Origin of the sequence: Citrobacter sp. CtB7.12, from assembly GCF_001297795.1 — a bacterium.
Taxonomy (GTDB): Bacteria; Pseudomonadota; Gammaproteobacteria; order Enterobacterales; family Enterobacteriaceae; genus Citrobacter_A; species Citrobacter_A amalonaticus.
This window is the reverse complement of record NZ_LIFT01000004.1, coordinates 1-230686: the sequence shown is the minus strand read 5'-3', so window position 1 is coordinate 230686 and position 230686 is coordinate 1. Positions and strand designations below refer to the sequence as shown.

Annotated in this window: 220 protein-coding genes, 3 tRNA genes, 7 pseudogenes and 1 other annotated feature (1 of these 231 cut by a window edge); of the genes and pseudogenes, 78 read left to right on the top strand and 152 right to left on the bottom strand. The window is 52.7% G+C overall.

Going from position 1 to position 230686, the window contains the following annotated elements; genetic code table 11:
* Together rapA and rluA are read left to right on the top strand one after the other, a co-directional pair.
* On the top strand, positions 1–1141 hold the 3' end of the coding sequence (gene rapA, locus AOY24_RS07790) for an RNA polymerase-associated protein RapA (protein ID WP_054176443.1). 1766 nt of this gene lie to the left of the window's left edge; the window shows 1141 of its 2907 coding nt (coding positions 1767–2907); its start codon lies beyond the left edge, outside the window; the stop codon is at positions 1139–1141.
* Between the two features lie 11 nt (positions 1142–1152).
* Complete coding sequence (gene rluA / locus AOY24_RS07785; protein ID WP_044255541.1) at positions 1153–1812, top strand: bifunctional tRNA pseudouridine(32) synthase/23S rRNA pseudouridine(746) synthase RluA; 660 nt, start codon at positions 1153–1155, stop codon at positions 1810–1812.
* A gap of 163 nt (positions 1813–1975) precedes the next feature.
* On the opposite strand, the gene djlA is transcribed toward rluA, so the two are convergent.
* Positions 1976–2791 (bottom strand): co-chaperone DjlA, encoded by an 816-nt coding sequence (djlA, locus tag AOY24_RS07780; RefSeq protein ID WP_054176442.1) that lies wholly within the window; start codon positions 2789–2791, stop codon positions 1976–1978.
* Positions 2792–3046: 255 nt separating this feature from the next.
* Here djlA and lptD point away from each other — a divergent pair, with 255 nt between their 5' ends.
* The 6 genes from lptD to apaH are packed head-to-tail and all read left to right on the top strand — an operon-like array spanning position 3047 to position 9787.
* The gene (gene lptD, locus AOY24_RS07775; protein WP_044267389.1) at positions 3047–5401 is read left to right on the top strand and encodes an LPS assembly protein LptD; all 2355 of its coding nucleotides are present in this window, start codon (positions 3047–3049) and stop codon (positions 5399–5401) included.
* A gap of 53 nt (positions 5402–5454) precedes the next feature.
* Complete coding sequence (surA, locus tag AOY24_RS07770; protein WP_054176441.1) at positions 5455–6741, top strand: peptidylprolyl isomerase SurA; 1287 nt, start codon at positions 5455–5457, stop codon at positions 6739–6741.
* Positions 6741–7730 (top strand): 4-hydroxythreonine-4-phosphate dehydrogenase PdxA, encoded by a 990-nt coding sequence (gene pdxA, locus AOY24_RS07765; RefSeq protein ID WP_054176440.1) that lies wholly within the window; start codon positions 6741–6743, stop codon positions 7728–7730. Before surA ends, pdxA begins: the two co-directional genes overlap by 1 nt.
* Positions 7727–8548, top strand: coding sequence for a 16S rRNA (adenine(1518)-N(6)/adenine(1519)-N(6))-dimethyltransferase RsmA (gene rsmA, locus AOY24_RS07760; protein ID WP_042997969.1), 822 nt, complete (start codon positions 7727–7729; stop codon positions 8546–8548). Before pdxA ends, rsmA begins: the two co-directional genes overlap by 4 nt.
* A gap of 2 nt (positions 8549–8550) precedes the next feature.
* Positions 8551–8928 (top strand): Co2+/Mg2+ efflux protein ApaG, encoded by a 378-nt coding sequence (apaG, locus tag AOY24_RS07755; RefSeq protein WP_042997970.1) that lies wholly within the window; start codon positions 8551–8553, stop codon positions 8926–8928.
* Between the two features lie 10 nt (positions 8929–8938).
* Entirely contained in the window at positions 8939–9787 is an 849-nt protein-coding gene (gene apaH / locus AOY24_RS07750) for a bis(5'-nucleosyl)-tetraphosphatase (symmetrical) ApaH (protein WP_042997971.1), read from the top strand.
* 92 nt (positions 9788–9879) lie between these two features.
* Here apaH and folA read toward each other — a convergent pair whose 3' ends face one another.
* The 5 genes from folA to AOY24_RS07725 form a co-directional block, all read right to left on the bottom strand.
* Complete coding sequence (folA, locus tag AOY24_RS07745) at positions 9880–10359, bottom strand: type 3 dihydrofolate reductase (RefSeq protein WP_042997972.1); 480 nt, start codon at positions 10357–10359, stop codon at positions 9880–9882.
* A gap of 197 nt (positions 10360–10556) precedes the next feature.
* A complete protein-coding gene (gene kefC, locus AOY24_RS07740) occupies positions 10557–12419 on the bottom strand; it encodes a glutathione-regulated potassium-efflux system protein KefC (protein ID WP_044255555.1) in 1863 nt (620 codons plus the stop codon).
* The gene (kefF, locus tag AOY24_RS07735; RefSeq protein WP_044255558.1) at positions 12412–12942 is read right to left on the bottom strand and encodes a glutathione-regulated potassium-efflux system oxidoreductase KefF; all 531 of its coding nucleotides are present in this window, start codon (positions 12940–12942) and stop codon (positions 12412–12414) included. Before kefF ends, kefC begins: the two co-directional genes overlap by 8 nt.
* Positions 12943–13045: 103 nt before the next feature.
* Positions 13046–13279, bottom strand: coding sequence for a YgdI/YgdR family lipoprotein (locus AOY24_RS07730; protein ID WP_044255562.1), 234 nt, complete (start codon positions 13277–13279; stop codon positions 13046–13048).
* Positions 13280–13381: 102 nt separating this feature from the next.
* Positions 13382–14713 (bottom strand): MFS transporter, encoded by a 1332-nt coding sequence (locus AOY24_RS07725; protein WP_044256030.1) that lies wholly within the window; start codon positions 14711–14713, stop codon positions 13382–13384.
* A 40-nt stretch (positions 14714–14753) separates the two neighbouring features.
* Here AOY24_RS07725 and AOY24_RS25630 point away from each other — a divergent pair.
* Positions 14754–14855: pseudogene (locus tag AOY24_RS25630) on the top strand (hypothetical protein); the annotation flags it as partial.
* On the opposite strand, the gene fixX reads toward AOY24_RS25630, so the two are convergent.
* From fixX to AOY24_RS07705, 4 genes are read right to left on the bottom strand one after another with little or no spacing between them, the layout of a single operon-like run.
* Positions 14852–15139, bottom strand: a complete 288-nt coding sequence (fixX, locus tag AOY24_RS07720; protein WP_042997977.1) for a ferredoxin-like protein FixX — start codon at positions 15137–15139, stop codon at positions 14852–14854. The pseudogene AOY24_RS25630 and the gene fixX sit on opposite strands and share 4 nt — an antisense overlap.
* The gene (locus AOY24_RS07715) at positions 15136–16422 is read right to left on the bottom strand and encodes an FAD-dependent oxidoreductase (protein ID WP_044267384.1); all 1287 of its coding nucleotides are present in this window, start codon (positions 16420–16422) and stop codon (positions 15136–15138) included. The genes fixX and AOY24_RS07715 overlap by 4 nt, the downstream gene beginning before the upstream one ends.
* A 22-nt stretch (positions 16423–16444) precedes the next feature.
* Entirely contained in the window at positions 16445–17386 is a 942-nt protein-coding gene (locus tag AOY24_RS07710) for an electron transfer flavoprotein subunit alpha/FixB family protein (RefSeq protein ID WP_042997979.1), read from the bottom strand.
* Between the two features lie 12 nt (positions 17387–17398).
* On the bottom strand, positions 17399–18172 hold the full coding sequence (locus tag AOY24_RS07705; protein ID WP_054176438.1) for an electron transfer flavoprotein FixA: 774 nt from the start codon (positions 18170–18172) through the stop codon (positions 17399–17401).
* A 478-nt stretch (positions 18173–18650) separates the two neighbouring features.
* On the opposite strand from AOY24_RS07705, the gene caiT reads away from it, so the two are divergent.
* The 7 genes and pseudogenes from caiT to caiE all read left to right on the top strand — a co-directional run bounded on the left by caiT (position 18651) and on the right by caiE (position 25810).
* Entirely contained in the window at positions 18651–20168 is a 1518-nt protein-coding gene (gene caiT / locus AOY24_RS07700; protein ID WP_044255575.1) for an L-carnitine/gamma-butyrobetaine antiporter, read from the top strand.
* A 32-nt stretch (positions 20169–20200) separates the two neighbouring features.
* Positions 20201–21343 carry a crotonobetainyl-CoA dehydrogenase gene (caiA, locus tag AOY24_RS07695; protein WP_042997982.1) on the top strand — a complete coding sequence of 381 codons (1143 nt, stop codon included), beginning with the start codon at positions 20201–20203 and terminating at the stop codon, positions 21341–21343.
* Between the two features lie 84 nt (positions 21344–21427).
* Positions 21428–22645: an L-carnitine CoA-transferase gene (gene caiB, locus AOY24_RS07690; RefSeq protein ID WP_044255581.1), complete on the top strand. Its 1218-nt coding sequence runs from the start codon at positions 21428–21430 to the stop codon at positions 22643–22645.
* A gap of 62 nt (positions 22646–22707) precedes the next feature.
* Positions 22708–24261, top strand: coding sequence for a crotonobetaine/carnitine-CoA ligase (gene caiC, locus AOY24_RS07685; protein WP_054176437.1), 1554 nt, complete (start codon positions 22708–22710; stop codon positions 24259–24261).
* A gap of 52 nt (positions 24262–24313) precedes the next feature.
* Positions 24314–25099 carry a crotonobetainyl-CoA hydratase gene (caiD, locus tag AOY24_RS07680; RefSeq protein WP_054176436.1) on the top strand — a complete coding sequence of 262 codons (786 nt, stop codon included), beginning with the start codon at positions 24314–24316 and terminating at the stop codon, positions 25097–25099.
* Positions 25096–25233, top strand: a pseudogene (locus AOY24_RS25625) (hypothetical protein); the annotation flags it as partial. The gene caiD and the pseudogene AOY24_RS25625, both read left to right, overlap by 4 nt.
* The gene (gene caiE, locus AOY24_RS07675) at positions 25214–25810 is read left to right on the top strand and encodes a carnitine operon protein CaiE (RefSeq protein ID WP_054176435.1); all 597 of its coding nucleotides are present in this window, start codon (positions 25214–25216) and stop codon (positions 25808–25810) included. The pseudogene AOY24_RS25625 and the gene caiE, both read left to right, overlap by 20 nt.
* Before the next feature lie 44 nt (positions 25811–25854).
* Here the strand turns inward: caiE and caiF are convergent, their stop codons facing one another.
* The 5 genes from caiF to AOY24_RS07650 all read right to left on the bottom strand — a co-directional run bounded on the left by caiF (position 25855) and on the right by AOY24_RS07650 (position 33306).
* The gene (gene caiF / locus AOY24_RS07670) at positions 25855–26244 is read right to left on the bottom strand and encodes a carnitine metabolism transcriptional regulator CaiF (protein ID WP_042997987.1); all 390 of its coding nucleotides are present in this window, start codon (positions 26242–26244) and stop codon (positions 25855–25857) included.
* A 250-nt stretch (positions 26245–26494) separates the two neighbouring features.
* Complete coding sequence (gene carB, locus AOY24_RS07665; protein WP_044255587.1) at positions 26495–29719, bottom strand: carbamoyl-phosphate synthase large subunit; 3225 nt, start codon at positions 29717–29719, stop codon at positions 26495–26497.
* Between the two features lie 18 nt (positions 29720–29737).
* Entirely contained in the window at positions 29738–30886 is a 1149-nt protein-coding gene (gene carA / locus AOY24_RS07660; protein WP_044255590.1) for a glutamine-hydrolyzing carbamoyl-phosphate synthase small subunit, read from the bottom strand.
* A gap of 457 nt (positions 30887–31343) precedes the next feature.
* Positions 31344–32165: a 4-hydroxy-tetrahydrodipicolinate reductase gene (gene dapB, locus AOY24_RS07655; RefSeq protein ID WP_042997990.1), complete on the bottom strand. Its 822-nt coding sequence runs from the start codon at positions 32163–32165 to the stop codon at positions 31344–31346.
* Positions 32166–32298: 133 nt separating this feature from the next.
* The gene (locus AOY24_RS07650; protein ID WP_044267378.1) at positions 32299–33306 is read right to left on the bottom strand and encodes a LacI family DNA-binding transcriptional regulator; all 1008 of its coding nucleotides are present in this window, start codon (positions 33304–33306) and stop codon (positions 32299–32301) included.
* A gap of 187 nt (positions 33307–33493) precedes the next feature.
* Between AOY24_RS07650 and AOY24_RS07645 the strand changes: the two genes are divergently transcribed.
* From AOY24_RS07645 to AOY24_RS07625, 5 genes are read left to right on the top strand one after another with little or no spacing between them, the layout of a single operon-like run.
* Positions 33494–35239, top strand: coding sequence for a class I mannose-6-phosphate isomerase (locus AOY24_RS07645; RefSeq protein WP_054176434.1), 1746 nt, complete (start codon positions 33494–33496; stop codon positions 35237–35239).
* Positions 35240–35243: 4 nt separating this feature from the next.
* Positions 35244–35672, top strand: a complete 429-nt coding sequence (locus AOY24_RS07640; protein WP_042997993.1) for a PTS sugar transporter subunit IIA — start codon at positions 35244–35246, stop codon at positions 35670–35672.
* Positions 35673–35683: 11 nt separating this feature from the next.
* Positions 35684–36178: a PTS sugar transporter subunit IIB gene (locus tag AOY24_RS07635; protein WP_042997994.1), complete on the top strand. Its 495-nt coding sequence runs from the start codon at positions 35684–35686 to the stop codon at positions 36176–36178.
* 10 nt (positions 36179–36188) lie between these two features.
* A complete protein-coding gene (locus AOY24_RS07630) occupies positions 36189–36989 on the top strand; it encodes a PTS sugar transporter subunit IIC (RefSeq protein ID WP_042997995.1) in 801 nt (266 codons plus the stop codon).
* Positions 36989–37807, top strand: a complete 819-nt coding sequence (locus AOY24_RS07625; protein ID WP_042997996.1) for a PTS system mannose/fructose/sorbose family transporter subunit IID — start codon at positions 36989–36991, stop codon at positions 37805–37807. The genes AOY24_RS07630 and AOY24_RS07625 overlap by 1 nt, the downstream gene beginning before the upstream one ends.
* Positions 37808–37847: 40 nt before the next feature.
* Here the strand turns inward: AOY24_RS07625 and AOY24_RS07620 are convergent, their stop codons facing one another.
* The 9 genes and pseudogenes from AOY24_RS07620 to AOY24_RS25350 all read right to left on the bottom strand — a co-directional run.
* Positions 37848–38630: a glucose-6-phosphate isomerase family protein gene (locus AOY24_RS07620; protein WP_042997997.1), complete on the bottom strand. Its 783-nt coding sequence runs from the start codon at positions 38628–38630 to the stop codon at positions 37848–37850.
* A complete protein-coding gene (locus AOY24_RS07615; RefSeq protein WP_054176433.1) occupies positions 38623–39186 on the bottom strand; it encodes a glucose-6-phosphate isomerase family protein in 564 nt (187 codons plus the stop codon). Before AOY24_RS07615 ends, AOY24_RS07620 begins: the two co-directional genes overlap by 8 nt.
* A 98-nt stretch (positions 39187–39284) precedes the next feature.
* Positions 39285–40199, bottom strand: coding sequence for a ribonucleoside hydrolase RihC (rihC, locus tag AOY24_RS07610; RefSeq protein WP_042997999.1), 915 nt, complete (start codon positions 40197–40199; stop codon positions 39285–39287).
* A gap of 66 nt (positions 40200–40265) precedes the next feature.
* Entirely contained in the window at positions 40266–41216 is a 951-nt protein-coding gene (ispH, locus tag AOY24_RS07605; protein WP_044255605.1) for a 4-hydroxy-3-methylbut-2-enyl diphosphate reductase, read from the bottom strand.
* A 1-nt stretch (position 41217) separates the two neighbouring features.
* A complete protein-coding gene (gene fkpB, locus AOY24_RS07600; RefSeq protein ID WP_042998001.1) occupies positions 41218–41667 on the bottom strand; it encodes an FKBP-type peptidyl-prolyl cis-trans isomerase in 450 nt (149 codons plus the stop codon).
* Between the two features lie 122 nt (positions 41668–41789).
* Complete coding sequence (gene lspA / locus AOY24_RS07595) at positions 41790–42278, bottom strand: signal peptidase II (protein ID WP_042998002.1); 489 nt, start codon at positions 42276–42278, stop codon at positions 41790–41792.
* The gene (ileS, locus tag AOY24_RS07590) at positions 42278–45094 is read right to left on the bottom strand and encodes an isoleucine--tRNA ligase (protein WP_043001723.1); all 2817 of its coding nucleotides are present in this window, start codon (positions 45092–45094) and stop codon (positions 42278–42280) included. The genes lspA and ileS overlap by 1 nt, the downstream gene beginning before the upstream one ends.
* Positions 45095–45128: 34 nt before the next feature.
* Positions 45129–46067, bottom strand: a complete 939-nt coding sequence (ribF, locus tag AOY24_RS07585; RefSeq protein WP_042998003.1) for a bifunctional riboflavin kinase/FAD synthetase — start codon at positions 46065–46067, stop codon at positions 45129–45131.
* Positions 46068–46074: 7 nt separating this feature from the next.
* Positions 46075–46287, bottom strand: a pseudogene (locus tag AOY24_RS25350) (DUF2575 domain-containing protein); the annotation flags it as partial.
* A 108-nt stretch (positions 46288–46395) separates the two neighbouring features.
* Here AOY24_RS25350 and rpsT point away from each other — a divergent pair.
* Positions 46396–46659, top strand: coding sequence for a 30S ribosomal protein S20 (gene rpsT, locus AOY24_RS07580; protein WP_003018940.1), 264 nt, complete (start codon positions 46396–46398; stop codon positions 46657–46659).
* Positions 46660–46719: 60 nt separating this feature from the next.
* Here rpsT and nhaR read toward each other — a convergent pair whose 3' ends face one another.
* From nhaR to dnaK, 8 genes are all read right to left on the bottom strand, one after another.
* Positions 46720–47619 (bottom strand): transcriptional activator NhaR, encoded by a 900-nt coding sequence (gene nhaR / locus AOY24_RS07575; protein WP_042998004.1) that lies wholly within the window; start codon positions 47617–47619, stop codon positions 46720–46722.
* Between the two features lie 64 nt (positions 47620–47683).
* Positions 47684–48850 carry a Na+/H+ antiporter NhaA gene (nhaA, locus tag AOY24_RS07570; protein WP_044267366.1) on the bottom strand — a complete coding sequence of 389 codons (1167 nt, stop codon included), beginning with the start codon at positions 48848–48850 and terminating at the stop codon, positions 47684–47686.
* A 132-nt stretch (positions 48851–48982) separates the two neighbouring features.
* Positions 48983–50245 (bottom strand): hypothetical protein, encoded by a 1263-nt coding sequence (locus AOY24_RS07565; protein ID WP_054176432.1) that lies wholly within the window; start codon positions 50243–50245, stop codon positions 48983–48985.
* A gap of 24 nt (positions 50246–50269) precedes the next feature.
* Positions 50270–51469 carry an anaerobic sulfatase maturase gene (locus AOY24_RS07560; RefSeq protein ID WP_082366174.1) on the bottom strand — a complete coding sequence of 400 codons (1200 nt, stop codon included), beginning with the start codon at positions 51467–51469 and terminating at the stop codon, positions 50270–50272.
* 100 nt (positions 51470–51569) lie between these two features.
* Entirely contained in the window at positions 51570–53063 is a 1494-nt protein-coding gene (locus AOY24_RS07555) for a sulfatase (protein ID WP_054176430.1), read from the bottom strand.
* A gap of 20 nt (positions 53064–53083) precedes the next feature.
* Entirely contained in the window at positions 53084–53848 is a 765-nt protein-coding gene (locus tag AOY24_RS07550) for an outer membrane protein OmpK (protein ID WP_054176429.1), read from the bottom strand.
* 352 nt (positions 53849–54200) lie between these two features.
* Positions 54201–55334 carry a molecular chaperone DnaJ gene (gene dnaJ / locus AOY24_RS07540; protein WP_042998009.1) on the bottom strand — a complete coding sequence of 378 codons (1134 nt, stop codon included), beginning with the start codon at positions 55332–55334 and terminating at the stop codon, positions 54201–54203.
* 85 nt (positions 55335–55419) lie between these two features.
* Positions 55420–57336: a molecular chaperone DnaK gene (gene dnaK / locus AOY24_RS07535; RefSeq protein WP_042998010.1), complete on the bottom strand. Its 1917-nt coding sequence runs from the start codon at positions 57334–57336 to the stop codon at positions 55420–55422.
* A gap of 355 nt (positions 57337–57691) precedes the next feature.
* Here dnaK and satP point away from each other — a divergent pair, with 355 nt between their 5' ends.
* Positions 57692–58258 carry an acetate uptake transporter gene (gene satP, locus AOY24_RS07530; protein WP_042998011.1) on the top strand — a complete coding sequence of 189 codons (567 nt, stop codon included), beginning with the start codon at positions 57692–57694 and terminating at the stop codon, positions 58256–58258.
* A 35-nt stretch (positions 58259–58293) separates the two neighbouring features.
* Here the strand turns inward: satP and AOY24_RS07525 are convergent, their stop codons facing one another.
* From AOY24_RS07525 to tal, 3 genes are all read right to left on the bottom strand, one after another.
* Entirely contained in the window at positions 58294–59601 is a 1308-nt protein-coding gene (locus AOY24_RS07525; protein WP_054176428.1) for an MFS transporter, read from the bottom strand.
* A gap of 119 nt (positions 59602–59720) precedes the next feature.
* Entirely contained in the window at positions 59721–60308 is a 588-nt protein-coding gene (gene mog, locus AOY24_RS07520; protein ID WP_054176427.1) for a molybdopterin adenylyltransferase, read from the bottom strand.
* A gap of 110 nt (positions 60309–60418) precedes the next feature.
* Positions 60419–61372, bottom strand: coding sequence for a transaldolase (gene tal / locus AOY24_RS07515; protein WP_042998014.1), 954 nt, complete (start codon positions 61370–61372; stop codon positions 60419–60421).
* A gap of 283 nt (positions 61373–61655) precedes the next feature.
* Between tal and AOY24_RS07510 the strand changes: the two genes are divergently transcribed.
* A complete protein-coding gene (locus AOY24_RS07510; RefSeq protein WP_042998015.1) occupies positions 61656–63086 on the top strand; it encodes a sodium:alanine symporter family protein in 1431 nt (476 codons plus the stop codon).
* Positions 63087–63155: 69 nt separating this feature from the next.
* Positions 63156–63929: a peroxide stress protein YaaA gene (gene yaaA / locus AOY24_RS07505; RefSeq protein ID WP_054176426.1), complete on the top strand. Its 774-nt coding sequence runs from the start codon at positions 63156–63158 to the stop codon at positions 63927–63929.
* Between the two features lie 96 nt (positions 63930–64025).
* Here yaaA and thrC read toward each other — a convergent pair whose 3' ends face one another.
* The 6 genes from thrC to yjjY form a co-directional block, all read right to left on the bottom strand.
* Positions 64026–65309: a threonine synthase gene (thrC, locus tag AOY24_RS07500; RefSeq protein WP_042998017.1), complete on the bottom strand. Its 1284-nt coding sequence runs from the start codon at positions 65307–65309 to the stop codon at positions 64026–64028.
* Between the two features lie 3 nt (positions 65310–65312).
* Positions 65313–66242, bottom strand: a complete 930-nt coding sequence (gene thrB, locus AOY24_RS07495; protein ID WP_042998018.1) for a homoserine kinase — start codon at positions 66240–66242, stop codon at positions 65313–65315.
* 1 nt (position 66243) lies between these two features.
* Entirely contained in the window at positions 66244–68706 is a 2463-nt protein-coding gene (gene thrA, locus AOY24_RS07490) for a bifunctional aspartate kinase/homoserine dehydrogenase I (protein WP_054176425.1), read from the bottom strand.
* A 25-nt stretch (positions 68707–68731) separates the two neighbouring features.
* Positions 68732–68852 (bottom strand) — a sequence feature (Thr leader region).
* The gene (gene thrL / locus AOY24_RS23645; RefSeq protein WP_001386572.1) at positions 68788–68853 is read right to left on the bottom strand and encodes a thr operon leader peptide; all 66 of its coding nucleotides are present in this window, start codon (positions 68851–68853) and stop codon (positions 68788–68790) included. It overlaps the preceding feature by 65 nt.
* Before the next feature lie 336 nt (positions 68854–69189).
* A complete protein-coding gene (locus tag AOY24_RS07480; protein ID WP_054176424.1) occupies positions 69190–69876 on the bottom strand; it encodes a tRNA/rRNA methyltransferase in 687 nt (228 codons plus the stop codon).
* A gap of 398 nt (positions 69877–70274) precedes the next feature.
* Positions 70275–70415 (bottom strand): protein YjjY, encoded by a 141-nt coding sequence (gene yjjY, locus AOY24_RS24515; RefSeq protein WP_042998021.1) that lies wholly within the window; start codon positions 70413–70415, stop codon positions 70275–70277.
* A gap of 95 nt (positions 70416–70510) precedes the next feature.
* Here yjjY and arcA point away from each other — a divergent pair, with 95 nt between their 5' ends.
* Positions 70511–71227 carry a two-component system response regulator ArcA gene (arcA, locus tag AOY24_RS07475; RefSeq protein WP_001194359.1) on the top strand — a complete coding sequence of 239 codons (717 nt, stop codon included), beginning with the start codon at positions 70511–70513 and terminating at the stop codon, positions 71225–71227.
* A gap of 66 nt (positions 71228–71293) precedes the next feature.
* On the opposite strand, the gene creD is transcribed toward arcA, so the two are convergent.
* Genes creD through creA form a run of 4 tightly spaced genes read right to left on the bottom strand, consistent with a single transcriptional unit; the run spans position 71294 to position 75319 of the window.
* Positions 71294–72661 (bottom strand): cell envelope integrity protein CreD, encoded by a 1368-nt coding sequence (creD, locus tag AOY24_RS07470; RefSeq protein WP_044264842.1) that lies wholly within the window; start codon positions 72659–72661, stop codon positions 71294–71296.
* A gap of 58 nt (positions 72662–72719) precedes the next feature.
* Positions 72720–74144: a two-component system sensor histidine kinase CreC gene (gene creC, locus AOY24_RS07465; RefSeq protein WP_044264839.1), complete on the bottom strand. Its 1425-nt coding sequence runs from the start codon at positions 74142–74144 to the stop codon at positions 72720–72722.
* Complete coding sequence (creB, locus tag AOY24_RS07460; RefSeq protein WP_042998024.1) at positions 74144–74833, bottom strand: two-component system response regulator CreB; 690 nt, start codon at positions 74831–74833, stop codon at positions 74144–74146. Before creB ends, creC begins: the two co-directional genes overlap by 1 nt.
* Before the next feature lie 12 nt (positions 74834–74845).
* A complete protein-coding gene (creA, locus tag AOY24_RS07455) occupies positions 74846–75319 on the bottom strand; it encodes a protein CreA (RefSeq protein ID WP_054176423.1) in 474 nt (157 codons plus the stop codon).
* 211 nt (positions 75320–75530) lie between these two features.
* On the opposite strand from creA, the gene robA reads away from it, so the two are divergent.
* On the top strand, positions 75531–76400 hold the full coding sequence (gene robA / locus AOY24_RS07450) for an MDR efflux pump AcrAB transcriptional activator RobA (protein ID WP_044255635.1): 870 nt from the start codon (positions 75531–75533) through the stop codon (positions 76398–76400).
* Here robA and gpmB read toward each other — a convergent pair.
* Positions 76397–77044 carry a 2,3-diphosphoglycerate-dependent phosphoglycerate mutase GpmB gene (gene gpmB, locus AOY24_RS07445; protein WP_044264833.1) on the bottom strand — a complete coding sequence of 216 codons (648 nt, stop codon included), beginning with the start codon at positions 77042–77044 and terminating at the stop codon, positions 76397–76399. The two genes, robA and gpmB, sit on opposite strands and share 4 nt — an antisense overlap.
* A gap of 49 nt (positions 77045–77093) precedes the next feature.
* Between gpmB and yjjX the strand changes: the two genes are divergently transcribed.
* Positions 77094–77609, top strand: coding sequence for an inosine/xanthosine triphosphatase (yjjX, locus tag AOY24_RS07440; protein ID WP_042998028.1), 516 nt, complete (start codon positions 77094–77096; stop codon positions 77607–77609).
* A 93-nt stretch (positions 77610–77702) separates the two neighbouring features.
* Here the strand turns inward: yjjX and trpR are convergent, their stop codons facing one another.
* Both trpR and sltY read right to left on the bottom strand, forming a co-directional pair.
* Entirely contained in the window at positions 77703–78029 is a 327-nt protein-coding gene (trpR, locus tag AOY24_RS07435; protein ID WP_042998029.1) for a trp operon repressor, read from the bottom strand.
* A gap of 57 nt (positions 78030–78086) precedes the next feature.
* The gene (gene sltY, locus AOY24_RS07430; protein WP_042998030.1) at positions 78087–80024 is read right to left on the bottom strand and encodes a murein transglycosylase; all 1938 of its coding nucleotides are present in this window, start codon (positions 80022–80024) and stop codon (positions 78087–78089) included.
* A 337-nt stretch (positions 80025–80361) separates the two neighbouring features.
* Between sltY and ettA the strand changes: the two genes are divergently transcribed.
* On the top strand, positions 80362–82029 hold the full coding sequence (ettA, locus tag AOY24_RS07425) for an energy-dependent translational throttle protein EttA (protein ID WP_044255637.1): 1668 nt from the start codon (positions 80362–80364) through the stop codon (positions 82027–82029).
* Positions 82030–82079: 50 nt separating this feature from the next.
* Here the strand turns inward: ettA and AOY24_RS07420 are convergent, their stop codons facing one another.
* From AOY24_RS07420 to AOY24_RS07385, 8 genes are all read right to left on the bottom strand, one after another.
* Positions 82080–82823 carry an oxidative stress defense protein gene (locus AOY24_RS07420; RefSeq protein WP_042998032.1) on the bottom strand — a complete coding sequence of 248 codons (744 nt, stop codon included), beginning with the start codon at positions 82821–82823 and terminating at the stop codon, positions 82080–82082.
* A 116-nt stretch (positions 82824–82939) separates the two neighbouring features.
* The gene (gene argO, locus AOY24_RS07415) at positions 82940–83575 is read right to left on the bottom strand and encodes an arginine exporter ArgO (protein ID WP_044256038.1); all 636 of its coding nucleotides are present in this window, start codon (positions 83573–83575) and stop codon (positions 82940–82942) included.
* 144 nt (positions 83576–83719) lie between these two features.
* A complete protein-coding gene (locus AOY24_RS07410; RefSeq protein ID WP_042998033.1) occupies positions 83720–84580 on the bottom strand; it encodes a small-conductance mechanosensitive channel MscS in 861 nt (286 codons plus the stop codon).
* Between the two features lie 125 nt (positions 84581–84705).
* On the bottom strand, positions 84706–85641 hold the full coding sequence (gene allS, locus AOY24_RS07405; RefSeq protein ID WP_042998034.1) for an HTH-type transcriptional activator AllS: 936 nt from the start codon (positions 85639–85641) through the stop codon (positions 84706–84708).
* Positions 85598–86425 carry a DUF2877 domain-containing protein gene (locus AOY24_RS07400; protein ID WP_044264824.1) on the bottom strand — a complete coding sequence of 276 codons (828 nt, stop codon included), beginning with the start codon at positions 86423–86425 and terminating at the stop codon, positions 85598–85600. Before AOY24_RS07400 ends, allS begins: the two co-directional genes overlap by 44 nt.
* A gap of 100 nt (positions 86426–86525) precedes the next feature.
* Entirely contained in the window at positions 86526–87788 is a 1263-nt protein-coding gene (locus AOY24_RS07395; RefSeq protein WP_042998036.1) for a DUF1116 domain-containing protein, read from the bottom strand.
* Between the two features lie 15 nt (positions 87789–87803).
* Positions 87804–89465 (bottom strand): acyl-CoA synthetase FdrA, encoded by a 1662-nt coding sequence (locus tag AOY24_RS07390; RefSeq protein WP_054176422.1) that lies wholly within the window; start codon positions 89463–89465, stop codon positions 87804–87806.
* A 12-nt stretch (positions 89466–89477) separates the two neighbouring features.
* Positions 89478–90701: an MFS transporter gene (locus AOY24_RS07385; RefSeq protein ID WP_042998038.1), complete on the bottom strand. Its 1224-nt coding sequence runs from the start codon at positions 90699–90701 to the stop codon at positions 89478–89480.
* A 335-nt stretch (positions 90702–91036) separates the two neighbouring features.
* Here AOY24_RS07385 and AOY24_RS07380 point away from each other — a divergent pair, with 335 nt between their 5' ends.
* A complete protein-coding gene (locus tag AOY24_RS07380; protein WP_054176421.1) occupies positions 91037–91942 on the top strand; it encodes a carbamate kinase in 906 nt (301 codons plus the stop codon).
* Between the two features lie 96 nt (positions 91943–92038).
* On the opposite strand, the gene fbaA is transcribed toward AOY24_RS07380, so the two are convergent.
* The 10 genes from fbaA to tkt all read right to left on the bottom strand — a co-directional run bounded on the left by fbaA (position 92039) and on the right by tkt (position 103392).
* Positions 92039–93118 (bottom strand): class II fructose-bisphosphate aldolase, encoded by a 1080-nt coding sequence (gene fbaA / locus AOY24_RS07375; protein ID WP_042998040.1) that lies wholly within the window; start codon positions 93116–93118, stop codon positions 92039–92041.
* Positions 93119–93208: 90 nt separating this feature from the next.
* Positions 93209–94372 (bottom strand): phosphoglycerate kinase, encoded by a 1164-nt coding sequence (pgk, locus tag AOY24_RS07370; RefSeq protein WP_042324055.1) that lies wholly within the window; start codon positions 94370–94372, stop codon positions 93209–93211.
* Positions 94373–94423: 51 nt separating this feature from the next.
* A complete protein-coding gene (gene epd / locus AOY24_RS07365) occupies positions 94424–95443 on the bottom strand; it encodes an erythrose-4-phosphate dehydrogenase (protein WP_042998041.1) in 1020 nt (339 codons plus the stop codon).
* A gap of 287 nt (positions 95444–95730) precedes the next feature.
* A complete protein-coding gene (locus tag AOY24_RS07360) occupies positions 95731–96441 on the bottom strand; it encodes a nucleoside/nucleotide kinase family protein (RefSeq protein WP_054176420.1) in 711 nt (236 codons plus the stop codon).
* Positions 96438–96947 carry an MltR family transcriptional regulator gene (locus AOY24_RS07355; RefSeq protein ID WP_042998043.1) on the bottom strand — a complete coding sequence of 170 codons (510 nt, stop codon included), beginning with the start codon at positions 96945–96947 and terminating at the stop codon, positions 96438–96440. The genes AOY24_RS07360 and AOY24_RS07355 overlap by 4 nt, the downstream gene beginning before the upstream one ends.
* A gap of 15 nt (positions 96948–96962) precedes the next feature.
* Positions 96963–97934, bottom strand: coding sequence for a class II fructose-bisphosphatase (gene glpX, locus AOY24_RS07350; protein WP_054176419.1), 972 nt, complete (start codon positions 97932–97934; stop codon positions 96963–96965).
* Positions 97931–99208 carry a zinc-binding dehydrogenase gene (locus AOY24_RS07345; RefSeq protein ID WP_042998045.1) on the bottom strand — a complete coding sequence of 426 codons (1278 nt, stop codon included), beginning with the start codon at positions 99206–99208 and terminating at the stop codon, positions 97931–97933. The genes glpX and AOY24_RS07345 overlap by 4 nt, the downstream gene beginning before the upstream one ends.
* A 23-nt stretch (positions 99209–99231) precedes the next feature.
* Positions 99232–100611: a PTS mannitol transporter subunit IICB gene (locus AOY24_RS07340; protein ID WP_042998046.1), complete on the bottom strand. Its 1380-nt coding sequence runs from the start codon at positions 100609–100611 to the stop codon at positions 99232–99234.
* A gap of 27 nt (positions 100612–100638) precedes the next feature.
* A complete protein-coding gene (cmtB, locus tag AOY24_RS07335) occupies positions 100639–101082 on the bottom strand; it encodes a PTS mannitol transporter subunit IIA (RefSeq protein WP_042998047.1) in 444 nt (147 codons plus the stop codon).
* Between the two features lie 318 nt (positions 101083–101400).
* Positions 101401–103392, bottom strand: a complete 1992-nt coding sequence (tkt, locus tag AOY24_RS07330; RefSeq protein WP_042998048.1) for a transketolase — start codon at positions 103390–103392, stop codon at positions 101401–101403.
* A gap of 278 nt (positions 103393–103670) precedes the next feature.
* Here tkt and AOY24_RS07325 point away from each other — a divergent pair, with 278 nt between their 5' ends.
* On the top strand, positions 103671–104429 hold the full coding sequence (locus tag AOY24_RS07325; RefSeq protein WP_042998049.1) for a M48 family metallopeptidase: 759 nt from the start codon (positions 103671–103673) through the stop codon (positions 104427–104429).
* Positions 104430–104625: 196 nt separating this feature from the next.
* Here AOY24_RS07325 and speB read toward each other — a convergent pair whose 3' ends face one another.
* The 4 genes from speB to AOY24_RS25575 form a co-directional block, all read right to left on the bottom strand.
* On the bottom strand, positions 104626–105546 hold the full coding sequence (gene speB, locus AOY24_RS07320) for an agmatinase (protein ID WP_042998050.1): 921 nt from the start codon (positions 105544–105546) through the stop codon (positions 104626–104628).
* A 143-nt stretch (positions 105547–105689) separates the two neighbouring features.
* Complete coding sequence (gene speA / locus AOY24_RS07315; protein WP_042998051.1) at positions 105690–107666, bottom strand: biosynthetic arginine decarboxylase; 1977 nt, start codon at positions 107664–107666, stop codon at positions 105690–105692.
* A gap of 8 nt (positions 107667–107674) precedes the next feature.
* Entirely contained in the window at positions 107675–107806 is a 132-nt protein-coding gene (gene yqgB / locus AOY24_RS23635; protein WP_043001726.1) for an acid stress response protein YqgB, read from the bottom strand.
* A gap of 93 nt (positions 107807–107899) precedes the next feature.
* Positions 107900–108043, bottom strand: a complete 144-nt coding sequence (locus AOY24_RS25575; protein ID WP_269460499.1) for a hypothetical protein — start codon at positions 108041–108043, stop codon at positions 107900–107902.
* Positions 108044–108460: 417 nt separating this feature from the next.
* Between AOY24_RS25575 and metK the strand changes: the two genes are divergently transcribed.
* The 8 genes from metK (at position 108461) to ruvX (ending at position 115681) form a co-directional block, all read left to right on the top strand.
* Positions 108461–109615: a methionine adenosyltransferase gene (metK, locus tag AOY24_RS07310; protein ID WP_042998052.1), complete on the top strand. Its 1155-nt coding sequence runs from the start codon at positions 108461–108463 to the stop codon at positions 109613–109615.
* A gap of 367 nt (positions 109616–109982) precedes the next feature.
* The gene (gene galP, locus AOY24_RS07305) at positions 109983–111377 is read left to right on the top strand and encodes a galactose/proton symporter (RefSeq protein WP_042324088.1); all 1395 of its coding nucleotides are present in this window, start codon (positions 109983–109985) and stop codon (positions 111375–111377) included.
* Between the two features lie 78 nt (positions 111378–111455).
* Positions 111456–111956: a SprT family zinc-dependent metalloprotease gene (locus AOY24_RS07300; protein WP_042998053.1), complete on the top strand. Its 501-nt coding sequence runs from the start codon at positions 111456–111458 to the stop codon at positions 111954–111956.
* Between the two features lie 91 nt (positions 111957–112047).
* Positions 112048–112755 carry a deoxyribonuclease I gene (gene endA, locus AOY24_RS07295; protein ID WP_054176418.1) on the top strand — a complete coding sequence of 236 codons (708 nt, stop codon included), beginning with the start codon at positions 112048–112050 and terminating at the stop codon, positions 112753–112755.
* Between the two features lie 80 nt (positions 112756–112835).
* Complete coding sequence (gene rsmE / locus AOY24_RS07290; RefSeq protein ID WP_042998055.1) at positions 112836–113567, top strand: 16S rRNA (uracil(1498)-N(3))-methyltransferase; 732 nt, start codon at positions 112836–112838, stop codon at positions 113565–113567.
* Positions 113568–113579: 12 nt separating this feature from the next.
* Complete coding sequence (gshB, locus tag AOY24_RS07285; RefSeq protein ID WP_054176417.1) at positions 113580–114527, top strand: glutathione synthase; 948 nt, start codon at positions 113580–113582, stop codon at positions 114525–114527.
* A gap of 174 nt (positions 114528–114701) precedes the next feature.
* On the top strand, positions 114702–115265 hold the full coding sequence (locus AOY24_RS07280) for a YqgE/AlgH family protein (RefSeq protein WP_042998057.1): 564 nt from the start codon (positions 114702–114704) through the stop codon (positions 115263–115265).
* Entirely contained in the window at positions 115265–115681 is a 417-nt protein-coding gene (gene ruvX / locus AOY24_RS07275; protein WP_042998058.1) for a Holliday junction resolvase RuvX, read from the top strand. The genes AOY24_RS07280 and ruvX overlap by 1 nt, the downstream gene beginning before the upstream one ends.
* Before the next feature lie 13 nt (positions 115682–115694).
* On the opposite strand, the gene AOY24_RS07270 is transcribed toward ruvX, so the two are convergent.
* A complete protein-coding gene (locus AOY24_RS07270) occupies positions 115695–116675 on the bottom strand; it encodes a type IV pilus twitching motility protein PilT (protein WP_054176416.1) in 981 nt (326 codons plus the stop codon).
* Between the two features lie 17 nt (positions 116676–116692).
* On the opposite strand from AOY24_RS07270, the gene AOY24_RS07265 reads away from it, so the two are divergent.
* The 5 genes from AOY24_RS07265 to hemW are packed head-to-tail and all read left to right on the top strand — an operon-like array spanning position 116693 to position 119999.
* Positions 116693–117397 carry a YggS family pyridoxal phosphate-dependent enzyme gene (locus tag AOY24_RS07265; RefSeq protein ID WP_044263978.1) on the top strand — a complete coding sequence of 235 codons (705 nt, stop codon included), beginning with the start codon at positions 116693–116695 and terminating at the stop codon, positions 117395–117397.
* An 18-nt stretch (positions 117398–117415) separates the two neighbouring features.
* Positions 117416–117982 (top strand): YggT family protein, encoded by a 567-nt coding sequence (locus tag AOY24_RS07260; protein WP_042998061.1) that lies wholly within the window; start codon positions 117416–117418, stop codon positions 117980–117982.
* Entirely contained in the window at positions 117979–118269 is a 291-nt protein-coding gene (gene yggU, locus AOY24_RS07255; protein WP_044255664.1) for a DUF167 family protein YggU, read from the top strand. Before AOY24_RS07260 ends, yggU begins: the two co-directional genes overlap by 4 nt.
* A gap of 7 nt (positions 118270–118276) precedes the next feature.
* Positions 118277–118870 (top strand): XTP/dITP diphosphatase, encoded by a 594-nt coding sequence (locus AOY24_RS07250; RefSeq protein WP_044263976.1) that lies wholly within the window; start codon positions 118277–118279, stop codon positions 118868–118870.
* Entirely contained in the window at positions 118863–119999 is a 1137-nt protein-coding gene (gene hemW, locus AOY24_RS07245; RefSeq protein ID WP_042998064.1) for a radical SAM family heme chaperone HemW, read from the top strand. The genes AOY24_RS07250 and hemW overlap by 8 nt, the downstream gene beginning before the upstream one ends.
* Before the next feature lie 31 nt (positions 120000–120030).
* On the opposite strand, the gene AOY24_RS07240 is transcribed toward hemW, so the two are convergent.
* From AOY24_RS07240 to trmB, 5 genes are all read right to left on the bottom strand, one after another.
* On the bottom strand, positions 120031–121038 hold the full coding sequence (locus AOY24_RS07240) for a DUF1202 family protein (RefSeq protein WP_054176415.1): 1008 nt from the start codon (positions 121036–121038) through the stop codon (positions 120031–120033).
* Between the two features lie 133 nt (positions 121039–121171).
* The gene (ansB, locus tag AOY24_RS07235) at positions 121172–122218 is read right to left on the bottom strand and encodes an L-asparaginase 2 (RefSeq protein WP_042998066.1); all 1047 of its coding nucleotides are present in this window, start codon (positions 122216–122218) and stop codon (positions 121172–121174) included.
* A 189-nt stretch (positions 122219–122407) separates the two neighbouring features.
* Entirely contained in the window at positions 122408–123127 is a 720-nt protein-coding gene (locus AOY24_RS07230; RefSeq protein WP_042998067.1) for a DUF2884 domain-containing protein, read from the bottom strand.
* Between the two features lie 52 nt (positions 123128–123179).
* A complete protein-coding gene (locus tag AOY24_RS07225) occupies positions 123180–123506 on the bottom strand; it encodes a YggL family protein (RefSeq protein WP_054176414.1) in 327 nt (108 codons plus the stop codon).
* Positions 123506–124225 carry a tRNA (guanosine(46)-N7)-methyltransferase TrmB gene (gene trmB, locus AOY24_RS07220; RefSeq protein ID WP_054176413.1) on the bottom strand — a complete coding sequence of 240 codons (720 nt, stop codon included), beginning with the start codon at positions 124223–124225 and terminating at the stop codon, positions 123506–123508. The genes AOY24_RS07225 and trmB overlap by 1 nt, the downstream gene beginning before the upstream one ends.
* Positions 124226–124387: 162 nt before the next feature.
* On the opposite strand from trmB, the gene mutY reads away from it, so the two are divergent.
* The 4 genes from mutY (at position 124388) to AOY24_RS07200 (ending at position 128368) form a co-directional block, all read left to right on the top strand.
* Positions 124388–125440, top strand: a complete 1053-nt coding sequence (gene mutY / locus AOY24_RS07215) for an A/G-specific adenine glycosylase (RefSeq protein ID WP_054176412.1) — start codon at positions 124388–124390, stop codon at positions 125438–125440.
* Between the two features lie 27 nt (positions 125441–125467).
* Positions 125468–125743 (top strand): oxidative damage protection protein, encoded by a 276-nt coding sequence (locus AOY24_RS07210; RefSeq protein WP_042998071.1) that lies wholly within the window; start codon positions 125468–125470, stop codon positions 125741–125743.
* Between the two features lie 73 nt (positions 125744–125816).
* The gene (gene mltC, locus AOY24_RS07205) at positions 125817–126899 is read left to right on the top strand and encodes a membrane-bound lytic murein transglycosylase MltC (RefSeq protein WP_054176411.1); all 1083 of its coding nucleotides are present in this window, start codon (positions 125817–125819) and stop codon (positions 126897–126899) included.
* Positions 126900–127111: 212 nt separating this feature from the next.
* On the top strand, positions 127112–128368 hold the full coding sequence (locus AOY24_RS07200; RefSeq protein WP_044255678.1) for a nucleoside permease: 1257 nt from the start codon (positions 127112–127114) through the stop codon (positions 128366–128368).
* A 95-nt stretch (positions 128369–128463) separates the two neighbouring features.
* Here the strand turns inward: AOY24_RS07200 and AOY24_RS07195 are convergent, their stop codons facing one another.
* Positions 128464–130599 (bottom strand): ornithine decarboxylase, encoded by a 2136-nt coding sequence (locus tag AOY24_RS07195; protein ID WP_044255681.1) that lies wholly within the window; start codon positions 130597–130599, stop codon positions 128464–128466.
* Positions 130600–131026: 427 nt separating this feature from the next.
* Here AOY24_RS07195 and AOY24_RS07190 point away from each other — a divergent pair, with 427 nt between their 5' ends.
* Both AOY24_RS07190 and AOY24_RS07185 read left to right on the top strand, forming a co-directional pair.
* Positions 131027–131734, top strand: coding sequence for a DUF554 domain-containing protein (locus tag AOY24_RS07190; RefSeq protein ID WP_042998075.1), 708 nt, complete (start codon positions 131027–131029; stop codon positions 131732–131734).
* A gap of 105 nt (positions 131735–131839) precedes the next feature.
* Positions 131840–131915: transfer RNA gene (locus AOY24_RS07185), tRNA-Phe, on the top strand.
* 195 nt (positions 131916–132110) lie between these two features.
* Here the strand turns inward: AOY24_RS07185 and AOY24_RS07180 are convergent.
* The 4 genes from AOY24_RS07180 to AOY24_RS07165 form a co-directional block, all read right to left on the bottom strand.
* Positions 132111–133142: a site-specific integrase gene (locus AOY24_RS07180; RefSeq protein WP_054176410.1), complete on the bottom strand. Its 1032-nt coding sequence runs from the start codon at positions 133140–133142 to the stop codon at positions 132111–132113.
* A gap of 60 nt (positions 133143–133202) precedes the next feature.
* On the bottom strand, positions 133203–134822 hold the full coding sequence (locus AOY24_RS07175; RefSeq protein ID WP_054176409.1) for a TraI domain-containing protein: 1620 nt from the start codon (positions 134820–134822) through the stop codon (positions 133203–133205).
* A gap of 66 nt (positions 134823–134888) precedes the next feature.
* A complete protein-coding gene (locus AOY24_RS07170; RefSeq protein WP_054176460.1) occupies positions 134889–136397 on the bottom strand; it encodes a UvrD-helicase domain-containing protein in 1509 nt (502 codons plus the stop codon).
* A gap of 232 nt (positions 136398–136629) precedes the next feature.
* Complete coding sequence (locus AOY24_RS07165) at positions 136630–136890, bottom strand: MazG-like family protein (RefSeq protein ID WP_045332302.1); 261 nt, start codon at positions 136888–136890, stop codon at positions 136630–136632.
* 477 nt (positions 136891–137367) lie between these two features.
* On the opposite strand from AOY24_RS07165, the gene AOY24_RS07155 reads away from it, so the two are divergent.
* Positions 137368–138450, top strand: a complete 1083-nt coding sequence (locus tag AOY24_RS07155) for an XRE family transcriptional regulator (RefSeq protein WP_042998080.1) — start codon at positions 137368–137370, stop codon at positions 138448–138450.
* Between the two features lie 4 nt (positions 138451–138454).
* On the opposite strand, the gene AOY24_RS07150 is transcribed toward AOY24_RS07155, so the two are convergent.
* The 10 genes from AOY24_RS07150 to AOY24_RS25175 form a co-directional block, all read right to left on the bottom strand.
* Positions 138455–139420: a hypothetical protein gene (locus AOY24_RS07150; protein ID WP_054176408.1), complete on the bottom strand. Its 966-nt coding sequence runs from the start codon at positions 139418–139420 to the stop codon at positions 138455–138457.
* A 1-nt stretch (position 139421) separates the two neighbouring features.
* Positions 139422–140435, bottom strand: a complete 1014-nt coding sequence (locus AOY24_RS07145; RefSeq protein ID WP_235507521.1) for a thymidylate synthase — start codon at positions 140433–140435, stop codon at positions 139422–139424.
* A 189-nt stretch (positions 140436–140624) separates the two neighbouring features.
* Positions 140625–141557, bottom strand: a complete 933-nt coding sequence (locus AOY24_RS07140) for a DUF1281 domain-containing protein (protein WP_054176407.1) — start codon at positions 141555–141557, stop codon at positions 140625–140627.
* 105 nt (positions 141558–141662) lie between these two features.
* A complete protein-coding gene (locus tag AOY24_RS07135; protein WP_054176406.1) occupies positions 141663–142649 on the bottom strand; it encodes an ArdC family protein in 987 nt (328 codons plus the stop codon).
* 81 nt (positions 142650–142730) lie between these two features.
* On the bottom strand, positions 142731–143078 hold the full coding sequence (locus tag AOY24_RS07130; protein WP_029591441.1) for a hypothetical protein: 348 nt from the start codon (positions 143076–143078) through the stop codon (positions 142731–142733).
* Positions 143079–143145: 67 nt separating this feature from the next.
* A complete protein-coding gene (locus tag AOY24_RS07125; RefSeq protein WP_031624628.1) occupies positions 143146–143748 on the bottom strand; it encodes a DUF3085 domain-containing protein in 603 nt (200 codons plus the stop codon).
* 75 nt (positions 143749–143823) lie between these two features.
* A complete protein-coding gene (locus tag AOY24_RS07120) occupies positions 143824–144471 on the bottom strand; it encodes a hypothetical protein (RefSeq protein WP_048330672.1) in 648 nt (215 codons plus the stop codon).
* An 85-nt stretch (positions 144472–144556) separates the two neighbouring features.
* Entirely contained in the window at positions 144557–144922 is a 366-nt protein-coding gene (locus tag AOY24_RS07115; RefSeq protein ID WP_006781400.1) for a hypothetical protein, read from the bottom strand.
* Positions 144923–145022: 100 nt separating this feature from the next.
* Complete coding sequence (locus tag AOY24_RS07110; RefSeq protein WP_054176405.1) at positions 145023–145382, bottom strand: hypothetical protein; 360 nt, start codon at positions 145380–145382, stop codon at positions 145023–145025.
* Positions 145375–145743: a hypothetical protein gene (locus AOY24_RS25175; RefSeq protein ID WP_054176404.1), complete on the bottom strand. Its 369-nt coding sequence runs from the start codon at positions 145741–145743 to the stop codon at positions 145375–145377. Before AOY24_RS25175 ends, AOY24_RS07110 begins: the two co-directional genes overlap by 8 nt.
* Before the next feature lie 740 nt (positions 145744–146483).
* Here AOY24_RS25175 and AOY24_RS07100 point away from each other — a divergent pair.
* Both AOY24_RS07100 and AOY24_RS07095 read left to right on the top strand, forming a co-directional pair.
* A complete protein-coding gene (locus tag AOY24_RS07100; RefSeq protein WP_054176403.1) occupies positions 146484–147653 on the top strand; it encodes an efflux RND transporter periplasmic adaptor subunit in 1170 nt (389 codons plus the stop codon).
* Complete coding sequence (locus AOY24_RS07095) at positions 147650–150841, top strand: efflux RND transporter permease subunit (protein WP_054176402.1); 3192 nt, start codon at positions 147650–147652, stop codon at positions 150839–150841. The genes AOY24_RS07100 and AOY24_RS07095 overlap by 4 nt, the downstream gene beginning before the upstream one ends.
* A gap of 55 nt (positions 150842–150896) precedes the next feature.
* On the opposite strand, the gene AOY24_RS07090 is transcribed toward AOY24_RS07095, so the two are convergent.
* Positions 150897–151316 (bottom strand): Rrf2 family transcriptional regulator, encoded by a 420-nt coding sequence (locus tag AOY24_RS07090; protein WP_048330677.1) that lies wholly within the window; start codon positions 151314–151316, stop codon positions 150897–150899.
* Between the two features lie 111 nt (positions 151317–151427).
* Here AOY24_RS07090 and AOY24_RS07085 point away from each other — a divergent pair, with 111 nt between their 5' ends.
* Complete coding sequence (locus AOY24_RS07085; protein WP_044173415.1) at positions 151428–151802, top strand: hypothetical protein; 375 nt, start codon at positions 151428–151430, stop codon at positions 151800–151802.
* Positions 151803–152127: 325 nt separating this feature from the next.
* On the opposite strand, the gene AOY24_RS07080 is transcribed toward AOY24_RS07085, so the two are convergent.
* Positions 152128–153033: an AraC family transcriptional regulator gene (locus AOY24_RS07080; protein ID WP_038807512.1), complete on the bottom strand. Its 906-nt coding sequence runs from the start codon at positions 153031–153033 to the stop codon at positions 152128–152130.
* A gap of 236 nt (positions 153034–153269) precedes the next feature.
* Between AOY24_RS07080 and AOY24_RS07075 the strand changes: the two genes are divergently transcribed.
* From AOY24_RS07075 to AOY24_RS07060, 4 genes are read left to right on the top strand one after another with little or no spacing between them, the layout of a single operon-like run.
* Entirely contained in the window at positions 153270–154013 is a 744-nt protein-coding gene (locus AOY24_RS07075) for an SDR family oxidoreductase (protein ID WP_054176401.1), read from the top strand.
* A 34-nt stretch (positions 154014–154047) separates the two neighbouring features.
* Positions 154048–154815: an SDR family NAD(P)-dependent oxidoreductase gene (locus tag AOY24_RS07070; protein WP_054176400.1), complete on the top strand. Its 768-nt coding sequence runs from the start codon at positions 154048–154050 to the stop codon at positions 154813–154815.
* Between the two features lie 35 nt (positions 154816–154850).
* Complete coding sequence (locus tag AOY24_RS07065; RefSeq protein ID WP_045903272.1) at positions 154851–155708, top strand: SDR family oxidoreductase; 858 nt, start codon at positions 154851–154853, stop codon at positions 155706–155708.
* Between the two features lie 58 nt (positions 155709–155766).
* A complete protein-coding gene (locus AOY24_RS07060; RefSeq protein WP_048330680.1) occupies positions 155767–156324 on the top strand; it encodes a flavin reductase family protein in 558 nt (185 codons plus the stop codon).
* 151 nt (positions 156325–156475) lie between these two features.
* Here AOY24_RS07060 and AOY24_RS07055 read toward each other — a convergent pair whose 3' ends face one another.
* Complete coding sequence (locus tag AOY24_RS07055) at positions 156476–156805, bottom strand: YciI family protein (RefSeq protein ID WP_048330681.1); 330 nt, start codon at positions 156803–156805, stop codon at positions 156476–156478.
* Between the two features lie 102 nt (positions 156806–156907).
* Here AOY24_RS07055 and AOY24_RS07050 point away from each other — a divergent pair, with 102 nt between their 5' ends.
* The 5 genes from AOY24_RS07050 to AOY24_RS07030 all read left to right on the top strand — a co-directional run bounded on the left by AOY24_RS07050 (position 156908) and on the right by AOY24_RS07030 (position 162322).
* Complete coding sequence (locus tag AOY24_RS07050) at positions 156908–157801, top strand: LysR family transcriptional regulator (protein ID WP_054176399.1); 894 nt, start codon at positions 156908–156910, stop codon at positions 157799–157801.
* Between the two features lie 267 nt (positions 157802–158068).
* Positions 158069–158974, top strand: a complete 906-nt coding sequence (locus tag AOY24_RS07045) for a LysR family transcriptional regulator (RefSeq protein ID WP_054176398.1) — start codon at positions 158069–158071, stop codon at positions 158972–158974.
* Positions 158975–159081: 107 nt separating this feature from the next.
* Positions 159082–160092: a succinylglutamate desuccinylase/aspartoacylase family protein gene (locus tag AOY24_RS07040; protein WP_048330684.1), complete on the top strand. Its 1011-nt coding sequence runs from the start codon at positions 159082–159084 to the stop codon at positions 160090–160092.
* Between the two features lie 21 nt (positions 160093–160113).
* Positions 160114–161445, top strand: a complete 1332-nt coding sequence (locus AOY24_RS07035; protein WP_048330724.1) for an MFS transporter — start codon at positions 160114–160116, stop codon at positions 161443–161445.
* 28 nt (positions 161446–161473) lie between these two features.
* Positions 161474–162322, top strand: a complete 849-nt coding sequence (locus AOY24_RS07030; protein ID WP_053067579.1) for an MBL fold metallo-hydrolase — start codon at positions 161474–161476, stop codon at positions 162320–162322.
* A 130-nt stretch (positions 162323–162452) separates the two neighbouring features.
* On the opposite strand, the gene AOY24_RS07025 is transcribed toward AOY24_RS07030, so the two are convergent.
* Positions 162453–163391 (bottom strand): alpha/beta hydrolase fold domain-containing protein, encoded by a 939-nt coding sequence (locus AOY24_RS07025; protein WP_048330685.1) that lies wholly within the window; start codon positions 163389–163391, stop codon positions 162453–162455.
* A 70-nt stretch (positions 163392–163461) separates the two neighbouring features.
* Between AOY24_RS07025 and AOY24_RS07020 the strand changes: the two genes are divergently transcribed.
* The gene (locus AOY24_RS07020; RefSeq protein WP_048330686.1) at positions 163462–164409 is read left to right on the top strand and encodes a LysR family transcriptional regulator; all 948 of its coding nucleotides are present in this window, start codon (positions 163462–163464) and stop codon (positions 164407–164409) included.
* Between the two features lie 508 nt (positions 164410–164917).
* Here AOY24_RS07020 and AOY24_RS07015 read toward each other — a convergent pair.
* The gene (locus tag AOY24_RS07015) at positions 164918–165817 is read right to left on the bottom strand and encodes an integrase domain-containing protein (RefSeq protein WP_054176397.1); all 900 of its coding nucleotides are present in this window, start codon (positions 165815–165817) and stop codon (positions 164918–164920) included.
* Between the two features lie 984 nt (positions 165818–166801).
* On the opposite strand from AOY24_RS07015, the gene AOY24_RS07010 reads away from it, so the two are divergent.
* A complete protein-coding gene (locus AOY24_RS07010; protein ID WP_110237818.1) occupies positions 166802–167458 on the top strand; it encodes a CPBP family intramembrane glutamic endopeptidase in 657 nt (218 codons plus the stop codon).
* A 756-nt stretch (positions 167459–168214) separates the two neighbouring features.
* Here the strand turns inward: AOY24_RS07010 and umuC are convergent.
* Both umuC and umuD read right to left on the bottom strand, forming a co-directional pair.
* A complete protein-coding gene (umuC, locus tag AOY24_RS07005; protein ID WP_029591133.1) occupies positions 168215–169486 on the bottom strand; it encodes a translesion error-prone DNA polymerase V subunit UmuC in 1272 nt (423 codons plus the stop codon).
* 2 nt (positions 169487–169488) lie between these two features.
* Positions 169489–169926 carry a translesion error-prone DNA polymerase V autoproteolytic subunit gene (umuD, locus tag AOY24_RS07000; RefSeq protein WP_072195359.1) on the bottom strand — a complete coding sequence of 146 codons (438 nt, stop codon included), beginning with the start codon at positions 169924–169926 and terminating at the stop codon, positions 169489–169491.
* Between the two features lie 279 nt (positions 169927–170205).
* On the opposite strand from umuD, the gene AOY24_RS06995 reads away from it, so the two are divergent.
* Positions 170206–170607 carry a hypothetical protein gene (locus AOY24_RS06995; protein WP_004115509.1) on the top strand — a complete coding sequence of 134 codons (402 nt, stop codon included), beginning with the start codon at positions 170206–170208 and terminating at the stop codon, positions 170605–170607.
* A 24-nt stretch (positions 170608–170631) separates the two neighbouring features.
* Here AOY24_RS06995 and AOY24_RS06990 read toward each other — a convergent pair whose 3' ends face one another.
* The 5 genes from AOY24_RS06990 to AOY24_RS06970 are packed head-to-tail and all read right to left on the bottom strand — an operon-like array spanning position 170632 to position 175369.
* Positions 170632–172155, bottom strand: coding sequence for a conjugal transfer protein TraG N-terminal domain-containing protein (locus AOY24_RS06990; protein ID WP_029593071.1), 1524 nt, complete (start codon positions 172153–172155; stop codon positions 170632–170634).
* A gap of 2 nt (positions 172156–172157) precedes the next feature.
* The gene (locus tag AOY24_RS06985) at positions 172158–172496 is read right to left on the bottom strand and encodes a hypothetical protein (RefSeq protein WP_004115513.1); all 339 of its coding nucleotides are present in this window, start codon (positions 172494–172496) and stop codon (positions 172158–172160) included.
* A gap of 10 nt (positions 172497–172506) precedes the next feature.
* The gene (locus AOY24_RS06980; RefSeq protein WP_032608306.1) at positions 172507–173982 is read right to left on the bottom strand and encodes an integrating conjugative element protein; all 1476 of its coding nucleotides are present in this window, start codon (positions 173980–173982) and stop codon (positions 172507–172509) included.
* On the bottom strand, positions 173982–174974 hold the full coding sequence (locus tag AOY24_RS06975; RefSeq protein ID WP_054176395.1) for a TIGR03756 family integrating conjugative element protein: 993 nt from the start codon (positions 174972–174974) through the stop codon (positions 173982–173984). The genes AOY24_RS06980 and AOY24_RS06975 overlap by 1 nt, the downstream gene beginning before the upstream one ends.
* Positions 174971–175369, bottom strand: a complete 399-nt coding sequence (locus AOY24_RS06970) for a TIGR03757 family integrating conjugative element protein (protein ID WP_054176394.1) — start codon at positions 175367–175369, stop codon at positions 174971–174973. Before AOY24_RS06970 ends, AOY24_RS06975 begins: the two co-directional genes overlap by 4 nt.
* Positions 175370–175577: 208 nt before the next feature.
* Between AOY24_RS06970 and AOY24_RS06965 the strand changes: the two genes are divergently transcribed.
* Both AOY24_RS06965 and AOY24_RS06960 read left to right on the top strand, forming a co-directional pair.
* Positions 175578–176903 (top strand): FRG domain-containing protein, encoded by a 1326-nt coding sequence (locus tag AOY24_RS06965; RefSeq protein WP_054176393.1) that lies wholly within the window; start codon positions 175578–175580, stop codon positions 176901–176903.
* Positions 176904–177112: 209 nt separating this feature from the next.
* Positions 177113–178057 carry an Abi family protein gene (locus tag AOY24_RS06960; RefSeq protein WP_054176392.1) on the top strand — a complete coding sequence of 315 codons (945 nt, stop codon included), beginning with the start codon at positions 177113–177115 and terminating at the stop codon, positions 178055–178057.
* An 84-nt stretch (positions 178058–178141) separates the two neighbouring features.
* Here the strand turns inward: AOY24_RS06960 and AOY24_RS06955 are convergent, their stop codons facing one another.
* The 11 genes from AOY24_RS06955 to AOY24_RS06905 are packed head-to-tail and all read right to left on the bottom strand — an operon-like array spanning position 178142 to position 186638.
* Positions 178142–178519 carry a hypothetical protein gene (locus AOY24_RS06955; RefSeq protein WP_054176391.1) on the bottom strand — a complete coding sequence of 126 codons (378 nt, stop codon included), beginning with the start codon at positions 178517–178519 and terminating at the stop codon, positions 178142–178144.
* A complete protein-coding gene (locus tag AOY24_RS06950) occupies positions 178516–181374 on the bottom strand; it encodes a conjugative transfer ATPase (RefSeq protein ID WP_054176390.1) in 2859 nt (952 codons plus the stop codon). Before AOY24_RS06950 ends, AOY24_RS06955 begins: the two co-directional genes overlap by 4 nt.
* Positions 181374–181784: a TIGR03751 family conjugal transfer lipoprotein gene (locus tag AOY24_RS06945; protein WP_006785978.1), complete on the bottom strand. Its 411-nt coding sequence runs from the start codon at positions 181782–181784 to the stop codon at positions 181374–181376. The genes AOY24_RS06950 and AOY24_RS06945 overlap by 1 nt, the downstream gene beginning before the upstream one ends.
* A complete protein-coding gene (locus AOY24_RS06940; RefSeq protein ID WP_054176389.1) occupies positions 181784–182152 on the bottom strand; it encodes a hypothetical protein in 369 nt (122 codons plus the stop codon). Before AOY24_RS06940 ends, AOY24_RS06945 begins: the two co-directional genes overlap by 1 nt.
* 10 nt (positions 182153–182162) lie before the next feature.
* Positions 182163–183662 (bottom strand): TIGR03752 family integrating conjugative element protein, encoded by a 1500-nt coding sequence (locus tag AOY24_RS06935; protein WP_039187759.1) that lies wholly within the window; start codon positions 183660–183662, stop codon positions 182163–182165.
* Entirely contained in the window at positions 183652–184602 is a 951-nt protein-coding gene (locus tag AOY24_RS06930; protein WP_054176388.1) for a TIGR03749 family integrating conjugative element protein, read from the bottom strand. Before AOY24_RS06930 ends, AOY24_RS06935 begins: the two co-directional genes overlap by 11 nt.
* On the bottom strand, positions 184602–185261 hold the full coding sequence (locus AOY24_RS06925; protein ID WP_004115533.1) for a PFL_4703 family integrating conjugative element protein: 660 nt from the start codon (positions 185259–185261) through the stop codon (positions 184602–184604). Before AOY24_RS06925 ends, AOY24_RS06930 begins: the two co-directional genes overlap by 1 nt.
* Positions 185258–185614 (bottom strand): TIGR03750 family conjugal transfer protein, encoded by a 357-nt coding sequence (locus tag AOY24_RS06920; protein WP_004115534.1) that lies wholly within the window; start codon positions 185612–185614, stop codon positions 185258–185260. The genes AOY24_RS06925 and AOY24_RS06920 overlap by 4 nt, the downstream gene beginning before the upstream one ends.
* 12 nt (positions 185615–185626) lie before the next feature.
* Entirely contained in the window at positions 185627–186013 is a 387-nt protein-coding gene (locus AOY24_RS06915; RefSeq protein ID WP_006785968.1) for a TIGR03745 family integrating conjugative element membrane protein, read from the bottom strand.
* 35 nt (positions 186014–186048) lie between these two features.
* Positions 186049–186291, bottom strand: coding sequence for a TIGR03758 family integrating conjugative element protein (locus AOY24_RS06910; protein ID WP_003029734.1), 243 nt, complete (start codon positions 186289–186291; stop codon positions 186049–186051).
* Positions 186291–186638, bottom strand: a complete 348-nt coding sequence (locus AOY24_RS06905) for an RAQPRD family integrative conjugative element protein (protein ID WP_054176387.1) — start codon at positions 186636–186638, stop codon at positions 186291–186293. The genes AOY24_RS06910 and AOY24_RS06905 overlap by 1 nt, the downstream gene beginning before the upstream one ends.
* Before the next feature lie 184 nt (positions 186639–186822).
* On the opposite strand from AOY24_RS06905, the gene AOY24_RS06900 reads away from it, so the two are divergent.
* Positions 186823–187170 carry an FxLYD domain-containing protein gene (locus AOY24_RS06900; RefSeq protein WP_054176386.1) on the top strand — a complete coding sequence of 116 codons (348 nt, stop codon included), beginning with the start codon at positions 186823–186825 and terminating at the stop codon, positions 187168–187170.
* A 90-nt stretch (positions 187171–187260) separates the two neighbouring features.
* On the opposite strand, the gene AOY24_RS06895 is transcribed toward AOY24_RS06900, so the two are convergent.
* The 16 genes and pseudogenes from AOY24_RS06895 to AOY24_RS06820 all read right to left on the bottom strand — a co-directional run bounded on the left by AOY24_RS06895 (position 187261) and on the right by AOY24_RS06820 (position 200168).
* On the bottom strand, positions 187261–188019 hold the full coding sequence (locus AOY24_RS06895) for a TIGR03747 family integrating conjugative element membrane protein (protein WP_054176385.1): 759 nt from the start codon (positions 188017–188019) through the stop codon (positions 187261–187263).
* Positions 188012–190111 carry a type IV conjugative transfer system coupling protein TraD gene (gene traD, locus AOY24_RS06890; protein WP_054176384.1) on the bottom strand — a complete coding sequence of 700 codons (2100 nt, stop codon included), beginning with the start codon at positions 190109–190111 and terminating at the stop codon, positions 188012–188014. The genes AOY24_RS06895 and traD overlap by 8 nt, the downstream gene beginning before the upstream one ends.
* Positions 190104–190592, bottom strand: a complete 489-nt coding sequence (locus tag AOY24_RS06885) for a hypothetical protein (RefSeq protein WP_042998106.1) — start codon at positions 190590–190592, stop codon at positions 190104–190106. The genes traD and AOY24_RS06885 overlap by 8 nt, the downstream gene beginning before the upstream one ends.
* A gap of 10 nt (positions 190593–190602) precedes the next feature.
* A complete protein-coding gene (locus AOY24_RS06880; RefSeq protein WP_054176383.1) occupies positions 190603–191175 on the bottom strand; it encodes a restriction endonuclease in 573 nt (190 codons plus the stop codon).
* Positions 191175–191708 (bottom strand): integrating conjugative element protein, encoded by a 534-nt coding sequence (locus tag AOY24_RS06875; RefSeq protein ID WP_054176382.1) that lies wholly within the window; start codon positions 191706–191708, stop codon positions 191175–191177. Before AOY24_RS06875 ends, AOY24_RS06880 begins: the two co-directional genes overlap by 1 nt.
* 5 nt (positions 191709–191713) lie before the next feature.
* Positions 191714–192349 carry a transglycosylase SLT domain-containing protein gene (locus tag AOY24_RS06870; RefSeq protein ID WP_031624646.1) on the bottom strand — a complete coding sequence of 212 codons (636 nt, stop codon included), beginning with the start codon at positions 192347–192349 and terminating at the stop codon, positions 191714–191716.
* Positions 192328–193050 (bottom strand): TIGR03759 family integrating conjugative element protein, encoded by a 723-nt coding sequence (locus tag AOY24_RS06865; RefSeq protein ID WP_054176381.1) that lies wholly within the window; start codon positions 193048–193050, stop codon positions 192328–192330. Before AOY24_RS06865 ends, AOY24_RS06870 begins: the two co-directional genes overlap by 22 nt.
* An 11-nt stretch (positions 193051–193061) precedes the next feature.
* Positions 193062–193820 (bottom strand): hypothetical protein, encoded by a 759-nt coding sequence (locus AOY24_RS06860; protein WP_054176380.1) that lies wholly within the window; start codon positions 193818–193820, stop codon positions 193062–193064.
* A complete protein-coding gene (locus tag AOY24_RS06855; protein WP_054176379.1) occupies positions 193817–194482 on the bottom strand; it encodes a PilL N-terminal domain-containing protein in 666 nt (221 codons plus the stop codon). The genes AOY24_RS06860 and AOY24_RS06855 overlap by 4 nt, the downstream gene beginning before the upstream one ends.
* Positions 194483–194618: 136 nt before the next feature.
* The gene (locus AOY24_RS06850) at positions 194619–194867 is read right to left on the bottom strand and encodes a DUF2442 domain-containing protein (protein ID WP_029593099.1); all 249 of its coding nucleotides are present in this window, start codon (positions 194865–194867) and stop codon (positions 194619–194621) included.
* Positions 194851–195093 (bottom strand): annotated as a pseudogene (locus tag AOY24_RS06845) (DUF4160 domain-containing protein). The gene AOY24_RS06850 and the pseudogene AOY24_RS06845 overlap by 17 nt, the downstream one beginning before the upstream one ends.
* Positions 195094–195157: 64 nt before the next feature.
* Positions 195158–195694 carry a single-stranded DNA-binding protein gene (locus AOY24_RS06840; RefSeq protein ID WP_029593101.1) on the bottom strand — a complete coding sequence of 179 codons (537 nt, stop codon included), beginning with the start codon at positions 195692–195694 and terminating at the stop codon, positions 195158–195160.
* A gap of 61 nt (positions 195695–195755) precedes the next feature.
* Positions 195756–196226 carry an STY4534 family ICE replication protein gene (locus AOY24_RS06835; protein WP_006785950.1) on the bottom strand — a complete coding sequence of 157 codons (471 nt, stop codon included), beginning with the start codon at positions 196224–196226 and terminating at the stop codon, positions 195756–195758.
* A 635-nt stretch (positions 196227–196861) separates the two neighbouring features.
* Positions 196862–198871 carry a DNA topoisomerase III gene (locus AOY24_RS06830; protein ID WP_054176378.1) on the bottom strand — a complete coding sequence of 670 codons (2010 nt, stop codon included), beginning with the start codon at positions 198869–198871 and terminating at the stop codon, positions 196862–196864.
* A 15-nt stretch (positions 198872–198886) separates the two neighbouring features.
* Entirely contained in the window at positions 198887–199441 is a 555-nt protein-coding gene (locus tag AOY24_RS06825) for a hypothetical protein (protein ID WP_032608279.1), read from the bottom strand.
* A gap of 1 nt (position 199442) precedes the next feature.
* Positions 199443–200168, bottom strand: coding sequence for a PFL_4669 family integrating conjugative element protein (locus tag AOY24_RS06820; RefSeq protein WP_054176377.1), 726 nt, complete (start codon positions 200166–200168; stop codon positions 199443–199445).
* A gap of 68 nt (positions 200169–200236) precedes the next feature.
* On the opposite strand from AOY24_RS06820, the gene AOY24_RS24815 reads away from it, so the two are divergent.
* Positions 200237–200509: a hypothetical protein gene (locus tag AOY24_RS24815; RefSeq protein ID WP_127341289.1), complete on the top strand. Its 273-nt coding sequence runs from the start codon at positions 200237–200239 to the stop codon at positions 200507–200509.
* On the opposite strand, the gene AOY24_RS06815 is transcribed toward AOY24_RS24815, so the two are convergent.
* The 7 genes from AOY24_RS06815 to AOY24_RS06785 all read right to left on the bottom strand — a co-directional run bounded on the left by AOY24_RS06815 (position 200496) and on the right by AOY24_RS06785 (position 207314).
* Positions 200496–201734 (bottom strand): STY4528 family pathogenicity island replication protein, encoded by a 1239-nt coding sequence (locus AOY24_RS06815; protein ID WP_054176376.1) that lies wholly within the window; start codon positions 201732–201734, stop codon positions 200496–200498. The genes AOY24_RS24815 and AOY24_RS06815 overlap by 14 nt on opposite strands.
* Positions 201735–201833: 99 nt before the next feature.
* A complete protein-coding gene (locus AOY24_RS06810) occupies positions 201834–202082 on the bottom strand; it encodes a hypothetical protein (protein ID WP_004115572.1) in 249 nt (82 codons plus the stop codon).
* Positions 202079–202669, bottom strand: a complete 591-nt coding sequence (locus tag AOY24_RS06805; RefSeq protein WP_006777722.1) for a DUF2857 domain-containing protein — start codon at positions 202667–202669, stop codon at positions 202079–202081. The genes AOY24_RS06810 and AOY24_RS06805 overlap by 4 nt, the downstream gene beginning before the upstream one ends.
* Positions 202670–202675: 6 nt before the next feature.
* Positions 202676–203386: a DUF2786 domain-containing protein gene (locus AOY24_RS06800; RefSeq protein ID WP_054176375.1), complete on the bottom strand. Its 711-nt coding sequence runs from the start codon at positions 203384–203386 to the stop codon at positions 202676–202678.
* Positions 203379–205079: a ParB family protein gene (locus AOY24_RS06795; protein ID WP_054176374.1), complete on the bottom strand. Its 1701-nt coding sequence runs from the start codon at positions 205077–205079 to the stop codon at positions 203379–203381. The genes AOY24_RS06800 and AOY24_RS06795 overlap by 8 nt, the downstream gene beginning before the upstream one ends.
* Positions 205076–206446 (bottom strand): SPI-7-type island replicative DNA helicase, encoded by a 1371-nt coding sequence (gene dnaB-PI / locus AOY24_RS06790; RefSeq protein ID WP_054176373.1) that lies wholly within the window; start codon positions 206444–206446, stop codon positions 205076–205078. Before dnaB-PI ends, AOY24_RS06795 begins: the two co-directional genes overlap by 4 nt.
* Positions 206439–207314: a ParA family protein gene (locus AOY24_RS06785; RefSeq protein ID WP_032608269.1), complete on the bottom strand. Its 876-nt coding sequence runs from the start codon at positions 207312–207314 to the stop codon at positions 206439–206441. The genes dnaB-PI and AOY24_RS06785 overlap by 8 nt, the downstream gene beginning before the upstream one ends.
* A gap of 268 nt (positions 207315–207582) precedes the next feature.
* Here AOY24_RS06785 and AOY24_RS06780 point away from each other — a divergent pair, with 268 nt between their 5' ends.
* Positions 207583–208842, top strand: a complete 1260-nt coding sequence (locus AOY24_RS06780; protein WP_054176372.1) for an integrase arm-type DNA-binding domain-containing protein — start codon at positions 207583–207585, stop codon at positions 208840–208842.
* Between the two features lie 481 nt (positions 208843–209323).
* Complete coding sequence (locus tag AOY24_RS06775) at positions 209324–210499, top strand: aldose 1-epimerase family protein (protein WP_054176371.1); 1176 nt, start codon at positions 209324–209326, stop codon at positions 210497–210499.
* Positions 210500–210596: 97 nt separating this feature from the next.
* Here the strand turns inward: AOY24_RS06775 and AOY24_RS06770 are convergent, their stop codons facing one another.
* Positions 210597–211853 (bottom strand): DDE-type integrase/transposase/recombinase, encoded by a 1257-nt coding sequence (locus AOY24_RS06770; protein ID WP_054176370.1) that lies wholly within the window; start codon positions 211851–211853, stop codon positions 210597–210599.
* Between the two features lie 548 nt (positions 211854–212401).
* On the opposite strand from AOY24_RS06770, the pseudogene AOY24_RS24505 reads away from it, so the two are divergent.
* Positions 212402–212847 (top strand): annotated as a pseudogene (locus AOY24_RS24505) (YkgJ family cysteine cluster protein).
* Between the two features lie 123 nt (positions 212848–212970).
* Here AOY24_RS24505 and AOY24_RS24810 read toward each other — a convergent pair.
* From AOY24_RS24810 to AOY24_RS24500, 8 genes and pseudogenes are all read right to left on the bottom strand, one after another.
* Positions 212971–213156, bottom strand: a complete 186-nt coding sequence (locus AOY24_RS24810; RefSeq protein WP_152967195.1) for a hypothetical protein — start codon at positions 213154–213156, stop codon at positions 212971–212973.
* Between the two features lie 185 nt (positions 213157–213341).
* Positions 213342–213884, bottom strand: coding sequence for a hypothetical protein (locus AOY24_RS06755; protein ID WP_054176368.1), 543 nt, complete (start codon positions 213882–213884; stop codon positions 213342–213344).
* Positions 213885–214014: 130 nt separating this feature from the next.
* On the bottom strand, positions 214015–214320 hold the full coding sequence (locus AOY24_RS06750; RefSeq protein ID WP_054176367.1) for a phage tail assembly protein: 306 nt from the start codon (positions 214318–214320) through the stop codon (positions 214015–214017).
* A gap of 102 nt (positions 214321–214422) precedes the next feature.
* Entirely contained in the window at positions 214423–214638 is a 216-nt protein-coding gene (locus tag AOY24_RS25540) for a phage major tail tube protein (protein WP_255352584.1), read from the bottom strand.
* Positions 214617–215012 carry a phage major tail tube protein gene (locus AOY24_RS25535; RefSeq protein ID WP_255352583.1) on the bottom strand — a complete coding sequence of 132 codons (396 nt, stop codon included), beginning with the start codon at positions 215010–215012 and terminating at the stop codon, positions 214617–214619. The genes AOY24_RS25540 and AOY24_RS25535 overlap by 22 nt, the downstream gene beginning before the upstream one ends.
* A gap of 341 nt (positions 215013–215353) precedes the next feature.
* On the bottom strand, positions 215354–215722 hold the full coding sequence (locus tag AOY24_RS06735) for a hypothetical protein (protein ID WP_054176365.1): 369 nt from the start codon (positions 215720–215722) through the stop codon (positions 215354–215356).
* Between the two features lie 44 nt (positions 215723–215766).
* Positions 215767–216294 (bottom strand): tail fiber assembly protein, encoded by a 528-nt coding sequence (locus tag AOY24_RS06730; protein ID WP_054176364.1) that lies wholly within the window; start codon positions 216292–216294, stop codon positions 215767–215769.
* A gap of 6 nt (positions 216295–216300) precedes the next feature.
* Positions 216301–216756: pseudogene (locus AOY24_RS24500) on the bottom strand (phage tail protein I).
* Positions 216757–216847: 91 nt separating this feature from the next.
* Between AOY24_RS24500 and AOY24_RS06715 the strand changes: the two are divergent.
* Entirely contained in the window at positions 216848–217288 is a 441-nt protein-coding gene (locus AOY24_RS06715) for a hypothetical protein (RefSeq protein WP_054176361.1), read from the top strand.
* Between the two features lie 507 nt (positions 217289–217795).
* On the opposite strand, the gene AOY24_RS23600 is transcribed toward AOY24_RS06715, so the two are convergent.
* The 4 genes from AOY24_RS23600 to AOY24_RS06690 form a co-directional block, all read right to left on the bottom strand.
* Complete coding sequence (locus tag AOY24_RS23600; RefSeq protein ID WP_235507522.1) at positions 217796–217918, bottom strand: hypothetical protein; 123 nt, start codon at positions 217916–217918, stop codon at positions 217796–217798.
* A 29-nt stretch (positions 217919–217947) separates the two neighbouring features.
* On the bottom strand, positions 217948–218154 hold the full coding sequence (locus tag AOY24_RS06700) for an HP1 family phage holin (protein WP_054176359.1): 207 nt from the start codon (positions 218152–218154) through the stop codon (positions 217948–217950).
* A 762-nt stretch (positions 218155–218916) separates the two neighbouring features.
* Positions 218917–218991: transfer RNA gene (locus AOY24_RS06695), tRNA-Thr, on the bottom strand.
* 3 nt (positions 218992–218994) lie between these two features.
* Positions 218995–219071 (bottom strand) — tRNA-Ile (locus AOY24_RS06690).
* Between the two features lie 148 nt (positions 219072–219219).
* Between AOY24_RS06690 and AOY24_RS23595 the strand changes: the two genes are divergently transcribed.
* Positions 219220–219375: a GhoT/OrtT family toxin gene (locus AOY24_RS23595; protein WP_072185377.1), complete on the top strand. Its 156-nt coding sequence runs from the start codon at positions 219220–219222 to the stop codon at positions 219373–219375.
* A 2357-nt stretch (positions 219376–221732) separates the two neighbouring features.
* Positions 221733–222081 (top strand): annotated as a pseudogene (locus tag AOY24_RS23585) (bifunctional glutathionylspermidine amidase/glutathionylspermidine synthase); the annotation flags it as partial.
* Here the strand turns inward: AOY24_RS23585 and AOY24_RS25530 are convergent.
* Complete coding sequence (locus AOY24_RS25530; RefSeq protein WP_255352586.1) at positions 222040–222162, bottom strand: hypothetical protein; 123 nt, start codon at positions 222160–222162, stop codon at positions 222040–222042. The pseudogene AOY24_RS23585 and the gene AOY24_RS25530 sit on opposite strands and share 42 nt — an antisense overlap.
* Positions 222163–222195: 33 nt before the next feature.
* Positions 222196–222618, bottom strand: coding sequence for a hypothetical protein (locus tag AOY24_RS25345; protein WP_235507520.1), 423 nt, complete (start codon positions 222616–222618; stop codon positions 222196–222198).
* Between the two features lie 1146 nt (positions 222619–223764).
* Between AOY24_RS25345 and AOY24_RS06680 the strand changes: the two genes are divergently transcribed.
* Positions 223765–226911 carry an inverse autotransporter beta-barrel domain-containing protein gene (locus tag AOY24_RS06680; RefSeq protein ID WP_054176358.1) on the top strand — a complete coding sequence of 1049 codons (3147 nt, stop codon included), beginning with the start codon at positions 223765–223767 and terminating at the stop codon, positions 226909–226911.
* Positions 226912–228830: 1919 nt separating this feature from the next.
* Positions 228831–230686: autotransporter outer membrane beta-barrel domain-containing protein (locus AOY24_RS06675; protein WP_235507519.1), on the top strand; the 1856-nt coding region annotated here is incomplete at its 3' end.

The following is a 230686-nucleotide window of genomic DNA, read 5'->3' as shown; positions in this document are numbered from 1 at the left end:
GCTGGAACAACGTATTGGTCGTCTCGACCGCATCGGCCAGGCGCACGATATCCAAATCCATGTCCCGTATTTAGAGAAAACCGCCCAGTCGGTGCTGGTTCGCTGGTATCACGAAGGCCTGGATGCGTTCGAACATACCTGCCCGACCGGTCGTGCTATTTATGACACGGTTTACAGCAACCTGATTAACTACCTGGCGGCGCCCGAAGAGACCGATGGCTTTGAGGATCTGATCAAAAGCTGTCGCGAACAACACGAAGCGCTGAAAGCGCAGCTGGAACAGGGCCGCGACCGTCTGCTGGAGATCCACTCCAACGGCGGCGAAAAAGCGCAGCAACTGGCCGAAAGTATTGAAGAGCAGGACGACGACACCAGCCTTATCGCCTTTGCCATGAACCTGTTTGATATCGTGGGGATTAACCAGGACGATCGTGGTGAAAACCTGATTGTACTGACCCCATCCGATCACATGCTGGTGCCGGACTTCCCGGGGCTGCCAGAAGACGGTTGTACCATTACCTTTGAACGTGACGTGGCGCTGTCGCGTGAAGACGCGCAGTTTATTACCTGGGAACATCCGCTGATCCGTAACGGGCTGGATCTGATCCTCTCTGGTGATACCGGTAGCAGTACCATTTCCTTGTTGAAGAATAAGGCGCTGCCGGTCGGTACGCTGCTTCTGGAGCTGGTATACGTTGTGGAAGCCCAGGCACCGAAGCAGTTGCAGCTTAACCGCTTCCTGCCGCCGACGCCGGTGCGCATGCTGCTGGATAAAAACGGCAACAACCTCGCGGCGCAGGTGGAGTTTGAAACCTTCAACCGCCAGTTGAGTGCCGTAAACCGCCACACCGGCAGCAAACTGGTTAATGCGGTGCAGCAGGATGTTCATGCGATTCTGCAACTGGGTGAAGCGCAGGTTGAGAAGTCCGCCCGCGCCCTGATTGACGCGGCGCGTAATGAAGCGGATGAAAAACTGTCTGCAGAACTGTCGCGCCTGGAAGCGCTGCGCGCCGTCAACCCGAACATTCGTGATGATGAACTCGCGGCCATTGAAAGCAACCGTCAACAGGTGCTGGAAAGCCTGAATCAGGCAGGATGGCGTCTGGATGCGCTTCGTCTTATCGTCGTCACGCATCAGTAACGGAGTCAAATATGGCGATGGAAAACTACAATCCGCCGCAGGATCCCTGGCTGGTGATCCTGTATCAGGATGAGCACATTATGGTGGTCAACAAGCCAAGCGGCCTGTTATCCGTGCCGGGGCGTCTTGAGGAACACAAAGACAGCGTGATGACGCGTATCCAACGCGACTATCCACAGGCTGAATCTGTGCATCGTCTGGATATGGCAACCAGCGGCGTAATTGTAGTGGCCCTCACCAAGGCGGCAGAGCGAGAGCTGAAGCGTCAGTTTCGCGAGCGCGAGCCGAAAAAACAGTATGTGGCGCGGGTATGGGGACATCCTGCGCCCGCAGAGGGACTGGTGGATTTACCGCTCATCTGCGACTGGCCGAATCGTCCGAAACAGAAAGTGTGTTATGAAACCGGCAAAGCAGCGCAGACCGAATATGAAGTGGTGGAGTTTGCGGAAGATAACACCGCGCGAGTAATGTTGAAGCCCATCACCGGACGTTCGCACCAACTGCGCGTACATATGCTGGCGTTAGGCCACCCCATTCTCGGCGACCGTTTTTATGCCCCGCCTGAGGCGCTGGCGATGGCCCCCCGACTGCAACTGCATGCCGAGATGCTGACCATCACCCATCCCGCATACGGCAACAGCATGACGTTTAAAGCGCCAGCGGATTTTTAATCTTATAACGTAGCCCCTTTGAATTACGCTCGCGAATAGACACAAATCATTCGAGATGCATCGAGGCGGCAAGCGAAGAAATCCCCAGGAGCATAGATAACTATGTGACTGGGGTTTCACAGCGCGGCCAACAAAGAGGCAGCTTGAAGGATGCCGTGTATATTTATTTAAAGCCTTTCTGCTCTTTGATCAGCTCGTAAGCCTTCTGAATTTCCTGCGCTTTTTGCTTCGCCATTTCCATCATTTCCGGCGGCAGACCTTTCGCCACCAGCTTATCCGGATGGTGCTCGCTCATCTGCTTACGATAAGCACGTTTAATGGTAGTCGCATCGTCAGTAGATTTAACCCCGAGGACGTTGCAGGCGTCCTCCAGCGTCGGGCCGCGTTGCGCCTGCTGCCAGCCACCGCCGCCGGACTGCTGCTGATAACCACCGCCAAACTGGGCTCCCCCTTGCATCATGCGCAGGAACTGATCGAACTGAGTGCGGGAAATGCCCAACTCTTCGGCAATCACATACAGCACTTCACGCTCGTTGGGATGCAGTGAACCATCGGCAAACGCCGCCTGAATCTGAATTTCAAGAAACATACGAATAAGATCGAAGCGACCAAAACAGACGCTACGAAACTGGCGCATTTTTTCACGTAACGGGTAATTATCTGATTTTCCGATACGAAACGCATTTTGCGCAGCCGATCGCGATTCACCGTGCAAATTCATCCTGTCCATCAGCACATTGGCGACATGGATATCGGCTTCGGTAACCCGTCCTTTCGATTTGGTTAAGTGCCCCATCACCTCAAAGGTGGTGGCAAAAAACAGCGCCTGACGCTCACGCTGGTTGGCAAACCACGCCATTTTGCGGCTGCGGGCTTTGTCGAACATGTGGCCAACCAACAGCCCCAGCACCACGCCCCAAAAGCCGCCGCCCATGAGCAGAGCCACGGCCACACCAATTATTTTTCCCCAGTACTGCATAGACTCCCCAATTTGTCTCACTCTCGGTGAGGCCAGGTCCCACAAAATAAGCTGCTTTTAACGATCTTTCGGCTACGGTCAATTGTGGGACATCGCCTATAATTTGCATTATCATACCTGTCATTCACAGCCGTGACTAACACCACAGACGCTATAGCGGCAGGATTAACACTAGCGCTACGAACATGAGTAAGTTAGGCTGTGGCGGTTTGTCACGCGCGACGCTACTGATGATGGAACAATAAAATACAACGTATGAAAAAACGTATTCCCACCCTCCTGGCCACCATGATTGCCACTGCCCTTTACAGTCAACAGGGTCTGGCAGCCAGTCTCGCCTCACAATGTATGTTAGGCGTGCCAAGCTATGACCGTCCTCTGGTGCAGGGCGAGACAAATGAACTCCCCGTCACGATTAATGCCGATCATGCGAAAGGAAATTATCCTGACGACGCGGTGTTTACCGGCAATGTGGATATCATGCAGGGCAACAGCCGTCTGCAGGCCGACGAGGTGCAGCTTCATCAGAAAGAGGCTCAGGGTCAGCCTGAGCCTGTACGTACCGTCGATGCGCTCGGCAACGTCCATTACGATGACAACCAGGTTATCCTGAAAGGACCGAAGGGCTGGGCGAACCTGAACACCAAAGACACCAACGTCTGGGAAGGCGACTACCAGATGGTAGGCCGTCAGGGCCGCGGTAAAGCGGATCTGATGAAACAGCGCGGCGAAAACCGCTATACCATTCTTGAGAACGGGAGTTTCACCTCCTGTCTGCCAGGTTCTGATACCTGGAGCGTCGTCGGTAGCGAAGTGATCCATGACCGTGAAGAACAGGTCGCAGAAATCTGGAACGCCCGCTTTAAGCTGGGTCCGGTTCCTGTCTTTTACAGTCCGTATTTGCAATTGCCGGTCGGGGATAAACGCCGCTCCGGTTTCCTGATCCCCAACGCCAAGTACACGACAAAGAACTATTTTGAGTTCTATCTGCCGTATTACTGGAACATTGCGCCAAACATGGATGCGACCCTGACGCCGCACTATATGCACCGTCGCGGCGGCGTAATGTGGGAGAACGAATTCCGCTACCTGAGCCAGGCGGGCGCCGGTATTATGGAATTCGACTATCTGAACTCCGATCGCGTCTACGACGATGAGCATCCGAACGATGACAACTCGCGCCGCTGGCTGTTTTACTGGCGACATGCGGGAGTGATGGATCAGGTGTGGCGTTTCAACGTCGACTACACCAAAGTGAGCGACTCCAGCTACTTTAATGATTTCGATAACAAGTACGGTTCAAGTACCGACGGTTACGCGACGCAGAAATTCAGCGTCGGCTATGCGGTGCAGAACTTTGACGCCACTGTCTCAACCAAACAGTTCCAGGTGTTCAGCGATCAAAACACCAGCAGTTATTCCGCTGAACCACAGTTAGACGTCAACTTCTATCAGAACGACCTGGGTCCGTTTGATACCCGTATTTATGGCCAGGCCGTGCATTTTGTGAATACCAAAGACAACATGCCGGAAGCGACGCGCCTGCACCTGGAGCCGACTGTCAGCCTGCCGTTGTCAAACCAGTGGGGCAGCATCAATACCGAAGCGAAACTGCTGGCAACCCATTATCAGCAAACCAATCTGGACTGGTATAACAACCGTAATACCACTCAGTTGGATGATACCGCCAACCGTGTGATGCCGCAGTTCAAAGTCGACGGCAAGATGGTGTTTGAACGGGATATGAACATGCTCGCGCCGGGTTATACCCAGACGCTGGAGCCGCGCGCGCAGTATCTGTACGTGCCGTATCGCGACCAGAGCAACATCTACAACTACGACTCTTCCCTGCTGCAATCTGACTATACCGGCCTGTTCCGTGACCGCAGCTATGGCGGTCTGGACCGCATTGCCTCCGCCAACCAGGTCACGACGGGCGTCACATCTCGCATATATGATGAGACAGCAGTTGAACGTTTTAACGTTTCTGTTGGTCAAATCTACTATTTCACGGAGTCTCGCACTGGCGATGACAACATCCAATGGGAGAATGATGACCAGACAGGTTCATTAGTATGGGCGGGTGACACCTACTGGCGTATTTCGGATCGTTGGGGCCTGCGTGGCGGTATTCAGTACGACACCCGTCTGGATAGCGTCGCCACCAGCAGTTCCAGTATCGAATATCGTCGTGATGAAGACCGTCTGGTTCAGTTGAACTACCGTTACGCCAGCCCGGAGTATATTCAGGCGACATTGCCAGCAAGATATTCCACGGCAGAGCAGTACAAAAACGGGATTAGCCAGATCGGTACCGTCGCCAGTTGGCCGATTGCCGATCGCTGGTCGATTGTGGGTGCCTACTACTTCGACACTAACGTGAATAAACCCGCCGACCAGATGTTAGGTGTGCAGTACAACTCCTGCTGTTATGCGATCCGCGTCGGTTACGAGCGTAAGCTGAACGGTTGGGATAGCGATAAAGAACACGCGGTGTATGACAACGTGATTGGCTTTAACATTGAACTTCGTGGTCTGAGTTCCAACTATGGTCTCGGCACGAGCGAGATGTTACGTTCCAACATTTTGCCGTATCAAAACTCTTTGTGATCTGATTGATTTACCACGTAATCCGCAGTGCGGTTAATTGAAATGGAAAAAGTATGAAGAACTGGAAAACGCTGCTTCTCGGTATCGCCATGATCGCGAATACCAGTTTCGCTGCCCCGCAGGTAGTCGATAAAGTCGCAGCCGTCGTAAATAACGGTGTGGTACTGGAAAGCGACGTTGATGGCCTGATGCAGTCTGTCAAATTGAACGCCAACCAGGCAGGTCAACAGCTTCCGGACGACGCTACGCTGCGTCATCAGATCCTGGAACGTCTGATCATGGATCAGATTGTCCTGCAGATGGGTCAGAAGATGGGCGTAAAAATCTCTGACGAACAGCTTGATCAGGCGATTGCCAATATCGCTAAACAGAACAACATGACGCTGGACCAGATGCGAAGCCGTCTGGCTTACGATGGTCTGAGCTACTCAACCTACCGTAATCAGATCCGCAAAGAGATGACCATCTCTGAAGTGCGTAACAACGAAGTGCGCCGCCGCGTGACGATCCTGCCGCAGGAAGTGGATGCGCTGGCGCAGCAGGTTGGCAATCAAAATGATGCCAGTACGGAGCTGAACCTGAGCCACATCCTGATCCCACTGCCGGAAAACCCAACGTCTGACCAGGTGAACGAAGCAGAATCTCAGGCGCGTTCCATTGTCGATCAAGCCCGTAACGGCAGCGACTTCGGCAAACTGGCGATCACCTACTCTGCTGACCAGCAGGCGCTGAAAGGCGGCCAGATGGGTTGGGGTCGTATTCAGGAACTGCCAGGCATTTTTGCTCAGGCGCTGAGTACCGCGAAGAAAGGCGACATCGTTGGCCCGATTCGTTCCGGTGTCGGCTTCCATATCCTGAAAGTGAATGATATGCGCGGCCAGAGCCAGAGCATCTCCGTGACCGAAGTTCATGCCCGCCATATTCTGTTGAAGCCGTCGCCGATCATGACCGATCAGCAGGCGCGTCTGAAGCTTGAGCAAATCGCCGCTGATATTAAGAGCGGTAAAACCACCTTTGCTGCCGCAGCGAAAGAGTTTTCTCAGGATCCCGGCTCGGCTAACCAGGGCGGCGATCTGGGCTGGGCGGCTGCGGACATTTTCGATCCGGCATTCCGTGATGCGTTAACCCGCATGAACAAAGGCCAGATGAGCGCACCGGTGCACTCCTCTTTCGGTTGGCACCTGATCGAACTGCTGGATACGCGTAACGTCGATAAAACCGACGCCGCGCAGAAAGATCGCGCTTACCGTATGCTGATGAACCGGAAGTTCTCAGAAGAAGCAGCAACCTGGATGCAGGAACAACGCGCCAGCGCTTACGTTAAAATCCTGGGCAATTAATGACGGTTGCTCAACGCGTAGTGATCACTCCCGGCGAACCCGCCGGGATTGGTCCGGATCTCGTCGTTCAACTTGCCCAGCGCGACTGGCCGGTTGAACTGGTGGTCTGTGCCGATGCCACGGTATTGACTGACCGGGCGACAATGCTCGGTCTTCCCCTCACGTTACGCCCTTACTCCCCGCAAAGCCCTGCTAAACCGCAGACAGCCGGCACGCTTACGCTGTTACCGGTCGCGCTTCGTGCGCCCGTCGTTCCTGGGCAGTTGGCCGTGGAGAATGGCGAGTATGTGGTGCAGACGCTGGCCCGTGCCTGTGACGGTTGTGTAGAGGGTGAATTTGCGGCGCTGATTACGGGCCCTGTGCATAAGGGCGTTATCAACGACGCGGGCGTGCCTTTCACCGGTCACACCGAGTTTTTTGAAGAGCGCTCACAGGCGAAAAAAGTGGTGATGATGCTGGCGACGGAGGAGTTACGCGTCGCACTGGCAACGACCCATCTGCCGCTGCGTGACGTCGCCGATGCCATTACACCAGCACTGCTGCACGAAGTGATTGGCATTCTGCATCACGATCTGCGCACCAAATTTGGCGTGGACGATCCGCACGTGCTGGTCTGTGGTCTGAATCCGCATGCCGGTGAAGGGGGGCATATGGGCAGCGAGGAGATCGACACGATCGTTCCGGTGCTCGATACGCTCCGCGCGCAGGGGATGAAATTGACAGGTCCATTACCCGCCGACACGTTGTTTCAGGCCAAATATCTGCAACATGCTGATGCGGTACTGGCGATGTACCACGATCAGGGTCTCCCCGTGCTAAAATACCAGGGATTTGGTCGCGGCGTGAATATCACGCTGGGCCTGCCTTTTATTCGTACCTCGGTGGATCACGGTACCGCGCTTGAACTGGCGGGCCGGGGTGAAGCTGATGTCGGCAGTTTTATTACGGCGCTTAATCTCGCCATCAAAATGATTGTTAATACCCAATGAATAATCGAGTCCATCAGGGCCACTTAGCCCGTAAACGCTTCGGGCAAAACTTCCTCAACGATCAGTTTGTGATCGACAGCATTGTCTCCGCCATTAACCCGCAGAAGGGTCAGGCGATGGTCGAAATCGGCCCCGGTCTGGCTGCGTTGACGGAGCCGGTTGGCGAACGTCTGGATGCGCTGACGGTCATTGAACTTGACCGCGATCTGGCCGCGCGTCTGCAAACGCATCCCTTCCTGGGCCCCAAGCTGACTATCTATCAGCAGGACGCCATGACCATGAATTTCGGCGAATTGTCTGAAAAGATGGGTCAACCGCTACGCGTGTTCGGTAACCTGCCTTATAACATCTCTACGCCGCTGATGTTCCACCTGTTTAGCTATACTGATGCCATTGCCGATATGCACTTTATGTTGCAAAAAGAGGTGGTGAATCGTCTGGTTGCAGGACCAAACAGTAAGGCGTATGGTCGCTTAAGCGTCATGGCGCAATATTATTGCAACGTGATCCCGGTGCTTGAAGTGCCGCCGTCCGCCTTCACGCCGCCGCCAAAAGTCGATTCCGCCGTGGTGCGCCTGGTGCCGCACACTACGATGCCCTATCCGGTCAACGATATTCGCCTGTTGAGCCGCATCACCACAGAAGCGTTCAACCAGCGCCGTAAAACGATTCGTAACAGCCTCGGCAATCTGTTCAGCGTTGAGGTCTTGACGGAACTGGGTATTGACCCGGCAATGCGAGCGGAAAATATCTCTGTCGCGCAGTACTGCCAGATGGCGAACTATCTGTCAGAACACGCGCCATCGAAGGAGAGTTAAGCATGATCAATTCGCCCCGAGTGTGTATTCAGGTCCAAAGCGTCTATATCGAGGCGCAATCCTCACCTGAAGATGACCGTTACGTTTTTGCCTACACCGTAACCATCCGCAATCTGGGGCGAGCGCCCGTGCAGCTACTGGGACGCTATTGGTTGATCACCAACGGTCATGGCCGAGAAACTGAAGTCCAGGGAGAAGGTGTGGTTGGCGTTCAGCCGCACATTGAGCCTGGCGAAGAGTACCAGTACACCAGCGGCGCTGTTATCGAAACGCCGCTGGGCACGATGCAGGGTCATTACGAAATGATTGATGAGAACGGCGTCGCCTTTACCATCGATATTCCGGTTTTCCGACTCGCCGTTTCCACTCTCATTCACTAAAACAATAGCTATGGCAACATACCTTATTGGCGACGTTCACGGTTGCTACGACGAACTGATCGCATTGCTACAACAAGTCAATTTTACCCCTGAAAGCGATACCCTGTGGCTGACGGGGGATCTGGTTGCCCGTGGCCCAGGTTCACTGGACGTGCTGCGTTATGTGAAATCACTCGGTGACTGCGTGCGCCTGGTGCTGGGTAATCACGATCTGCATCTGCTGGCGGTCTTCGCTGGTATCAGTCGTAACAAACCGAAAGACCGCCTGAGTCCGCTGCTGGAAGCGCCGGACGCAGACGAACTGCTCAACTGGCTGCGTCGCCAACCGCTGTTGCAGATAGATGAAGAGAAAAAACTGGTGATGGCGCATGCGGGTATCACACCGCAGTGGGATTTGCAGACTGCCAAAGATTGCGCGCGCGATGTTGAAGCGGTGCTGTCGAGTGACTCTTACCCCTTCTTCCTCGACGCCATGTATGGCGACATGCCAAATAACTGGACGCCGGAACTGACCGGACTGGCACGCCTGCGCTTTATCACCAACGCCTTTACCCGGATGCGTTACTGCTTCCCGAACGGGCAACTGGATATGTACAGCAAAGAGTCCCCGGAGGATGCCCCGGCACCGTTGAAACCGTGGTTTGCCATTCCCGGACCGGTCAGCGAAGCCTACAGCATTGCGTTTGGTCACTGGGCGTCTCTGGAAGGAAAAGGAACGCCGGAGGGAATCTATGCGCTGGATACCGGGTGCTGCTGGGGAGGGAATTTAACCTGCCTGCGCTGGGAAGATAAGCAGTACTTTGTGCAGCCGTCAAACCGGCAGATGGATCTGAATGAAGGCGAAGCCGTTAACGCCTGATCTGTTTGCCTGATGGCGCTACGCTTATCCGGCCTACAAACCATCTCGTAGGCCGGATAAGACGCTAAGCGTCGCCATCCGGCACTCATCGCTTAGCGACGTTCCAGAATTTCGAAGCAATAGCTGTGTGAATTCTGCCCGTCAGCGTCGTGAAACTCGCTGAACACCGATTCCCAGTCGTCCGGCTCGTAGTCCGGGAAATGCGTATCCCCTTCCACTTCCGCATCGATGTGCGTCAGATACAGTTTCTGCGCTTTGGGCAGGAACTGCTCGTACACACGACCACCGCCAATCACCATAATTTCTGGCGCATCACCACAGGCGGTAATCGCTTCATCAACCGATTTCACCCACTGCACGCGATCGTCAGTACCCGGCTGGCTGCTGATGACGATGTTCTTACGTCCCGGCAACGGTCGGCCGATGGATTCCCAGGTATGGCGTCCCATAACGACAGGTTTATTTAACGTATTACGTTTAAACCAGGCGAGATCCGCAGGCAGATTCCACGGCATGGCGTTTTCCATGCCAATAACGCGATCTACCGCTAACGCAGCAATCAGACTGATCATTGAATATTTCCCGGAGCAAAAAAAATTGTCGCCACTATACGGAAAGAGCAATCTTTCGTCGACTAACGAACAGAAGAAGAGCACGAAAATTTTCCGATCTGCTGGCGAGTCCACGACTTGTCAGTGGACTCCCGGCATTACAGTAGTTCAAAAACAATTGGTTAACAGTAAAGTTTGCAGTACATCACATTTTTGACTTAGGTTGACGGTTTAACTTCTGGCTCATCGGCAACGTCTCCCGTGTGTTTGCCTTCCTCAGTCCCCTGCCAGCCATGACGCTGAATCAACGACAGATGTTCGCGATCCTCGGTGATGATTTCGCTCAGCATCGCGCTGGTCCGTTTATAGACTGCCGCACGGGAGGTGGCATCATCTTCACCTTTCGCCATCTCTTCTACCATTTGCGTATTAAAGCGACGGAACAGGTCCGCACGTTCACGCGCTTCATAGCGGCCAAGCCCAAGACTTTCCAGCGCCAGACGCCCGGTTTTAAGCGCGCCTTCAAACGTTTCACGTTCTGGTTGCTCGACGCCTGCCTGGCGCAACCGAATGTAATGATCGACATCGCGTGCCCGGGCAATAATTTGCAGGTTCGGGAAATGGTCTTTTACCATCTCCGTCAGCTCCAGGTTGGTTTGCGGATCGTCAATGGCATTGATCAGCACTTCCGCTTTCGCCGCCCCGGCGGACTCCAGCAGGTCCATCCGCGTCGCATCACCGTAGAACACCTTCATGCCAAATTTACGCAGCGTCTCGATGTGGTCCGGATCGTGATCGAGAACGACCATCTTCACACCGCTGGAGAGCAGTAAACGACCGGTGATCTGCCCGAAGCGGCCAAATCCGGCAATAATCACCCGCGGCTGTTCTTCATCAATTTCATCGGCTTCCCGCTCTTCACCGGAAGCGGATTTCTCCATTCGCGTAAGGATGACCAGGAAAATCGGCGTCGCGGCCATCGACAGTGCCACCGCCAGCGTCAGCGCCTTCGCCCATTGTGGATCGAGCACGTTCGCCATCTGCGCCGCGCCAAAGACCACAAACGCGAACTCACTGCCCTGTCCGAGGAGTACCGCAAACCAGCGGCGCTGCTTATTCGGCACCTGTAAAGGACGGGCAATCAGCCATAGCATCCCGGTTTTAATCACCAGGAAACCGACCAGCAGAATGATGATACGGAGCGGATTATCGATAAGCGTCCCGAAGTCGATAGACATGCCGACACCGATGAAAAACAGCCCCAGCAGCAGCCCCTTAAACGGCTCGATGTCGCTTTCCAGCGCGTGGCGATACTCAGAGCTTGCCAGCAATACGCCAGCCAGGAACGCCCCCATCGCCATCGACAGCCCAACTTCTTCAAGCAACAGCCCGAAGCCAAAGACCAGAAACAGCGCCACGGCGCTGAAGACTTCGCGCAGGCCAGAACGCGCAACGAAACGCAGCGCCGGGCGGGTCACATAGCGCCCCAGCAGTACCACCAGGACTAACGCACCAGCCACTTTCAGTGCCGACAGCGCGAATGCGCCAAGCGTGGTTGACGCCCCGCTGGTCGCCAGTAGCGGAATCATTGCCACCAGCGGAATCGCCGCGATGTCCTGGAACAGCAGCACAGCAAAGGCGCTGCGTCCCATCTGCGAAACGGTCAGGTTGCGCTCATTCATCGCCTGCATAGCTATCGCCGTGGAGGAGAGCGCCAGCGTCATACCAATCAGTTCCGCCACCTGCCATCGCAGACCGAGGAACATACAAAACAGACCAATCAGGCCGCCGCAGACCACCATCTGTAGCGCGCCGCCGCCAAACACTGAAGCGCGCAGTTTCCATAGCCGCTGGGGATCAAGCTCCAGGCCAATGACAAACAGCATCAGCACCACGCCGATTTCAGCAAAGTGCAGAATAGATTCGGCATCGGTCACCAGACGTAACCCCCAGGGGCCGATGATGCACCCCGCAATGAGATAACCCAGCACCGAGCCTAAGCCCAACCGGACGGCAATCGGCACGATCAGCGCCGCCGACCCAAGATAAATCAGCGCCTGTATGAGCGTATGGCTATCCATTGTGCGCCTCCTGCCATGCCATCAGTCGTTGCTTGTAATGACGCGCCTGCGCCTGCAGCGTTTCGTCGTCGCAAATAAACGTACAGTGCATTGCAAACGGCGCAAGCCAGTTGAGCCCGCAGTAGATGGCTGTCGCCTGGAGCGGCTGTGAGAGTACGTCAAACCCCGGATGCGAGCCGATATCGAAGTGATTATCGCCGCCGCCAGTAGTCACCGCCCACATGACTTGCTTACCGCGCAGCGCGGTCCCGCCGTGACCATAGGCCCAGCCGTGGGAAAGCACTTTATCCATCCACAGTTTGAGTAGGGGGGGAACGCTGTACCATTGCATGGGATGCTGCCAGACGATCAGGTCAGCGCGAGAAAGCGCCTCTTGTTCCGCAGCGATATCGATATTGAAATCAGGGTAGAGTTCATAGAGAGAACGAACTTCGACGCCTTCCAGCGTCCTTGCCTGCTCAAGCATCCGTTTATTCGCATGCGAATGCTGCGGATAAGGATGCGCATAAATGATAAGAATCATGATTAGCCTGTTATTTTACCACTCTGTTTTATAAGAGAGTGTAGTCAGTAAACCAACAGGCTAATAGTGAATATTATTGAGCGGATGAATGGGTAAAATTGAACTAGTTATCCAGCTCGCTCATATTTTTCACCTGATCGCGGTTAATTTGCTCCGTCTGACCCGTTTCGGCATTTTTGTAGGAGACCAGGCCCGTGTCATCGTCTACCTGCGGTTTACCGTCGGTGACAATGGTTCGGCCATCGGTCGTACGCACAGCCTGGTTCGAGGAGCAGCCTGCGAGAGTAAAGACGGTTGCTGCGGCGAAAAGGGAAGCGATTAATAGTTTCTTTTGCATGGTGTTCTCCCTGCTTTTCAGTCATTTTCAGTGATATACCCATTAACTGTAGACGCACTGACTGAGGTTGAGGGGAAATACAGAACACTCTGAAGACTCACCTTAACACAACGGTTTCCTGCGAATCGTCATCGTACTGGTCTGGGCAAGCGTCAGACCGCGCGTTTCTGGCGCGAAGGCAATGGAGACCAGCAACCCGACCAACGAGATCCCCGCCCCCATCAGCATCACCTGACTAATACCATATTTAGTAATGAAAATAGGCAGCGCCCAGGTCGAGAGGATGGTACCGATACGACTCAACGACATGATAACCCCCACTGCGGAGGCGCGAATGTCGGTCGGGAACAGTTCATTGGGATAGAGCCATTGCAAATTCCCCGGTCCGCCGGAGAAAAAGGCGTACACCGCGAATGCCGTCACCACCAGCCAGATCCCCATTTCCGGGATCAGCCCCAGCACCGCCAACGCCAGCGTCATCATCACGAAGCTGCCAATTAGCAGCGGCCTCCGCCCCGCGCTGTTCAGCCAGAACATTGGCGGAATACAGCCCAGCATAAAGAACAGGCTGATCACCACATTCCCCAGCGCTGCGCTCTTCCCGGCCCCCAGTCCCAACAGGCCGACGATCTGCGGACCAAAGGTGTAAATGGCAAACATCGGGATCACCTGACAGGTCCAGATCGCGGCGACAAACAGCACAAACGGGAAGTGGCGACGATTAAACAATTGTAAAAAGCGCGTCTCCTGCGCTGTGTCTTCATCGAACGCAACCGGCTCACCGAACAGCTTGATCATCATCGCTTCACACTCTTTGACCCGGCCTTTACGCAACAGCCAGCGCGGAGACTCGGGCAGATCGAAGCGACCAATCAGGATCAACAGGCAAGGGATCGCCGCGCTGCCCAGCATCCAGCGCCAGCCGCCCTCGACGTCATAGAGCCAGTAACCAACCAGATCGGCACAGGTCGCGCCGACGTACCACATCGCCGCAATAAAGCTTATAGAGAAGGCACGTTGGCGGGTACTGGAAAATTCGGTGATCATCGAGGTGGCAATGGGATAATCCGCACCAATCACCACGCCAATCAGCACCCGCATCACCAACAGTTCAACCGGAGATGAGACAAACATAGTGGCCACCGATATCACCCCAATAGCGATGATATCGATAAGAAACATTTTGCGCCGCCCCACTTTGTCCGAGATATAACCAAACAAAGAGGTGCCGACAAACAGCCCGGCCAGCGTCCCCGCGCCTAACAGGCCAATCCACTCAGCATCCAGCTTCAGCGCAGGCGTGAGCTGTTCCAGCGCGACGCCAATCATCACCAGCACATAACCGTCCAGAAACGGTCCACCGCTTCCCCACAGCATGATTCTGCGGTGAATAGAGGAGAACTGGATGTCATCAAAGTTCCTGGGCTGTTGCATGGCAATGTCCTGTTTGCCGACATTCGGCATTAGTGCTTAACTGCCTGATGGCGCTGCGCTTATCAGGCCTACTTATCCCCGTAGGCCGGATAAGGCGTTTTCGCCGCCATCCGGCAGTGGAGCGTATACCTGTACTCATTAACCGTAACGAAACTCCACGCCAAAGGTACCGCGTGGGTACTCCCATTTTTCCAGCGCCGTATCAAGTCCGAGAATTCGACACGTTCCGCACTCCAGGCATCCGGCATAATCAAAGCGCACGCTGCCGTCATCCTGCTTTTTGTATAACCCGGCCGGACAGGCTTTGATCAACACTTCCAGCACCTGCTTATCCGGCGCGGTTTTCATGATGATGTGCGGATGCTCTTCATCGACATTGAATTTGTTGACGCCCAGCTTGACGTCTACGTTGACGGGAGAAGTCATAATACGGTCACTCCTTTAATGCCATCCTTCATCAGGTTGATGAAGCCCACTTTCTTCGCATGGCGCAGGATCGTCTTACGCATCGGCACCGGCGCACTACCATCGACGGTAAAGAGGTCACGGGCGATACCAACAACCATTTCCGGGTAGCGGGTGAACATGCGCGGGTTATCGAGGAACGCCGGCAACCGCTGGTACATACGCATATCGCGCATCGGACCGTTGTCGAGATGCTGGCGATATTCCGCCAGCCCCTGACGGCTAAAGTCGTTGCTTTGCATGGCGGAAAGCACCGTTTTCGCCGCCGCTTCACCTGCTGCCACCGCGAGATCCATCCCGCGAATCGTGAAGCCGAGATTCATACACATACCCGCCGCGTCGCCCGCAATCAGCACGCCGTCGCCCACCAGCTCAGGCTGCATGTTCATCCCTGCTTCCGGCACCACGTGTGCCGCGTACTCCACCAGCTTGCCACCCGCGATCAGCGGGGCAACGGCCGGATGCTGTTTAAAATCTTCCAGCATTTGCGGGACCGATTTTTTCGCCTCTTTCAGATGATGAAGCCCGCATACCAGCCCCAGTGACAGGGTGTTTTCGTTGGTATACAGGAAGCCACCGCCCATCAGGCCATCCGTGGGCGATCCCGCGAACAGACAGGCCGCCCCTTCGTTACCCTGCAACTGGAAGCGATCTTCAATCACCGATTTCGGCAGTTCGATCAGCTCTTTCACGCCGACCGCCACGTGCGAGGCCTCAACGCGTTTTGCCATTCCCAGTTTTTCCGCCAGCAGGGAGTTGACGCCATCGGCTAGGATCACCACTTTCGATTCGATGATGTCGCCGTCCGCTTCTACACCAACGACTTTGCCATCGCGCTGCACGACGTTATCCACGCGGATCCCGGTGATCAACTGCGCGCCCGCCTCTTCCGCCTGCTCCATCAGCCAGGCGTCAAATTTACTGCGCAACACCGAATAAGAGACCTGCGACGGGCCAGCCTTTTCACCGTTGAGATAGTCCACGGTCATCGCCCCGTTATCGGTCATAAAGGCGAGCTTTTCATGGGTAATGACCCGTTCAACAGGGGCCTGCTGAGCAAAGCCTGGAAGAATGCGCTCCAGACTGTGAGCATAGATGCGCCCACCGGTGACATTCTTCGCGCCAGCGGAATTTCCGCGCTCGATAACCAACACCTGGGCCCCTTCGCGGGCGAGCACCAGGGCCGCGACGGAACCGGCAAGCCCCGCGCCCACGATGATGGCATCAAAGATATCTTCGGACATACGTACTCCCTGCCTGAATGGTTTAGCGTGCCAGTGCGGTCGTCAGCGCGGGCAGGATTTTCAGCGCATCGCCGACAATGCCGTAATCCGCGTACTGAAATATCGGCGCATTTTTGTCTTTGTTGATGGCAAAAATAGTCTGCGCGCCGTTTGCCCCCACCATGTGCTGGATCTGCCCGGAGATCCCCACCGCCAGGTACAATTCCGGCTTGAGCATCAGATTCGAGATCCCGACATAGCGCTCATGCTCCATCCACTTCTCGTTTTCGGCGACCGGACGCGAGCAGGCCAGCTCCGCGCCAATGGCCTGACACAGCGCTTGCGCCAGTGAGATATTCTCTTTGCTGCCGATACCGCGTCCCACGCTGACCACCAGCCGGGCTTTATCGAGATCAACGCTGTTACTCTGACGTGGCTGCGTGGCAGTGCGCGTGACGGTAATTTCCGGCGCCTGCCAGGCTACGCTGTGCGTCTCGCCGCTGCGGGTCGCATCAGGCTGTTGCGCCTCAAAAGTGCCGCTGCTGAGCGTCAGTACCGCAAACGGCGTGGAGAGCGTCTCTTCGCCCATCGCCAGGCCGCCATACACCATGTGTTTGACCGTCGCCCGGCCATCCTGCTGCGTCACGGTGCTGGCATCATTAGAAACCGCTGCGGCAAGGCGATAGCCCAGTTTTGCCGCCAGCAGTTTGCCGCGACGGGTGTTGGGCAGCAGCAACAGGCCAGAATCACCCTGATGACGAACGGTCTGTGCCATCACGTCCGCATAATCTTCCACCATACGATCGTCCGGCTTGCCGCTCAGTTGCCAGACGTGATGTGCGCCCAACTGAATGGCCGTGGTTGCCTCATCGGCGCTTTGCACAAATGCGTTAATCTGTTCACCTAAAATCTGCGCGCCGCTCATCAGTTCCGGCAGGCGAGACACGGTATCGCTGAATACCCAGACGCTGGAAAACTTGCTCATAACATCCCCTTCTTAATTAATGATTTTGCGCAGACTATCGGCAAACGCAGCGATCTGTTCTTCACCATCGCCTTCAATCACAATGCGCTGGCGCTCACGTTGTTTCGGTGCGGCCACCGTTTGCGTGGACCAGGCATCCCCGGCGCTAAAGCCAATGTCCGTCGCTGACCAGACCTGAACCGGTTTTTTCGCCGCCCCCAGAATGGCTTTCATCGATGGTATTTGTGGAGAGTTAATATCGGTGGAAACGGCCACGACCGCCGGCAGCGGAATGCTCAGCGTTTCAATTTCATCTTCCAGTTCACGTTCAACGGTCAGCGTACTTTCCGTCAGTGAGAGGATCTTGCTCACGCCGTTGATGGCGGGAATGTTCAGCGTTTCGCCTACCAGCAGGCTGACCTGCTGGGCGTAGAGATCGGAGGAACCATCGCCGCAGAGAATCAGATCAAAACCCGACTTTTGCGCGGCAGCAGCCAGCGCTGCGGCGGTTTGCTGTGGCAATGCCTGCTCGAACCGATCGTCAATGACGACCACCAGTTCGTCCGGGCCGCGGGAGAGGACATCCTTACGCCCTTTCGCGTTGGTTAATGCCTTGCCGCCCACGCTCAGGGCGATCACCTGCGCGTCGCTGGCCTGCTGTTTCAGTTGGCAGGCCGCTTCTATCGCATTCAGGTCGTACTGGCTGATTTTGCCATCTGCTTTGCTGAAATCTAATGAACCATCTGCGTGATTGACGACAATATCCTGTTCATCAGGTACGCACTTGTAGCAAGTAATTATCTTCATTGCATCTCCAGAAATCATGAAGGAAACGTATATATATCGGCGGTGTTAAATACAGATATCACGCTCTTTAATTCGGAAATAAAACCATAATCGCCAATATTGAAAATGTCACACACTGATATTCGCAACTTTCAATATTGTTAAGCACCTCACCAATATTGAAATCCGGCGTCCAAAAGAAATATTTTCAATATTGCCTGGCAGATCACCAATATTGAACGCCAAACGGTGAAAAACCCAACAAACCAGAATATAACACAATGATAAATATACATTTTCAAAGGCTGTTCGCACCAAAACACCCCAAACAAAAAGTGTGACGAAGATTACAGAATGCCGCAAAACGAATACCCATTATGAGTTACTCGCCAACGCGTCCTGAGGTTAAACGGGTATCAACAAATATTTAATAAAAATAAACAAAAATAAAACAAACGGGAACGCTAAATAAATTTCGTTTTCAACCTGGAATTCACTCATGAAAAATGAAAAGAGAAAGTCTGGAATTGAGCCAAAGGTTTTTTTCCCGCCGCTAATAATCGTCGGAATACTTTGCTGGCTAACGGTACGCGATCTCGATGCCGCAAATGTCGTTATTAATGCCGTCTTTAGTTATGTCACCAATGTCTGGGGATGGGCATTTGAGTGGTATATGGTCATTATGCTCATCGGCTGGTTCTGGCTGGTTTTTGGTCCCTACGCGAAAAAGAAATTAGGTGACGAGAAACCGGAGTTCAGCACCGCCAGCTGGATCTTCATGATGTTCGCCTCCTGTACTTCTGCCGCCGTGCTGTTCTGGGGATCGATAGAGATTTACTACTACATCTCCACGCCGCCGTTTGGCCTGGAACCTAACTCCACCGGAGCGAAAGAGATTGGCCTCGCTTACAGCCTGTTTCACTGGGGACCGCTGCCATGGGCGACTTATAGCTTCCTCTCCGTGGCCTTCGCCTACTTCTTCTTTGTGCGCAAGATGGACGTCATTCGTCCCAGCTCCACGCTGGTGCCGCTGGTCGGCGAAAAGCACGCCAAAGGTCTGTTAGGCACCATCATTGATAACTTCTATCTGGTCGCACTGATCTTCGCGATGGGCACCAGCCTTGGGCTGGCGACGCCGCTGGTCACCGAATGTATGCAGTACCTGTTTGGTATCCCGCACACGCTGCAACTGGATGCGATCATCATTACCTGCTGGATCATTCTTAACGCCATTTGCGTGGCCTGCGGCTTGCAAAAAGGGGTCAGGATCGCCAGTGACGTGCGCAGCTATCTGAGCTTCCTGATGCTCGGCTGGGTGTTCATCGTCAGCGGCGCCAGCTTCATTATGAACTACTTCACCGACTCCGTCGGGACGCTGCTGATGTATCTGCCGCGCATGCTGTTCTACACCGACCCGATCGCCAAAGGCGGTTTCCCACAGGGCTGGACGGTCTTCTACTGGGCGTGGTGGGTGATTTACGCCATTCAGATGAGCATCTTCCTGGCGCGTATCTCTCGCGGTCGTACCGTGCGTGAACTGTGCTTTGGCATGGTGCTGGGCCTGACCGCCTCCACCTGGATCCTGTGGACGGTACTGGGCAGTAACACTCTGCTGTTGATGGATAAAAACATCATCAACATCCCGCAACTGATTGCCGATCACGGCGTGCCGCGCGCGATTATCGAAACCTGGGCCGCCCTGCCGCTCAGCACCGCCACGATGTGGGGATTCTTTATTCTCTGCTTTATTGCCACCGTTACGCTGATCAACGCCTGCTCTTACACCCTGGCAATGTCGACCTGTCGTGAAGTGCGCGATGGCGAAGAGCCGCCGTTACTGGTGCGTATCGGCTGGTCGATATTGGTCGGCGTGATTGGCATCGTGCTGCTGGCACTCGGCGGCCTGAAGCCAATACAAACCGCGATTATCGCCGGGGGCTGCCCGCTGTTCTTCGTCAACATTATGGTGACGCTCTCCTTTATCAAAGACGCCAAAGTGCACTGGAAAGATAAATAAACCTAATTACCCCATGACATAGAGGTTAGAAGATGGATTTCAATTTCAATGATGAGCAGGAACTGTTTGTCGCCGGTATTCGTGAACTGATGGCCAGTGAGAACTGGGAAGCCTATTTTGCCGAATGCGATCGCGACAGCGTGTATCCGGAGCGTTTCGTGAAAGCGCTGGCGGACATGGGCATCGATAGCCTGCTGATCCCGGAAGAACATGGCGGCCTGGAAGCCGGATTCGTCACCGTGGCTGCCGTCTGGATGGAACTGGGACGCCTCGGTGCGCCTACGTACGTGCTGTATCAGCTGCCGGGCGGGTTTAATACCTTCCTGCGCGAAGGCACCCAGGAGCAGATCGATAAAATCATGGCGTTCCAGGGAACCGGGAAACAAATGTGGAACTCCGCCATCACCGAACCGGGAGCGGGATCGGATGTTGGTAGTCTGAAAACCACTTATACCCGCAAAAATGGTAAGGTTTATCTTAATGGTAGTAAGTGTTTTATCACCAGTAGCGCCTACACCCCTTATATCGTGGTGATGGCAAGAGACGGCGCTTCCCCGGATAAACCTGTCTATACCGAATGGTTTGTCGACATGAGTAAACCCGGCATCAAGGTCAACAAACTTGAGAAGTTGGGTCTGCGCATGGACAGCTGCTGTGAAATCAACTTTGACGATGTCGAGCTGGACGAAAAAGACATGTTCGGTCGGGAAGGTAACGGCTTTAACCGCGTAAAAGAAGAGTTCGACCACGAGCGTTTCCTGGTAGCCCTCACCAACTACGGTACAGCAATGTGCGCCTTTGAAGATGCGGCGCGCTACGCCAACCAGCGCGTGCAGTTTGGCGAAACGATCGGTCGTTTCCAGTTGATCCAGGAGAAGTTCGCCCATATGGCGATCAAATTAAACTCCATGAAAAACATGCTGTTAGAAGCGGCATGGAAAGCCGACAACGGTACCATCACCTCGGGTGATGCGGCGATGTGTAAATACTTCTGCGCCAACGCGGCGTTTGAAGTCGTGGACACCTCCATGCAGGTTCTCGGTGGTGTTGGGATTGCGGGTAACCACCGCATCACCCGCTTCTGGCGTGACCTACGCGTTGACCGCGTATCCGGCGGCTCTGACGAAATGCAGATCCTGACGCTCGGTCGTGCCGTGCTGAAACAATACCGTTAAGACAGCGACATGCCCGGTGGCGCTGCGCTTACCGGGCCAATGCTTTGCGTCTTATCAGGCCTACAAATTTATCAGGAGCATTTTATGGATCGTCTACCAATGCCTGCTTTTGGGCCGCTTGCCGGGCTGCGGGTTGTCTTCTCCGGGATCGAAATCGCCGGGCCGTTCGCCGGTCAGATGTTTGCCGAGTGGGGCGCCGAAGTTATCTGGATTGAGAACGTCGCCTGGGCCGATACCATCCGTGTTCAGCCAAACTATCCGCAGCTGTCGCGGCGTAATTTGCACGCGCTCTCGCTGAATATTTTTAAAGATGAAGGTCGGGAAGCGTTTCTGAAACTGATGGAAACCACCGATATCTTCATTGAAGCCAGTAAAGGTCCGGCGTTTGCCCGTCGTGGAATTACCGATGAGGTCCTGTGGCAACATAACCCGAAACTGGTTATCGCTCACCTGTCCGGCTTCGGCCAGTACGGTACCGAGGAGTACACCAACCTTCCGGCCTATAACACCATCGCTCAGGCCTTCAGCGGTTACCTGATCCAAAACGGCGACGTTGATCAGCCGATGCCCGCGTTCCCCTACACCGCCGACTACTTCTCCGGCATGACGGCCACCACGGCCGCGCTGGCGGCACTGCATAAGGTGCGGGAAACCGGCAAAGGCGAAAGTATCGATGTGGCGATGTACGAAGTGATGCTGCGCATGGGTCAGTATTTCATGATGGATTACTTCAACGGCGGTGAAATTTGCCCGCGCATGACCAAAGGTAAAGACCCCTATTACGCCGGTTGTGGGCTGTATAAATGCGCCGACGGTTACATCGTGATGGAGCTGGTCGGGATTACCCAGGTCACCGAATGCTTTAAAGACATCGGTCTGGCGCACATTCTCGGTACGCCGGAAGTGCCGGAAGGAACACAACTGATTCACCGCGTCGAGTGCCCGTACGGACCGCTGGTCGAAGAAAAACTGGATGCGTGGCTGGCCGCACACACCATCGAGGAAGTGCAGGCGCGTTTCGCCGAGCTGAATATCGCCTGCGCCAAAGTGCTGACCATTCCGGAGCTGGAAGGCAATCCGCAGTACGTTGCCCGCGAATCCATTACCCAGTGGCAAACGATGGATGGCCGCACCTGCAAAGGGCCAAACGTCATGCCGAAATTCAAAAACAATCCGGGGAAAATCTGGCGCGGCATGCCGTCGCACGGCATGGACACTGCCGCCATTCTGAAAAATATCGGTTACAACGACGCAGACATTAAGGAACTGGTCAGTAAGGGTCTGGCCAAAGTTGAGAACTAAATGCGAAATGCTGACCGGCTCGCCCGGTTAGCACAACGCCTGTGAAAATGGACAGGAGTGCAATGGATATCGTTGGCGGACAACACTTACGCCAGATGTGGGACGATCTGGCCGAAGTTTATGGCAGTAAAACAGCGCTGATTTGCGAATCCAGCGAAGGGGACGTGCGCCAGTACAGCTACGCCTCGCTTAACGAGGAAATCAATCGGACGGCAAACCTTTTCCACTCGTTGGGCATTCGCAAAGGTGATAAGGTCGCCCTGCATCTGGATAACTGCCCGGAGTTTTTCTTTTGCTGGTTCGGGCTGGCGAAAATTGGCGCGGTCATGGTACCGATCAATGCCCGTCTGCTGCGTGAAGAAAGCGCGTGGATCCTGCAAAACAGTGACGTTCAGTTGCTGGTAACCAGCGCCGCTTTTTATCCGATGTATCGGCAGATCCAACAGGCAAAGACGACGCCGCTTAGCCATATCTGCCTGATTGGTGAGGCGTTGCCGATCGCTGATGGCGTAAGCCATTTCACGACGCTGAAGGATCAGCAGCCGACGACATTGCGCTATACCCCACCGTTGTCCACGGACGACATGGCCGAGATCCTGTTTACCTCCGGCACCACTTCCCGCCCTAAAGGCGTGGTGATCACCCATTACAACCTGCGTTTTTCCGGCTACTACTCGTCGTGGCAATGCGCCCTGCGTGATGACGATGTTTACCTGACGGTCATGCCTGCGTTTCACATCGACTGTCAGTGCACTGCCGCCATGGCCGCCTTCTCGGCGGGCGCAACCTTTGTGCTGATAGAGAAATACAGCGCCCGCGCTTTCTGGGGACAAGTGCGTAAATACCGCGCGACCGTCACGGAATGCATCCCGATGATGATCAGAACGCTGATGGTTCAACCCGTATCACCGCTGGACAGAGAGCACTGTTTACGGGAAGTGATGTATTACCTCAACCTGTCAGTGCAGGAAAAAGATGCATTTGTTGAACGCTTCGGTGTGCGTCTGCTGACCTCTTACGGCATGACGGAAACCATTGTCGGCATCATCGGCGATCGCCCCGGTGATAAGCGACGCTGGCCCTCTATTGGACGTCCCGGCTTTTGTTACGAAGCAGAAATTCGCGATGAGCAAAACCGTGCGCTGCCCGCCGGTGAAATTGGGGAAATCTGTATTAAGGGCGTGCCGGGTAAAACGATTTTCAAAGAGTACTACGGCAGGCCGGATGCCACCGCCAAAGCGCTCGAGCCGAACGGCTGGCTGCATACCGGTGATTCCGGCTATCGCGACGAAGACGGTTTTTTCTATTTTGTCGATCGCCGCTGCAACATGATTAAACGAGGGGGAGAAAACGTCTCCTGCGTGGAGCTGGAAAATATTATTTCGGCACACCCCAAAATTCAGGACATCGTCGTTATTGGAATTAACGATTCAATTCGTGACGAAGCGATAAAAGCCTTTGTAGTTCTCAACGAGGGTGAAACGCTCAGTGAAGAAGAGTTTTTCAGCTTCTGCGAAAAAAATATGGCGAAATTTAAAGTCCCTTCAATTATGGAGATTAGAACCGACCTGCCGCGAAATTGTTCAGGAAAAATAATCAAAAAAAACCTGAAATAACCCTACAGGCAGGAATAACCCCTGCCAGACATCCTATTTTTGGAGATGAACCATGAGTGAATCTTTACATTTAACCCGCAACGGATCGATTCTGGAAATTATATTGGATCGACCAAAAGCAAATGCGATCGATGCCAAAACCAGTTTCCAGATGGGTGAGGTTTTTCTTAATTTTCGTGACGATCCCGAACTGCGCGTGGCGATTGTCACCGGCGCAGGCGAGAAGTTTTTTTCCGCCGGTTGGGATTTAAAAGCCGCGGCGGAAGGTGAAGCACCAGACGCCGATTTTGGCCCCGGCGGATTCGCTGGCCTGACTGAAATCTTCAATCTCGACAAACCGGTGATCGCTGCCGTCAATGGCTATGCATTCGGCGGTGGCTTTGAACTGGCGCTGGCCGCAGACTTTATTGTCTGTGCCGATAACGCCAGCTTTGCCCTCCCTGAAGCCAAACTCGGCATCGTACCGGACAGCGGCGGCGTCCTGCGTCTGCCGAAAATACTGCCCCCGGCCATCGTCAATGAAATGATCATGACCGGCAGACGCATGGATGCAGATGAAGCGCAGCGCTGGGGGATCGTCAATCGCGTGGTCAGCCAGCAGGAACTGATGGACAGCGCGCGTGAACTGGCACAACAGCTGGTGAACAGCGCACCACTGGCCATCGCCGCGCTGAAAGAGATTTACCGCACAACCAGTGAAATGCCGGTGGAAGAGGCTTATCGTTTCATCCGCAGCGGCGTGCTGAAACACTATCCGTCCGTACTGCACACTGAAGATGCGCTCGAAGGGCCGCAGGCGTTTGCTGAAAAACGCGATCCGGTCTGGAAAGGACGCTAATGCCTTATGGTGCTGCGCTTATCAGGCCTACGCAGGCCCGAATGTCTGCACGCTTGCGTAGGCCGGATAAGGCGTTTACGCCGCCATCCGGCAAAAAACAATTGAGGAATGCCGATGAGTTTTTACGCCTTTGAAGGCTTAATTCCCGTGGTTCATCCCGAGGCGTATGTGCATCCCAGCGCAGTACTGATTGGCGATGTCATCGTAGGGGCTGGCGTATACGTCGGTCCACTCGCCTCACTGCGCGGGGACTATGGCCGCTTAATCCTTGAAGCGGGCTCCAACCTTCAGGATGGCTGCATCATGCATGGCTACTGCGATACGGACACGGTGGTACGCGAGAATGGACACATCGGACACGGTGCTATCCTGCACGGTTGCGTGATAGGCCGGGACGCACTGGTCGGCATGAACAGCGTGATCATGGACGGTGCGGTGATCGGCGACGAAAGCATTGTCGCCGCCATGAGTTTCGTCAAAGCCGGATTTACTGGCGACGCACGACAGTTGCTGGTCGGCACGCCAGCCCGCGTTATGCGTGAGGTCAGCGAACAGGAACTGCACTGGAAGCGGCTGAATACGAAGGAATATCAGGATCTCGCCGTACGCTGTCGGGCATCGCTACGGGAAACGTCGCCATTAACGGCGGTTGAAGCAAACCGGCCGCGCCTGAAGGGCACAACGGAGGTGAAGCCTAAATCGGCCATGTAATCATGCCGGATGGCGGCGCAAGGCACCATCCGGCAAAACCGAACTTATCGACGCATACTTTTTGACAACATCATCTGCCATTTTTGCTCGCGGTTTAGTTCTGATGGCGGCACCGCCGACATCCGCGGCGATTTGCTGACCATCTTCACCTGCGCGCTATGCCCAAGGCGGGCATACAGCTGTGGATCAATATGCGTCACTCTGACCAGGCGCTGACACTGACATCCACGACCTTCCAGTTGATTAGGGATAGTCTTAGTCTCGCAATTAATCTCCCCAACCTCAGCGAGAATATAAGAGACGGTATTGATCGCTTTGCAGTGATCCATATTAAAGTGCTTCGCGATCTCTTTCGCACTTACCCAACGCTTTTCTGCCATCACCCAATCGGCAATTAACAGATAAAGCGGCTTTTCAACATATTTTTCACACATAAGCACACCATTTCACAAATTAAAAATCTTGTTATGCCCTGTCCGTAAAAATACAAAACAAGACCCTATTTAAATTGTGGGATTCAATGATAGTAAGCAACTTAGCGGCGCATTAGTGTGAGCCAAATCTTGCTTGTTACAATGAAATTTGTCCTGTTGCGCAATATATCTCCAGGAATGAACTGAGTGCATAAAAAAACGGCTCCGTTTCCGGAGCCGTTTTTAAAACCGGGGCAAATGATGCCGCCGCTTATTTTTTAATTTGCGCGTGCATTTCCTGAACGGAGATGACTTTCTCTGTTGCATCGGCATTCAGCGCCATCGCGGTGGCAAAGCCGCCGTTCAGCGTGGTGTCGTAGTGCACTTTGTATTGTAGTGCGCTACGGCGAATCACCCTGGAGTCTTCAATGGCGCGACGCCCTGCGGTGGTGTTGATGATGTAGGTGTATTCGCCATTCTTGATACGGTCCTGAATGTGCGGACGACCTTCATGCACCTTGTTCACCAGGCGTGGGTTGATACCTGCTTCACCCAGCACAATCGCGGTACCGTGGGTGGCGTCCAGTTCAAAGCCCTGCTTCAGCAGTTTCGCCGCCAGGTCAACCACGCGCTCTTTGTCGCCTTCACGTACGGAGAGCAGCGCTCGGCCCTGTTTTTTCATGGTAGAACTGCTGCCCAGTTGCGCCTTGGCGAACGCTTCCGCAAAGGTACGCCCCACGCCCATCACTTCCCCGGTGGAGCGCATTTCTGGCCCTAACAGCGGGTCGACGCCTGGGAATTTGTTGAACGGCAGCACCACTTCTTTCACCGAGTAGTACGGCGGGATAATTTCTTTGGTCACGCCCTGTTCGGTCAGCGATTTACCGGCCATCACACGCGCCGCCACTTTCGCCAGCGGTACGCCGGTCGCTTTAGAGACGAACGGTACGGTACGCGCCGCACGTGGATTCACTTCAATCAGGTAGACTTCGTTATCTTTCACTGCAAACTGGACGTTCATCAGACCGCGAACCTGCAGTTCGAAGGCCAGTTTCTGTACCTGCTGGCGCATCACATCCTGAATTTCCTGGCTCAGCGTGTAGGCCGGCAGAGAACAGGCAGAGTCACCCGAATGGACGCCCGCTTGTTCGATGTGTTCCATGATGCCGCCAATCAGCACCATTTCGCCGTCGCAGATGGCGTCAACGTCCACTTCAACCGCGTCATCCAGGAAGCGGTCGAGCAGAACCGGCGCGTCGTTGGAAACGCTAACGGCGGTCTGGAAGTAGCGGCGCAGATCAGCTTCGTCGTAGACAATTTCCATCGCCCGGCCGCCCAGCACGTAGGACGGACGCACCACCAGCGGGTAACCAATCTCTTTCGCTTTTTCGACAGCCTGTTCGATGGCTGTCACGGTGGCGTTGGCCGGTTGTTTCAGCTTCAGACGGTCCACCGCATGCTGGAAACGCTCACGGTCTTCTGCGCGGTCAATTGCGTCCGGGCTGGTACCAATAACCGGTACGCCTGCTGCTTCCAGCGCACGCGCCAGTTTCAGCGGAGTCTGGCCGCCGTACTGCACGATCACGCCCTTCGGCTTCTCAATGCGCACGATTTCCAGCACATCTTCCAGCGTGACCGGCTCAAAGTAGAGGCGATCGGAAGTGTCATAGTCAGTAGAGACCGTTTCCGGGTTACAGTTGACCATGATGGTTTCGTAACCGTCTTCGCGCAGCGCCAGAGAAGCATGTACGCAGCAGTAGTCAAATTCGATCCCCTGGCCGATACGGTTTGGACCGCCGCCAAGCACCATGATTTTGTCGCGGTCAACGGACGGGTTCGCCTCGCACTCATCTTCATACGTGGAGTACATGTAGGCGGTATCGGTGGCGAATTCTGCCGCGCAGGTGTCCACACGCTTGTAGACCGGGTGCAGATTGTACTGGTCGCGCAGTTTGCGAACTTCCGCTTCACGGACACCGGCCAGTTTAGCCAGACGCGCATCGGCGAAGCCTTTGCGTTTCAGCTGGCGCAGGAAGTCTGGAGTCAGGCCGTTAATGCCCAGCTCTGCCACTTTCTCTTCCAGACGCACCAGCTCTTCAATTTGAACCAGGAACCAGCGGTCAATGTTGGTCAGGTTGAACACGCCGTCAACGGAGAGGCCCGCACGGAAGGCATCGGCGATATACCAGATACGCTCAGCGCCCGCGTCTTTCAGTTCGCGGCGGATTTTCGTCAGCGCTTCCGGGTCATCCAGGCTCACTTTCGGGTCAAAGCCGGTGGCGCCCACTTCCAGACCGCGCAGCGCTTTTTGCAGAGATTCCTGCTGGCTGCGGCCAATCGCCATCACTTCGCCGACCGATTTCATCTGGGTCGTCAGACGATCGTTAGCACCAACGAATTTTTCGAAGTTAAAGCGTGGGATTTTAGTGACCACGTAGTCGATGGACGGTTCGAACGATGCCGGGGTACGACCGCCAGTGATGTCATTCATCAGCTCATCAAGGGTGTAACCCACCGCCAGTTTCGCCGCCACTTTCGCAATCGGGAAGCCGGTGGCTTTTGACGCCAGCGCGGAGGAACGGGATACGCGCGGGTTCATTTCGATCACAATCAGGCGACCGTTTTTCGGGTTCACCGCGAACTGCACGTTTGAACCGCCGGTTTCTACGCCGATTTCACGCAGTACCGCCATCGAGGCGTTACGCATGATTTGATATTCTTTGTCGGTCAGCGTCTGGGCCGGTGCCACAGTGATGGAGTCACCGGTGTGAATGCCCATGGCGTCGAAGTTCTCAATAGAGCAGACGATGATGCAGTTGTCGTTTTTATCACGCACCACTTCCATCTCGTACTCTTTCCAGCCAATCAGCGATTCATCAATCAGCAGCTCGTTGGTTGGGGAGAGATCCAGACCGCGAGTACAAATTTCTTCAAACTCTTCGCGGTTGTAGGCGATACCGCCGCCGGTGCCGCCCATGGTAAAGGACGGGCGGATGATGCACGGATAGCCGACGTCAGCCGCTACCGCCAGCGCCTCTTCCATCGTATGGGCAATGCCCGAACGCGCGGTGTCGAGACCGATTTTCTTCATCGCGATATCGAAGCGACGACGGTCTTCGGCTTTATCAATCGCATCGGCGGTCGCACCAATCATGGTCACACCGAATTCGGCCAGCACGCCCTGGCGCTCCAGTTCCAGCGCACAGTTCAGCGCCGTCTGACCGCCCATGGTCGGCAGCACCGCGTCCGGGCGCTCTTTCTCAATAATCTTGCGCACGACCTCCCAGTGAATCGGCTCGATGTAGGTCGCATCGGCCATTTCCGGGTCGGTCATGATGGTCGCGGGGTTGGAGTTCACCAGAATGACGCGGTACCCCTCTTCACGCAGCGCTTTACACGCCTGCGCGCCGGAGTAGTCAAACTCACACGCCTGACCGATAACAATCGGACCCGCGCCCAGAATCAGGATACTTTTTATGTCTGTACGTTTTGGCATGGCTCTCTTAACTCCTGATTATTTCGCGGACTGACGGTAAAGCTCAATTAACTCGATAAAGTGGTCGAACAATGGCGCGGCATCGTGAGGACCCGGGCTCGCTTCCGGGTGGCCCTGGAAGCTGAATGCCGGTTTGTCGGTGCGATGAATCCCTTGCAGGGTGCCATCGAACAGCGATTTGTGGGTCACGCGCAGATTGGCCGGCATGGACGCTTCATCCACCGCAAAGCCGTGGTTCTGGGCCGTAATCATCACCGTATTGTTGTCGATATCTTTGACCGGATGGTTACCACCGTGGTGACCGAATTTCATCTTCACGGTTTTTGCCCCACTCGCCAGCGCCAGCAGCTGATGGCCTAAGCAGATGCCAAACACCGGAATATCGGTCTCGAGGAATTTCTGAATTGCGTCGATAGCGTAATCGCATGGCGCCGGGTCACCAGGGCCGTTCGACAGGAAGATCCCGTCCGGATTCATCTTCAGCACATCTTCTGCCGACGTTTTTGCCGGGACAACCGTCAGGCGACAGCCTCTGTCCACCAGCATGCGCAGAATGTTGCGCTTGGCGCCAAAGTCATAGGCGACAACATGGAACGGCAGTTCGTCTTCTTTCTTTGCTTCCGGCAGGTCGCCCGCCAGCGTCCAGCTCCCCTGGGTCCAGCTGTAAGATTCCGTGGTGGTCACTTCTTTGGCAAGATCCATGCCGTTCAGGCCCGGGAAGGCTTTCGCTTTTTCCAGCGCCAGCGCCGCATCCGGGTTATCGCCCGCGATAATGCAACCGTTTTGCGCCCCTTTCTCGCGCAGCAGACGCGTCAGCTTACGGGTATCGATATCGGCAATCGCCACAATGTTATGGCGTTTCAGGTAAGAAGAGAGGTCTTCGGTATTGCGGAAGTTGCTCGCAATCAGCGGCAGGTCACGAATGACAAGGCCTTGCGCATGGACCTGGGAGGATTCTTCATCGGCGGCATTGGTGCCGACATTACCGATATGGGGATAAGTAAGAGTAACGATTTGGCGGGAATAGGAAGGATCAGTGAGGATTTCTTGATAACCGGTCATTGAAGTATTGAAAACGACTTCCCCAACCGCCGAACCTGTTGCCCCTATGGCCCGACCGTGAAACTGGGTTCCGTCTTCCAGAACCAATAGCGCTGACTTAATCAAAACACCCTCCAGAGAATATTCACTCACTTTATTTGCATATTAATGCATTCGCATAGCATGAATCAATGCAAATTTGCTTACCCGTGGATTTCTGGCAAACGGCGGCATTCTGGAGATAAGGCAGGCAAAAGTCAACTTAAAGGCGGTATTTTTTATATTCTTTTGCGACTCAGGATGAAATCAACGGATTTAACAGGCAAAAAGATCAGCTAACCCTGGCAGGAAAACGCTTGCGTGAACAATTATGCGTAGAAAATAGTCTCATACTTCGAAAAAGTAGACCATTTGGTCAAAATTTACATTCAGGCAACGTAAAACAGAGAGAAAAGATAGATTTTTACGCCATTTGTAATGAAAGCAATCTGTAACAGGAAAAATAAAAGGGCAATAAAAATATTGCCCCATGTAATCAATGCATTGAGATTACAATAACCACATCACGAAAGGTAATAATTAACTATAAATTGTTGAGATCAAGGACATCTCGCATATCAAAAAGACCATTTTTCTTTGCACTAACCCAAAGTGCCGATCTCACCGCACCATTGGCAAAAGTCATACGGCTGGACGCTTTGTGGGTGATTTCGACACGTTCGCCGATATCGGCAAACATGGCGGTATGTTCGCCCACAATGTCCCCGGCGCGGACGGTGGCAAAGCCAATTGTTCCCGGCACGCGTTCGCCGGTGTAGCCTTCGCGACTGTAGACGGCGCATTCTTTTAGATCTTTATCCAGCGCATGGGCAATCGCCTCCCCCATCGCCAGCGCGGTGCCTGACGGCGCGTCAACTTTATGGCGGTGGTGCGCTTCAATGATTTCAATGTCGGTATAGTCGCCCATCACCTTCGCCGCCTTTTCCAGCAGCTTAAGCATCACGTTGACACCGACGCTAAAGTTCGCCGCGAAGACAATGCCAATGTCCTGCGCGGCATCGCGAATCGCCTGTTTTCCCGCATCGTCAAAACCGGTGGTGCCAATGACCATCCCTTTGCCATGCTGACGACAAAACGCCAGATGATTCAGCGTGCCTTCCGGACGGGTAAAATCGATGAACACATCGAAATCATCTTTTACTGCCTCAAGGCGACTTTGCACGGTAACGCCGGTTTTCCCGACACCCGCCAGTTCTCCGGCATCGCTGCCCAGCAGTGACGATCCCTCGCGCTCAAGCGCCGCACCAAGCGCAACGCCATCCATCTGCAGCGCTGCCTGAATTAACTGGCGGCCCATACGGCCACCCGCGCCCGCTATCGCGACACGGACCTGTGCATCATGCATAGTTATTCTCTTACGTTAAAATGATGTAAATCGTTTTCAGATTAACCAGCACGTCGTCATGCCGCTAGCCAAAAACGTCGATAATTAGAATTTAATGATAAACAGCGAGAGATATCAGTAAAAGACATGACGATCAGCGAAAACCACATGATTCTCTGACCACCAGTGCCGGAGGCAGAATAATGCGTTTCGCCGGCTCATCGTTCCCCTGAATACGACTGTAAAGTAACTCTCCCGCCTTACGACCAATCTCTTTTGCCGCGACCGACACGGTGGTCAGCGCAGGCTGAACCAACGCCGCTTCGGTAATATCATCGAACCCGACTAATGCAAAGTCGCGCCCGGGTTCACGCCCCATTTTACGTAGCGCCTGCATTACCCCCAATGCCACAATATCCTGATAACACACCGCGGCAGTAATTTGTGGATGTTGCATCAGCAGAGACTCCGCCACTTTCGCGCCATCAATCTGGCTGGCCTGAGTGGCAACGATCCACTGCGGATTCGGTGAAATGCCATATTCCAGTAGTGTGCTGGTAAATCCGCCAATGCGCTGCGCCCGGCTCCCTGAATTCGGGCTGCCGCCGATGAAGGCGATATTTTTGTGCCCCAGTTTAACTAAATGGGTCGTTGCCATTTGCGTCCCGAGAAAATTATCGGTGCCGACAAAATCAAAGTCCGGATCGCTAAGCGGGCGAACCACCATGATAGCGGGAATATTACGCCGTTTAAGCGCTTCAAAGAACGAGGTCGGCGTTTCCCGCGCCGCGCAGAGCACCATACCGCAGGCGTTATTGCGCATCAGGGAATCAACAAACTTTTGCTGGCGCTCGCCGGACTCTTCGCTGTTCGCCAGAAACAACAGCAGATCGTGCCGCTCCATTTCATGACTGAGCCCCGCCGTCATCTCGCCATAAAATGGGTTAGTAATATCATGCAACAAGAGCCCGACCTGATTGCTGCTGCGATTACGCAAATTCGCTGCGGTCTGGTTATAGACATAGCCAGAATCATCCAGCGCTTTAAGTACGCGTTCACGCGTTGCCTGTGAAATACGCCCCCGATTACGCAGTACCATCGACACGGTCGCCGTGGAGACGCCAGCGCGTTCCGCAACCTGCGCCAGGGTAATGGTTGTCATGACTTCTCCTGTTTCTCGCAAAGGTTAATCGAATAACCTCATTAATGTGCCAGTACGTGTGATTTTCATCACGCTGATGGGCTTTTTACCGCCCTGGTTTCTGATTATGGCGGGTTAATCGCGTTAACCACCCTATGAAAATAAGGTTAATCGATTAATCTTTAATTAGCCAACACGGAGAGAGAAAATGCGTACAACCTATAATAAATTCCCTGAGGTTTATGTTCAGGGCTATGACGACGAGGCCTGGCAAGGCTGGGCGTCGGTCCATTCGGTACTTCGCAGCCGGGTTTCTGAATCGCCTAAAACCGTACTGATTATCGATTGTTATCCGGGCGTGCGACTGGATGAGCTGGAGCAACACCTCTTCGCCGCGCTAAACGCCACCGTAGTGATTAATGTTGAATCCGCGCGACGGGATGAGCAGGCGCTGCATGAATTGTTGGCGCGTAATCTGACCGATGACCGCGTCTTTGGCGTTCTCTCCTGTCACCATCTTGATGAGTTTTTTGATCCCGACAAGCTCAACCGGATGCGTCAACAGATTGAAGCCATCCCCGAAGGTCTCGTGGTGGTATATGGGCCAGGCGCGGCGCTGGCGCATCCCGGCGATGTGTTGGTGTATGCCGATCTGCCGCGCTGGGAAATTCAACAGCGTATGCGTCATGACGGTCTCGGTAACTGGGGCGCAAAAAACCAGAATGAAGATATTCTTCGTCGCTATAAACGCGCCTTTTTTATTGAATGGCGGGTCTTTGACCGGCACAAAACGCCGCTGCTCAAACGCGCTGATTATTTGCTGGATACGACGGTCGCAGGCGCGCCCGCAATGGTCAGCGGCGAAGCGCTACGCGCCGGGTTGCAACAAACCACCACGCAACCGTTTCGCGTCGCCCCCTTCTTTGACCCTGGCGTCTGGGGCGGGCAGTGGATGAAACAACAATTCGATCTCGATCCCTCAGCGCCCAACTACGCGTGGTGTTTTGATTGCGTGCCCGAGGAAAACAGCCTGTTACTGCGTTTTGGTCATGTGCGGATCGAGATCCCCTCTCAGGACCTGGTGCTGACGTATCCCCGCGCCCTGCTTGGCGAGAAAGTTCATGCTCGTTTTGGCGCGGAATTTCCGATTCGTTTTGACTTTCTCGATACCATTGGCGGTCAGAACCTGAGCTTCCAGGTTCATCCGGTTACTGAATACATCCAACAGCAATTTGGTATGCACTATACCCAGGATGAGAGTTACTACATCCTTGAAGCAGAGCCAGATGCGGTGGTCTACCTGGGCACAAAAACCGGGATCGTACCAGGCGAGATGCTGGACGATTTACGCGCGGCGGGACGAGGCGAGAAAGCCTTTGATGACGAGCGGTTTGTCAATCAATTCCCTGCCCGTAAGCACGATCATTTTCTCATCCCTGCCGGAACCGTCCATTGCTCAGGCGCCGGGACAATGGTCCTGGAGATCAGTGCCACGCCGTATATTTTCACCTTCAAACTGTGGGACTGGGGGCGTCTGGGTCTGGACGGATTGCCGCGTCCTGTCCATCTTGACCACGGTCAACAAGTCATTGACTGGCAGCGCGATACACAATGGGTTCAAGACAATCTGATCAACCGTATTGAGCCCATCGCTGAAGGGGACGGCTGGCGGGAAGAAAGAACCGGGATGCACGAACGTGAGTTTATCGAAACCCGCCGTCACTGGTTTACTGCCCCAGTGACACACCATACTCAGGGTGGTGTGAACGTTCTGAACCTGGTCGAAGGTGCGCAAGCCGTGGTCGATAGTCCGAGCGGCGCATTTGCTCCCTTCATCGTTCACTATGCAGAGACCTTTATCATCCCGGCAGCCGTTGGGGAATACCGAATTTCACCTTCAGGCGGCAGCGTTGACCAGCCTCTGGCGACGATCAAAGCCTGGGTAAGAGGATAAGCCGATGATCCACATTATTGTTGCCAGTCACGGTCCTCTGGCGGAAGCGCTTCTTACCAGCGGACGCATGGTTTACGGCGAATTACCGCATGTTTACGCCGTGACACTAAGCGAACAGGCCGGTATCGAAGGGTTTAAAACGCGCTTTAGCGAAGTACTGGCACAGGCGGGACAACACGCTGACGGAGTACTGGTGCTCTGCGATATGCAAAGTGGCACGCCGTGGAACGTCGCCTGCCAGCATGCTTTTTCACCACAAACGTTGCCTCCCATCGCCGTTGTGGCAGGAGTGAATCTGCCGATGCTGCTGTTAAGCGAGGAAGTGCTTCCATTCATGGATGTCCATGCCGCAGCCGATACCCTGCTGGCGTTAACTGCCCCCACGTTGACGAAGGCTGCCCCGGTTTTTTCCGTGCAGTCAGATGATTTTTAAAGGAAACCGCTATGAGTATTTCTTTTGTCCGTATCGATGACCGCGTTATTCATGGGCAGCTCGTCACACGTTGGGCCAAAGAGCTGCCCTGCGATGGCATTGTCGCCATTGACGATGCCGTCGCGGCCGATCCCCTGCTCTCCTCGGTGATGAAAGGCGCCGTGCAGGACACCAAAGTCTGGTTGTTTGATACCGCCACCGCGATTGAGAAACTGCCCAAAGTCATCGCCAGTGAGAAACGTTATTTCGTGATTGGCAAATCGCCGGTCACGCTGATGCGCATCGAAGAAGCGGGTATCAGTCTGCACAACGCCAACGGCAAAATTAACGTCGGTCCAATGAGTGCGCGCGCCGACACCACGACAATTGGCCCTAATCAATCAGTCAATGCACAGGAGATCGCCGCCTTTGACTGGCTGACGCAGCGCGGGCATCAGGTTGAATTCCGGCTGGTGCCGGATGCCAGTTGCTACAGCTGGCAGGATGCGCGCCAGAAGCTGAAATAAGGAGCGGACGATGATTATCGAAGCGATGTTGATTGGCATTCTGTGTTATCTCGGCGCCCTCAGCAGCCCCTGGCTGTTGGGACTGACGGGCGGCTGGTATTTAATCACTCGACCGCTGATTTCCGGCACGTTGGTCGGGATTATTCTCGGTGACATGAAAACCGGGATCATGATTGGCGTTGCGGTTCAGGCAGTATATATCGCGATGGTCACGCCCGGCGGCTCAATGCCTGCCGATCTCAACTTTGTGGCTTACCCGGCCATTGCATTGGGGATCCTCTCAGGCAAAGGCCCGGAGGTCGCGGTCGCCTTAGCCGCTACCATCGGGATTGCCGGGACCATCTTATTTAATGCGATGATGGTACTGAACTCTTTCTGGAACCATCGTGCCGATGCGGCACTGGATCGGGGCGATGAGCGGGGAATTTACCTGAACAGTGCCATCTGGCCTCAGGTGACAAACTTTGTCCTGCGTTTTGTGCCCACCTTTATTGCGGTTTACTTTGGCGCACAGTACATCAGCGGTTTTATGGACAGCCTGCCGAAGATGGTGTTGTCGACAATGAACGTACTGGGCGGCATTCTGCCCGCCGTCGGGATTGCAATTCTGCTCAAGCAGATCATCAAAAATTACACCATGTTGATCTACTTCCTCGTCGGTTTCGTCTGCATCGTCTTTTTAAAACTCAACATGGTCGCGCTGGTGATCGTCGGTTCACTGTTGGCGCTGATCCACTATAACTACAAGCCGGAACCGCCGCAGGCTGCAAACGCGACGTCGGTTACCCGCGATGATGAGGATGAATTCTGATGGAAGAACGTACGCTGACCCGTAAAGATCTTCGCCGCTGCTGGCGGGCCTGGATGATGCATAACTTATCGTCGATGAGTTTTGAACGTCTGGAATCTTTTGGATTTTGTCTGAGCATGTTGCCGGTGGCGAAAAAGCTCTATCCCGATGCCGCACAACGAACCGAAATGTTGCGTCGACACGCCTCGTTCTACAATACCGAACCCCAGATTGGCGCCATTGTGAATGGAATGGCGCTGGGGCTGGAAGAGAAAAAAGCGAACGGGGAGCCGATCGACGGAGAGACGATCAACACCCTTAAGGTGGGTTTAATGGGTCCCATTGCCGGGATCGGTGATTCCATGATCCCTGGGATGTTGATCCCCATCCTGCTCAGTATCGGCATGGCGCTGGCGGCAGGCGGCAATATCCTCGGTCCCTTGTTTTATACCGTCGCCTGGCTTGCGATCATCATTCCCGGCTCATGGTTCTTGTTTCTGAAAGGCTACAAAATGGGCTCCGGCTCGGTAGAAATACTGGTGAGCAGCAAGTCCACTCGTCTGCGCGAAGCCTTATCGCTGTTAGGTGTTTTCGTTATGGGGGGCGTCGCAGCCAGCTACGTGAAGCTTGGAACCGGGATGGAGTTTATTACCAAAGATGGTGTGAATATCCATGTTCAGCAGATGCTGGATGGCATTTTCCCGCAATTGCTGCCGCTGGTCGTCGTTCTCGGTACCTGGTATCTGATGGCAAAACGCGGTGTCTCACCGGTAAAAGCGATGGTTTTACTGCTGATACTGGCCGCGCTTGGCGTCGCAACAGGTCTGTTTGCAGGTTAATCGCGAAAAGACGGAACTACCGGGGCAATGCCCCGGTTTTTCATGGATGGAAGTTCTGCCACAGCCCTGCGCATTTATCCGGGCGAGAGATAAACTGAAAGCGCCCCGGGTCGGATATAAATTGCTGATAGATTGGCGCTGAAGTCAGTGAAAACTCCGTATACTGACGAGGCGTGACGGCCTGCAATCGCCCGGCAATATAGCGCGGGTTGTGCTGCCAGATGACGTGGTCACCCTGTAATAACGGATACCACGCCAGCCCTTTATGCGCCCGCACAGCCTCATATTCAAAACCATATTCCCGATCGCACCACGCGCCAAAGGTTAACGGCTCATTCGGATCGGCGGATATCGTCGCATGTCCCCAACCGGGCGGCACCAGCACTTTTTCACCGGGTCCTGCGATCACCGCAAAGCAGCGACCAGGATCGTCCCCAACATATTCCTGCATGTAGATGATCGCTTTCCCCTGCCAGATCTCATACAACTCTGGCGGAGACCACCCGCTGTGCTGACTCACACGATGCACATGTCCCTGACTACGAATCGGTTCTTCACCCAACCGACCCGCGGCATAGGTCACCACACCGAACAACAGCATGCGTTTTTTTAGCTCCTCGCGATCCTGCAGACGCGCCACGTCCATCGCGATAGCGTATACCTCTTCCGGTCCCTCACACTGCGGATCACGCAGCGAAGCACGAATCTGATCGAGTCGGCGAATTTCCGGCATAGGCCCGGTCACGTCATCCCCATAACTGAACCCAAGCGGATGACGATGCACGGTCATATCCAGACCATAAAGAGAGGCAGAGTCAACCATTCTGCACCTCCCTTACCAGAATCTGCTGATTTTCCTCAAAGACCCTGAGGGTGAACCCCTTCGCCAGCGCCGCATAATCATGTCCGGCGATAGCAGGCCAGACAGCAAGCGCGGAGAGCACCTCATTTCCGGTGTTGATTAAGCGGTGTGCGGTAAAACCTGGGATGATATGAATGGATCCGGCGAAAACGTTTTCCAGTCGCGCCTGCCCGTGCTCATTTTGCAGCAGCAAAAGTCCCTTTCCGCGCAGGCCAAAATAGACTTCGCCCTGTTCACGGCGCGCATGGAAATGCCCGCGGGTCATAAAGTATTCACCGCCGACATGTCCGGGATAAAGATGCGTCACGCCCGTATAGAGTTCGCCTTCCGCCGAAGAGGTCGCCAGCATCTCAACGTCATACACCACGTGTTCGCCCGCCAACTGTTGCCGGGCAGGCTCATCGGCAAAAACCTCAATGAGATCCTGAATGCGGGTTGATTTACGTAACAGCGGTCCTTTTGACAACGCGCCACTCGCCCATTCCACCTGCGGTGGCTGGATAAAAGTAAGATTCATATGTGTCTCCGGCCCGAGGAGAACAACAGAATCAGATTAGCAGATTAATCGATTAACCTACCAGTTCCGTCCACAGAGTGCGGTGCGCATCACACTCCTTACGGTGCCAGTGCCAGAACTTCTGCCACCCACTGCTGGAACCCTGCAACATTAATTTCCAGAGCGACCTGCACGTTTGCTGGTCTGTTCATCCGCCCTTCAATATCCACCACGGTCGTCCCGGCGGTATAATCCCCCCGGGTTTCAACCGCGACAAAGCACGGCTTGACGGTAAACAGATCCGGACGCACCAGCCAGGCAATCGCGCAGAGATCGTGCATTCGCACGCCGGTGCGCATTGTCCCGCTGCGATAGTGGCTGAACAAGGCATGTAACATCTTTCCAGTGCGATTGAGGGTGGGCAGCGAAGCCAGATAATCCGGCGTCAACATCGCCTGGTTTGTGACATCCAGCCCACACATCACAATCTCAATGCCACTTTCGAATACGCGCGCTGCGGCTTCCGGATCGACGGCGATATTGAATTCAGCGTTAGGGGTGAAATTTCCCCGTCCGGCAGAACCGCCCATGATCACCAGACGGCGGATGTTGAAGGTGCACTCCGGATAGTGCATCAGCAGCAGCGCAATATTCGTCAGCGGACCAATCGCCACCAGCGTGATCGGCTCCGGGGCGCTGATCAGCGCGTCACGAAGGGCGATAAACGCCGGTTTCGCCAGCGGTTGTCGGTCATGCTCGACAAAATCATAGCCTTCCATGCCGGATTCGCCGTGAACATAGGCGGCATCGCGTAGCGGACGTAACAGCGGCGTGGCGGCCCCCTGGGCGAGGGGAATGTCGGCATTCCAGAAATGCAGCAGTTGCAGGGCGTTGCGGGTGGTCTTTTCCACGGAAACATTACCGGCGACCGTGGTCATCAGTTGCAGATCGAGCTGAGGGGCAAACAGCGCAGCAGCAATCGCCGCAGCATCATCAATGCCCGGATCGGTGTCGAGAATAATGGGCAGACGCATGATTCCTCCATAAAAAAATACCGGGTATCAGACCCGGCATCTTCGCACAGATTAGCGTGAACTAAATCATTCTACTTCACGAACATCCACACGCAGCTCTTTTGGCACTTCGAAGACAATATTCTCTTCGCGGCCTTCCAGCGGAACCGCTTCGCCGCCGCCGAGTTCCTGCAGGCGGGCAATCACGTTTTGCACCAGAATATCCGGCGCGGATGCCCCGGCAGTCACGCCAACGCAGCTGGCATTGTTCACCCACTCTTCCTGAATGTCGGTCGCATCGTCAATCAGAAACGCCGCTTTCCCCATCCGCTGCGCCAGTTCAGCCAGACGGTTGGAGTTCGATGAGTTTTTTGAGCCCACCACCAGCACAACATCCGCCTGCTCCGCCAGCGCGCGCACCGCTTCCTGACGGTTGGTAGTGGCGTAGCAAATGTCATCTTTACGCGGTCCGACGATTTTCGGGAAGCGCTGACGCAGTGCGTCAATCACGTCTGAGGTATCGTCCACGGAGAGCGTGGTCTGGGTCATAAAGGAGAGCTTGCCTTCGTTTTTCACCTTGAGCGAAAAAACATCTTCCGGCGATTCCACCAGGTACATGCCCCCTGCCGGGTTGCTGTACTGCCCCATTGTGCCTTCCACTTCAGGGTGTCCGGCGTGACCAATCAGGATCGACTCTTCGCCACGACGACTGGCGCGCGCCACTTCCATATGCACTTTGGTTACCAGCGGACAGGTCGCATCAAAGACAGTGAGGTCACGGCCTTTCGCTTCGTTGCGCACCGCCTGAGAGACGCCGTGCGCGGAAAAGATCAGGATCGCGCCGTCTGGCACTTCGCTGATCTGCTCGATGAAAATCGCCCCGCGTTCGCGCAGGCTGTCGACCACGTAGCGGTTATGTACCACTTCATGACGAACGTAAATCGGCGCGCCGTAGATGGCCAGCGCGTTTTCAACAATGCTGATAGCGCGGTCTACACCAGCGCAAAAACCGCGCGGGTTGGCCAACAGGATCTGCATGTTACGCCTCCAGTGCCGGATCGACTTCCAGCACTTCAATATCAAAATGAACGGTATGCCCGGCCAGCGGATGGTTAAAATCGACGGTGATCGAGTCACCGTTGATTTCGCGGATCACACCAGGCATCTCACTGCCGTCCATTGCGGTAAAGAGCATAATAGCCCCGATTTCAGGTTCGCCGGCGTCCATAAATTCGCGGCGCGAGAAATACTGAATCAGGTCAGGCGTCGTGATGCCAAACGCGGCATCCGGCTCCAGGGAAAAAGTGGTTTTATCGCCGTCTTTCAGTCCGAGAAGATGTTGCTCCAGTCCTTCAGACAGAGAGCCATCCCCCAGGCGAAAAAGCGCGGGCTTGCCGTTATTACGGGTTGACTCTGCGGTGGAGCCATCGTCGAGTTTTAAGGTGAAGTGCACCAGCACCGCACTGTTACTCTGTACTGATTTAGACATGCAGGTTGCTCACTTGTTGTGACTCACCAGTTAGCCCGATGGCACTTGCACTTATCGGGCCTACAAGGATCGCGCTATTTTATAGGCCGGATAAGGCGATTACGCCACCATCCGGCACTGTATTACGCCTGCTTTTTCGGCAGGAATCCTTCCAGGACTATCATTGCGGCGCCGATACAGATCGCACTATCGGCGAGGTTAAACGTAGCAAAATGCCAGTCCCCGACGTAGAAATCGATCATATCGACCACGAAACCATGCCACAGGCGGTCGAACAGGTTCCCCAGCGCGCCGCCAATGATTAGCGCATACGCGATATTATTCAGCTTTTGCGTCGCGCTGGAGCGATACATCATCACCGCCAGAATGACACAGATACCGATCGCGATACCGGCAAAGAACCAGCGCTGCCAGCCGCCGCTATCGGCGAGGAAGCTAAATGCCGCACCATAGTTACGCGCATAATGCAGATTAAGCGACGGGAACAGCGGCACCGTATCCCCCAGAGCAAAATTCTGGAGGATCAGGTACTTGCTGCCCAAATCGATAATCAGCACGACTACCACCAGCCACAGCCAGCGTAGCCCTGTTGAACAAAGAGGCTTACTCATCAGGCAAACTTACGTTTTTCGCCATCACCGGCGATGTTGCTGACACAGCGTCCGCAAATTTCTGCGTGTTCCGCTACCTTGCCGACATCCGTCGTGTAATGCCAGCAACGCGGGCACTTATCACCTTCGGCTTTACTCAGGGCGATTTTCAGCCCTTTGAGCAGTTCGCTCTGCTGCGCATCTGCAGGAGCCCCGGCATAGTCAGCGACTTTCGCCCCGGAGGTCAACAGGACAAATCGTAATTCATCGCCCAGTGCGGTCAGCTTCGCAGCCAGTTCAGGTTCGGCGTACAGGGTGACTGCCGCTTCCAGAGAACCGCCCACTTTCTTATCCGCACGCGCCTGTTCGATCACTTTGTTCACTTCGCCACGCACTTTCAGCAGCTCGTCCCAGAAGCTATCGTTCATCGCTTCGCTGTCCGCCAGACCAAACAAGCCTTCGTACCACTCACCGGTGAAGACATACTGCTCACGAGAACCCGGCAGGTAGCCCCAGATTTCATCTGCGGTGAAGGACATGATCGGCGCCATCCAGCGTACCAGCGCTTCCGCGATATGGTACAGCGCGGTCTGACAGCTGCGACGCGCCCGGCTTTCCGCTTTCGCGGTGTACTGACGGTCTTTGATGATGTCGAGATAGAACGACCCCATTTCGACGGAGCAGAAACGCATCAGGCGCTGTACCACTTCGTGGAAATCGTAGGCTTCGTACGCTTTCAGAATGTCTTCCTGCGCCGCTTTCGCGCAGCCCACCGCCCATCTGTCCAGTACCACCATCTCTTCCGGTTTCACCATGTCTTTAGCCGGATCAAACCCGTTCAGGTTCGCCAGCAGGAAGCGCGCGGTGTTACGGATACGACGATAGCTGTCGGCAGCACGTTTGAGGATCTCATCCGATACCGCCATTTCACCAGTGTAGTCGGTTGATGCCACCCACAGACGCAGAATGTCAGCGCCCAGTTTGTTCATCACATCCTGCGGCGAAACGGTGTTACCGATAGACTTGGACATCTTGCGGCCCTGACCATCGACGGTAAAACCGTGCGTCAGTACCTGGCGATACGGCGCTTTGCCTTTCATCGCGGTAGAGATCATCAGAGACGACATGAACCAACCACGATGCTGGTCGGAGCCTTCCAGATACATATCCGCAGCATGACCGGCGAACTCCGGGCGGACATCCACGACGGAGGAGTGCGTTGAACCAGAGTCAAACCAGACGTCCAGGGTATCCGGCACTTTCACGTACTGATCGGCTTCGTCACCCAGAATGTCTTTCGGGTCGAGATCCCACCAGGCCTGAATACCGTCAACTTCAACGCGTTTTGCCACTTCTTCCATCAGTTCGATGGCGCGCGGGTGCAGCTCTTCAGTGTCTTTGTGAACGAACAGAGACATCGGCACGCCCCAGGTACGCTGACGGGAGATACACCAGTCAGGACGGTTCGCTACCATTGATTCGATACGCGCCTGGCCCCAGTCCGGGATCCACTGCACGCCTTTGATCTCTTTCAGAGACTGCTCGCGCAGACCTTTCTGATCCATGCTGATGAACCACTGCGGGGTTGCACGGAAGATGATAGGTGATTTGTGACGCCAGCAGCACGGATAGCTGTGCTGCATTTTCTCAACGTGCAGCAGCGCGCCTTTTTCGGTCAGCAGCGCAACCACAATATCGTTCGCTTTAAAGACGTTCACACCGTCCAGTGTCGGATAAGTACCCGGCAGATAAGCGCCGTCCGGACCTACCGGGTTAGCAACTTCCAGACCGTATTTCTGGCCGATGACATAGTCATCCGGACCATGGCCTGGCGCGGTATGTACCGCGCCAGTACCGGCATCCAGCGTCACGTGATCGCCGAGGATCGCCGGAACGTCGAAACCCATAAACGGATGGGTAAAGCGCAGCAGTTCAAGCTCCGCCCCTTTTACGGTGGCGAGAACGGTATAATCTGTCGCGCCAATGCGCTGCATCACGCTTTCAACCAGATCTTTTGCCAGGATCACCGCCTGACCGTCGATTTGTACCAGCGCGTAGTCAAAGTCCGGCGCCACGGAAATCGCGCGGTTTGCCGGCAGCGTCCACGGTGTGGTGGTCCAGATGACCAACGAGATTGGCCCGTTGACATTCGCCACGCCAAATTTTGCCTTCACCGCGTCCTGATCCGCAGCAACAAAGGCCACGTCGATCGACGGAGAGGTTTTGTCGTAGTATTCCACTTCCGCTTCTGCCAGCGCAGAACGGCAGTCTACGCACCAGTGCACCGGTTTCGCGCCTTTATGCAGATGACCATTACCGATGATTTTGCCCAGCGCGCGGATGATGTTGGCTTCCGTTTTGAAGTCCATCGTCAGATACGGATGCGACCAGTCGCCGAGCACGCCCAGACGGATAAAGTCTTTACGTTGCCCATCAACCTGAGTTGCAGCGTACTCACGGCACTTCGCACGGAACTCCGCCGCGGTGAATTTTTCGCCCGGCTTGCCGAATTCCTGCTCCACTTTCAATTCGATCGGTAGACCGTGACAGTCCCAACCCGGAACGTAAGGCGAGTCATATCCCGCGAGTCCTTTGGACTTCACGATAATGTCTTTCAGAATCTTGTTAACCGAGTGACCAATATGAATGCTGCCATTCGCATAAGGAGGGCCATCATGCAGAATGAAGGTTTTTTTGCCTTTTTTGGCCGCACGAATGATGCCGTACAGGTCATCATCAGTCCAACGCGCCAGCATTCCCGGTTCACGCTTGGCGAGATCGCCGCGCATCGGGAACCCTGTTTCCGGCAAATTCAGGGTTGATTTATAGTCACTCATCAGATTCTCGGTTCCGTATTGATTACCCAGGCCTTTAAGCCGGTTTTGATAGCCCAAAAAAATCACGGGCAGTTAATTCATCTCGCGCAATCTGCGCTTTGAGTTCATCCAGCGAAGCAAATCGCTGTTCATTGCGTATTTTTTTACGCAGCACTACATCTATATGGCGACCATAGAGGTCCATTGCAACATCCAGCAGATGCACTTCCAGTTGCTGGCGCACGCCCGAAACCGTCGGACGGGTCCCGATGTTCGCCACGCCGGGCAATGGCTTCTCGCCAAGCCCCATCACTTCTACCGCATAGACCCCTTTTACCGGGGAAACCTGACGACGCAGCGGTAAGTTTGCCGTCGGGAAACCAATGGTGCGCCCGAGTTCATCACCGTGTACAACACGGCCTGAAATGGTAAACGGATGGCCCAACAGGCTTTCAGCGAGGGCCAGGTTGTCCTGTGCCAGCGCCTGACGCACGGCGGTACTGCTGATACGCACGCCGCCTTCGCAGAAGGTTTGGGTGCTGGTAATATCGAAACCATATTCCACACCCGCCTTCTGTAATAACAAGAAATCGCCTTCGCGACCAGCGCCAAAGCGGAAATCATCCCCCACCGCGAGAAATTGCACCCCAAGACGATTCACCAGCAGTTCGCTGATAAAGGTCTGTGCCGTCAGGGCGGCGAAACGGCGGTCAAAGCGCACGCACAGCACGTAATCGACGCCGCATTGCGCGAGATAACGCAATTTTTCACGCAGGCGGGTCAGCCGCGCAGGGGCTTTGTCTGTCGCAAACAGTTCGAGCGGCTGTGGCTCAAAAATCATCACCATCACCGGTAAGCCACGCCTGCGCCCTTCTTCCTGCAAACCTTGCAGCAGCGCACGATGACCACGATGCACGCCGTCGAAATTACCAATAGTCAGCACACACCCGTGTGGGGCCTGACTGAGATTATGTATGCCGCGTATCAGCTTCATGTCTGGCTCAAAACAGTGAAAATCGCCAAAGTATACCTTGTACGGCGGTCAAGGTTAACCGGCGATTGATGTGGCGAAACAGAAAGCAGATGGATTTCATTACCCTGAGGCAAATACCGACCACAAACTGACAAAGCAATTCAATTTTTATCGCTGAAAAGCTGTATTCACAGACCGCAAGCTGGTAGAATCCTGCGCCATCACTACGTAACGAGTGCCGCTAGATTAACGGCGCTTATTTGCACAAATCCATTGACAAAAGAAGGCTAAAAGGGCATATTCCTCGGCCTTTGAATTGTCCATATAGAACACATTTGGGAGTTGGACCTTGGCTAATATCAAATCAGCTAAGAAGCGCGCCGTTCAGTCTGAAAAGGCTCGTAAGCACAACGCAAGCCGTCGCTCTATGATGCGTACTTTCATCAAGAAAGTATACGCAGCTATCGAAGCTGGCGACAAAGCTACTGCACTGAAAGCATTTAACGAAATGCAACCAATCGTGGACCGTCAGGCTGCTAAAGGTCTGATCCACAAAAACAAAGCTGCACGTCATAAAGCTAACCTGACTGCACAGATCAACAAACTGGCTTAATCGCCTGTTGATTGTTGCTTTGTGAAAAAACCCGCGCAAGCGGGTTTTTTTATGTCTGGACTATTTGTTCTGGGGCGTAAATAACGCCGAATAGTTCGTATTACAGATACGCTGTACCGCCGGATGCTGAATCATCCTCTCAGCAAAGATGGCATGGTATTCCTCCATCACATTCTCCACGCGACCGATTTCGACCACCGAATCGTCTGCGTAAAAGTCATGCGCATAGAGCGTCGGGGCCACGAAAATCGCGTTGTGCGTTGCGCCAAAGGCTTTCATCAATGCGGCGTCATCGAACTCTCCCAGAATCTCGACCTTCAACCCCTGGGAATTAATCCAGTTCAGCAACTTGCGTCCTAACATCGAACGCCGGCCGGGGATCAGCAAACGTCGCTCTTCCAGACAGGCCGGGAAGGATTTTTCCGGTAACGGCTGGGTACACCAGAAGCTCACGCTACACTCGCCAATCTTCACCGAAAACAGCCCTTCCTGTTGCGTCGAGTCAATCGGGCAATCCGAGATAATCATATCCAGCTTATGCTGGCTGAGCTGTTCCAGCAGCATTTCGTGGGTTGATTCAAAACAGCGCAGGTGGATCTGTTCCCCTTCAACGACGGCGGCATCCAGTACGTTGCTGACCAGTCGCTTCGACAGCGCATCCGCCACCCCCACATCAAATAACAGATTGGACTCTTTGCGGTAGTTCACGATATCCAGCATCTCCTGGCTGAGAGTAAACATTTTATCCGCATAGCGAAAAACCAGCTCACCGAGCTCGCTGGGCTCCAGACCTCGCCCCTTACGCTTGAAGAGTTTGCCCTGCAGGCGTTCCTCAAGCGCTTTAATCTGTCCGGTGATAGTTTGCGGCGTTAAATAAAGCGCTTCCGCCGCACCGACCACGGACCCCTCCTTATAGACGTGCCAAAAGTAATAGAGATGGTTGTAATTAATGTGGGACATACACTCTCTCTGATAAATATCACAAAGGGGGAGCCGAACGAGGCTCCCCTGCTAACTCGCCCAATCAGACTGACGGGCGTAAACGTGCGCGCAGCAAGCTGTAGCCAATCACCGCTGACAGCAAGGAGCCAATCAGGATCCCCAGCTTCGCCCAGTTAATCAGCTCCGGATCCACGCTGCCAAAGGCCAGGCTGGCGATAAAGATCGACATCGTAAAACCAATGCCGCACAGGATGCCGACCGCCATGATTTGCGGGAATGAGGTTCCTTCCGGCAGTTGCGCCAGCTTCAGACGCAGCGCCAACCAACAGAACAGGCTGATCCCCAGCGGCTTACCTACCAGCAGGCCCGCAATAATGCCGAGCGGCAGAATGGACGTCAGTCCGTCCATCGTCACGCCCTGTAATGAAACGCCCGCATTGGCAAAAGCAAACAGCGGCAGGATCAGATACGCCACCCACGGATGCAGAACATGTTCCAGACGCTTTGCCGGGGAACGCCCGTGTTTCTCTTTCAATGGAATGAAAAAGCCGACGATCACCCCTGCCAGCGTCGCATGGACGCCGGATTTCAGCACCGCGGTCCACAGTATTGCGCCAATGAGGATGTACACCCCCGTGCGCCGGACGCCGCACAGATTCAGAATCGCCAGCAATGCTATGGCGAACGCCGCAACGCCCAGCGAAACCATCGACAGATCGTTGGTATAAAACAGAGCAATAATGACTATCGCGCCGAGATCGTCGATTATCGCCAGCGCCATCAGGAAAATTTTCAGCGCCAACGGCACCCGACTGCCGAGCAGCGCCAGAACGCCCAGCGCAAACGCAATATCCGTGGCGGCCGGGATCGCCCAGCCTTCGCGAGTGAGCGGATCGGCATAGTTAAAGGCCAGGTACAGCAGCGCCGGGACAATCATTCCGCCGATGGCGGCAATCACAGGGAAAGCCGCCTGACGCAGACTCGCCAGTGAGCCCTGCATCAGCTCACGCTTAACCTCAAGGCCAATCAACAGGAAAAACACCGCCATCAGGGCGTCATTGATCCATAACAGCATGTTTTTATTGATCTCAAGCGCACCAACGCGCAGTTGGACAGGCGTCTCGAGAAAGGCGTGGTACCATCCACTGGTTACACCCATGTTGGCCATCAGCATGGCCAGTGCGGCGGCGATGATAAGAATGATGCCCCCAGAGGCATCACTGCTGAAGAAACGATGCAGATGTTTCACTTTTTATTCTCTCTATAAGGTGAATACTTCGTAATTACTATCATACTCCTCACAACTCATCGTTAAAATTAGATTATATATGGTCAAACAATCGGTTTTTTCGAGTGAATTATGTCATGAAGTATGACGGAATCAGCGATCGTACTGTTCGTTGCACAGACGATTGAAGGTGTAGCGGAGGTAGTCCAGCGTGGCGGTGACATTGGCTGGGGACATACGATTAAGCTGCGGTAGAAACGGATGATTATTGATGTATTGAATGAACGCCGTTGCGCCAGCAAGCGTGGCATAGCGCAACATGCTCGTTTTTTTAGTACCGGTGAGATTACATATCGCCAGTGCATAATCCCGGGTAGAAAAGGTGCGCCAGACATTGTTACGAATACCGCCACTCTGAAACATTCGGTACGGAATGTCGTTTTGCCGCGCTGAACACCCTCTTTCTCTCACAAAGGAAATATGGCAACGGCCTTGCTGAACATGCTGCAAATTCGCCATCAGGCATCCACCAAAGATAAAACATTCCTGTTCTATGTAATGTTGAACGTTGAGGGAACGTTCATCCGTCAACGCTTTCACTAACTCAAAATGTCGGTAAGCAGGCAGAACCGGTTTGACCAACATCCCTGGATCGTTTTTATGCAGCGACGCGGGGCCATAGTCCACATCGAATAAGATATTGCGGCGCATGATGATCAGCTCTTTACGCTGGACGAGATGCGTTAATGTGCCGGGTGCTAGGCGCTCTTCATAATAAGATGTGTACCGGTATTCGTCTTCTACAGGCAGCGTTGAATAATTCGTGGTGACGGCAATCACCCTGCCACTGTTCTCCTCTGCCGTGACCAGAACATACAAACAGCCGTCGCCGCCGTTAAACTTTACCCGAAAAGCACGGGTACTCATGATTAAATCCAATTTTTGGAAAATATACGCACGTTCCACCTGATTCGACTGGCGGGATAATTTTTGTAATAGCCGGTTCAGGCCCGTGCTATCGAGCGTTAACGAGGTACGAATATCTGCCAGCGAGTGTCCTTCTTGAATAAGCCTGGCGAGCGCTTCCTGGCGAGGATCGGTTTTATCCCCAACGGGAGAAATAAAAGTTTTATGGCACTGGAGACAATAGAGCCGCGGCGCTCCCTGAGCGGAAAAGCCATATTTCTTTAATGTGGCCCCTCCACAGCCCGGGCAAACTTTAATCAGACCTGACCATAGCTGATTAGCCGATTGGCGAAAAAGGTTCAGTGAACGTTCAGAAATCAGAGGGAACAAAAATCCACACGCACGACACAGGACATATTTCCCCTGCACCGAATAGTCAGGGCTATTCAACACGCCGAGGTTTTTACAGCCTGACGTTTTGCATGCATCGACATTAATACGTGAAAACATATTCACTCCCTGCGAATATCGCCTTCAAGCGAATAACGATTTTATCTCTGAAGGTGAAATACCTTTTTCATAGAGCGCTTTCATTGATTTCATTGCGGGTGCGGTGTGGGCAAAAAAGGCCTGGTAGCCCGCGCACAGGTAGTTTTGTGCAAAAGAGCCGAAGTCGGTCGGCAAAAAGCGGTGCTTAGGACAGCCGCCGTGACAGGCAAACTGCCACGGACAGGAATGGCACTCCTGCGCCATGGTTCGACGCTTCTCATCGCCAAACCGCATATTTTGCTCACTGTTATTCATCGCACGCAGTGTCGTGTTCTTAATATTTCCCAACGCGTACTGCGGATAAACAAAGTGATCGCAGTTATAGACATCACCGTTCATTTCCATTGCAAAAGCACTGCCACACGTTGGAGAAAATACGCATACCTGCGGCGGCAACCCACACCAGGCCGCCAGCGTCTGCTCAAATAACTGTATACCGATATCGCCAATATCCTGACGGAGCCAGATATCAAAAATGGCATTAAGAAACTGGCCAAATGCCAGGGATTCAACAGACCATGGCATTACTTCGGCTTGCTTATCCGCAGGCGTCGCCAGCATCGAATTATTACTGGCAGACCTTCGTTCGATCAGTGGAATAAACTGCATATAGCGACTCCCGATACTTTTCAGAAACTGATAGACCAGGAGTGGATGGTGCATATTCGTGCCGTTCACCACCGTGAGCGTATTAAATTCAACATCATGGCGCACCAGACATTGAAGCGCCCGGACAACGTTAGCATGCGTCGATTTGCCGGCACGCGTCACCCGCCATTCATCATGCAATGCAGCATCACCATCAATAGAGATGCCGACCAGAAAATCCTGTTGCCTGAAAAAACGCGCCCATGCATCGTCGATCAAAATGCCGTTCGTCTGAAAGGTATTAATGATTGTTTTTCCGGCCGCATAACGCTGCTGGAGTTCAACGGCCCGCCGATAAAACGCAATCCCCATCAGCGTAGGCTCTCCTCCCTGCCACGCAAAAATAACGTCATCCACATCCTGTGCGGCGATATGCTGTTTGACGAATAATTCAAGCATCTCATCTGACATTCTGTAATGACTTTTTCTATCGGGATAGAGCTTCTCTTTCTCCAGATAAAAACAGTATTTACAGTCCAGATTGCAGACCGATCCTGTTGGTTTCACCATGACCTGACAGCTTTTTCTTTGCATCACCCTTCAGCCCTATTAATAAAAGGACCTGATTCAGCACGATGTACTGAATCAGGCGGGCAGCGCCCTAAGTGGCATACTTACTGTTCTTATTATTCGTCCATTAACTCCAGGTAACCGGTGTCGGTTTATCACCGCGAGCCTTCATTAAAGAATCATTATCAATGTTCTGTTTATATTTCAGGAATTCGCCATACATTCTTTTTTCGATTTCAGGCTGTTTACCCAACTGATTAAGCGTCTCGGAACGATCCTTTTTCAGGTTATAGAGATACTTGGGTTTATTTTCACGATCGATGATCATTTTCCAGTCGCCATCCCGAATCGCCCATTCATCGGTCGGATCATCCTGTAAAGGCATATCAATACCAAAGATCATCGGTTTTTCGCGTTTTAAGGTTTTATGCGCCAGTACGGGAGCCAGGGATTGCCCGTCATAAGTACGATCGGTTGGCAGTTTAAAATTCATCATGCTTGCCAGCGTCGGCAGCCAGTCAAGACCGTAAGCCGGTGTATCCGTGACCATTCCCTGTGGAAGATGATTGCCATACTTAATGATTGCCGGAACACGAATCCCACCTTCCCACAGGTTATCTTTACGGCCACGTAACCCATCCGTCTCACCCGCGAGATTCAGTTCATATATTTTACGCGCCTCACGCGTCACCGGGCCGTTATCGCTGGTAAAAATCACAATGGTGTTCTCTTCTTCACCCATTGCTTTTATCTTATCCAGCACTTTACCGACCTGGGCATCCAGGTAACTGATGTTCGCGTAATATTCTCCCGTGCCGCGCCAGGGTTTATCCGCCCAGTCACCGTAGAACTCCTCCGGATGCTGTTTCTGATAAGCGCTCATATACTGCGAATACATATCGAGGTATTTTTTCGGAGAAGCCAACGGGCTGTGGACCTCCGTAAAGGCGACATACAAGAAAAACGGATTATCATCTTTTTTGTTATCCAGCCAGTTAACCGCTTCTGAACTGACCAGTTCACCGCTGTAAGTTTCCGCTCGACCAATGGGTTTGCCATTACGCAAAAATCCGGTCGGATACACCATGCCGTTACGCGGTCGTTCTTTTGCATTATCTAACGTGGAATCTGTCACGAACCCCGCCGCATTCACCAGACTGTAGTCAAAGCCCATATCTTTTGCCTGCGGCTGATCGGTACGCTCACTTCCCGCATTGAGGTGTAATTTCCCCATCATCGCCGTGTCATAACCCTGCTGCTTTAACAGGTTGGCAATCGTCAGTTCGTTACGGCCCAGTGCGACATTTTTTCCTTCCGGGATCCAGGAGCGGATCCCGGTGCGAAATGGCATTCGTCCGGTTAATAACCCGGCCCGAGAAGGAGAACACAACGGAGCGGGCGCATAGTAGTCGGTGAATTTCACCCCGTCCTGCGCCAGTTTGTCGATATTAGGAGTTTTTACGATTTGATGTCCATAAGTGGCCAAATCACCATAGCCCAGATCATCAGCCATAATAATGACCAGATTAGGCCGTTTATCCAACGCCGCCTGCACGGTTTGCAATGTGCTTCCGGCACATAACGCCAGACCAATCATACTGGCAACGATTGTTCTTTTCATTTCAACTCCTTTGCCTTTTATTAAAATTCATATCCGACCATATAAATCATCTGGTCACCGAAACCGTCGTAACCTAATTTATTTTCGAAATAACGCCAGGTGACCGTCGCCTTCCAGCAGGGATAGAATTTCCATGCCAGCGTCAGACCGCCATTAATGCCATAGTCACCATATTGCTGTTCCGCGTAAGCGTTATTGCGATCGAATTCAATTTCATTCCAGTTTGAGAGAACGAATTTCTCCTCAAGAAGCGTAAAATTATAGGCCGCAGTCCATCCCAGCACATAACCGTTCCAGCCACTGGTTTGCCCGTATTTCTGCGAAACATAATCGCCAGATTGATTATTTAATCCAATATACGGTTTAAAGAACCCCCAATTACCTGTCCAGCCGAGATAGCCCAGGCCATAAAACATATCAAGGTCATCGCCCCAGGTGTTTTCCCACTGACCATAAAGTTTGCCGAAGAAGGTATAGTTGGAATCAAACAGGCGGACATGGGTCATGGCTGATACCGTATGGTTACGCCCGGCAACAGAGTGATTTAAGACATTGCTTTCATAAAATGAATAAAACTCAGCCTCTTTAAAATTGATACCGAAATCTGCTGTCGCTTTCCAGACTTCGCCACGATGAACATTGACAAACCCGCTATTCCAGTCAGCATAACCCGCATTAATTGAACCGAACGCATTTTTATATTCCAGCGCCTGCGCGGAGTGGCTAAAAAGAGAAGGCGCAGCCAGCACCAGACTGGTTAATAATACGTTTTTTATCCGAGGCATTTAATCTATTCCTCATAGCTATATTTTATTCCGCAGTAAAACCCCTTTACCACGGCGACAAATACTAACTGAACAGAATCGAAGAAGAGTGATGTAAATCTAACATCAGAAGATGTTAAAGCCTGCCAAAAACAAGGTGTCAAAAAATGTTGTTTTAGAGATGCTAAGTCCATCACTTTTAATAAAGACTCATCTATTATTTTATTCTGGTGCCGTATACCTGTTTATTCAGCTTGTTATAAAAATCACATTCATTTTTATAAACAAACAGTGGGGTCCAGATAATAAAAAACCGGTATCCCCTCACAGGGAATACCGGTTTTTACTCAATGAGAACGTCGTTAGCCAGTGATTAGCGGGTCAAATCGTCAAAGAACTTTTTCACACCGTCAAAGAAACTCTTGGAGCGCGGGCTGTTATTTTCGCCGGTTGGGCCGCCAAAGCTTTCCTGCAGGTCTTTCAGCAGTTGTTTCTGCTTCTCGTTCAGACCGACCGGTGTTTCGACCACGACGCGGCACAACAAATCGCCCTGCGCGCCACCACGGACTGACTTCACGCCTTTGCCACGCATGCGGAACAGTTTTCCGGTCTGCGTTTCGCTGGGCACTTTCAGCTTCACGCGGCCATCCAGCGTCGGAACTTCAATCTCACCGCCAAGTGCAGCCATCGCAAAGTTAATCGGCACTTCACAGTACAGGTTGTTACCTTCACGTTCGAAGATCGGGTGCTGTTTCACCTGAACCTGAACGTACAGGTCCCCTGCCGGTGCGCCGTGCTCGCCAGCTTCACCTTCGCCTGAAAGACGAATGCGGTCGCCGGTATCCACGCCAGCCGGGATTTTAACCGACAGCGTTTTGCTCTTCTCGACGCGACCATGGCCGTGGCACTTGTTGCACGGATCTTTGATCAGCGTACCGCGTCCCTGACAGTGCGGACAGGTTTGCTGAACCGCGAAGAACCCCTGGCGCATCTGCACCTGACCGGAACCATGACAGGTCGGACAGGTCTGCGGCTGAGTCCCCGCTTTCGCGCCACTGCCGTGGCAAACATCACACTCTTCCAGCGTCGGAATGCGGATCTCTTTGGTCACGCCACGTACGGCTTCTTCCAGGGTGAGATCCATGTTGTAACGTAAATCGGCCCCACGCGCAGCACGTTGACGACCCCGACCACCGCCAAAGATATCGCCAAAAACGTCACCAAAGATATCGCTGAAGTCAGCGCCGCCGCCAAAACCGCCGCCGCCACCCATACCGCCTTGCTCAAACGCAGCATGTCCGTACTGGTCGTAAGCGGCGCGTTTTTGCGAGTCGGTCAGGACTTCATACGCTTCTTTGATCTCTTTAAACTTGGCTTCGGCCTCTTTATCACCCTGATTACGGTCTGGGTGAAATTTCATGGCCAGGCGCTTGTAGGCCTTTTTGATTTCACGCTCTTCCGCTGATTTGGAAACGCCTAAAATCTCGTAATAGTCTTGCTTAGCCATCTCTTTTTATCTGCCCTTAACATGCGTGCACGGGCGGAGAGGAAACCTCTTCGCCCGTGCCAGTAATTACCCGTTCAAAGGGCGATTATTTTTTGTCTTTCACTTCTTCAAACTCAGCGTCGACAACATCATCATCTTTCGCGTTGTTTGTGGAAGCGTCAGCGGAACCTGCCTGCTGCTGTGCGTGCTGCTGTTGAGCGATTTCCATCAGTTTCTGGGAAACCTGCGCCAGCTCCTGCATCTTCGCTTCGATAGCCGCTTTGTCTTCACCTTTCAGCGCCGTTTCCAGTGCGCTCAGTGCAGACTCGATAGCGGTTTTGTCGTCAGCTGGCAGTTGTTCGCCGGCTTCCTCAACCTGCTTGCGAGTGCTGTGCAACAGATGGTCACCCTGGTTGCGGGTCTGAACCAGCTCTTCGAACTTACGGTCAGACTCGGCGTTCGCTTCCGCTTCGCGAACCATTTTCTGAATTTCTTCTTCATTCAGACCAGAAGACGCCTTGATGGTGATCTTCTGCTCTTTACCGCTGTTTTTGTCTTTCGCGGAAACGTGCAGGATACCGTCAGCATCGATATCGAAGGTCACTTCGATCTGCGGCATGCCGCGCGGTGCCGGGTTGATCCCATCCAGGTTGAACTGACCCAGAGATTTGTTATCAGACGCACGTTTACGTTCACCCTGCAGCACATGGATGGTTACCGCAGACTGGTTGTCTTCCGCAGTAGAGAACACCTGGCTGTGCTTGGTCGGGATAGTGGTGTTTTTGGAGATCAGCGCCGTCATCACACCACCCATGGTTTCGATACCCAGAGACAGCGGGGTAACGTCCAGCAGCAGTACGTCTTTCACATCACCGGTCAATACACCACCCTGAACGGCAGCACCGATCGCCACGGCTTCGTCCGGGTTCACGTCTTTACGCGGTTCTTTACCAAAGAACTCAGCTACTTTCTTCTGCACCATTGGCATACGCGTCTGACCACCCACGAGGATAACGTCGTTGATATCAGATACGGACAGGCCAGCGTCCTGCAGAGCGACTTTCAGCGGCTCGATGGAACGGTTCACCAGATCTTCGACCAGGCTTTCCAGTTTCGCGCGAGTCACTTTGATATTCATGTGTTTCGGACCGGTGGCATCTGCAGTGATGTACGGCAGGTTCACGTCGGTCTGCTGCGCAGAAGAAAGCTCGATTTTCGCTTTTTCTGCCGCTTCTTTCAGGCGCTGCATGGCCAGCGGATCGTTACGCAGGTCAATGCCCTGATCTTTCTTAAATTCTTCAACCAGATAGTTGATCATACGGCTGTCGAAGTCTTCACCACCCAGGTGGGTATCACCGTTGGTTGCCAGAACTTCGAAGGTTTTTTCGCCATCAACTTCGTCGATTTCGATAATAGAGATATCGAAAGTACCACCACCGAGGTCGTAAACCGCGATAGTACGGTTACCGACTTCTTTATCCAGACCGTATGCCAGCGCAGCGGCAGTCGGTTCGTTGATGATACGTTTCACTTCCAGACCTGCGATACGACCGGCGTCTTTGGTTGCCTGACGCTGAGCATCGTTAAAGTAAGCAGGTACAGTGATAACCGCTTCCGTTACCGGTTCACCCAGGTAATCTTCAGCCGTTTTCTTCATTTTCTTCAGCACTTCAGCCGAGATCTGCGGCGGTGCCATTTTCTGACCTTTCACATCCAGCCATGCGTCGCCGTTGTCGGCGCCAATGATTTTGTACGGCATGATGGAAACATCACGTTGAACTTCTTCGTCCTGGAAGCGGCGGCCAATCAGGCGTTTAATCGCAAACAGGGTGTTTTGCGGGTTTGTCACTGCCTGACGTTTAGCCGGCTGACCAACCAGAGTTTCACCATCCTGGGTATAAGCAATGATAGAAGGCGTGGTGCGATCGCCCTCGGCGTTCTCCAGCACACGTGCAGTAGTGCCGTCCATAATCGCTACACAAGAGTTGGTAGTACCCAGGTCGATACCAATAATTTTACCCATCTAAACGTCTCCACTAAAAATTCGGTCAACATGTGGTTGTGAGTCTGTAATAAGGGCGAAACGTGCGGTTTCAACTACCCTGATTCGTTTTTTTTCAGACTCACCACTGCGGTTGACTACTAAGTGGGGTCGTAACCCACTTCATCAAGGGGGGAATGAAAAAAATTTTTGCTTTTGTTGAAATAAATCGCCTGGATGATGTGTGATGGCGATCACGGCAAAAATTCACTCTTTTCCCCCGATGAGATCATAGACAGCCCCTTCTCTCCTGATTATTATGCCGCGCCCCGAACGGCGTCATGTTTTAGCGGGGATAACTATTTCACCATTCAATTAATGATGATCTTGAGGATTTATGGGCAACACTAAGTTGGCTAACCCGGCACCGCTGGGCCTGATGGGCTTCGGCATGACCACCATTCTGCTTAACCTGCATAACGCGGGTTTCTTCGCTCTTGACGGTATTATTCTCGCGATGGGAATTTTCTACGGCGGTATCGCGCAAATTTTTGCCGGCCTGCTGGAATACAAAAAAGGGAATACCTTCGGTTTGACCGCTTTCACCTCTTACGGCTCGTTCTGGCTGACGCTGGTCGCGATCCTGCTGATGCCGAAAATGGGTCTGACAGAAGCGCCGAATGCCCAGTTCCTTGGCGCCTACCTGGGCCTGTGGGGCGTATTCACACTGTTTATGTTCTTCGGTACGCTGACGGGCGCACGCATGTTGCAGTTCGTGTTCCTGAGCCTGACGGTTCTGTTCGCTCTGTTGGCTGTGGGTAACATCGCGGGTAACGAAGCCGTGATCCACTTTGCCGGCTGGGTTGGCTTAGTATGTGGCGCCAGCGCCATTTACCTGGCGATGGGCGAAGTGCTGAACGAACAGTTTGGCCGTACCATTCTGCCGATTGGTGAAAAACACTGATTCATCAGTATCCCCCCGCTAAGGGGGGATCATTATTACGGCTGTTGTAGCTCAGCCTGCATTTCCGTATCGCGATAATACATGTCCTGTCGCAACCAAATTCCCAGTCCCAATCCCACCAGCGACAACGCCAGCACATACCAGCCTGGAGCCATCGGCGAGACGCTCATCAGCAATGTGACGACAATCGGCGTCAGCCCACCGAAAATGGCATAAGAAACATTGTAGGAAAATGAAATGCCGGTAAAGCGGACTTCCGCAGGAAACGCGCGCACCATCACGTATGGCACAGCGCCCACCACTCCCACACACAGCCCCACCAGCCCATAAAGCAGGAACAGATATTGCGGATGTGTGCCCGCCAGGTGGTAGAACAACCCGCTCGAACAAGCCAATAACAGGCTGCCAACAATAAAGGTTTTGCTGGCGCCAACGCGGTCGACAATAAAGCCCGCCAACAGGCAACCCACGCAAAGCATAATGGTCGCCACGCTGTTTGCCTGCAACGTCAGGGCTGGGGCTAGTCCGTACTGCTTTTGCAGCCAGACTGGCGACATTAAAATCACCACCACGATCCCAGCGGAGAGCAGCCAGGTCAGAAGCATGGAGATCACCACTGCCTTCTGATGTTTCACGACGACCGACTTCACCGGCAGTTCCTGCGCCAGCGTCTTACGCTGCTGCATCTCCAGAAAGATCGGCGTTTCCTGTAACCAACGGCGTAAATACATCGCCACCAGCCCAAAAATCCCACCCAACAAGAACGGAATTCGCCAGCCATAGTCATGCACGGCCTGTTGCGTTAAAAGGGTATTCACCTGAGTGGCTACTACGGAACCCAGCAGGATCCCCACCGTCAGACCCGCCGTTAGCGTTCCGCAGGCAATGCCGATACGACGTTCGGGAACGTGCTCGGCCACAAACACCCATGCACCCGGAACTTCACCGCCAATCGCCGCCCCCTGCAAAATACGCATCAGCAGCAACAATAGCGGCGCAATAATTCCCATAGAGGCGTACGTTGGCAGCAGACCAATCGCCAGCGTGGGAACCGCCATCAACAAAATGCTCAGGGTGAACATCTTTTTGCGCCCAACCAGATCGCCAAAGTGCGCCATGATGATGCCGCCTAACGGACGCGCCAGATATCCGGCAGCGAAGATGCCAAAGGTTTGAACCTGACGTAGCCATTCGGGAATATCAGCGGGGAAAAACAACTCCCCTACCACTGCAGCGAAAAAGACAAAGATAATAAAATCATAAAACTCAAGCGCGCCGCCAAGGGCGGCCAGCGTCAGCGTTTTGTAATCCTGGCGATTCAGGGGGCGTGTATGTTGTGACATAGCGAACCATAAGTCAGTGGAGCATTGTTATGAACGACACATGTAAAGTAAAACTTACTATATCGTAAACAAATCAACACGCCACTTTCACCGCCGCTTATCTTACGAAAAGACTAATTTCAGGCGTTTATTTCACGTCTTGCGCTTTTCGGGCGAAAAGATGCTACGATTTCCGGCGCGGTTTCCACATACGGCCCATCGAGAAGCTGTATACAATACGGTACACTTGCGAAGATACCCGCCACAACGACATTCCCTTCGGCATCCTTCACGCCTTCCAGAGTCTCTTTAATGGATTTCGGCTGGCCCGGTAAATTGAGGATTAACGCCTGCTTGCGAATCACCCCGACCTGGCGCGACAGGATCGCCGTCGGTACAAAGTGCAGGCTAATCTGCCGCATCTGTTCGCCAAAACCAGGCATCTGGCGATCGGCAACCGCGAGGGTCGCATCCGGCGTCACATCACGACGCGCAGGACCGGTGCCGCCGGTGGTCAGCACCAGATGGCAACTCATCTCGTCCACCAGCTCACACAGCGTTTGTTCGATGATGGCCTGCTCGTCAGGAATCAAGCGTGTCTGCACCTCAAAAGGGGTGGTCAGCGCCGTCGATAGCCACTCTTCCAGCGCCGGAATACCTTTATCCTGATAGACACCGCTGGAGGCACGGTCAGAAATGGAAACTAAGCCAATACGTAAGGTGTTCATGATTATTCCATTTAAACAGTCTCGTTAAACAGAATGATACACTGCGAAGGGAAGGACAGACAGGGTTGAGAATAGGTAGCGTGACCGGCGTACCGGTCACGCATCAATGATTACAGCAGGTCGCCGATCATTTTTTCCAGTTTTTCCTGGTCAACAGCAAACTTACGGATACCGTCCGCCAACTTGTCTACCGCCATGGGATCCTGGTTGTGCTGCCACAGGAACTCAGACTCGGTGATGCGTTCCGGACGCGCTTTCACTTCGCCAGAGAAGGACAGTTTACGCTCGATAGCCCCTTCGCTTTCCGCCAGCTCTTTCAGCAGCGCCGGTGCGATGGTCAGGCGATCGCAGCCCGCCAGCTCAAGAATTTCACCGATGTTACGGAAGCTTGCGCCCATCACAACGGTCTCATAGCCGTGCTGTTTGTAGTATTCGTAGATCTCCGTTACGGAAACCACGCCCGGATCTTCCGCCGGCGCATACTCTTTCTTGTCGGTATTGGATTTATACCAGTCAAGAATACGGCCCACGAACGGAGAGATCAGGAATACGCCCGCTTCAGCACAAGCTCGCGCCTGCGCAAAGGAGAACAGCAGCGTCAGGTTACAGTTGATGCCTTCTTTTTCCAGCTGCTCAGCAGCGCGGATGCCCTGCCAGGTTGAAGCCAGTTTGATCAGAATGCGATCGTTACTGATGCCTGCGTCGTTATACAGCTTGATGATGCGTTTCGCTTTGGCGATAGAGGCATCGGTGTCATAAGACAGGCGAGCATCCACTTCCGTGGAGATACGACCCGGGACCAGTTTCAGGATCTCCAGACCGATGTTTACGGCCAGTTTGTCGGTAGCGTCAACAATCTGCTGCGCGCGGTCATTGCTCTGCTGCTTAGCCCACGTCACGGCGTCATCAATCAGCTTACGGTATTCCGGGATCTGCGCTGCGTTAAGAATGAGAGAAGGGTTGGTTGTGGCATCCTGCGGCTGATACAGCTTCATTGCCGCGATGTCTCCGGTGTCGGCCACCACGGTGGTGAACTGACGAAGGGAGGTCAATTTGTCCGTCATGATAGTGTTTCTCTTTAAACAGCTTGTTAGGGGGATGTAACCGGTCTGCCCTGATGATAACACGACGTTGTGACAGCGCAACCGCAGACAATGCGCTTATCCCCATGAGGGCATCTGCGGACAATTTCTGGTCCGGGCTTGATGTGACGCGCCATTCCGGTACACAACCTCATGTATACTACTCGGCCGCTATCAATTGTCCGGCAGCGTATATACTATTCGACAATTGGTAACGCTTACACAGGGTTGTTACAGCGTACCGGCAGCAACAAGAGGGATGTTAATGCCTGATTTTTTCACGTTCATTAATGATGTGCTCTGGGGATCGGTAATGATCTACCTGCTCTTCGGAGCAGGGTGTTGGTTTACCTGGCGCACAGGCTTCGTCCAGTTTCGCTATATCCGCCAGGTTGGCAGAAGTCTGAAAAACAGCATTAACCCGCAGCCGGGAGGGTTAACCTCTTTTCAGTCACTCTGCACCGGCCTTGCCGCCCGTATCGGTAGTGGTAACCTGGCGGGTGTGGCGCTGGCCATTACCGCAGGTGGACCAGGTGCGGTGTTCTGGATGTGGATCGCCGCCATCATTGGGATGGCGACCTCATTTGCTGAATGTGCCCTCGCACAACTCTACAAAGAACGCGATCGCCACGGTCAGTTTCGCGGCGGCCCCGCCTGGTATATGGCACGTGGTTTAGGCATGCGCTGGATGGGCGTGTTATTCGCCATCTTTTTGCTGATCGCCTACGGCCTGGTGTTCAACAGCGTGCAGGCCAACTCCGTATCCCGTGCTCTCAAATTCGCGTTTGATTTCCCTCCGGTTGCCACCGGTATTGTCATGGCGATTGCCGCCCTGTTGGTTATCGTCCGCGGGATCAAAGGCGTGGCGCGGATGATGCAATGGTTTGTCCCTGTGATGGCGTTGATGTGGGTGGTCACCAGCCTGGTGGTTTGTCTGATCAACATCGACCAACTGCCGGACATCATCATTTCTATCGTCAAAAGCGCATTTGGCTGGCAAGAAGCGGCGGGCGGCGTGGCGGGGTATACGCTGAGTCAGGCGATCACCAGCGGTTTTCAACGCAGTATGTTCTCCAATGAAGCCGGAATGGGCTCAACGCCTAACGCTGCTGCCGCAGCAGCATCCTGGCCGCCGCACCCTGCGGCACAGGGGATCGTGCAGATGATCGGCATTTTTATCGATACGCTGATCGTCTGTAGCGCAACGGCAATGTTGGTTTTACTGGCCGGTAACGACGCCACCTATGCGCCGATGGAAGGGATCCAACTGGTGCAGAAAGCGATGAATACACTGGTCGGAGAGTGGGGCGCGGCATTCGTCGCAGTCATTGTGATTCTGTTTGCCTTCAGCTCTATTGTGGTTAACTACATCTATGCGGAAAACAATCTGTACTTTCTGAAGCTGGACAATAAGCGCTTCATCTGGGCTTTACGCATTACCTCCTGTTCAACCGTCGTGGTCGGCACCTTGCTTAGCTTCCCGCTGCTGTGGCAACTGGCGGATATCATCATGGCCTGCATGGCGATCACTAACCTGACGGCAATATTGTTGCTCTCTCCGGTGGTGCGTACCCTGGCCAGCGACTACTTGCGTCAGCGTAAACTCGGCGTTCGCCCGGTCTTTGATCCACTGCGTTACCCGGACATCGGACAGCAACTGGCACCAGATGCCTGGGATGACATACCGCGAGACTAATCGCAACTATCGATCAACTCAGTCGTGTTTTTTGCTACAGTCGCAGTAAATTTCCTGCAAGGACTGGATATGCTGATTCTGATTTCACCTGCAAAAACGCTCGACTACCAGAGCCCTCTGGCAACAACGCGCCATACGCTACCTGAATTACTGGATCACTCGCAGCAACTGATTCATGTGGCGCGTAAACTTTCAGCCCCGCAAATCGGCAAGCTGATGAACATCAGCGACAAACTCGCCGATCTAAACGCCACCCGTTTTCATGACTGGCAGCCGGACTTCACGCCAGAAAACGCGCGTCAGGCCATTCTGGCTTTCAAAGGCGATGTCTATACCGGACTACAGGCCGAAAACTTCAGTGAAGCCGATTTCGATTTTGCCCAGCAGCATTTGCGTATGCTCTCAGGTTTATATGGCGTGCTGCGCCCGCTGGATCTGATGCAACCTTATCGTCTGGAAATGGGTATCCGTCTGGATAACGCCAAAGGAAAGGATCTGTATCAGTTCTGGGGCGATATCATCACGGATAAGCTTAATGAAGCGCTCGCCGCACAGGGCGACCAGGTGGTGATTAACCTGGCATCGGATGAATACTTCCGCGCCGTGAAACCGAAGAAACTGAATGCCGAGCTGATTAAACCTGTCTTCCTCGACGAGAAAAACGGTAAGTTCAAAGTCATCAGTTTCTACGCCAAAAAGGCGCGCGGCCTGATGAGCCGCTACATCATTGAAAACCGCCTGACGACGCCTGAACAGCTCACCGGCTTTAACAGCGAAGGTTACTTCTTTGATGACGCCGTGTCTGGCAACGGCGAACTGGTGTTTAAGCGTCACGAGCAGTAATGCGCATTTCGCCGGATGGCGGCTACGCCTTATCCGGCTTTCTCATCTCCACCGCCTGACAGGCCCGGTAAGCGATAGCGCCACCGGGCAGACGGTTTAGCGCGTCATCATCAGCTTACGCAGGGCGGCAAAATCCGCCGGCAGATGTTGCGAAAGCAGCGGTAGATCCGCACGTTCTGCCAGTTCTTTCGGCAGATCCAGCGTTTCATTGAGGATCGCTTCCACGCTCTCTTTAAACTTCGCCGGGTGCGCAGTGCCGAGGAACAGACCGTACTCGCCCGGATTGAGCTGATCACGCAGGGCGCGGTAGGCCACGGCGGCATGAGGCTCAGAAGTGTAGCCCTTCGCTTTCAGTTCGCGCATCGTTTCCTGTGTGGTTTCATCATCTACAGCCGCATAACCCAGCTCATTCAGACGCCAGATTTTACGGCGGAACAACTCCTCAACGCGCGGCCAGTTGTTCGGCTGACTCACATCCATCGCGTTAGACAACGTCGCCTGGGTCGCTTTTGGCGCCCACTGCCCGTCCTGCAGGAAGCGTGGCACCGTGTCGTTAACGTTGGTGGCAGCGATAAAACGCTTCACCGGCAGGCCGAGAGATTTCGCCAGCAGGCCCGCCGTCAGGTCGCCAAAGTTACCGCTTGGAACAGAAACCACCAACTGATTCCGCGCCTCCTGCGGCAATTGGGCAACGGCTTCAAAGTAGTAGCAAATCTGTGCCAGCAGGCGGCTGATGTTGATGGAGTTCGCCGAGTTCAACCCCAGCGCCACTTTCAGTTCTTCATCATCAAACGCCTGTTTGACCAGCGCCTGGCAGGCATCAAAATCACCATCGATGGCAACAGTTTCAATGTTACCGCCCAGCGTGCAGAACAGTTTTTCCTGCAACGGACTGATTTTACCGTTCGGATAGAGGATCACCACGCGCACGTTCGGCAGACCATAAAACGCATGCGCCACGGCCGCGCCGGTATCACCAGAGGTTGCCGTCAGAATGGTCACCGGTTTATCGCCGCTGATGTGGGTTAACATCTGCGCCATAAAACGACCACCGAAATCTTTAAACGCCAGCGTCGGGCCATGGAACAACTCCAGACAGCCGACATCCCCTTCCACCTGAGCAACCGGCGCCGGGAAAGCAAAGGCTGCGCGCACACGTTCTTCGAGGATCTCCTGCGGGATTTCATCGCCGATGAACGCCGAGAGGATCTTTGTGCTACGGCTGACGAAGTCCTGGTTCAGCATCTCATCCACTTCTGTCAGGTTGAATTCCGGCAGATCGTGCGGGAAAAACAGCCCCTGATTCTTGCCCAGCCCCTGCGTGACGGCCTGTGCAAAACTAACCTGTTCGTTGTGATCTTTAAGATTGTAGAGTTTCATCAATTATCCCAGTACTCGTGCGCCCGCCGTGTCCAGCCGGCAAATATGAACAAAGCCTTCCTGATTTTGCAGGTAGTGACTACCCAGCCAGTCCGCCACACGCTGCGCGGTCTCCGTTTTATCGCAGAGCGCAAACAACGTCGGCCCTGAACCGGAAATACCGCTGGCCAGCGCGCCAATTTCCGCGACGGCCTGACGCGCCTGAGCAAAACCAGGCAACAGACGTTCGCGATACGGTTCGGCAATCACATCCTTCATCAGTTTCGCCGCAAGCCCAGGCTGACGGGAATAGCAGGCGTGAATAAACCCGGCCAGGTGACGCCCGTGGGCAATGCAATCCTGGCGACGATACTGCGCAGGCAGGATCGCCCGCGCTTCTGCCGTGGAGACTTTAATGCCAGGATAGGCCAGTACCCACAGCCACTCATCAAAGCCTGGCACCTGCTGGCTGATAATGCCGTTTTCTTCAATCATCAACTGCATACCACCGAGGAAACATGGCGCGACGTTATCGTAGTGAATGCTGCCGGAGATACGCCCTTCCAGCTCGCCCATTATTGCCAGCAGACGCGTGTCATTGAGCGGCTTGCCGCAGTACTCATTCATCGCGACCAGTGCCGCCACCACCGAGCAGGCGCTGGAACCTAATCCGGAGCCGATCGGCATATTCTTTTCCAGGGTCATCGCCACCGGAATTTGCTTACCCAGTTCCTGACAAAAACGCTCCCAGCACTGGTAAACAATATTTTCTCGCGGTTCTGGCGGTAGCTTGTCGGCAAAGCGGCCCAGATTATTCAGGCTGAAACTGTCCGCCGCCTCAACCGACACCACGTCGCCCAGCAGTGAGCCATCAACGGGCGTCACCGCCGCCCCAAGCACATCAAATCCAACGCTCATATTGGCACTGGAAGCCGGGGCATAAACTTTAACCATGTTAGACTCCTAGCTTCCATGAGAGAGTACGCAGCAGGTCAGCAAACACCCCTGCCGCCGTGACGTCGTTACCCGCGCCATAACCGCGCAGAACCAGCGGCAGCGGCTGATAGTAGTGGCTGTAGAACGCCAGCGCGTTTTCGCCGTTTTTCACTTTGTACAACGGATCGTTACCGTCCACTTCAGAAATCTTCACCCGACAGACGCCGTCTTCTTCGATGTTGCCAACATAGCGCAATACTTTGCCCTCATCACGGGCTTTTGCCACCCGAGCGGCAAAGGCATCGTCAAGCTGCGGCAGATTCGCCATAAACGCGTCAACGTCGCCTGAATCATCAAACGCTTTCGGCAGCACCGGTTCAATGACGATGTCTGACAGTTCCAGCTCGCGCCCGGTTTCACGGGCGAGGATCAGCAGCTTACGCGCCACGTCCATTCCCGAAAGATCGTCACGCGGATCGGGTTCGGTGTACCCCATTTCACGCGCGATACGAGTCGCTTCAGAGAGGCTCATACCCTCGTCGAGCTTACCGAAAATAAATGACAGCGAACCGGACAGGATGCCGGAGAACTTCAGCAATTCATCGCCCGCATTCAACAGGTTTTGCAGGTTTTCGATCACCGGCAGACCGGCACCCACGTTAGTGTCATAGAGGAATTTGCGCCGTGACTTCGCGGCAGCGAAGCGCAGCTGATGGTAGTAATCCATTGACGAGGTATTCGCCTTTTTGTTCGGCGTAACCACATGGAATCCTTCACGCAGGAAGTCCGCGTATTGATCGGCCACCGCCTGACTGGATGTACAATCCACAATCACCGGGTTCAGCAGGTGATATTCCTTCACCAGACGGATTAAGCGACCAAGATTGAACGGCTCTTTCGCTTCAGCCAGTTCAGCCTGCCAGTTTTCCAGATTCAGGCCATGCACATGGGTCAACAGCGCTCTCGAGTTCGCCACGCCGCACACGCGCAGATCGATATGTTTTTTCTTCAGCCAGGTTTGCTGGCGCTTAAGCTGCTCCAGTAACGCGCCGCCTACCCCGCCAACGCCAATGACAAACACTTCAATTACCTGATCGGTATTGAACAGCATCTGATGGGTGACGCGTACGCCCGTCGTGGCATCGTCGTTATTGACCACGACCGAAATGGAACGCTCAGAAGAGCCCTGCGCGATAGCCACGATATTGATATTCGCGCGCGCCAGTGCGGCAAAGAATTTCGCCGAAATACCCCGCAGTGTCCGCATGCCATCCCCAACGACGGAGATAATCGCCAGTCGTTCAGTGACCGCCAGCGGTTCCAGCACGCCCTCTTTCAGTTCGAGATAGAATTCATCCTGCAAGGCACGCTGCGCGCGGGCGCAGTCGGCCTGCGGCACGCAGAAGCTGATGCTGTACTCAGAGGATGACTGGGTAATCAGTACCACGGAAATGCCTGCACGGGACATCACCGCAAACACGCGCGCCGCCATCCCCACCATCCCTTTCATGCCAGGACCGGAGACGTTGAACATCGCCATATTATTAAGGTTGGAAATCCCCTTCACTGGCAGATCGTCTTCATCGCGGCTGGCGCCGATCAGCGTGCCTGCCGCCTGCGGGTTACCGGTATTTTTGATGAGGCAAGGGATCTGGAACTGCGCGATGGGGGTAATGGTACGAGGGTGAAGCACTTTTGCGCCGAAATAGGAGAGCTCCATCGCTTCCTGATAAGACATCGATTTCAGCAACCTGGCGTCAGGTACCTGGCGCGGGTCACAGGTATATACACCGTCGACATCTGTCCAGATCTCGCAACAGTCGGCGCGTAAGCAGGCCGCCAGAACCGCTGCGGAGTAATCGGAGCCATTGCGCCCCAGCACCACCAGTTCACCCTTCTCATTACCGGCGGTGAACCCGGCCATCAGCACCATGTGATCGGCGGGTATACGCCCGGCGGCGATGCGGCGAGTCGATTCGGCGATATCGACGGTAGATTCGAGGTAGTGCCCCACCGCCAGCAGTTTTTCGACCGGGTCAATAACGGTAACGTGGTGGCCGCGGGCTTCCAGTAACCCCGCCATGATGGCGATCGACATCTTTTCGCCACGGCAGATGAGCGCAGCGTTAATGCTGTCCGGACACTGTCCTAGCAAGCTGATCCCATGCAGCACATGTTTGATTTGGGCAAATTCCTGCTCAACAAACACTTTCAACTGCGCCAGCGGAAAGCCCGGCTGGGCGTCGGCGAGTCCCTGCAGAAGTTCGGCAAAAATACGTTCGGCATCACTGATATTGGGTAATGCGTCCTGACCTCCGATGGTTTTTTCAATCATCGCCACCAGATGGTTGGTAATTTTAGCGGGGGCAGAAAGAACGGTCGCTACCTGCCCCTGCCTGGCATTGCTTTCCAGAATATCGGCAACCCGCAGAAAACGTTCTGCATTTGCCACTGATGTACCGCCGAACTTCAACACTCGCATGGTTGTTACCTCGTTACCTTTGGTCGAAAAAAAAGCCCGCACTGTTCAGGTGCGGGCTTTTTTCTGTGTTTCCTGTACGCGTCAGCCCGCACCGTTACCTGTGGTAATGGTGATGGTTGTGGTAATGGTGGTGCTGATGCGTTTCATGGATGTTGTGTACTCTGTCATTATTTACCCTAAATAATTCGTCTTGCAGGAAGGCAGCAATTGCGTGAAGCCCCTGGCGCATAGAAAACGATGTGACTGGGGTGAACAAAAGTCGCCAACGCAGATGCAACTCGAAGTATGACGGGTAATCTGTCTGTGCTGTATGTCTATATTGGTTAAAGTATATGGTGAGCTAAGTCAATAAATATTTGATTTACTCACCTGACGAAACTTGTTCATGAGCTGCTGGCGAAAGGTTTATTTTCAACCAAACCCGCAGGAAAACCCCTCTTGAAATCAGCAGTTATCACCATAAATACAACTAAAGGAAAATTATTATTTTGTGACTTTTTTTTCGATATCATGGACCAGGCGGTGCAACATTGCCGTGTCTCGCTGCCCTAAATGCCCCAGACGCTGTTGTAGCCAGTCGACCAGTTTGCTGTCATCTGCAACCTCCAGAGTGGCCAACAGGCTCATGATGCGTGAGCGTAATGCCTGTAACTGAAATTCATCAGATGAATCGACTTCTTTAGCAGGTTGTTGCATTAAATTTGTTAATTGATAGCAGTAGACCATCACCGCCTGCCCCAGATTCAAAGAAGGATAATCTGCAACCATTGGCACGCCGGTCAGAACATCCGCCAGTGCCAGTTCATCGTTGGTCAGTCCGGAGTCTTCACGACCAAAAACCAGCGCGGCGTGATTCATCCAGGCCGATTTTTCTTCCAGCAGCGGAACCAGTTCCGCCGGCGTCGCGTAGTAGTGAAATTTTGCTCGACTGCGCGCCGTGGTGGCGACGGTAAAATCAACATCGACAAGCGCGTCCGCAAGCGTCGGAAAAACAGTAATATTATCAATAATATCGCTGGAGCCATGCGCCACCCAGCGCGTGGCGGGTTCAAGATGCGCCTGACTGTCAACGATACGCAACTGAGTGAATCCCATGGTTTTCATGGCGCGAGCCGCGGCACCAATGTTTTCCGCTCTGGCGGGAGCGACGAGGATAATAGTAATGCGCATTTTTTTACTCTTTATGCCTGTCCGCGGGCAATTGTGTGAACTATGTCAAGATATTACGCGGAGCGAATTTACAAAATTTTAACCAAAATCAGTGGAAAACCGTTTCACCTTTCATAAAAGGCGCTAAACTGTTTCCTTACTTTACTAATGTTTTTTATGTTAACAGAAACAGTATATCCTTCTGTTTATCAGAGATAATTTGATTTAAAATGAATCTCATTCATAGGATTCGCCGTGTTAATTAGTTATCCTGTGCAACTAGTTGGATTATTGCAATTTTGTGATGAAAGCTAGCATTTAGATACGATGATTTCATCAAACTGTTAACGTGCTACAATTGAACTTGATATATGTCAACGAAGCGTAGTTTTATTGGGTGTCCGGTACGTCTTAGCCTGTTATGTTGCTGTTAAAATGGTTAGGATGACAGCCGTTTTTGACACTGTCGGGTCCAGAGGGAAACTACCCACGACCAAGCTAATGATGTTGTTGACGTTGATGGAAAGTGCATCAAGAACGCAATTACGTACTTTAGTCATGTTACGCCGATCATGTTAATTTGCGACATGCATCAGGCAGGTCAGGGACTTTTGTACTTCCTGTTTCGATTTAGTTGGCAATTTAGGTAGCAAACATGCAGACCCCGCACATTCTTATCGTTGAAGACGAGTTGGTAACACGCAACACGTTAAAAAGTATTTTCGAAGCGGAAGGCTATGATGTATTCGAAGCGACTGATGGCGCGGAAATGCATCAAATCCTCTCTGAATATGACATCAACCTGGTGATCATGGATATCAACTTGCCAGGCAAAAACGGTCTTCTGCTGGCGCGTGAACTGCGCGAGCAGGCTAACGTTGCGCTGATGTTCCTGACTGGCCGCGATAACGAAGTCGATAAAATCCTCGGCCTCGAAATCGGTGCAGACGATTACATCACCAAGCCGTTTAACCCGCGCGAACTGACTATCCGTGCCCGCAACCTTCTGTCTCGTACCATGAACCTGGGTACCGTCAGCGAAGAACGTCGTAGCGTTGAAAGCTACAAGTTCAACGGTTGGGAACTGGACATCAACAGCCGTTCTCTGATCGGGCCTGATGGCGAACAGTACAAACTGCCGCGCAGTGAGTTCCGTGCCATGCTTCACTTCTGCGAGAACCCAGGCAAGATCCAGTCCCGTGCTGAGCTGCTGAAGAAAATGACTGGTCGTGAGCTGAAACCCCATGACCGTACCGTTGACGTGACCATCCGCCGCATTCGTAAGCATTTCGAATCCACGCCGGATACGCCGGAAATTATCGCGACTATTCACGGTGAAGGTTACCGTTTTTGTGGCGATCTGCAGGATTAATCGGGTTACCACCGTCAAAAAAACGGCGCTCAATGCGCCGTTTTTCTTATCTGCTTTTTGCTGAATTTACTTCCACACGCGTAGCGCATCGTCCACGGGTGCGGACGGTTTCGGCGCCGTTGGTGTTGGTGTCGGTTTCGCACGCGAGAATGCATACCAGTCAAGATGCCGCGTCAGGAACATCACGCTCCCCAGCGCCAACAGCAGCACACTCGTCCCCAACAGCAGCGCGCTGTCTTCCGAGCGCAACAGTACCCACATCACACCATCCAGCGCTAACAATGCCAGAGTGAAAACCACGCTGCTACGCCAGCCCTGTAGCACTGCCTGGAGATAAACCCCGTTCATCAGCGCGCCCACCAGGCTTGCGACAATCCATGCCAGGGTGAAACCAATATGTTCTGAGAGCGCCAGCAACAGCAAATAAAACATCACCAACGACAGCCCCACCAGCAGATACTGCATCGGGTGTAATTTTTTACCCGTCAACGTTTCGAACACAAAGAAAGCCATAAATGTCAGTGTAATCAGCAAAATGGCATATTTCGTCGCCCGATCCGTCAGTTGATACTGATCGGCAGGAGTGGCAACCGCGACGCTAAACGACGGCAGGTTATACCACCCGTCTTTTCGCGCATCCACAAACCGATCGCCCAGGTTAGTGGCAAACCAACTGCTTTGCCACTGTGCCTGAAACCCTGACTCGCTGATTTCGCGCTTGTCGGGTAGAAAATCACCGAGGAAGTTGGGATGCGGCCAGTTGCTGGTGAGCGTCATTTGGCTGCTACGTCCTACCGGAACCACCGAGAAAGCGCCAGTTCCGCTTAAATTGAGTGACATCGCCAGGTTCACATCGCGCATCGCCCATTGCGCATCCGGAAGCGGAATGTGGAGCCCTTCTCCGCGGTCTGTTAGCCCCGTCCCCGGTTCGACAGCAAGCGCCATTCCATTCACCTTCGGTGCTTTCACCACGCCAATCCCTCGCGCATCACCCACGCCAACCACGATAAACGGTTTCCCAAGGGTTATGTTGGGCCGGTTCAGTTCACTCAGTCGTGCAACATCAAACTCCGCTTTCAAGGTAACATCGGTATGCCAGACCTGCCCTTCGTAGATGCCCACTTTTCGCGGTTCGACGTTCTGGTTCCCCTCCACCATCAACGACTCCGGCAGCCAGAAGTGGATAAAACTGCGCCTGTGCTGCACCTCTTTCTCGTTTTCCAGCACGGTGTATAACTCAGTCACAGGTACGGCAATGAGCGGGCCGACCACTTTTTGCGGTCCGCTGGTACTCTGCCGAATCGCATCCTCCACCGCATCACGATAATCAGCACGTTCCACAATAATCTGCCGGACCATCATCAGGGGGATCAGCAGCAACACAATCGCGCCACCTAAGGTGACGATTTTCCAGAACAGGGGGGATTTCAACATAGCGTTCTCCTTATGCAATACCCGCAGAGTACGCACGCTATGTGGGGGGAATTTGAAGTTATGTGAAGTGACGGTGAAGTGTGAGCGTGGCCTCGACGCCGCCTTCTGGGCGGTTACGTAATTCTGCACTCCCCTTCAGCAGTCGCGCCACTTCGCGAACGAACGCCAGTCCAAGACCGCTGCTTTTGAGGCCATTCTCACGCGGCAGTGAGTAAAAGCGGTCAAATATCCGCGGTAAGGCAAAATCAGGAATGCCTGTACCCGTATCGGTCACCGTCAGCGTCACCGTCTCTGCATGCGCTTGTGCGCTGAGGGTGATCGCTCCGCCTGCCGGGGTGAAATCAATGGCATTGTCCAGCAAGTTGCCCAACGCCTGCTCCAGCAGCGCCGGCTCCGCAGAGACGCTTAACGCCGAGGGGACAATCTCCAGCGATATCGCCTTCGTCGCCAGTTGAATCGCGCGCGCGTCGCTGATTTGCGCAAACAGTTCATCGACCGCAACCGGGGAGAGGGCAATATCCTGACGGTTTTCCAGTCGCGCCTGGCGCAGCAAGGTTTCAACCAGCGCCTGCATTCGCGCATTTTGGCTGAGAATATTGTCGGTAAAGCGCTTAACAATGTCCGGAGGCGGATTTTCCCGCAGAATTTCCGCCGCGCCGCGAATGGCCGCCAACGGACTCTTTAGCTCGTGGGTGAGCGAGTATACGTACTGTTCAATGTAATTCTTGCCTTCCAGCTTCAGACGCATGCTCTCCAGCGCCTGCGCCAGTTTGCGCAACTCACTGCTGCCCAGTTCAGGCAGCGGCATCGGCTGGTTTTCGGTCACGGAATCCGCATAGCGCGTCAGGCGGGCAATGGAACGGTTTATCCACCAGACCATCCCGGCGCCTATCACCAGCGCAATGCCAAGCAGAATCGCGCTGGCCCAAAGGATCCGGCGCTCGCTGCGTTTAATCACCGGTGCCATCGCGGCATTGGGTTTTCCCACGCTGAGCACGCCGATGATCTTTCCGTTGTCGACAACCGGCGCAGCAACATACATGACCGAGCTTTCCGGATCGGCGGGATCCTGCGGCGTACTGCGCGCGCCATACTGTCCACGCAGCGTTAGCCAGACATCGTTCCAGCGAGAGTAATCCTGCCCGACCGCTTTATTGACGGAATCAAACACCACTTTGCCCTGCGCATCCGTCATGTAAACATGGTACTCATTGCGGACTTTATTGATTCCGCTGATGTTGGCGCGAAAAGGACGGTTATGCAGTTGCGTAAACGCCTGCGCCAGTTGGCCATGCGCCGGGTTACCCGACAGGAGATCGTCACGCGCCAGCGCCGCCAGCAGCGTGGCAGTATCGATCAGCGTCCCTTCCGTTGCGCGCCGTACGCCAGGTTTAATCTCCTGTACAAAAATAGAAAGAACAAACCACGCAGCAACAGCGACAATCAGGAAATAGCCCAACAGCAAACGCATGCCAATGCGCATCAGAGGCTCCTCAGGCTGTAGCCCATCCCACGATGCGTGTTGATCGGCGAAAGCGTCGGGTTGATCGCGCGCAGTTTGGCGCGCAGCGTTTTGATGTGCGTATCGACCGTCCGGTCGTATGTATCCTGCGCATCGGCCCAGACGATATCCATCAGTTGCTGGCGCGAATAGACACGCCCTGGAGATAACAGCAGCGTTTTCAGCAGCAAAAATTCATAGCGCGTGAGTGACAGGGGCGTACCAAACCAGGCCACTTCAGCCGCAGGTTCATTCAGCTCAAAATGGCCGGTTTTGACAACAGGCGACGGCGTGGAAAACTTCTTCACCCGACGTAGCAGCGTGCGGACTCTGGCGCAGACTTCCCGCGGTGAAAACGGTTTGGCGACGTAATCGTCGGCACCGATTTCCAGACCCAGCAAGCGATCCACCTCATCGCTGCGCGCCGTCAGAAAGAGGATTGGTAACGCCGGATGGTACTCAAGCAATCGCCGGCACAGCTCAAAACCGCTGATATCCGGCAATCCGACATCGAGAATCGCCACATCCGGACACTGATGACGCGCTTTCTCCAGCGCGGGCAACCCGCGCTCAAAGGCTTCCACGCTAAACCCTTCCTGCTGGAGCATATAAATCAGGGTATCCGCGATACCCTGCTCATCTTCCACCAGCCAGACCGACACCTGCTGCATAATGCTTCCCTGTTATTCGCGCCACGGCATGATAGGTACCGCGCTAATGGCATTTTTCGGCGACCCATCGACCACCTTGTCGGAATAGGCCAGATAAGCCAGCGCGTTGCGTTTGGCATCATAGAAGCGCACGACCTGTAATGATTTGAAGACCAACGAAGTGCGTTTCTTAAAGACCACTTCGCCCTGCGCTTTACCGTTCTTGATTCTGTCGCTCAGTTCTACCGGTCCTACCTGCTGGCAGGAGATGGCGGCATCAGAAGTATCTTCCGCCAGCCCCAACCCGCCTTTAATGCCACCGGTTTTGGCACGGCTGACGTAGCAGGTCACGTTTTTAACATCGGGGTCGTCAAACGCCTCCACGACGATTTTATGATCCGGCCCAAAGATCTTAAACACCGTATCGACGGAACCGATCTGCTCAGCAGATGCCAGCGGCGCCAGCATAAGCAACAGAGTGAACAGAACTAAACTCTTGTATTTCATATTGTTACCATTCTTTAAAATGACGCTGCGCAATTATTCAGCATTGTAAAAGAAACTGTTTACAGATCACAGGATTACAATAATCACGTTTTATTAGATTCAAAAAAAGCATTAATGCGCAAAAAAAACACTGAATGCTAAAACAACAAAAAATGCTATTATCCAATAATCTGATGTCAGGTGTTTGTAGTTGAAAGGATGAGGATATTTTATGGATCAGGCCGGCATTATTCGCGACCTATTAATCTGGCTGGAAGGTCATCTGGATCAGCCGCTGTCGCTTGACAATGTGGCGGCAAAAGCGGGTTATTCCAAGTGGCATCTGCAGAGAATGTTTAAGGACGTGACGGGTCATGCGATTGGCGCGTATATCCGCGCACGCCGCTTATCGAAATCTGCCGTTGCGCTTCGCCTGACGGCTCGCCCGATTCTGGATATTGCCCTGCAGTACCGCTTCGACTCTCAACAAACGTTCACCCGCGCCTTTAAGAAACAGTTTTCCCAGACGCCTGCACTGTATCGTCGTTCACCGGAATGGAGCGCATTCGGTATTCGTCCGCCTCTGCGTCTGGGCGAATTTGCCATGCCTGAGCATAAATTTGTCACTCTGGAAGATATGCAACTGCTGGGTGTCACCCAGAGTTACTCCTGTTCGCTGGAGCAAATTTCCGATTTCCGCCACGAAATGCGCTATCAGTTCTGGCACGATTTCCTCGGCCACGCGCCAACCATTCCGCCTGTACTCTATGGCCTGAACGAAACGCATCCCAGCCATGAAAAAGATGACGAGCAGGAAGTGTTCTACACCACCGCGCTGCCGCAGGATCAGGCCAACGGCTACGTACAGTCGGCACAGCCGGTGCTGTTGCAGGGCGGCGAGTATGTGATGTTTACTTACGAAGGGCTGGGAACGGGCGTTCAGGAGTTCATCCTGACGGTCTATGGTACCTGCATGCCGCTCCTGAACCTGACGCGCCGCAAGGGCCAGGATATCGAGCGGTACTACCCGGCTGAAGATGCCAAAGCCGGTGACCGCCCCATTAACCTGCGCTGCGAATTCCTGATTCCGATTCGCCGTTAGCGCTGTAGCTCATCCAACGCAGGGGCGTCCAGATGCGAGATGTCCCCTGCCGTTTCGACCACCCATCCCGGCGCCAGCCACAGGCTTTCCTGATAATCTACCCGCGAAATCGAGCAGTTACGCAGGCGTAAGCGGCGTTCAGCGTAGGCAGGAAGTCCCAGAATCGTACTGACCAGACAGCCCAGCGCAATGCCATGACTGACCAACAGCGGACGACTCCCCTGCGGCAAATCCAGGCACGCAGCGAGCGCGCCATGAACGCGATCGCTTAACTCCTGCATCGACTCCCCTTCGGGAATACGTCCGTCGACGGTGCCGTTGACTAACTGACGACGCCAGTTCTCTTCTTCTTCGGTCAGGGTATCAATATGACGTTTTTCCAGCACGCCCATGTGCAGCTCGCGCAGGCGAGCATCTAAGGTGATATCACAGCCACAGGCCTGGGCGATGATTTCAGCGGTGCGGCGGGTACGTCCCAAATCGCTACTAATGACGTGGGTGATGCCGAGACTTTTCGCGCGGTCACCAACCTGCATAGCTTGTTGCTCACCTTTAGCGGTCAGCGGACTGTCGGACTGGCCTTGAATGCGTCGCTCGGCGTTCCACTGCGTTTCACCGTGGCGAACAAGGTATACCTGTAACATGCTATTTTTCCGTATACTGCAAAGAGTTTTTATAAAATCGAGCTTAATTATGCACCATGTTGTCTCAGCAACCACCAATCCCGCCAAAATTCAGGCAATTCTGCAGGCATTTAACGAGATCTTCGGTGAAGGATCCTGCCATATTGAGTCTGTGGACGTCGATAGCGGCGTACCGGAACAACCCTTCGGAAGTCCTGAAACGCGTGCTGGCGCACGGAATCGGGTCGAAAACGCCCGTCGTGCGCGCCCCGATGCCGACTTCTGGGTAGCCATCGAAGCGGGTATTGATGAAGATGCGACCTTCAGTTGGGTGGTTGTCGAAAACGCCACCCAGCGTGGCGAAGCGCGTTCTGCGACGCTGCCGCTGCCTGCGGTGATCCTTGAAAAAGTGCGCGAGGGTGAAGCGCTGGGTCCGGTAATGTCACACTACACGGGTATTGATAAGATTGGCCGAAAAGAAGGGGCGATTGGCGTGTTTACCGCCGGGAAACTGACGCGCGCCAGCGTTTACCACCAGGCCGTGATTCTGGCGCTCAGCCCGTTTCATAACGCGATTTATCGTTGAGTTCGTAAGCCGGATAAGACGAAATTGTCATCCGGCGATAGTGCGGTTGCAAGCCTGATGGCGCTACGCTTATCAGGCCTACGAAATCACTTTTCAGGCGTTTTTCAACAATATGGTTTCCAGCCACTGCCGCAGTTCGACGGGCGCCGATTTCAGGCTGTTAGAGCCGCGGGTGATCGTCGCAATCCCCGCGCCCAGCTCGTTTTTAAGCTCGCGCTGGCTCATTTCGCCACGTAATAACTCTTCGATAATGCGTACACGCGTCCCCAGCGCTTCGCGCTCATCCGGGGTCAGCATCAGTTGCAACAGCGGTAAGTGCAGATCCTCTGCATAAGACTGGCGGAGCAACTCCACAAAACGAAGCCACTCCTGATTACGTTGTTCGGCCATCGCCGATGAATAAGGGGAATGCTGGGTCATGTTATGCCGCCCTGTTGTACTCATACACGAGTACAAATCATAACATAACCCACCGGATTAATAACGTCTCTGCCACTCAGAATCGCTCATCAGGGTGTCTTTCTGCCCCATGAAATAGCGATAGTAAGCGTCGTAGGCCAGCACGTTCTTCACATAGCCACGCGTTTCCGAGAAGGGAATACTCTCGACAAACGCCACGGCGTCGATCCGTCCCGCGCTGTTGCCAAGCCAGGTGCGCACGCGCCCTGGTCCGGCATTGTAAGCTGCTGACGAGAAGATCCGATTATTGCCAAACTGCTGATAGACGTACTGCAGGTAGCTGGTGCCGATATTGATATTGGTTTCCGGATCCAGTAACTGATTCTGACTGCTGTAACCCGGAATAGAGAACATCTTCACCGTGTGCGTCGCGGTGCCTGGCATAATCTGCATCAGCCCGCTGGCGCCGACCGGCGATTTCACCTTCGGATTCCAGGCGCTCTCCTGACGCGCGATCGCCATCGCATAGCTTTGCGGAATATCTTTGCCACGGGTATAGCGGGTAAAGAGATCCTGATACGCCAGCGGGAAGCGCTCCTCCAGATGATCCCAGAGTTTACCGGCGATCGTCGCCTGCACGCTCAGATCCCACCACTGATTGTTGAAGGCATAACGCGCCAGCTGCGCCTGCTCCGTCTTTGTCCGGCTGGTGACCAGGTTTGCCCATTCGCTGCGGGCGGTGTTATCCATATTCCAGTACATCAGTTCGCGAACGCGGGCCATTTCCGCTCCCTGAGTCAGCGCGTTATTCACATCGCCAGGCGCTTTATCAATTTTCAGAACGTACTCTTCTCCCAGACGCTGCGCTGCCACCATCGGGTAGAAACCGCGCTGTTGCATCAGCGCATGCAGGATCTCTTTTGCTTCCGCTTCACGTCCTCGTTCCAGCAGCAAATCGGCCTGCCAGTATCGCCATTCGTCCTTTTCCTTCGCCTCCATCGGCAGACGCGCCAGCCAGGTGTTCAGGCCACGACGATCGCCAGTCCCGAGCGCCATGCGCACCCGACGCTCCACCAGCGTGGTGGACTGCGAGCGCATAATCGCGTCGTCTCGCCATTTCGCCTGCTCGTCGGTGACGTCGTTGCCCATTAATCGCCAGGCGACGATATCGCGCAGCTCCTGGGTTTGATCCTCATTCAACTGCTGCGCCTGTACCAGTGACGGAATCATCAGACGCGCGTTTTCCGCATCCTGACGAGCGACGCTGGCAAAGGCCACAGCGGCCATCTGACGAGTGAAATCGGTCGCGCCGGTGGTGCGCGCAAAGGTCAGGACGCTGTTCGGGTTGTTCGCCAGTGAGATAATCGCTGACGCGATAGTCTGATACTCCGCCGGCATCTGCCCGGCCAGTACCGTCACCAGTCCAGTGTTGCCCGCTTTCATCGCCAGGCGAATGCGCTCCAGGTAAGAGAGCGGATCCTGGGTGCCAGACGCGCGCCAGACGCTGAACAGTTTGTCACAGGCATTAGGTTGGCTTTTACCGGTCAACCACAGCTCTTTCGCCCCCTGCCAGGCTTCTTCCGTTTGCCCGGTATTCCACTTCGCGTAATAGTAATTGCACTGCGCCTCGGTGGTTCTCGGCTTCTCCGGGCTAAACGCTAATAATCCGCGCCAGTCTTCACGCCGCGCCAGTTCGTTAACGAAACGCGATTCCAGCGTACGCGCTGGCGGCAGGGTTGGGTTGGCACGTACAAAGTTGGTCACCGTGACGGTCGGCTGATTCATCAGATCATCGGTGATTTGCCGATATTCCAGATAGGGATACAGGGGGTAATTCTTCAGGCCCGGCATCATCTGCTCCACGACATCCATCTGTCGGTTATCCCAGGCCTGCTTAATCTGTGCGTAACGGTTACGCTGCTCGTCCAGTGAATCGGCTCGCGCTGCCTGACTTAACGTCAGCAGGCACACACCGGCGGCAATAAGACGCCAGGTAAATCGTTGGGCTTTGTCCACAAGCTCTTCCTCTAAATATGATACGTCGCTGCAGCCTCATGCCGCCTAATGATTTCATGCTAACCAGTCATTGGCATTTACGCCACGTCGCGGACACTTTTTTACTTTTACTGCGAGTGAGATCTGCTGGCTGGGATTGAGAGGGGAAAAAGGCTACACTTCGCCTTTGAATACATCTATACCCTAAATAATTCGAGTTGCAGGAAGGCGGCAAGGGAGTGAACTCCCCAGGAGCTTGCATAAGTAAGTGACTGGGGTGAACGAGTGCAGCCAACGCACATGCAGCTTGAAGTATGACGGGTATATTCATCACGATAAATACAGAGGCGAGTCCAACGTGGCCCAATTCGTTTATACCATGCATCGTGTCGGCAAAGTCGTTCCGCCGAAACGTCATATTCTTAAAAACATCTCGCTGAGCTTCTTTCCTGGCGCAAAAATCGGCGTACTGGGCCTTAACGGTGCCGGTAAGTCCACCCTGCTGCGCATCATGGCGGGCATTGATACAGATATTGAAGGCGAAGCCCGCCCGCAGCCTGGCATCAAAATTGGTTACCTGCCGCAGGAACCTCAGCTTAATCCTGAACACACCGTACGCGAGTCTGTTGAAGAAGCAGTGGCGGAAGTGGTCAACGCACTGAAAGGTCTGGATGAGGTTTATGCGAAATACGCAGAGCCAGATGCCGACTTCGATAAACTGGCCGCGCAACAGGGCAAGTTCGAAGAGATCATTCAGGCGCACGACGGTCATAACCTGAACGTGCAACTGGAGCGTGCGGCCGACGCCCTGCGTCTGCCAGACTGGGACGCCAAAATCGCGACCCTCTCCGGGGGTGAACGTCGCCGTGTCGCACTGTGCCGTCTGCTGTTAGAAAAACCTGACATGCTGCTGCTTGACGAACCGACCAACCACCTGGATGCGGAATCCGTGGCCTGGCTGGAACGCTTCCTGCACGACTTCGAAGGCACCGTGGTGGCGATTACCCACGACCGTTACTTCCTCGACAACGTCGCAGGCTGGATCCTTGAACTTGACCGCGGCGAAGGTATTCCGTGGGAAGGTAACTACTCTTCCTGGCTGGAGCAGAAAGATCAGCGTCTGGCGCAGGAAGCCTCTCAGGAAGCGGCACGCCGTAAATCTATCGAGAAAGAACTGGAGTGGGTTCGTCAGGGCGCGAAAGGCCGTCAGTCTAAGGGTAAAGCCCGTCTGGCACGCTTTGAAGAGCTGAACAGCACGGAATACCAGAAACGTAACGAAACCAACGAACTGTTTATTCCACCTGGACCGCGTCTGGGCGATAAAGTCATTGAAGTCAGCCACCTGCGTAAATCCTACGGCGACCGCGTGCTGATTGACGATCTGAGCTTCTCTGTACCGAAAGGCGCCATCGTCGGCATCATCGGTCCGAACGGCGCGGGTAAATCCACCCTGTTCCGTATGATGTCCGGTCAGGAACAGCCAGACAGCGGCACCATCACGCTGGGTGAAACCGTTAAGCTGGCCTCCGTCGATCAGTTCCGTGACGCCATGGATAACAGCAAAACCGTGTGGGAAGAAGTGTCCGGTGGGCTGGATATCATGAAGATCGGCAACACCGAAATGCCAAGTCGCGCCTATGTTGGCCGCTTTAACTTCAAAGGCACCGACCAGGGCAAACGCGTCGGCGAGCTGTCCGGTGGTGAGCGCGGTCGTCTGCATCTGGCGAAGCTGCTGCAGGTTGGCGGTAACGTTCTTCTGCTCGATGAACCGACCAACGACCTGGATATCGAAACCCTGCGCGCGCTGGAAAACGCCCTGCTGGAGTTCCCGGGTTGCGCAATGGTTATCTCGCACGACCGTTGGTTCCTTGACCGTATCGCCACCCACATTCTGGACTACCAGGATGAAGGGAAAGTGGAGTTCTTCGAAGGTAACTTCACCGAATACGAAGAGTACAAGAAGCGCACGCTGGGCGCTGACGCGCTGGAGCCAAAGCGTATCAAGTACAAACGTATCGCGAAGTAATCAACAAAATTGCCGGATGGTGGCGCACATGCCTCATCCGGCCTGGAAGGTTATTGCGCTTTGGCGGTTGCCGCAGATTGTTGACCCGCCGCAGGTTCCAACTGGAACACCACATCGACCTGATCATCAAACTGAATCGCCGCCTGCTCGTACGTTTCCTGCGCTGACACCGGTGCCGCGTCCGCTTTCATCATCCGCACCATCGGGCTTGGCTGATAGTTCGAGACATGGTAGCGCACGCTGTAAACCGGACCCAGTTTGCTGTTAAAACCGGCCGCCAGTTCCTGCGCCTGGTGAATTGCATCATCAATCGCTGCTTTACGCGCTTTGTCTTTATAAGCATCCGGTTGCGCCACACCCAACGAAACGGAACGAATTTCGTTCAGCCCCGCTTTCAGCGCGCCGTCCAGCAGTGGGTTGAGTTTATCTAACTGACGCAGCGTCACTTCGACAGTACGCACCGCACGATACCCTTTCAGAACGCTTTTGCCGTTCTGATAATCGTAATCCGGTTGGGTGCGCAGGTTCGCCGAACTAATGTCTTTTTTCGCGATCTGATTTTGCTCAAGGAAAGAAAGGTATTGCGCAACGCGCTCATCAGCCTGTTTCTTCGCCGTCGCAGCGTCTTTCGCCGCAACATTAACCTCGATTGCCAGCGTGGCAATATCAGGTGCAGCGTCCACGCTTGCCGTCCCGGAAGTCACGATGTGCGGTCCGTCAGGCAATTCGCCTGCCTGCACCGACATTGCACTGAATCCCACTAATGCCGCCAGGGCCATCACTTTGAACTTCACTGTCGCTCCTCCATGTTACGTGAGTTGCCCCAAATTTCAGGGCGCATGCAGGCAAGCTTAGCGCGAAATAGTGTGTTGTCCATCAGACAACGCTTAGAGCGCTAATGGACTGGCTCTTAATTGAACAAGGCGTGAACATGCGCAACGCCTTCTTTTGCCAGTTGAAAAGCGATGAACCACATCACCAGCCCCACCAGCGTATTGATAATCCGCTGCGCTTTTGCGGTACGCAGTCGCGGCGCGAGCCACGCCGCCAGCAGCGCCAGGCCGAAGAACCACAGGAAGGAGGCACTGACGGTGCCGAGCGCGAACCAGCGTTTGGGTTCGACATCCAGTTGTCCGCCCAGACTGCCAAGCACCACGAATGTATCCAGGTAGACGTGCGGATTCAGCCATGTCACCGCCAGCATGGTGGCGATGATCTTCCAGCGTCCCTGCTTCATCACTTCCGCGCTGGCCAGTTCCAGATTGCTACTCATTGCCGTCTTTAAAGCGCCAAAACCGTACCACAGCAAAAAAACCACTCCGCCCCAGGTGACCAGCGCCAACAACCACGGCGACTGCATCAGTAATGCGCTACCGCCAAAAATCCCGGCGCAAATCAGCAACAGATCGCTGATGGCGCACAGGAGCGCAATCATGATGTGATACTGGCGACGTATTCCCTGATTCATCACAAACGCATTCTGTGGGCCGAGCGGAAGTATCATGGCTGCGCCAAGCGCAAGACCTTGAAAATAATACGATATCACGGTAATCATCCTGAGTGTTGTCTCTATAGCGCAGACTATAGCGCGGGATGATTATTAGCGGAAATGGATAATATTAATCGTAGATTAGGGAAATTAATGAAGAGGGGATTTTGCCGGATGCTGCGATGCGCATCCGGCATAGCATTATTCTGCCGTGACTTCTTTCACGCGTTTGAAATTCACGTCCATCTGCGGATACGGGAAGCTGATTCCAGCGGCATCAAATTCACGCTTAATCCGCTCCAGTACGTCCCAGTACACGTTTTGCAGATCGCCGCTGTTGCTCCAGACGCGCACCACAAAGTTAATCGACGACGCGCCCAACTCATTCAGACGAACCGTCATTTCGCGATCTTTCAGAATGCGATCGTCTGATTCGATAATCCCGGTGAGGATCTGTTTCACCTTATCGATATCAGAGTCGTAAGCGACGCTAATAATAAATTCATTACGGCGTACCGGCTCACGGGAAAAGTTGATGATATTGCCGGCAATGATTTTACCGTTCGGGATGACGACAATTTTACCGTCCACGGTGCGCATGGTGGTGGAGAAAATCTGCACATTCAGCACCGTCCCGGCAACGCCGCCCAGATCCACATACTCACCCGCACGGAACGGACGGAACATGACCAGCAGAACGCCTGCGGCAAGGTTAGACAACGATCCCTGCAACGCCAGACCGACCGCTAAACCGGCGGCACCGAGCACCGCAATCACCGACGCCGTCTGTACCCCTACCCGACCCAGTGCGGCAATCAGCGTGAAAGCAATAATTCCGTAGCGCACCAGCGCGGAAAGAAAGTCTGCCACGGTAGCATCGATATGCCGCGCCACCATCAGGCGGTTAACCGTATTCGACACCAGACGCGCCACGATCATCCCGACAATCACAATGGCCACTGCCGCCACGATGTTGACGGCATAGCTCAACAGCAATTCCTGGTTGCGGACCAGCCAGCTCCCCGCACCGTTGATGCTGTCGACAACATTCAAATCTTCCATTACATATTCCTTGGTCATAACAAATCAGAGCAAATGAGATCAATCTCACGAAAACACCCCGTTAAAGGTAAACAATAATGGGTGAATATGCCATTTTCGTTATGTTTCAATTCTGGATATCACGGCTATTGCCGTTCTGCAGGACGATCCACCATCCGCAAAAATCCCCCCACCAGCCCATGTTTTTGTTTAAAAATTGCGGCAATTTCGCTGACCACTTTTCCACTTCCGGCATTCTTCCAGGCGATAGAAAGCGGTGACGGCTGGCGAGGATTCACCACCGAACGAGCCACCAGTGCGCCGGATTCTACGTAAGGGCGACACAGACGTTCCGGTAAAAAACCGACGCCCAGGCCACTTAAGTGACAGGCCAGCTTGGTGCTGAGATCCGGAACCTTAATCTCCTTTTGTCCGCTCAGCAGCCAGGCCACGCGACGGGTGAGCGTGCGCGACGTATCTTCAATATTGATGGCGGGGTAGCGACGCAGCATGTCGTCCGATAACACCGTTGCCGGATGGCTGGCCAACGGGTGATTCTGCGCGACCACAAACTGCCAGCTAATGTCCCCCAGTGGCAGCAGTGAAATGTTGTTTGACAACGATTCGGAACCGGTCACGCCAATCGCCAGTTGATAGTCGTCATACAGCAGCGAATCCCACACGCCCATATAGACCTGGCGGGAGATCTGGAAACGGGTGAAGGGAAATTGTTGATGCAGCCACGTCAGTAAATCAGCGGTCGTCTGCGGCTGATAGAGCAAATTATTGATAACAATATTAACCTGACGCTCAACGCCCGCATTAATCTGCTGCAACTCATCAGGCATGGCGTCCAGCCAGTTAAGCCACTGGCGACAATGTTCGAGCAGATGCTGTCCCGCCAACGTCAGGCTGACGGAACGCGTGGTTCGTAAAAAGAGCTGCGTACCCACCTGCTCTTCCAGCGTTTTGATGCGGTAACTGATTGCCGCAGGCGTTTTATGCAGTGAGCTGGCCGCACGGGAAAAACTCTCCGTCTCAGCTACCCGAATAAATGTACGTATTGTTTCCTGATCGAGCATGCTTTCCCCTTGAGTCAGCCATCAGCAACCAGCGTTGCGCCAGCGCAATCCCTAACACCATGTCAGCGCCGGAGGTGTGCCCCACCGTGAGCAGACGACGCAGTGCGTGGCCTGCGTCACGCCCGGTTTGCAAGCTGCGCATCACCCCCAACACCGGCGTCGAAAATTCGCCCACTCTGGCACTATTAAGATAGCTACAGCTTACCGAAGTTGTCAGTTGCGCAAGTTGATCCGCCGGGGGTAAAAAAAGGTGAACCGGTATCCCGGCTGCAATAAAGACCGCCAGCATTCCCGTAAGCATATCATCACCGCTGGGCGTGAGTCCGGGACCTCGTCCAATCAGCCAGCGCCAGTCTGGCGCGATGCCATTCGCCCAACGCTCCAGCCCGGCGACGATCTGCGGATAACACGCCACGGTATTGAGTGGCTGGTTGAGCGCACCTCCCAGACCGGTTTGCTGAACACAGGAAGACAGGTCGAGCAGTGCGATAGCAGAAGGAGTCAGTTGCAGCCTGAGTTGACGCTGAGGGCGAAGGGTCACCCCCTGCCCGGTCAGCAGATCCCCGGTTTTGCACAAGCGTGAAACCGTCGTCAGGCGGGAGAACTGTGCACGACTCAACAGCACGCCGGTCGGCCCCATGCCTTTACCGTAGCGGTATAACGTCAGTAATTCGCCGTTAGCATGGCTGAAATTGATCGCCTGTGAGAAGCGACTGTGCAGCGTCCATTCACCCTCTGGAAGTCGATAAAGCCCGGCGCAGGCCAGGGCATTGAGAATGAACATAGGTTACTCCGAAATGCCGGATCGCGGCGCCACCTTATCCGGCCCACGAGTGACACCGATCCGTAGGCCCGGTGAGCGTTAGCGCCACCGGGCATTTCTGTTACGCCGTGATGTGATGCTCTTCCGCCAGCGCTTCCAACGCTTTTTCAAAGCACAGCAGCGGTGCACGTACGGTCCCCGCACCAACCTGGCCGATTCCGGCTTCGCGGTGAGCGATACCGGTGTTGATCAGCGGCGTAATCCCCGTTTCCACGACACGACGGATATCCAGCCCCAGACACGCCCCTTTGAAATCCCAGGACGGGATCTGGAACAAAGGGTTGTTGGCGAGGTAGATTTCCGCCATCTCCTCAGAGGTTTCCAGCGCGGCCCCCATACCGCCCGCACCGACGAAACGCGTCACGCCAGGTGCAGCAATCATGGCTGCGCCACCAATGCCCAGCGTCTCGGTAATGGCGCTATCACCGATATCCGGGTTAGCGTCAGCCTGACTGTAGCCGGTAAAGAACAAGCCCTGCGGCGTATTCACTGGCGCGGTAAACCAACGGTCGCCGGTGCCGCTGACGCGAATCCCGAACTCACGTCCGTTGCGCGTCATTGCGGTCACCACCGAACCGGCTTTAATCACTGCCGCCGCATCCATCACCGCTTTGCTGTAGGCCATCGCCAGGTTAAGGAAGAACTGATCGGTCACGCTCAGGAATTGCAGCACCTCAATGATTTCGGCTTTCGGACGATCAAGACCGGCGATCACAGGGGATAGCGTGCGCAGCAGTAACGACGAGGCCGCGATATTACGCTGATGGAATTCGTCCCCCATCGTAATCGCCTGAGCCATCATCGCCGTCAGATCCACGCCGTTCTCCATGCGCGACAAGGCCTCCTGTAACACCGGTGCCAGCGTATCGCGCATCCAGCGCAGACGCGTCTGCACATCCTCACCGTAGGCGCCGAAACGCATGACTTTGCCGATCCCTTCGTTCAGGTTGCAACAGGACTGATTGCCATGCACCACGTCACGTACGACCAGCACTGGCATGTTTGCAGAGGTGATGCCGCCCATCGGGCCGACGGCGCCAACATGGTGGCACGGGATAAATTCCACTTCGCCCTGATTCAGGAGACTGACAGCTTCCTCTTCACTGGCCGCCCACCCCTCAAACAGCGATGCGCCGATACAGGCACCGCGCATAGGCCCCGTCATCTCTTCCCAGGCAATCGGCGGGCCGGCGTGCAGCAATTTACGCCCGGAGGACAATTCAACCACCGCCTCTTTCGCAGGACGGACAGCGACCCAATGTGGGCGGGCGGCTTTGATGCGTTCAATAATGGCGTCGTTGGCCTGTGCAATTGATGAATACATATCGGTACCTCTGAATTAATGTAACTGCTTGAGTAAACTGGCGAGACGCGCATTGCCACCGGCAATCGGCGCCCACTGATAATGCACAACCGGCGTGCCGCTGCTTTGCAGATCCAGCGCGAAGCTGCGCAGTCCGGCATTGATCACCTGTACGCCATCCAGCAAGGGGCTAGGTTCAACGGATGGGCGAGAGTCCTGATGATGTGTCAGGCTGATGGCGAGCAACACGGCCTCTTCCAGGGTTTCCACCACGGCGATGCCTGCATCACGCAGGATGTCGGTTTGTCCACTGCGTCCCTGTGGGTCGGCATCGGTTCCGGTGAGGGTGGCGATGGTGACCAGCGGCGCGTTTCGCGTTGCGCGAACCTGCTCGACAGCCTCAACAACGGCGCCCGCCGGATCAGCACAGGCGCCATAGCCCAGCACCACATCCAGCAGCAGCACGCCCACGTCCGGCATCGCTGCCAGCTTTTCGATTTCAATGCTGCGAGTTGTCGGGTCAATCATCGGGTGTGGTCTGCCCAACGTGTAGCTGTCATCTCCCAGATCGACAATGCGATGGCCCTGCGCGTCGAGCATGACGCCAGCAGCGTGGCTTTCACTCACTGGCACACCCAGCCCGGCCGAAAGCAACATCGCCGCTTCAGCCGCGAGCGTCCCGCCGGCATACAGCCCATAAATGCCTTTGCCAGCCACCTCGGGTTGAATCAGGCGCTGCTGAGCCACTCGCATCAGCAACACGGCCAGTTGGGCGGCATCTGAGAGCGAATTCGCCAGCCAGACATTCCCCTCACAGCGTTGTTCCGGTTTATTCCCGAGAAAGAGCGCGACCACCGGTTTACCGACCTTTTGCATCGCATTGATAATGCGGGTTCTGACCTGCGGCGACGGCGGTTTAGAGACAAACGCGATCACCCGCGTGGCATCATCAGCAGCCAGCATCTCCAGCGCCGTTAACGCACTGATGCCTCCCACTTCCGCACTCAGATCGCGTCCCCCCAAACCGATGGCATGGCTGATCCCCTGTTGGTGCAGCGCAATCTGAGAGGTGACCTCCTGAATGCCCGTTCCGGACGCCCCGATTACACCAATTCCACCGTCGGGCAACACGTTCGCGAATGCCAGTGGGCTACCGGCAATCATCGCTGTCCCGCAGTCCGGCCCCATCACAATCAGCCCTTTTTCGCGGGCCAACGTTTTCAGCTCAACTTCCTGCTCAAGCGGTACGTTATCGGAAAACATCATCACGTTTTTACCGGCCAACAGCCCCTCTTTCGCTACGGAGGTCGCATACTCCCCGGCAACCGAAACCAGCAGCAGATTAGCCTGCGGTAATTTCTGGCACGCGCTCTCCCAGCGACGCGCTTTCAGCAGTTGCTGTGAACCGCCCGAGGCGCTGGCAATTGCGCTTAACTCTTTTTCCAGCTGTTCGCGGATTAATTCGAGGATCTCCGGTTGCTCGTCATGCGTTCGTACCGCCACACAAATATCGTTCGGTGTGGCCTCGACAAAATCGTCATGCCAGAAGCCCGTAGAATCCAGCATCGCTTTATTCGCTGGCGTTCCCATCATGACGGAAACCTGGTCAACTTCCGGTCGCTCACTTAATTTCCGGGAAATGATCATCAGGCTGACGGAGTCCTGAAAGCTTCCCTTTTTAATAAAGGCGTAAATCATTACCGCTACCTCTTATGTACGTTTTTCTTTCAAAAACAGCATCGCAACCAATCCAATCGCTAACAGAATGGCTGACACATAAAAACTGGATGCCAGGCTGCCCGTTATATCGCGCGCCGCGCCAGCAATAATGGGAGCAAGAATAGAAGAGCTCATGCCGATAAAATTAAATAAGCCAAACGCGGTGCTGTAATTATTTTCATCAACGCTATCGGCAACCAGCGCAACCAGCACGGGATCCAGTGCCAGTTTGCCGACGAGACCGTAAATACACAGGGCGACAATCACGCCAGTCATGTTTGGCATCCAGACAATGGACAGCATGCTGATGATCGCCACCGGGACGAGGAACATAATTAACGGTTTGCGCTTACCTAATTTGTCAGACAGGCTGGAGAATAACAGCGCGCCGGGGATTGAAATCCAGGCGACCAGCGAAGAGATAAATCCAGTTTCGCTACCGGCAATACCACGTTCATTTTGCAGATAATAGGGAAGCCAGGTCAGAATAACGAAGAAACCAAACAGGCTACAGAACACCATGATATAGGTCAGAACGAGGTTGCGGTTTTTCAGAAGATCGCTGAATTTGCCTTTTTTTACCGGCTGTCCGTCGGTATCTACAGTGCGTTTCTTTTCTTTCACAAACAGCCAGATCGCAATCCCCACCAGTACTGAAGGAACCGCCATCGCGTAGAACGGCATCCGCCATGAATGGCCCTGATCGTACACCAGCCAGCTTGAGGTCATCAGTCCCAGCGCAATACCGAAGGCCATGCCGCTATTGATGATTGCGCTGCCGAGCGAGCGATATTTTTTAGGGATTTGCTCGGAAGAAAGGCCGTACTGTGGACCGTAATAGGTCCCTTCTCCCGCGCCCGTGACAACGCGGGCAAACAGCAGCGTGTACCAACTTTTTGCCCAACCGGTAACGGCCGTGAAAACGCCAAAGAGAATAAACCCAGGCACCAGCACTTTTTTCTTACCGATTTTATCACCCAGTATTCCGGCCGGGACCTGTAATAACGCATAAGAAAAATAAAACACAGAATTAAGAATGCCTAATTGCGTTCCACTTAGGCCAAACTCTTTTTCCAGCTCGCCCATCACCGGGTTCAATACCGTCCGGTCGGCGTACATGAAAATCCACCCCAGCCAGAACAGGAAAATGGTCACCCACCAGGCCGGTATTCCTTTTTTCTTCGTGACCTCAGTCACTTCACATGATTCAGACATAAGCAATCTCCCGGTAATATTTACCGTTGAACACCTCATATTATCTGACGATTGATGAGGCTTGATGTTTTAACTCTGCTCACCATATCGGGCCGCGACATCATTTCGTTTGAGCAAAGTCACACAAAATCCATTGTTATAAATTCCTGGGAACTGACCGCAACATTATTAAAAAAAGTCTAACAATCATTTTTTAAATATTTTAAACAAAGTAATTAAAAACAATCCTAATTAACGCGTTATTTTTATCAGTCAATAAGCTGTCGAATAAGTCACATTATAAAAAAACCGGAACGTTATTTTGACCACGAGATATTTTGCACATTGAGGTCATAATGAAAAAGAAACTGGTCATTGCACTGGGTGGGAATGCATTATTACAGCGCGGAGAGATATTGAGTGCGGAAAACCAACAACGCAGCATTCAGGTTTTTGCGCAACGGGTAGCGACGCTGGCTCGCGATTTTCAACTGGTGATTGTTCACGGAAACGGGCCTCAGGTCGGGTTGCTGGCGTTGCAGAACGCGGCCTACACGGAATCACCCGCCTGGCCGCTTGATATACTGGTGGCTGAAAGCCAGGGAATGATTGGCGCCGCCATCGCCCAGGCGCTGACGCAAAATACGGGGGGTTGCCCCGTGACCACGCTGATGACACGTGTAGAAGTAGACCCGCAGGATGAGGCGTTTGCCACTCCGGGTAAGTACATAGGGCCCGTCTATCAACCGGATCAACAAGATGAACTGGAACAACGCTATGGCTGGACGATGAAGGCGGATGGACAATACATTCGACGGGTCGTTCCCTCACCGATACCGCAAAACATCCTCGACGGCGAGGCCATCCAGATGCTGATGGAAGCAGGGCATACGGTGATTTGCTGTGGCGGTGGCGGCGTTCCGGTGGTGGCTCAGGGTAACGGATACGTGGGAACTGAAGCGGTGATCGACAAAGATCTGACAGCTGCGGTGTTGGCGAATACCATCAACGCCGATCATCTGCTGATCCTGACCGATGCCGATGCCGTCTATGAACACTGGGGTACTCCACAGGCGCGCGCGTTACGACATGTCACAACCGAAGAGTTGGCGCCGTTTGCGGCACCGGATGGCGCAATGGGACCAAAAGCGGCGGCGGTGATCCAGTTTGTTAAGCAAACCGGGCGTTCGGCGTTTATTGGCGCGCTGAAAGATGCACCACAGATACTCACAGGCGAGAAAGGTACCTGCGTGACGCAGTAACCCCCTGCCGTTTGGCATTGTCGGATGGCGAGATTCTCCGGCAACCACGCAAAAAAGGCTTCCCGAAGGAAGCCTTTTTACAATAAGCGGACCAGATTACAGCACGTCAATTGCGTTCAGTTCTTTGAAAGCCTGTTCCAGACGCGTGATCATGGAAGTCTGGCCAGCACGCAGCCATACGCGCGGATCGTAGTATTTCTTGTTCGGCTGATCTTCGCCTTTCGGGTTGCCCAGCTGACCCTGCAGATACGCTTCATTCGCTTTGTAGTAGTTCAGAACACCTTCCCAGGTCGCCCATTGGGTATCGGTATCGATGTTCATTTTGACTACACCGTAGCTTACGGAGTCTTTGATTTCCTGAGCGGTAGAACCGGAACCACCGTGGAAGACGAAGTTCAGGCTGTTGTGCGGCAGGTTGTGTTTCTTAGAAACATAGTCCTGAGAGTCGCGCAGGATGGTCGGGGTCAGAACCACGTTACCCGGCTTGTAAACGCCGTGTACGTTACCGAAAGAAGCCGCGATAGTGAAACGCGGGCTGATTTTGCTCAGCTCGGTGTACGCGTAATCCACGTCTTCCGGCTGGGTGTACAGGGCAGAAGCGTCCATGTGGCTGTTGTCCACACCATCTTCTTCACCACCGGTGCAACCCAGTTCGATTTCCAGGGTCATGCCCATTTTGGACATGCGCGCCAGGTATTTGGAGCAGATTTCGATATTCTCTTCCAGTGACTCTTCAGACAGGTCGATCATGTGAGAAGAGAACAGCGGTTTACCGGTCGCCGCGAAGTGTTTTTCACCTGCGTCCAGCAGACCGTCGATCCACGGCAGCAGTTTCTTCGCGCAGTGGTCAGTGTGCAGGATAACCGGAACACCGTAGTGCTCAGCCATCTGATGTACGTGGTGCGCACCAGAGATCGCGCCCAGGATTGCCGCACCCTGAGGAACGTCAGTTTTCACGCCTTTACCCGCGATGAACGCAGCGCCACCGTTGGAGAACTGTACGATAACCGGCGCTTTAACTTTTGCAGCGGTTTCCAGAACGGCGTTGATAGAGTCGGTACCGACGCAGTTAACTGCTGGCAGAGCGAAGTTGTTTTCTTTTGCTACCTGGAAAACTTTCTGTACGTCATCACCGGTGATAACGCCAGGTTTTACGAAATCAAAAATTTTAGACATGTTACGAGTCCTGTATCTTCGGCCTTGGAAAGGGGTGCGTGCCACTTAAGCGCGCTGAAAATTGGGCAGGTTTCCCTGCCCATGAGTGTCTTACTTCTTAGCGCGCTCTTCGAGCATCGCTACGGCAGGCAGAACTTTACCTTCCACGAATTCGAGGAATGCGCCGCCGCCAGTGGAGATGTAGGAGATTTTGTCAGCAATACCGAACAGGTCAATAGCCGCCAGCGTGTCACCGCCGCCTGCAATAGAGAACGCGTCGCTGTCAGCAATTGCGTTAGCTACGATTTCAGTTCCTTTACGGAAGTTCGGGAATTCAAACACGCCAACCGGGCCGTTCCACAGAATGGTTTTTGCATTCTTCAGGATTTCAGCCAGCTGTTGTGCAGAAGCGTCGCCGATATCCAGGATCTGCTCGTCTTCTTTCACGTCGTTGACGGATTTCAGCGTGGCGGCAGCGCTTTCAGAGAACTCGGTCGCGACGCGAACGTCAGTCGGAACCGGGATATCGCACGTGGTCAGCAGACGTTTGGCTTCGTCAACCAGATCTGCTTCGTACAGGGATTTGCCCACATTGTGGCCCTGAGCGGCAACGAAGGTGTTCGCGATGCCGCCGCCAACGATCAGCTGATCAGCGATTTTGGACAGGGAATCCAGAACGGTCAGTTTGGTGGAAACTTTAGAACCGCCCACGATAGCGACCATCGGACGAGCCGGCTCTTTCAGCGCTTTACCCAGCGCATCCAGTTCTGCAGCCAGCAGCGGACCGGCACATGCGACGTCAGCAAATTTGCCGATACCGTGAGTGGAAGCCTGTGCACGGTGAGCCGTACCAAATGCGTCCATCACGAACACATCACACAGCGCAGCGTATTTTTTGGACAGCGCTTCGTCGTCTTTCTTCTCGCCTTTGTTGAAGCGAACGTTTTCCAGCACCACCAGTTCACCGGCAGCGACTTCAACGCCGTCGAGGTAATCTTTTACCAGGCGAACCGGGTTAGACAGTTTGTCTTTCAGGTAATTAACAACCGGCAGCAGAGAGAATTCTTCGTTGTACTCGCCTTCGGTAGGACGACCCAGGTGGGAAGTCACCATCACTTTAGCGCCTTGTTTCAGGGCCAGTTCGATGGTCGGCAGAGAAGCACGGATACGCGCATCGCTGGTCACTTTCCCTTCTTTAACTGGTACGTTCAGATCCGCACGGATAAAAACACGTTTACCAGCAAGATCCAAATCGGTCATCTTGATTACAGACATGGTGAATCCTCTCGTTGATTCTTGATAAAGTTTTGCAGACGCCCTTGCGCCCTACCTGAAACCTTTTGCAGCCATCGCTAACGTGGTGTCGAGCATTCTGTTAGCAAAGCCCCATTCATTGTCACACCAGACCAGTGTCTTAATAAGGTGCGCGCCACTGACCCGCGTTTGTGTACCATCAACAATGGCGCTATGCGGGTCGTGATTAAAATCGACGGAGACCAACGGTAATTCCGTATAGTCAACTATATCATGAAATGCACCTTGTGCCGCTTTTTGCAGCAACTGGTTGACTTCATTGGCTTTTACTGGCTTCATCACCGTAACGCTTAAGTCGATTGCCGTGACGTTTATCGTCGGTACCCGCACCGCAATCGCTTCAAAACGATCGTTAAACTGCGGGAAAATTCGGGTGATACCTGCCGCCAGTTTGGTATCGACCGGAATGATCGACTGACTCGCCGCGCGCGTCCGACGCAGGTCAGAATGGTACGCATCAATCACCTGCTGGTCGTGCATCGCGGAGTGAATGGTCGTCACCGTACCGGACTCTATGCCATAGGCATCATCCAATAATTTGATAATGGGAATAATACAATTCGTGGTACACGAAGCATTGGAGACGATGCGGTGGTCCGCGCGCAGTTGATCCTGATTGACGCCAAATACCACTGTGGCGTCGAGATCGTTGCTGCCAGGATGTGAAAAGAGCACTTTCTTCGCGCCAGCGGCGATATGCGCCTCGCCGTGTTCGCGGTTCCCGTAGACGCCCGTACAGTCCAGCACGATATCAACGCCGAGCTCGCGCCACGGAAGCGCCTCAAGCGAAGACTCATGCAGAATGCGAATCGCGTCGTCGCCAACTATGAGCTGCTCGCGCTCCTGGCGAACGTCCCATGCAAAACGTCCATGGCTGGTGTCATATTTCAACAAATGCGCCATGCCTGAAGCATCCGCCAGTTCATTGATTGCCACCACGGTGATTTCCGCCCGACGTCCGGATTCATATAAAGCACGAACCACATTACGTCCGATGCGACCGAAGCCATTAATCGCTACGCGTACGGTCATAGATCTCCTGCAAGGCTATCCCGATTCAGATGTGGCTGACAGAGTAATCCAGCGCATCGTTCAGGGGAACCTTACCTGTCGCAAACTGCGACTGATTGATTATTTGTCGAACATTTAATCGACTGAAACGCTTCAGCTAGAATAAGCGAAACGGGGAATAAAAGGAACGATTGTCCAGACGATTAAGCCAGCTATATGACCTGCATCACATTTTACCCGCTGTAAACGGGGGTAATTATTCCAGTAAACCGTAATAATCATCACACCTTAGCTGGAATAATTTATCATCAGGCGAGACGGTATTCCCCAGTGGCGTTCATCTCCAGTAGTAGACTCGCAGGACGACTTTCGCGCAGCACTCGCTCAACATTCGGTCCGTCTGTGCGTTCGTAAAACGCCTCGGCATCGGCTGGCGATAATCCTCCAGCCAGCTTGCGCCCCACCAGTCGCGCACGCAGGGCCTCCGCTGGCGCGCGAATAAACAGGGAAAAATCGCAGAACGCCGCCAGCGCCCGCCATCTCTCGTCATCCCGCAGCAGCCAGTTCCCTTCCACAATGACAATTGGCGCGCTCACCACAATCGCGTCTTCGACCGGATCGTGCTTTTGCCGATCATATTGCGGCCAGGTCCCTTCGCCTTCTCTAATCTGTCGCAGATTCTGCGCCAGTTTTTCAACGTCAAACGTCTCTGGTGCCCCTTTGTACGCACGCAGATGGTGCGTGTCCAGCCAGTCATTGTAATGATGGAAACCATCCATCGGGAGCGTCTGGATCGCCGGCAAAGAGGGCTCCTGACGCGAAAGCCACTCCCAGAACGTGGTCAGTGTGGATTTTCCGGTCCCGGGCGGCGCACTCAGAAACACAACGGTGCGTCGTCTGGCGTTCGCGGAATGGACGTTCGCCAGGTGCTGTAATAACGGCTTATGAACGTTCTCTATCTCATCATCATGATAATGGGCTTCAACCCGCAACCCGTTGACCATCAGTCCGATTTTCACGGTGTTAATTCCTTTAAAATTGACGTTACCGCCAGCGTCATTGCCGTCTTGACCATTCCGGAAAAACGCACCTCAGACCACGCCGCAAAATCGGCAAATTTCATCGACTCCAGCGCACTATATAAGGTCGTATTGCGGGTAATACTGTTGACGTTGCTGATAAAATCCCAGGTGATGTCATCGGCAAATCCCGGGATCTCATCCCGTTCGCTGACGTACTGATAAAACTGCGAAAAATGCGTAATATCGGCATAAAGCCATTTATCCATTTTTCCCAGCGCATAAATCAGGCGCAGCGCAACGTCAATATCATCAAGCGGCCCACTCTGGGCAAGTAACGGCTTCACTGCATATTCCACAATCTCTTCATCGTTATCGACAAATAGCGACGGCAGAAAGCGCTTAATGCCCTGTAGCAAAATGGAATGTGCCGTCGTCATAAACGAAAGTAAGTTATTTTGAGCATCCAGTTGCTCCAGCACATCGTCTTCTGTCAGCGTCGTCATTTGTTTCCCGATCAATCACCATGAATGCAGAGAGTCTATTATATTACACGTTCGATCCGCGCCGCCGATCAGTAAAGTTTGCGTACGCACCCCCTTTGCAACCTGTTGGATCCCATTCACAAGATCGCCGCCAGTCACTCCGGTCGCGCTGAAGAGAACGTCATGTCCCGCTACCAGTTCATCGAGCGTATAGATCCGATTGACCTCGACGCCCATTTCCGCGCAGCGCTGGCGCTCCTGGGCAGAGATAACACGATGCTCCGCGCTGTCGCCTTTCGCTTCACAAAAATCGATCAGCTCGGCCTGCATATCCCCCCCCAACGCTTTCACCGCACAGGCGGAAATCACGCCTTCTGGCGCACCGCCAATGGTATACATCAGGTCATAAGGGTTATCCTGCAAACAGGCCAGAACACTGGCGGCCACATCACCATCAGGCAGGGCAAAGACTTTCACCCCCAACTGCGTGGCTTCGGCAATCGCTGGCTGAAGTCGCGGTTTATCCAGCGTGGCCATGCGCAGTCGATCCAGCGGTTTGCCCAGCGCTTTCGCCACCTGACGCAAATTATCCGCCAGGGGCCGCGCCAGGTTAATCACCCCTTTCGCCTGCCGGTTAACAACCAGCTTTTTCATGTACATATCAGGGGCATGTAACAAACTTCCCCGCGGCGCAAACGCCATCACCGCCAGCGCATTGCTCTGCCCCATCGCAACCATCCGGGTGCCTTCAATAGGATCGACCGCGATATCAACCTCTGGCCCGCTGCCGCTGCCAACCTCTTCGCCAATCCACAGCATCGGCGCGTGATCAATCTCGCCCTCACCAATGACGATGCGCCCGCGAATGGCGATGTCATTCAAGGCCGTGCGCATCGCACTCACTGCCAGTCCATCTATTTTGTTCTTATCGCCGCAGCCGGTTTGCGGCCAGGCAGCCAGCGCTGCCTGCTCTGTGATGCGAAACAGCGGCCATGCCAACGACTTCATGCCGCCGCCTCCCCGATATCCACGCCAAACTGCGCCAGCAGATACTTTTCTGCTTTCTCATTCCAGATTCCGTGTGTCTCCTCCACAAGACGCGCCAGTTCTCTGAATAACGGATCGGTTTTGCCTTTCTCAGCGAAATCAGCAATTGCCGTCAGCGGCATCGTCACACCGTTATAGATAAGCTTCTTGCCACCTGGAATATCCGGCAAATTCAGAACGGTATCGGGCACCGCATCGAGACCACCAATATGGGTCACCATAAACGATGGCTGAAGCTGGCCCGTCGCACTCAGTGCAATCGCCTCTTTCATGTCCTCAGTGGAACCGCCAGAGGTTCCGACTACGTGAGTGCTATTGTAATGCACGTTGTAGAAATTAAACGGCACCTTGAAACGGCTATCCGTCGGACCGGCAAAGAAGTTCAGACAGCCATCTTCTGCCAGAAGATCGTCAGCCATCTCCACGACGGCTGGCACGGCGGCATAGACAAAAACGTCATCGAACCCGGCGCCGCCCGTTAATTCGCGCAGTTGCGTCGCGGGGTCGGCCATACCGGACGAATTCACATAGGTGAGTGCGATTCCCTTGCGTGCGGCCAGTTCGACCGGCAGGAGTTTTTTAGCCTGCTCCAGACGCGTTTCATCAATATCCACCACCACCACGCGTGCCGGTTGGATCCCGCCGTTAATAGCATAATCAATCGCACCGATCCCCATTGGCCCGGCGCAGGCTAAAAGCGCAATATTGCCGCCGGGCTTAATCCCCATTCGGTGCTTATACACATAAGGCGTCGTATGATAATTCGCTTTATAGGCACCAATGATGCAACACATCGGTTCCGCCAGCGAGGCAGCCGCAAAATAAGAACCGTGGTATGGCAATACGCAACCCAGATTTATCGCAATTTCAGGGATAATCATATACGTGGCATTACCACCGAAATATTCGTAGCTGTATCCTGCGGAATAACCGCTGGGCAATCCCATTGCGGGTTGTAAAACAAAACGTTGCCCTTTTTTATATTTCCCGGTTAGGTTTTTACCTACTTCAACAATGATCCCGGCACATTCGTGACCGGTAATCACCGGATGATTTTCCAGATCATCAGGAACACGTTTATGTTCACTGGCTAATGTCGCAGCCTTCCAGGTGGATAAGCATACGCTGTCGGAAATCACACTGACTAACAGTTCATTATCCGTAATTTCAGGTAATTCAAACTCACGGATACGCACATCCTGTTTGCCATATATTGCAGCCACTTTCGTTTTCATATTAACTCCAGGAACCAGAAATGCTAATTCGACGTTAAGTGATTAAATAAATCGTCAAGCAGCGGGTCGCCAATATAATTTTTAATCAACACCAGAGGCTTATGACTGACTCGTTTAACGCGGCCCTCAAGACTGGCGTGCGTCACGATAATATCGGCATCGTCAGGGACATTTTCGATGGCGTAATGTTTGACATCGATAGACAACCCGGCTTTTTCCAGGCGCTTACGAAACGTCGTTGCCCCCATCGCACTGGACCCCATTCCCGCATCACACACAAAGGCGATACGTTTGACATGGCGATATGAAAAACTGCCTTCCTGCTTCATGGCTTTAACAGCTTTGGCGGAATCACTGAACGTCTCTTCACTCTCGGCCAGACCATTTCTTTCCATTTTCAGGATCAATGAGGTGATGATAAAAGTCACTACGGTTCCCGCCGTGACGCCCGCAATCGTGGCAAGGAAAGAGCCTTTTGGCGTCAATGCCAGGTAAGCGAAAATCGACCCTGGGCTCGGACCCGCAACCAGGCCACCGCCTAACAGGTTAAACACCCATGTTCCGCTCATTCCCCCGGCAATCATGCCCACCAGGGTCAGTGGCTTCATCAGCACGTACGGGAAGTAGAGTTCGTGAATGCCGCCCAGAAAATGGATAATCATGGCGCCGGGTGCAGATTTCTTCGCCATCCCTTTACCAAAGAAGGTAAACGCCAGCAGTAAACCTAAACCGGGGCCAGGGTTTGAGGCCACCATGAAAAAGATGGATTTTCCTGTCTCCGAGGCTTGCTGCATTCCCAGCGGATAATAGACCCCCTGATCGATGGCATTATTCAGAAAGAGGATTTTCGCGGGTTCATTAATTAGTGAAAGCAGCGGTAGATAACCTGCATGTACCAGTGATTCAATACACTCTTTCACAAAGTTATTGGCAATGAGGACCGCCGGGCCAATGACTTCAAACCCCAGCAGGCACAACATCATTCCGGCAATGCCTAATGAGAAGTTATTAATCACCATCTCAAAGCCTGCGGGAATACGCTGGTCCAGCAGTCGGTCAATGTATTTAATCACCAGACCACCCAGTGGCCCCATAATCATGGAACCGAGGAACATCGGGATATCTGCGCCAATAATCACGCCGATGGTACCGATCCCCCCCATCACCGCCCCGCGCTTCCCACCCACCAGATGTCCACCGGTGGAGCCAATCATAACGGGTAATAAATAGGTAATCATCGGACCGACTATTTTGGCGAAATGCTCATTGGGCATCCACCCTGTCGGAATAAATAATGCAGTAATAAAACCCCAGGCAATAAAAGCACCGATATTAGGGATGACCATTGCAGTCAAAAATCCCCCAAAAGCCTGGACCTTTGCACGAGCAGACTTGTGTTCCATGATAATATCCTGTCGAGGAGAAAATGATTATGCGCGGGCGATAATATCCGCCAGCTGTTTTTCTGATTTAGCAGCAAATAATGCTGCGAGGTTTTCCTCTTCACATAATAGTTCGCTTAAAGCCTGGATAGCGCCGATATGTGAATCGGCATTTGCCGCTGATAACCCAATAAGTAATTTTACGGGTTCGTCATCGTCGGCAAATTGTACTTCCTGTTTAAGTAGCGTTAATGACATGCCTGTTTTTAGCGCGCCGCATTCCGGACGAGCATGAGGCATCGCCACACCGGGAGCCAGAATATAATAAGGACCATTGTTGATCGTCGAATCTTTTATAGCCTGGATATAATTGGCATTCACATAATGATTTGCCAGCAACGATGCCATGGAAAAATCAATAGCTTCCTGCCAGTTCTTTGCCACCGCTTTTATTGAAATAGAAGCTTCAGGAAAATAATCAATCAACCGCATAAATTGTCCTTATTTTATTTTTAGGGTACAGCGTCTCGCTAAAAACAAAATACGCGTGCGGCAAAATGAAAGCAATCGAGGGTAAAACAGAGACAGGGAAAAGGGGGAATAATTTAAATCATTAAAAAACAACCAATTACAAATAGAAATAAAAATAGCAAGAGCAATTATGTGACTCACATTACAATTTTGGTAATACACAAAATGTCAGTTTTGTGAAGCGGATCGACAATAACCCCTTGCCTGAGTAAAAATAAATACCGTTCCAGATGATAACGGGCCGCCGAAGCGACCCGTTAGAGACTGTTGTAATGATGATTACAGCAGTGCTTTTGCTTTCGCGACAACGTTGTCGACGGTGAAGCCGAACTCTTCGAACAGCAGCTCTGCCGGAGCAGATTCACCGAAGGTGGTCATCCCGACGATCGCGCCGTTCAGACCCACGTACTTGAACCAGTAGTCAGCGATACCGGCTTCCACTGCCACGCGAGCGGTAACCGCTTTCGGCAGTACGGATTCACGGTAAGCCGCATCCTGCTTGTCGAACGCGTCAGTAGACGGCATGGAGACCACGCGCGCTTTCACGCCTTCTGCGGTCAGTTTGTCCCATGCGGCAACCGCCAGCTCAACTTCAGAACCGGTCGCGATGAAGATAAGCTCAGGCTGGCCTGCACAATCTTTCAATACGTAGCCACCGCGCGCGATGTTCGCCAGTTGCTCTTCAGTACGTTCCTGCTGTGCCAGGTTCTGACGGGAGAGGATCAGCGCGGTCGGGCCGTCCTGACGCTCAACGCCGTACTTCCACGCCACGGCGGATTCAACCTGGTCACACGGACGCCAGGTGCTCATGTTCGGCGTGACGCGCAGAGAAGCCACCTGCTCTACCGGCTGGTGAGTCGGGCCATCTTCGCCCAGACCGATGGAGTCGTGGGTGTAAACCATCACCTGACGCTGTTTCATCAGCGCAGCCATGCGTACCGCGTTACGGGCATATTCCACGAACATCAGGAAGGTGGAGGTGTACGGCAGGAAACCACCGTGCAGGGAGATACCGTTGGCAATCGCGGTCATACCGAATTCGCGTACGCCGTAATGGATATAGTTACCGGCAGCATCTTCGTTGATCGCTTTAGAACCCGACCACAGCGTCAGGTTAGACGGCGCCAGGTCAGCAGAGCCGCCGAGGAATTCTGGCAGCAACGGACCAAACGCTTCGATCGCATTCTGAGACGCTTTACGGCTGGCGATTTTCGCCGGATTAGCCTGCAGCTTAGCAATAAACTCGTTCGCTTTTGCGTCGAAATCAGACGGCATTTCACCTTTCATACGACGGGTGAACTCAGCTGCTTCCTGCGGGAAGGCTTTCGCGTAGGCGGCAAATTTCTCGTTCCAGGCAGACTCTTTCGCCTGACCGGCTTCTTTCGCATCCCACTGAGCGTAGATTTCAGACGGGATTTCGAACGGCGCGTATTTCCAGCCCAACTGCTCGCGGGTCAGTGCGATTTCTGCGTCGCCCAGCGGCGCGCCGTGGGAGTCGTGGGTACCCGCTTTGTTCGGGGAACCGAAACCGATGATGGTTTTGCACATCAGCAGGGACGGTTTGTCGGTCACCGCACGCGCTTCTTCTACTGCGCGTTTGATGGCGTCAGCGTCGTGACCATCAACACCTCGTACGACGTGCCAGCCGTACGCTTCGAAACGTTTAGCGGTATCGTCAGTGAACCAACCTTCAACGTGACCGTCGATAGAGATACCGTTGTCATCGTAGAACGCGACCAGTTTGCCCAGCTTCAGCGTACCGGCCAGAGAGCATACCTCGTGAGAGATACCTTCCATCATGCAGCCGTCGCCCATGAACGCATAGGTGTAGTGGTCAACGATGTCATGGCCCGGACGGTTAAACTGTGCAGCCAGTGTTTTTTCAGCGATAGCCATACCGACCGCGTTCGCAATACCCTGACCCAGCGGACCGGTAGTGGTTTCCACACCGGCGGTGTAACCCACTTCCGGGTGGCCCGGAGTTTTGGAATGCAGCTGACGGAAGTTCTGCAGCTCAGACATCGGCAGATCGTAACCGGTGAGGTGCAGCAGGCTGTAAATCAACATGGAGCCGTGGCCGTTAGACAGTACGAAACGGTCACGATCGGCCCAGGACGGGTTGCTCGGGTTGTGGTTCAGGAAATCACGCCACAGGACTTCGGCAATGTCAGCCATACCCATCGGGGCACCCGGATGACCGGATTTGGCTTTCTGTACTGCGTCCATGCTCAGCGCACGAATAGCATTGGCAAGCTCTTTACGTGAGGACATTTTGACTCCAGATCGGATGATGAAGGCCATACCCGCAACGACTTGACGACAGCGCGTTTTGGGCTACGCCGGAAAAAAGTGCCAACAATGTAACCCAAGCCGCGTGTCATGTACATGGAGCATCCTTTTGCCGCTTCAGAAATCTCCGGATCACACTCGCATGTTGCGCAATCTGCTCGCCCGCTTGTTGTTCTTTTCTTTATACTTAGCGAGAGCGCGGATTCATCTGTAAATCGCGCACTTTTGGAACAATCCTCATTTCGTGTGGAAGAAAAAACATGAAGATTCGCGCGTTACTGCTTGCTATGGGCATGGCGACGGTGTTGACCGGCTGCCAGAATATGAATTCCAATGGACTGCTCTCCTCAGGGGCCGAGGCTTTTCAAGCCTACAGTCTGAGCGACACGCAGGTTATCGCATTAAGCAACCAGGCCTGTACGGAAATGGATGGTAAAGCGACTATCGCGCCAGCCGGCAGCGAGTACGCGAAGCGCCTGAACAAAATCGCCACGGCGCTCGGCGATAACATCAACGGACAAGCGGTCAACTACAAGGTCTACATGGCGAAAGACGTGAATGCCTTCGCGATGGCGAACGGCTGTATTCGTGTCTATAGCGGCCTGATGGACATGATGACGGACAACGAAGTCGAAGCAGTGATTGGCCATGAAATGGGTCACGTTGCGCTCGGCCACGTGAAGAAAGGTATGCAGGTGGCGCTGGGCACTAACGCCGTTCGTGCAGCCGCAGCCTCAGCGGGTGGGATCGTCGGCAGCCTGTCGCAATCACAGCTCGGCGATCTGGGGGAAAAACTGGTGAACTCGCAGTTCTCCCAGCGTCAGGAAGCGGAAGCGGACGACTACTCGTACGATTTGTTGCGCAAACGCGGTATCAGCCCGGCGGGTCTTGCCACCAGCTTCGAAAAACTGGCGAAACTGGAAGAAGGTCGTCAAAGCTCAATGTTTGACGATCACCCGGCCTCCGCAGAACGTGCGCAACATATTCGCGATCGTATGAAAGCAGACGGGATTAAGTAACATTCAAGCGTGCCGGATGATGGCGTAAGCGCCTTATCCGGCCTACAGAACTACAAATTTAGTCCGGTGATCGGGCGTTATTGGCGAAGCCAGTTTGAGCCTGGACAGCGCACAGCCACCGGAGCGTACACGGAGTACGTGAGGATGGCGAGCACTGCCCGGGTTCAAAATGGCGAGTAAAATAGCCCGAAACCCGTTACTCGCCTTTCTTCGCTGCCTGAATGTACAGCATCTCCAGCGCCAGCGTTGCCGCCGCCAGGGCGGTGATTTCTGACTGATCGTAAGCCGGCGCCACTTCCACCACGTCCATCCCTACGATGTTCAAATCTTTCAGGCCGCGCACCAGCTTGATGGCGCGATCGGAAGTCAGACCGCCAATCACTGGCGTACCGGTCCCCGGCGCGAATGCCGGATCCAGGCAGTCGATATCAAAGGTCAGATAGACCGGCATGTCGCCGACAATCTGTTTCACCTGAGCGATGATGTCATCAACGCCGCGATCGTTCACCTGGCAGGCGTCCAGCACGGTAAAGCCGTTGTCTTTGTCGAATTCTGTACGAATGCCGATCTGCACGGAGTGATTCGGATCGATCAACCCTTCGTTCGGCGCAGTGTAGAACATGGTGCCATGGTCGAACTCACAGCCATTCGCATAAGTGTCGGTGTGGGCATCGAAATGGACCAGCGCCATTTTGCCAAAGTGTTTCGCGTGCGCGCGCAGCAGCGGCAGCGTCACAAAGTGGTCGCCGCCAAAAGAGAGCATACGCTTACCGGCAGCCAGCAGTTTCTCTGCATGCGCCTGCAGTTTTTCACTCATTTCACGCGCATCGCCAAAGGCATAAACCAGATCGCCGCAGTCCACCACGTTCAGGCGCTCACGCATATCGAAATTCCACGGGAAGCGGTTGTGTTCCCACGCCAGATTCGTTGACACCTGACGGATCGCCGCCGGGCCGTGACGCCCACCCGCGCGACCGGACGTCGCCATGTCAAACGGCACGCCAGTGATCACCCAGTCGGCATCGCTGTCATACGGCTGGAAATTCAGCGGCAGACGCAGGAAGCCAAAGGCGTTAGAAACCAGGGAGTTATCGTACTGATGACCTAAGGTGCTCATGGCAAAAACCTCATATTCGTCAATATAAAAAAACCCTCCCGCGTCGTTAGGCCCGACGAGAAAGGGTTTGATTCGTAAACACAGTAATTGAGTAAATTATCGCTGCTTAATTGCCCAGGTTCAAGTCGCCCGGGCATCAGCCATTATTCATCTTCAAGATACGTATAGCCGTACAGACCCGCTTCGAACTCTTCGAGGAACTGCTGCTGCAGCGCATCGTCCAGGCCGGTTTGTTTCACCTGATCGCGGAAGTGTGTCAGCAGCGTTTTCGGATCCAACTGCACATATTGCAGCATGTCCGCCACGGTATCCCCTTCATCCGACAGCTCAACTTCTACACTACCGTCCGGGAAGACAAACACGTCCACCGCTTCGGTATCGCCAAACAGGTTGTGCATGTTGCCGAGGATCTCCTGATATGCGCCGACCATAAAGAAACCGAGCATCGGCGGGTTATCCGGATCGTACTCTGGCATCGGCATGGTGGTCGCAATGCCATCGCCGTCGATGTAGTGATCGATAGCGCCGTCGGAATCACAAGTGATGTCCAACAGAACCGCACGACGTTCAGGTACCTGATCCAGTCCTTCCAGCGGCAGGACCGGGAACAGCTGATCGATCCCCCACGCATCCGGCATTGACTGGAACAGCGAGAAGTTGACGTACATTTTGTCCGCCATACGCTCTTGCAGTTCATCAATGATCGGACGATGCGCGCGGTTTTGCGGATCCAGCTGTTTCTGCACTTCGTGACACATGCTCAGATAAAGCTGTTCCGCCCACGCACGTTCCTGCAGGCTGAAAGTGCCGGAGGAGTATCCGATGTGGATATCGTGCAAATCCATCTGGCTGTCGTGCAGCCATTCGCGCAGCGAGCGACGGGTGCCCGGCTCGTGCATCTCCTGCCAGGTTTCCCACATGCTTTGCAGCGCGCGCGGCGCGTCGTCAGCCGGAGCAACAGGCACGGTATATTCGTTACGCTCAACGCCGATGATGTTGGACACCAGCACCGTGTGGTGCGCGGTCACCGCACGACCGGACTCGGTGATCACCGTCGGATGCGGCAGACCATTTTCTTCGCAGGCATCGCCAATCGCCCAGATAATGTTGTTGGCGTATTCGTTCAGGCCGTAGTTCACCGAGCAGTCAGACTGCGAGCGGGTTCCTTCGTAGTCAACACCCAAGCCGCCGCCCACATCGAAGCACTGAATGTTGACGCCGAGCTTATGCAGCTCAACATAGAAACGGGCAGACTCACGCACACCGGTGGCGATATCACGGATATTCGCCATCTGCGAACCAAGGTGGAAATGCAGCAGTTGCAAACTATCGAGACGCCCGGCTTCACGCAGCGTTTCCACCAGTTGCAGAACCTGCGTTGCCGCCAGGCCAAATTTGGATTTTTCGCCGCCGGAGGACTGCCATTTGCCAGACCCCTGCGAAGCCAGACGCGCACGCACGCCCAAACGCGGAATGACGTTCAGACGTTCGGCTTCATCCAGCACAATGGCGATTTCCGACATCTTCTCGATGACCAGATAGACTTTATGGCCCATCTTCTCGCCAATCAGCGCCAGGCGAATGTACTCACGGTCTTTATAGCCGTTACACACAATTACCGAACGGGTCATCCCGGCATGCGCCAGGACCGCCATCAGTTCCGCTTTGGAACCGGCTTCCAGACCCAGCGGTTCGCCAGAATGGATTAAGGATTCGATGACGCGACGATGCTGGTTAACCTTGATGGGGTAAACCAGGAAATAGTCACCGTTATAACCGTACGACTCACGCGCGCGTTTGAACGCCGCGTTAATAGAGCGCAGGCGGTGTTGCAGGATCTGCGGGAAGCAAAACAGCGCCGGCAGGCGTTGCCCTTGCGCTTCACGTGCTTTCACCAGCTTAGCGAGATCGACGCGCGCTTCGGGGACGTCAGGGTCCGGGCACACGCTAATGTGACCCAACTCATTGACGTCATAGTAGTTATTGCCCCACCAGGCAATATTGTAAGTACGCAGCATCTTGCTGGCTTCCTGGGAGCTCATTGCAACCTCCTGCATGGAGCGTAGTACACCCTGTTCGCCTGCTGACGAAGGCGAACCCAAAGACATGTCGTCAGACATAGCGAACCTCAAATTTTATTAACAAGTGTAAAACAGTTGACTACTATCGCAATCCGAAGAGGCGATAACAACCCATAAACAGTCGGATTTTCCAGCAGAAAGTGCTGGTACTCCGCCTGCGCGACCGGTTTCTTTTTCATATCATTGTAAAACACGTAACCGAACTTACGTATGACGGTTCGGCGAAACCACGAGAAAACTCTTGTTTCCACAAGAGCGCCCTTGTTCAGTCCTTAGTGCCAGTTACCGGCTCTGGAGTCCTGAGAAGCGCCGAGATGGGTATAACATCGGCAGGTATGCAAAGCAGAGATGCAAATTGTGGAGGACATACGCACACCAGAACGGTGCGACAGATTCAGCAAAATACAACGGTTCATTATCTCTTATCACCTCCATGGTCGCTCCATCAGGAACGCACCCACAAGCCAAAGCTAACGTTTTAACCCGGCTGGAAGTGGCGACACGAAGAAAACGTCGTGTGCTTTTTGTATGAGCCGCGCGCCGCGTTTTATACCGACAACAGAATGAAAAAGCAAAACATAAATGCGCAGATTGTCAGCAGTGTTTGTAAAAATTTCCCCTCATGTTTTCAACATAGTGAGAGCTGATTCAAAAAACAGTGGAAATCGGGTGAAGAAGTGACCTAAAATAGCCATCCAGATGTTAATCCATCCATACCGATTAACACTCAGACTGCCAGTGTCACTAACCTGCAGGCCTTGGTAGAATCTTCTGCTTTGGCTTTTCCGCACAACAGTTTGAGCTAACCAAATTCTCCTTAGGTGAAATAAAACATGGCAAAACACCTTTTTACGTCCGAGTCCGTATCAGAAGGGCATCCTGACAAAATCGCAGACCAAATCTCTGATGCCGTGCTCGATGCTATCCTGGAACAGGATCCGAAAGCGCGCGTCGCGTGTGAGACCTACGTGAAAACCGGCATGGTTTTAGTTGGCGGTGAAATCACCACCAGCGCATGGGTCGATATCGAAGAGATCACACGTAATACCGTGCGCGAGATTGGCTATGTGCATTCCGACATGGGCTTTGATGCCAACTCGTGTGCTGTCCTGAGCGCCATTGGTAAACAGTCTCCGGATATCAACCAGGGCGTTGACCGTGCCGATCCGCTGGAACAGGGCGCTGGCGACCAGGGCCTGATGTTTGGCTATGCCACCAACGAAACCGACGTGCTGATGCCTGCGCCGATCACCTACGCGCACCGTCTGGTGCAGCGTCAGGCTGAAGTGCGTAAAAATGGTACCCTGCCGTGGCTGCGCCCGGATGCGAAAAGCCAGGTGACCTTCCAGTACGACGACGGCAAAATTGTCGGCATCGACGCTGTGGTGCTCTCCACCCAGCATGCGGAAGAGATCGATCAGACGACGCTGAAAGAAGCGGTGATGGAAGAGATCATCAAGCCGGTTCTGCCGACCGAATGGCTGAACTCTGCCACCAAATTCTTCATCAACCCGACCGGCCGTTTTGTTATCGGCGGCCCAATGGGTGACTGCGGTCTGACCGGTCGTAAGATCATCGTTGATACCTACGGCGGCATGGCGCGTCACGGTGGCGGCGCATTCTCCGGTAAAGATCCATCGAAAGTGGACCGTTCTGCAGCTTACGCAGGACGTTATGTCGCGAAAAACATCGTTGCCGCAGGCCTGGCTGACCGTTGTGAAATTCAGGTTTCCTACGCGATCGGCGTGGCTGAACCGACTTCCATCATGGTGGAAACCTTCGGTACCGAGAAAGTGTCTGCTGAGCAGTTGACGCTGCTGGTTCGCGAGTTCTTCGATCTGCGTCCGTACGGTCTGATTCAGATGCTGGATCTGCTGCACCCGATCTACAAAGAGACCGCTGCGTACGGTCACTTTGGTCGCGAACATTTCCCGTGGGAAAAAACCGACAAAGCCGCTCTGCTGCGCGACGCTGCCGGTCTGAAGTAAGCGACCGACATCCATGACGTAAGGCCAGCCTCGCGCTGGCCTTTTTTCTTTACGCCCCGCCAGAAATTCCTCCGCACGCCATTAATTGAAACCGCTTACACCATGGGGTGAAAGTACTCGTTTCAGAATAATCACTTTGCATGTTCTGGCTTTCTCTGCTGTTACATTTTATTTCAGCTAAGTCTTAAATCTACGCAAACGTGATACACCTCAGTTTAATTAATCTATAATTTTCAACTTATTAATGTAAATGACGATAAACGGGTAGTGTAACCGATTACACTTACGTGATAACAATCACATATTTTTGCGGTGTACTCACCTACCCTAATTATCAACAAAACTGATAACCCAAACGGAGGGCATAATGCCTGACAATAAAAAACAGGGGCGTTCCAATAAGGCGATGACATTTTTTGTCTGCTTCCTTGCAGCCCTGGCAGGATTACTTTTTGGCCTGGATATCGGCGTTATTGCTGGCGCATTACCGTTTATCACCGATGAATTTCAGATCTCCGCACATACTCAGGAGTGGGTCGTCAGCTCTATGATGTTCGGTGCAGCAGTCGGTGCGGTCGGCAGCGGCTGGCTCTCTTTCAAACTCGGGCGCAAGAAAAGCCTGATGATCGGCGCGATCCTGTTTGTCGCCGGTTCGCTGTTCTCCGCGGCAGCGCCGAACGTTGAAGTGCTGATCCTGTCCCGCGTCCTGCTGGGTCTGGCCGTTGGCGTGGCGTCTTACACCGCCCCGCTGTACCTGTCTGAGATCGCGCCGGAAAAAATTCGCGGCAGCATGATCTCTATGTACCAGTTGATGATCACCATCGGGATCCTCGGCGCCTATCTGTCGGATACCGCCTTCAGCTACAGCGGCGCATGGCGCTGGATGCTGGGCGTGATTATCATCCCGGCGATTCTGTTGCTGATCGGCGTCTTCTTCCTGCCGGACAGCCCGCGCTGGTTTGCAGCAAAACGGCGCTTTGTCGATGCTGAACGCGTATTGCTACGCCTGCGTGATACCAGCGCAGAAGCCAAACGCGAGCTGGATGAAATCCGCGAAAGCCTACAGGTGAAACAGAGCGGTTGGGCGTTGTTCAAAGAGAACAGCAACTTCCGTCGCGCAGTGTTCCTCGGCGTGCTGTTGCAGGTGATGCAGCAGTTCACCGGGATGAATGTCATCATGTACTACGCGCCAAAAATCTTTGAAATGGCGGGTTACACCAACACCTCAGAGCAGATGTGGGGCACCGTGATTGTCGGTCTGACCAACGTGCTGGCCACCTTTATCGCTATCGGTCTGGTTGACCGCTGGGGTCGTAAACCGACACTGACGCTGGGATTCCTGGTGATGGCGGCCGGAATGGGGATCCTCGGAACGATGATGCATGTTGGCATCCACTCCCCGTCCGCGCAGTACTTCGCTATCGCGATGCTGCTGATGTTCATCATTGGTTTTGCGATGAGCGCCGGTCCGCTGATTTGGGTGCTGTGTTCTGAAATCCAGCCGCTGAAGGGCCGTGATTTTGGTATCACCTGCTCGACGGCAACCAACTGGATTGCCAACATGATCGTCGGCGCGACGTTCCTGACCATGCTGCAAAACCTCGGTAATGCGAATACCTTCTGGGTTTACGCTGGTCTGAATGTGCTGTTTATCCTGTTGACGCTGTGGCTGGTGCCGGAAACCAAACACGTCTCGCTGGAGCACATTGAACGTAACCTGATGAAAGGTCGTAAACTGCGCGAAATCGGCGCACACGATTAATCTGCCCTTTGCGTCCTCCCACACGGGAGGACGCCTTCCTCTTGCAGTCCCATCCCTGTCGCACTATTCTCTGCCGTTATGAAAACCGCCCGTCTCCCTATTGCTGTCCAGCAAGCCGTCATGCGTAGTCTGCGCGATAACCTCGCTCAGGCTAACCTGAAGCTCGGCTGCAGCTATCCCGAACCCACGTTGGTGTATCAACAACGTGGCACCTCTGCCGGCACCGCCTGGCTGGAAAGTTACGAAATTCGCCTAAATCCGGTGCTGCTGATGGAAAACGTCGAAGCGTTTATCAACGAAGTGGTGCCGCACGAACTGGCGCATTTACTGGTGTGGAAGCGATTTGGTCGGGTTGCGCCGCACGGTAAAGAGTGGAAGTGGATGATGGAAAGCGTGCTCGGTGTCCCCGCACGCCGCACGCATCAGTTCGAACTGCAATCGATACGCCGCAACACTTTCCCATACCGCTGCCAGTGTCAGGAGCATCAACTGACCATCCGCCGCCATAATCGCGTGGTGCGCGGCGAAGCCACCTACCGCTGCGTCCACTGCGGCGAACCCTTAGTGCCGCTTAAATAACCAGAACTATCAGGAACTTTCCTGATCTGACTGATTGCATCACACATCAACTTTCGTTACGTTGCGGGCTCGCTTTGATACGGAGTTCATGATGTACCGTCCTCTTTTTTTGGCTACCGCCTTTTTTACGGTAGCCCTTTCGGGCCAGACGTTGGCCGCTGGCATTAACAGTTTCTCACAGGCAAAGACCGCAGGCGTCAAGATTAACGCCGATGTCCCTGGCGACTTCTATTGCGGATGTAAAATCAACTGGCAGGGCAAGAAGGGGGTCGTCGATCTCAACTCCTGCGGCTACAAAGTGCGAAAGAACGAGAATCGCGCCAGCCGAATCGAATGGGAACACGTCGTTCCGGCATGGCAGTTTGGCCACCAACGCCAGTGCTGGCAGGAAGGTGGACGGAAAAACTGCGCCAAAGATCCGGTCTATCGCAAAATGGAAAGCGACATGCATAACCTGCAACCCGCCGTCGGTGAGGTGAATGGCGATCGCGGTAACTTCATGTACAGCCAGTGGAACGGCGGCGAAGGTCAATATGGGCAGTGCGCCATGAAAGTCGATTTCAAAGAAAAGATCGCCGAACCACCCGCGCGCGCGCGCGGTGCGATTGCGCGGACCTACTTTTATATGCGCGACCAGTACAACCTGACGCTATCCCGCCAGCAAACCCAGCTTTTCAATGCCTGGAACAGGCTGTATCCAGTTACCGACTGGGAGTGTGAGCGCGACGAACGGATCGCGAAGATTCAGGGAAACCATAACCCTTACGTGCAACGCGCTTGCCAGGCGCAAAAGAGCTAACCTACACTAGCGGGATATTTGATTAACCCCATACCCCGCGCGGCGAGACTGCGTGGGGGAGATGACGCGGATTTATAACTATGCGCATTCCCCGCATTTATCACCCAGAACCCATCACCGCCGGCAGCCAGATTTCCCTGTGCGAAGATGCTGCCAACCATATCGGACGCGTTTTGCGGATGGGGCCAGGTCAGGAACTGCAGCTGTTTGATGGCAGCAATCAGGTTTTCGCCGCTGAAATCACCCGCGCCAGCAAAAAAAGCGTCGACGTAAAGGTGCTACATGGCGAGATTGACGATCGTGAATCGCCGCTGCACATCCATCTTGGCCAGGTCATGTCGCGCGGCGAGAAGATGGAGTTCACCATTCAGAAATCGATCGAACTGGGTGTAAGCCTCATTACGCCACTTTTTTCTGAACGCTGCGGCGTTAAACTGGACAATGAACGTCTGAACAAGAAGCTCCAGCAGTGGCAGAAAATCGCCATTGCCGCCTGCGAACAGTGTGGTCGTAATCGGGTGCCGGAAATTCGCCCGGCGATGGATCTGGAAGCCTGGTGTGCAGAACAGGACGAGGGGTTGAAACTGAACCTCCATCCCCGCGCCAGCGACAGTATCAACACATTGCCGCTTCCGGTTGAGCGCGTTCGTTTGCTGATTGGCCCGGAAGGCGGGCTGTCAGCAGAGGAAATCGCCATGACCGCACGCTATCAGTTTACTGATATTCTGTTAGGACCTCGCGTTCTGCGTACTGAGACAACTGCGCTCACCGCCATTACCGCGCTTCAGGTGCGATTTGGCGATCTGGGCTAACGGAGAAGAATAATGATCAAGCTCGGCATCGTGATGGACCCCATCGCAAGCATCAATATCAAGAAAGATTCCAGCTTTGCTATGCTGCTGGAAGCGCAACGTCGTGGTTACGAACTTCATTATATGGAGATGGCCGATCTTTATCTGATTAACGGTGAAGCCCGCGCCCGCACGCGTACCCTGAGCGTCGAGCAAAACTACGATAAATGGTATGAGTTTACCGGCGAGCAGGATCTGCCGCTGGACGCCCTCGACGTCATTCTGATGCGTAAAGATCCGCCGTTTGATACCGAGTTCATCTACGCCACCTATATTCTGGAACGCGCGGAAGAAAAAGGGACGCTGATCGTCAACAAGCCGCAGAGCCTGCGTGACTGTAACGAAAAGCTGTTCACCGCCTGGTTCTCTGACCTGACGCCAGAAACGCTGGTCACTCGCAACAAAGCGCAACTGAAGGCGTTCTGGCAGAAGCACAACGATATTATTCTCAAGCCGCTTGACGGCATGGGCGGCGCGTCGATCTTCCGTGTTAAAGAAGGCGATCCGAACCTCGGCGTGATTGCGGAAACCCTGACCGAGCATGGTACCCGCTACTGCATGGCGCAGAACTATTTGCCAGCCATTAAAGATGGCGACAAACGCGTGCTGGTCGTCGATGGCGAACCGGTTCCGTACTGCCTGGCGCGCATTCCGCAGGGTGGCGAGACCCGTGGCAACCTGGCCGCTGGCGGTCGCGGTGAACCACGTCCGTTAACCGAGAGCGACTGGGAAATCGCGCGCCGTATCGGGCCGACGCTGAAAGCCAAAGGACTGATTTTTGTCGGTCTGGATATCATTGGCGATCGTCTGACCGAGATTAACGTCACCAGCCCGACCTGTATCCGCGAGATTGAAGCCGAATTCCCGATCTCCATCACCGGGATGCTGATGGACGCCATCGAAGCACGTTTGCAAAAATAATCAGCCATGAACCAGTGCTGTAGGCCTGATAAGCGTAGCGCCATCAGGCATTAAGACACCGATGCCGGAGGGCGACACAGGCGTCTTATCCGGCCTACAGTAGTGACATCCGTGCGCTTTACCCACATACTGACCCCTGTTGCTTTTTTGAACCAGGAAACAGAACCTCTGACAATGAATTTACAGCATCACTTTCTTATTGCCATGCCTGCTCTCCAGGATCCGATTTTCCGCCGTTCAGTGGTGTACATTTGCGAACATAACGAAGATGGCGCAATGGGGATTATTGTGAATAAACCTCTGGAAAATCTCCAGATTGAAGGGATTCTGGAAAAACTAAAAATCGCGCCAGAACCGCGCGATCCGGCGATCCGTCTGGATAAAGCAGTGATGCTTGGCGGCCCGTTAGCGGAAGATCGCGGGTTTATCCTGCACACGCCGCCGTCGCGTTTTGCCTCCAGTATCCGCATCTCGGATAACACCGTCATCACCACGTCTCGCGACGTGCTTGAAACCTTAGGCACGAATGAGCAACCTGCCGACGTGCTGGTCGCGCTCGGTTACTCCTCCTGGGAGAAAGGCCAGCTTGAACAAGAGCTGCTGGACAACGCCTGGCTGACTGCCCCTGCCGATCTCAATATCCTGTTTAAAACACCGATTGCCGATCGCTGGCGTGAAGCCGCCCGACTGATCGGTATCGACATCCTGACGATGCCCGGCGTGGCGGGGCATGCCTGATGAGTGAAACATTACTGGCCTTTGATTTTGGTACCAAAAGTATTGGCGTGGCGATTGGTCAGCGAGTAACCGGCACAGCGCGCGCCCTGCCCGCGATTAAAGCGCAGGACGGTACACCGGACTGGAACCTGATCGAACGCCTGCTCAAAGAGTGGCAACCGGATGAGATCATCGTTGGCCTGCCGCTGAATATGGACGGCACCGAGCAACCGCTCACCGCGCGCGCGCGCAAGTTCGCCAACCGCATTCACGGGCGTTTCGGCGTTACGGTCACCTTACACGATGAGCGACTCAGCACCGTCGAGGCACGCTCCGGCCTGTTTGAGCAGGGCGGCTATCGCGCGCTGAATAAAGGTAAGATCGATTCCGCCTCCGCCGTCATCATTCTCGAAAGTTATTTCGAGCAGGGCTACTGATCCCATACGTTGCTTAAAGCCGTCCTTGTGCCTGTCGCTGTTGCAGGCTCTGGGCAAAGGTCATCATCCCCATCTGCTGCCCGGTCTGAATGACATGCGGTAACTGATGGGACTTCCCTTCCCGAATCAAATTCCCCGCTGCCGGCGTGTTGATCAGCAGTTCATACAGCGCAACGCGCCCCTCCTGCTTGTCGGGCTCCAGTTTCTGCGACAGTACGGCGCGCAGACTGCCTGCCAGTTGGCTGCGCACCGGGTCTTTTTCCTGCGCCGGAAAAGAATCAATCAGTCGCTCGATCGCCTGCGCGGCACCGCGCGTATGCAGCGTCGCCAGCACCATATGCCCCGTTTCCGCCGCCGTTAGCGCCAGACGAATGGTCTCGCTGTCGCGTAGCTCTCCCAGCAGAATCACATCCGGATCTTCACGCAGCGCCGCGCGTAATCCGATGGCAAATGAGGCGCAGTGCAGTCCTACTTCACGCTGCTGAATCAGGCAGCGCTGGCTGGTGTAGATATACTCGATGGGATCTTCCAGCGTCAGAATATGTCCATCGATATGCTGATTCAGCCACGTGACCATCGCCGCCAAGGTAGTTGATTTTCCGCTGCCTGTCGCCCCTGTCACCAGAATCAAACCATTCTCGCTGCGGAGCAGTTCGGGCAGCACAGAAGGCGTCCCCAGCGTTTCCAGCGTCGGGCACTGCGTCGGCAGCAGCCGTAGCGCCAGCGACGTCCCCTGCCGCTGGTGAAAGGCGCTGGCCCGCAGGCGCTGGTTATCCGCGAGCGAAACCGCGAAATCCAGTTGCCCATTTTGTCGTAACGCCGCCTGTTGCCCCTCATCCAGCCAGTCCGCCAGCAGTCCGGTAATATCGGTTGCGGTAAAGGGTGCACGCTCCATGCGTCCCCGTTTTCGCCAGCGCGCAGGCCACGCATTGCTTAGGTGTAGATCCGAGACGTTATGCTTTACACTAAGGGCCACAATTTCTTCCATATTCATAGACAGATCCTCGGAAAATGAACGATATCGCGCATAACCTGGCACAGGTCCGGGACAAAATCTCAGCCGCCGCATCGCGTTGCGGGCGCGCTTCAGAAGAAGTTACGTTACTTGCAGTGAGTAAAACCAAACCTGCGAGCGCCATCGAAGAAGCCATCGCCGCTGGTCAGTTGGCCTTTGGTGAAAATTACGTGCAGGAAGGGGTGGAGAAAATTCGCCACTTTCGCGAGAAAGGCATTGCCGGCCTGCAATGGCACTTTATCGGCCCGTTACAATCCAACAAAAGCCGTCTGGTGGCCGAGCACTTTGACTGGTGCCATACCCTCGACCGCCTGCGCATTGCTACCCGGCTGAACGAACAGCGTCCGGCAGAACTGGGACCGCTGAACGTGCTGATTCAAATCAACATTAGCGATGAAAACAGCAAGTCCGGTATTCCACTGGAGGAACTGGACGCACTTGCCGCTGAGGTCGTCGAATTACCGAATCTTCGTCTGCGCGGTCTGATGGCGATCCCTGCCCCTGAGTCAGATTATGTAAGGCAGTTTGAAGTTGCCCGCCAAATGGCTGTAGCATTTGCCGGGCTGAAAACGCGCTATCCTGACGTCGATACCCTGTCGCTGGGTATGTCGGATGATATGGAAGCCGCCATTGCGGCGGGTAGCACGATGGTACGTATCGGCACCGCCATTTTTGGTGCACGTGATTACACAAAAAATTAAGGAAATCTGAGGAACGCCATGAATACGTTGACCTTCTTGCTCTCAACGGTAATTGAGCTGTACACCATGGTGCTGTTATTGCGCGTGTGGATGCAATGGGCTCGCTGTGACTTTTATAACCCTTTCTCCCAGTTTGTGGTGAAAGTGACGCAACCGATTATTGGGCCGCTGCGCCGCATTATTCCCCCGATGGGACCGGTCGACAGCGCATCGCTGCTGGTTGCGTTTATCCTCAGCTTTATCAAAGCGATAGTGCTATTTAAAGTGGTGACGTTCCTGCCGATCGTCTGGATCGCCGCTGTGCTGATCGTGCTCAAAACCATCGGCCTGTTGATCTTCTGGGTGCTGCTGGTGATGGCCATCATGAGCTGGGTAAGCCAGGGCCGTAGCCCGATTGAGTATGTGCTGATTCAACTGGCCGATCCGCTGCTGCGCCCGATTCGTCGCATTCTCCCGGGTATGGGCGGCATCGATTTCTCGCCAATGATTCTCGTCCTGCTGTTGTACGTGATCAACATGGGGATTGGCGAGGTTCTGCAGGCAACCGGTAATATGCTACTGCCGGGGCTGTGGATGGCGCTATGAGTGCCGTAACCCGCTGCGATGACGGACTGGTTTTACGGCTCTATATTCAGCCGAAAGCCAGCCGCGACAGCATTGTCGGTTTACATGGCGACGAACTGAAAGTCGCCATTACCGCCCCGCCGGTGGATGGCCAGGCGAACAGTCATCTGGTGAAGTTTCTCGGTAAGCAGTTCCGCGTGGCAAAGAGCCAGGTTGTCATTGAAAAGGGCGAACTTGGCCGCCATAAACAGGTTAAAATCATTCATCCGCAACAGATCCCGCCAGAAGTCGCGGCATTAACTGATTAGGTATCCTATGCAAAAAGTAGTCCTCGCAACCGGCAATGCCGGTAAAGTGCGTGAGCTCGCGTCGCTGCTCAGCGATTTCGGGCTTGATGTGGTAGCGCAAACGGATCTCGGCGTCGATTCTGCCGAAGAGACCGGGCTAACCTTTATTGAAAACGCGATCCTGAAAGCGCGCCATGCCGCACAAATCACCGGTTTACCGGCGATTGCCGACGACTCCGGTCTGGCCGTTGACGCGCTGGGCGGCGCGCCGGGCATCTACTCCGCGCGCTATGCCGGTGAAGACGCGAGCGATCAACAGAACCTGGAAAAGCTGCTGCATACCCTGAAGGATGTGCCGGACGAACAGCGTCAGGCGCGCTTCCACTGCGTGCTGGTCTATCTGCGTCATGCTGACGATCCTACACCGCTGGTGTGTCACGGCAGTTGGCCGGGCGTGATTGCGCGTACGGCATCAGGCAACGGCGGCTTTGGCTATGACCCAATCTTCTTCGTGCCTTCGGCAGGTAAAACCGCTGCCGAACTGACGCGTGAAGAGAAAAGCGCGATTTCCCACCGTGGACAGGCGCTGAAGCTACTGCTGGAAGCCTTACGTAATGGTTAAGTTGCCGCCGCTGAGTCTTTACATTCACATCCCGTGGTGCGTGCAGAAATGCCCGTACTGCGATTTCAACTCGCATGCATTAAAAGGTGAAGTCCCGCACGATGATTACGTCCAGCATTTGCTGAGCGATCTCGACGCTGACGTCACGTATGCGCAGGGCCGCGAAGTGAAGACGATTTTCATCGGTGGCGGTACGCCGAGCCTGCTTTCCGGCCCGGCGATGCAAACGCTGCTCGATGGCGTGCGTGCGCGCCTGAATCTGTCAGCGGATGCGGAAATTACGATGGAAGCGAATCCGGGTACGGTCGAAGCCGATCGCTTTGTCGATTATCAGCATGCCGGGGTAAACCGTATTTCTATCGGCGTGCAGAGCTTTAGCGAAGCAAAACTGAAGCGTCTGGGACGCATTCACGGCCCGCAGGAGGCCTGCCGCGCGGCGAATCTCGCCAGCGGTTTAGGCCTGCGCAGCTTTAATCTCGATTTAATGCACGGCCTGCCGGACCAGTCACTGGACGACGCCCTGGATGACCTGCGCCAGGCAATTGCGCTGAATCCGCCGCATCTCTCGTGGTATCAACTGACGATTGAACCGAATACGCTGTTTGGTTCCCGCCCGCCGGTGTTACCGGACGATGATGCACTGTGGGACATCTTCGAACAGGGCCACCAGTTGTTAACCGCCGCAGGTTATCAGCAGTATGAAACCTCAGCCTATGCCAGACCGGGCTACCAGTGTCAGCACAACCTGAATTACTGGCGCTTTGGCGATTATCTCGGCATCGGCTGCGGCGCACACGGTAAAGTCACGTTCCCCGATGGCCGCATTCTGCGCACCACCAAAACGCGCCATCCGCGTGGCTATATGCAGGGACGTTATCTGGAAAGTCAGCGCGATGTGGAGCAGGTCGATAAACCGTTTGAATTTTTCATGAACCGATTCCGTCTGCTGGAAGCCGCCCCCCGCGCTGAATTTACGCAGTATACGGGACTGAGTGAAGAGGTAATTCGTCAGCAGATCGATGACGCCATAGCCCAGGGGTATCTGACCGAATCCGCTACGCACTGGCAGATCACCCGGCACGGAAAACTGTTTTTAAATTCGCTGCTTGAGCTGTTTCTCCCCGAATGATTCTGGATGCGCCGGTGGCGCATCCCTCCCATTACCGGAGAACTCCGTGGCGTCGTAATTCATCGGTCTCTTTTTTCCAGCGATCATAGCCTTCATTGATATCGTCAATCTTGATATGCAGATCCGTCTGCTGCATACGAAGTTTAGAGGCAGCTATGTTCAGCGGATACTGTCCTTTTTCATACGCGATCCAGTCAGCTAGCGCTTTTCGGCTGAGTTCTTGCGATTTCAGAAAGACCTGCCGTCTTTGCTCTTGTATATCGAAATCTCTCTTTTGCTGAATGGGCGTTTCATAACAATTGTCACTCTTTTTATGACATGCGTCTAACGCTGGCTGATACACTTCTTTTGCATATTTCTCGGCAAACGCACTGCTGTCGTTCGCTTTGACAAAGTCATCGCGCGCTTTAAACATCTTGTGGAATGCCTCTTCCCGGGTCAGTGTTTTACCATCAGACGCTTTACCCCAATAGTCATCGGCCTTTTGTTGAGCAACAGCTATTTGTTTATCCAGCGTTTTTATTTGTTCTTCGAGGTGGGCGATCGACTTTTTCTGCGCGATATATGAAGCATCAATTTGACTGAATCGGTAGTTAAAATCATCTCCATTTACGATGAGATATTTATCGTTGGTTTTAATATCAGTAATAACCCGCCCTTCATTGCTGGCTGCCGCTTGAAAGGAATAGAAATTCACCCTCCAGCCGGAAGCAGGTGTCCCTGTACTGGTTAACATCGCGGAAAATTTAACCGGTCGTTCTTTTATCCAGGTACGTTCCACAAAGTAATAATCCGCAGCCATACCGATGCCGGTATAAAGATCATCACTGGAAGAGACGTCGCCCTCCGCAGACCAGGTGGCCTGATTACCAGTGGAATCAAGATTTTTTAAGGTGACAGAATTCAGTTTAAGCACGCCGTGATACTGCTTACTAAACGCATCTTTCAAGACGCAATCGCCAGGTTGAGCGACTTCCGCCCAGCTATAACCTGAAACCAGCGTAAAAAACGCCGCACCTGCTATCCATTGTCGAAACATTTGCGGACCTCCCGTCCAGAATAATGCTAACCGCCACCATCATAATTAAAATGATCGTTAGCAGATTAATGATTCACTGGTCAGAGAGATATTTCAGAAAACTGCCCCAGCCGCTTGACTGGGGCATCAGCGATTAATACTGATTAAACATCGTCTGGATCTGTTTCGGATCTTTAGTCTGAGTCAGCGCCAGTTGCAGCAGTACGCGTGCCTTCTGTGGGTTCAGAGAACCAGAGGCAACGAAACCGTACTTCGCATCATCGATTTCAGCATCCTGCGTGGTTGAACCAGTCGGTACGCGGGAAGAACGCACTACAACAGTTCCTTTATGCGCTGCGGTTGCCAGCGTATCGAAGACCGTTTTGTACAGGTTGCCGTTACCCACACCAGCGCTCACAATCCCATCATAACCGGCATCCACCAGCGCTTTTGCCGGCAGATCGGAAGCATTCGCGTAGTTATAGACGATACCGACCTTCGGCAGTTCATTCAGCTTAGAAACGTCGAACGGCGTGGAGGTGGTGTGCTTACGCGCAGGCGTACGCTGGTAGTCGATTTTACCGTTATGAATGTAGCCCAGCGGTCCGTAGTTAACGGATTTGAAGGTCGCCACATCGGTGGTGTTGGTTTTGGTCACGTCGCGCCCGTCAAGCACGGTGTCATTCATCACGACCAGCACGCCACGGTTGGCAGAGGCTTTATCCGCCGCTGTCACTACCGCGTTATAGAGGTTGAACGGACCGTCCGCGCTCATTCCGGTAGACGGACGCATTGCGCCAACCAGCACTACCGGCTTGTTGCATTTCACGGTCAGATCGAGGAAGTAAGCGGTCTCTTCCATGGTGTCAGTACCGTGGGTAATCACGAAGCCGTCGGTGCTGTCACACTCGTTATTGATCTTTTTCGCCAGGGTTAACCAGACGTCGTCGTTCATATCCTGCGAACCGATATTGACAACCTGCTCACCCTTAACGTTAGCGATATCCTTAAGTTGAGGAACGGCTTTGACCAGATTCTCTACGCCAACTTTGCCCGCCGTATAGTTAGATTTGGTTGCGGAGTCACCGCCACCGGCAATCGTCCCGCCGGTCGCTAAAATGGTAACGTTCGGTAAGGCGAGTGCTGCACCGCTGAAACCCATTACCAGTGCTGCCAGTGCCGTTTTCCTGAAAAACTCCATGTTATTTCTCCAGTTACGTGAATTTGCCGCATTATCCCAATGCCAGAGCTGAATAATGTGATTTCATCCAATTAACCAGACAAATGTATCTATCAGATTGTTAAATTTAGAGGTGGATATCAAAACGAAGCGGAAAGGCAAAAGAAAATGGCACAGAGGCGATCTGTGCCATTGTTTTATATGAAAAGTTTATTTAAGCGTGCTGACCAGCGCCTTGCGGTTATCTTCCAGCGTCACCACGCGGCTGCAGACATCTTTACCGAACTGCTGGAAATCTTTTTCCTGATTCTTCCATTCGGTCTGGATCGCGGATTGTAATCCGCCGAGGCTGCCCAGCACGCCCTGCAGTGGATTCCCACCGCCTTTCAGAACGGCTTTCGCCCCCATCTCGTTGATGCTGTCCTGCAAAATGCCGCCCATCGCCTGATTCACCAGTTGCTGACCGTCGGCACGCACCTGATCGATAGCTTTATAGTGGAAGGTCAGACCGTCAGTACGATGCTCGATAATCCGGTTCATCTGCTCTTTCAACTGGGCATCCAGTTTCGTCAGACGCCCCCGCATGTTACTGCTCTCGCCCACTTCTTTGGCGATAATTTTATCCAGCGCCACGCGCCCTTTTTCGACACGGTTTCTGGCACCTTCATCAATCCACGGCAGCGCGCTGCGCAGTTCGGCCTGGTAATCTTTCGCCTGCTCGCGTTGTGCGGCGCTCAGCGTGTACTGCTTACCGTTGTACATCACATTGCCGTCCGGCGTGATCACCAGGTTGCCGTTTTCACCCTTCACCTGCACCGTTTGCGGGCTCAGAATCACATCGTCACGCGGCGTGACGCTGCACTGGTAGTCTGCATGAGCGGTCATCGCCGTTACAGAAAGGGCTGCCGCCAGCAGCGTTTTGCGCATCATAACTTTCCCTCAAGACAAATCGGGCCAGCAAATGCTGGCCCCGTATGCGTAGTTAGTCCCACCAAACGTCGAAAAGTTCGCTGATACGCACTTCTTCAAGTTTGTGTTCTTCCAGCCACTTACGCACAATCGCCTGATGTTCTTCAGTGCATTTGCCGATTTCCTGCATGCAGATCAGACCTTCCCAGGCCAGATAACCGCTGCCGTCAAAAGCCAGTTTGTTCGGTTCAATAACGTCATTGATAAAGTCATCAACGGTTTTATCAACCTGCTCTTCAGATGTACCTTCCGGGAAACGCCATGCTACCGAAAATCCTAATTCCTGGAATTCGTCGATATGCATTTTTTTACGCAGACGACGGCTACGGTTCTTTGCCATTATTTCACCCTCTCGAACATTAAGTCCCATACGCCATGACCAAGACGATGGCCACGTTGTTCAAATTTGGTTACCGGGCGCGATGGTGGGCGCGGTACGTAATCGTGACTCTCTGACAGGTTTTTATATCCGTCAATGGAGGACATCACTTCAAGCATGTGCTCGGCATAGGCTTCCCAGTCAGTCGCCATGTGGAACACGCCGCCCAGCTTCAGTTTGCTTTTGACCAGCTCGGCAAACGGTACCTGAACGATACGGCGTTTATTATGACGTGCTTTGTGCCACGGGTCAGGGAAAAAGAGCTGAACCATCGTTAAAGAATTGTCAGGAATCATTTTATGCAGCACTTCGACTGCGTCATGGCACATCACACGCAGGTTCTCAACGCCCTCGTCATGGGCCGACGCCAGACATGCGCCCACACCAGGCGAGTGAACTTCAATACCGAGGAAATTTTGCTCCGGGCGCGCTTTCGCCATTGCCACCAGTGAGGCGCCCATACCGAAGCCAATCTCCAGCGTAACCTGCGCTTCACGGCCAAACAACGTCGCGAAATCCACCGGCTCTTCGCTGAATTCAACGCCCATCACCGGCCAGTAGTTTTCCAGCGCGTGCTCCTGCCCTTTGGTCAGCCGCCCCTGGCGACGAACAAAACTACGAATCCGGCGCAGTGGACGGCCGTTTTCATCAAATTCCGGTGAGATGACGTCGTTTTTCATAAAAGTTAAGTCTGCTTGTGATTAAGGTCTGAAAACGGGCATTATCCAAAGTTAGTTGCCGGATGCAAGTAAAGGAAGCGCTCACGCTGCGGAAAGTTCCGGTTTACACCCTGTTGCCTCTGTGCTGCAATCTTGCCCCCAACAATAATGAATTCGGTGACCATGCAAGCGTCTCAATTTTCAGCCCAGGTTCTGGACTGGTACGATAAATACGGGCGAAAAACCCTGCCCTGGCAAATTGATAAGACGCCTTACAAAGTATGGCTCTCAGAAGTGATGCTGCAACAGACCCAGGTGACGACGGTCATTCCTTACTTTGAACGGTTTATGGCCCATTTCCCGACGGTGACCGATCTCGCCAACGCGCCGCTGGACGAAGTGCTTCACCTGTGGACGGGGCTCGGTTACTACGCCCGGGCTCGTAATCTGCACAAGGCGGCGCAACAGGTAGCCACACGGCATAACGGCGTATTCCCTGAAACCTTTGAAGACGTGGCGGCGCTCCCCGGCGTCGGGCGTTCAACCGCCGGCGCCGTGCTGTCACTCTCGTTGGGTCAACCTTTTCCGATTCTTGACGGCAACGTTAAACGTGTGCTGGCGCGCTGCTATGCTGTTAGCGGCTGGCCGGGTAAAAAAGAGGTTGAGAAAAAACTCTGGGATCTGAGCGAGCACGTTACCCCGGTGAAAGGTGTGGAGCGTTTTAACCAGGCGATGATGGATTTAGGCGCGATGGTGTGTACGCGCTCAAAACCGAAATGCTCGCTGTGCCCGTTGCAGAACAGTTGTGTCGCCTGTGCGAATGACAGTTGGTCACTTTACCCTGGCAAGAAACCGAAACAGACGCTGCCTGAGCGGGCAGGCTATTTTCTGCTGCTGCAACATCAGGACGAGGTCTTACTGGCTCAACGCCCGCCAAGCGGATTGTGGGGTGGGTTATTCTGTTTCCCACAGTTTGCCAGTGAAGAGGAATTACGGGAATGGCTGGCGCAACGGCATGTGAACGCTGATAATTTGACCCAACTTAACGCGTTTCGCCATACCTTCAGCCATTTCCATCTGGATATTGTGCCTATGTGGCTTACTGTGTCTTCATGCGGTTCATGCATGGATGAAGGCAACGCGCTCTGGTATAACTTAGCGCAACCGCCATCTGTTGGCCTGGCGGCTCCGGTGGAGCGTTTATTACAGCAGTTACGTACCGGTGCCCCCGTTTAACGCACCGGACGATGAAGAGGATAAGTTATGAGCAGAACGATTTTTTGCACTTTCCTGCAGCGTGAAGCAGAAGGACAGGATTTCCAGCTGTACCCGGGCGAACTGGGAAAACGCATTTATAACGAGATTTCAAAAGAAGCGTGGGCGCAGTGGCAGCACAAGCAGACTATGCTTATCAACGAAAAGAAACTCAATATGATGAACGTCGAGCATCGCAAGCTGCTGGAACAAGAGATGATCAACTTCCTGTTTGAAGGCAAAGACGTGCATATCGAAGGTTATACGCCGGAAGATAAAAAATAAGCACGTTGCCGGATGGCTCAACGCTGTCCGGCAACACCGCACAACGACAAACACAACACGCACTCCCGGAATGATGAAAAAATTTCTCGCGCTTGCCGTTATTGCGCCGTTGCTTATCTCCTGTTCCAGTTCGACCAAAAAAGGCGATTCTTATAATGAAGCCTGGATCAAGGATACCAACGGTTTTGACATTCTGATGGGGCAGTTTGCCCACAACATTGAAAATCTGTGGGGCTATCAAGAAGTGCTGATCGCCGGTCCAAAGGACTACGTGAAGTACACCGATCAGTACCAGACCCGCAGCCATATTAACTTTGACGACGGGACCATTACCGTTGAGACCATCGCCGGGACTGAACCTGCGGCACATTTGCGTCGCGCCATCATTAAAACCTTGCTGATGGGTGATGATCCCACCTCCGTCGACCTCTACTCTGATGTCGATGACATTCAGATCTCCAGAGAGCCGTTCCTGTACGGCCAGGTGCTCGATAACACAGGTCAGCCGATCCGCTGGGAAGGCCGGGCGACGAAATTCGCCGATTACCTGCTGCAAACGCGGATGAAAAGCCGCAGCAACGGGATCCGCATGATTTTCAGCGTGACAATTAACCTGGTGCCGAATCACCTGGATAAACGTGCGCATAAATACCTCGGCATGGTGCGCAAGGCATCCCATAAATATGGCATTGATGAGTCGCTGATTCTGGCGATTATGCAGACGGAGTCATCCTTCAACCCATACGCAGTAAGCCGTTCCGATGCGCTGGGGCTGATGCAGGTGGTTCAGCATACCGCCGGGAAAGACGTTTATCGTTCCCAGGGCCGCTCCGGTGTCCCGAGTCGCAGTGAACTGTTCGATCCAGCCAGCAACATTGATACCGGCACCGCCTATCTGGCGATGCTCAACAATGTCTATCTGGGCGGCATCGATAACCCAACGTCACGACGCTATGCGGTGATCACCGCTTACAATGGCGGGGCGGGCAGCGTACTGCGCGTCTTCTCCAGTGATAAAGTGCAGGCCGCGAATATCATCAACAGCATGACGCCAGGGGATGTGTACCAGACGTTAACCACGCGTCACCCCTCTTCTGAATCGCGCCGTTATCTGTATAAAGTCAATTCCGCGCAAAAAACCTATCGGCGGAACTGATGCTTCTCTTCCCCGCTCCCGGTAAAACGGCGAGCGGGCGACCCAAAACGTGACAAAAGTCACTTTTTCGCATTGCAAAAAGGTATTGTTTTGCAATTATTTGTCACAGGTAACAAAAAATCACCCATCGTCGTTGATAGAATCACATCATACAGTCACGGCATTTGTGCCAATCGAAACATTCATTCGCCTTCCTGTGTGAGGAAATTAACATGAATCTTAAGCTGCAGCTGAAAATACTCTCCTTTCTGCAGTTCTGCCTGTGGGGAAGTTGGCTGACCACCCTCGGCTCCTATATGTTTGTCACCCTCAAATTTGACGGTGCTTCTATTGGTGCTGTCTATAGCTCGCTGGGGATCGCGGCGGTTCTGATGCCGACCCTGTTGGGGATTGTGGCGGACAAATGGCTCAGTGCAAAGTGGGTTTACGCCATCTGTCACGTGGTGGGTGCAGTGACGCTGTTCATCGCCGCTGAAGTCACGACGCCGGGTGCGATGTTCTTTGTGATCCTGCTTAACTCACTGGCATATATGCCAACGCTTGGGCTTATCAACACCATTTCCTATTACCGCTTGCAGAACGCAGGCATGGACATCGTTACTGACTTCCCGCCGATTCGTATCTGGGGCACCATCGGTTTCATCGCCGCCATGTGGGCCGTGAGCTTCTCCGGTTTCGAACTGAGCCATATGCAGCTGTATATTGGCGCGGCGCTCTCTGTGATGCTGGTGCTGTTTACGTTGACCCTGCCGCACATTCCGGTGGCGAATCAGCAGAAGAATCAAAGCTGGACTTCTATGCTGGGTCTGGATGCCTTCGCGCTGTTTAAAAACAAGCGTATGGCTATCTTCTTCATCTTCTCAATGATGCTCGGCGCAGAACTGCAAATTACCAACATGTTCGGGAACACCTTCCTGCACAGCTTCGACAACAACCCGCTGTTCTCCGGAAGCTTTATCGTTGAGCACGCGTCGGTGATGATGTCGATCTCGCAGATCTCCGAAACCCTGTTCATCCTGACCATTCCGTTCTTCCTCAGCCGTTACGGGATCAAGAACGTCATGCTGATCAGTATCGTGGCGTGGATGTTGCGCTTCGGCCTGTTCGCCTACGGCGATCCGAGCCCGTTTGGTACCGTGCTGCTGGTTCTGTCGATGATTGTTTACGGCTGCGCCTTCGACTTCTTCAACATCTCCGGTTCGGTGTTCGTTGAGAAAGAAGTTCGTCCGGAAATCCGCGCCAGTGCGCAGGGCATGTTCCTGATGATGACCAACGGCTTCGGCTGTATCCTCGGCGGCGTGGTAAGCGGGAAAGTGGTAGAGCATTACACCCTGAACGGCATTACCGACTGGCAGACCGTGTGGCTGATTTTTGCCGGCTACTCACTGGTTCTGGCCTTTGCCTTCGTGGCGCTGTTTAAGTACAAGCACGTTCGCGTCCCGACCGGCACGCAGACCGTCGCACATTAATCTCTCTGCCGGATAAGACGCTTTCGCGTCTTATCCGGCCTACTCCGATACACCTGGCCGGATAAGCGCAAGCGCCATCCGGCATTCTCTTTCGATTATTTCAACACATATCCGTATAACCGTTTAATGCCATCGGCATCGGTTTCACTATAAACGCCCTGCAACTCCGGCGAGAACCCAGGCAGCATATTCACCCCCTCTTCCAGCGCCAGGAAATAACGCTGTACCGCACCGCCCCAGACTTCGCCCGGCACTACGCACAGCACGCCCGGAGGATACGGCAGCGCCCCTTCCGCCGCGATACGGCCTTCAGCATCACGAATGCGCACCAGTTCAACATCACCACGAATAAAGGCGCTGTGGGCATCCTGTGGGTTCAGCGCCACCGTCGGGAAACTCTCCTGACGGAACATCGCTTTTTGCAAATCCTTCACGTCAAAACTGACATACAGATCGTGCATCTCCTGACACAGTTCGCGCAGGGTGTAGTCGCGATAGCGCACCGGATATTTATTGAAGATAGTCGGAAGCACCTGTGCAAGCGGCGTGTCGTCTTCGATATGCTGTTCAAACTGTGCCAGCATCGCCGTTAAATGCGCCATTTTTTCCGGACTCTCGGCGGGCGTCAGCAGGAACAGAATCGAGTTGAGATCGCACTTCTCCGGCACAATACCGTTTTCACGCAGGTAATGGGCCAGAATGGTGGCCGGAATACCAAAATCAGTATAACGTCCGGTCTGCGCATCAATACCCGGCGTGGTGAGCAGCAGCTTGCACGGATCGACAAAATACTGATCGTCGGCATACCCTTCGAAGCCGTGCCATTTTGCGCCCGGCGCAAAGCTGAAGAAACGCCGCTCGCGGGCAATCACCTCGGTGGGATACGACTGCCACGCCTTACCCTCCACAACTGGCGGAATGAACGGCACAAGCAGCTTACAATGGGTCAGGATAGCCTTACGCGCCTCAATCCCCAGCGTCACGCACTCTGCCCACAGACGTCGACCACTCTCCCCTTCGTGGATTTTGGCATTGACATCCAGCGCGGCAAACAGCGGGTAGAACGGACTGGTTGAAGCGTGCAGCATGAACGCATTGTTCAGCCGCTTATGCGGACAGAAACGCGCCTGGCCACGAATGTGATTATCTTTCTTGTGGATCTGCGAGGTCTGTGAGAACCCGGCCTGCTGTTTATGCACCGACTGGGTGACGAAAATACCCGGATCGTTTTCATTCAGCTCCAGCAGCAGCGGCGAACCGTCGGCCATCATCGGGATAAACTGCTCATAGCCGACCCAGGCAGAGTCAAACAGAATGTAGTCACAAAGATGACCGATTTTGTCGATCACCTGACGGGCATTGTAGATCGTGCCGTCGTAGGTTCCCAACTGGATGATTGCAAGCCTGAAGGGACGCGGCAACTCTGCCTTTTCTGCGGCTATGTCGCGGATCTGTTCGCGCAGATACGCTTCATCAAAGCAGTGTTCATCGATCCCGCCGATAAAACCAAACGGGTTACGAGCAGCCTCCAGATATACCGGAGTCGCCCCCGCCTGAATCAGCGCACCGTGGTGATTCGATTTGTGGTTGTTGCGATCGAACAGCACCAGATCGCCCCGCGTCAGCAGCGCATTGGTGACCACTTTATTCGCCGCTGACGTGCCGTTCAGGACAAAATAGGTTTTATCGGCGTGGAAGACTTTGGCGGCAAACTTTTGCGCATCTTTGGCTGACCCCTCGTGAATCAGCAAATCCCCCAATTTCACGTCGGCATTGCACATGTCGGCACGAAAAACATTTTCACCAAAGAAGTCATAGAAATGACGCCCGGCTGGGTGCTTTTTAAAGAATGCGCCGTGCTGATGTCCCGGACAGGCGAACGTGCTGTTTTTCATTTCCACATACTGCGTCAGCGTGTCGTAAAACGGCGGCAGAAGGTCTTCCTCATACAGGCTGGCGGCAGATTCCAGCTCCAGCCACTCCTGCGCAGTACCGCGAATAACGGCGGTCGCGCCTGCGGGTAGAGCTATGTTCTCTTCGGTGAGAATAAAGACCGGCAGATGAAAGCCCGTGCGTTTGAGTAACGCAAGAATGCCGCTACGGCTATCGGTAACGGTCATGACGACGGCAGCGACATCGGTAAAGTCGGTACTGTCCAGCGCCACAACGCCGCGATGAGTAGATAAACGAGAAACCAGTTCACTACTGGCGGCAATGTTCATTGATTTCATAAGCGCAAAAACCCGTTTCGGGAGAATAAGAGTCCCGGACAAGGCTCATTGCCCTGCCCCACGAGATGTTTAGGTCAAACTGGTCACCAGCTCCGACCGCCAGACATCAGTAAAAGCAGACCGTTTCTGATTTTACTGTTGTCCTGCAGTGAGCATACGTTGCCCTCACCGCATGGTGAGTAAGAGGGAAGGAATAACGAGAAGGGGCAGCCATCGCGCTAACCGGCGATGCGAAAGGCGATGTGAAGGTGTTGCGTTCATCCCATGCGGCCCCGAACAGACTGGAGAAAATTCGCGCAATCATGGCACCTTTAACCAGGAGGGGCAAGATTTAATTCTTATGCACACTTGTTGCGGTTAAACAACACTGTAAATGAGAACCAGGTCATAATAATGCACTTTGACAACATAATGAGCAGGAGCTTACGTGGTAATTGGACCTTTTATTAACGCCAGCGCCGTTTTGGTGGGTGGTGTTATTGGCGCCCTTCTTAGCCAACGTTTGCCGGAACGGATTCGTGTCTCCATGACCTCTATTTTCGGTCTCGCATCACTTGGCATTGGTATCTTACTGGTGGTCAAATGCGCCAATCTTCCGGTTATGGTGCTGGCAACGCTGGTCGGCGCGCTAATTGGTGAGTTTTGTTATCTGGAAAAGGGGATCAACACCGCCGTCGCCAAAGCGCAGACACTCTTTATGCGGTCGGGTAAAAAGCAGCCCCATGAATCGTTTATCCAGAATTATGTCGCCATCATTGTCCTTTTCTGCGCCAGCGGGACGGGGATTTTTGGGGCTATGCGCGAAGGAATGACCGGTGATCCGAGCATCCTGATTGCTAAATCCTTCCTCGATTTCTTTACCGCCATGATCTTCGCCTGCTCTCTGGGTATCGCCGTGTCGGCTATCGCGGCTCCGATGCTGCTCATCCAGTTTTCACTGGCAACCTGCGCGGCGCTGATATTGCCGCTCACCACCCCCGCAATGATGGCCGATTTCAGTTCGGTCGGGGGGTTATTGCTGGTCGCCACTGGTTTACGCATCTGCGGGATTAAGATGTTTGCCGTGGTCAATATGCTCCCGGCGCTGCTCCTCGCCATGCCGCTTTCCGCCGCCTGGACCGCGTATTTCGCTTGAGAATGCGTGCAATAACAGCAAAGTGGTGATAGATTGTGCAGTCTGCGTTGAATTGAAGAAATTTCGTTGACGAAACGAGGCGGATCGGTTTTAATGCGCCCCGTTGCCCGGATAGCTCAGTCGGTAGAGCAGGGGATTGAAAATCCCCGTGTCCTTGGTTCGATTCCGAGTCCGGGCACCACTAATTTTGCATCAAAGCACGCTGGTTAAGAGATGAGAACCTTAACGGGCGGTTAATACAGGGGCCGGTCATTACGGAATGTCCTCCGGTGTAGGCGTATCTGCACTGGTTAACGTTTCTGAATCAGTCCCTCAAGTGAGGGAGCCTGTTCGTGCAGGCTCCCTTCTCTCGATCACTGGCAATAATCCCAGTCAATCAGTTTTGTGTCAATAGTTGTAATTCCCTTTCTACACAGAGATCTGTGTGCAGGGACAATTCTTCTTCCAGTGTTTTTCCCACAATGTCCATCTTGAGTTCCACATATTCCATTGTTGTGCTTACGCTACGATGACCCAGTAAATCTTTAACCAGCTGAAGATTCCTTTCCGGTGCTTTCATCAGTTCTGTAGCCAGGGTATGTCTGAAACGGTGCGGCGAAACGGCAAAACCACATTCCTTTGACAGACGGCGAAAAAAGGAGCGGATCTTTTGATGCATCACTGTCACATCATTTCTGTCAAATTTTGCTTTTTTCCCGGCAATGTAAAAACTGACATCGAAGAGGTTATCTTTTGGCCCGGCTCCAGCCTCCGTTGCCCGTGTAAGAAGAAGCTGTAGCCGCAAACGCAGCTGCTTAACAACGGGAACGCGCCATTCCCTGTGCGTTTTACTCCCCTCAAGCCGCAGATCTATATAGCCTTCTGTCAGATTGACGTCCCTGAGCTGAATATGCAGCAGTTGATTTTGCCTCATTCCCGTATATCTGAGCGTATCCAGGACGGTTATCCAGAACCAGGCCGGGTAAAGCGCACTCCGCCCGCCACGTGCGAAAATTTTCCGGTTGGATTCAATTTCAGCCTGCTGCATTATCAGATAAAGGCGGGTTAGCTGAGAGCGGTTTAAAGTCCGTTTTTTCTTTCTGTCCCGCTGTACAGTGCAGTTGTTAAAAGGGTTTTTGCCCGCAGGCCATAAACCACTTTCCATAGCATAGTTATAGAGGGCCCTGAGATGTGCAATTTTATTGTTCCAGGTCTGCGCCGATTGTTGTTTTTCTCTGAGTACATATCGCCGCCATCTTAGAACTTCATGATGAGTAACCATTGATGGGGTTATGTCAGCCCCCGTAAATTTCAGGAACCCCTTTACAACCTTTGCGTAGCTCCATTCTGTTGCAGCGCGCAGGTTTCGGGCGAAGAAGTACTCTTCAAGCAATTCTTCCCATGTCGTATAATGGTTTTTGTCAGACATACAGCATTTCCTTTTTCTAAATCAAGCTGCCCTTAAGGGCCCTCATGGACTGCCCCTCCTTCACAGGAAAGACAGAAGCCCGCTGTCTTCAGGGGAAGACGCTCCTCTGAAAAGGTGTGTAGTCTTGACAAGATATCCACTTACAGGTTTAAACGTGCCTTCTTTGCCAGGAGAGTGGTACAGTTTCGCTTTAATAAAACGCTCTCCCCGGCGCACCTTGTGAATATGCAGCTTCTCAAATTCCATTTGTATGGTATCCCTGCTTAGCTCTGCTCCGCTTTCTCTGATGTAAAGATAAAATATGTCCGGAACCCTGAGAAAGATGAACCCTGCAACTGCATGCGCCCTCGAATCAGGCTGATTAATGTCAATTCGCTTGCTCTTAAGTCCTTCAGAAAGCCACCTGAGAAATTCAGTGCCAGTCTGTTTTTTTATCACTGTTTTTTGTGCATCAATGTTAATGCTGTGTAAAGGGATGTTATCCTCTACAGCGTGTTCAGGGAAAGAGTCTTCTGCTACTGTCTGATTTATCTCAGGCTTATCAGCATCTGGAAGTAGTTCATTAAGGGGGGAAAATTCTGGCTCATTTTCTGTTCTCGTACTGATTGAAGACTCTTCATCACATGCTTCAGTCCCGGTCATATCAGGCTCTTCAATGGCACTGAAAAGGCTTAGCAGCATCTCTGTATCAGCCTTCTCTGTTTCGTTTGGATCACATTCCGTACTCTCGCCTGCCTTTTCATTGCTGACGAGATTGCTGCCATCAGCCATCGGCACCGGTGCAATAGAAGATGCGAGTTGAATTCCCTGCAAATCTGCAGCTTCTGGCGATGTAGTTTTCAGTGTTGTTTCTACTGACGGTTCTAATTCAATCTCTTGATCAGACGGCGTTTGCGGAACTGAAAGAGCCGTCTCTATGAGGGTGTTAACTTTCTCATTTGCCCCGGATACCTCCAGCGAAGGCGATTCCACCTTTTCGGCAGCTTGCTTCATTAAGCTTCTGATAAGTGGCATCGCCGGATGCTGATTCCATAAGGAACCGGCAAGATTACCCAGAGCTTCGGGATTTTCTGCCAGCCATCCTGTAGCCTCTGCTGGCATAAGTTGTCCGGCTGCCAGCGCTGCAAAAGCTGAAGAGTTGTCAGCTTCACGGAAGCGAAATCGATAAGGCGAGTCCGGAACGGTTATTCCCGGAAGCCAGCGTTTACCGTCAAGCAACTCACCCTCCAGAGACGCCAGGAGCGGCAAATGCCAGAACAGTGCAGACCAGAAAATGACCGCATTCCACATCACGTTTTGCTCTGCCTGCTCTTCTGGCGCAGCGCCGGGTGGAAACATGTATCCTTTGGCCAGTCTGACCGCACAGGTTGTGAACTGCAGCGTAAGGTCCCCGAAGCCGTCTGACTGCGACCACTTTCCCTGCTGTGTTGCCGGCACATTCTGTACCCTGGCCAGTAAGCCATGCATTGGCGTTATATAAAGCCGGTGATAAACATCCGCCGGAAGTGAGCTGTTTTCCCATATTTGTTGCAGGCAGGTTTTTCTTAACGGACTACGGCACAGCGTATCGACCGTACGCGGAGTGTGGTAGCCGGCAGGTGTGACAACGGATACATGATGTACTGGTTCCGGTTCACCTTTTGAAAACAGAAACCTCAGGGTCCTGATTCTGTCGCGCATGATTTTCTCCTGGTATAGGGCTGCCCAGTGTTGTGACACTCCCCGCGCTTCACCATAAAAAACCAGTTACTCACTCTCAGAAGTTTTTCCCGTTTCTTCGTGCCTGTCGGCGCTCTCTCCATTTCCGGACGGTACGGTTTCGTGCGTCGTCTCGCGGTTTTTCCCGCCTTCATCGCTCAGCCAGCGCATCAGTTCGTTAAGCACAAGCGTTCTTCTGGCCCGGGTGACAGCAACGTACAGCAGGTTAGTCTCATCCTGCCGCTCATCCTGCGAAAGAAGCGGGTCGGTAATGTCAGTAAAATCCTCACTCAGCATTACCACCGGCCATTCCAGCCCTTTGCTGCGGTGTGCGGTTGAAACCGTGACCTGAGCGTCTTTCTCATGGGTTACCACCTGACGGCGCATGATGGCCAGCTTTTGCGGTAGTGGGAAAAAGTCATCGAGCAGACGAATGGCCTGGTTCATCTCCACGTCCTGTGTGGCTTTTGCTATTGAGCAGTATTCATCAAAATCCCGATAGTCCCGGCTGAGGCGCGGGGACTGCATCTTTTCAGGCATATCGGCGGAGAACCAGTACAGGTCTTCCAGCTCCTCTGTTTTGTAGCCTTCAATCCCCCCGACCCAGAAGACATTTTTCTCCATAAGGCTTGCCGTCAGGGCACTGCCGATCACGCCGGATACCGTCCGGCTCAGTACAGCTACGTGTTCAGCCTCATCCGGGATGTTGCTGACGACGGCGTCCTGCCCCCCGTTCCCCGTCACGCGCTTTTCCTCTCCGGCACGTTCAAGCAGGATGTTGGCCATACGCGCGACCTCAGGGCCGAAACGAAAACTCGCCGTCAGCCATAACCGGTCCGCCTGCGCCAGCTGCGGGGCGCTGAGTGCATTATCTGCCCCGCGAAACCGGTAAATCTGCTGGTAACGGTCGCCGACCAGAATGACCCGGCAGGGCTGATTCAGTACAAATGCACTGGTCACCGGATTGGCGTCCTGTGCCTCGTCGAAGAGGATGGTGTCCCAGCGTTTTGACAGGTCAGGATGAGAGAGCTGGAACAGTTTAAGGTAGGTGTCGTGCGTGACGGGAAAGACTGAATCAGTACGGCTCATTTCATACCAGAGGATTTGGATTGCCCCCAGAATTTTGCCTGCATCGAGACCGTGGCGATCATCCTCAGACGGCAGATGTATCATTCCCGGCTCGGGATCAGCACTGCAGAGGAACATGTTCAGCCCGCTGAGCGCCAGCCGCGCCAGCGGCCAGTGGCGGGTATTGAGCTTTCTGGCCACATCCGTAATGCGCAGACTGGCTGTCAGCCGGTCACGAAAATGCCTGCCGAAACGGGCCCATGCAAGCTGATGCGACGTTTTACACTCTACGTTAAATGGGAATTTGCGTTCAGCCTCATCCCGCACAGCGCGATTATAGGCGAGGTAAAGCATCTTACTTTCCGGGTTGGCTTCAGCGTAGTTCACTAACGTGGAGGTTTTTCCTGTGCCTGCAAACGCATTTACCACAAGATGGTTACCCTTCCATTCGATGATGGCGTTTTGTTCAGCTGTTGTTTTCCAGGTCATAGGGTTCTCCGGAATCTGCATATGAAGATGCCAGACTGACAGTGGCCAGAGTAAACCGATATGAAAAACCAGAAACTGTTTTTAAGAAATTGAATTGCTTAAGTCTAGTGAGGAAATGATTCTGAAAAGAGGGGGGTTACTTCATGCGGGCAAACCAGTTCAGGCGAAATCTAAGTAACCTCCTCTAACATGAATGGTCAATTCCAAGAATAAATGAAATTATGAGTTTCAATCAGCTTTTTCTATCATAAAATTCAATAATTTGCATGGCTACAGCAGCTATTTGTACCATCTCCTCTCGGGCTGTGCCGGCATGCTTACCACCGTAGAAATCATGTAAAATTGACTGGTTAAATTCACCTACTTCCTCACCAAGAATCGCAGCCCATAAAAAGGGATCCAAATCACGGTTAGCACCCCATTTTTCATCCTGGCGATCCATTTCTGCTAAAACCGACATGATCGCTTTTGAAGCTAATCGTTTATTTTTCATGGTCTTAATAAGTTAGGTTCATTTTAGATATAGACTTTACATGATTACCATCAAAGAAGCTAATAATCTATACTCAAAAAAAATTTCAATCTTTTGAGATTATTGGATTTATTTGCTATAAAAAGATTAAAACATACAGTTGAATTGAAAAATGCTCGAAATCTCATTTCAAAGCATACATCTTAGGAATTTATGTGCAAGCGAACACTTTGCTAATACCTTACTAGGTGTAAAAGTTGCAACTAAGTTGAGAGCTCGCCTTTCAGACATATCTGTGTCTGAAAAACTGACTGATCTACCTGTAAGTAGACCTCAGTTTAGCTTTATCGATAACGTTGAGTATATTATAATTAAGATAGACGCTGATATCGAGGCTGGTTTCATCTGCGTCCAAAGCAAGCCCCCGAAAAATCCAGATAATACAATAAATTGGGACTTGGTCAAAAGGATTAAGCTAATGTTTATAGGTACAGAAAAATGATTGTTACTCAGGACTTTAACCCAGACTGGGTCTCCCCGCCCGGAGACACGATCATCGATCTGATGGATGAACACGGTTTGTCTGATGAGCAGCTAAGCAGAAAAATGGGACTTCCTCTGCCTAAAGGTCAAAAGCTGCTTAAGGGTGAAATTTGCCTTGATGAAGTTATTGCCACAAAATTACAGGATATTTTTAACGTCTCCATTTCCTTCTGGTTAAAAAGGGAAATGGCTTATCGGTCCCAAGTAGCTTACATCAATAATGTTAATGATGAATGGTTAGCCTCTCTTCCCGTTAAAGATATGACAAAACTCGGGTGGATTGCTAAATGCAGTTCTAAAGAGTTAAAGTTAAAAAAATGCCTAGAATTTTTTGATATTAACTCTGTCAGAGATTTTTACGATAAGATAAATACTGAAGCTCCACTTGTTGCATTCAGAAAATCCTTAAGCTTCAAGACGGAACCTATGGCTGATTTAGCTTGGCTAACACGAGCTGCACAAATCAGTAAGCAACGGGATCATGTAGCCTGGTCTAAAGAAAAATTAAAATCTCTAATCCCAGAGATAAGAAAACTAACGACAGAACCTAAATTGAGTACGTTTATTCCTGCGTTAGAACAAAAACTTGCAAGTGCGGGTGTATCTTTTGTTGTTTTGCCTACTCCAGCTGGATGCAGAGCAAGCGGGGCAACTTGCTTTTTTGAATACAACAAACCAACTGTCATTGTTAGCTTCAGATATCTGACTGATGACCATTTTTGGTTTACACTCTTCCATGAGCTAGGGCATTTAATCTTACATGATGAACTGAGCGTGCGGCTTGAAGGAGATATCGATGTTTCTAATAAAGATGAACAAGAGGCCAATCGCTTCGCTGCAGACACGCTTATACCTTGCGAATTCCGAAAGCAATTGGAAAATTGTAGTGTAAAGAACTGGAAACCTATATTGCGTATAGCAAGAAAGATCGGAGTCTCTAAAGGGATTTGCTTAGGTTATCTTCAGCATAGAGAAATCATCCCTTATACTCACCTTAATAAGTTTAAGGTGAGATATAAAAAAGAAGATATCATTTAATATTTCAACCACCGAAATATAAATACTCGCTTGGGGATTTTTGCCAGTTACATAAAGAATCCTCAAGCACTTGCATTTTTAAATAAGGAATATCCAATATTTCCGCAAGAGCTTTCAATTTCTCGTCTAATAAATCCACTCTATCCCCATTCAATTTATCTCCGTTAAACAAGAGCCTACAACCTTTTACAGGCCCAGTCGATCCGCGCAAGAATAAATGCCCAGGTTCAACATCGAGTAATGATATTTTTTTTAGCATTGTAAGATAATCAAATTTTGCAGTTCTGCCGAAAGAAAGCACTGAATTCATATTTGAATATAACAGACTGAAGAGATCTTCAGGTGTTTTAGCTATGGTTTTTGCCTCCTCGAATCGTGCTTCATGGCTTTTCGTATTTCCTATAAAGTCCAAATAAGACCTAAATACTTTTGGTATTGAACGTTTTGAATTAGCCTTTAGTGTCTCATACTTTCTATGATTGCCATATTGTCTTAGAGTGCTATTTCTGACTAATTCTTGACTAGCATCGTTATACCATTTTTCAAAACCCACAAAATCATCTGTTATCTTATACCAGCTCCATGTTTCCGTTCCTAACCCGCTATAAATATCACGACACAGCTGCCATTTCGTAGATATATTTTTGCCAAAGTGAGTAGCCAAAAAAACATTCCAGCATGCTTCATCGTACTCCCCCTTATTTAGATGTATGTATGCTGCACGCAATGGGTCAAATATTTCAGAATTCGGATCTGCTCTAAGTTCATGAATTTTTTTATGAGAAGGAGAAATCTTTTCTACATATTCAATCCTTCTAATACTGTCAGCGATTTGTTTTGCAAAAGTAACAAAATGCATTTCACTTTTAAGTCCTTTTAGCAAAAAATCATGTTCAGAGAAATATTCAAGTTTTTTGATAATATCTGGAACAGCAACATGACGCCTCGGATTGGTATTTTCATAGCTCATATTATCTACTCTCAAAGAAAAGTCTATAATTAGTATTAGAAAGCTGCTTTATTTCATAGTCGGCAAAAATTTTATCCACTTGATTTTTTGACTTTAGTAAGAAATAAATCTTTATTATTCTAAATAGATCCTTCCAATAATCATCAATATCCAGTGAAAAAATATCGAGCATCTTGTCTTCCCTTAACAACTTCTCGATGGTCATGATTTTGTCAATAAAATCGAGCCCACTTATATTAGGCATTTCTCTCATGAGCGGCTTTGTACTCATGAAACCTTCATTTTGAAGTTTTTTTATTTTATCAACATCACTCTTGTAAATATGCATGCTCGCAACATAATGGTGATAATTACCGAGTTCGCATTTTAGCAATCTGGCTACAAACTCCTGTAACATAGTGAAGGCAAATACATCATGTGTAAAACCCTTAAAAGCATCATTGGAACGCATATTCACAAATAACTCTAGTTTATTTTCTCTTATAATGAACTGAAGTGAAATTGTGCATGGTATATCCTTATACTCTTCTATATTTTTATCTTCAGGGACCAAATCCTTTGCATCAAAAAGTTGGATTACCGTTCTTCTTGTTGAGTTCTTTTTTTTAAGGGTATTAATGATATTCTTTAACTGGTTAATATTCCCATGCATATTCATTATACGTGGGCCATAACCACCATGTACTTTATCATCAACCTCAGCAAACTCATGATAATTAGGAATATAATGCTTAATAAAACCTAATTCATTTCGTCCAGAAAAATACCATAGCAGCTCACCTAAGCAACTGATTATTTTACTGCGTGACTCAGTTCTACTAATTCTGGATATGGGATTGGTAAGAACAAGGTAAGCCCCTAATATTTCGTAGTTTTCTCCCTTTGTCGGAGAAACTAACGAACCGTTTTCTAAGATTTCCGCATGTAGAGAATGTATCAAATCATCAATGCAATCTTCTTTGATTAAAATAGGCATAGTTTTAGTTTTTCTAATGTATTTTGTTTTTAATATCACCACCCTGCTCATGCGTCAATGAAAATGTATGTCTTTTAAGTTAAACCTTTCCTACGTTAAAAAAATTGTGCAGTACTTTCCATAACTGAGATTAACATGTTAGTCAGGAGTGTGATTCTCAAGTCATCTGGCTTTTACGATAAAAAAGCCACGGCAGAGCCGTGGCTGGGTTAACGGAGGAACAGGCTTTTACCCCCGGACCTCACGATAAGATACTGCTTCCTGAGCCGGTAACGCCGGCTCATCGCTGACGAGATAAAGCACCTGTCCGGGTTGAGGCGCGCCGGACGCGCCTTTGTGTCCGTCAACATGTTCACCGCCGTCATAGCAGTCGTAACCGCTGAGCCCGCTCACGGGCTCGCTGTAGCTGTGACGCACCTCGCAGTCAAATACCGCTGAAATTTCCCCGACAACCTCACCTGACGGTGGGAGCCAGGGCGTATTCATCTGCAGCGTAAGATTGTTTAGCGTATGGCGCTGCCAGTTGACATTGTGCCCGGCCGGCCACTCCATGCCGTACTGCCGGCAGTAGAGGCTGGTTGTGGTCGACACACCGGACATCAGCCCACCGGCACCGTTCAGCTCTGCTGCCAGCCGCGTGGGTATGACGGCCAGCATATCGCAGGGCTGGGAGCGTTCAGGATACTGGCTGAGCCGCTCCCAGGCAGTTGCGGCATCAGACTCATCGCCGGCGCTGACCAGACCAAACCAGTCGGTGTACTGTCTGGCAATCAGCTCCGCCATAACCTCACGTGCCGGGTCGGGAATATTCTCCCATTTCAGCGCACCAAGACCTGACTGGTGATACAGCCGGTCAATGGCCCTGATAGTTTCCGCATCGAGGACAGCATCCTTCAGCAACAATATCAGCCAGCTTTCAAACGCCTGATTGGCCGCAGTGGAAAGCCCTGTGCCTGCACGGACCAGCCCCTGACAGGGCGGATACGACGTGGTGCGCACCGGCTTGAGTATCCCCGCCGCGCCGGCCAGAAACAGCTTTATGCTCTGCTGCACGGCGTGGCGGTGACGCGGTACGTCAGTGCCTTTTATCCACTGCAGCATGACATCGATGCAGACGGATTTACCGGTGATTTCCAGGCGGTTATGACACCATTCGGACATAGTGAATACTCCTCTTTCATAAAAAAAAGAGGACACAGCCCCGTGAGGAGCGGTGTCCTCACGGGACGGCGACAGTTACGGAATAACCGTCACCGGATAAGTTAATTACGCCGCCACAGCCTGACTTTCAGGCAGTGCCAGCAGATATTCCGACGCTTCCCGGGCATGCCGGCAGGCGCGGAACAGGGCCTTTTTGTCAGATTTCAGCACCTTCAGCCAGTGGTCCACATAGCTGTCGTGCTGAACCTCACCGAACACCCCGAGTTGGGCACACAAAAACGCACTGCCCATTTCGGCGATGAGCTCCTCAAAGGCATACACCGGGTCCCCGAACTGCCGGGATGAGGAGGTTATCCCCTCCCGGTTAAGTCGCTTCGCATGACCGGTACTGTGTACCAGCTCATGCAACAGCGTGGACCAGCAGTCCGCCTCCGTAAAAAACTGTTCAGCCATCGGCATCACAATTTCATCCGTCAGCGGGCGGTAATAAGCCCGGTTCTGAGGCAGCATCCGGTGTTTAACCCCAGTGGCGTTAAACATCCGGATCACCCTGTTCATCACGTCCGGGCTGAGTATGCCGTCCTCATCCACCGTCGGGGGCTGTTCAGGAGAAGCCGCAACCTCTGCCGGCAATCCCTCACACTGCTCAGCGTTGAACAGCTGCAGGGGTTTGAGCATCGGCACGGTTTCCATCAGCGGTTTACCGTCACTGTCATAAAGGCGGTTGCCTTCGCGATCCTCCGCCTGCTTCGTCCAGTCCTTATAAACCACCGCCAGGGTGGCTTTCTCACCCTTACGCACCTGCCCGCCAGCCTGCTGCGCCTGCCGGTAAGTCATCCAGCGGTTATTGCGAAAACCCTGCTCTTCCGCTGACATCCAGAGAAGCAGGACATTCACGCCGCTGTAGTGACGTCCGGTTGTGGCATTCAGGGGCAGACCGGCCAGACCGCTGCCGGCGGCCGCGCGCCACGGCTTACGCCAGGGCGCGACGCCGTTTTCCAGCGCGACAACAATGCGGTCGGTGATCTGGCGATAAAGGTCAGTCTGTTTTGCCGGACGGCGGGCCGCCTTGTGTGAAGTCGTTTTTTTCATGAGATATACCTTTAATCAGAGGCATACCCCTGCGCCGGCGGGCGCAGAGATACGCCCGTCGACGGGAAATTCAGAAGTCAGTTACCATGCGGCATAAAACCACAGGTATTCATGTTCAAAGTCAAAATCACTGAGCAGGCTTTCCAGCCTGTCACGCAGGGTGAAAACGTACTGCAGCCGGCGCTGAAGAAGCGGATTATCCTCATTACCCTCTGTAAATGTCGCAATCGCACAGTCCAGCCTCTCTTTCAGTTGCTGAATATGCTCGCGTGACAGTTCCAGACAGGTCGCGTTTTCCACCTCACCGACATGCTTATCCACCCAGGTAATCAGTGAAAAATCGCGGCTCAGTTCACACACCGGATGATACGGTGCCGGTACTGCGACGATCTGCCGGTGCTGGCTGTAGAGAAAAATATCCAGTCCCATACGGGCCTCCTTCGGTTCAGAAAGAGGCAGGAACCTTTCCGGCAGGAAAAGTCCCTGCCGGGGTGAATTAACGTCCGGTTATTCGCAGCGCACCCTGCGGGGTCACCTGCGATAACCTGGCCTGCAGCCTGCCACAGGCGTTCAGAAAGGTTTGATGATCTTCAGGCTTCGCCCGCTTACAGCTGATGAAGGCCGCCTGCGTCAGCAGACGCACGGCGTTTTCACGCCAGCGGCAGAGTTCATCAGGCCCGACACAGGCACTGAAGTGACTGACTGCACTCGCCAGAAGCTGATCGGCCTTCTGGCGATACTGCGCCACTTTCACCCGGTCAGTCGCTGCGGTGAGCACCTGTATCTGTGTGTCGGTAATCAGGATCCTCAGGTCCGTCCTGCCGGACAGTACAGAGGTGGCGATCGCGTCGCTTATCGTCAGTGATTCAATGAAATCATCGCCGCCGGCAAGCAGGCGCGCCGTGTCGTACCAGTCCTCATTTTTCTGAGGGTGACACCCTGCGGCATACGCAATACGCGGCACCGGATCGTTGCCCTGCCAGGCACCGGTGGCCGGCATCAGATAAACACCCTCATCCTTTGCCAGATGAAGCTGGCCTCCCTGCATGCGGGCGGTCAGCAGGACGTTCGTCAGGTCTTTATTGTCGAAAAAAAGCATGGGGCTCTCCTGTAAAAACGGGAGAGCCGCTCCGTCCGGAGTCATCTCTCCCGACGGGGTTAAAGTCATTACTGTTTAAAACGAGTCAGATGTTTCCGCGACCCGCGTCAGTTCGTACAGATGGAATTCCGCCAGCACGAATGCGTTCCAGTCCTCATTGCTCAGCACCCGCTCACCACCGGAGAGCAGCTGCAGCAGCAGGGAATCAAACGCGCCCTCGCCTACCGGTGTTTTCAGTACCGGCTGAGGCGCGCTCAGCGTCGGTTGCTCAGGCAGGCCGAGATGTTGTTCAATCCAGCGTAACGGTAACGCCCAGCTGCGACCCTCGTCTGAAGAATGTATCCGGAAGCTGTCCGGACACAGGTTATGCAGCAGGACCATCACAACACGCGCAAAGAAATCGCAGGGCTGATGCTGAAAATCCAGCTCCTGGATACTCAGCGTATTGTGGCTGCGCTCCCGCTCAATGGTCATGTTGACCGGCCAGAAACAGCCGCCTGAATCGCCACAGAACGCCATGACATCAGCAACCGGAAACAGGTCAGCCGCGCGGTTAAGCGACGGCAGATACATATTTCCCGGACGCAGACGCACCGGCAGTTGCCAGAAGGTTTCTGTTACGGCCAGAACGAAAGCATGCCAGTGACGCAACGGAACCGTGCTGACGTGCTCGATGGTGTAGACAACCGACATGGAAGCCGGGGAAGAAGACAGGCCTTTCATTGATAAATCCTCCGCGAAGAAAAAAAAGGGGGATTTATCCCCCGGACGGGAGTAAATCCCCGTCAGGGTGTGTTCTGTCTGCTGGTTACATCCGTTCGAGAGCCGCTATAGCCCGATCACACCGGGCATCCTGGATACCTTCATCCACGGCCTTCTCCCAGAAGGGCCGGTTAATTTCTTTTCCCAGCTCGTCCAGCGTGAAGAGCAGATTTTTAGACGTATCAGGCAAAGGCGGAATATCGCCTTCCCCGAGTAAAAAGACAAACCAGCCATAAGCTGTGCCGGTCCCAATGATGGAATCTTCCAGAAATGTCAGTTCATTCGGTTCATCCCGGTCCGTATGTAGATCGAGACGCTGGAATGCCCTGATGCTCAGGAGTTCACTCTCAAGCAGGCAAAGCCAGCTGAGCGTGTCCAGTGGAGTTTTAAGCGTATAAACGTCTGTGTGCATGGGTATATCCTCAGGTAAATAACGGGATATTCCCTCCGACGGAGAGATATCCCCGTCAGGGTCCACAACATTTTCGGCCGGCGTTCATCAGCCGATCAGTTCAGTGCCTCTGCTCCTGATACACATATTCAGGATTAAAGCGGAGGCGTTGCAGCACAGCTAACGACAGTGGATCAGCGAAATTTATGCCAGAAACGGCCACACCATCCAGTATGTCGCCGGCCTTAACCCGGGAAGAATATCCGTAATACTGACACCAGACGCAAAGTTCGGGGTCAGCTGGATCACAATCACCGAGCGGTGCGACAAAAACCTGTTCGCCACAGGAGACGTTATCTCTGAGGATTTCGCCCCGGATGAAAACGCCACTTACGGGGCCATACTGAGCGGGACATACATCCCGTCGCGTCTCAGACATCGACAGAATACGAAAAGTGACATCGTGCAGTGCTTCAGTCATGAGAATGCCCTCCGGAAAGAAAACGGTAGCGCAGGTGTGCCAGATGCTGTGCCTGACGGCAGGCATGGCGGTATGCGTTTCGACGACCTGTTATTCCCTCAGGAAAGGAAACCGGCAGGCGGTGAAAAACATACTCGGCGCGGTGGCAACCGGTACGAACGGTAAGAAAGACGTTAACGCCCTGGTCTTTGACAGAAGAGATATGCGCACGGACGGCATAATTGCCCGAGCCGTTGACATACCAGCTGCTGTTGCGATGCAGATAAATGAAAGATTTCAATTTCCGGACAGCTGCGTCAGCAGACTGCTGAAGCTGAGTAAGGATATGTTCAGGGAAAATCGCAGAAGAGATGACAGACATTGTGTTTCTCCATAAAAAAAGGAAACACCTGCCCGAGCGGGAAGTGTTTCCCGTCGGGGAGTCAGAAAAAACAACATTCTGACTGTCTGGTTAGTACAGAAGGAACCTTTATCGTCGCGTCATAGTGCGCTTAAATTGACGATATCTGCTCTCAAAGGTGTGCAGATTTACCAATTTTTTGCCCCTTTTCAGGTTACAGGAGCTTTTGTTGTAGCCACCCGAAGGCGATTCTCACAGGCTACTGAATCATTGGTGGTTGCAAAAGCAACGTATAAGCCTGTTCATTTTCAGAGCAAATGGAGCTTATGTCAATATGGTATCAAATGGGTATACCTATTAAATACCATCAATCACCACGGGTTTAACAGACATACCAGAGACATTTATAGGGCAGGATCGTCTACGGGAGTTAGGACAGTTCAGTCCACATTTTATGGCGAGCACATCACAACATTAATGCATGAATTTACTTAAATATAGCAATCTCTTCTTTCCTTGAGCTTAAAACCTTTCTAGAGAAAAACTCTTCACGCAAAAATATCATGTAACTTTATCTGTTTCTTGTGATAGCCTATCTCATGACTCATATGAAGTTACATGATTTCGCTTTTTGATACCAGCTAGCCAGATCCTTTTGCGCCCTCGTATCAGTGAAGCAACTCAGACAAAAAGTTTGGCGTTAAGCATCGATAAATTTCTTAACGTCCGATTTCATAATCAAATCATTTCTGGACTGATTTATGACTGTATCGTTCAAACGTCGCATGTTGTGCTTAACCAGTACACTGGCTGTCATCGGGCTGTTCCTTTCAAAACAGAGCGTCATACCCGACGCGTATGCACTTGAGACATCAAACCTTAAAACGGTGCGAACTACGTCCGCAGTTGTTCATACGGTAAACGACTGGGCCGAATTCTCGGGAAAACTGGAAGCCACCGATGAGGTCGCTGTACGTTCAAAAGTTACAGGCGAGATTGTGGATGTTAAGTTCAGGGATGGTCAGTTGGTCAGGAAAGGCGATATTTTATTTATTATCGATCCAGCCCCTTATAAGACTGAACTGGCCCGGGCTCGTGCAGCATACGCGCAGGCAAAAGCGAAGCAGGACCTGGCATTGCTGGATCTGTCCCGGGGTAAAAAACTTATCGGGACCCATGCTATCTCACAGCGCGATTATGACGTTCTGAACAATGCCGCCCGGGAATCGAAAGCAGCCAGGGAGATTGCCGAAGCTGAGGTCGAGAGCGCCAGGCTCAGCGAAAGCTATACCAGGATTACCGCACCGATAACTGGCCGTATTTCCAGAGCAGAACTGACAGTCGGTAATCTGGTCGCAGCCGGTATTGACAGTCCGGTTCTTGCATCCATTGTTGCTCTTGATCCCTTGTATGTCGCTTTTAATGCGGATGAACGAACCTATCTTAATTATATCGACAAGCTTTCAAATAAAGACAAACCTGAAGTGCTGGTAGGACTGGCCGATGAAAAAGATTATCCACATAAAGCCATTCTTCATTCTGTGGATAATCATCTCAGTACTGAAACCGGCACTATCAGGATGCGCGCACTTCTTGATAATCCATCATCAAGGTTGCTTCCCGGTTTACAGGCCCGGGTCAGACTCCAGGCAAGCAAATCTTATACAGCAGTATTGATTGACCAGTCACTGATCCGCACCGACCAGGACAGACGCTATGTTCTGGTAGTCGGAAACAATGACAAAGTTGAATATCGCCCCCTCGAACTGGGAAACAGACAGGGGGAACTGATTGTTGTGAAAAAAGGCCTCAATAAGGGTGACAGAGTTATTTCCGGTGGGGCGCAGTTGGTCAGTCCCGGTGAAACAGTCGTTGTCAGCAAAGACGAATCCCCTTCGTCAAAATCCCGGGAAGGAAATAAGTCATCATGAAAGTATCAAAATTCTTTATCGACAGGCCGGTTTTTGCTGGAGTACTGTCTGCGTTGTTCATTCTGGCAGGGATTATCGCCATATTTCGTCTACCGGTATCGGAATACCCACCGGTTGTCCCCCCATCCGTTATCGTTCATGCCCAGTATCCTGGAGCCAATGCCACCACGATTGCACAGACGGTTGCAGCTCCAATAGAGGAAACTGTGAACGGCGTAGAGAATATGCTGTATATGCAGTCACTTTCAAATGAGGATGGCAATCTCTATCTGACAGTGACCTTCAAACTGGGCACAGATCCCGATCAGGCTCAGCAATGGGTGCAGAACCGGGTGTCGCAGGCTCTGCCCCGGTTACCTGAAGATGTCCAGCGACTGGGTGTCACAACGAATAAAAGCTCGCCGAATATCACACTTGCCGTTCATATGATATCGCCTGATGGCAGATATAACGATAATTACATCAGTAATTACGCCATACGTAACATCAAAGACCAGCTCTCGCGTATTGAGGGAGTTGGCCAGGTATCAGTATGGGGCCCCGGTGGTTACGCGATGAGAATCTGGCTTAATCCTGATGCTATGGCTGCTCGCGGACTGACGACATCAGATGTCGCCTCTGCTATCCGTGAACAAAACGCCCAGTCACCAGTGGGAAGCGTTGGCGCAGCCCCTATGGCAGAAGAAACACCGTTACAGTTGTCAGTTAATGCCAGCGGTCGGCTTAAAACGGCTGAAGAATTTGGCAACATTGTGCTCCATGCCCGACAGGATACCAGAACGACATTATTGAAGGATGTCGCCCGTATTGAACTGGCCGCTGAAAATTATGCCATGCGTACTTACCTGGATAAAAAGCCTGCGGTAGCGCTGGCCATACAGGAGTCTCCGGGCGCAAATGCTCTGGAAATTGCCTCACAGGTAAGTCGCACAATGAAAGATCTGAAAAAACAGTTCCCTGAAGGACTGGATTACCAGATAGTTTATAATCCAACCAAATCAGTCAGGGCGGGTATAGAAGCTGTGCTTCATACTCTTTTTGAGGCCATACTCCTCGTGGTACTGGTTGTTTTTCTTTTCCTCCAGACCTGGCGAGCATCAATCATTCCTCTGCTGGCTGTTCCCGTTTCAATAACCGGCACAATGGCATTTCTGTACCTTTTTGGATTTTCAATCAATGCCCTGAGCCTTTTTGGCCTCGTCCTGGCTATTGGCATTGTCGTTGATGATGCCATTGTTGTTGTTGAAAATGTAGAAAGAAACATAGAAAGAGGCATGACGCCATATCATGCCGCCTGCAAGGCTATGCAGGAAGTCAGTAGTCCCATTATTGCGATCGCGCTGACGCTGAGTGCCGTATTTGTTCCGCTGGCTTTTATGAGTGGCCTGACCGGGAGGTTTTATCAGCAGTTTGCAGTGACAATAGCAGTTTCAACGATTATCTCCGCTATTAACTCCCTTACGCTCTCACCGGCTCTCTCTGCCATGCTGCTGAAGTCACGTGATTCAGACAGCGACTGGCTTACGCGCATTATGCATCGTAGTTGTGGACGGTTCTTTACTGTTTTCAACCGCCTGTTCAACAGTAGTGCCAGGCGATATGAAAAAGGTGTTGGCGCGCTTGGCCAGCGCAAGATCCTGATTATGGTGATTTATGGCATTCTGCTGGCAATTACGCTGTTACTGGGCAGGTCTGTACCTGGGGGGTTTATCCCTGCTCAGGATAAAGAATACCTTATCAGTTTTGTGCAGCTTCCTGCTGGCGCATCATTGTCCAGAACAGACCGGGTACTGGAAAAAATGAATGAAATAGCACGAAGTGAGCCAGGAGTATCTTCCACATCTTCTTATGCTGGATTGTCCGTAAACGGCACCACCACAAGCCCTGGTTCCGGCCTGACATTTGTCCTCCTCAAGCCTTTTGAGCAACGGCCTGGCATCAGCGCAGATGATGTTGCCGCCTCTCTGAATGCCAGATATCAGTCACTTCCTGGCGCAGATTTTGCGGCCGTTTTCCCGGCACCACCCGTTATGGGTCTGGGTTCCCTGGGGGGATTCAAATTGCAGCTTGAAGACAGAGGAAATATCGGTTATGACGGAATGGCCGAAGTACTTCGACGCTTTCAGGCAGAAGCAGCTAAATCACCTGTGCTGACGCCACTTTTTTCAACATACCAGAATAATTTTCCACAAATTAATGTCGATATTGACCGTAATCGCGCCAAACAACTTGGGGTGAACATCAGTGATATCACCGAAACATTACAATCCTATCTTGGCTCATATTATATAAATGATTTCAATATAATAGGTCGTGTATATCAGGTAAGAATGCAGGCCGACGCAGAGTTCAGGGCGACCCCGGAGGATATACTGAAACTACAGACCCGAAATGCCGATGGCAATATGGTACCGCTGTCTGCCATAGCCCGTATTGAGCCGACACACGGTCCTGAGCTGGTTACCCGTTATAACGGTTTTACAGCGGTCGATCTTAGTGGCGCTCCTGCTCCAGGCTATTCTTCAAGTCAGGCGATGGAAGAGATTGAACGTATAGCGATGAAAACACTTCCACCCGGCGTAGAGTATGAGTGGACAGACCTGACCTACCAGCAAATTCTTGCAGGCAACAGTGCCGTCTGGATTTTCCCACTCTGTGTATTCCTTGTATTCCTGGTGCTGGCTGCCCAGTATGAAAGCCTTACGCTCCCTTTGGCTGTGATTATGATTGTTCCAATGAGTATCCTTTCTGCACTTACCGGGGTGTGGCTCACTCATGGGGACAATAATATCTTTACGCAAATTGGATTTATCGTCCTGGTCGGGCTGGCATCTAAAAATGCCATTCTTATCGTTGAATTTGCCCGTGAACTTGAACTTTCAGGTAAGTCTGCCTGTAGCGCAGTGAAGGAAGCATGCCGTCTCAGGCTGCGTCCTATTCTGATGACCTCACTGGCTTTCATCATGGGTGTAATCCCCCTGATGATATCGCATGGCGCTGGCGCTGAGATGCGTCAGTCTATCGGGATATCGGTATTTTCTGGAATGCTTGGCGTCACCCTTTTTGGCTTGTTTATGACTCCCGTGTTCTACCTGTTAGCCCGACAAATATCAGGGAAACCACTGCACTCGGCCACTTTACCGGACGCGCCTGAGGAACGGCCGGTAACAGAACAGGCTTCAGACTAAAAATTTATCATGACCTTTCAACAGCCGGACATTATATGATGCCCGGCTGTTGAATTTATTTATGTTTAAGGACTTCCGGCACAAGCTTATCAAGGGTAAGTTCAGCAAAGCGGTTCGTAATCAGACACCTAGCCTCTTCAAGCGTATCACTTATTTCATTGTTAACTGCATCCTCTATCTGGCATTTGTCATGCTCAGTCGCCCAGCCTATTGAAAAAAGTTCAGTGCTGCCAATAGCGTGGAAAACCTGAAGGAGAGTGATGTCTCCGAGAGATTTCTGGAGTGTCCAGCCACCTCCATGCCCTTTTTCAGAATGAATGATACCCGCCTGTTTGAGCCCCTGGAAAAGGCGTCTGACCACGACCGGATTCGTATTGATCATCAATGCTATATCTTCCGAGGTAACGGGATCGCGTATTTTATCCATATGTATCAGCACGTGTAATGCACGGGACAGCCGGTGGTCTTTTCTCATTTTTTATCCTGTTTACTGCGAAGCTTCTTATGAAACTTTCGTTGTTGCATAAGCGGTGCGATATCATGTATCTTATACTATTACATGAAATCCATACAGAGAGTATTTTTTATGTCATTCGATAATGTGTCAGAACAGTTATGGGTCTGCCTCGTCATTGCACTGATGTCCAGTTGCATTTCAATCACCGTCACACAGCAGGAAATGTTTCGCCCGTTGCGTGAATGGATGGTCAAAAAAAATGCCATGGCAGGTTACCTGTTCAGTTGTTTTTATTGTTTCAGTCACTGGGTGGTTTTTGCCGGTGTTGCAATTTACAGGCCCGTTCTTGTTCATTCAGGATTCTGGTTAATTGACCTTGCGGTTACGGCATTCTTTACCATCGGTTTAACGGCCATGTTCAGCGGGATCATTCTGAAAGTGATGAGAAACGCTATTGCCAAGGCGATTGAAGAAAAAGAAATGAAAGACAAGCTGGGTTTGTAACTCGAACGGGCCTGAAAACCTGGTGATGAAAGCAGGACGGTTAGCCCGGCAATCTGCGCATATAAATGGCACGACTGCTTTACGCTTTCGCACCAGGTTTTGCGATGTTTTACGTTCGTCTTCCACGCAGTTCACAGAGGTACAGGTACATACTGGTTCTGGCTGCCGGTGTTGATGTGCCGGCAGGTGTAGCTGACATTTTTGTTACGAACGAAAATCCTACAGGTTATTCAGATAACCTTCATATCAGCATGAACTGTTAGCGTCCTGGCGTCTCAGTCCGGTTTACAGTGAACATTTGCGCATGAATATCGACAGTTGCAGATTAGTGTGTCGACGTCGCTGCTTCGAGTTGCGCAGGTTCCATCAGTGCGAATGCTGTGCGCATTTTACGTGTCTCCTCTCCGGGGCTGCGACCAAACAGTCTTTTGAACTCCCGATTGAACTGCGACGCACTTTCGTAGCCGACCCGCGCTGCTGCCCCTGCTGCAGTAACGTTATCCCGTATCATCATCAGTCGCGCCTGATGAAGACGCACTGACTTGATGTACTGAATGGGAGAAGTCGCCGCCACGGCTTTGAAATGCGCATGAAAAGCCGGAACGCTCAGGCCAGCTTCGTGCGCAAGTGAAGCCACATCCAGTGGACGGGCGTAATCGAGGTGGATACGCCGTAACGTACGTGCAATACGTCCAAAGTTGCCATGACAGGCCAGCGCAGCACGAATGGCTCCACCCTGTTCACCCAGCAGCACACGAAAAATCAGCTCCCGCACAATCCCCGGGCCCAGAACCCGCGCTTCAAGTGGTGAAAATAATACCTTCAGAAGACGAACTGTCGTATCTGCCAGCGTGTCGTCAAGTGGTGTGGAGACAATGCCAACGGGTGAACCTGATGCAGTGGCATGGTGATCGACAGCCATAACCAGGTCTGCCACAGCTGTCATATCCAGACGAATGGACACAGCAAGCAAAGGCTCTGCCGGACTGGCATCTGTCTCGCTTGAAAATGGCAGAGGTACTGACAGCACCAGGTAGTGCAATGGGTCGTAGTGGTAAACCCTGTCGGCCAGGTAACCTCTTTTGTGCCCCTGACAGACAATAACAATGCCTGGTTCGTACAACACGGGGGTACGCCCCAGCGCGCCGTCAGCACGCATCAGACGCACGCCATCCAGCAACGTACGGGTGTGACCTTCATGAGGGGCGAGCTGGCAAATCATAGCCGCCATTTCGGACTGTTGAGATATGGAGGGCAATCTTTCTGGCATACAGCAGACCTGCTAATTGAATTTAATGATTATATTTTCACTCCCTGCATGCTTAAAAATCAATAAAGAAAATAGGATTAGGCAATGATGCAAGAGTGTCAGGCCTGTCGTCGTATGTGCCCTCTCTTTATGATACCTGCCTGTTTGATATTCCAATGACATTCCCTGTCCCGCCCGGTGACAGGCAAGGAGGAGTGATGAAAACAGTGGTATCAGAAACGTCTAAAGTGGTCATTCTTACCGGTGCCAGTAGTGGTATAGGTGAGGCCACAGCCCGTCATCTTTCCCGGAAGGGGCATCATTTGTTTATCGGTGCCAGACGTATTGAAAAACTGACCGCACTGGCGACAGAGTTGCGGGCAACGGGGGGTAGTGTTGATGCCATGGCAATTGACGTCACGCGACAAGAAGATTTGCAACGCATCGCAGCCAGGGCGCTGGAGAAGCACGGACGTATTGACGCGCTCATAAATAACGCTGGCGTTATGCCACTCTCACCGCTGGCAGCGTTGAAGGTCGAAGAGTGGAACCGCATGCTGGATGTCAATGTTCGGGGCGTTCTGCACGGGATAGCCGCCGTCCTGCCGATCATGCAGGAGCAGGGTGATGGTCACATCATTAATATTGCCTCCACAGGCGCGTATACGGTCTCGCCCACAGCCGCTGTCTATTGCGCCAGCAAGTTTGCCGTGCGCGCTATTTCTGACGGGCTTCGGCAGGAGACCGATGCGATCCGGGTGACGCTGGTCAGCCCGGGAGTGGTCGAGTCAGAACTTGCCGATCATATTACGGACGAAACAGCCCGGACTGCCATGCGCGAATTCCGGCGCATCGCCTTACCTCCGGAGCCCGTGGCGCAGGCAATCGCCTATGCCATCGAACAACCCGCTGGCGTTGATATCAGCGAACTCATCGTCCGTCCTGTGGCCAGTCCTCATTAACCGTAAACATGTTTTCATTTATTCAGGAGTGTTCATGTCAGAGTCAGGCTCTTTTTCCAGGGCTATGCCCTTTGCAGGCCGTGTTGCGATCGTCACCGGTGCCGCCAGCGGTATCGGCCTGGCGACCGTCGAACTGTTGCACCGCCAGGGCGCACGTATCGTCGCAGTTGGCCGGGGGGATAATGTCAATGCGCTGGCACGTGAAGGTATTGTCCCCGTTGTCGCCGACGTGACTCAGGAAGCCAGTGCGGAACTGGCCGTGCGGACTGCAACAGAACAGTTCGGTCGCCTCGACGTCTTAATCAACAACGCTGGCATCATCATCAACCAGCCGGTGGCAGAAATGACGCTCAGGGAATGGAACCAGGTCATGGCTGTTAATGCCACGGGCGCATTTCTTTTCTCAAGGGAAGCCATGCGCCCAATGATGGCGGCAAAATCGGGTGCAATCGTTAATATTGGTTCTTACGCCTGTTATCAGTCTTTTCCCGGTATCGCCGCCTATGCAGCTTCCAAGGGGGCGCTGGCACAGTTAACCCGTACACTCGCGCTGGAAGCTATCACTCACGGTATTCGTGTTAATGCAGTCGGCTCCGGAGATGCGGTGACAAACATCACGAATACAATCCAGCCCGACGGGCAGGCATATCTGGCAGAGCATGGTCGTAAAGCGCCGGTTGGCCGTGCAGCCCACCCCGATGAAATCGCAGAAGTCGCCGCCTTTCTGGCTTCAGACAGGGCCAGTTACATTGTCGGCGCAGTAGTTATGGCCGACGGTGGCATGAGTGTCGCCATTCAGTGATGCAATTCATTTTTCAACAACAGGAGTCTTCATCAATGCAACAACAAACCTCCCCTGCAAAAGTCTGGTTTATCACCGGCGCTGCTCGTGGTATTGGCCTTTCGCTGGCACGCCAGTTACTGGCGCGAGGCGATGCCGTAGCCGCAACCTCCCGCACCCTGACCAGTCTGCGTCAGGCATTCGGCGACGATAACGCGCGACTGCTGGCGCTGGAGGTGGACCTGGTGAACGAAGCCAGCGTTCAAAAAGCCATCGACAGCACCATTGCCGCCTTCGGGCGCATTGACTGTGTGGTCAACAACGCAGGCTACGGCCAGCAGGGCACCATTGAAGCATTAACCGACAGCGAATTGCGTCGCAATTTTGATGTTAACGTGTTTGCTCCCCTGCATGTTCTGCGCCATGCCCTGCCGCATATGCGTACGCGGCGCAGCGGACATATCTTCAACGTGGCGTCGATCGTGGGCTTTCAGGGCGGTTACGCGGGCTGGGGCAGCTATGTCGCCAGCAAATTCGCACTGGCCGGTCTGACCGAAACCCTGGCGGCCGAACTGGCCGAGCTGAACATCAGAGCCACAGTGGTTTATCCTGGACCGGTGCGCACCGGGTTTCTGTCGAAAGAGACGCTGGTCGTGGCCCAGCGCACAATCGCTGACTATACCGAAGCTCAGGCCTCGCTGGACCTCCATCTGAACGGTCTGGACGGCAAACAGGCTGGCAATCCTGATAAAGTCGCTTCTCTGATACTGCAGGCGGCCTTTGCTGACGCCCCTCCCGTGCATCTTTTTGCTGGTAAGATTGCCAACACCCTCGCTGAACAAAAAATGCATGCAGTGAGTCAGGACCTTGATGTCTGGCGAAGCGCGTCAGACGCCACGGATTTTGAAGAGTAATAACCCCCGGGGACATGTGAACCACACTGTCCCTGATTTTCTTTCTGGAGGATATCTCATGCATGACAGCCTGCCTGCGGAAAAAGCGTACCGTATTCTTGAAGCTGGTCCCGTTATTCTGGTGTCCACCAGGGGGACAGATGGCCGGACGAATCTGATGACCGCAGGTTTTCACATGATGATGCAGCATGCCCCACCGCTGGTTGGTGTGATTATCGGCCCCTGGGATTACAGCTATCAGGCGCTGTCAGATACCGGGGAATGTGTTCTGGCTGTACCGCCAGCCGGGATGGCAAAGGCCGTTGTGGACATCGGTAATTGCTCGGGAGAAACAGACGACAAATTTGCGCGTTTCGGCCTGACCCCCGTTGCCGCGCAATCGGTCAGAGCGCCTCTGGTAGATAAATGCCTGGCTAACCTGGAGTGCAGAGTGGTGGATGACAGCCAGGTGCGGCGCTATAACCTGTGGGTGCTGGAAGTTCGGCGGATTTGGCTTGACAGCTCATGGCAGGAACTGCGCCTGCTCCACCATCAGGGCGATGGCCGTTTCAGTGTCGACGGAGAGACGCTTGACCTCAGTGACAGAATGGTAAAATGGCGCGACCTGATGGATTGAATGTTCTGCCATGCTAACCAGAATTGGTTAATGGCGATACATTACCGAACATACCGGAAATGTATCGCCATGAATACAGGCGTTCCTCTTCCCCATACCCTGTATGTGGATCATCCGGCAGACTGAGAGAAATTTTTCTTAACTCAATTGGTTAATCAATTAAATCCTTCAAATCCCCGCTTGCATTATGGCTTGAGTAACTGCTGAGCTGCCCGAACAGCGGGTCCCATTGCTGGATATCAAGGTGGGCAATAAGGCCTTCACGTGCAAAAGGGTCCGCACCGATCATGGACTGGACTTCATCGCGCGTCTCAGCCCTGAAAATAAGAAATCCCGCCCGCAGTGGCGTGTTTTTGAGCGGACCGGACGCTAACAGTTTGCCCTGTTCTATCAGACCTTTCAGATAAATCACATGCTCGCGCACAAAGGTATTCCACCCGCTGCCGTCCGGATGGTCCATTCTGACAATATAAATGTGCATCGTTTTCGCTGTCCTGTTCATAAGACAAAAAATAAGCATAATAAGTATTAGCAGTTTTTAAAATTCGCCAATATTGAGTTCTGAAACAACCAGGAGTAGCGAATGCTGGATAAACTTACCGGAATGCGGGCCTTCGTGGTTGTGGTTCAGACAGGCTCTTTTGTCGCGGCCGCAGACAGACTCGGTATGTCGCCTCAGATGGTGGCCCGCCATATCGCCACACTTGAGAAGCAGCTTGAAACGCGCCTGCTTAACCGAACGACGCGCAGGCAAAGCCTGACGCCGGCAGGATCGCTGTACTACAGGCGTTGTGAAACAATTTTACAGGCCATCGACAGCGCTGACCGGGAAGCAAGCAGTACGAGCGGAGTTCTTGCAGGTACGCTGCGGCTGAATGCGCCGGTAACGTTCGGCCGTTATGTCCTGGTAGATTTTTTGAGCACATTTCTTGAGCGCTACCCGAAAATGCGTATTGAACTTGTTCTTACTGATGACGTTATTAATCCTGCTTCAGAGGATTTTGACCTGGTGATACGAATCGGCGAGCTTGATAAGAAACTCCGGCTTGCGGCAAAACCGTTGCCTGCATACCGATTTATTGCATGTGCTGCTCCTCAATACCTGACAAAGTACGGTCATCCAGAACAACCTTCTGATCTGAAACATCATGAGTGTCTGGTTTTTGCACCCTGGTCTGCGGGGTTAACCCATTACTGGCCTTTTGCCAGCACTGAAGGTCCTGCTGAAGTGATGGTAAACTCTCGCCTGGCGATTAACGACTGGGGAGCAATCCTTGAGGCGGCATTAAGAGGCACAGGTGTGCTGATTGGTTATGAAAAAGAGCTCAGGCGACTTATCAACAGGGAAAAACTCGTTCCTATCCTGGAGAACTTCACTATTCCCTCACGGGAAATGCATTTGCTCTACGACCCTTCACGGGTAAATGAAAGCAGGTATCAGGTATTTATTGACGAAATGATTGATTATCTGAGCTAATTACCCTGGAAGTTCTGAAAGAACTATCATCGCTGCCTCAGGTGTCATTGCTTACTGTCAGACTCACACAGTTGATTGAGTTCTAACCCGGTCAGGCATAGCTAAGGTTGTTTTACAGAAGTAACCAGTTAATTATTACCGTCAGTTAATATCCTGAAGACCCACGCAGGTCTCGTTTAATCCTGATAGTCTGTTTCAGAAAAAATGCAAGCATGTCTATCTCTTGTAATCTTACAGCGAACCTGCAATTTTATTCTGGAGCAAAAAATGGAGCTACGCCATTTACGCTATTTTATCACCGTTGCCGAGCATAAAAGCATTCGCCTGGCCTCTCATTATCTTCACGTCACTCAGCCCGCTATTTCCCGGCAAATACAGGACTTAGAAACTGAAGTTGGGGTCAAACTCTTTATTCGTCATCCTCGCGGGCTTACTCTCACCCTGGCGGGTGAAGCGTTTTATCGTGATATCAAAAAAATGCTCGCTGGACTGGATCTTTCTGTTGAACAGGCGCATCGCATCGCCAGCGGTTTTGACGGGCATCTGCGACTTGGATTTGTGGAAAACAGCAGCTGGGATGGGATTGTACCTTCCACGCTGCGTCACTTTAAGCAGGTTGTGCCGCGGGCAACGCTTGAACTGATTCCGCTGAACACGCCGGAGCAGATTGCATTGATTGAAAAGGGCGAGCTCGATGGCGGTTTTGTTTATGGGTTTGGCGCCATGTCTGAACAGTGTCAGTTTAAAACGTTGTATCAGTACGATATTCGCTTAGCGCTGCCAAAAGCATGGCCGGTTGAGGATAATCTCGACGTTATATCGCTACATCGGGTGGCGCACTTACCGTTTATCACCTCCTTCCGCCGGGTCTATCCCGCCTATTACGATCACGTTATGGCCGCCTGCCACAGCATAGGAATTACCCTTAACGTGGTACAGGAAGCGCAAACAGAGTCCGCAATACTGGCGCTGGTCAATGCCGGTATTGGCGTCGCCCTGGTTAATTCCGCCACTATTTCACGTCTTCCGGTAGGGGTGCGACTAGTCCGTTTGTCAGATCTAAGTATTATGATGCCATTAAAATTCGCATTTCTGGCAGAAAATAACTCTCCGCTGGTGAAACGATTTTTAGATTCACTCCATGAGTCATTAAATATCTTACATTATCCTTAGTGATGCTTTTAAAGCATCACCATGGGTACTATTAAGTACTTTTATTGATTCGACGGCTAAATTCATACTGAGGCCCATCCGCAAACGACCTGAATCAGGAGTGTTAGATGACCTCACCACGTTCGCTTATCAGTGCCACCGTCGATTTTGATAAAGAGGGATTTCAAACCGGCGTGCTGATGCTTCCTTATTCGCACAACACCTCCGCCTATGGGCGTATTCCCGTTCCGATCGCCGTCCTGAAACAAGGGGAAGGTCCAACGGTCCTGATGACCGGGGGTAACCATGGCGATGAGCTGGAAGGACCCGTCGCGTTGATGAAAATTATCCAGGAAATGGCAGCCTGGAAAATTAATGGCAGAATTATTGTGATTCCGGGGCTTAATTTCCCCGCATTTCAGCAGGGTACACGCACTTCTCCTATCGATAATGGCAACCTGAACCGAATGTTCCCCGGGAAGCGGAACGGCAGCCTGACGGAAATGATCGCGCATTATGTTGATACGGAATTATTTCCGCTCGCCGACATTATTTTAGATATGCATGCCGGCGGCGCATCATTTAACCATGCGCCGGTGTTATTAGCCGCGCTTCCGAAAAACGCGGCCCAGCATCGCGACTACATCAAGCTCGTTAACGCTTTCAATGCGCCGACGACCATGATCATGGATCTGCTGGGAGAAGATCGTACATACGGCGCTGCTGCGGAACGTCACGGAAAGCTTTTTCTCTGCGGTGAGTTTGGGGGCGGTGCCTCCTGTAACCCGGATAATCTGCAGATTGTCGAGAGTGGGCTGAGACGCGTTTTACAGGCATCAGGGGTCACGAAGCATGCCCCCGTCGCCTCACAAAATGAGACGCGACTGATGAAGGTAGGCGGCGCCGGACATTATCTATTCTCTGCCGGGCGAGGGGTGTTTGAGCCCTGTTTTAAACTTGGCGATCGCGTTAAACAGGATCAGCTTGCCGGGCGACTCTATAACCTCGATGCCCCCTGGGAACCGGCAAAAGAGCACTATTTTTCCGGGACCGGAGAGATTATGGTCACGCGCACGTTTTCTCATGTCGTCGCCGGTGATTGTATTGCGGTGATCGCTTCGCCTGCCACCTGGTATTAATCCGCTACGAGAGCATTCCCGATGAATATTCGATCCGGTGCTAGTCAAGAGGGGACCACGGTGGGCGCATGCGCCTACCCTGTTGGGTTATTCCTCGCCTGCTTTGCCTTTTCCTATCTCGATCGTCAAATAATGAGTATCCTGGTTGAGCCATTAAAAGCTACTTTACACATTTCAGATATTCAGATAGGTATACTTCAGGGGTTCTCTTTTACCCTTTGCTATGCTACCGCCGGGGTGATTATTTCCCGAATGGTGGACAGCGCCAATCGGGTAAGATTAATTGCGGTGTGCGTGGCCATTTGGGCATGTTCAACGATGTTGTGCGCTACCGCCGGTAGCTATACGGAGCTGTTGATCTGGCGCGGTGGAACGGCTATAGCGGAGGCCGCTCTGAGTCCGGCCGTGTTGTCGCTGTTCGCTGATATGTTTATTGCCAGCCGTTTAACTCGCGCTACCGGAATCTTTATGCTGGGCCCCTATATTGGCAGCGGCCTGGCACTCACCGGGGGCGGAATGTTGTTGGGGTGGTTAACCCGCGAAATGGGCCATATGCCCGGTTTGGCGGCAATGCATCCCTGGCAATGGGTCTTTTTAATCGTCGGGTTACCCGGCATATTACTCTCCATATTGGTTTTTTTCACCGTAAGTGAACCCGCCCGGCGGAATCATCAGGCGAGTCAGACATCGGTGGAAAAGGGAACGCCTGCGTTCCGCGACGTACTTAACGAACTGCTGGTGAAGAACCGTTTTTGCTTGCCTTTTTATTTTGCCTACACCTGCCTCATTATGCTGTTTTATTCGCTGACGGCCTGGTTCCCGACGGTCATGATGCGGCACTTTACTCTCACGGCGGGCTATGTTGGGCAAATTACCGGACCGGTATATATGTGTGCGGGGGTTGTCGGGGTTCTGCTGGCCGGGAAATTAGTGCGCGCGGCGCTACCGGCAAACCTGCTACGAGACTCGCTCAAAGTGTCTGCTTGCGCGTGCGGATTGTTGATTATTTTCTCCGTACTCGCCTCTTGTATGCCATTTTCTACGGCGATTATCTTTTATGCCATAACGCTGTTCTGCGCCAGCATCACCATGGCGCTGGCCCCCATTCCGTTACAAATAGCGATCCCCAACAGAATGCGCGGCCGCGCGATTTCCCTGCTGGTTTTTATGACTAACCTGTTGGGCGGGGGCATTGGGCCGTTTCTGGTCGGATATTTAAGCCAGAAATTTCACGGAATTGACAATGCGCTTGGTTTGGGGCTGGCGATAGTGAGCGTCAGCGCGGCAACGGCTGCGACTCTGTTTTATACTCTTGCCATGAAGCGCAGTGCTACAGCTGTCAGCCATGATTAATGATGTGTTTATCAAAAGGATGCCACCGATGTCTACCCCCGCTTCTTATCGTCTCGGAAATGTGGTTATTACCCGAATTACTGAACAGCTTTTTAGCATGCCGCTGGCTAAATTATTGCCGGATGCCGCAGGCGTTCGTTTTCCTGCAGGGATGAACGCGCAAACGCCGATCGAAATGAGCGTGCATAGCTGGTTAATCGACTCGCCGCAGGGCCGGATACTGATTGATACGGCGACCGGCAATGGCAAGAATCGGCCATTTAGCCCCTTGTTTCATCAGCTCTCTTCGCCATGGATGGAAAATTTAAAGCAGACGGGTATTCAACCCGATGATATCGATTATGTATTGCATACCCATTTACACACCGATCATGTCGGCTGGAACACCCTCTGGGATGGGGAAAAATGGCGGCCTGCGTTTACCAACGCGACATGGGTTTGTTCTCAATCTGAGCTCAATTTTGTCTCATCTCCGGCAGCTGCCGCGCGCAAAATGGTATTTGATGACAGCATTTTGCCGATTGTTGAGAGCGGCCGTCTGGTGACGGTAGCGGATTCCCCGACGGAATTTCTCCCGGGGATCCTGTTTTACCCTACTCCGGGGCATAGCGTCGGGCATATGAGCATTGCCGTTGAAACGACAGAGGGAACGGCGATTTTTTGTGGCGACCTGATGCATACCCCGCTGCAGGTGTCTCATCACGCCCTGAGTTCCGTATTTTGCAAGGATAGTTTGCAGGCGAATCAGTCCCGGAAGTGGTTCTTAAACTTTGCCGCCGAACGTCAGGCGACGGTATTCACAAGCCACTTTTCAGCAAGTTCTGTGGGGCGCGTTACCGGCACAGAAGAGGGCTTCGTGTGGGAATTTGAACGGTAAAATAGAAGGGTCTTAAAAATGTGCCTCGCCTTTGCACAGCGCCAGCGGGGCACTACGGCTTTACCTTGAGGAGCGCGTGAGTACGTTTGTTAGCCTACGGGCGAGCGTTCGCCGCCCGTACCTGTGCAGGTTACTTCCCGCTAGCTTCAGCGATCCTCAGCGCGTCGTCGAGGAAACGGACCGCATTACGCAGAGCCTGGTCGGCTTCGGGTAACGTCCCGGCCAACAGATGCCAGACATGAAACATTCCCGGCCAGACCTCAAGCGACGTGCGTACCCGCGCTTCGCCCAGATGGGACGCGAGACGGATCGCGTCGCTGAGCATGACTTCATTTTCACCGATCTGAATCAGGATCGGCGCCAGATCGTGAACATCGGCAAAAACGGGAGACGCATCGGGATGCGTAGGCAGCGCACCCGCGAGGAAGGTGCGCGCGAGGATATTGAGAAACGCCACGCGGCAGAGCGGATCTATTCCATCGCGCACCGTTGCGGAAAAACCGCTGTGCGTGAGGTTTGCCCATGGGGAGATGGCGACTCCCGCCACCGGCAGCGCAATACCTGCGTCACGGGCCTTACGCATCATGGTTACCACCATTGCCCCGCCAGCAGAATCACCGACCAGAACGAGTTTTCGCGGATCGCTACCGCAGGCCAGGAGGGCGCGATAGGCAGAAAAAACATCGTTTATTGGCACCGGGAACGGGAAGTCAGGCGCCTGGCGGTAGGCCGGGGTGTAGACTTTTGCCTTCAGCTGGTTGGCGAGACGTCCCGTAAGGCCGCGGTAGGCTTCTACGCCTCCGTGAACGTAACCGCCGCCGTGGATATAAAGGACTGTACGCTCTGTCTCAACATCATCTGGCGTCGCGCAGAGAGCGGGGGTGGATCCCAACATTGTTGTATTGTAGGAAACGCCGCGGATGGCCGGAAAGAGATTAAGCATGCCATGCATATATTGCCGGCGAACCTCTGGCCATTCGGTTTCCGTCTCGCCATACAGTTTCTTGACCACGGGGGCGGCGGCGGTGATCCAGCCATCAAGTGCGTTTTGTGCCTGTTCCGGGAGCATTCTCTTACCTCTTGGTTTATTATTCGACAATAACGATGTTACGACTCTAATTAGCGAATATGTTTCCCCTATGAGAGCGGCAAAAGTCCCGAAACGAAATCCGTTAACATCCGAACTCGATCTCCGGGCGATCCGGATATTTGTCGCCGTAGCTGAGGCTGGCAGTTTCGTCGCGGGAGGGGCATCAGTGGGATTGACGCGTTCTGCGGCGGGAAAAGCGCTGTCTCGTCTTGAAGACTACCTGGGGACCCGGTTGTTTCATCGCACAACAAGAAGGCTTTCCCTCACAACGGAAGGCCATGAATTTTATTCCCGCTGCTTACAGATAATCGAAGATGTGCAGGAAGCCGAAGCCAGTATCCGGCATGACCATCCGCTTCCCCGCGGCACGCTTCGGCTAACGGTTTCCGAAGGATATGGCAAAGCGATAGTGATTCCGTTTCTGGGCTCGTTGCTGGCCGCATCGCCCGAACTGAGCGTTGAGGCCAATTTTACGGACCGGATTGTCGATCTTGTGGAAGAGGGGTTTGATCTGGCTATCAGGGTGGGCGAAGGGGTGACCAGCACTGAATATGTGACGCAGGTGATAGCGCGCGCCAGGCCGCGTCTTTATGCTGCGCCGGGCTACCTGGAAAAGCAGGGCGTTCCTCTCAGCACCTCCGGGCTGGAAAAACATCAACGCCTCATCTACGGGCTTGGCACCACTACCACCGCGTGGAACTTCATCGATAAAGAAGGTCAGTCGGTCAGCGTCAACGGCAGGATTTACGCCCGATTCGATAGTGGCGATGCCATCCGGGTCGCTGCGACAGAGGGTATGGGAATCGGACTTCTGCCTCCCTTTGTCGTGGCACGGGAACTGAACGAAGGCAAGCTGGTTGAAGTTTTGCCGTCAATAAGCGCGGCAGAGCTTGCCGTCCATGTCATATATCCCAGCCGCAGGTATCTACCGGCACGAATTCGCACATTTATTGATGAGTTCCGAAAATACCTGAACGATAAGGAAAGTGAATTCTAACTCCATCAGGAATGGTGCGGATTTAATTTTCTGAATAAAACCTATATTCATTTTAAGTATCAATGACACACTCATTCTTACAATGGCAGCGATTTTAATGGTTTAAACGGTATCGTAAGATATGGGATTGTAAAACACTAACAACCACAGACTCTGAGTTTAAAATAAAAAACACCACCATTTCGAATACAAAAACCAAAAAGAACCAAACGATCTGACATCGGAATTATTATCTACAATGAAAAATTTATGGTAACCAACCACAAAATAAAGAAATGACATTCTTTACATGTCAAAAAATTATTATATTAAAAATAAAGCCAACAAGTAAAAAGAGACAATCAATACTTTCCGGAACGGAAACTCAATAAATGAAACAGTAAGACTTGCTGGCGTAACAAGCATGAAAGCCATTCGAATATGTAAATTTACTGATTGGAAATTTAAAAAAGCCACAGCCCTGAATGAGCTGTGGCTCTACATCCTGAAAATTCAGTAGCGATACAATCTATTCTGTTTCCTTACGAAAATAAACTTGTTTGATATAACGCCCCCGGCCATCTCCATGGCCCAGATCCATTGAAACTAATGCCTCGGCTTCATCGCGACTCATTCCATTTTTAATATGATGATTTACAGCATCTCGTGAATAAGCATAACGTAAACTGTGCGGCGCATTTTTACCATTCATCCCTGCCTCTCTTACAATATTTCGGTAGCGATCAATTGCGGTATGCAGAGAGGGTTTATCAATCAGCTTCCCGTTATGTTCACTGATATATTGAATTGCTTTATCAAGAATTGATAAAACTTTTTCACGATTGTAAACTGTTGTTTCTCTCGGCCTCCCGCCTTTCGTCCCAAATACAATACGGACACGTTCATGATTATTAATCAATGCTTGTCTCCATGTTTTTAAAGACTTTGCAGACTGAACGGTTTCTTCTGTTCTCAACCCAAGATATCGGGAAAGTTGCACAGCAAGAGCTACGCCTTCGTCTTTTCTTTGAGCAAAATTGACTACAGCGTTGAGTTTTTCGTCTGTAATAGGTAGTTTCGTACCATCTCTGTTTGCTCCGGAAATTCCGAGCGCATGATTGCTCAAACTAATATGATTAGGGTCAGCAAGCTTATTTCTTCCGGCTGATAGCAAGATAGATCTGATTGCGGACATTTCATTCTGAAGGGTTCTGAGAGAAAGGTTTTCCGTCTTCCTGCTTTCCATATATTTTTCAACATGTGAAGTTTTAATGTGTTTCACGTCCCTAATCTGAATATTCAGATCTGACAGTCTCTCAGAAAATCGTTCTGCAATTCTTGAGCGATCAGCCACAGTTTTATAACTTCCCCGTCCCTGACGAGCAAGTGTGACAAGTTGTTTGCACAGCTGTTTACTGAATCTGGACATTCCTATATCTCCACAGGGATACACGTCCCTCGGCTTGTAAATAAGCGGACGGATCTGTACCCCAGTAATTCATCCCCGACGACACGGTTGCTTTTGCGCTTCCTGCGTCTCAACTGGTATCTGTGCATCGGGGCGGCGAATTGTTGAGTTCTTGCGAGGCACCCCAGATCTCTGATCTGTTTGCTGCTTATGCAGAGCTGACTTACGTCAAGCTGCCTCCAACACTACTGTTCGTAGTGTCGCCATCGATACCGAGTCGATTTCCTCCTTACTGATAGTTGAACGTTCAGACGGCCTTCCGTCGTGCTTACGTTGATGTAAAAGTGAGTTTAATACCGTACTGATACGGACTACATGTTGGTCAGATGGTAGTAAAACGTTGAAAACCACGTCGTACGTGGGTTGAGACGTTATGCGCTGCGCGCGTCACTTGGTAGTGTCTTCGCCACTTCACAAGTGACGCCGCGCAGCTTCGTGCTCCTAATGCAACTCCGTAAGCGGCCAAATGTACCAAATGGCCTTATCCGTCGATGCAAAAGTCGTACGAAACTCAGGGCGTATCACTGCAAATGAGAAGACGTTGAACTGATGCCGTTCACAGAACGGAAGTGAATTGAAACTGGCAGATTTGCTACACAGTAAACCTTCATCGCCGCGTCATAGTGCGCTTTCATAGACGATATCTGCTTTCAAAGGTGAGCAGATTTGCCACATTTTTCATGTACTCCCTTTCAGGCTTAGAGAGTTTTATTGTGCAGTCACCCGAAGGCGCTCCTCACAGACTGCCGGAACATTGGTGGTCGCAGCTTAAGTGCGACTGTAGCCACCCGAAGGCGCTCATCACAGGCTACAAGAGCATTGGTGGTCGCCAGTGCGACAGTACAACAGTTTGATAGTACCAACAGGGAAATACGACGTCAAATGGATGTAGACATCGTTTTTTGGGTGAGTAATATGTAGTTTTCTCCGATGAAAGTGGTTGATATGGATATTTTAAAACAACGCCTTATGATTCTGACTTTCGGATTATCTAACTTTTTATTCTTTTATTTATTATTAACCTCTATTGATCTAAATATATTCTTAATGACCAGGCTTAATTTCTCAATATTACATTTGCAGATAATTAAGCCTCTGATGATGCTTTTAATTTTTTTATCCATAACTCACTTATTAAATAACACCTCAATTTACCAAGGATTAACCTGGGGGAAACCTAACAAGCAGTCATTTGTTTTTTTCTTGCTCATAATTATTGCTTACACTGCTTCATACTACCTTACGCCGAAAGAACCCTTCGTTACAGAATTTACTAAAGGTTTGTCACATGAAATGGCAGCTGTAAAAATCGCAGCCACAATTATTATTTTCCCTCTACTGGAGGAACTGGTTTTCAGAGGAATTATCCTGAGTTCTTTTTTAAACGCCCTTGGTGAAAAGGCGGGCTATATCATCGGTGGGCTGACAGTTTCTGTTTTGTTTGCAGTTATACACACACAGTATTCATTGCCCACCAAAATCCAAATGTTTTCACTTTCATTAATTTTCTGTGGAGCAAGATATCAAAGCAGAGGGCTTCTTTTACCAATTCTACTGCATGCTTTTTGTATCGCGCTTGGCCTATATATTGAGTTAAAATAAACCAACTACAAAAGGTAGTTATCATTAACACATAATGATAACTACCTTGTCCCGATAAAATATCACTCACCTATAGCCACGGAATGAATTTCCTTCATCAACTTCTGTACGCCAGATCCCGATAGCCTTTCTGCAGATGCCGAAGAATATGTTATATAGAGTTTACTCCCACTCCCGTTTTTTTCAATTTCTACATCTAAATGATCGTTATCATTCCAGTCAGATCCCATTTTATAATAGCTACCAGGTATTGCCTCCCAAACTGGATGTGCATCATCTTCAGCGGCCGCTTTCCATGCCCCGTCATTAGAGCTATTCCGTAAACTATCCAGCTCCTGACTTGACATAAACTTGTAATGTCTTTTTATTCTGGCAGCAGCAGTATCTACATCAACAGCTACAGTATAATTTTTAGACTTGGATTCTTTTTTTTATGACTGAGGTAAATGCATTGGTGTTGTAACATCAGTTGATGGGTTAGAGTTTCCCCTCAAAGAGTTCATTATACCTGAAGCACCATCACTGATTTTCTTATTTGTATCTGCTATTTCCTGCATGCTACAGGCTGTGACAAGAGCAGGAATTATTAAAATGGCGGTAAGACTCCTCACGATCCATATCCTCCAAACATATTTACTAAAAAAGCGGTCAATGAAAAGTACGCTTGACTTATTCACCATGTAACAGACTGTAAACCCTGCCGTATAGAGTTTGTAATGTCAATGGTGCGGTTTCGAGCAAATATAAAAAAGATGATTACCTTACTCTGACAATATCATCCAATCTGGTTGTAAAAGCGGGCGAAAGTCTTTCTCTTCGCATCTTCCAGCCTGTGGCATCACTTTTAATGCCCTGCCCTGCAAACCAGACTGAACCCTTACCAGAGCTGTTAATGCTGTCTATGAGTGTCATTAATTCATCGCTATTACGATGAGGCTGAAGGTCATCGAACAGGGTAAGTTGTGATACTGCCGCGCTGCGAAAATCGGTGAGAATTACACCTGCGCGTTGATAACGATGCCCCGGGATGAATATTGTTTCAAGAGCTCTTACAGCCGCCTTGATGATATCCCGGGAATCACGGGCCGGAACAGCAAGCTCCGTTACAGCCTGATTTTTATAGAACGATTCATTCTCTGCAAAGGGACTGGTACTGATGAATACCGCTACTCGTTTACAAAACTGGTGCTCTGCGCGTAACTTTTCTGCTGCACGTTCGGCATGAGCGCAGACGGCCTGATGGATGCTGAATTCATCTGTAGGTTTTTCTCCAAAGGAGCGGGAGCATATGATTTGCTCCTTTGGAGCTGTAAACTCTTCAAGGCCCAGGCAGGGCGTGCCGTTGAGTTCTCTTACTGTTCGTTCAACAACCACTGAAAATTGCTTACGAATAAATGAAGGAGACAGCTCAGACAGCTGGAGTGCATTGTTAATCCCCATCAACTGCAATTTTTTACCGAGCCGACGGCCAATACCCCAGACCTCTTCGACTGGCACCAAGGCCATTAACTTTCGCTGTCGCCCTATATTGCTCAGGTCAACTACTCCTCGCGTAGCTGGCCAGCGTTTACTTGCATATTGGGCCAGTTTAGCCAGAGTTTTCGTTGGGCCTATCCCCACCCCCACGGTAAGGTGTGTCCTGCGCCTGATCTGCTCACGTATCTGATGGCCAAAAACCTCAAGTGATAAAAGACCACTTACTCCCGTAAGATCGCAAAAGGCTTCATCAATACTGTATATTTCTACGCGGGGAGCTAACATCTGCAAAATAGTCATCACTCTGTCAGACATGTCAGCATAAAGGCTGTAATTACTGGAAAAGGCAACAACGCCTCTTCTTTCCGCCTCGCGGCCAACCTTGAACCAGGGGTCACCCATTTTTAGCCCAAGTGACTTCGCAGCTGCTGAACGGGCTATTATGCATCCATCATTATTGGATAGTACAACCACAGGTTTGCCACGGAGGTCTGGCCTGAAAACGGTTTCGCATGAAGCATAAAAAGAATTCACATCGACCAGCGCAAACATGCTCAGGCATCCCGGAATTTGAAGGAGTGAACGAGATGACGTACCACACCAAAGACCACTGTTTCTATATCCTCAGTAAGGGGGATTGAAGAATAAGCTGGATTAGCCGGGACCAGAGCTGGTGATGGCAATAGCTGAAGCCTCTTACAGGTAAACTCCCCATCTACGGCTGCAATGACAATGTCACCGTGCTTTGCCTCACGAATACACTCCACTATTAGTAAATCACCGTCTTTAATCCCGGCATTAAGCATCGAATCCCCCTCTGCTCGCACCAGATAGGTACTTTCCGGATAGCGGATGCAAAGGTCATCGAGGGAAAGACGTTTTTCGACATAATCCTGTGCTGGAGAAGGGAAACCACATGAAACCCCATCACCAAACAACGGAACGCATGCCAGTGATGGATTGCTACCTGTAAGTCTGGCGATAGCCGCCATCATCAAAACCGGTGTGTTTGCTGAATTTTTCTGCGAACTTTTATCCCAACACATCGTCTGTTCTAAAGGAATTGGCATAACTCGCCCCTCAAATTATACTGTATATAAGCACAGTATAATGATGCTTTTTTAATGATGACAAGTCGTAACGCATTGAAAAAAATTAACCCGATGATATTAGAGAATTTATTAGTAACTCTGAGTACTGAAGCAGTAATTAGTAATTGCTCAAAAAATCCGCTATAGTCCCTTTAGAACTCACCTAATTCGGAGGGGGAGATGTATCAGTCTCAAGAAAAACGCGCCTGGGAACGTGGTGTTCGTCTCGCTGCAATATGGAAGGGTATCAAAAAAATTTTTACACGTTTAGATCAGCGCTGCGTCATACTGGCTAAACAATACAAACTGCCGAAGTGGTTAGGCCACATACCGCTGCTTTTAGCTGTCCTTTGTTCGTTAGTTGCACTTATAGCAGGCGGTTTCTTGATAAGCTGCAGCGCAGTTTTATTATGGACTTTTATTGCTGCCATAACACATATAGGATCTAGCTCTAAAGATGCTTCAATAAATAGTTTTAATGAAAAGAAAGATGAAAATAATTTTCATGATGAATTTGTAATGAATAGCGCCATCAATAATGAATATGATGGCGCTCCTTACAAATCCCCGAGTGAAGATTAGGCCCAATTAACTCGGCCAGTAAAACTACCCTTTGGTTGCTTTACTGCCGATAGCATTACCAGCAGCTTCTCCAAGTTTCCCGCCTGTATTCTGAGCAGTTTCAGTACCCTTTTGAAAGGCAGCGCTAACAGCGACACCCACGCTGGCCCCTGCCCACGAAAGAGCTCCCAGCCAAACGGCAGGCAGTACAATAAACATCGCTCCCATCACCAGATTCATAATGAGGTCATCTGAACTGTTCTGCAGTCCCGCCATATTGAAGCGGCTGTGTGTATCCGAACTGTACAACGCGGTTAACAGCCAGCTGTCGAGCCAGCGCGCCAGTTCCCACCAGAACGTCAGGAAGTTCAGGGCGAATATTACAAAGGTCAGCGTAATAACGGTCTTGAACTCGTAAGCCGCAAACGCCAGAATCAGCGGCAGCATGACATATATTGCCATCAGCAGGATAGCCTGCACCATTGGCAGCGCCTGTCGCATCGCATCGAACGCCGGGAATGCCGCCAGACTGCCGAGAGATGTCCCGCCAATAGCCGCCACGCGTGCCGCTGCATTATCCAGGGTAAAATCGGCGTTGCCGCCATAGCCGGCATACACATGGCCACTCTGTGAGACCGTCAGGCTCTCCGGGCTGACCAGGCGCCGTATGACAGCTTCCTGATAGTCACTGTCGTTAAAGCCTGACATTTTCATGGCGGCCGAGATACGCAGCCACATATCCGGGTCAGCCTGGTCCTTCACGCGGGCTTTCAGACCGGTATCCGCACTGCTCCACCATTCGCTGCAGGTGGGATAGCCTCCTCTTCCGGTATTGGGTCGGCCGCTGTCCCGGCTGTCAGACCATGGGAACGCAGCCCGGGGCAGTTTGGACTGCAACGAAGGATAATACCGGCTCAGGAATGTACTGCTGCCAATCCATTCGATATCACGCAGCGTGGTTTTGTCCTTAGTCTGGCCCTGATCCTGTTGCTTCCACAGATACAACGCAACCGAATAGCAGTCGTTGGTGAAGTCCTGCAGCTCCTGCGCCAGCGCTTTGTTGTCGATACGCGTATGCTGCACTTCAAAGCGGATCTGGCGCATGTCAGGGCGGCAGGGAATGGTCGCCACGGCCGCCTGGGTTACCCCTTTTGAGAGTTTATGAATCAGCACCCACCATACCGGTGCTGCAGCCGTCTGGTCGTTGAGACTGGTGACCACGCCGGCATAGCCGCTTTCATCCGGCGCTTTGGGCGTCCACACACCACAGCTCTTTGCCCGGGTTGTGTCGTACTGCATCGTACTGAGGCTGACATTAATCAGCGGTACGCAGCAGGCAATCATCACCAGGAAGCCGGCATACAGCGCGTTCTCGATACGGGGCAGCGACAGCATCCCCTTGTTGCCTTCATCCTCCCCCTCTTCACGGACCCTGAGCCAGATACCCACCACCTTAAACGCCAGCGGAAGGACAAAAAGGCCGGTGCTCAGCAGGACATTCCACAGACCGTTATTGATCACCCAGCCGAGCAGCGTGAGAAAATACTCAAGATAGCTGTTTGTCGTCATCTTCAGACTCCCGGACCGGTAAACATCGCGTACTCACACAACGCGATAAAAAGCACACTGACCACACTGATGCGCAGCAGCGGCCGCCGGTATGCCTCCCGGAAGCCCGGCGCATGCCGGATTTTCCAGAGGCCCCACGCAACCAGCGCATACAGCGCCAGTCGCCACATCAGCCAGCCGTAACGCGTCGACTGCATCCAGCTCCGGAATGCAGCAGCTTCAGTCGGATGTTTCATGGCGGTGTCAGCCATCATCAGTGAGACCACCATGAACAGCGCCATGCAGGCGAGGAAGATGCCGGCACGGGTCAGGACTTTCCTGACAGTCGTTTTATTACGCATCCTTATTCCCTCATTCAGCCGACTGCGGCGCTGCCATCTGGTTGAAGCGACTGTCGGTATTGTCATCTGACTGGGTCTGCGGGTTGGTTTCGACGCGCTGATTCTCCCTGTCGATAATGGTCAGCACTGAATTACGTGACAGTTCACGCTTCATCTCCATCTCGTTTTTCAGCGCCGCGATTTCCCGATCCAGCGCCTCGATACGCTGACCGGCGGTATCAATGGCCTTTGGCTGGGCAGCGGCATTCGGCTCCGACATACCGGTAACCATCATGCGACGCATCAGCAGCGCCGTTTCCACCGTGTCAGACATGGCCAGCTCGCCGGCAAGACGGGCGGTCAGGGCCGCGTTATCCGGATCACGCTGCAGGGCTTTAATCACGCCGGCCGTCACCGGCAGTCCGCCGGTTTTCAGCTTAGCCAGATTCGCGGCCGTGGGCTTTTCCGTACCGTTGACGAGCCTGACCAGCTGCTCAGCGTTGGCTTTAGTTGCCTCTTCCAACAGTGGGGCAAAGCCGGTGCCGGCAACGGTCGTACCGGGCTGGTCATCCGCATCACCGCTGGTACATTCGCTCGCGTTGGCACAGGTGCGCATCGAGCGATCGCCCAGTACCTTCACGGTCATGGCCGCCGCCTCCTCAGCGCTGCCGAATTTAGAGCATGCGCCACCGTTACAGCTGCTTTCGCCGACAGTCGAATTAGCGGTGACAGGTAAACCGTTCATCATGTTGTAGCCGGCAGCGACAAGGTCATGGGTGACACGGATGGCGGGCTGCCCCGCCCCCCCACGTTTCTGACCACCAATCCAGTTGTTGCCCGACGTGCCGGTGACTTTCCGCCCCGCCTCATCTGCACGAACCGCGTCAGTATCTCCGCTGTTCACAACAGACTTGTATTCATCCATCATGGCCTGCTGCGTCCAGTTACTGCTGTCGCTGAAGTCCATCATCTTTTTCGCCATGTTCTGGCAGTTAAGCTGCGCCTTGTCGAATGACACATTGGCCTGAAGAACGCCGTTGGTGAGCATGTCGTACAGACCGGGGTTGGCCCGCTGAATGACCATCGCCGGCAGACTGGCCACCGCGCCGGTGGCCCCCTGAATCACGTCGCCCATCAGGTTTTTAAAGCCGGATGTGACGCCGTTGAGCTGGTTGCCGACGGTGGTTTTCAGGTCGAAATTGCCGCACATCAGGTCACTGCTCCAGCCGGTATTCAGCCCCAGCTTCTGCATATTGCCGCGCGTGGCCGGCTGGGAAATGACCGACCCGCCCCCGAGGGTGTAGAACAGTTTGTCCGACACCGCACCATCGACGGACTTGCCGTAACCGATGGCGCTGTTGTTCACCTGCGGCAGGGACATGCCCAGGATGGTATTGTCATCATCGGCCGCGTGCGCGGCCGGGAGAACGGTCAGCAGGGAGCCGGTCAGCAGCAGGCTTACGCGAACGGCTGAAAATGAAGGTGTTTTTTTCACGGTTTTCCTCATCAGATATCTGTGCTGCCCAGAAATTTCTGCCCGCGCTTTTTGCAGCAGCTGTAGGGCTGCCAGAGCGCAAAGGCTTCGTTGTTATCGCTCGCGGCGGTATAGCTCCCGTCCGGGAATACGGCACATGACTGTGTCATGTGGGGAGCCAGCCGCTGCCATTTGTGATTGCGCGTGCCGGTGTTTTCCGTGACCTCGCCCGGTGGCCAGTACCCGTCATGGCGGTTGCCCCGGAGCACCTGATAAACATGGGGCTGCCCGGCGCGGGTGATAATGTCTGCCACACGCTGCGCCACCACGGCAGAGGCTTTGTCATCATCGGTCTGGCTGATAAACCCCGAACGGGGATAGATGTTGCCCCACATGTTGGCTGCTGCCTGACTGCCGATTTCCCGCTGGCCGGGTACAAGCGCTTCCGGATACAGGGATTCCGGTACGCCCGTGCGCCAGGCCGCCGAATCCAGCGTACTCAGGAAGTAAGGCATTAACGAGGTGGCTGCGGTATCACAGGAATAGCCCGGAATACTGCCGCCAATCAGGGAGGTGGCCGGGTGGCCAATCGCATCGGCATACTTGAAACGCACGGCGGACTTGCGTTGGCCGGGATTTTTCATGTCGGCCGGATTGGCTCCTCCGGCAGAAACACCGGAAAGCCCGCGGGTCACGGCACTCTCCAGCCCGCCGGCGGTCTGGCTGACAAACGCCATTTCCTGCCACGGGTTGCCGCCCGGCGCGACATAGGTTGAAACGACTGCCTGAGGAATAAAGTGGGTGACTTTGACCGACGTGCGCACCTTGCAGCCAAAGGGGGTGCAGAACAGCCAGTAACAGATGCCACTGACACGCCAGCTGATACAGTTTTGCGACACGGCGCTGGCAATAATCTGCGCCGTGTTAAGTGCTGCAACAGCAGCTGGCGCGGTTGCCGTACCCAGTAAAGTGGCAACCGCCAGCGAGCACACCGTGGTTCTGATGCGGGAAGGTGTTGTATTCACTGACCACCTCCCCGGTTACGCAGGGATGTGGCCACGGCCACATCCGTGGTGCCGTACACCACATCGCGGTCATCAAACACCACGGCCGGCACTTTTTTAATGCCCAGTTCCCAGGCCCGGACCACCTGGCGATAGGAATCGTTTAGTTGCAGCTGTTTTTGTTGCCAGGCAGGAGACGTCATAGCCTGCCTGACCTGTGCCTCGGCCTGCTGCGGGTCTGCAGGCAATTCCCCGAACATGTCGGCCTGCAGCCGGTCAGGACCATCAAGAAGAACCACCGGCACGTCCGGCGGCAGATTTGCCGGCAGATGCTGACTGTCGGTGAAGACGACCGTGCCGGCCAGTACGGATGCCGGCAGCAGAGCCGGCAGGAAAACAAGAGAGGTCAGTTTCATGAATCGGAACTCCGTCAGACTGAATCGTCTGACAGCGTGCCCGCAACGGCTCAGAAAGGCCGCAATAAATTGATAACGCAGTTCTAATAATTTAGAGGTTAGCTACAGCTAAGTTTCAGGAAGTTAGTTAAAGTTATTATTTCAAAGCGATGATTAATTAGGAAGTGGGTGTTTTTTAGCCCGCTTTAGATTCGAAAGGAGAAAAAGTTTGGAACTATACACAGCCAACTCTCTGAATGAACTAGAGAATATACTTTCCAAGCATGGTACTGATGTCTTATTCCGTGGTCAAAATACTAGATACGGAGATCCAGGGTTGCCTTCGGTCAAAACTTCTTTTGACCGACATGGATGTATACCTAGTGAAATGCTCAAGTGGAGTCGTTACGCAAAAAATGTTCTTAGCACGACTATCGGGCATCACGTTAACGACTTTAAATTTATACAGGCACTCCTTCAACATTATGGTTGGCGCTCTTTTTATATTGATTGCTCGTCGAACGCAGCTGTTGGGGCGTGGTTCGCCAGCCATCAGTATGATCAACAGCATACATTAGAAATGAGTGAAGACTTTGCAGAGCGACCCGTCTGGTTACGAAAGCTAAAGGCGCGATATACTCATAGCGAGGGTGTGGGTTATCTTTATATCCTAGATAAGAAAGCAGCCGAACAGGTTGGTTTAGTCGATTTAGCTTCTTTAAAGTTAGAGGGTTTCCATCCCAGGATGGAGGCTCAGGCGGCATGGTTAGTGGGACCTCTACAGCAAACTGATCTCCCTCAAAATTGTTTTCTCTCTGAAATTAAATGCAGTAGTGAGATTTTGCGTAAGTACTCTTCAAAGAATGGCTTTGATACAACAAGTGACCTTTTCCCTCCTATAACGGACGATCCTATTCTAAGGATGTTACTCGGATTACCTTGGAGAGAATTAGCTGACGTAAAAGATAAATCATTCCCCACCCCTGCGTTTCATAGGGCCCTTGAATTACCAGAGTATCATGAGAGCTATGTTAAGATTGCATGGCCTCAAGCTGCATTTTTTCGGGGTGCCAAAATATCACAAACCTTTAATTCAATTGATGGCGACCCTAATGGCTGTGTCATAATTAACGTACCTGAGGAGGCTCTATATGGTGAGTCTGATGAAAACGCTACATTACACTTTTCTAGAATTGAAGATCTGATAAATATTAAAGGTTCAGTTGCATTCGAGATAGACGATCTTATCCAACACGTAAATATGGGACACTTATCTCTTTATCAAAAAGGAATTGGTGTTATATCCCGTGGTGCCAATTTATTTGAGGTAAGCGAACTTATGGTTGAACATCCAGGTATGGATATGACCCGAGTTGGGTTTGTTAGAGGATGGTTTTACCGAAAGGATGAAAATGGTTTATGGGCAAGGGAACAGCATACAATGGAGTGTGGTTGTGGGGATTCAAGAGTCCACAAAGCGCACATCTCAGCACTTCAAATCATAGAATTTTACTTGCAAGAGCAAACTAACATTGTTGGTGAGCTGAAAATATAGCCAAGTTCAGATGCGAAAAACCCCAGCAGAGCCGGGGTCTTTCAATACTTTTGCCTAATGTGCTTTCACTAGAACCCATGAAACATGGGGGAAGATTCGACACTGGCTAACGTTGTGCTTATAGATTAGCTTATGATGACGGAGTCGTCAACTAGCTTGTGAAGCATGAAAAATGCCCAGTAATAATGGCTAAAGCATCAGGAGATACTATGCCTAAAAGCATACAGGATTATACGCCAATCCTTTCCTTGCTCTCAACAGCAAGGCTAGGGGCTGTTCAAGGTACTTTCAACGTCCAGCCCGGATTAGAAACGTATGGGTTTAGCCTCTGGCTACAGAATGCAGCAGCTTCCCTGTACCCCTTAATGCAACAACTTGAATTGGTTTTGAGAAACTCAATTGATAAAGCGGCCAGGCAGCGATTCCAAGATAAGTGGTGGGATAAGATTAAATATGACACTACAAAAGATAATCACAGCAAGTTTATAAACTGCATTAGAGAGGCGGAATCCACTCTCAAAAAAAGATGGAAAGAAAAAGAAGCTGCGCGTCTAGGACTGGCTAGCTCAAACTTGGTAACCACACAACCTCCGGCATTTGATCATGATGATATTATTGCCACAACAACATTCTCAACATGGGAGTCAGTCCTGTTAGAGGCACTTCATACAGATGATAATTCTGAAAAAAATGATTATCTTTGGCCCCTTTCTCTTTCAAAAGCCTTCAGGCGATTAAATTTAATCGATAACAAACCTATTGAAGCACGCCGCAAACTAATTAACATGCTAAAAGAAATTCGTGATTATAGAAACAGACTTTTTCATCATGATTGCATCTGGATAAAATCTAAAACAGTCGACACTCAAACGGCCATCGAGTCAATAAGGGAAAAAATTAACCTTATAGAAAAAATAATAAGAGCGATAAGCCCGATAACTTGCAACGCGTTAAACGCATGGGGAATGTTTGAAAATGCCCGACGCATATGCTCAACGTCTGAATTAGCTATATATACGAATCTCGATTATGAAACTATTAAGGACGAAGATCTAAAGGTACTAAACAAGATATTTGAGCGGACAAATGGTGGAAGATCATCTGTACCGATGTACGTAGGTGATAACTCGTGTGTTTTCTATAAAATAAGATGATAAAAAAACCGGCCCCAGCGGCCGGTATCAAAAAAGCATTAAGTAATTTTTATTATCATGCCCCTGGTGAAGGCAAGTCTGGAGTTACACTTCAAGCCCGTTAATCCACAGCATCAGATACACCAGGTCAGCCGAATCCGGCACCGTGATATACCAGCGGGGATGCGCATACTCCTCTTCCTGCGGCCAGCTTGTCTGCCCCGTCACGGTGATAAGGATGTTCACCGCCTGCTTCAGCTTTCCCTCAAGATAGATGGCCACGCTGCTGCTGAGTCCCACCCGGTGCGGGTGACACGTCATTTTGACCGGCCCGGTCAGGCGCTGCCTGAGCATCGCCCGCAGCCTCACCAGGTGCTGATGTGTCGCCGGGAGCACGCCGGGCTCCCCCTGAGGCGACAGGGTGAAAAGCGCACCGCCACTGTGCTCATGAATGGCGGGTTCAGGGTACTTCAGTGTCATCATACCGTGGCAGGCTCCTGTTGTTTTTCCGTCAGACCGCGCAGACGGTCCAGATTCTGCGCGACGCGTTTTGCCGCCTCCAGTTCGCTGCAGTGAAATTCATTCATCAGCGCCCGGCGTTCGGCTTTCTCTTCTTTTTCCGTCATGCCCAGTGCCAGGAAGAGGCTGGGCGGCACGGCACGAAACAGCGCTTCGATCCGTTTCGCCAGCACCACGCCTTCCGTATAACACCCCGACAGTTTACTGGCGGAAAGCAGCACCGATTCCTGCTCCGGCGTGAGCGCGCGGAAACGGCTGATATCTTTGACCTCCTCCGGGGGCATGGTCAGACAAATCCACCATTCCGCCATGTTCAGCATTTTTTCGGCAATATCCGGGTAGTCCTTAAGGTTCTGGGTGGCCAGCCACAGCCAGGCACCGAGCTTACGCCACATCTTGACCACCTTCGTCATGTAGGGCGACAGCAGCGGGTTGACCGTCACGATATGCGCCTCATCCACCGTGAAGACAATATCCCGGCCCAGGAACTGGTCACGCTCCGCGATGTTGTTGATCATGTTGGTCATCGAGACCATGGTCAGGGCCATCTGCGCCTCGTAGCCCTCCCGCGCCAGATGCCCCAGGTCGACCAGCGTCACGTCCGCTTCCGGCCACAGCTCCCCTTCGCGGTTGAACAGCTCCGCTTCAAAGCTCCCGGCCTGGGTAAACATGCCCAGGGATTCCGCCATTTCCGCCGCTTTCGCCTTGCGCTGGGCATTGCGGACATTGATGACGCCCTCATCGTTGTCAGAGGCAATGTCATACAGCGCCTGCTGCAGGTCAGACGGCAGCATCTGCCGCCCTTCCTTATACGTGGCATGCGCCGCCATCAGCAGCGCCTCACGTATCATCGCCCTGTCGGCACGCTTAAGGTCAGCCTCTTCTTTCGGGTCGCCGCCGGTGATCATCATGCGCGCGGAGATTTCCATTTCACCGAGAACGTCACGCTTGTCATCCTCGCCATCGTCGTCCGTGTCGATATCCGGCAGGTCGCTCTCATCCACGGCCTGGGCGGCCAGGCCTTCTTCCACCAGTTTGTGAGCATCAGCAAACGGCGGCAGACTGACGCCGCTTCCGGGTTTGACGCTGATTTTATTCACCGTCAGCCCGAGGCTGTCAAAGAAGTCGGCCAGCAGGCCGAACGAGTTGCCGGCCTCCGCAATAAACAGCCGCGGACGGTGGACGGCCATCAGCTGGGAGAGCGCGGCACACAGCGTGGCCGACTTGCCCGCCCCGGTCGGGCCGAACAACAGCAGATGCGCGTTCTGGGTGCGGTCGAGCTTGTTGAGCGGATCGAATGTAAGGGTATCCCCGCCGCGGTTGAAAAAGCTGAAGCCGGGATGCCCCGTGCCGGTTTCCCGCCCGGTTACCGGCAAAAGTCCTGCCAGGTGCTGAACCCATGTCAGACGGGTATACCAGTGTTTTTTGTCGCTGTCCGGGTTAAAGCACATCGGCAGCGCCCGCAGCCAGCTGTTCAGCGGACCTTCTTCAAACTCCGGCCGTACCGGCTGCAGACCGGCCCCTAGCAATACGGTGGACAGCTCCAGCCGCTTGCGCTTCAGGCTGGTCATGTCGTCGCCGCGCAGCAGGAAGGTGATCCCCGCCCGGTACAGCTTGTGCCGGTTGCCCAGATACTCTTTGACCGTCTTCACATCCTGGCGGACGCGGCCCGACTCGGTATTCTCACCGACCGCATTTTTCGACAGCCGGTTAAACTGCTCTTCAAGCCGGTCCTGGGGCTGTACCACCACGGTCATGCACACCATGGTCCCTTCCGGAAACATATCCATCAGGGCATTAATTTTCTTTTCACCCCGGCTTTTCTCGCCGGTCAGGGTGCCCGGCTCCGGCGGTGTACGCAGTTTTTCCACCGCCACCGCGCAGTGCGGCTTGTTGTCAATCCACCACACGCCATTTTCCGGGTCTGAAACCGGCGGCGTGAACCACAGGGTTTCGGCAAAATCATTGCTGACCGGCACGGTGCCTTCAGGTGTCTCCCGCGGGTCTGCGTAAGCAGCCTGCCGATAGAGCGTGGTTTTCTCCACCCAGTCCGGTGACGGATTGAACAGCCGCAGCAGCCAGCCATGCACCTGCAGGCCGTTCTGCCGGGTGCAGCGGATCCCCGCCCCGCCCAGGGCATTAACGACCCGGTCGCACACCTGATTGAGCATCGCCACAGGCGGCATCGGATCCCGGCTTTTACCAAGCCAGCGATAAACAACCATCCGGGTGCGGCGCTGCTGCCCGCGCCACGGCTGGCCGGTAATCAGCGAGTCAGTAAAAAGTCCCTCAGGCCGGGAGATACTGCGGATATGGCGCTCCATTTCACCCAGCCAGGCGTCGGTAAACGCCGTGCGCTGTGCATGTGGTTTGACATACCCGCGCAGCCTGTCCAGGTACGCGTCAGTGTCGTCCTCGTCCTGGCAGAAGAACTGCACGACCCAGGGATTCACGTCATGTTCATCAAAGCTGTCCTGAAGTGCATCCTCAACCGAGTCCCGGATCTGCTCCAGGCGCTCTTCGGTTCGCCCTTCGGTCGCCACCGGTGTCACATCATAAACGGCACCCACCGACACGCCGTCATCAAGCAGGAGACACTGCTCTTCATCGAGAAATTCTGCCCAGGGCAAAAAGTCAATGATGGACGGATTGGCGTGATAAACCTTCTCCTCATCCTGGCGCTTCATTTTCCCGGGGCGCTTCAGGGGTTGCCGGCCCTTCACGGCCGCGGTCAGGGTTTCATCTGCCTGAACGGCCTGGCCGTCATCAACCGGCGTCTGCCGGTCGGTGGATTTATTACGCGTAAACAGTGAAAGCATTACAGGGCCTCCGTGCGTTCGCCAGGCATGGCATACTGCGTCTGGCTGTAGAACGGGAACACGGTGCTGTAACCCGGCACCGGCGTGTTACCGTCGGCCAGATGGGGATACAGGTACATCACCATGTCGGGGTTGGGCAGCCGGGGAAACTGCTGGGTGATTTCGCTTTCCTGAGTACGGCTGTAGCTGCGGTCGGCCTGCGCGTCAGCCTGCGTTTCGCTGCCCGTCAGCGGGCGTCGCAGCGTGTCGCGGGCCGCCGCAGACTGGCGGGAAGTACTGCCGCCACCGTCCGCCCCGTTCCACAGTTCAAGCATGGTGTTATCGCCCGCCGGCAGCATTTCCTCTTTGGAGGTTGAGCAGCCGCTGAGCATTACACAGCTCAGGGCCAGAATGAAAACCGTTCTGTACATTACCGGTATCTCCTTTGTGAGGCGGCCGGATCGTAACCGCCGCAGATAAAAACGAACGCACTGACATTCAGCAGGTGCCCCAGCTCCCGTAATGTCATTCGCGGGCAGTAAAGCCGGCGCGGGATTTTCGGGCTGCGCCACGAAACGGTACACTCCCGGGCACTGAGCGGCAGGGAGAACCTGCCGATATCCAGTAAAAGCTGGCCATCGCGCCAGCGCAGTAAAGGTGCGCCGGCAGGCAACAGCGCTACGGGTCGCAGCAACAGAACCGCAGAAGACGCAGGGATCACGTCAATATGCCAGCCTGCCCCGTCGCTGAACGTCCAGCACACGGATGAAAGAGGGAAAAACGTTATCTGTCCCGCCATGGCCGTGTACTCAGTCCAGTCCGCCGTTGTCACTGACGCCACCCGGCAGGGTGAAGTCGTAGCGCACCTTACGGCCCTTATCTTCATAATCAATGGCCAGCTGACGGGTGATATGCACGGCGAGACGGGCACCGGGCGGCACATAAATGGCATCAAACGTCATCCCGTAACGCTGTTTGATCCAGTCGGTGGTTTCAGACATGCCGCCGGAAATAGCTTTCCCCAGCGCCGCCTGTCCGGCGTCGCCGGTCATGGTGGCGGAAATGCCATTTACGTTGTTCTGCGTCGTGTACTGCCCCTGGCTCATCGCTTCACCCGCCGCACCGGCCGCCGACAGGCCAAAAATGGTGGGCAGATAGGTGGAGGCATTGGACTTACGTTCGCCGCCAATGCACGGGATCCCGTTTTCATCTGAAATCCAGCCGATACCGCCACTGGTGCCGGTATCCTGTTTAGCCTGAGCGTTATTATTTTGCCCGCCGGCGTTGTTACTGGTGTCGGGTCTTGGGAGGGTGCGTACCGTACCGTCGGAAAAGACAAAGGTGACGCTGTTAACCTGCCCGCGCACGCAGGACAGCGTCCAGTCTCCGCTGGCCGTACCGGAAACAATCGCCCCTTCGACGTCCGGCAGCTCGATGCCGTTCGCCGTCAGGTTATCCTTACCGATAAGCACCTTGAACGGATAAGGATCGGTCACGGTGCCGTTGATGGGCACACGGCCAAGCAGTGCCGTCATGGCGCGGCTGCCGACCAGCGTGGAATTTTCCGGCAGCGTGTAAACCGGCTCGGCGCTCTCTTCCGCCCCTTTTTCATTGGTCCGTCCCTTCACTTTCTCCTCATAAGCGGCTTTCTGGCGGGTCAGCTCATTTTCCCCCAGAAAAGAGGTCGGGAACTGAGGTGAGGCTTTGCCGCTGGCCGCATCCCGCGGATCCGTCTCTTTCTGGTCCGTCGGCGCGACCCACATCATGCCGTCGCTGCCCTGAGAAGCGCTCCCCCCGGTGCTGCTGCCCATGCCGTCCAGGCCCAGCCCCAGCGGGATATCGCTGTCCGCCGTTTTTTTCTCGCTGTCAGGCTTTTTGAGTTTGTCGGTCAGCTCCTGGATTTTCGCCGTCAGGCTCAGTTGTTCGTTCTGAAGCTGCGCCTGCCGCTTGTCGTACTGCTCGCGCAGGCCATTAACGGCCTCATTCACCTGTCCTGAAACGTCCTGATTGCGCCGGCGCAACCGCTCGTTTTCTTTCACCAAATCCGCGTTCTGCTTATCCAGCGTTTTCTGGCGGTCACGCACATCGTTCAGCCGGCCGATGAGCGTGCGCAGGGTGTCCTCCGGCGTGTCGCCTTCCACCCCCAGCGCCTTCAGTTCATCCGGCGAGAGGTTTTTCAGGGAGCCGCTTTGTTTTGCCTGAGGTTGTTCTGCCGGTTCGTTTTTGCAGCTTTTGAGCCCCACGGCCAGCCCGGCAATCACCACGGCCGGCACGATAAACTTCACCAGGGCATTAGATTTAATCTGCATGGCGGGCCTCCTGTTTTACCGTGCGGGCCGCTTTACGCAGTGCAGACGGCTCAGCAATAAATGCGCTCTCCGGACGACCGGCGGTCACCACATACACCGTGGTGGTGTCTTCCGGCGTGCCGGCCGGACCGACCCAGCGGTGCTGGAAGGTGGCGGACACAAACTGTCCCTGCAGCGCACGCGGATCCAGAACGACTTTACGGCTGCCGGTGTTCGTGAGCCTGAGTGCCACCACGCTGCGGTTTGCCACGCCCCAGCCAGCCAGCGGCGTGACCGTTAATGGTTCAGAGGGATACAGCGTGCTGACACGTCGGGGCAGATGCGGGTTGACCGGATGAATACCCGGGACCGCCTCGACCGTACGGGCTGGCGCATAAAGGCTCTGCGCGGCATAGCGGGTCAGCAGCACCGGGATGGGGGCGCTGTAGCGGATTTTTTTACGCTTTGCCTGGGTGCCGTCATCGCTGCCGGTGGGAGCAGATGAGCCTGATCCGGAAGCAGCCCGATCTGCACCACCTGGCTGACCGGCCGCATCGCCGGCGTGACTCAGCGTGCTGACATCACCGCTGTAGACCAGACGGACCGGCTCAGTCGGCCCTTTTTCACCGGCGGCGATATCAAACAGCAGAACCTCGCCGCTTTCCACATCCTGCAGCTGCACCCGCGTCTGCGGAAAGGCGCTGTCGGCTTTCAGGTAGACGGCACCCCCGGTGCTCTGCACCCGAAGTTTGCCGTTAAGCGCCGGCGGAAAACCAACGCGGACGTTTTTGTCCACAAAGACCACTCGCTCCTGCCCCACCTTCAGGGGGATCTGCAGCGGAATACGCTCCCATTTCATCAGCTCATCTGCGCTGGCAGGACGTGATACCAGCATTGCCAGGGGCAGCAGGGCGAAGGACAGCGCCATCAGCCCGGCGCGGGCGTGGGGGTTTTTACTCATCACTGAAACACTCCTGACTTCTCCGGTTTGGGTGCAGGCGGTGCCGCCTCCAGACGCTGGGGCACACCGGCATAACAGTCCAGCGCCAGACCGAACGGGTTGCGCTCCGCATCGCCTTCCCAGCGCACCACTTTCAGCGGGTAACGCACCAGGGCGCGTTTGACCGGCTCGGCATGGAAATATTCATCGGCCACCACGTCCAGGCGGGCAATCCAGTGATCGCGATCCTGTACGGTCACGCTCTGTGACTGGTAACCGCGACCGGGCACTTCATACACCACGCGCACGCGGTCGGTGAGTTCCCCGGCGTCACCGCGTTTCTTTGCATCCGCTTTCAGGAAATCCTGACAGGACGGCGTCAGATACGGCGACAGCGCATTGATTTTGGCGGAATAGTCCACCTCGCCATTTTTCGGCCAGGCATTGAGCTGCTGAAAAATGTAGAACGCAAAGGAGTAGACCGTCGGGGGCGGCACTTCCCACCAGGGCCGCGTGCTGCCGGTACGTAAATCCGGCGGGTTATGCACGGTCAGCTTGCTGGGCGCCAGCATCCAGCCGGCACAGGTGAATAAAAGGAAAAAGGCGAGTACGGCGCAGGCGATGCGCAGCGTCTGAATATGCTGGTCACGGTCTTTTACCGCATGGCGAAAACGGCTCATGAGGCTCTCCTGTTACGTTTTACTGACCAGCCCCGGGCATCCACAATCAGTTTCGGATTGCCCATCCCCAGCCGGCGTTTTTTCGTCTCCAGTCGCTGCCAGAGCCAGTTCTCGGGCTTACCGCGCTTGAGCCTGGCCATCCAGCGGCCGCCGAACCAGACGAGCAGCAGCGGCATGACCAGCAGGCCGGTGGGAACGACAACCCAGCCGGCAAGCGGGATAAACGGCAGTGACAGGAGCAGACCCGCACCCGCGCCGGCAAGGGCTGCCAGCCCCATCTCATGGGTGGTAAACCCGCGAAACACCACGGGCTCACTGTTGAGACGGTCAGGTAAAAAACGAATGGTCTGCATCGTCGCAGGCTCCTACAACAGAATGTCGGCAGACTTGCCGAGCAGCCAGATAACGGCAACCAGCAGCACCACACCCACCACCACAATGGCCCCGAATTTGGTCCAGGTGGCTTTCTCATTGCGGACTTCGGTGAAGGTGTGCAGGGCGGCAATGGCAACGTTGATAAAGGCAACGGCCGCCACGACCAGCCCCCCGATAACAATGCCGTCCTGCAGGTAGCCCTTGATTTGTCCGGACAGCCCGCTTCCGCCTCCGGATTCAGGCGCTTCAACGCTTGGCAAGTCCGCAAAGGCCGGTTTGCAGGTGAGCCAGCCCAGGAGGGCAAGCGTACCGGCGCGGGTCAGCGTACGACTGGCGAGACGGCGCAGGCGGGCAACAACAGACTCAGAATGGTGCATGGAATTCATCTCCTGACTTAACGTTCATAATCGGGTTAACTGGCAAACATCCAGATACACACAAGCAACAGCAGCACGGTGCGGACGGCAAAACGCCCCAGGGCCGCGTCCCGCACTTTGGTGTTACTCCAGCCGGTCCAGACATCCGACAGCGCCCACGCGGCCCATAAAAAAAGAAATGCCAGCAGTGCCCCGATGCAGAGCAGATGAAGGATGTTCACATCAAGACTGCCGGAGCCGGCTTTAAACGCGTTCGTTTGTTCGGATGTCATGGGCATCAGGGCCGCTCCCGCCGGTAATTACCGGCCACATAAGACGGGTCACGCGGTTGCGCGCGGGAGGGCTCCAGATAGCGGTCAATGCCGCTGCGGATGGTGTTGAGATCGGATGTGGCCTGACGGTAATCAAAGAAAAAGCGGCCACGGTCAGCCGGGTCGGCCTGTGCAGCCGCCACGCGGGCCCGTTCAAGCGACGCCTGAACCTGGTCCAGCTGACGCTGAACAGACGCAAGCTCGTCTTTCTCGGATGCCTGTGCAGCAGCTGATGCCAGAATGGTCAGCAATACCAGGCCAGTGATGCCCGGGACACGACGGTTGCGCCGCATGGCCGGACGATTTGAGTTCATACGCACCTCCAGAAGGATTAAGGGGTGCGGACAGGATGCGGAAGAGGGAGCGTCGGGTCAGCGATAAACCCTAAACAGGAATTTCAAAATTAATTGCAGGTCAGTGCCGGTGGCAGGTTTAGCTGTAAATAAAGGTTCATTGTGATATTAAGAAAACTCAACGGTAAACAGAGGGAAAATGAAAATGATGAATACTGTTCTGAAGGCCACGTTAATCACTGCACTGATTACCGGCCCTGTTCTTGCGGCCGACGGTACTGGCAAAGTCCAACTTTCAGACCTGCATTTCGCCACAGCAGCAAATGGTTTGCAGCAAATTGAAGGCACGGGAACAAACGTGTCAGGTGGGCCTGTGAAGACTGTAATTGTCAAATTCAACTTGCTTCAGAATGGGGCAGTAATAGGAAATACGGCAGCGATGGCTGAAAATCTGGAGCCGGGTCAGCAATGGAAGCTACAGGCCCCCTACGACAGCATAACCAACAAGCCAGACAGCTTTAAAGTGACAGAACTGACGGTATTTAATAACTGACACTGACGCGCCAGTAACGGTCGTTTCATGGCTTGTCTGCTGACGGCAGGCGCGCAAAACAAGTTTTGCACGCCTCCGTCCAGCCCTGATTTAAAGATACTTCTTGAACGACGCAGTGGTCACCGTTACGGCGATCCCCAGCAGAACAGCCGCCGGCAACAACAGCAGATTGGGGTAGACTGCCGTGGGCCAGGAAAGGTACAGCATGGCGGGCACCACAGCGGCCGGTTTGACCAGCTTCTTGGCATGATGATAGACAAACGAACTTTCATACCCCGCGCCGTACCGCCGCAGATCACGCCGCCCCAGCCCCTCAACCAGCGCCACCACCACGACCAGCACAAACAGCGGCACGGACAGCACCAGGATGGTGACGCGTACCAGGGTGATAATGCTGATCCATACCGTGGCCAGCAGGTATTCACGCAGGTAGCCGGCAAGCCAGCCGCTCCAGCTGTTGATTTCCCGGGTGACGGCATTGTCACTGTGCATCTGGTGTGCATACTGCTGCCGGACCCAGTCCAGGAAGCCACTGTCCACAAAGGCCCACTGATAGGCGATGTTCACCCAGCGCACAACCGTCACCGATGGCTCAGACAGCAGCAGGCTGCGGGTGAACTCTGTGGACAGCCACCCCAGCTCGGTGTTCATGACCGCTTCACTGTGCGCCGCCCCGGCTTCCGGCCAGAAGAAGGCGATGCCGATATATTCAATCAGCAGGCTCAGCAGCAGCGAGGACAGCACCACGCCCACCAGGGCCCATGGCCAGCCCCAGAGCAGATTATACAGAATGCCGTGCTTGCGTTCCGGCAGCGTCTGCTGCTGTGGGGGACGTTTTACCTCAGCCATTCGCCCCTCCTGTGACCGGCACGTTCAGGGCCGGACCGTCCCGCCACCAGGATTCGCCGCTGTGATAGCTGCGCCGCATCTCCTCCGCTATTTTCTCAATACTTTCCGGCATCAGCACATCATCAGCATCCCCGGCAGGCAGCGGCATGCGGATTTTCCACAGTTGCCCGCCTTCCAGCAGGGCAAACGCCTGCCCTTTTGGCAGCGTCACGATATCGGCCGGCTCCAGTAGCGGGACTTTTACCGTCCCGACGCGGTCCTGGGTGCTTGAGGTGAAGTCCTGGTCTGCATTGACATCTGCCGTGTCCTGGTGCCCGGAGACCAGCGTTTTGGTGTAAATCTCCACCTGCGGCAGCTGCGTGGTCAGCAGCTCGGCGGTGCGGTTCTCCCTGACGCGCAGCATAATCAGGTTGTTAAAGTTACCCTGTACCTGGGCCGTCTTGGCCGCATTCCCGATGCGTGCCTCAATATCAGAAGACGTCTGGGTATAGGCCGTTACCTGCATGCCGGCACCGCCCCCTTTGTTGATAAGAGGAATAAACTCATCCCCCATCAGCTCGTTAAACTCATCGCAGTGCAGGTTAATCAGGGACTTCCCTTCTTTCCCGCCCGGCAGGCCCGCATTGATACCGTGTTTATAAATGTGCCCGGCCACACTCACCAGATCGGCGAACATGGAGTTACCGACCGCGCTCGCCACTTCACTGTCACTGAGCGCATCGAGCCCCACATACACCACGGCTTTTTTACGGATGATCTGTTCCCAGTCAAAAATCGGCCGCGTGTCGTCAATATCCTGATAATCCGGCGACAGCAGCTCGGCGGTCTTGCCGGTGGTCAGTTTTTCCAGCAGCGGCAGCAGCGATGCCACGATTTTGTCAAAGTAAGTACGGTCATAACGTACCGCTGAACGCAGCCCGTCAAGGATGGGATCATAGAGTTTTTTACCCTCTTCTGAACTCAGGGCAACCTCAATGGCCCAGATACGTAAGGCATCCGGCTGCCCCTGCATGTTACGGGGCACGTCGTCCTCTCCCAGCACCTGCTGATTATTCTCAATCTGCGTCTGCAGAGCCGGCAGCTGCGCCTGGATGATTTTTTCCGCATAGCGGATATAGAGATCGGCGATATTGTTCACGTAGCGCATAATCAGCGTGTAGTCAGGGCGTTCCCCCAGGGCGACCAGCGCACGGGCGATGATGTTGACGAACCGCCAGGCAAATTCGCGGAATGCCGCGCTGTTCCCCTCACCCGACAGCTGACCGGCCACGCGGGACGCCACCTCTGACACGCGACCAAAACGCCCGACGGCATTATAACGGGCTGAAATTTCAGGCCAGCCAAGATGAAAAATATACAGCTCGTCCCCGCGTCCGGCCCGGTGGGCCTCTGCCCAGACGCGTTTCATCAGGTCTGCGTCGCCTTTCGGATCAAACACGATGGTGACTTCACCCCGCCGGATATCCTGGGTGACCAGCAGCTCTGCCAGCCGGGTCTTCCCGACGCGCGTGGTGCCGTACACCACCGTATGGCCAACGCGCTCCCCCAGAGCCAGGGTGACGTCTTTTTCGTCGGGCTCGATGCCGTGCAGCGCCGGGTTTCCGCCCACCGGCGGTAACGGCCGCACCGGGTTCAGCGGCGTATCAGCACTCAGCAGCTTGCCCAGCCAGGGCAGACGGTGCTCTGTCATCATTTCGAGCTGACGCGCCCCCAGGTAAAAGCGGTTTGGCTGCAGGTAACGGGCCACTTCAGGGCGCAGCGTATCCTGCAGGCGCTGGGTGTGTTTCTGGGTCCAGCGGAACCCCCGGCCGAGAAACAGGCGATGATGACTGACGGGGATCTGCTTAGTGCTCATGACATAGCGCGGCAGGCGGCGGAGATTCCGGCGGTAACGAATAATCTTCATCCCCTGATGCGTGCGGGTGACGGCCAGCGCCGCAAACCCGGCTGCGGTGACATAGCTGACAGACGGAGCCAGGGCGACAGCCCAGGGTGCCTGCACACAGACATACGCCGCCATGCCCGATACCACGGCGGTATTCAGCTCAACGGCCGGACGCAGCAGGGCCTCAATGACGTAACGGTTACTCATCGTCTGCCTCCTTTATAATTTTACCGTCGGCCATACGGATATACGTTCCCCTCCCGGCACCGGCTTCCCTGCAGGAAAGGGAGTGGTAACGCAGGGCATCCGCCAGTAAGCGCCAGAGCACATACAGAACATTCGACAGGATGAAAAAAATGATCCATACGGCCCGCAATGACAGCAGGTAATTGTTCGCCGCGGTTTCTGTGGAGACGGCAGTGACGGTACAGGCTGCCGGCTTTGCCTCAGGCGGAGCCGCATTATCAGGCACCGGGCATTCCTCCCACATGTAATGTCCGGGCGGCGCGGTGCGCCATGCCGTTGCCTCCTTCTGCAACTGGTCGTTCAGGTCACTGACCGGATGGCCGAAAACAAGCCAGGCGAGCAGGTAGACACCGCCGAAAGCGGCAGGCACGAAAACGGCATGACGGAATAAACAGAACACAAGCCACAAAGCGTAGCGCAGGCTGTTCAGGATGATGTGCATAAAAGATTCCTCAGAGATACTGCCGGACGTCCTGACCGGCGAGAATGGCCAGCAGGCGTTGCCCGCTAATGATGCGCAGACGCGGTGACGCCGTGCGAATGGTGCGGCTCATTTTTCCGGTACGGCCCGTGTGGATAAACAGCCCCCGGCGGCCGGACTGCAGGAGAAGCCGGTCGAAGTCCTCAACATGTGCGGGGGAAACAGCACGACTGTACCGTTTGGCCTGGATAAGCCAGTGCTCGCCGTCGATGATGACCTGGCCATCAAGGCCGCCGTCACCGCTATAGGAGGCATTGCGCACTACGGTCAGTCCCTGACGTTCAAAGGCAGACAGCAACAGCTCTTCAAAGACATAGGGGCTGATTTTGCGCAGATAGGTCAGACGCTGCCCGTCTCCCGGCAGGCTGTTAAGCTTATTCAGTACCCGCCCCGCCGTTGCCCGGTATCGCCGGTGACGGCGGGTGCTGGCTTTCTCACGCCAGCGCAGGTTCAGAAAGGCCATCACCAACAGGAAAAGGACGATCAGTATGACCGCCCCATAAGGGTGTGCCATCAGCAGACCGTTGATATCTGGCGCGCTCATTACGGCTTAACCTGTTGCGTCAGGCCGGTATCGGTGATGAGTACCGGATAATGCTCAATCTGCAGGCGACGGGCCAGCTCGCTCCCGGAAGCCGGGGCCAGGCTGACACCGGGTGCCAGTTCGCGCAGCTCGCGCACGGTATCCATGTCTGTGACGTTGACTATCATCCCGGCCGCATGCTGTTCAGCCAGCGCGCCGGCATTGGCCTTCAGCCATTCACGGGACAGAGCATCATCCCCAATCAGAAACAACGCCCCAATACCGGGCAACTGCAGCGGCCGGTCTGCTGTATTCCCCGGGCTCAGTTCAGGTGTGTTAACGGGTAACATACCCGCCATCCCGTCAGCCAGCGGAACACCGTGGCCCGGCTGGCGTGAAGGCTGTACGTCACTGACGCCGGGCATACCGGGCTGTTTATTAACGGCCTCAAAATACGGCGCAGCATCTTCACCGCCCAGATCAGCAATCACGTTCAGTTCAGCATGGCCGGTCAGGGGAAGGAGGGTAAACAGCAGTAAGGACAGCGTTTTCATCAGGGTTATCTCCCGGGTTCAGTCCAGACGAAGCCTGGATCGGGGGTGAGCGCAGCAACCGAACGGGGCGCTTCAGCTGCCGGCGCAGAAATGCGGGGTGCAGGGCTGATTTTTGCCAGATGCCCTCTCACAATGGCGCGGTAACGTGCAGCAGGCTGACCACCTGCGGGATGGTGGTAGCAGCCGGCCGCATCCAGCCAGCTGCCTGGCTTACGCGCCCAGCACTCACGCAGAATGGTGGCGGCGGCGTTCAGGTTGGTGTAAGGGTCAAACGCATCCCACGTCGAGGCAAAATGATGACCGTTCCAGCCCAGATTGACCTGGGCAATACCGACATCGATGCGCTTAAGCGGGTGACGCTTCATAAAGACCTGCAGCGCCTGCCAGGCCTGCAGGCGCGTCTCATAGCGATACCCTTTGCCTGCCACATTGATGGTCCAGGGCCATGGCCGCACGCCGCGGGGAAGTTTGCGCGAAGACTCGCTCAGTGAGACCGAGTAAAGCGCTTCCGGGGGCACGCCGTGCGCCATGGCCACGCGGACGTAACCCTCCGGCACCGTCTGGTCAGCATGGCCGTCAGGGACGGCCGCCATCAGTAAGCCCAGCGCCAGCGCGCCGGTCAGAATGCTGCGATTGCCCATTTACCGTCTCCCGCCTGCTGCAGTAAAACCGGCATCAGGCCGTTACCAAAGCGCATCCACCGGCCGCCGTCGTGGTTAAGCGTGATCTGGCGCTTGCGGACCTTTTCCACGGGAATGTGATGGTCCCGCGCCCAGCTGCGAAGCGCATCATCATTGCCCTGGCTGTCGACCAGATAGATGTCCACCGGCCGGTTGTCAGCCAGCACGGCAGACAGTTTCGCGTCGCAGGTTGCGCAGTCTTTTGACCTGACGAACAGCGCCAGCCGGCCGCCACTGTCGTGCGCCACGCCGGAGGCGTTCCCCATATTGACCGGCAGTGTGCCCGGATACAGGCGCTGCCAGGCCGCGTTCACCTCACGCTGGAAATCAAGCTCTTTCTGGGTGCGGGCAAACTCTTCCTTCACCCACTTTTCAGCAAACTTACGGCGCTCTGCCGGCGTCTGCGCCTCGATACCGAGGGTGGAAAGCGGATCGAGACCCGGCGACTGGGTACCCCGGGGTCCCTTCATCAACTGCTGATAACGCTGATAATCGTCGGCACTGAGTCCCCACTGACCGGCCTGCTGCTGCAGGTTTTGCTGTGCGGAGTCCGCCCGTTGTGTTGATTCCTGTCGGCTGACATCCGTCTGTCCTGATGTGGTCGCGGCCAGGGTCAGGGGACTCAGCAGCATGGCGGCTAAAAAGGTATGTTTCAGTTTCATCATTCGCTCCGTTATTCTGCTCTGAGCACGGTCAGGCGGCCGTTAACCCGAAACGTCGCCTCACCATAACCGGCACTGACCAGCGTCCAGCCGGCAACGGTTTCGCCCTCTCCGACCAGGGCCACCTGCGACAGGCTGCTGTAGCCCCGGGGCGCGATGGCAGCCCAGGACTCTGCCCCCCGCTTCTCCACGCCCGTCAGCACAAAAGGCGCATTGCGGGCCACGCGAAGGGACGGAGCAGCACGACGTGTGTCAGCGGGACGGGGCTTTTTTGCAGCAGGCGCGTTTTTTTTGACCGGTGCGGCGACAGGTGCGGCGGGTGCGGGTGCCGGCTGTGATTTCAGCGCTGTCAGCTGCTCAGTCAGCGCACTCAGGCGGGTTTCCAGCCCCTGCTGGGCGTCCTGAAGAGCTCGCAATGACTGACGCACGGCGTCGTCGCTGCCGGCCTGTTTCGCAGCAGCGCTCAGCTCCTGCTGCATCTCACCAAGTTTTTTCCGGGTGTCCTGCAGACCGGCTCTGAGCGTGGCCACATCTGACTGCAGGGCCGCGACTGTCTCAACATTGGCCGCTGTACTGCCCTGAGATTCAAGGCGTGCAAGACGCTCATCAAGGTTCGATATGCCCAGACTGAAGGCGGTGTAGCCCAGCGCCAGAATGCCGGCCAGCGCCACGCCGCCGGCAGCGCCCCAGATGAGGCGGCGGCGGGGACGCCAGCTGAATCTTTTACGGGCCGGAGCGGGGTCAGTATGGAATGGTTGCTGTTCGCTCATTTTCTCAGAAACCCTCCGCTGACAGGTTTAACGGGGACGGACTGAGGGGCGCTGATGGCCGGTTGTGACACGGCTGACGGCGCAGGCGTGGACCAGGTGCTGACCGGCGGCGGAAGCTGGGAGACCGGCAGCTGGTAGCCGTCGCGCAGGCTGTGGCAGACCACACGCTGTACATCATCCACCTCAAGCTGCCAGGCCGGACCGGCCAGGACCTGCAGGGCAGTACGCAGGCGCATCGGGCCCAGCTGGTACTGAACCGCCGGCAATGCCTGGCGGTAAAGCACGCCGTTGGCGGAGCCTGTCGCGCACAGGGAATAACCGGACTGGCGCAGGGCGTAACGCAGCGCATCCGCCACGGTAGGATGCAGGGATGACGGGATACGGATATCAATAATCTGCGAGAGAGGGTCACGCTGGGCCGCCTGCGGATCGGTGCTGACCAGCAGATAACGATCGTAGCGCACCACTTCCGGCGTCCGCGCATACTCGTCCGGAGAGACCGGCTGAACGTTGCGGGTGACGGTGGTGCCGGGTGTCGGGTCGGCAGGCGCACGCTGTTGCAACTTTTGCGGCTGGGAAACACAGCCCGCAAGGAGCAGCAGGGGAAGAACAGTGGCAAGCCTGCCTGGTGAAAATACGTTGTGAGAGGTGTTACGTTTCATCCGGAATTTTCCTGTACAGTGATAAAACAGCCCTCACTGTGCGGAATCGGTCCGGTTTCACTCAATTAACAACTGATTTTCCGTTGATGAAAAAAAACGCCGGCAAAAGCCAGCGTTTTTAACTAATAGCGCGCTGTCAGGCTACTTTATGGGGACGATGGGTCACATCGCCGCGGCCTTCAAGCAAACCCGCAACAGAAATGTCTTCGTCCAGCGCGTCCCAGTGAATACCACGGGGACTCAGTTCATAGCTGTTAAGCTGTTCAGTTGAAGCATGCAACAGGCGTGGAAACCATGCCAGCGGCACACCGATGGTACGGGCGTCGTTGAGTTCAACCCACATCGTGGCCTCATCGAAGCTGACCCGTTTAGCTGAAATAGTCATTCCAGGCCTCCAGAAACAATGCTTGGTTATCTTCAACGATCCCCGTCAGTTCTTTCAATACCCGTGAATTAAACCCATCGTTACTGGCCAGTGCCACTGATGGCGTTAATCAGAATTTGGCTTCACTACCTGCTTTCATTACGTGAATGTGTGCAGGTTCGAGCGGGTTACCTTCATTAGAATAAAAAAAGAACCGGAAACCGTTGATCCTCAGTATAACAGGCATGTCAGTTATCCTTAAATGCTGACCGGATTATGTGTAAGTTCAGAGCAACTGCCATAAAGGCTGTTCAGAGTGCATGGATTGCCGATTTTGGTACTCCATACCCGAATCCAATGAACGGTATATCGTCATCGAAGTCCATCGGTGGCGCACCGGCACTGCTGCCGGAAGCCTGGCCACTGTGAGTCGGTCCGGAAGGTTGATGAGGCTGGCCCCAGTCATTCCGGGAAGACGTATTCTGACCGCTGCCGGACTGCCGGCCGCCAAGCATCTGCATGGTGCCACCAATATTGACCACCACCTCTGTGGTGTATTTATCCTGGCCGGCCTGATCGGTCCATTTGCGTGTGCGCAGCTGGCCCTCGATATAAACCTGGGAGCCTTTACGCAGATATTCACCCGCAATTTCTGCCAGCTTGCCGAAAATAACCACCCGGTGCCATTCGGTCACTTCTTTCTGTTCTCCGGACTGCTTATCGCGCCAGCTCTCAGACGTGGCCAGAGAAAGGGTGGCAACTGCACTGCCGTTGGGAATATAACGCACTTCAGGATCCTGGCCGAGATTTCCGACAAGGATAACCTTGTTAACGCCGCGTGAGGACATAATCATTTCTCCTGTAGGGAATAAAAGAAACACCCCGCGAACGGGGTGTGTCAGGTGCGCATCAGAATGAGTTTTCTGCGTAGTTTTGTTGTGCGGCAGAGCCATTCTGCGGCGGCACGGAGTCAGATTTTTCAGTCTTGTAAACCATTTCCTGGCCTATTTTTATCCAGTCCACCTTTATCAGGCGGGCTTTCAGACTGACGCGCTGTTCGCCGGCATGGTCGCCTTTGTTCAGCGTAAATATGTCCGTGGACGGGTTACTCAGGTTAAAGCCCAACAGGACTTTCTTGTCTTCATCGACGGCTTTCTGGCAGCGGGCGATAAGGCTGGTTGCCTCTTTACCTGCGACAGAAATGTCAAAACGGACGTAGGCCGGATTATCAGTCGGACCACTCAGTGCATTGATTACGCAGCTGAGGAACGAGCCATTCTGATGGTTAACCTGGCGAATGTTGCTGAGATACCCGATGCCTTTGATAGTCAGGTTGAAGTACTCAGATTTTGCAGATGCAGAAGTGTTGTTTGCAGACATGATGTTTTCTCCATGGAGGTAAAAATAGGTACGACGGAGAAACCATCTGCCCTGACGGGAGTGGTTTCCCGTCGGGGGTCAGGATCGGTTGAATCCTGAGAGTCTGGTATGTTGAAGGAACCTTCATCGCCGCGTCGTAATGCGCTTGTACAGGCGATATCTGCTTTCAAAGGTGCGCAGATGTACCAAAGTTTGCTCCCTTTCAGGTTACAGGAGCTTTCGCTGTAGCCACCCGAAGGCGATTCTCACAGGCTACTGAATCATTGGTGGTCGTATGAACGACGGTTTAGCACTTTTATAATTAAACCGTCCTCCCGGAATGTCAACGGTCAAAATGGAAAACGTGATCCGTAAAAATAAAAGGGCACCGTTTCCGGTGCCCTGGGGTCAGTGCCTTAACCTGCGGTCGTCTCATCTGTCTCCGGGGAATAATCCCGACGCGGTTTTCACGGAGTGCATGCGTCTTACAGGTCAGTTAGTGTGCAATAACTTCCTGCCAGGCCTGCTGCGGGTAAATCCCGTTAAAGTTTACCTTACAGCACCGTGGCCAGCGGGGCACCTATGCATCAAAGCCTGGCAACAATAGCAGAACCCGCCCCGGGGTTGTACAGTGAAATAGTTCAATACTGCGCGGATTATTCTGTTTTAGCCTTAACCGATGTTTTTTTACGCTTCGCTGCTTTCTTCTTACCTGTACTGATAATTCCCTCACAGTCCGGATAGCGTATGCACCCCCAGAAATCACCATTTTTACCTTTACGTTTACGTGTGGGGCCTTTACATAACGGGCAGGGAGGCGTGACGGGAGCGGTGATTTTCACACTGTCCTGGCGGCCTTTTTCGACAAGGTGACGGGTCCACTGCAGCTGCTTTTGCATAAAGACCGCAAGCGACATTTTCCCCTGCGAAATATCATCCAGTGCCTGCTCCCATAATGCGGTCATGCCCGGGCTCGTCAGCGTTTCCGGCAGGGCCGCAATCAGCTCCCGGGCCATCTGCGTTGAGTGGATGTGCTTCCCTTTTTTCTCCAGATAGTGTCGTTTGAAGAGGGTTTCAAGCACAGCCGCACGCGTCGCCTCTGTGCCCAGACCGGCGTTATCACGCAGCACTTTCTTCAGCTTCGGGTCACTGACGAAACTGGCCGCGTTCTTCATGGCAGCAATCAGCGTCCCCTCCGTGAACGGTTTGGGCGGACTGGTTTTCATATCCTTAACCTCAGAACCGGTGACAGCGCAAACATCCCCTTTTGCCAGCGCCGGCAGCGCCATACTGTCACCGTCGACGTCCTCTTCATCGTCATCTTTTTCAGCCTGAAACAATGACTTCCAGCCCGTCACCACACCGACTTTCCCGCGTGTACGGAACAGCTGGCCACCGATATTGAAAGACGCCTCCGTCACGTCAGATTCCTGCAGCGGAAGGAACTGGGCGAAATAATGCTGGCGAATCAGATGGTAGACCTTCAGCTCATCGGCGCTGAGGCGCGACAAATCAAATGCCTGTCGGGTGGGAATGATGGCATGGTGCGCGGTGATTTTCTTGTCATTCCAGACACGCGAGACAAACTGCCTGTCCAGCTGATTCAGTACCGGGGCCACAGCGGGATCGGATTTTGCCACTGCCGCCAGAACGTCGGGTATTTCCTGCTGCATCGAAGTTGGAAGGAAACCGCAGTCTGTCCGGGGGTAGGTGGTCGCTTTATGGGTTTCGTAAAGTGCCTGAGCAATGGCGAGCACATCATTTGCGCCCATGCCGAATTTTCGGGAACAGACCTGCTGAAGGGTGCCCAGGTCAAAACAGAGCGGCGCAGCCGTTTTCTCCCGCTTCTGGGTCACCTCCAGTACCGTAGCCCTGCCCTGCTGCTGACAAAGCTGTCCCACCGCCCGGGCTGCCTGAGGATTGATGCAACGCTTTTCCTCGTCACAGTACTGCTCAACGGGCACCCAGCCAGCCCGGAACCGGACGCCCTCTTTTTCAATAAGCGCATGTACCTGCCACCAGGGCTTTGGCACGAAGGACGTGATTTCATTATCCCGGTTAACCACCATGGCAAGCGTCGGCGTCTGTACCCGCCCGACGGACAGCACTTCTGACACCCCTGAGTCACGGGCTTTGAGAGTATAAAGGCGGGTCAGGTTCATACCGATGAGCCAGTCAGCCTGGCTCCGGCCCTTGCCGGCATCGTACAGCAGGGCTGTTTTTTCTCCGGGAAGAATATTGCCCAGTGCTTCCTTCACACTGGCCTCATCCAGGGCTGACAACCAGAGCCGGCGTACCGCGCCACTGTAGCGGCAGTATTCCAGCAGCTCACGCGCGATCACCTCGCCCTCGCGGTCGGCATCGGTGGCGATGACCACCTCAGAGGCCTTTTTGAGCAGCTTACTGATAACAGTGAACTGCGATTTTGTCTGCTCCTTGACGACCATTTCCCAGGTCTCAGGCAGCACAGGCAGGACATCGGCACGCCATGGCCTGCCATACTGCTCACCATAGGCTTCAGGGCTGGCAGTTTCGAGTAAATGGCCGACCGCCCAGGTCACAACGATGTTACCGCCGCTGATAAATCCCTGCTCACGCTTGCTGATACCCAGCACGCGGGCAATATCCTTTGCCTGTGATGGTTTTTCACACAGAAAGAGTTGCATGTGTTGCCTCCCGCATCAGCGTTTTTCACCCGCCGCAACAGCGCGGACATCATTCATCAGCTTCGTGACGCCGGACCCGGCCAGACGCTGTGATGATGATGAGCGATAGACAACATAGAGCCTGCTGCCGGACCCGTTTTTCTCGATTTCGATATCCAGGTGATCACGTTCGTTCCAGTCGGAGCCCATTTTGTAGTAGCTGCCCGGCATGGCGTCCCAGACGGGATGCGCATCATCTTCAGCCGCCGCTTTCCAGTCCCCGTCATTTGCGGCCTGCCGCAGTGCCTCAAGCTCCTGCGTGGAGATAAATTTGTAATGGCGCTTCAGGCGGGCCGCCGCGGTATCCACATCGACCGGCACGGAGAACGTTTTATCGACGGACTTCATGGCCTGTTGCCCCGCCGGACTCATCAGCGGCATCCCGCCACTTTCTCCGCTGCTGTTGCCGCCCAACGTTTTTGTCAGGTTTGCGGCTGTGTCACTGACCTGTTTATTAATCGCAGCCCAGTCCGTTGTTGCGCATCCGCTCAGTAAAAAGAAGGAGGTGAGGAGGAACACAGGGCGAATCATATTATTCCTCCTCTGCTATGTTGTTTTTAAGCGGAGGTGAGAACGAAGAGCGTTTTTTACCGCTTAACACATTCGGATCAGGTTCGCCATTTCGCTCAATGGCAACAAGCCCTTGCGTGGTTTTTTCTGCAATATCACGGCGAGTCACTGCAAGTGTTCGGTAAGGCTGAATCACGCCATAGACCTGACGAACAGCATGGCCACCATTGTCCAGGATAGTGTCACGTTGCGAACGCGAAATCAGTCCGTAATGAAAAGCCTGGAAAGCTTTCATTGCTAACTGATCATATCCAACCAGAAGCCATACGCACCGGTATCCTAACGGTGAACGGCTGAAAACGCTGACATTTAACGGATCGGCTGATTCAACTTCCGAGAGCGTTACCCCTTTGGGTACGGCTGACAATATGGCATCCAGTGAACTGACGTTTTCATTAATTTTAAGTGTTGCTCGTTGCAGGGCTTCTTCGAGCCGTACCAGAGCCATATCGGCATAGGGATTATCTGCCGCTGAGTCTCGGGAAGCATTACCAGCTCGCGCAATGGCTTGCGGCATGCTGATTATTTCAGGCCTCTTTTTTTTCACCCCTGTCTCGTCCGGAGCATCACGTTTCCTGCCCTCCCAAAGCCGGATTGCATAATGTGTATGGAGCAGGATATTAACAGAGGACTGTAGGGCCCCCGCTCGTGAAGCGGTTGTTCCGCCCTTTGTTTTACCATCAGACATGTCTAACGCCTCTCTTTAGTGGGTAATGAGTTTTGACACGCTTGAGATAGTCCGGGCGAGAGGGGTATATGAACAACTTAAAACCAGATCGTCACCATTACAAATTTGCAGGACCTTCATCTCTTTTATGGCGAAGAAATATTGCCTGGCTTTTAACCACTGTTGCCACTGGCAACAGTGCTCGCTTTTTAGCCAGTGTTGCCACTGGCAACAGTGCTTACTTTTTAGTCAGTGTTGCCACTGGCAACAGCGCTCACTTTTTAGCCAGCATTTTTGCTGACAAAAGTGCAAGACTTCATGCGCCGCTGCCTGTAAAAATCTGCAATCTCATGAATTTATGATTTTTTCCCGAATTTTCTTCACCAGATCCCTGATATTTTCCTCCGATACCGGGCGGGCAGAGGCGCGTGGTTCGGGTTTCCATTGTTGCTGTTCGGGACGCTGAACTGTTTTTTGCCCGACACTGTCAGATATATCGCCACCCTGACGGGGCGCGTATAACCTGCCCTCACGCGCCTTCTTCATCACGGCCAGCAACCAGCCTACCGGGTTGCTGAGCTGCTGGCGTGCCATCACCTTTTGCAGGCTGAGCAGCACAAGTTGTGCCTGCTCCTCAGGCAACGCCTGCAGCTGTGCGGTCAGCATGGCAATATCTTCTGCCGGAACAAGTTCATGCAGACTGTCGGGAAGCACAGGTTTACCCGGTACGTACGTATTTTTATTCACACTGTGTGTGATACTACGTACGTAATGGTTCGGTTTCCGAACCCGGCCATAACTGCCTGTTTTTACTGGCAGTACGGATTCCGAACTCAGTGAATTGTTGTATCTTTCTGGGCTGAGTTCGGTATCCGAACCCTGTTTTTTAGCGACGATTCCTGGCCGTTTATGACTGAGTTCGGTTTCCGAACCCGGTGCGGGACAGGGTATTCGGTGATGATGTTTCGCCATCTGGCTGGGCGTCTGTGGGCGGTCCAGACGCGATTCGATCAGCGCAAGATGGCTGCGATAATGGCGCATGGTGGGGTCGTTTTTTATATCGTCGAGCACTTCGCGGGCGGTCTGGCTGATAGTCCGGTTTTTACTCAGGCAGGCATCCGCTACCGTATCAAGGAAGCGGGGGTCGAGCATTTCCGCATCGCTGAACGTCAGGGGCTCATCGTGCTGAGCATAGATATTCCCCCGCACCCGCCCTTTATCATCCCGCACGCGTTTACAGAGGCTGAGCCAGCCGGTTATTCGCAGCATAAGCAGGACGCGGCTTACCGTTTCCCTTGAGGCTTTCCCCTTTCCGGGTGAGGCAAGCTGCAGCTGCAGTTCGTCATAGCTGGGGAAAACCGCCCCCTCATTATTTTGTGCATACAGCCGGATCATCATCCAGCCCATCTTGTCCAGTGGTGACAACCGCGTGTCGAGCAACAGCCGGCGGGGAATGGAATCATGCACATTTCCGGTAAACAGCAGGCCGTTACGTATCCTGCCATCATCCCGCCGGGGACTGGCCGCAAGGCGGGCATTCATTTTATCCAGCGTATAAGCAATCAGGCTTTCTGCAGGCAGACTCATTATTTTTCCTTTTCGGCCGCCATCACGGCCGTTCTGAACTGTCAGTATGCTTAGTACTGCACCCGCGTACGGGTGCAGGGTAAACAGGCTGTCATGCTGCTATTTCCGTATGGCGCTGTTATAGCGTTCGTGGCTGAGAAGAAGCCATGTCCGGCCTTCGTTGCGACTCAGCAGACGCCAGAACGGGCCGAGATCGATTTTGTAGTAACCGCAGCCTTTCTCATCGAGCCGGGTGTAATTACGCGCCCCCTGCCGGAAACGGCGAACCTGACGTAACGCCTTCTGACAGCATTGCGGCGGCGTACCATGGGGAGCCCGCAGGCCCGGCGCAACCATCCTGTATTTCATGCCGTCTTCCTTACCGGCGTTCGTGCCGGAGAAGGCTGCCGGGTCTTGTGCCAGCCACGGACCGCATGCCAGACCGACGTCAGCGAGACGTTCATCTGTTCTGCAGCCAGCATCATCACGTCCAGCCCGTCAGCACTTTCCGCATCTTCAACGCCGGACTTTTGCCACTGACGCCACAGGGCGGCGTTTTCCTCATCACCCAGTGCGTTACCGCGCCCCGGCCGGACATCGATACCGGCAATACGACGGCGGGCCGCCACGTCCGTACTGGAGAGCCCGAAGTAATTAGCCATCAGTTCAATGGAGCCGCCCAGCGCCAGCGCCCGATCGATACGCTGGAGTCGTTTCTGTTCAGTCCGGGCCTGCTGCAGCATGCGCACCAGATTGCCGTGATTGATGCCTACACTGATGATCGACACCTCACTGCCGGAAAGGTAGTGAAGCTCTTCGAGCGAGAGCCCCTGCAGCATCTGCATTTCCTCGCGGTTCAGTCCCAGCGATTCGCAGCGGCGCAGATAGCCACTTCTGAGATCCATAACCAGCTGCATCAATAATCCGTTTGCAGCCTGAGATAAACTGTTCATCATTCCCCCTTAATCCTGACGGTAACCAATGGCTGCCGGACCCCGGCCGCTGACACCCTGATGAAGACGGGCATTTTGTCCGGCTTCATACCCCTGATAACGTGCTGTATCCGCCCCGCGGCAGGCTTTCAGTTCACGGGTTGTGACTGTTTTCATACTGCGGCTTTCCAGCCAGTGGCTCATCACCTGCTGCTCCTCGCTGCTGATGTCAGTTGCCGATATCACCTCACGCACCCCACATACCCAGCCGTCACGGAACTGCTCCGCTCTCGCCCGGCGTGTGGCCAGTTTCAGCCGCTTACTCTGGGTTTTGAGATAAGAATTTGTGGCATCTTTCAGCTGGCGCGTCAGCACATCAAAGGCATAGGCTGCTATCTCAGGTTTTTCACTGAATCCGTAAAAGGTTACCGAACGGCGATACCCGGCAGAGGTCTGACGCCATGAGTAATAAGCCTGGCAGCCAAAGGCATGACAGACGCCCCGGACAAGGGTCACCATCCATTCCGGAACTTTTTCAGCATCCGAAGGGGCCGTGCGGGAAGACGCTTCGCGCACGGATGTAAGGCCGGCGTCAAGCTCGCTGATACCGTATCTGGCCATCAGCTTCTGGGCACGCTGCAGAGCCAGTCCTGCCTCATGGGCATTACTGTTGCTGCGGCCCAGCTTCAGCAGTTTCCTGACAAGATTCAGCAGTCGCAACTGTCGCTGTGAGTTACTCATCACTATTATCCTCCCCGTACGTCAGACCGCGTTGCAGCTCCCGGAGACGGCGCATAACGCGCATCAGGCGGAGCAGTTTCAGAGCATCTTCATCTGTCAGGACAGGTGCTTCCCCCTCACCCGGGCCACCGGTGAAAAGCTCCGGCAGACCACACACCCCTGCCGCCGGATGCAGCACAGGCGCTTCGCCGGTCAGGCCCAGCAGAAATGCGGCGGCTTCAGAACACACCTCACCTGCCCCGACGTAACCGGCAGACGTGTCCTTGTCGCGTTGAGGAAGAATTTCATCTTCGCAGCCAAGGACCTCACCCAGCTCCCATGCCAGACGAAAAGCGGTATTCTGCAGGTGTTCGATATCGTCCTGATGGGCCGGCACATGCCAGATGCTGTCATTACTCACCGGCGCGTCATCCTGCAGGACAACTTCAGGTTCTGGTGTTAAAAGAGAAAGCAGGCCATCCTCCCCATTGTCCTCTTCTCCGCCATTCTCTTCTCCGTACCCATTGGAGAGGGTAACCAGCCCGCTAACATCCCCGCTCTCACCTGAAATAACCGGCGCGGCACCGTACATATCTGGCTGAACCTCATGCCGGGGGGGCTCATTAATCGGTGTTTCAGAAGGAGAAGACGCATTACCCGGAACGGGCGTTACAGCCCCTCCTGAGACCTCAGGACGTGAACTGGAGACAGGTAGCGGGACGCCTTCACTCTCATCTGAGCCTGTGGTATGCAGGGCGTGATCAGCATTAACAGGCTTGTTTGCGGCGGGAAAGGCAACCGTCTCCGGCTCGCCAAAGTGATGTCTGCGGTTGCGTTCTTTAGGATCGAGTTCCATCATCCAGCGGTCATAGTCCAGTTCCGGATGGGGTAACGCCTGCAGTAAATCACCAATAAATTCATCGCGAAACATCTCCAGAGACCACAGTTCCGGGGAGTTGAAACGGCCACAACACTGGCCAAAAACGTCGCTGAAGGATTTGTCGCCTGTGTCTGAAATCAGGCAAAATTCATCCCACACGCGTTCCGCATCATGCCGGAGCGCCAGCAGTGACGTTATTTGTGGCCTGCCAAGCCCGGACTCAAGCAGGTCTGGGATCCACGGATAAAGATATTTCAGCGCATCTTCCATACGGCTGACTGTTGAGTAATGGACTGGCAAACCTTCATGGGTCAGTAGCTCTGACAACTGACGCAACGAAACCGTCTTTCCCATCTGCTCTTCATATATAGAGCGGGCTTTGTGGATCCCCTGCGCTTTTTCAATAAAACTCAGCTCCCCGCGCACTTCATTCTCTGCCAGATGGCCAATAACACACTGCAGCCGTCCCGGCCACGGCTTGAACAACACATGGACGCGGAAAAACCGGTCTTCTCCGGTTTCCTGCCACAGTTCTGACAGGATCTGATAACGTGTATTACCCCCGTCGCTGAAGATGTACATATCGGGCTCACCATCCGGGTCACGGGTGACTTTGGGCACGGTGTCCAGCCCGCGCGAACGGATGGAAGCCTTGATATCGTCATAACGCGGATTGCGTGATGTTCGCGGATTATCAGGATTCGGGCTTAACTGGTCGAGCGTCAGGACCATGGGCATTTCAGCCGCCGGCATGACGCTGATATTGCCGGCCGCCTGCGACTGGCGTCCGGGCTGCAGCATGGCAGCCCCCACATTAGAACTTTTACGGCTCATGCCTGTTTCCTCCCGCTGCGGTAACCGAAGTCATAGCTGCCTTCCTGAAACTCCGAAAAGAGGGTGTAACGCCCGTCAAATTTGACTTTTACCGTGCCGGTTGGCCCCTGCCGCTGCTTGCCGACAATGATCTCAGCCACCCCGGCATCAGGGGTGCCGGGGTTATAAACCTCATCCCGGTAAATAAACATGATGAGGTCCGCATCCTGCTCCAGCGCACCGGAGTCACGCAGGTCACCATTATTGGGGCGTTTATCGGCCCGCTGCTCCACCAGGCGGTTGAGCTGGGAAAGCGCCAGTACCGGACAGCCCAGCTCTTTACCGAGCGCCTTAAGCGAGCGGGAAATTTCCGCTATTTCCTGCGTGCGGTTTTCCTGCTCGGGGGAGCGGACAAGCTGCAGATAGTCCAGCATGATGAGAGAGGGTCTGCCGTATTTGCGGACATAGCGTCGGGCGCGGGCGCGCAGTGTGGCCGGGGTCTGGTAACTGGTATCATCAATGATCAGACGGTTTTTCCACTCAATAATGCGACCGGTTGCCTCGGACACGCGAGCCCAGTCTTCATCATCCATGTTGCCGCTGCGAAGCCGGGACAGTTCCACCCGGCCTTCCATCGCCAGCAGGCGCATCATCAGCTGCTCTGAGGGCATTTCAAGACTGAACACAAAGACGTTATCGTCAGGTTTTGCGCTCACGGCCGCTGTGCAGGCGGCCATGGCCAGCGACGTTTTCCCCATGGAAGGACGGGCGGCCAGCAGGGCCAGATCGCCGGGCTGGAGACCACAGGTCATCGCGTCCAGTTCACTGAACCCTGTCGGTGTCCCGGTGAGGCCGTCACTGGCGGACATGCTTTCCAGCTGCGTCAGCAGTTTATCCAGCGCCTCGTTAACGCCGGTCTCACTGTTGAGCTGCATGGCTCCCTGTTCGGCAATGTTAAACAACTTACCTTCGGCCGACTCAAGAATGCCCGCCGAGCTGGCTTTCGGGGCCTGCACATCGGAAAGAAGACTGTTACCCACAGTCATCAGCTGCCGCAGGCGGCTTTTCTCCGCCACCACCCCGGCGTAAGCCAGGATATTGGCTGCAGACGGCGTGTTTTTACTCATTTCAGCCAGATAAGCAAAGCCGCCACACTGTTCAAGGTCGCCTCTGTTCTCCAGCCGTTCCGTAATAGTGATGAGATCGAGCGGTAGCCCTTCTCCGGCCAGCTCGGCCATCACGCGAAAGACCATACGGTGCGGCCGGGAAAACAAATCTTCCGGGGAGATTTGCAGTGTCACCTCATCCCACCGGTCGTTATCAAGCATCAGTCCGCCCAGTACAGCCTGCTCAGCCTCATAAGAGCAGGGCATCATCATCTCAGACATGACGCACCTCCCGGGTCAGAACGTCACTGAAATGGCTCTGCCACTCGGGGAACAGTTCAGACGCGAGGTCGTGCATGGTGACGGCTGCGGCCGGACCTTTGCGGCGTGTTTTGTATTCCAGACGATGCACGGGCTGCTGCTTGACGTGCCCCAGTTTAAAAATATCCAGCGCCTCGATACGGGTATCGAGTAAACGATAAACGTCACGGTTGCCCAGCGCAGAGGCGTCGTAATGTTTTTCGTTAATGATGGCGGCAAGACCGTCCATTGCTTCACGGTCAAGCAGAGTGTTTTCGATACAGTTGACGAGAATGGAAATATCAGGAAGGCGAATACCGTAATTTTCATAGGTTTTCAGGCGGGTAAGCATATGAAGGGAGCCGCGGATAAATTCACGGACATCCGGAAGGATGGGTTTAACAACGCCCATCACATTACCGGTAGAGGAAAGGAGGGAAAGCTCGGTCATGACGCCTGTTGCGCCTTTCGAATCCACAATAATGACGTCATAACGGTTAAAGAAAGAATGCTGAAGTATGTTACGCAGGCGCAGACGGCCGTCTGCAGCGTGGAGCATCGCGGTCGGCAACAGTTCGTCCGGGTCGTTAGAGTAGATGACATCGAGATTTTTTATGGCGGTCTGCGAAATGCATTGCGTATGGTCACTGACCATCTGCATCAGCAATTCATAGAGACCGAAAGGTGATTCATGCTCCAGCGCGAAGATACTGCTGGCTGTGGGCTGGGAATAGTCTGCATCCACAAGAAGGGTGTTCAGGCCGGCATCGGCAAGAAAACCGGCAAGGTAAGCAGCAAACGTGGATTTGCCTTCTCCACCTTTGGGAGAGATAACGGGAAGTATTTTCATTTTGCACACTCTTTACAGTATGCAAATACGCCTGTTTACAAACTATTAACTTTGACTCAGGGATTGAAAATCCCCGTGTCCTTGGTTCGATTCCGAGTCCGGGCACCACTTTTCTTTTTTTATGCTTCCTTATAGGTTCCTGTAGCTAAGTAATTCAGTAAGTTAGCGTAAAAATTCTTCCGGATACATTTTGATTTATCCCTTCGTATTCGGAAATTTCGGGGTCAGACTTCGGGTCGTTCAGTTCGATAAACTGGAGAGACCCAAAATGTTAAACGACAGTAAAATCCGTTCTGCCAGAATCCTCGACAAATCCTACAAACTCGCCGATGCTCAGGGCCTGTATTTGCTGGTATCAACCAGCGGTTCACGTCTGTGGTATTTTCGCTACCGTCTCGATGGTAAGGAAAACCGTTTAGCCCTCGGTGCCTATCCTCTGGTCAGCCTGGCAAAAGCCCGCGAGGCACGCGATGCGGCCCGTAAGTTGCTGGCCGAAGGAATAAGCCCCTCGCAAATCCGTAACCCCTCCGTTCGCGGTGTTGATGAATCACGAACCTTTAAATATATCGCCACCTCATGGCACACCAGCAACCTGAAACTCTGGTCAGAAGGCCATGCGGATAAAATCCTCACCTGCCTGAACCGGTATGTCTTTCCGGTGGTCGGTGCAATGGATATTGCCCGAATTGAAACCCGCCATCTGGCGCAGCTCATCCGTGATATTGATGAAAAAGGCGTCCATGATGTCGCCGGACGAGTACGCCAGTACCTGACCAAAATTATGCGCCATGCAGTACAGCAGGGAACGCTGAGGTATAATCCCGCTTATGACCTGGATGGCGTAGTAACACAGGTCATCACACGGCACCACCCTGCTCTTCCTCTCAGACAGCTCCCCGAGCTGCTGGAAAAGATAGATAACTATAAAGGGAGGACGCTGACGCGTCTGGCACTGGAACTTAATATCCATGTATTCCTTCGTTCGAGTGAGCTGCGGCTTGCCCGCTGGGATGAATTTAATCTGAAAGCACAAATCTGGACACTCCCCGCACAGCGTAAGGTAGTGAAAGGCGTTAAATTCTCAGAGCGCGGCGCAAAAATGAAAGATGAACATCTGGTTCCGCTTTCACAACAGGCCGTTGCATTGTTAAAACACATTAAATCACTGACCGGCGATTCACCGTTTGTCTTCCACGGCGCACATTCACTGGACAAACCAATGAGCGAAAACACCATAAATAAGGCTCTGCGCGTAATTGGCTATGATACCAAAACCGACATTTGCGGCCACGGATTCAGGGCGATGGCCTGTAGCGCCCTGAATGAGTCAGGTCGCTGGTCAAAAGATGCCATTGAACGACAGATGAGCCACCGGGAACGTAATAATGTGCGTGCCGCCTATATCCATAAAGCTGAGCATCTTGATGAACGCATGGAAATGATGCAGTGGTGGTCTGATTATCTAGATACAAACCGTGACGGATTTATCGCACCTTATATTTATGTTCGCCAGCAGTTAGCATTATAACATTACCTGAACTTTCCGTTTCGTCTCAGGAAACCAGCATCCCGGCAGTTTACTACCGGGATCTCATTCCGGCATAAGACAGACCAGATATGGTAGCCCCCGTGTTCACATTAAGTGAGAACAGGTATGTTATTTCATTCTGGTCCGGATATTGTTGCTGTCCCCGCTCCGTCAAAGCCTGTCCAGGTAAACCCGGGTAGCAACCGCCTATTCCATTATTCTTTCTGTAGCAAACCAAAGATGAATCGTTAAAGCTAAAAGTTATTGAATTCACATCTTTATGTAACACACAAAAATAATCACTTAAAAAAATGAGATTTAAATCTCTTTTATAAACATAAAAACGTGCATTTTATAATCAAGCGAGACACTTCACATTTTCTTAATCCACTTAAAACTAAATTTCCAACACCAGAAACACAATCGATTCAGCAAAGGAAATAAAAAATGAAAAAAAACACTAGTTTTGACAGTAATTTCCATGCTTTTTTCCGGGCCAGTAGTGGCAAAAACGTGGGTGCTGACGAGCGCTGACGGTAGCATGGATAAAGGAAACTGGCAGATAACCAGCGACCAACTGAAGATTAAAGATCATAACTTCAGCATAGAGCAAAAAATCCTTCACGGCGGTAAACAAGAAGGCAGTAAAATCTTAGTGATCCACAGCAAAGACGGCCTGACTATCACACTAAGTCCGACCCGTGGCATGAACCTGCTGAAAATTGAAGGCTTTGGTTCACAAATGGGCTGGGACTCGCCGGTAAAAGAGGTCGTTAACCCGGCCTTTATTAATCTGGAAAGCCGCAACGGACTAGGTTGGCTGGAAGGTTTCAATGAGATGATGGTGCGCTGCGGCTATGAATGGACTGGCCATCCGGTGACCGCTGATGGGCAGATATATACTCTGCACGGCAAAGCCGGTAATACACCAGCCTCACAGGTGGAAGTTGAAGTGGCGGATACTGCACCGTATGAAATTCACGTTCGCGGGCTGGTGAAAGAGAGCACCTTCAAGAAAGCGGATTTGCAGACTATGACCGAGTTGCGCTATGTGCCTAGCAGCAATAGCTTCAGCCTGCACGATGTCTTAACCAACCATGCTGACTATCCGCATGACTATAAAATTATCTATCACAGCAACTTCGGCAAGCCAATCTTGGAAGAGGGGGCCCGTTTCCTGGCACCGATATCCAACATCAGTCCGTTCAATGATTATGCCAAAGCCGGTTTAAAAACCTGGCAAACCTACACTGGCCCAACTAAAGATTTCGATGAGATGGTCTTTAATATGCAGCCTCTGGCGGATGAAAATCATCAGACGCTGGCTGCGATAGTCAACAGAGCCGGGGATAAAGGGGCATCCATTCAGTTTGATACCCGTCAGTTGCCGGTGCTGACGCTGTGGAAAAACACTGATACCGAGAAGCAGGGCTACATCACCGGTATTGAGCCTGGTACCAGCTACGCCTATCCGGTGACCATCGAGCGAGAACAAAAACGCGTGAAACAGCTTCAACCTGGAGCCAGCACTCAATTTGATCTGAGCTATACGCTGCTTCACAATAGCGAACAAGTTACCGATGTTGAGAAGAAAATCGCTGCTATTCAGGGTGATACCAAAGTGACGGAAAACGAAACGCCTTTCGCAAAGGAATAATTAAACGCGTTGAGACATCTCCCGGGTTATGGTGTAAATGCCTGACCCGTATTAGACGTCAACTACCTTGACCGGCGTGTTGCCTCACCAGTTAATGTTACTTTCTTGCTTCAGCTAAAATGTTACCATCGGCACGAGTTCCGTAGACCAGTTCTCTTACCACCCTGACCCGCCATTCCTGCAATCTGCGTTGACCTTCAGTAAATTGACTCGGATGCGCGTCTTCAAGTTTGAGAAGTAATTCGGTACTGCCCAGTTGCGGTTCATCCTTCAGCCAGCATTCTATTTCGTTCCAGACGTCAGCGAAGGGATCTGCACGGGTTCGCCGGTGGCGAGGTTTTGATGGTACTGGATGATGTAAAGGATTCACTACGCCTTCCTGCCAGGCTACGGAGAGGCCCTGCAAAAATGCGGTTAAATCGCTGTTTTTGTCTCCAACAGGATCTCTGACAGCTATTCGCGCCAACTGGTGTTGATAAAGTCGAATGGTTTCCAGCAACTTCAAAGGATCCAGTACGTGGATGATATCGTCAAAATGGCACCGGAGCTCAGAATGCGAAGTATGCAGTTCTATCAGGCGATTAGAAGGCGTTTTGGGAGCATCATGCCTGCGAACCGTTTTCCCGCCAATGCGTTGCGTATCCAGAAGCTTGAACGATGGCTGAAAAAAGTTAATAAATAGCCGATTAGCCATGTACATCTGGTTCATTGCTTTTACCGCCGGTTCACCGTCAAGACGGCCGTATCCCGCCAGCTTTCTGACCACAGAACCATTTTTTTGCTCTATCCAGGCCTGATCGTTTTTCCGGTATGGCCTGGAGCGGGTCAGTGCGATACACCTAGCAGAACAGTATTCAAACAAGGCTTCGTTGATAAATTCGGACCCGTTATCAACATCAAGGCCGAGAAGTGGGAATGGCAGACTTTTTTGAACCTTATCAACAGCCCGGATGATCAACTCAGCGTTACGCGCCGGTAATGCCACACACTCTGTCCATCCACTGGCGATATCGGTCAGTGACAGCGTCCACAAAAAGGTACCAGAGAGATGCCGACCACAGTGCACCACAAGATCCATTTCCATAAATCCCGGAGAATGCCGCTCATGCTCGGTGAACATTCTGACCGGGATACTTTTACTGACGCGGTTAACCGTCCGGTTACGCTTTTTACCGGCGGTGGTATGTGCTTCTTTCAACAGGCGATCGATGGACGATGCACTGACTTTCTGAAGCTGCTCGCGCAGTGCCGGATTCAGACTGAGATGCCCGTGTTTCTCTATTGCCGGAATAAGCTGGGGCAGTAACGCCCTGAGACGCTTACCGCACAACCGATCTGAAGCTTCCCACAGCACGATCAGAGCCTGCTGAACAGCTGCGCCATAAACTGAACGAGCCGCGGCTGATCGACGCCGTTGGTTATCGCTGGTGACGGCACCATTCAGTAACCGGATTGCTGATTTACAATGGTACCCACTGATCAGTATGAACTCTTCGAGGATCCGGGTTTTCTCGGCTTTACTGGCGTGTTTTCAGCGCCCGCAGAAGCTGACGACGGGTATCTATAGGCAACAATGCATTGCTCATAGGTGCACCTCTGACTGATTGTTTATCACACAGCCAAAGTAACAATTTTGGTGAGGCAACAGTGCGCGTTGGGTAACAAAAATGCCGAGTCAATGCGGCGGACGGGGTAATTGTCGCCTAATACTATTACAAGATTATTCTGAATGAAAAGCCTAGAACATTCGAAACAGAGACTGTAAACAGAATCTCAATTAAACTGTTCTTCGGTTGCCGGGCATGAACACTTAGCAACCAGCTACCGCCAGTTCCTGCATACGACTGGCGGTGGCATCTCTCTTCTGTTTGAGAAATTGATCATCGTGTTACAGGTGAAATCATGAGCATCCAAAATCCATGTATCACTTGCGGTGCCTGTTGCGCTTTTTTCTGGGTATCTTTCTACTGGGCCGAAGGCGATGATGCCGGAGGGACGGTACCGGCTGATTTAACAGAGCAGGTTACACCTTTTTTACGCTGTATGACCGGAACCAACAACGCAAAACCAGATGCGTTGCCCTGTCTGGCGCGCCGGGTCAGTCCACCCGATGTGAAATATATAGCGACAGGCCTGCCACGTGCAGGGATTTTCCTGCGTCTGGTGAAAATGGCATAACTAATGAAGCCTGTAACCGTGCCAGGATAAAATATGGCTACCTGCGATATGATAAGAGGTCGCAGAAATATGACCTTTTTACGTGCATAAATAAGGATGATGACTGCAATGTTAGGTTTCCCTGCCCACTGGAAAGTGGAATACTCTCCATGTGCAGCGGATCCCCCTGAGCGGCGGGGCAATACTGACATGTTTATATATTGTTATGATATATACCACTGCGGGATGCTTTGTCTGTAGGGCATCTCACCGGGAGGCACCCGGCGCTGCACATCATTTTCTGGTCTCTGACATCATTCCAGCTTTATATTTTTCGTCATTATTACTGTCTTTCCCACCTTTCCCGCCACCAGACTGAATGAGGCCACCAGCCCGCTGCTGTTCAGTGTCCAGTTAATATTCTCAATCTGCCAGCGCCGATCTTCGCTTTTACCAAATCCCTGAGTGGTGACCCGGTTTTCTGCTGTCAGTCTCAACATAGCCTGAGTGCAGGGGATCGTGAGTGACTTTTTTACCGGCTTTTTTAACCTTTTTGGCTTTGGTTTCCGCACTTCCCTTGCGCTGTCCCTGTCAGGCTGAACATGTGGATTATCCATATCAGGACCATCATGAAGCACTTCGTGCGTCTCTGTTTCGTCCGTTTTTTCGTTATGCCAAGGCACCCTCACACTGCCGCGGGTCTTTTGATCTGTAAACTGCCAGACCTTCCACTTTTCATCGTTAGTGCCTTTGCTTTTTTATCACCACCAGACGAATCACTGCCGCGATCTCCCTCCAGGTAACTCCAGTCCGATACCATGTCCTGGGTAATAGTGTAATCAGGCAGAAACTCACCACCCGCCGACTGCGCTGCGCCGTACTCCAGAAACAACCAGAATCCGTTAGAGGGTTTACCGTGGGACATCCACTTACTGAACGTCTCCGCCTTCTTAAGCTGACTGTTGAGCCTGCCCTGGTCTTTTTTCGCATCCCCGATTTTTTTGCCCAGCGTTTCATATTCGCTGCGCAGCTTCGTGATGTCTTTGCCTTCCAGAACTGCTTTCTTCATCTGCTGCGCAAGCTTTGCCTGGCGGTTTTTCAGGGCAGTGGTTTCTTTTGTAATCCCCAGCAACCCTTCTTTTATCTGCCCGACACTATTACGCCAGTTGGCATCAATGGTTCCGCCAATCAGGATGTTAGCCTTCAGCCCTTCACCAACCGTTGCCATTATCTTCTCCTGCTCCGGATGCGCTCATCATTTTCGTCCAGCATCATATCCATAAAATCACGCAGCGGCAGCGCCATCACTTCTGACGGCTGCCAGCCAAACCAGGCACCTGCCCGGCGAAGCGCCAGTTTCAGACTGTCGTCTTCCGCTTCGCCGGCGGCAGCAAAAAATTGTTGAACTGTTTCTCCAGGCGCAGGTAATCGCAGGCTTCCATGTTCATCAGGTCATCAAGCGTCATTCCGCACAGCGAAGCCATAAGCTCAATATCAGCCTGATAATCCGGCGCCGGATTGCGGTTACGCATCAGACGGTCGCGTACCGTCGGGGCACGCATGGTAACGGATTCAATATGCTGCCCGCTGAGGGTGGTATAGGGTACCGCTAGCTGAATGACACCCTTTTCAGCGGGAAAACTCTGAATTTCTTTCTCGTTCATGGCATGGTCTCTTCATTTGTGTCAGATTGATGGGGCATTATTCGCATTCTGCATAAAACAAAACCCGGAGTTACCCCAATTCTCCGGGTTTTTCTTTTCTGGTCAGATGCGGATGATGTTTCTGATCCCCGCAAGACGATCTACGCCATGAATACGACGCACAAACTCTGCCGGAATAATGCAGGCCAGCTCTTCGTTGTTCCAGGTGGAGCGGTAATAGCTGAGCGTCATTTCTGCCACCAGTGCCGCCTCACCCGGTGAGGTGACTGGACGGGCGTCCAGTGTGATCGCGGTGATCATGCCTTCAAGCTCTTCCACCAGTTCTGTCCAGCACAGGTGGCATAAGCCTGGCGGGCGATAATGCGCGGGGAAGTACTCCCCTCCTGCATACCAAACAGGGAAAGCAGCGCCGGATCGTAACCGTAAATCTTAAAGCTGCAGGTCATCTCTTCCATGGCGTCATCCAGTCTGACAGGCATATCCATCCTGCCTGTTTTTACCGACGTTTTGGTGATGGTCAGCGCAGGCGGCGTGTACTCACCGCCAACGCGGGCGCAACAGTTCAACACGACCGCCATAGAGGTTGCGGCGTGCTGACACCTCCTGCGGTGTGGGCAGTGGTGGTGAGTCCAGATAAGCCACAGCCCGGAATGTGGCCGCCACGCTTTCCAGTTTTTTACCGACCCTGTCATCCTCACTGAATCCTGTTGCAATCAGGATACGCGGCTGGTAGTTGACGGTACTTCTTGGTCAGAGGCAACTTACCGATGGCCGCAATGACGTTTGCCCGCGTGGCGGAGACATTCGCCCCTTCTTCTGCCCTCACGACCACCACTAGGGCACCAGTCTGGTCAAAAATATCGGTCAGTGCCGGATAAAGTGTGCCTGCTGTCCCGAGCTGACCAGGACGAAGCAGTGCGACCACCACCACCACCGGCGTGTAAAGCTGGAATGGCTCATCCTCACCACCGGATAAGGTGACGCTGAACGGACTGACAACTGAATCTGGCAGAGCCGCTGACAGCGGTGATACTCACCGGCGGATTTTCAATGGTCGCCACGCATCCACCACTTCCTGTACCGTTGACGTTGCCACCCCAGCAGCATCTGTGGTCAGCGTGACGATGATAACCCCGTCAAGCTGCGCAGCCTCTGTCACCTCCGATGGTACGTCTGACGCTACCGCATCAATGACAATACCGTTTCCGACGCGTCCGGCCTCAGTGGCAGTAAACAGCAGTTGCGTGTTCAGCAGCACACTACCGGCAAGCGCGGTCGCATGTGTTACCGCCAACGCATCCGGTGCTGTCCCCGCAAGGCCAATCACCGCTGTTTCGACAGTCTGGACCGATATTGTGCCGTTTGTGAGTTCGATGGACTCGACACCATGTAATTCAGCCATTATTGACTCCATAAAAAAGCCGCTATCGGTGCCAGTTGTTATACTCAACTGATATCAGGACAGCCTGACCAGGCTATCGCGTTATACGTCGGTTCGTCGCTGACATTACTGAGATCCAGCGCCTTCATGGTACTGATACAGGTCATCCACAGGATAAGGGACGCCCGGTTTTCGTCGCTGATGATTCCGAGGGCAAGCTCCGTCCGCCAGTCACGGATGACGTCGTCAGCTTCTTTCAGCCTGCGCGATCGCTCTTTTTCTGCCTGCATCGCGTAATTCACCGGTACCGCAGACACCATGCCGTCCCTGTGCTGCCAGCCATCGTTGATATCGCACCTCTCAGGCAGAGTGTCGGTTTCAACCACCGTGCACCTGCCAGGGTACAGCCTGGAGGCATCTTCGGCTATGGATCGGATGATCCCGCTGTCCGGCTCAATACACAGCGCATATTTCAGGGTGAATTCCGGCAGTGATACATAGAAATCCTGCCCGTCTTCGCTCTGAAAATAGATGGCATCATCGCCGTATGTTCTCTCTTTCGGCTGATACAGCCTGACATTCTTCAGTTCCATTATCTGTTACCCTGAAATAGTGAACCATGACCGCAGGTTTTTCGCCCGCGTCACTGCGTGTTTCAGATCCTGATGATCAAGCGCAGAGACCGGCAAATCCTTCTGCATCACATTCAGTCTGAAGGTGTACGGATCGCTGGGCGGCTGCTGCTCAAACCACTGAATAATGTCGGTTCCGAAGGAGCTGACAACCAGGGCACGACGCACGGCAGCGACCGTCCCACGGTGGCGGTGGATAAATGGCGCCCGCTTAATGGCATCGTGCCTCTCCTGCTCCGTTCAGTTTGTGTTCCTGGTGTCCACGCTACGCTGCCATGCCAGCCATGGCAGCAGTTCAACCAGGCACAGTTCAGGATTTTTTACCCAGCGGATGAGATGGACAGGCAGTGCGGCCAGTGCGCACGTATTCGCCCTGTCAATGGCGCGTTCTGCCGCCGTGGCCGTGGTGGCCAGAATTACCAACAATGATCACAAAATAAACTAATGAGTCGAGGTATATATTATTCTCAATTCTCAAAAATAAGATTAAGTAACAAATGAAAAGGAATTTAATATGTCAAAAAATATAGATTTATTTACTCAGCAGGCATATGAAATTTTTGCATTGCTCTGGGAAAACTTCCCAGTACCACAGGTAATCACATATGCAAAATTTGACGCTGACATATCTCCTACTTACATGGATAAATCTCATATCCAGGAAAAAAAATCACGATATGAGATCCGTAAAGTTGTTGATGGCACATTCTCATTTCTGATGGAAAATGGTTACATACAATACGAAACAGATAAAATGACACTATTCAGAAATGTCAGGCTAACGGCAAAATCACTTACCATACTGACCACCATCACAGAAAACTCTGTCAACCATGAAACAATTGGCGATAAAATCGTTGGTGCAGCGAAGAACGGTACACCAGAAGTTATTGCGAGTACTCTGAATCTAATATTTATTGCTGCTGTAAGACGATCAACAGTGGAAGAAAAGTGAAAATACTCACCCTATTATTGAGGCAGCCGGACACAGAAGGATATAAAAATGAAATGCCGGATATACCTTTATACAATTGCTTTGCTGCTCGCCGGGTGCTCCGCTTCACAACCTGATGAAACCAAAGTAAAACAAACAGGTAACCCAGCAGAATGCTCTCAGGACGGAGAAAACATCTATTGCGACTGGGACTATGTAACAGATGACTGGAAGAACGCAACATCCGCTGACCTCCAGAATGTTTCAAAATGAAATCATGTGCCCATTCAACAATCGTCATGACCTTCCCTCCATCAATTCAACCATGTCTGGATCCGTCTGATTAACGATTCGCTCTCTGGCAGCAGTAAGGATTTTCTTCCGTCCGCCAACACCCCACTTATTCATGGTCTTCGCGCAGTTGCTCACTTCTTTTGTCTCGTTATCTATTAGCAGGTCAAGTCGATTGAGCCGGGTCATGTTGCTAATACCATTAAGCACCGCTTCACGGAAGGTGTTGTACCCGACTCATTTCTGACTCCAGGTGCAAACCTCATATTCAACATCGCGGCGATTCATCAGACCTTTCCACTTTTGTCCACCAGCATATACCCAGCGATTCAACTCAGCGCATGCACCAGCGTAGTCCAGGGTGTTGAGCTTTTTCAGAAGCGTGGAGTTTATAGATGCGGTCGCGCCGACGTTATAGGCTCATGAGTAAATTGCTGCTCACTGCGTTTATAGTACCAGTTCCCACAAAACGTCCCGATAGTGCAGGCAATACCGATGATGATTGCCCAGTCGTTCAGGGAAAGAACGACACCCATGGTTGTTAAGCCCCCAACCCAATAACTGAGCCATTCTCTGATTTTATCCATGCGTTGCATGCTCTCACCTCGCGTTGTTAGCGGGTACTGTGTTGGAGATGAAAAAGCCCACAAATGCGGGTCTCAGAAAAGAGAAAACCCGCCGGAGCGGGTTATTACGTCATTATTGTATCGGGTATGTAAAAAAAGACCTGCACAGCAGGAGCAGAGCAGGCCTAACTGACGACTGTTGCTTGTGTCTTCTTATTGTATGCAATGAGCAGCTCCCTGGAGCTGATCCATTTCCAGTCAATCAGTTTCTGTTCATGCTGGCAATAGTCATTGATGAAAACTGAGATGTTTCTTGAGTGGTTAATATGCAATTACGCCATGCAGCAAGTCGGTACTATTTTTCAGCCAGGCATAAAAAAATGCCTGCCACAGGGCCAGGCAGGCAAGAGAAATCGGATTCAATGTCAATCAATATGAAACAAATACCTATGACTACGTAAGCAACGTAAGAGACGAGCCTGTAAAGGCTGGTCCTCATTAAGTTAACCCGCTACGGCATGTACGGGCAATAATTACCAGTGAAAATTAAGATGTTTCTCTGAAAGAAAGCAACAGGAATGGCAGCGAAGAAAAAAAGCCCGGACAATGCTGGTGATGGCAAATATACAGACAATTGATTAAGAGTACTGAGAACAAGTTGGGATTTACAGCGCTGGCTGCCTCCCGGTGAGATGCCCTACAGACAAAGCATCCCGCAGTGGCGTATATCATAACAATATATAAACGTGTCAGTATTGCCCCGCCGCCTGGGGGATTCAATGCGAATTGATTTGGTGCGACTACCGGAATCACACTGGTGACCTACTGATTACAAGTCAGTTGCTCTACCTACGGAGCTAAGTCAGCAATTGGTGGCCCTTACTGGACTTGAACCAGCGACCAATCAGTTATGAGCCGACTGCTCTAACCAACTGAGCTAAAGGGCCGGGAGTAAGATGGTATATAAGAAGAATCCCTCTGGCAACAACTATTATTTTATAGTTGATATTCCCCAAACCTTCTCAGATTACAGTAAAGTAACAGCAGGAAACCATAAGGTATTTCACTGCGTGTCCAGCAAGGGAGGTTGTTTTCATGAACACGACTCAGATTCTTTTTAATATTTACGTGGCCGGGTTTGCAGCATCTACTGTAATCACGTTTCTTCTGTCAAAAGATCAAAACCTGAAAATCAGGTGGCTGGCTGCGATACTAATCGGACTTACATGGCCACTTAATTTCCCTGTTTAACGGGCTATTAACCCCAGGTGTCATCTGGCCGCATACACTGTGCCAAATCTAATCGTAACTATTTTAAAGGTTTTTTAAGATACAAGGTGTCAGTGCTTTTCCGTCTTCGTGAACGGAAAAGCACTGACACCGGCTGCGCCACAGCTACAGACGATGAATTTCCCCCCGACGGCACGGTTTAACGTTGCGCTTCCTGTGTCTCGACAGATATCTGTGCATCGGGGCGGCGAAATGTTGAGTTATTGCGAAGCTCCCCAGGTCTCTGACCTGTTCGCGGTTTTCACCGGGCTGAAATGAATCAGTCTGCTTCCACACACCAGTATGTTGACTGGTGTCGCCATCGATATCGTGTCGATTTTTCTCCTCTCTGAATGAAGTCCTGACCCGCTTTTACGGGTAAGAAGTTTGGTAGATAAATGAACTAACAGTGAGTGAAGTACGTTTTTAAGACCCTTAAAACCTTTAAGTACGTGTTGGTCATTTGGTAAAAGAGTTGTTGAAACGGCAGTGCGTCAGCTCTGCCAGTTATGTGCTGCGCGCGTCAATTGGTACTCGTTTCACTTGCACACAAGTGACGCCGCGCTCCTCTGCTCTCAATGCGGTCATGGAAGATGCCTAAATGTTCAAAATGGTCATACCACGCCACAAAGTTCGCAACGGCCAGCAGCGTCATAAAAAGTGAGAACGGTAAGAAAATTGCTGCCAACCAACGGCTGCAAGACGTATCCGGAAGGCAGATACAGAAGTAGAAAGGACCTTCATCGCCAGTATGCGCTCTTCGTTTTCAAAGGTTAAAACGAAGGTACCACCCGAAGGCACCACTCTCAGGTTTATGTGGCATTAGCATGTGATTACCCGAAGGCGTCCCTCTCAAATCACCGGGACATTGGTATGTTGCATATCTGCAACGTTACAACGAGAGCAGCTTAAATCAAGATCGTAATCGGTATCAACCATACCTTAATGGGTAACTCCGTGTGTCGGATGTATTACGGGAGGCAAAAAACTGAAGAAACGTACAATGTTGCCGATAATTATTTGTTGTAATGCGGAGCCGTTTAAAAATGATATAGCTAATATGGAGTAAGACATGAGACGTTTTTCTGGCAACTTTGTTTCTTTAGTAATTTCCCTAGCTGTAAGCTTCGGATGTGCAGCTAAAGATGTGGAAAACGATAAAGTGGTTTTAACAAACTAAAATTTTGAATCGCTTCCGATTTGTATTTATGCGATTACAGGTCTTGGTAAGAATAAGTCAGATAAAATCACCACAACAACTTTTTAAATTCAATTTATTACAGAGCGGTATAATTATAGACTCAACCATTGACACAGCGAGTGGTATTAAACCTAATCGGCAATATGAAATATTCGCACCATTTAATATCATTAATGGCAAACCGGATGAATTCGAAGTAATCGGCATATTATCCAGATAATCAAATCGGGCTGATATTTGTCAGCTATTTTCTCTTTTTACTTTTAAATCGAAGAAATCCAGCTTTCAACATGAAATCTTCACCAATAACTTGAGGGTGGAATCTCACATCTGTGTCTTTTAAGTGATTATCATCATCAACAATAATCCCACCAAAATCTGGCGAACTTATTAATGTTTAATGAAAGGCATTGGCTTCCAAATTTTTTGTCTTAATAAGGCTATCAGCATGGTTGTGCATAAGATTAAATCAAGTATTTCCATTGAAGGTAATGTTAACCATGCGTGGATATTCACAATATCAGGAACACCATTCCTGAGACTGTTGTGGAAAAAACTATCTTCCTGTCTGAAAAATGCCCCCCTTCTGTTACATAAGAAAATGTCAGGGCACATGGACTACCTATAATTTCAGATAAGACAGGCTGCATTAAGTAACTGGTACTAATACATTGTGCAAAAAAAATCAGCTACTGAAGGAACGCCATGTTGCTCATTAAATTTCTTTTGAATACTATTCAGAACCTTGGCCTTTTTTTTCTTCAGAATCCAGAAAGAATTCATTCACTACATTTATTTCCGGACATCCCCTCAGATGTTCAGTAAAACTGCAAGCTTTCAAAAATCCTCTGTGTAATCTTTACTCATTTCATTTCCCTTTTTATTTAGGTTCTCAATGAATACCTATTGAATTCAGGACTTATGTCAACCTATCAGGAGTTGCGCGAATCTAACTAATTATTATCTAATCCTGTGCCCCTTCTTACGAGACCTCCACTGTGAGATACTTGCGTATTACCAATCACAGAGACCGCCGACTAACATTACCTAAGTACGTCTGATAACATTTAGCTGGATCACTGAATAACCCCCTTGAAAAACACCGTTAAATGACATGCTACATGATGGTAATACGCAAGGATCCTGGAAGCACAGCCTTGCGCATCCTTTCGTGCATATCATGCAGGGCAAGGATATTGAGGAGAACGATCACGCGCAGTTTATGCAGCAGGTGCTACACCAGGCAAGATTTGAAAGCAGGATCCTCTGTGGACTGGATGAGTTGCGCTTGGATGAAGAGGGCCAGCTCATCGACGGTGACAGTCGTCTGGTGAATTGCATCTGAAAAACCAGGGCGTGGGAGACAGCAATTGAACAGGTTCGCAAAGTCAGCGAGACCGAGTACGCTGCCGTACCGATCCGGTAATACCGTTCAGGAAGTGCGGTTAATCGACGTACTGCTGCGTCTGGAAGTACTGGTTTTTGAGCTGCCATACTTTAGCCTGTTCGACAAATAATCCTATACGACGACAATAATCTGCCAGTTCCATTTCAGGCAATGTTGCCATTTCAAGTACAACAGAAAATCGATGTTCCGGAGTTCACTCATCACTATCAACGCAGGACATCTTCTCATTTCCGGGCAATAAACCTTTCTGTACCAGTTCAAGTCTCCATCTTGCTACAACGGAAGGGCTGAGTTCCAGCTTACGAGCAACTTGTCTGAGTGACCAGCTACAGGGTGGTAAAAGCCAAATGATGCCCTTTTCTTTAATATCAATTGATATTGGTTGCTGTGCCATAGTTATCTCCTGAAAAATTGAGGTGACAACTATGCTGACACAGGGGGTTATTACCCGATCTCGATGGATGTTATTGGGTGATCTCCTCTCATGAAAATACGCAACGTTTTCAGGGATGACGCGATTGATGGTCATACTCTCATCAGCGTTTGCCTGACCCGTCATCATCAGCAGAATCAGACCGCATGGCAAAAGCCAGCGAAGTGCATTAATTTTTTGCATAGAGGCTCCCACGAAGGGTGTAGTGATAAAGCCCCTGTGAGTTTACGGTGTAAGAAATGGAACTAATGAGCCCCCCTGGCGTCCATACCCTCAAGCAACAGTTCGGGCATCAGTCCGGTTGAAAGCGTAAATAGGTTTCAGGTCAACCCAGGGTTTTTCAGTCCAGGTCACCCGTTGCGGGGACGGGCTGTTTTGCTGTCAAAAATTCGTGTTGCGGTATCATTTTCCGCGCGCGCCTGCTTTTCGATTTTATTAATTTCATGCCAGGCACAGCCAGAGAGCAGAATAACGGATATATCTATTGCGGTTACGCGTAAACGAGACAATAAAGATGTCATCCGCCATGATCAGATGGTCGCCTGTAACAGAAAGGATCAGCGCAGAGTCTGAGGAAAGACTGTTAAGCGCAGGGCGGATACTGGTTGTTCAACCAGGTATCCGCAGAACAGGGAGTATCCATTATATTTATCAGCGAATGGTATCGGTAGAAAACACATGAAAATACGCCATAAACACAATTCGCTCTTTTTTGAAGAAAAAGAAACAAACACTTAGGAAAAATCATCACACTTACACATTTCACCTCATTTTAATGACAAAATCGTATCCTTTCCGATGGAAATACAACTAGGCAATCTTTTATATTCGCGCGAATATTTTCATTAAACTTAATATCAGAAGTGGATTTTGTCAGATGAACAGGGATGAAGCATTCAGATTTTCGGTACAGTGTCGAAGCTATCATGGAGAAGGTGTCCAGTATCAACCCGGAAATGCTGGTTTTATCCATCTGTGTAGACATGCACTGACAACATGTCTCCGGACGTTTCTTGGCATGCCTGAAAGCCTGTTAGTGATTATTTCCAATTCCAGTCTGAGCAGGGTCACTGAGTTCGTGGAAGCTACTGTGTTCAGACACTCCAGTTCCCGCATTACCTCCCGCGGCATCCCTATCCTTCGCTATTATCTTGACAACGGTGGCCTCAGCAACCTCATGAAAAATATAGCCAATCCAGGAGAGCTCTTCATGGGAAGAAGATGCTTCTGGCGGAACTGCTGCGGATCCGCAAGTTTGAACACCTTCTTTTGCTGAACTGAATCACTTTTTTCTAACTACTGTATTGACATGCCATCCGCGGATGTTTTTTGGAGATTTATCCTGTGAAAAATCTGTACCGGGACCGTATCCCGCTTCGTGTCAGGCTCTTTGCCTGGTTCAGTATTGGCGTCCAGATCGCCTTTCCCGTCGCTGCTGAATTCACCCCTGCCATCGCCAGGGCAGAAAGTGACAGCCGCTTTCTGCGAGGCCCAGCGCAGTCTGTACTGCAGACCCTAGAGTACACCCTCGCGGAAGGAGAGAGTACTGCCTCTGTGGCGAAAAAGTACAACATGACTGAAGATGAGTTGCGGAGGCTGAACCAGTTCCGCACCTTCGCACGAGGCTTTGACAATCTGCACCAAGGGGATAAACTCGACGTCCCTCTGGCATCGCTGCCGGAAATGCGCTGGGATGATTCGGCATCGGCCAAAGAAGCGCAGAATAATGATGTGCAGGAGAAGAAGGTCATCAGCTATGCCTCACAGGTCAGTAACTTCCTTGCCAGTGGTGCAGACATTGACACTGCGGCCTCAATAGCTCTAGGCATGACCACCAGTGCCGCCAGTGGTGAAATTCAGCAGTGGTTCAGCCGTTTCGGCACTGCCCGCGTGCAGTTGGACACGGACAAAAACTTCTCACTGAAAAATTCACAGCTGGAACTACTCGTCCCTTTATATGAGCAAAATGACAGTTTTGTCTTCACCCAAGGTAACATACACCGGAGCGATGACCGGACCCAGTCTAACCTAGGATTCGGGTACCGCTGGTTTGCCGGCGACTGGATGCTGGGCACAAACACCTTCCTTGATTACGACCTCTCCCGTGACCATGCCAGACTAGGGCTGGGCGCTGAGTTCTGGCGAGATTTCCTGAAGCTGGGCGTCAACACCTATCATCGCTTGACCAACTGGAAAAATTCGTCGGACCTTGAGGACTATGAGGAACGACCGGCAAACGGCTGGGATATACGGACCCAAGCCTGGATACCATCGCTACCTCAACTGGGCGGGAAACTAACATATGAGCAGTACTACGGGGATGAAGTAGCCCTGTTCGGCCGGAACAACCGCCAACAAGATCCACATGCCATCACGATCGGAGTAAATTATACCCCCGTGCCACTGCTAACATTCAGCGCAGAACAACGCCAAGGGAAATCGGGGAAGAACGACACCCACTTCGGAGTGGATATAACTTACCAGCCCGGAATACCCTGGCCGCAACAGATTAATCCGCACGTGGTTGCTGCCCTGCGCAGCCTTGTGGGCAGCATGCATGACCTAGTGGAACGTAACAACAATATAGTGCTGGAATACCACAAGAAAGAAGTCATTCGCCTGAAGACAGCAGACCTGGTGACGGGATACTCTGGTGAGCAGAAGTCACTCAACGTATCTGTGACCAGCAAGTACGGACTGGAGCGTATCGACTGGTCAGCTTCACCTCTCATTGCTGCAGGAGGAAAAATCGTGCAGAACGGTAAAAACTGGACTGTGGTTATGCCAACTTACAATTCTGGCACAAAAGGCATCAACAACTATACAGTGAGCTGTGTGGCCGTGGACAATAAAGGGAACAGGTCTGAACCGAGCAGTACCCAAGTGACCGTACAGACCGCCGTGGTCAGTGCAGAAAAAAGCACCTTCACACCTGAGAGTAGCGTACTTCCTGCTGACGGGAAGAGCAAGCAGGTACTGACTCTTTCTATTCTGGATCTTGCAGGAAAAAGAACAGATATCCCAGTATCGGATATTGTACTTAAATCTGAAGGAATAACGGATGCAAAGGTATCAGAACTAATCAGTAGAGATTCTGGTATATTTGAAATTACAGTATATTCAGGAAAAACCACAGAGACTATTAGACTCACTCCTGTTGTACGTGGAATAAATCTTCATCCGGCCACGATCAAAATTAGTGAAATCATTCCAGACTCAGAAAAATCGACTCTCTCCGCTAATCCATCATCAATTATTGCAGATAACGTTTCATTCTCAACACTTGAATTAGTATTGAAAAATTCAAAAGGCGAAATATTAAGTGGCCAGACTGATAAATTATCATTCACAACTAAAGAAATGAAAAACAAAAAAGATGCAACTAACAATATAACCTTAAGTGAAATAAGCGAAATTAAAAACAAAGAGGGACATTATGCTGCTACTGTTAAAGGAAAAATTGCTGGTAAGCATACATTTTATCCTGAGTTTAACGGAGGTACTATTGGTGAACTCCAGGTAGGTATAGAACTACTACCGAATACAATATCATCTAAAATCACAGAGCATAGAATTCTGAAGAATAACCAAGCTTCAGACGGGAAAAGCAAAAATATCATTGAGTACATAATTAAAGATAGTAACGCAAATCCTGTTAAAGGTCACCTCATCAATTTATCAGTAGATAGTGAGTCAGTGATATTTAAATCTCAACTAAAATCAGATACTGATGGTGTTATTGTTGCAGAGTTCATAAGCCCGGCTTCAGGCAAGGTTACTGTTACAGCAAGTAATGATAACGGAAGTGTTAAAGATAAAATTGAGTTTACGGACACAGTGAAATTTACTGAAATAAAAGTAAATGGTCCACAACTCACATCAATGCCAATCGTTGAACACCCAGGTTCTTTTCCATTATCAGGATTTAAAGGGGCCATGTTTACTTTAAAGACAAATATGAACCCATCCGATTTAGAATGGATGACAACTACTGACTGGTTATCTATAAATGATGGTAATGTTAAGTTTTTAAATGAACCCAGCCCAACAAATCGTGATGTCAAAATAATAGCAAAGTCTAAACTAAACGGTTCCGAAGCAGTATATAACTTCAAGCTAAACTTCTGGTTTAAAAATTCAGAAGATGAACAGTTTACGCTAGCAGAGGCAGAAAAATTTTGCATCAATAACATAGGCAGTAGTTATTATTTACCCTCAAAAGACGAAACAACATCTCAATGGAGAGGAGTGAATGGGCGGTTATGGGATGAATGGGGAAACCTAAGCAATTATTCTGGCTCAGGATTCAAAACAGGAAACAACAATGGCAATAATATTTTTTACGTGACATCAACTAAAACCTCCAATGGAGGTAGCATAAAGATAGATATGGCTACAGGTACCCCCTATGGAACCATGGGTGGAAATAATATAAATGATAAAAATTACGTTATCTGTAAGAAAAAACTATTCTAAATGAGTGATGAGCAGGCTTCTATAGCCTGCTCTACTCTATAGTATTAAACAAACATGTCACACTACAGTGGAAAAACCAAAGACAGTTGAGATTCTGGTAATTACAGATGTTTGAATACGTAGTTTCTCGTATATGAAGTTACGCTCAGTGGAACTGAAAATAGGTCAGTTCTTCAACTGATTCCTTTAAATTAAGAGTAAGCGGCGCGTTTAGGCCGCTTGTCCGTTTCCCTCCGGTTCCATGAAAATAATGTCAATCATTTATGTAGTGCGCCACAAAAGTTAAACACCAGATTGAAAACTGAGGCCGCATGGCAAAATTTTCATTGAAGTTCAAACAGGAAGTTGCAGAAAAATACCCAGAGGACAAGTTGAGTCTGAAATCTGTCGCCAAGATGTGCGACATCAGCCCCTGCACTGTACTGAGTTTGGGACAGGGTCCCCCCACGGTACCGCCAGCTATGCAACCAGAACGACTCGCAGAAGAGCCGGAGGCCCTCAGTCTCAGTTATGAGGTGACGTTCCGGTCCCCCCCACCTCAGCGACACTGTCAGCGAAAATATCCTGACTCTGTTGAGTTTGGAAAAACACCGATTAAAGAAAGCTGTATAGTGTTATCCAAGTGCTTAGGTATAGGCTATAAATGATTAAAGTCAATTTTTAAACATAGCAATAATATCTCGTTCATAAAAAGTACATTTTTGTTTTGAAATAAACAATGATATAGAAATACGAAACATAGGTTTTATAATGAGGCTTGTGTAACACTTACCGAAGAAGATTTCACATCTGAATGATAAAAACAACAACACAACAACACCACAACACTACAACACTACAACACTACAACACTACAACACTACAACACTACAACACTACAACACTACAACACTACAACACTACAACACTACAACACTACAACACTACAACATTAAACTAACACAATGATAAAATTTCCAAAATGAAATGTCATCGGACCAGTTATGATTAGCCATTGATTTTTGATTGAGATTAATCCTATTCAAAAATAATGCAATCCTAATTACTTAAACATGCAATATATCTATAATCTCTTTATTAATCATATGGGCTAAATGCCATTTTTCAAAATGGATTTTATCAAATTGGAAATATCTAAAGTACACCTGACTTTCCCAAAAAAGACAGTAAGTCTAGCTGTCGCCATGGTCTCCATTGGCGGCTACCTTCCTGCCACCTTTGCAGCTGATTGTACAGCAACAGCTAACTCTCTCGATTGCAGTAACGTTCTTTATTACTATTCAGACACTAAGCCGTTAAGCAGCTACGATACTGTAACAGTTAGTACTACTGCCACCAGTAAAATATCACCTTTAGCAGGTTTTGGTGTTTATTTGCATACAAACGGAATGAATGCTCCGAAAGTCAATTATATAACTATAAAAACGACTGGTTCAGCGGCTGATGCAATCAGAAGCAATAGTGAGGCGGTTTACTTCAGAGCAAAAAACTTAACGATTGAAACTACGGGGTCATCGGCAGATGGTATTAACGTTGCGTCCGACTTTAATAACAACTATGACTCGTTGGTTTATGTCAGCGAATCTTCAAGTATCTCTGTAAAAGATGGCGTTGCCGTCAGGGCCAACAACTTCCAGAATGCCGGTGCTAACAGTATCATTGTGTTAGCTGGAAATAATGAGATTAAGGTTACCGGGACTGTCTCAGCAACTAATGGTTCAGACAGTAGAGGCTATGCCGTTTACGCCGGAAACAGAGATGTTGACCTGAACAACATTAGCGCTCTGGATTATCTTTTATATCAAAAAAATAACAACACCTTAGGCAATTCTTATGTCTTCATCGGGGATGACTCTGAGATCTCAACAGCCACGAAAGCAGGACATGCTGTCTACGCCAATAAGGGCGGGATTATTCAGTTGGGTGATGGTGCTGATATTTCGACAACGGGTGAAAACTCGTATGCGATTTATGCTGCCACCGAACAACAGGGAACTTACACTGATAACGTGCGTCCGGGCCATGTCTATCTTGCTGGAGGAGCAAAACTCCGTGCAGTGAACAGTGCTGACGTGATTCAGGCTAACGGTGTCGACTCGATAATCTCCAGCCAGGCGCTGGACGTGCCGGTGATTTCTGATTCACATCAGAGAACGGACAGACTCAATATAGACAGAACAGCGCTGACGGATACGGAAGGCGTATTTGATATTGAAGGCAATATTAACGCGATTAACGGCGGTAAAATTGTGCTGAATATGTCTGATACCTCCAGCTTTATTGGTTCTTCCAGTATAGACGACGTGTCAACGGTGAATCTGAACGTTAAAGGGGAAAGCAGCGAATGGATGATGACCAAATCCTCCACGCTGACCAGCCTGACTCTGGATCAATCAACGCTGCGTTACAGTGCTGACGGTGTATCGCGTGATGATGCGTCAACGTTCAAAACGCTGACCGTGATGGGGAACTATATCGGGTCTAATGCGTTGTTGGTGTTGAACACCGTGCTGGAAGGGGATACCTCTTTAACCGATAAACTCATCGTGCAGGGTGATACCTCTGGCAACACTAATGTGGGCATCAACAATATCGGTGGCACGGGTGAGCAGACGGTAGACGGGATTAAAATCGTTGAAGTTGCAGGAATCTCTGACGGTACTTTCACGAAATCAGGCCGTATTGTAGCTGGCGCGTATGATTATAACGTGGTGAAGAAAGCGAATGACTGGTATCTGACCAGCGAGCTGTCGCCGGTAGCCCCACCACCACCTGTCGACCCGGTCTCTCCTCCTGTTCCCACACCACCACCTGTCGACCCGGTCTCTCCTCCTGTTCCCACACCACCACCTGTCGACCCGGTCTCTCCGCCAGCCCCCACACCAACACCGCCACCTGTTGAGCACCAGTATCGCCCTGAACTCGGGAGTTATCTGGCGAACAACTATGCGGCCAATACGATGTTTATCACCCGTCTGCATGACCGTCTGGGTGAAACTCAGTATACCGATATGCTGACTGGCGAAGAAAAAGTCACCAGTATGTGGATGCGTAACGTAGGGGGCCATAATCGCTTTACTGACGGCAGCGGGCAGTTGAAAACCAACGCTAACCGTTATGTTTTGCAGTTAGGCGGCGACCTGGCGCAGTGGAGCAGCGACGGCCTCGATCGCTGGCATCTGGGTGCCATGGCGGGTTATGCCAACCAGAAAAGTAAAACCCGTAACAGTTACACTGGCTATTCGTCTCGTGGACAGGTAGATGGTTACAGCGTCGGTCTGTATGCCACCTGGTATGCCAATGAAGCGGATAAGACCGGGACCTATCTGGATAGCTGGGTACTGTATAACTGGTTTGATAACACCGTTAGCGGCGAACATCTGGCCAGCGAAAACTACAAATCCGACGGTATCACGGCGTCTGTTGAAGGGGGTTATAGCTTCCTGGTCAGGGAAAGTGAAAATAAAACCTACTGGCTCCAACCGAAAGCGCAGGTTATCTGGATGGACGTGCAGGCCGATTCACATCGTGAGCACAACGGGACGGTGGTTAAAGACAAAACTGACGGCAACCTGATGACTCGCCTCGGCGTCCGTGCTTACCTGAAATGTCATGCGGAGAAAGATACCGATAAAGGCCGTGATTTCCAGCCGTTCATTGAAGCGAACTGGATCCACAACACCAATAACCAGACCGTACAGATGGGCTCCATCAAGGATGACATCAGCGGGACACGTAACATTGGTGAGCTGAAAGTGGGTATTGAAGGGCAAAT

Coding starts and splice junctions, on each gene's coding strand:
- rluA (WP_044255541.1), top strand. CDS start 1,153: ATGGCGATGGAAAACTACAATCCGCCGCAGGATCCCTGGCTGGTGATC.
- djlA (WP_054176442.1), bottom strand. CDS start 2,791: ATGCAGTACTGGGGAAAAATAATTGGTGTGGCCGTGGCTCTGCTCATG.
- lptD (WP_044267389.1), top strand. CDS start 3,047: ATGAAAAAACGTATTCCCACCCTCCTGGCCACCATGATTGCCACTGCC.
- surA (WP_054176441.1), top strand. CDS start 5,455: ATGAAGAACTGGAAAACGCTGCTTCTCGGTATCGCCATGATCGCGAAT.
- pdxA (WP_054176440.1), top strand. CDS start 6,741: ATGACGGTTGCTCAACGCGTAGTGATCACTCCCGGCGAACCCGCCGGG.
- rsmA (WP_042997969.1), top strand. CDS start 7,727: ATGAATAATCGAGTCCATCAGGGCCACTTAGCCCGTAAACGCTTCGGG.
- apaG (WP_042997970.1), top strand. CDS start 8,551: ATGATCAATTCGCCCCGAGTGTGTATTCAGGTCCAAAGCGTCTATATC.
- apaH (WP_042997971.1), top strand. CDS start 8,939: ATGGCAACATACCTTATTGGCGACGTTCACGGTTGCTACGACGAACTG.
- folA (WP_042997972.1), bottom strand. CDS start 10,359: ATGATCAGTCTGATTGCTGCGTTAGCGGTAGATCGCGTTATTGGCATG.
- kefC (WP_044255555.1), bottom strand. CDS start 12,419: ATGGATAGCCATACGCTCATACAGGCGCTGATTTATCTTGGGTCGGCG.
- kefF (WP_044255558.1), bottom strand. CDS start 12,942: ATGATTCTTATCATTTATGCGCATCCTTATCCGCAGCATTCGCATGCG.
- AOY24_RS07730 (WP_044255562.1), bottom strand. CDS start 13,279: ATGCAAAAGAAACTATTAATCGCTTCCCTTTTCGCCGCAGCAACCGTC.
- AOY24_RS07725 (WP_044256030.1), bottom strand. CDS start 14,713: ATGCAACAGCCCAGGAACTTTGATGACATCCAGTTCTCCTCTATTCAC.
- fixX (WP_042997977.1), bottom strand. CDS start 15,139: ATGACTTCTCCCGTCAACGTAGACGTCAAGCTGGGCGTCAACAAATTC.
- AOY24_RS07715 (WP_044267384.1), bottom strand. CDS start 16,422: ATGTCCGAAGATATCTTTGATGCCATCATCGTGGGCGCGGGGCTTGCC.
- AOY24_RS07710 (WP_042997979.1), bottom strand. CDS start 17,386: ATGAGCAAGTTTTCCAGCGTCTGGGTATTCAGCGATACCGTGTCTCGC.
- AOY24_RS07705 (WP_054176438.1), bottom strand. CDS start 18,172: ATGAAGATAATTACTTGCTACAAGTGCGTACCTGATGAACAGGATATT.
- caiT (WP_044255575.1), top strand. CDS start 18,651: ATGAAAAATGAAAAGAGAAAGTCTGGAATTGAGCCAAAGGTTTTTTTC.
- caiA (WP_042997982.1), top strand. CDS start 20,201: ATGGATTTCAATTTCAATGATGAGCAGGAACTGTTTGTCGCCGGTATT.
- caiB (WP_044255581.1), top strand. CDS start 21,428: ATGGATCGTCTACCAATGCCTGCTTTTGGGCCGCTTGCCGGGCTGCGG.
- caiC (WP_054176437.1), top strand. CDS start 22,708: ATGGATATCGTTGGCGGACAACACTTACGCCAGATGTGGGACGATCTG.
- caiD (WP_054176436.1), top strand. CDS start 24,314: ATGAGTGAATCTTTACATTTAACCCGCAACGGATCGATTCTGGAAATT.
- caiE (WP_054176435.1), top strand. CDS start 25,214: ATGAGTTTTTACGCCTTTGAAGGCTTAATTCCCGTGGTTCATCCCGAG.
- caiF (WP_042997987.1), bottom strand. CDS start 26,244: ATGTGTGAAAAATATGTTGAAAAGCCGCTTTATCTGTTAATTGCCGAT.
- carB (WP_044255587.1), bottom strand. CDS start 29,719: ATGCCAAAACGTACAGACATAAAAAGTATCCTGATTCTGGGCGCGGGT.
- dapB (WP_042997990.1), bottom strand. CDS start 32,165: ATGCATGATGCACAGGTCCGTGTCGCGATAGCGGGCGCGGGTGGCCGT.
- AOY24_RS07650 (WP_044267378.1), bottom strand. CDS start 33,306: ATGACAACCATTACCCTGGCGCAGGTTGCGGAACGCGCTGGCGTCTCC.
- AOY24_RS07645 (WP_054176434.1), top strand. CDS start 33,494: ATGCGTACAACCTATAATAAATTCCCTGAGGTTTATGTTCAGGGCTAT.
- AOY24_RS07640 (WP_042997993.1), top strand. CDS start 35,244: ATGATCCACATTATTGTTGCCAGTCACGGTCCTCTGGCGGAAGCGCTT.
- AOY24_RS07635 (WP_042997994.1), top strand. CDS start 35,684: ATGAGTATTTCTTTTGTCCGTATCGATGACCGCGTTATTCATGGGCAG.
- AOY24_RS07630 (WP_042997995.1), top strand. CDS start 36,189: ATGATTATCGAAGCGATGTTGATTGGCATTCTGTGTTATCTCGGCGCC.
- AOY24_RS07625 (WP_042997996.1), top strand. CDS start 36,989: ATGGAAGAACGTACGCTGACCCGTAAAGATCTTCGCCGCTGCTGGCGG.
- AOY24_RS07620 (WP_042997997.1), bottom strand. CDS start 38,630: ATGGTTGACTCTGCCTCTCTTTATGGTCTGGATATGACCGTGCATCGT.
- AOY24_RS07615 (WP_054176433.1), bottom strand. CDS start 39,186: ATGAATCTTACTTTTATCCAGCCACCGCAGGTGGAATGGGCGAGTGGC.
- rihC (WP_042997999.1), bottom strand. CDS start 40,199: ATGCGTCTGCCCATTATTCTCGACACCGATCCGGGCATTGATGATGCT.
- ispH (WP_044255605.1), bottom strand. CDS start 41,216: ATGCAGATCCTGTTGGCCAACCCGCGCGGTTTTTGCGCTGGTGTAGAC.
- fkpB (WP_042998001.1), bottom strand. CDS start 41,667: ATGTCTAAATCAGTACAGAGTAACAGTGCGGTGCTGGTGCACTTCACC.
- lspA (WP_042998002.1), bottom strand. CDS start 42,278: ATGAGTAAGCCTCTTTGTTCAACAGGGCTACGCTGGCTGTGGCTGGTG.
- ileS (WP_043001723.1), bottom strand. CDS start 45,094: ATGAGTGACTATAAATCAACCCTGAATTTGCCGGAAACAGGGTTCCCG.
- ribF (WP_042998003.1), bottom strand. CDS start 46,067: ATGAAGCTGATACGCGGCATACATAATCTCAGTCAGGCCCCACACGGG.
- nhaR (WP_042998004.1), bottom strand. CDS start 47,619: ATGTCCCACATTAATTACAACCATCTCTATTACTTTTGGCACGTCTAT.
- AOY24_RS07565 (WP_054176432.1), bottom strand. CDS start 50,245: ATGTTTTCACGTATTAATGTCGATGCATGCAAAACGTCAGGCTGTAAA.
- AOY24_RS07555 (WP_054176430.1), bottom strand. CDS start 53,063: ATGAAAAGAACAATCGTTGCCAGTATGATTGGTCTGGCGTTATGTGCC.
- AOY24_RS07550 (WP_054176429.1), bottom strand. CDS start 53,848: ATGCCTCGGATAAAAAACGTATTATTAACCAGTCTGGTGCTGGCTGCG.
- dnaJ (WP_042998009.1), bottom strand. CDS start 55,334: ATGGCTAAGCAAGACTATTACGAGATTTTAGGCGTTTCCAAATCAGCG.
- dnaK (WP_042998010.1), bottom strand. CDS start 57,336: ATGGGTAAAATTATTGGTATCGACCTGGGTACTACCAACTCTTGTGTA.
- satP (WP_042998011.1), top strand. CDS start 57,692: ATGGGCAACACTAAGTTGGCTAACCCGGCACCGCTGGGCCTGATGGGC.
- AOY24_RS07525 (WP_054176428.1), bottom strand. CDS start 59,601: ATGTCACAACATACACGCCCCCTGAATCGCCAGGATTACAAAACGCTG.
- mog (WP_054176427.1), bottom strand. CDS start 60,308: ATGAACACCTTACGTATTGGCTTAGTTTCCATTTCTGACCGTGCCTCC.
- tal (WP_042998014.1), bottom strand. CDS start 61,372: ATGACGGACAAATTGACCTCCCTTCGTCAGTTCACCACCGTGGTGGCC.
- AOY24_RS07510 (WP_042998015.1), top strand. CDS start 61,656: ATGCCTGATTTTTTCACGTTCATTAATGATGTGCTCTGGGGATCGGTA.
- yaaA (WP_054176426.1), top strand. CDS start 63,156: ATGCTGATTCTGATTTCACCTGCAAAAACGCTCGACTACCAGAGCCCT.
- thrC (WP_042998017.1), bottom strand. CDS start 65,309: ATGAAACTCTACAATCTTAAAGATCACAACGAACAGGTTAGTTTTGCA.
- thrB (WP_042998018.1), bottom strand. CDS start 66,242: ATGGTTAAAGTTTATGCCCCGGCTTCCAGTGCCAATATGAGCGTTGGA.
- thrA (WP_054176425.1), bottom strand. CDS start 68,706: ATGCGAGTGTTGAAGTTCGGCGGTACATCAGTGGCAAATGCAGAACGT.
- AOY24_RS07480 (WP_054176424.1), bottom strand. CDS start 69,876: ATGCGCATTACTATTATCCTCGTCGCTCCCGCCAGAGCGGAAAACATT.
- yjjY (WP_042998021.1), bottom strand. CDS start 70,415: ATGACTAAAGTACGTAATTGCGTTCTTGATGCACTTTCCATCAACGTC.
- arcA (WP_001194359.1), top strand. CDS start 70,511: ATGCAGACCCCGCACATTCTTATCGTTGAAGACGAGTTGGTAACACGC.
- creD (WP_044264842.1), bottom strand. CDS start 72,661: ATGTTGAAATCCCCCCTGTTCTGGAAAATCGTCACCTTAGGTGGCGCG.
- creC (WP_044264839.1), bottom strand. CDS start 74,144: ATGCGCATTGGCATGCGTTTGCTGTTGGGCTATTTCCTGATTGTCGCT.
- creB (WP_042998024.1), bottom strand. CDS start 74,833: ATGCAGCAGGTGTCGGTCTGGCTGGTGGAAGATGAGCAGGGTATCGCG.
- creA (WP_054176423.1), bottom strand. CDS start 75,319: ATGAAATACAAGAGTTTAGTTCTGTTCACTCTGTTGCTTATGCTGGCG.
- robA (WP_044255635.1), top strand. CDS start 75,531: ATGGATCAGGCCGGCATTATTCGCGACCTATTAATCTGGCTGGAAGGT.
- gpmB (WP_044264833.1), bottom strand. CDS start 77,044: ATGTTACAGGTATACCTTGTTCGCCACGGTGAAACGCAGTGGAACGCC.
- yjjX (WP_042998028.1), top strand. CDS start 77,094: ATGCACCATGTTGTCTCAGCAACCACCAATCCCGCCAAAATTCAGGCA.
- trpR (WP_042998029.1), bottom strand. CDS start 78,029: ATGACCCAGCATTCCCCTTATTCATCGGCGATGGCCGAACAACGTAAT.
- AOY24_RS07410 (WP_042998033.1), bottom strand. CDS start 84,580: ATGGAAGATTTGAATGTTGTCGACAGCATCAACGGTGCGGGGAGCTGG.
- allS (WP_042998034.1), bottom strand. CDS start 85,641: ATGCTCGATCAGGAAACAATACGTACATTTATTCGGGTAGCTGAGACG.
- AOY24_RS07400 (WP_044264824.1), bottom strand. CDS start 86,425: ATGTTCATTCTCAATGCCCTGGCCTGCGCCGGGCTTTATCGACTTCCA.
- AOY24_RS07395 (WP_042998036.1), bottom strand. CDS start 87,788: ATGTATTCATCAATTGCACAGGCCAACGACGCCATTATTGAACGCATC.
- AOY24_RS07390 (WP_054176422.1), bottom strand. CDS start 89,465: ATGATTTACGCCTTTATTAAAAAGGGAAGCTTTCAGGACTCCGTCAGC.
- AOY24_RS07385 (WP_042998038.1), bottom strand. CDS start 90,701: ATGTCTGAATCATGTGAAGTGACTGAGGTCACGAAGAAAAAAGGAATA.
- AOY24_RS07380 (WP_054176421.1), top strand. CDS start 91,037: ATGAAAAAGAAACTGGTCATTGCACTGGGTGGGAATGCATTATTACAG.
- fbaA (WP_042998040.1), bottom strand. CDS start 93,118: ATGTCTAAAATTTTTGATTTCGTAAAACCTGGCGTTATCACCGGTGAT.
- pgk (WP_042324055.1), bottom strand. CDS start 94,372: ATGTCTGTAATCAAGATGACCGATTTGGATCTTGCTGGTAAACGTGTT.
- epd (WP_042998041.1), bottom strand. CDS start 95,443: ATGACCGTACGCGTAGCGATTAATGGCTTCGGTCGCATCGGACGTAAT.
- AOY24_RS07355 (WP_042998043.1), bottom strand. CDS start 96,947: ATGACGACGCTGACAGAAGACGATGTGCTGGAGCAACTGGATGCTCAA.
- glpX (WP_054176419.1), bottom strand. CDS start 97,934: ATGAAGTCGTTGGCATGGCCGCTGTTTCGCATCACAGAGCAGGCAGCG.
- AOY24_RS07345 (WP_042998045.1), bottom strand. CDS start 99,208: ATGAAAACGAAAGTGGCTGCAATATATGGCAAACAGGATGTGCGTATC.
- AOY24_RS07340 (WP_042998046.1), bottom strand. CDS start 100,611: ATGGAACACAAGTCTGCTCGTGCAAAGGTCCAGGCTTTTGGGGGATTT.
- cmtB (WP_042998047.1), bottom strand. CDS start 101,082: ATGCGGTTGATTGATTATTTTCCTGAAGCTTCTATTTCAATAAAAGCG.
- tkt (WP_042998048.1), bottom strand. CDS start 103,392: ATGTCCTCACGTAAAGAGCTTGCCAATGCTATTCGTGCGCTGAGCATG.
- AOY24_RS07325 (WP_042998049.1), top strand. CDS start 103,671: ATGAAGATTCGCGCGTTACTGCTTGCTATGGGCATGGCGACGGTGTTG.
- speB (WP_042998050.1), bottom strand. CDS start 105,546: ATGAGCACCTTAGGTCATCAGTACGATAACTCCCTGGTTTCTAACGCC.
- speA (WP_042998051.1), bottom strand. CDS start 107,666: ATGTCTGACGACATGTCTTTGGGTTCGCCTTCGTCAGCAGGCGAACAG.
- yqgB (WP_043001726.1), bottom strand. CDS start 107,806: ATGAAAAAGAAACCGGTCGCGCAGGCGGAGTACCAGCACTTTCTGCTG.
- AOY24_RS25575 (WP_269460499.1), bottom strand. CDS start 108,043: ATGAACCGTTGTATTTTGCTGAATCTGTCGCACCGTTCTGGTGTGCGT.
- metK (WP_042998052.1), top strand. CDS start 108,461: ATGGCAAAACACCTTTTTACGTCCGAGTCCGTATCAGAAGGGCATCCT.
- galP (WP_042324088.1), top strand. CDS start 109,983: ATGCCTGACAATAAAAAACAGGGGCGTTCCAATAAGGCGATGACATTT.
- AOY24_RS07300 (WP_042998053.1), top strand. CDS start 111,456: ATGAAAACCGCCCGTCTCCCTATTGCTGTCCAGCAAGCCGTCATGCGT.
- endA (WP_054176418.1), top strand. CDS start 112,048: ATGTACCGTCCTCTTTTTTTGGCTACCGCCTTTTTTACGGTAGCCCTT.
- rsmE (WP_042998055.1), top strand. CDS start 112,836: ATGCGCATTCCCCGCATTTATCACCCAGAACCCATCACCGCCGGCAGC.
- gshB (WP_054176417.1), top strand. CDS start 113,580: ATGATCAAGCTCGGCATCGTGATGGACCCCATCGCAAGCATCAATATC.
- AOY24_RS07280 (WP_042998057.1), top strand. CDS start 114,702: ATGAATTTACAGCATCACTTTCTTATTGCCATGCCTGCTCTCCAGGAT.
- ruvX (WP_042998058.1), top strand. CDS start 115,265: ATGAGTGAAACATTACTGGCCTTTGATTTTGGTACCAAAAGTATTGGC.
- AOY24_RS07270 (WP_054176416.1), bottom strand. CDS start 116,675: ATGAATATGGAAGAAATTGTGGCCCTTAGTGTAAAGCATAACGTCTCG.
- AOY24_RS07265 (WP_044263978.1), top strand. CDS start 116,693: ATGAACGATATCGCGCATAACCTGGCACAGGTCCGGGACAAAATCTCA.
- AOY24_RS07260 (WP_042998061.1), top strand. CDS start 117,416: ATGAATACGTTGACCTTCTTGCTCTCAACGGTAATTGAGCTGTACACC.
- yggU (WP_044255664.1), top strand. CDS start 117,979: ATGAGTGCCGTAACCCGCTGCGATGACGGACTGGTTTTACGGCTCTAT.
- AOY24_RS07250 (WP_044263976.1), top strand. CDS start 118,277: ATGCAAAAAGTAGTCCTCGCAACCGGCAATGCCGGTAAAGTGCGTGAG.
- hemW (WP_042998064.1), top strand. CDS start 118,863: ATGGTTAAGTTGCCGCCGCTGAGTCTTTACATTCACATCCCGTGGTGC.
- AOY24_RS07240 (WP_054176415.1), bottom strand. CDS start 121,038: ATGTTTCGACAATGGATAGCAGGTGCGGCGTTTTTTACGCTGGTTTCA.
- ansB (WP_042998066.1), bottom strand. CDS start 122,218: ATGGAGTTTTTCAGGAAAACGGCACTGGCAGCACTGGTAATGGGTTTC.
- AOY24_RS07230 (WP_042998067.1), bottom strand. CDS start 123,127: ATGATGCGCAAAACGCTGCTGGCGGCAGCCCTTTCTGTAACGGCGATG.
- AOY24_RS07225 (WP_054176414.1), bottom strand. CDS start 123,506: ATGGCAAAGAACCGTAGCCGTCGTCTGCGTAAAAAAATGCATATCGAC.
- trmB (WP_054176413.1), bottom strand. CDS start 124,225: ATGAAAAACGACGTCATCTCACCGGAATTTGATGAAAACGGCCGTCCA.
- mutY (WP_054176412.1), top strand. CDS start 124,388: ATGCAAGCGTCTCAATTTTCAGCCCAGGTTCTGGACTGGTACGATAAA.
- AOY24_RS07210 (WP_042998071.1), top strand. CDS start 125,468: ATGAGCAGAACGATTTTTTGCACTTTCCTGCAGCGTGAAGCAGAAGGA.
- mltC (WP_054176411.1), top strand. CDS start 125,817: ATGAAAAAATTTCTCGCGCTTGCCGTTATTGCGCCGTTGCTTATCTCC.
- AOY24_RS07200 (WP_044255678.1), top strand. CDS start 127,112: ATGAATCTTAAGCTGCAGCTGAAAATACTCTCCTTTCTGCAGTTCTGC.
- AOY24_RS07195 (WP_044255681.1), bottom strand. CDS start 130,599: ATGAAATCAATGAACATTGCCGCCAGTAGTGAACTGGTTTCTCGTTTA.
- AOY24_RS07180 (WP_054176410.1), bottom strand. CDS start 133,142: ATGTCTGACAAAAACCATTATACGACATGGGAAGAATTGCTTGAAGAG.
- AOY24_RS07175 (WP_054176409.1), bottom strand. CDS start 134,822: ATGCGCGACAGAATCAGGACCCTGAGGTTTCTGTTTTCAAAAGGTGAA.
- AOY24_RS07170 (WP_054176460.1), bottom strand. CDS start 136,397: ATGACCTGGAAAACAACAGCTGAACAAAACGCCATCATCGAATGGAAG.
- AOY24_RS07165 (WP_045332302.1), bottom strand. CDS start 136,890: ATGAAAAATAAACGATTAGCTTCAAAAGCGATCATGTCGGTTTTAGCA.
- AOY24_RS07155 (WP_042998080.1), top strand. CDS start 137,368: ATGATTGTTACTCAGGACTTTAACCCAGACTGGGTCTCCCCGCCCGGA.
- AOY24_RS07150 (WP_054176408.1), bottom strand. CDS start 139,420: ATGAGCTATGAAAATACCAATCCGAGGCGTCATGTTGCTGTTCCAGAT.
- AOY24_RS07140 (WP_054176407.1), bottom strand. CDS start 141,557: ATGTCCGAATGGTGTCATAACCGCCTGGAAATCACCGGTAAATCCGTC.
- AOY24_RS07135 (WP_054176406.1), bottom strand. CDS start 142,649: ATGAAAAAAACGACTTCACACAAGGCGGCCCGCCGTCCGGCAAAACAG.
- AOY24_RS07130 (WP_029591441.1), bottom strand. CDS start 143,078: ATGGGACTGGATATTTTTCTCTACAGCCAGCACCGGCAGATCGTCGCA.
- AOY24_RS07125 (WP_031624628.1), bottom strand. CDS start 143,748: ATGCTTTTTTTCGACAATAAAGACCTGACGAACGTCCTGCTGACCGCC.
- AOY24_RS07120 (WP_048330672.1), bottom strand. CDS start 144,471: ATGAAAGGCCTGTCTTCTTCCCCGGCTTCCATGTCGGTTGTCTACACC.
- AOY24_RS07115 (WP_006781400.1), bottom strand. CDS start 144,922: ATGCACACAGACGTTTATACGCTTAAAACTCCACTGGACACGCTCAGC.
- AOY24_RS07110 (WP_054176405.1), bottom strand. CDS start 145,382: ATGACTGAAGCACTGCACGATGTCACTTTTCGTATTCTGTCGATGTCT.
- AOY24_RS25175 (WP_054176404.1), bottom strand. CDS start 145,743: ATGTCTGTCATCTCTTCTGCGATTTTCCCTGAACATATCCTTACTCAG.
- AOY24_RS07100 (WP_054176403.1), top strand. CDS start 146,484: ATGACTGTATCGTTCAAACGTCGCATGTTGTGCTTAACCAGTACACTG.
- AOY24_RS07095 (WP_054176402.1), top strand. CDS start 147,650: ATGAAAGTATCAAAATTCTTTATCGACAGGCCGGTTTTTGCTGGAGTA.
- AOY24_RS07090 (WP_048330677.1), bottom strand. CDS start 151,316: ATGAGAAAAGACCACCGGCTGTCCCGTGCATTACACGTGCTGATACAT.
- AOY24_RS07085 (WP_044173415.1), top strand. CDS start 151,428: ATGTCATTCGATAATGTGTCAGAACAGTTATGGGTCTGCCTCGTCATT.
- AOY24_RS07080 (WP_038807512.1), bottom strand. CDS start 153,033: ATGGCGGCTATGATTTGCCAGCTCGCCCCTCATGAAGGTCACACCCGT.
- AOY24_RS07075 (WP_054176401.1), top strand. CDS start 153,270: ATGAAAACAGTGGTATCAGAAACGTCTAAAGTGGTCATTCTTACCGGT.
- AOY24_RS07070 (WP_054176400.1), top strand. CDS start 154,048: ATGTCAGAGTCAGGCTCTTTTTCCAGGGCTATGCCCTTTGCAGGCCGT.
- AOY24_RS07065 (WP_045903272.1), top strand. CDS start 154,851: ATGCAACAACAAACCTCCCCTGCAAAAGTCTGGTTTATCACCGGCGCT.
- AOY24_RS07060 (WP_048330680.1), top strand. CDS start 155,767: ATGCATGACAGCCTGCCTGCGGAAAAAGCGTACCGTATTCTTGAAGCT.
- AOY24_RS07055 (WP_048330681.1), bottom strand. CDS start 156,805: ATGCACATTTATATTGTCAGAATGGACCATCCGGACGGCAGCGGGTGG.
- AOY24_RS07050 (WP_054176399.1), top strand. CDS start 156,908: ATGCTGGATAAACTTACCGGAATGCGGGCCTTCGTGGTTGTGGTTCAG.
- AOY24_RS07045 (WP_054176398.1), top strand. CDS start 158,069: ATGGAGCTACGCCATTTACGCTATTTTATCACCGTTGCCGAGCATAAA.
- AOY24_RS07040 (WP_048330684.1), top strand. CDS start 159,082: ATGACCTCACCACGTTCGCTTATCAGTGCCACCGTCGATTTTGATAAA.
- AOY24_RS07035 (WP_048330724.1), top strand. CDS start 160,114: ATGAATATTCGATCCGGTGCTAGTCAAGAGGGGACCACGGTGGGCGCA.
- AOY24_RS07030 (WP_053067579.1), top strand. CDS start 161,474: ATGTCTACCCCCGCTTCTTATCGTCTCGGAAATGTGGTTATTACCCGA.
- AOY24_RS07025 (WP_048330685.1), bottom strand. CDS start 163,391: ATGCTCCCGGAACAGGCACAAAACGCACTTGATGGCTGGATCACCGCC.
- AOY24_RS07020 (WP_048330686.1), top strand. CDS start 163,462: ATGAGAGCGGCAAAAGTCCCGAAACGAAATCCGTTAACATCCGAACTC.
- AOY24_RS07015 (WP_054176397.1), bottom strand. CDS start 165,817: ATGTCCAGATTCAGTAAACAGCTGTGCAAACAACTTGTCACACTTGCT.
- AOY24_RS07010 (WP_110237818.1), top strand. CDS start 166,802: ATGGATATTTTAAAACAACGCCTTATGATTCTGACTTTCGGATTATCT.
- umuC (WP_029591133.1), bottom strand. CDS start 169,486: ATGTTTGCGCTGGTCGATGTGAATTCTTTTTATGCTTCATGCGAAACC.
- umuD (WP_072195359.1), bottom strand. CDS start 169,926: ATGGCGGCTATCGCCAGACTTACAGGTAGCAATCCATCACTGGCATGC.
- AOY24_RS06995 (WP_004115509.1), top strand. CDS start 170,206: ATGTATCAGTCTCAAGAAAAACGCGCCTGGGAACGTGGTGTTCGTCTC.
- AOY24_RS06990 (WP_029593071.1), bottom strand. CDS start 172,155: ATGACGACAAACAGCTATCTTGAGTATTTTCTCACGCTGCTCGGCTGG.
- AOY24_RS06985 (WP_004115513.1), bottom strand. CDS start 172,496: ATGCGTAATAAAACGACTGTCAGGAAAGTCCTGACCCGTGCCGGCATC.
- AOY24_RS06980 (WP_032608306.1), bottom strand. CDS start 173,982: ATGAGGAAAACCGTGAAAAAAACACCTTCATTTTCAGCCGTTCGCGTA.
- AOY24_RS06970 (WP_054176394.1), bottom strand. CDS start 175,369: ATGAAACTGACCTCTCTTGTTTTCCTGCCGGCTCTGCTGCCGGCATCC.
- AOY24_RS06960 (WP_054176392.1), top strand. CDS start 177,113: ATGCCTAAAAGCATACAGGATTATACGCCAATCCTTTCCTTGCTCTCA.
- AOY24_RS06955 (WP_054176391.1), bottom strand. CDS start 178,519: ATGATGACACTGAAGTACCCTGAACCCGCCATTCATGAGCACAGTGGC.
- AOY24_RS06950 (WP_054176390.1), bottom strand. CDS start 181,374: ATGCTTTCACTGTTTACGCGTAATAAATCCACCGACCGGCAGACGCCG.
- AOY24_RS06945 (WP_006785978.1), bottom strand. CDS start 181,784: ATGTACAGAACGGTTTTCATTCTGGCCCTGAGCTGTGTAATGCTCAGC.
- AOY24_RS06940 (WP_054176389.1), bottom strand. CDS start 182,152: ATGGCGGGACAGATAACGTTTTTCCCTCTTTCATCCGTGTGCTGGACG.
- AOY24_RS06935 (WP_039187759.1), bottom strand. CDS start 183,662: ATGCAGATTAAATCTAATGCCCTGGTGAAGTTTATCGTGCCGGCCGTG.
- AOY24_RS06930 (WP_054176388.1), bottom strand. CDS start 184,602: ATGAGTAAAAACCCCCACGCCCGCGCCGGGCTGATGGCGCTGTCCTTC.
- AOY24_RS06925 (WP_004115533.1), bottom strand. CDS start 185,261: ATGAGCCGTTTTCGCCATGCGGTAAAAGACCGTGACCAGCATATTCAG.
- AOY24_RS06920 (WP_004115534.1), bottom strand. CDS start 185,614: ATGCAGACCATTCGTTTTTTACCTGACCGTCTCAACAGTGAGCCCGTG.
- AOY24_RS06915 (WP_006785968.1), bottom strand. CDS start 186,013: ATGCACCATTCTGAGTCTGTTGTTGCCCGCCTGCGCCGTCTCGCCAGT.
- AOY24_RS06910 (WP_003029734.1), bottom strand. CDS start 186,291: ATGCCCATGACATCCGAACAAACGAACGCGTTTAAAGCCGGCTCCGGC.
- AOY24_RS06905 (WP_054176387.1), bottom strand. CDS start 186,638: ATGAACTCAAATCGTCCGGCCATGCGGCGCAACCGTCGTGTCCCGGGC.
- AOY24_RS06900 (WP_054176386.1), top strand. CDS start 186,823: ATGATGAATACTGTTCTGAAGGCCACGTTAATCACTGCACTGATTACC.
- AOY24_RS06895 (WP_054176385.1), bottom strand. CDS start 188,019: ATGGCTGAGGTAAAACGTCCCCCACAGCAGCAGACGCTGCCGGAACGC.
- traD (WP_054176384.1), bottom strand. CDS start 190,111: ATGAGTAACCGTTACGTCATTGAGGCCCTGCTGCGTCCGGCCGTTGAG.
- AOY24_RS06885 (WP_042998106.1), bottom strand. CDS start 190,592: ATGCACATCATCCTGAACAGCCTGCGCTACGCTTTGTGGCTTGTGTTC.
- AOY24_RS06880 (WP_054176383.1), bottom strand. CDS start 191,175: ATGAGCGCGCCAGATATCAACGGTCTGCTGATGGCACACCCTTATGGG.
- AOY24_RS06875 (WP_054176382.1), bottom strand. CDS start 191,708: ATGAAAACGCTGTCCTTACTGCTGTTTACCCTCCTTCCCCTGACCGGC.
- AOY24_RS06870 (WP_031624646.1), bottom strand. CDS start 192,349: ATGGGCAATCGCAGCATTCTGACCGGCGCGCTGGCGCTGGGCTTACTG.
- AOY24_RS06865 (WP_054176381.1), bottom strand. CDS start 193,050: ATGAAACTGAAACATACCTTTTTAGCCGCCATGCTGCTGAGTCCCCTG.
- AOY24_RS06860 (WP_054176380.1), bottom strand. CDS start 193,820: ATGAGCGAACAGCAACCATTCCATACTGACCCCGCTCCGGCCCGTAAA.
- AOY24_RS06855 (WP_054176379.1), bottom strand. CDS start 194,482: ATGAAACGTAACACCTCTCACAACGTATTTTCACCAGGCAGGCTTGCC.
- AOY24_RS06850 (WP_029593099.1), bottom strand. CDS start 194,867: ATGACTATTTCAGCTAAACGGGTCAGCTTCGATGAGGCCACGATGTGG.
- AOY24_RS06840 (WP_029593101.1), bottom strand. CDS start 195,694: ATGTCCTCACGCGGCGTTAACAAGGTTATCCTTGTCGGAAATCTCGGC.
- AOY24_RS06835 (WP_006785950.1), bottom strand. CDS start 196,226: ATGTCTGCAAACAACACTTCTGCATCTGCAAAATCTGAGTACTTCAAC.
- AOY24_RS06830 (WP_054176378.1), bottom strand. CDS start 198,871: ATGCAACTCTTTCTGTGTGAAAAACCATCACAGGCAAAGGATATTGCC.
- AOY24_RS06825 (WP_032608279.1), bottom strand. CDS start 199,441: ATGATTCGCCCTGTGTTCCTCCTCACCTCCTTCTTTTTACTGAGCGGA.
- AOY24_RS06820 (WP_054176377.1), bottom strand. CDS start 200,168: ATGTCTGATGGTAAAACAAAGGGCGGAACAACCGCTTCACGAGCGGGG.
- AOY24_RS24815 (WP_127341289.1), top strand. CDS start 200,237: ATGAACAACTTAAAACCAGATCGTCACCATTACAAATTTGCAGGACCT.
- AOY24_RS06815 (WP_054176376.1), bottom strand. CDS start 201,734: ATGAGTCTGCCTGCAGAAAGCCTGATTGCTTATACGCTGGATAAAATG.
- AOY24_RS06810 (WP_004115572.1), bottom strand. CDS start 202,082: ATGAAATACAGGATGGTTGCGCCGGGCCTGCGGGCTCCCCATGGTACG.
- AOY24_RS06805 (WP_006777722.1), bottom strand. CDS start 202,669: ATGATGAACAGTTTATCTCAGGCTGCAAACGGATTATTGATGCAGCTG.
- AOY24_RS06800 (WP_054176375.1), bottom strand. CDS start 203,386: ATGAGTAACTCACAGCGACAGTTGCGACTGCTGAATCTTGTCAGGAAA.
- AOY24_RS06795 (WP_054176374.1), bottom strand. CDS start 205,079: ATGAGCCGTAAAAGTTCTAATGTGGGGGCTGCCATGCTGCAGCCCGGA.
- dnaB-PI (WP_054176373.1), bottom strand. CDS start 206,446: ATGTCTGAGATGATGATGCCCTGCTCTTATGAGGCTGAGCAGGCTGTA.
- AOY24_RS06785 (WP_032608269.1), bottom strand. CDS start 207,314: ATGAAAATACTTCCCGTTATCTCTCCCAAAGGTGGAGAAGGCAAATCC.
- AOY24_RS06780 (WP_054176372.1), top strand. CDS start 207,583: ATGTTAAACGACAGTAAAATCCGTTCTGCCAGAATCCTCGACAAATCC.
- AOY24_RS06775 (WP_054176371.1), top strand. CDS start 209,324: ATGCTTTTTTCCGGGCCAGTAGTGGCAAAAACGTGGGTGCTGACGAGC.
- AOY24_RS24810 (WP_152967195.1), bottom strand. CDS start 213,156: ATGTTGAGACTGACAGCAGAAAACCGGGTCACCACTCAGGGATTTGGT.
- AOY24_RS06755 (WP_054176368.1), bottom strand. CDS start 213,884: ATGGCAACGGTTGGTGAAGGGCTGAAGGCTAACATCCTGATTGGCGGA.
- AOY24_RS06750 (WP_054176367.1), bottom strand. CDS start 214,320: ATGAACGAGAAAGAAATTCAGAGTTTTCCCGCTGAAAAGGGTGTCATT.
- AOY24_RS25535 (WP_255352583.1), bottom strand. CDS start 215,012: ATGACAGGGTCGGTAAAAAACTGGAAAGCGTGGCGGCCACATTCCGGG.
- AOY24_RS06735 (WP_054176365.1), bottom strand. CDS start 215,722: ATGGCTGAATTACATGGTGTCGAGTCCATCGAACTCACAAACGGCACA.
- AOY24_RS06730 (WP_054176364.1), bottom strand. CDS start 216,294: ATGGAACTGAAGAATGTCAGGCTGTATCAGCCGAAAGAGAGAACATAC.
- AOY24_RS06715 (WP_054176361.1), top strand. CDS start 216,848: ATGTCAAAAAATATAGATTTATTTACTCAGCAGGCATATGAAATTTTT.
- AOY24_RS06700 (WP_054176359.1), bottom strand. CDS start 218,154: ATGCAACGCATGGATAAAATCAGAGAATGGCTCAGTTATTGGGTTGGG.
- AOY24_RS23595 (WP_072185377.1), top strand. CDS start 219,220: ATGAACACGACTCAGATTCTTTTTAATATTTACGTGGCCGGGTTTGCA.
- AOY24_RS25530 (WP_255352586.1), bottom strand. CDS start 222,162: ATGGCAACATTGCCTGAAATGGAACTGGCAGATTATTGTCGTCGTATA.
- AOY24_RS25345 (WP_235507520.1), bottom strand. CDS start 222,618: ATGCAAAAAATTAATGCACTTCGCTGGCTTTTGCCATGCGGTCTGATT.